This window comes from Youngimonas ophiurae (nom. illeg.) (assembly GCF_049803795.1).
In the GTDB taxonomy this organism is placed as follows: domain Bacteria; phylum Pseudomonadota; class Alphaproteobacteria; order Rhodobacterales; family Rhodobacteraceae; genus Thalassobius.
The window spans coordinates 55,212-280,117 of the sequence record NZ_JBNAGJ010000005.1; the positions used below are offsets into that span (position 1 = coordinate 55,212).

216 protein-coding genes, 3 tRNA genes and 1 pseudogene (2 of these 220 cut by a window edge) are annotated in these 224,906 nt (G+C 61.8%); 115 read left to right on the forward strand and 105 right to left on the reverse strand.

All coding sequences use genetic code 11. The annotated features are described in order from the left end of the window. Positions 1-80: the 5' portion of an iron-sulfur cluster assembly scaffold protein gene (locus tag ACP15O_RS12055; RefSeq protein WP_425096350.1), read on the reverse strand. The gene continues 373 nt to the left of window position 1, outside the view; 80 of the gene's 453 nt are visible here — the first part of the coding sequence; it begins with the start codon at positions 78-80; the stop codon falls past the left edge of the window. Between the two features lie 48 nt (positions 81-128). Between ACP15O_RS12055 and hisI the strand changes: the two genes are divergently transcribed. Next, positions 129-506, forward strand: coding sequence for a phosphoribosyl-AMP cyclohydrolase (hisI, locus tag ACP15O_RS12060; protein WP_425096351.1), 378 nt, complete (start codon positions 129-131; stop codon positions 504-506). A gap of 9 nt (positions 507-515) precedes the next feature. Here the strand turns inward: hisI and gluQRS are convergent, their stop codons facing one another. From gluQRS to ACP15O_RS12080, 4 genes are all read right to left on the reverse strand, one after another. Next, on the reverse strand, positions 516-1,388 hold the full coding sequence (gluQRS, locus tag ACP15O_RS12065; RefSeq protein WP_425096352.1) for a tRNA glutamyl-Q(34) synthetase GluQRS: 873 nt from the start codon (positions 1,386-1,388) through the stop codon (positions 516-518). A 3-nt stretch (positions 1,389-1,391) separates the two neighbouring features. Further along, the gene (trmFO, locus tag ACP15O_RS12070) at positions 1,392-2,735 is read right to left on the reverse strand and encodes a methylenetetrahydrofolate--tRNA-(uracil(54)-C(5))-methyltransferase (FADH(2)-oxidizing) TrmFO (protein WP_425096353.1); all 1,344 of its coding nucleotides are present in this window, start codon (positions 2,733-2,735) and stop codon (positions 1,392-1,394) included. 41 nt (positions 2,736-2,776) lie between these two features. Continuing rightward, positions 2,777-4,081, reverse strand: coding sequence for a cytochrome-c peroxidase (locus ACP15O_RS12075; protein WP_425096354.1), 1,305 nt, complete (start codon positions 4,079-4,081; stop codon positions 2,777-2,779). Positions 4,082-4,205: 124 nt separating this feature from the next. Further along, the gene (locus ACP15O_RS12080; RefSeq protein ID WP_425096355.1) at positions 4,206-4,991 is read right to left on the reverse strand and encodes an enoyl-CoA hydratase; all 786 of its coding nucleotides are present in this window, start codon (positions 4,989-4,991) and stop codon (positions 4,206-4,208) included. A 57-nt stretch (positions 4,992-5,048) separates the two neighbouring features. Between ACP15O_RS12080 and ACP15O_RS12085 the strand changes: the two genes are divergently transcribed. Beyond that, positions 5,049-5,471 carry a PaaI family thioesterase gene (locus ACP15O_RS12085; protein WP_425096356.1) on the forward strand — a complete coding sequence of 141 codons (423 nt, stop codon included), beginning with the start codon at positions 5,049-5,051 and terminating at the stop codon, positions 5,469-5,471. Between the two features lie 52 nt (positions 5,472-5,523). On the opposite strand, the gene ACP15O_RS12090 is transcribed toward ACP15O_RS12085, so the two are convergent. Beyond that, entirely contained in the window at positions 5,524-5,757 is a 234-nt protein-coding gene (locus ACP15O_RS12090) for a DUF1127 domain-containing protein (RefSeq protein WP_425096357.1), read from the reverse strand. A 97-nt stretch (positions 5,758-5,854) separates the two neighbouring features. Between ACP15O_RS12090 and ACP15O_RS12095 the strand changes: the two genes are divergently transcribed. The 3 genes from ACP15O_RS12095 (at position 5,855) to rpsI (ending at position 8,351) form a co-directional block, all read left to right on the forward strand. Further along, positions 5,855-7,231, forward strand: coding sequence for an aminotransferase-like domain-containing protein (locus ACP15O_RS12095; protein ID WP_425096358.1), 1,377 nt, complete (start codon positions 5,855-5,857; stop codon positions 7,229-7,231). 169 nt (positions 7,232-7,400) lie between these two features. After that, positions 7,401-7,862 (forward strand): 50S ribosomal protein L13, encoded by a 462-nt coding sequence (gene rplM / locus ACP15O_RS12100; protein WP_425096359.1) that lies wholly within the window; start codon positions 7,401-7,403, stop codon positions 7,860-7,862. Between the two features lie 3 nt (positions 7,863-7,865). Continuing rightward, a complete protein-coding gene (gene rpsI, locus ACP15O_RS12105) occupies positions 7,866-8,351 on the forward strand; it encodes a 30S ribosomal protein S9 (protein ID WP_425096360.1) in 486 nt (161 codons plus the stop codon). Positions 8,352-8,525: 174 nt separating this feature from the next. On the opposite strand, the gene ACP15O_RS12110 is transcribed toward rpsI, so the two are convergent. The 10 genes from ACP15O_RS12110 to ACP15O_RS12155 all read right to left on the reverse strand — a co-directional run bounded on the left by ACP15O_RS12110 (position 8,526) and on the right by ACP15O_RS12155 (position 18,113). After that, complete coding sequence (locus ACP15O_RS12110; protein WP_425096361.1) at positions 8,526-9,179, reverse strand: hypothetical protein; 654 nt, start codon at positions 9,177-9,179, stop codon at positions 8,526-8,528. A gap of 239 nt (positions 9,180-9,418) precedes the next feature. Then, positions 9,419-10,039 (reverse strand): TetR/AcrR family transcriptional regulator, encoded by a 621-nt coding sequence (locus ACP15O_RS12115; protein ID WP_425096362.1) that lies wholly within the window; start codon positions 10,037-10,039, stop codon positions 9,419-9,421. Beyond that, positions 10,032-10,901: a polyphosphate kinase 2 gene (gene ppk2 / locus ACP15O_RS12120; RefSeq protein ID WP_425096363.1), complete on the reverse strand. Its 870-nt coding sequence runs from the start codon at positions 10,899-10,901 to the stop codon at positions 10,032-10,034. Before ppk2 ends, ACP15O_RS12115 begins: the two co-directional genes overlap by 8 nt. A gap of 45 nt (positions 10,902-10,946) precedes the next feature. Next, positions 10,947-11,885 carry an alpha/beta fold hydrolase gene (locus tag ACP15O_RS12125; protein ID WP_425096364.1) on the reverse strand — a complete coding sequence of 313 codons (939 nt, stop codon included), beginning with the start codon at positions 11,883-11,885 and terminating at the stop codon, positions 10,947-10,949. A gap of 25 nt (positions 11,886-11,910) precedes the next feature. Next, a complete protein-coding gene (locus ACP15O_RS12130) occupies positions 11,911-12,864 on the reverse strand; it encodes a homoserine O-succinyltransferase (RefSeq protein WP_425096365.1) in 954 nt (317 codons plus the stop codon). A gap of 49 nt (positions 12,865-12,913) precedes the next feature. Further along, positions 12,914-13,774, reverse strand: a complete 861-nt coding sequence (locus ACP15O_RS12135) for an ATPase (RefSeq protein WP_425096366.1) — start codon at positions 13,772-13,774, stop codon at positions 12,914-12,916. 51 nt (positions 13,775-13,825) lie between these two features. After that, positions 13,826-14,734: a DMT family transporter gene (locus tag ACP15O_RS12140; protein ID WP_425096367.1), complete on the reverse strand. Its 909-nt coding sequence runs from the start codon at positions 14,732-14,734 to the stop codon at positions 13,826-13,828. A 46-nt stretch (positions 14,735-14,780) separates the two neighbouring features. Then, on the reverse strand, positions 14,781-15,647 hold the full coding sequence (locus tag ACP15O_RS12145) for a DMT family transporter (protein WP_425096368.1): 867 nt from the start codon (positions 15,645-15,647) through the stop codon (positions 14,781-14,783). A gap of 77 nt (positions 15,648-15,724) precedes the next feature. Continuing rightward, positions 15,725-17,290, reverse strand: a complete 1,566-nt coding sequence (gene guaA / locus ACP15O_RS12150; protein WP_425096624.1) for a glutamine-hydrolyzing GMP synthase — start codon at positions 17,288-17,290, stop codon at positions 15,725-15,727. 139 nt (positions 17,291-17,429) lie between these two features. Further along, positions 17,430-18,113: an outer membrane protein gene (locus ACP15O_RS12155; RefSeq protein WP_425096369.1), complete on the reverse strand. Its 684-nt coding sequence runs from the start codon at positions 18,111-18,113 to the stop codon at positions 17,430-17,432. Between the two features lie 255 nt (positions 18,114-18,368). On the opposite strand from ACP15O_RS12155, the gene ACP15O_RS12160 reads away from it, so the two are divergent. Beyond that, positions 18,369-19,913, forward strand: a complete 1,545-nt coding sequence (locus tag ACP15O_RS12160) for a trimethylamine methyltransferase family protein (RefSeq protein WP_425096370.1) — start codon at positions 18,369-18,371, stop codon at positions 19,911-19,913. 11 nt (positions 19,914-19,924) lie between these two features. On the opposite strand, the gene ACP15O_RS12165 is transcribed toward ACP15O_RS12160, so the two are convergent. After that, complete coding sequence (locus tag ACP15O_RS12165) at positions 19,925-20,230, reverse strand: DUF6477 family protein (RefSeq protein ID WP_425096371.1); 306 nt, start codon at positions 20,228-20,230, stop codon at positions 19,925-19,927. A gap of 251 nt (positions 20,231-20,481) precedes the next feature. Here ACP15O_RS12165 and ACP15O_RS12170 point away from each other — a divergent pair, with 251 nt between their 5' ends. Beyond that, on the forward strand, positions 20,482-21,594 hold the full coding sequence (locus ACP15O_RS12170; protein ID WP_425096372.1) for a DUF6456 domain-containing protein: 1,113 nt from the start codon (positions 20,482-20,484) through the stop codon (positions 21,592-21,594). 4 nt (positions 21,595-21,598) lie between these two features. Here ACP15O_RS12170 and ACP15O_RS12175 read toward each other — a convergent pair whose 3' ends face one another. Continuing rightward, positions 21,599-22,315: a VIT1/CCC1 transporter family protein gene (locus ACP15O_RS12175; RefSeq protein WP_425096373.1), complete on the reverse strand. Its 717-nt coding sequence runs from the start codon at positions 22,313-22,315 to the stop codon at positions 21,599-21,601. A 113-nt stretch (positions 22,316-22,428) separates the two neighbouring features. Here ACP15O_RS12175 and ACP15O_RS12180 point away from each other — a divergent pair, with 113 nt between their 5' ends. After that, positions 22,429-23,358, forward strand: coding sequence for a LysR substrate-binding domain-containing protein (locus ACP15O_RS12180; RefSeq protein WP_425096374.1), 930 nt, complete (start codon positions 22,429-22,431; stop codon positions 23,356-23,358). An 81-nt stretch (positions 23,359-23,439) separates the two neighbouring features. Here ACP15O_RS12180 and ACP15O_RS12185 read toward each other — a convergent pair whose 3' ends face one another. After that, a complete protein-coding gene (locus ACP15O_RS12185; RefSeq protein WP_425096375.1) occupies positions 23,440-23,991 on the reverse strand; it encodes a peroxiredoxin in 552 nt (183 codons plus the stop codon). 290 nt (positions 23,992-24,281) lie between these two features. On the opposite strand from ACP15O_RS12185, the gene lipA reads away from it, so the two are divergent. Together lipA and ACP15O_RS12195 are read left to right on the forward strand one after the other, a co-directional pair. Continuing rightward, positions 24,282-25,232 (forward strand): lipoyl synthase, encoded by a 951-nt coding sequence (gene lipA / locus ACP15O_RS12190; RefSeq protein WP_425096376.1) that lies wholly within the window; start codon positions 24,282-24,284, stop codon positions 25,230-25,232. Beyond that, positions 25,232-25,567, forward strand: coding sequence for a cupin domain-containing protein (locus ACP15O_RS12195; RefSeq protein ID WP_425096377.1), 336 nt, complete (start codon positions 25,232-25,234; stop codon positions 25,565-25,567). The genes lipA and ACP15O_RS12195 overlap by 1 nt, the downstream gene beginning before the upstream one ends. Here ACP15O_RS12195 and ACP15O_RS12200 read toward each other — a convergent pair whose 3' ends face one another. Both ACP15O_RS12200 and hpt read right to left on the reverse strand, forming a co-directional pair. Continuing rightward, a complete protein-coding gene (locus ACP15O_RS12200; RefSeq protein ID WP_425096378.1) occupies positions 25,568-25,726 on the reverse strand; it encodes a hypothetical protein in 159 nt (52 codons plus the stop codon). After that, positions 25,726-26,265 carry a hypoxanthine phosphoribosyltransferase gene (hpt, locus tag ACP15O_RS12205; protein ID WP_425096379.1) on the reverse strand — a complete coding sequence of 180 codons (540 nt, stop codon included), beginning with the start codon at positions 26,263-26,265 and terminating at the stop codon, positions 25,726-25,728. Before hpt ends, ACP15O_RS12200 begins: the two co-directional genes overlap by 1 nt. A gap of 72 nt (positions 26,266-26,337) precedes the next feature. On the opposite strand from hpt, the gene ACP15O_RS12210 reads away from it, so the two are divergent. Continuing rightward, entirely contained in the window at positions 26,338-26,784 is a 447-nt protein-coding gene (locus ACP15O_RS12210; RefSeq protein ID WP_425096380.1) for a type II toxin-antitoxin system RatA family toxin, read from the forward strand. Positions 26,785-26,840: 56 nt separating this feature from the next. Here ACP15O_RS12210 and ACP15O_RS12215 read toward each other — a convergent pair whose 3' ends face one another. From ACP15O_RS12215 to ACP15O_RS12230, 4 genes are all read right to left on the reverse strand, one after another. Further along, positions 26,841-28,019, reverse strand: coding sequence for an ammonium transporter (locus ACP15O_RS12215; protein WP_425096381.1), 1,179 nt, complete (start codon positions 28,017-28,019; stop codon positions 26,841-26,843). A 164-nt stretch (positions 28,020-28,183) separates the two neighbouring features. Further along, entirely contained in the window at positions 28,184-28,654 is a 471-nt protein-coding gene (locus ACP15O_RS12220) for a CinA family protein (protein ID WP_425096382.1), read from the reverse strand. Continuing rightward, the gene (locus ACP15O_RS12225; protein WP_425096383.1) at positions 28,651-29,142 is read right to left on the reverse strand and encodes a phosphatidylglycerophosphatase A family protein; all 492 of its coding nucleotides are present in this window, start codon (positions 29,140-29,142) and stop codon (positions 28,651-28,653) included. Before ACP15O_RS12225 ends, ACP15O_RS12220 begins: the two co-directional genes overlap by 4 nt. Beyond that, on the reverse strand, positions 29,139-30,272 hold the full coding sequence (locus tag ACP15O_RS12230) for a bifunctional 2-C-methyl-D-erythritol 4-phosphate cytidylyltransferase/2-C-methyl-D-erythritol 2,4-cyclodiphosphate synthase (protein ID WP_425096384.1): 1,134 nt from the start codon (positions 30,270-30,272) through the stop codon (positions 29,139-29,141). Before ACP15O_RS12230 ends, ACP15O_RS12225 begins: the two co-directional genes overlap by 4 nt. A gap of 193 nt (positions 30,273-30,465) precedes the next feature. On the opposite strand from ACP15O_RS12230, the gene dusB reads away from it, so the two are divergent. From dusB to ntrX, 5 genes are all read left to right on the forward strand, one after another. Next, entirely contained in the window at positions 30,466-31,461 is a 996-nt protein-coding gene (dusB, locus tag ACP15O_RS12235) for a tRNA dihydrouridine synthase DusB (RefSeq protein WP_425096385.1), read from the forward strand. Continuing rightward, positions 31,461-32,549, forward strand: a complete 1,089-nt coding sequence (locus ACP15O_RS12240; protein WP_425096386.1) for a two-component system sensor histidine kinase NtrB — start codon at positions 31,461-31,463, stop codon at positions 32,547-32,549. The genes dusB and ACP15O_RS12240 overlap by 1 nt, the downstream gene beginning before the upstream one ends. Next, a complete protein-coding gene (locus tag ACP15O_RS12245) occupies positions 32,549-33,919 on the forward strand; it encodes a response regulator (RefSeq protein WP_425096387.1) in 1,371 nt (456 codons plus the stop codon). The genes ACP15O_RS12240 and ACP15O_RS12245 overlap by 1 nt, the downstream gene beginning before the upstream one ends. Positions 33,920-34,007: 88 nt before the next feature. Next, positions 34,008-36,263 carry a sensor histidine kinase NtrY-like gene (locus ACP15O_RS12250; protein ID WP_425096388.1) on the forward strand — a complete coding sequence of 752 codons (2,256 nt, stop codon included), beginning with the start codon at positions 34,008-34,010 and terminating at the stop codon, positions 36,261-36,263. Positions 36,264-36,270: 7 nt separating this feature from the next. Beyond that, complete coding sequence (gene ntrX / locus ACP15O_RS12255) at positions 36,271-37,680, forward strand: nitrogen assimilation response regulator NtrX (protein WP_425096389.1); 1,410 nt, start codon at positions 36,271-36,273, stop codon at positions 37,678-37,680. Between the two features lie 85 nt (positions 37,681-37,765). Here the strand turns inward: ntrX and ACP15O_RS12260 are convergent, their stop codons facing one another. Beyond that, on the reverse strand, positions 37,766-38,212 hold the full coding sequence (locus ACP15O_RS12260; protein ID WP_425096390.1) for a hypothetical protein: 447 nt from the start codon (positions 38,210-38,212) through the stop codon (positions 37,766-37,768). A 111-nt stretch (positions 38,213-38,323) separates the two neighbouring features. Between ACP15O_RS12260 and trkA the strand changes: the two genes are divergently transcribed. From trkA to hflX, 4 genes are all read left to right on the forward strand, one after another. Beyond that, on the forward strand, positions 38,324-39,700 hold the full coding sequence (gene trkA / locus ACP15O_RS12265) for a Trk system potassium transporter TrkA (protein ID WP_425096391.1): 1,377 nt from the start codon (positions 38,324-38,326) through the stop codon (positions 39,698-39,700). A gap of 3 nt (positions 39,701-39,703) precedes the next feature. Continuing rightward, positions 39,704-41,215, forward strand: a complete 1,512-nt coding sequence (locus ACP15O_RS12270) for a TrkH family potassium uptake protein (RefSeq protein ID WP_425096392.1) — start codon at positions 39,704-39,706, stop codon at positions 41,213-41,215. Between the two features lie 127 nt (positions 41,216-41,342). After that, positions 41,343-41,582, forward strand: coding sequence for an RNA chaperone Hfq (gene hfq, locus ACP15O_RS12275; RefSeq protein ID WP_296764948.1), 240 nt, complete (start codon positions 41,343-41,345; stop codon positions 41,580-41,582). Continuing rightward, positions 41,582-42,856, forward strand: a complete 1,275-nt coding sequence (hflX, locus tag ACP15O_RS12280) for a GTPase HflX (RefSeq protein ID WP_425096393.1) — start codon at positions 41,582-41,584, stop codon at positions 42,854-42,856. Before hfq ends, hflX begins: the two co-directional genes overlap by 1 nt. A 10-nt stretch (positions 42,857-42,866) precedes the next feature. Here the strand turns inward: hflX and ACP15O_RS12285 are convergent, their stop codons facing one another. Next, entirely contained in the window at positions 42,867-45,341 is a 2,475-nt protein-coding gene (locus tag ACP15O_RS12285) for a penicillin acylase family protein (protein WP_425096394.1), read from the reverse strand. 85 nt (positions 45,342-45,426) lie between these two features. On the opposite strand from ACP15O_RS12285, the gene ACP15O_RS12290 reads away from it, so the two are divergent. Continuing rightward, positions 45,427-46,287: an NAD(P)-dependent oxidoreductase gene (locus ACP15O_RS12290; protein ID WP_425096395.1), complete on the forward strand. Its 861-nt coding sequence runs from the start codon at positions 45,427-45,429 to the stop codon at positions 46,285-46,287. A 27-nt stretch (positions 46,288-46,314) separates the two neighbouring features. Here the strand turns inward: ACP15O_RS12290 and ACP15O_RS12295 are convergent, their stop codons facing one another. The 6 genes from ACP15O_RS12295 to speB all read right to left on the reverse strand — a co-directional run bounded on the left by ACP15O_RS12295 (position 46,315) and on the right by speB (position 53,250). Next, positions 46,315-46,647 (reverse strand): SMR family transporter, encoded by a 333-nt coding sequence (locus ACP15O_RS12295; protein WP_425096396.1) that lies wholly within the window; start codon positions 46,645-46,647, stop codon positions 46,315-46,317. A 9-nt stretch (positions 46,648-46,656) separates the two neighbouring features. Further along, entirely contained in the window at positions 46,657-47,277 is a 621-nt protein-coding gene (locus tag ACP15O_RS12300) for a YitT family protein (RefSeq protein ID WP_425096397.1), read from the reverse strand. Positions 47,278-47,488: 211 nt separating this feature from the next. Further along, positions 47,489-48,703, reverse strand: a complete 1,215-nt coding sequence (locus ACP15O_RS12305) for an NADP-dependent isocitrate dehydrogenase (protein WP_425096398.1) — start codon at positions 48,701-48,703, stop codon at positions 47,489-47,491. A 99-nt stretch (positions 48,704-48,802) separates the two neighbouring features. After that, positions 48,803-50,014, reverse strand: a complete 1,212-nt coding sequence (locus ACP15O_RS12310) for a multidrug effflux MFS transporter (RefSeq protein WP_425096399.1) — start codon at positions 50,012-50,014, stop codon at positions 48,803-48,805. Positions 50,015-50,092: 78 nt separating this feature from the next. Continuing rightward, positions 50,093-52,129, reverse strand: coding sequence for an ASKHA domain-containing protein (locus tag ACP15O_RS12315; protein WP_425096400.1), 2,037 nt, complete (start codon positions 52,127-52,129; stop codon positions 50,093-50,095). 164 nt (positions 52,130-52,293) lie between these two features. Beyond that, positions 52,294-53,250, reverse strand: a complete 957-nt coding sequence (gene speB, locus ACP15O_RS12320; protein WP_425096401.1) for an agmatinase — start codon at positions 53,248-53,250, stop codon at positions 52,294-52,296. A gap of 323 nt (positions 53,251-53,573) precedes the next feature. Here speB and guaB point away from each other — a divergent pair, with 323 nt between their 5' ends. The 3 genes from guaB (at position 53,574) to ACP15O_RS12335 (ending at position 58,631) form a co-directional block, all read left to right on the forward strand. Then, positions 53,574-55,022: an IMP dehydrogenase gene (gene guaB, locus ACP15O_RS12325; protein ID WP_425096402.1), complete on the forward strand. Its 1,449-nt coding sequence runs from the start codon at positions 53,574-53,576 to the stop codon at positions 55,020-55,022. Positions 55,023-55,059: 37 nt separating this feature from the next. Continuing rightward, positions 55,060-56,229 (forward strand): RsmB/NOP family class I SAM-dependent RNA methyltransferase, encoded by a 1,170-nt coding sequence (locus tag ACP15O_RS12330; protein ID WP_425096403.1) that lies wholly within the window; start codon positions 55,060-55,062, stop codon positions 56,227-56,229. 95 nt (positions 56,230-56,324) lie between these two features. Further along, positions 56,325-58,631: a hybrid sensor histidine kinase/response regulator gene (locus tag ACP15O_RS12335; RefSeq protein ID WP_425096404.1), complete on the forward strand. Its 2,307-nt coding sequence runs from the start codon at positions 56,325-56,327 to the stop codon at positions 58,629-58,631. Here the strand turns inward: ACP15O_RS12335 and ACP15O_RS12340 are convergent. After that, positions 58,628-59,227: a sulfotransferase family protein gene (locus ACP15O_RS12340; RefSeq protein WP_425096405.1), complete on the reverse strand. Its 600-nt coding sequence runs from the start codon at positions 59,225-59,227 to the stop codon at positions 58,628-58,630. The two genes, ACP15O_RS12335 and ACP15O_RS12340, sit on opposite strands and share 4 nt — an antisense overlap. Positions 59,228-59,423: 196 nt before the next feature. On the opposite strand from ACP15O_RS12340, the gene recA reads away from it, so the two are divergent. The 3 genes from recA (at position 59,424) to ACP15O_RS12355 (ending at position 63,606) form a co-directional block, all read left to right on the forward strand. After that, positions 59,424-60,491 carry a recombinase RecA gene (recA, locus tag ACP15O_RS12345; RefSeq protein WP_425096406.1) on the forward strand — a complete coding sequence of 356 codons (1,068 nt, stop codon included), beginning with the start codon at positions 59,424-59,426 and terminating at the stop codon, positions 60,489-60,491. Between the two features lie 153 nt (positions 60,492-60,644). After that, positions 60,645-63,317 (forward strand): alanine--tRNA ligase, encoded by a 2,673-nt coding sequence (gene alaS, locus ACP15O_RS12350; protein ID WP_425096407.1) that lies wholly within the window; start codon positions 60,645-60,647, stop codon positions 63,315-63,317. 1 nt (position 63,318) lies between these two features. Continuing rightward, on the forward strand, positions 63,319-63,606 hold the full coding sequence (locus ACP15O_RS12355; RefSeq protein ID WP_425096408.1) for a DUF1330 domain-containing protein: 288 nt from the start codon (positions 63,319-63,321) through the stop codon (positions 63,604-63,606). A 62-nt stretch (positions 63,607-63,668) separates the two neighbouring features. On the opposite strand, the gene ACP15O_RS12360 is transcribed toward ACP15O_RS12355, so the two are convergent. The 3 genes from ACP15O_RS12360 to ACP15O_RS12370 all read right to left on the reverse strand — a co-directional run bounded on the left by ACP15O_RS12360 (position 63,669) and on the right by ACP15O_RS12370 (position 67,044). Beyond that, positions 63,669-64,250 carry a VOC family protein gene (locus ACP15O_RS12360; RefSeq protein WP_425096409.1) on the reverse strand — a complete coding sequence of 194 codons (582 nt, stop codon included), beginning with the start codon at positions 64,248-64,250 and terminating at the stop codon, positions 63,669-63,671. A 111-nt stretch (positions 64,251-64,361) separates the two neighbouring features. Next, positions 64,362-66,179 (reverse strand): translational GTPase TypA, encoded by a 1,818-nt coding sequence (typA, locus tag ACP15O_RS12365; protein WP_425096410.1) that lies wholly within the window; start codon positions 66,177-66,179, stop codon positions 64,362-64,364. Next, entirely contained in the window at positions 66,142-67,044 is a 903-nt protein-coding gene (locus tag ACP15O_RS12370; RefSeq protein ID WP_425096411.1) for a GNAT family N-acetyltransferase, read from the reverse strand. The genes typA and ACP15O_RS12370 overlap by 38 nt, the downstream gene beginning before the upstream one ends. Positions 67,045-67,090: 46 nt before the next feature. Between ACP15O_RS12370 and ACP15O_RS12375 the strand changes: the two genes are divergently transcribed. Next, a complete protein-coding gene (locus ACP15O_RS12375; RefSeq protein ID WP_425096412.1) occupies positions 67,091-67,231 on the forward strand; it encodes a hypothetical protein in 141 nt (46 codons plus the stop codon). A gap of 55 nt (positions 67,232-67,286) precedes the next feature. On the opposite strand, the gene ACP15O_RS12380 is transcribed toward ACP15O_RS12375, so the two are convergent. Further along, positions 67,287-67,790, reverse strand: a complete 504-nt coding sequence (locus ACP15O_RS12380; protein ID WP_425096413.1) for a single-stranded DNA-binding protein — start codon at positions 67,788-67,790, stop codon at positions 67,287-67,289. Positions 67,791-67,997: 207 nt separating this feature from the next. On the opposite strand from ACP15O_RS12380, the gene ACP15O_RS12385 reads away from it, so the two are divergent. Both ACP15O_RS12385 and ACP15O_RS12390 read left to right on the forward strand, forming a co-directional pair. Continuing rightward, on the forward strand, positions 67,998-68,582 hold the full coding sequence (locus ACP15O_RS12385) for a lytic transglycosylase domain-containing protein (RefSeq protein ID WP_425096414.1): 585 nt from the start codon (positions 67,998-68,000) through the stop codon (positions 68,580-68,582). Positions 68,583-68,697: 115 nt separating this feature from the next. Beyond that, positions 68,698-69,846 carry a cytochrome-c peroxidase gene (locus ACP15O_RS12390; protein ID WP_425096415.1) on the forward strand — a complete coding sequence of 383 codons (1,149 nt, stop codon included), beginning with the start codon at positions 68,698-68,700 and terminating at the stop codon, positions 69,844-69,846. Here the strand turns inward: ACP15O_RS12390 and ACP15O_RS12395 are convergent. Both ACP15O_RS12395 and miaA read right to left on the reverse strand, forming a co-directional pair. Continuing rightward, the gene (locus ACP15O_RS12395) at positions 69,843-70,661 is read right to left on the reverse strand and encodes a helix-turn-helix transcriptional regulator (protein WP_425096416.1); all 819 of its coding nucleotides are present in this window, start codon (positions 70,659-70,661) and stop codon (positions 69,843-69,845) included. The genes ACP15O_RS12390 and ACP15O_RS12395 overlap by 4 nt on opposite strands. Before the next feature lie 84 nt (positions 70,662-70,745). Next, complete coding sequence (gene miaA, locus ACP15O_RS12400; RefSeq protein WP_425096417.1) at positions 70,746-71,621, reverse strand: tRNA (adenosine(37)-N6)-dimethylallyltransferase MiaA; 876 nt, start codon at positions 71,619-71,621, stop codon at positions 70,746-70,748. A 152-nt stretch (positions 71,622-71,773) separates the two neighbouring features. On the opposite strand from miaA, the gene pyrH reads away from it, so the two are divergent. The 12 genes from pyrH (at position 71,774) to lpxB (ending at position 83,823) form a co-directional block, all read left to right on the forward strand. Then, entirely contained in the window at positions 71,774-72,523 is a 750-nt protein-coding gene (pyrH, locus tag ACP15O_RS12405; protein ID WP_425096418.1) for a UMP kinase, read from the forward strand. Between the two features lie 58 nt (positions 72,524-72,581). Then, on the forward strand, positions 72,582-73,148 hold the full coding sequence (gene frr, locus ACP15O_RS12410) for a ribosome recycling factor (protein ID WP_425096419.1): 567 nt from the start codon (positions 72,582-72,584) through the stop codon (positions 73,146-73,148). Between the two features lie 19 nt (positions 73,149-73,167). Further along, on the forward strand, positions 73,168-73,905 hold the full coding sequence (locus tag ACP15O_RS12415; protein WP_425096420.1) for an isoprenyl transferase: 738 nt from the start codon (positions 73,168-73,170) through the stop codon (positions 73,903-73,905). A 4-nt stretch (positions 73,906-73,909) separates the two neighbouring features. Further along, positions 73,910-74,692: a phosphatidate cytidylyltransferase gene (locus ACP15O_RS12420; protein WP_425096421.1), complete on the forward strand. Its 783-nt coding sequence runs from the start codon at positions 73,910-73,912 to the stop codon at positions 74,690-74,692. Further along, positions 74,689-75,855: a 1-deoxy-D-xylulose-5-phosphate reductoisomerase gene (dxr, locus tag ACP15O_RS12425; RefSeq protein WP_425096422.1), complete on the forward strand. Its 1,167-nt coding sequence runs from the start codon at positions 74,689-74,691 to the stop codon at positions 75,853-75,855. The genes ACP15O_RS12420 and dxr overlap by 4 nt, the downstream gene beginning before the upstream one ends. Before the next feature lie 14 nt (positions 75,856-75,869). After that, positions 75,870-77,210, forward strand: coding sequence for an RIP metalloprotease RseP (gene rseP, locus ACP15O_RS12430; RefSeq protein WP_425096423.1), 1,341 nt, complete (start codon positions 75,870-75,872; stop codon positions 77,208-77,210). Between the two features lie 362 nt (positions 77,211-77,572). Beyond that, entirely contained in the window at positions 77,573-79,975 is a 2,403-nt protein-coding gene (bamA, locus tag ACP15O_RS12435) for an outer membrane protein assembly factor BamA (protein ID WP_425096424.1), read from the forward strand. Continuing rightward, entirely contained in the window at positions 79,975-80,553 is a 579-nt protein-coding gene (locus tag ACP15O_RS12440) for an OmpH/Skp family outer membrane protein (protein WP_425096425.1), read from the forward strand. The genes bamA and ACP15O_RS12440 overlap by 1 nt, the downstream gene beginning before the upstream one ends. Before the next feature lie 66 nt (positions 80,554-80,619). Further along, complete coding sequence (gene fabZ / locus ACP15O_RS12445; protein WP_425096426.1) at positions 80,620-81,084, forward strand: 3-hydroxyacyl-ACP dehydratase FabZ; 465 nt, start codon at positions 80,620-80,622, stop codon at positions 81,082-81,084. Then, a complete protein-coding gene (lpxA, locus tag ACP15O_RS12450) occupies positions 81,084-81,866 on the forward strand; it encodes an acyl-ACP--UDP-N-acetylglucosamine O-acyltransferase (RefSeq protein ID WP_425096427.1) in 783 nt (260 codons plus the stop codon). The genes fabZ and lpxA overlap by 1 nt, the downstream gene beginning before the upstream one ends. Then, a complete protein-coding gene (locus ACP15O_RS12455) occupies positions 81,863-82,669 on the forward strand; it encodes an LpxI family protein (protein WP_425096428.1) in 807 nt (268 codons plus the stop codon). The genes lpxA and ACP15O_RS12455 overlap by 4 nt, the downstream gene beginning before the upstream one ends. After that, entirely contained in the window at positions 82,669-83,823 is a 1,155-nt protein-coding gene (lpxB, locus tag ACP15O_RS12460; RefSeq protein WP_425096625.1) for a lipid-A-disaccharide synthase, read from the forward strand. Before ACP15O_RS12455 ends, lpxB begins: the two co-directional genes overlap by 1 nt. On the opposite strand, the gene ACP15O_RS12465 is transcribed toward lpxB, so the two are convergent. Further along, positions 83,820-84,437 carry a thiamine phosphate synthase gene (locus tag ACP15O_RS12465; RefSeq protein WP_425096429.1) on the reverse strand — a complete coding sequence of 206 codons (618 nt, stop codon included), beginning with the start codon at positions 84,435-84,437 and terminating at the stop codon, positions 83,820-83,822. The two genes, lpxB and ACP15O_RS12465, sit on opposite strands and share 4 nt — an antisense overlap. 126 nt (positions 84,438-84,563) lie before the next feature. On the opposite strand from ACP15O_RS12465, the gene ACP15O_RS12470 reads away from it, so the two are divergent. The 3 genes from ACP15O_RS12470 (at position 84,564) to ACP15O_RS12480 (ending at position 87,994) form a co-directional block, all read left to right on the forward strand. Next, complete coding sequence (locus ACP15O_RS12470; protein ID WP_425096430.1) at positions 84,564-85,307, forward strand: RNA methyltransferase; 744 nt, start codon at positions 84,564-84,566, stop codon at positions 85,305-85,307. A 63-nt stretch (positions 85,308-85,370) separates the two neighbouring features. Then, entirely contained in the window at positions 85,371-86,516 is a 1,146-nt protein-coding gene (gene ctaA, locus ACP15O_RS12475) for a heme A synthase (protein WP_425096431.1), read from the forward strand. Between the two features lie 2 nt (positions 86,517-86,518). Continuing rightward, positions 86,519-87,994 carry a carboxypeptidase M32 gene (locus ACP15O_RS12480; protein ID WP_425096432.1) on the forward strand — a complete coding sequence of 492 codons (1,476 nt, stop codon included), beginning with the start codon at positions 86,519-86,521 and terminating at the stop codon, positions 87,992-87,994. Between the two features lie 213 nt (positions 87,995-88,207). Here ACP15O_RS12480 and gyrA read toward each other — a convergent pair whose 3' ends face one another. From gyrA to hemB, 6 genes are all read right to left on the reverse strand, one after another. Further along, on the reverse strand, positions 88,208-90,949 hold the full coding sequence (gene gyrA, locus ACP15O_RS12485; protein ID WP_425096433.1) for a DNA gyrase subunit A: 2,742 nt from the start codon (positions 90,947-90,949) through the stop codon (positions 88,208-88,210). 151 nt (positions 90,950-91,100) lie between these two features. Beyond that, complete coding sequence (locus ACP15O_RS12490; RefSeq protein ID WP_425096434.1) at positions 91,101-92,282, reverse strand: calcium-binding protein; 1,182 nt, start codon at positions 92,280-92,282, stop codon at positions 91,101-91,103. Further along, positions 92,251-92,481, reverse strand: a complete 231-nt coding sequence (locus tag ACP15O_RS12495) for a hypothetical protein (protein ID WP_425096435.1) — start codon at positions 92,479-92,481, stop codon at positions 92,251-92,253. The genes ACP15O_RS12490 and ACP15O_RS12495 overlap by 32 nt, the downstream gene beginning before the upstream one ends. 227 nt (positions 92,482-92,708) lie before the next feature. After that, entirely contained in the window at positions 92,709-93,965 is a 1,257-nt protein-coding gene (locus ACP15O_RS12500) for a calcium-binding protein (RefSeq protein WP_425096436.1), read from the reverse strand. 253 nt (positions 93,966-94,218) lie between these two features. Next, the gene (locus ACP15O_RS12505; protein WP_425096437.1) at positions 94,219-94,779 is read right to left on the reverse strand and encodes a lipid-binding SYLF domain-containing protein; all 561 of its coding nucleotides are present in this window, start codon (positions 94,777-94,779) and stop codon (positions 94,219-94,221) included. Positions 94,780-94,955: 176 nt separating this feature from the next. Beyond that, entirely contained in the window at positions 94,956-95,960 is a 1,005-nt protein-coding gene (gene hemB, locus ACP15O_RS12510; RefSeq protein WP_425096438.1) for a porphobilinogen synthase, read from the reverse strand. Positions 95,961-96,072: 112 nt separating this feature from the next. Here hemB and ACP15O_RS12515 point away from each other — a divergent pair, with 112 nt between their 5' ends. After that, positions 96,073-96,678: a component of SufBCD complex gene (locus tag ACP15O_RS12515; RefSeq protein WP_425096439.1), complete on the forward strand. Its 606-nt coding sequence runs from the start codon at positions 96,073-96,075 to the stop codon at positions 96,676-96,678. Next, on the forward strand, positions 96,638-100,096 hold the full coding sequence (gene mfd / locus ACP15O_RS12520) for a transcription-repair coupling factor (protein ID WP_425096440.1): 3,459 nt from the start codon (positions 96,638-96,640) through the stop codon (positions 100,094-100,096). The genes ACP15O_RS12515 and mfd overlap by 41 nt, the downstream gene beginning before the upstream one ends. A 54-nt stretch (positions 100,097-100,150) precedes the next feature. On the opposite strand, the gene ACP15O_RS12525 is transcribed toward mfd, so the two are convergent. From ACP15O_RS12525 to ACP15O_RS12535, 3 genes are read right to left on the reverse strand one after another with little or no spacing between them, the layout of a single operon-like run. After that, positions 100,151-100,732: an HD domain-containing protein gene (locus tag ACP15O_RS12525; protein ID WP_425096441.1), complete on the reverse strand. Its 582-nt coding sequence runs from the start codon at positions 100,730-100,732 to the stop codon at positions 100,151-100,153. Then, positions 100,729-100,968 (reverse strand): hypothetical protein, encoded by a 240-nt coding sequence (locus tag ACP15O_RS12530; protein WP_425096442.1) that lies wholly within the window; start codon positions 100,966-100,968, stop codon positions 100,729-100,731. Before ACP15O_RS12530 ends, ACP15O_RS12525 begins: the two co-directional genes overlap by 4 nt. Positions 100,969-100,975: 7 nt before the next feature. Continuing rightward, positions 100,976-101,632, reverse strand: a complete 657-nt coding sequence (locus ACP15O_RS12535) for an alpha/beta hydrolase (protein ID WP_425096443.1) — start codon at positions 101,630-101,632, stop codon at positions 100,976-100,978. Positions 101,633-101,788: 156 nt separating this feature from the next. Here ACP15O_RS12535 and iscR point away from each other — a divergent pair, with 156 nt between their 5' ends. From iscR to ACP15O_RS12585, 10 genes are all read left to right on the forward strand, one after another. Beyond that, positions 101,789-102,250, forward strand: coding sequence for a Fe-S cluster assembly transcriptional regulator IscR (gene iscR / locus ACP15O_RS12540; protein WP_425096444.1), 462 nt, complete (start codon positions 101,789-101,791; stop codon positions 102,248-102,250). Then, positions 102,250-103,293, forward strand: a complete 1,044-nt coding sequence (locus ACP15O_RS12545; protein WP_425096445.1) for a cysteine desulfurase family protein — start codon at positions 102,250-102,252, stop codon at positions 103,291-103,293. Before iscR ends, ACP15O_RS12545 begins: the two co-directional genes overlap by 1 nt. Before the next feature lie 27 nt (positions 103,294-103,320). Further along, positions 103,321-104,844: a Fe-S cluster assembly protein SufB gene (sufB, locus tag ACP15O_RS12550; protein ID WP_425096446.1), complete on the forward strand. Its 1,524-nt coding sequence runs from the start codon at positions 103,321-103,323 to the stop codon at positions 104,842-104,844. Positions 104,845-104,877: 33 nt separating this feature from the next. Next, positions 104,878-105,192, forward strand: coding sequence for a heavy metal-binding domain-containing protein (locus ACP15O_RS12555; protein ID WP_425096447.1), 315 nt, complete (start codon positions 104,878-104,880; stop codon positions 105,190-105,192). 90 nt (positions 105,193-105,282) lie between these two features. After that, positions 105,283-106,038: a Fe-S cluster assembly ATPase SufC gene (gene sufC / locus ACP15O_RS12560; RefSeq protein WP_425096448.1), complete on the forward strand. Its 756-nt coding sequence runs from the start codon at positions 105,283-105,285 to the stop codon at positions 106,036-106,038. Beyond that, positions 106,038-107,327, forward strand: a complete 1,290-nt coding sequence (gene sufD, locus ACP15O_RS12565) for a Fe-S cluster assembly protein SufD (protein ID WP_425096449.1) — start codon at positions 106,038-106,040, stop codon at positions 107,325-107,327. The genes sufC and sufD overlap by 1 nt, the downstream gene beginning before the upstream one ends. Then, positions 107,327-107,827 carry a YIP1 family protein gene (locus tag ACP15O_RS12570; RefSeq protein ID WP_425096450.1) on the forward strand — a complete coding sequence of 167 codons (501 nt, stop codon included), beginning with the start codon at positions 107,327-107,329 and terminating at the stop codon, positions 107,825-107,827. The genes sufD and ACP15O_RS12570 overlap by 1 nt, the downstream gene beginning before the upstream one ends. Next, positions 107,827-108,408, forward strand: a complete 582-nt coding sequence (locus ACP15O_RS12575) for a Yip1 family protein (protein WP_425096451.1) — start codon at positions 107,827-107,829, stop codon at positions 108,406-108,408. The genes ACP15O_RS12570 and ACP15O_RS12575 overlap by 1 nt, the downstream gene beginning before the upstream one ends. A 3-nt stretch (positions 108,409-108,411) precedes the next feature. Continuing rightward, positions 108,412-109,632, forward strand: coding sequence for a cysteine desulfurase (locus ACP15O_RS12580; protein WP_425096452.1), 1,221 nt, complete (start codon positions 108,412-108,414; stop codon positions 109,630-109,632). 65 nt (positions 109,633-109,697) lie between these two features. Then, a tRNA-Arg gene (locus ACP15O_RS12585) sits at positions 109,698-109,774 on the forward strand. Between the two features lie 18 nt (positions 109,775-109,792). On the opposite strand, the gene ACP15O_RS12590 is transcribed toward ACP15O_RS12585, so the two are convergent. Beyond that, on the reverse strand, positions 109,793-110,527 hold the full coding sequence (locus tag ACP15O_RS12590; RefSeq protein ID WP_425096453.1) for a glutamine amidotransferase: 735 nt from the start codon (positions 110,525-110,527) through the stop codon (positions 109,793-109,795). A 174-nt stretch (positions 110,528-110,701) separates the two neighbouring features. Between ACP15O_RS12590 and ACP15O_RS12595 the strand changes: the two genes are divergently transcribed. Together ACP15O_RS12595 and ACP15O_RS12600 are read left to right on the forward strand one after the other, a co-directional pair. Continuing rightward, positions 110,702-112,342: a tetrathionate reductase family octaheme c-type cytochrome gene (locus tag ACP15O_RS12595; RefSeq protein ID WP_425096454.1), complete on the forward strand. Its 1,641-nt coding sequence runs from the start codon at positions 110,702-110,704 to the stop codon at positions 112,340-112,342. Then, positions 112,335-112,988 (forward strand): cytochrome b/b6 domain-containing protein, encoded by a 654-nt coding sequence (locus tag ACP15O_RS12600; RefSeq protein ID WP_425096455.1) that lies wholly within the window; start codon positions 112,335-112,337, stop codon positions 112,986-112,988. Before ACP15O_RS12595 ends, ACP15O_RS12600 begins: the two co-directional genes overlap by 8 nt. 199 nt (positions 112,989-113,187) lie before the next feature. Here ACP15O_RS12600 and mepK read toward each other — a convergent pair whose 3' ends face one another. Next, positions 113,188-113,733 carry a peptidoglycan L,D-endopeptidase MepK gene (gene mepK, locus ACP15O_RS12605; RefSeq protein ID WP_425096626.1) on the reverse strand — a complete coding sequence of 182 codons (546 nt, stop codon included), beginning with the start codon at positions 113,731-113,733 and terminating at the stop codon, positions 113,188-113,190. Between mepK and ACP15O_RS12610 the strand changes: the two genes are divergently transcribed. The 5 genes from ACP15O_RS12610 to ACP15O_RS12630 are packed head-to-tail and all read left to right on the forward strand — an operon-like array spanning position 113,633 to position 118,317. Then, entirely contained in the window at positions 113,633-114,043 is a 411-nt protein-coding gene (locus ACP15O_RS12610) for a hypothetical protein (RefSeq protein WP_425096632.1), read from the forward strand. The genes mepK and ACP15O_RS12610 overlap by 101 nt on opposite strands. A 39-nt stretch (positions 114,044-114,082) precedes the next feature. Further along, on the forward strand, positions 114,083-115,696 hold the full coding sequence (locus ACP15O_RS12615; protein ID WP_425096456.1) for a L,D-transpeptidase family protein: 1,614 nt from the start codon (positions 114,083-114,085) through the stop codon (positions 115,694-115,696). Positions 115,697-115,727: 31 nt separating this feature from the next. Continuing rightward, positions 115,728-116,819, forward strand: a complete 1,092-nt coding sequence (lpxD, locus tag ACP15O_RS12620; protein WP_425096457.1) for a UDP-3-O-(3-hydroxymyristoyl)glucosamine N-acyltransferase — start codon at positions 115,728-115,730, stop codon at positions 116,817-116,819. A gap of 32 nt (positions 116,820-116,851) precedes the next feature. After that, positions 116,852-117,112, forward strand: coding sequence for an acyl carrier protein (locus ACP15O_RS12625; protein ID WP_425096458.1), 261 nt, complete (start codon positions 116,852-116,854; stop codon positions 117,110-117,112). Then, positions 117,109-118,317, forward strand: coding sequence for a beta-ketoacyl-[acyl-carrier-protein] synthase family protein (locus ACP15O_RS12630; RefSeq protein WP_425096459.1), 1,209 nt, complete (start codon positions 117,109-117,111; stop codon positions 118,315-118,317). Before ACP15O_RS12625 ends, ACP15O_RS12630 begins: the two co-directional genes overlap by 4 nt. An 85-nt stretch (positions 118,318-118,402) precedes the next feature. Here ACP15O_RS12630 and ACP15O_RS12635 read toward each other — a convergent pair whose 3' ends face one another. Then, positions 118,403-118,978, reverse strand: a complete 576-nt coding sequence (locus tag ACP15O_RS12635) for an invasion associated locus B family protein (protein ID WP_425096460.1) — start codon at positions 118,976-118,978, stop codon at positions 118,403-118,405. A 466-nt stretch (positions 118,979-119,444) separates the two neighbouring features. Here ACP15O_RS12635 and ACP15O_RS12640 point away from each other — a divergent pair, with 466 nt between their 5' ends. After that, positions 119,445-120,992, forward strand: a complete 1,548-nt coding sequence (locus ACP15O_RS12640) for a helicase HerA-like domain-containing protein (protein WP_425096461.1) — start codon at positions 119,445-119,447, stop codon at positions 120,990-120,992. Between the two features lie 149 nt (positions 120,993-121,141). Here ACP15O_RS12640 and ACP15O_RS12645 read toward each other — a convergent pair whose 3' ends face one another. The 6 genes from ACP15O_RS12645 to ACP15O_RS12670 form a co-directional block, all read right to left on the reverse strand. Then, positions 121,142-122,446, reverse strand: coding sequence for a branched-chain amino acid ABC transporter permease (locus tag ACP15O_RS12645; RefSeq protein ID WP_425096463.1), 1,305 nt, complete (start codon positions 122,444-122,446; stop codon positions 121,142-121,144). Continuing rightward, on the reverse strand, positions 122,443-123,453 hold the full coding sequence (locus ACP15O_RS12650) for a branched-chain amino acid ABC transporter permease (RefSeq protein WP_425096464.1): 1,011 nt from the start codon (positions 123,451-123,453) through the stop codon (positions 122,443-122,445). Before ACP15O_RS12650 ends, ACP15O_RS12645 begins: the two co-directional genes overlap by 4 nt. Continuing rightward, positions 123,453-123,788, reverse strand: coding sequence for a hypothetical protein (locus tag ACP15O_RS12655; protein WP_425096466.1), 336 nt, complete (start codon positions 123,786-123,788; stop codon positions 123,453-123,455). Before ACP15O_RS12655 ends, ACP15O_RS12650 begins: the two co-directional genes overlap by 1 nt. Before the next feature lie 4 nt (positions 123,789-123,792). Then, entirely contained in the window at positions 123,793-124,620 is an 828-nt protein-coding gene (locus ACP15O_RS12660; protein ID WP_425096467.1) for an ABC transporter ATP-binding protein, read from the reverse strand. Between the two features lie 103 nt (positions 124,621-124,723). Further along, positions 124,724-125,506, reverse strand: coding sequence for an ABC transporter ATP-binding protein (locus tag ACP15O_RS12665; protein ID WP_425096627.1), 783 nt, complete (start codon positions 125,504-125,506; stop codon positions 124,724-124,726). Positions 125,507-125,596: 90 nt separating this feature from the next. After that, complete coding sequence (locus ACP15O_RS12670; protein ID WP_425096468.1) at positions 125,597-126,796, reverse strand: ABC transporter substrate-binding protein; 1,200 nt, start codon at positions 126,794-126,796, stop codon at positions 125,597-125,599. Between the two features lie 161 nt (positions 126,797-126,957). Here ACP15O_RS12670 and ACP15O_RS12675 point away from each other — a divergent pair, with 161 nt between their 5' ends. Continuing rightward, complete coding sequence (locus ACP15O_RS12675) at positions 126,958-128,049, forward strand: PQQ-dependent sugar dehydrogenase (protein ID WP_425096469.1); 1,092 nt, start codon at positions 126,958-126,960, stop codon at positions 128,047-128,049. Here the strand turns inward: ACP15O_RS12675 and ACP15O_RS12680 are convergent. Beyond that, positions 128,046-129,050, reverse strand: coding sequence for a GlxA family transcriptional regulator (locus ACP15O_RS12680; RefSeq protein ID WP_425096470.1), 1,005 nt, complete (start codon positions 129,048-129,050; stop codon positions 128,046-128,048). The genes ACP15O_RS12675 and ACP15O_RS12680 overlap by 4 nt on opposite strands. Positions 129,051-129,224: 174 nt before the next feature. Here ACP15O_RS12680 and ACP15O_RS12685 point away from each other — a divergent pair, with 174 nt between their 5' ends. Further along, positions 129,225-130,592, forward strand: coding sequence for a class II 3-deoxy-7-phosphoheptulonate synthase (locus tag ACP15O_RS12685; protein WP_425096471.1), 1,368 nt, complete (start codon positions 129,225-129,227; stop codon positions 130,590-130,592). A gap of 86 nt (positions 130,593-130,678) precedes the next feature. On the opposite strand, the gene ACP15O_RS12690 is transcribed toward ACP15O_RS12685, so the two are convergent. Beyond that, complete coding sequence (locus ACP15O_RS12690) at positions 130,679-131,392, reverse strand: PAS domain-containing protein (protein ID WP_425096628.1); 714 nt, start codon at positions 131,390-131,392, stop codon at positions 130,679-130,681. Positions 131,393-131,603: 211 nt separating this feature from the next. On the opposite strand from ACP15O_RS12690, the gene ACP15O_RS12695 reads away from it, so the two are divergent. The 10 genes from ACP15O_RS12695 (at position 131,604) to phoB (ending at position 141,239) form a co-directional block, all read left to right on the forward strand. Next, the gene (locus ACP15O_RS12695; RefSeq protein WP_425096472.1) at positions 131,604-132,494 is read left to right on the forward strand and encodes a YicC/YloC family endoribonuclease; all 891 of its coding nucleotides are present in this window, start codon (positions 131,604-131,606) and stop codon (positions 132,492-132,494) included. A gap of 4 nt (positions 132,495-132,498) precedes the next feature. After that, the gene (gene gmk / locus ACP15O_RS12700; protein ID WP_425096473.1) at positions 132,499-133,137 is read left to right on the forward strand and encodes a guanylate kinase; all 639 of its coding nucleotides are present in this window, start codon (positions 132,499-132,501) and stop codon (positions 133,135-133,137) included. After that, on the forward strand, positions 133,134-133,661 hold the full coding sequence (locus ACP15O_RS12705) for a gamma carbonic anhydrase family protein (protein ID WP_425096474.1): 528 nt from the start codon (positions 133,134-133,136) through the stop codon (positions 133,659-133,661). The genes gmk and ACP15O_RS12705 overlap by 4 nt, the downstream gene beginning before the upstream one ends. 33 nt (positions 133,662-133,694) lie before the next feature. Next, on the forward strand, positions 133,695-134,735 hold the full coding sequence (locus ACP15O_RS12710; protein WP_425096475.1) for a sensor histidine kinase: 1,041 nt from the start codon (positions 133,695-133,697) through the stop codon (positions 134,733-134,735). Between the two features lie 327 nt (positions 134,736-135,062). Further along, positions 135,063-136,118 (forward strand): substrate-binding domain-containing protein, encoded by a 1,056-nt coding sequence (locus ACP15O_RS12715; RefSeq protein ID WP_425096476.1) that lies wholly within the window; start codon positions 135,063-135,065, stop codon positions 136,116-136,118. Between the two features lie 80 nt (positions 136,119-136,198). Continuing rightward, entirely contained in the window at positions 136,199-137,671 is a 1,473-nt protein-coding gene (gene pstC / locus ACP15O_RS12720) for a phosphate ABC transporter permease subunit PstC (protein ID WP_425096477.1), read from the forward strand. Beyond that, positions 137,668-138,990 (forward strand): phosphate ABC transporter permease PstA, encoded by a 1,323-nt coding sequence (pstA, locus tag ACP15O_RS12725; RefSeq protein WP_425096478.1) that lies wholly within the window; start codon positions 137,668-137,670, stop codon positions 138,988-138,990. The genes pstC and pstA overlap by 4 nt, the downstream gene beginning before the upstream one ends. A gap of 16 nt (positions 138,991-139,006) precedes the next feature. Further along, positions 139,007-139,804 (forward strand): phosphate ABC transporter ATP-binding protein PstB, encoded by a 798-nt coding sequence (gene pstB / locus ACP15O_RS12730; RefSeq protein WP_425096479.1) that lies wholly within the window; start codon positions 139,007-139,009, stop codon positions 139,802-139,804. 11 nt (positions 139,805-139,815) lie between these two features. Next, positions 139,816-140,532 (forward strand): phosphate signaling complex protein PhoU, encoded by a 717-nt coding sequence (gene phoU, locus ACP15O_RS12735; RefSeq protein WP_425096480.1) that lies wholly within the window; start codon positions 139,816-139,818, stop codon positions 140,530-140,532. Positions 140,533-140,546: 14 nt separating this feature from the next. Then, positions 140,547-141,239, forward strand: a complete 693-nt coding sequence (gene phoB / locus ACP15O_RS12740; RefSeq protein WP_425096481.1) for a phosphate regulon transcriptional regulator PhoB — start codon at positions 140,547-140,549, stop codon at positions 141,237-141,239. 1 nt (position 141,240) lies between these two features. Here phoB and ACP15O_RS12745 read toward each other — a convergent pair whose 3' ends face one another. Then, positions 141,241-142,149: a LysR family transcriptional regulator gene (locus tag ACP15O_RS12745; protein WP_425096482.1), complete on the reverse strand. Its 909-nt coding sequence runs from the start codon at positions 142,147-142,149 to the stop codon at positions 141,241-141,243. A gap of 106 nt (positions 142,150-142,255) precedes the next feature. Between ACP15O_RS12745 and ACP15O_RS12750 the strand changes: the two genes are divergently transcribed. The 3 genes from ACP15O_RS12750 to ACP15O_RS12760 all read left to right on the forward strand — a co-directional run bounded on the left by ACP15O_RS12750 (position 142,256) and on the right by ACP15O_RS12760 (position 145,763). Next, a complete protein-coding gene (locus ACP15O_RS12750; protein WP_425096483.1) occupies positions 142,256-143,476 on the forward strand; it encodes an acyl-CoA dehydrogenase in 1,221 nt (406 codons plus the stop codon). Between the two features lie 86 nt (positions 143,477-143,562). After that, a complete protein-coding gene (locus tag ACP15O_RS12755) occupies positions 143,563-144,831 on the forward strand; it encodes an NAD(P)/FAD-dependent oxidoreductase (protein WP_425096484.1) in 1,269 nt (422 codons plus the stop codon). Positions 144,832-145,007: 176 nt separating this feature from the next. After that, entirely contained in the window at positions 145,008-145,763 is a 756-nt protein-coding gene (locus ACP15O_RS12760; protein WP_425096485.1) for a helix-turn-helix transcriptional regulator, read from the forward strand. Positions 145,764-146,231: 468 nt separating this feature from the next. Here the strand turns inward: ACP15O_RS12760 and tsf are convergent, their stop codons facing one another. Continuing rightward, the gene (tsf, locus tag ACP15O_RS12765) at positions 146,232-147,107 is read right to left on the reverse strand and encodes a translation elongation factor Ts (protein ID WP_425096486.1); all 876 of its coding nucleotides are present in this window, start codon (positions 147,105-147,107) and stop codon (positions 146,232-146,234) included. A gap of 81 nt (positions 147,108-147,188) precedes the next feature. Continuing rightward, positions 147,189-147,950 carry a 30S ribosomal protein S2 gene (gene rpsB, locus ACP15O_RS12770; protein ID WP_425096487.1) on the reverse strand — a complete coding sequence of 254 codons (762 nt, stop codon included), beginning with the start codon at positions 147,948-147,950 and terminating at the stop codon, positions 147,189-147,191. Between the two features lie 274 nt (positions 147,951-148,224). Here rpsB and ACP15O_RS12775 point away from each other — a divergent pair, with 274 nt between their 5' ends. The 3 genes from ACP15O_RS12775 (at position 148,225) to ACP15O_RS12785 (ending at position 150,826) form a co-directional block, all read left to right on the forward strand. After that, entirely contained in the window at positions 148,225-149,109 is an 885-nt protein-coding gene (locus tag ACP15O_RS12775) for a PfkB family carbohydrate kinase (protein ID WP_425096488.1), read from the forward strand. Beyond that, on the forward strand, positions 149,106-150,038 hold the full coding sequence (locus tag ACP15O_RS12780) for a pseudouridine-5'-phosphate glycosidase (RefSeq protein ID WP_425096489.1): 933 nt from the start codon (positions 149,106-149,108) through the stop codon (positions 150,036-150,038). The genes ACP15O_RS12775 and ACP15O_RS12780 overlap by 4 nt, the downstream gene beginning before the upstream one ends. Before the next feature lie 68 nt (positions 150,039-150,106). Beyond that, on the forward strand, positions 150,107-150,826 hold the full coding sequence (locus tag ACP15O_RS12785) for a DUF502 domain-containing protein (RefSeq protein ID WP_425096490.1): 720 nt from the start codon (positions 150,107-150,109) through the stop codon (positions 150,824-150,826). Here the strand turns inward: ACP15O_RS12785 and ACP15O_RS12790 are convergent. Both ACP15O_RS12790 and ACP15O_RS12795 read right to left on the reverse strand, forming a co-directional pair. Continuing rightward, entirely contained in the window at positions 150,819-151,859 is a 1,041-nt protein-coding gene (locus ACP15O_RS12790; RefSeq protein WP_425096491.1) for a patatin-like phospholipase family protein, read from the reverse strand. The two genes, ACP15O_RS12785 and ACP15O_RS12790, sit on opposite strands and share 8 nt — an antisense overlap. 96 nt (positions 151,860-151,955) lie before the next feature. Further along, the gene (locus tag ACP15O_RS12795; RefSeq protein ID WP_425096493.1) at positions 151,956-152,729 is read right to left on the reverse strand and encodes a 3-hydroxybutyrate dehydrogenase; all 774 of its coding nucleotides are present in this window, start codon (positions 152,727-152,729) and stop codon (positions 151,956-151,958) included. A gap of 330 nt (positions 152,730-153,059) precedes the next feature. Between ACP15O_RS12795 and ACP15O_RS12800 the strand changes: the two genes are divergently transcribed. Continuing rightward, positions 153,060-154,883, forward strand: a complete 1,824-nt coding sequence (locus ACP15O_RS12800; RefSeq protein ID WP_425096494.1) for an extracellular solute-binding protein — start codon at positions 153,060-153,062, stop codon at positions 154,881-154,883. Beyond that, the gene (locus ACP15O_RS12805) at positions 154,880-154,993 is read left to right on the forward strand and encodes an entericidin EcnA/B family protein (protein WP_425096495.1); all 114 of its coding nucleotides are present in this window, start codon (positions 154,880-154,882) and stop codon (positions 154,991-154,993) included. Before ACP15O_RS12800 ends, ACP15O_RS12805 begins: the two co-directional genes overlap by 4 nt. Here ACP15O_RS12805 and ACP15O_RS12810 read toward each other — a convergent pair. Continuing rightward, the gene (locus ACP15O_RS12810; protein ID WP_425096496.1) at positions 154,990-155,613 is read right to left on the reverse strand and encodes a helix-turn-helix domain-containing protein; all 624 of its coding nucleotides are present in this window, start codon (positions 155,611-155,613) and stop codon (positions 154,990-154,992) included. The two genes, ACP15O_RS12805 and ACP15O_RS12810, sit on opposite strands and share 4 nt — an antisense overlap. 66 nt (positions 155,614-155,679) lie before the next feature. Between ACP15O_RS12810 and ACP15O_RS12815 the strand changes: the two genes are divergently transcribed. The 6 genes from ACP15O_RS12815 to ACP15O_RS12840 all read left to right on the forward strand — a co-directional run bounded on the left by ACP15O_RS12815 (position 155,680) and on the right by ACP15O_RS12840 (position 160,544). Continuing rightward, positions 155,680-157,197, forward strand: a complete 1,518-nt coding sequence (locus tag ACP15O_RS12815; RefSeq protein ID WP_425096497.1) for a class I adenylate-forming enzyme family protein — start codon at positions 155,680-155,682, stop codon at positions 157,195-157,197. A 76-nt stretch (positions 157,198-157,273) separates the two neighbouring features. Then, complete coding sequence (locus ACP15O_RS12820) at positions 157,274-157,918, forward strand: DsbA family oxidoreductase (RefSeq protein ID WP_425096498.1); 645 nt, start codon at positions 157,274-157,276, stop codon at positions 157,916-157,918. An 8-nt stretch (positions 157,919-157,926) separates the two neighbouring features. After that, entirely contained in the window at positions 157,927-158,304 is a 378-nt protein-coding gene (locus tag ACP15O_RS12825) for a potassium channel family protein (RefSeq protein ID WP_425096499.1), read from the forward strand. Positions 158,305-158,351: 47 nt separating this feature from the next. Next, positions 158,352-158,425 (forward strand) — tRNA-Gly (locus tag ACP15O_RS12830). A gap of 257 nt (positions 158,426-158,682) precedes the next feature. Then, positions 158,683-159,750 carry an AbrB family transcriptional regulator gene (locus ACP15O_RS12835; RefSeq protein ID WP_425096500.1) on the forward strand — a complete coding sequence of 356 codons (1,068 nt, stop codon included), beginning with the start codon at positions 158,683-158,685 and terminating at the stop codon, positions 159,748-159,750. A 38-nt stretch (positions 159,751-159,788) separates the two neighbouring features. Further along, positions 159,789-160,544 carry a 3-hydroxyacyl-CoA dehydrogenase gene (locus ACP15O_RS12840; RefSeq protein WP_425096501.1) on the forward strand — a complete coding sequence of 252 codons (756 nt, stop codon included), beginning with the start codon at positions 159,789-159,791 and terminating at the stop codon, positions 160,542-160,544. Positions 160,545-160,574: 30 nt separating this feature from the next. Here the strand turns inward: ACP15O_RS12840 and ACP15O_RS12845 are convergent, their stop codons facing one another. From ACP15O_RS12845 to ACP15O_RS12890, 10 genes are all read right to left on the reverse strand, one after another. Next, entirely contained in the window at positions 160,575-162,386 is a 1,812-nt protein-coding gene (locus ACP15O_RS12845) for an ABC-F family ATP-binding cassette domain-containing protein (RefSeq protein ID WP_425096502.1), read from the reverse strand. Positions 162,387-162,422: 36 nt separating this feature from the next. Then, positions 162,423-163,496, reverse strand: a complete 1,074-nt coding sequence (locus ACP15O_RS12850) for a 2'-deoxycytidine 5'-triphosphate deaminase (protein ID WP_425096503.1) — start codon at positions 163,494-163,496, stop codon at positions 162,423-162,425. An 84-nt stretch (positions 163,497-163,580) separates the two neighbouring features. Continuing rightward, positions 163,581-164,381: a crotonase/enoyl-CoA hydratase family protein gene (locus ACP15O_RS12855; protein WP_425096504.1), complete on the reverse strand. Its 801-nt coding sequence runs from the start codon at positions 164,379-164,381 to the stop codon at positions 163,581-163,583. A 182-nt stretch (positions 164,382-164,563) separates the two neighbouring features. Then, positions 164,564-164,640 (reverse strand) — tRNA-Pro (locus ACP15O_RS12860). Between the two features lie 70 nt (positions 164,641-164,710). After that, the gene (locus tag ACP15O_RS12865) at positions 164,711-165,574 is read right to left on the reverse strand and encodes a MerR family transcriptional regulator (protein ID WP_425096505.1); all 864 of its coding nucleotides are present in this window, start codon (positions 165,572-165,574) and stop codon (positions 164,711-164,713) included. Positions 165,575-165,592: 18 nt separating this feature from the next. Beyond that, positions 165,593-165,895: an integration host factor subunit alpha gene (ihfA, locus tag ACP15O_RS12870; RefSeq protein ID WP_425096506.1), complete on the reverse strand. Its 303-nt coding sequence runs from the start codon at positions 165,893-165,895 to the stop codon at positions 165,593-165,595. Between the two features lie 90 nt (positions 165,896-165,985). After that, positions 165,986-166,960, reverse strand: coding sequence for a beta-ketoacyl-ACP synthase III (locus ACP15O_RS12875; protein WP_425096507.1), 975 nt, complete (start codon positions 166,958-166,960; stop codon positions 165,986-165,988). A gap of 2 nt (positions 166,961-166,962) precedes the next feature. Next, a complete protein-coding gene (gene plsX / locus ACP15O_RS12880; RefSeq protein WP_425096508.1) occupies positions 166,963-168,063 on the reverse strand; it encodes a phosphate acyltransferase PlsX in 1,101 nt (366 codons plus the stop codon). A gap of 23 nt (positions 168,064-168,086) precedes the next feature. Continuing rightward, positions 168,087-168,293 (reverse strand): 50S ribosomal protein L32, encoded by a 207-nt coding sequence (rpmF, locus tag ACP15O_RS12885; protein WP_425096509.1) that lies wholly within the window; start codon positions 168,291-168,293, stop codon positions 168,087-168,089. 142 nt (positions 168,294-168,435) lie between these two features. Further along, entirely contained in the window at positions 168,436-168,996 is a 561-nt protein-coding gene (locus ACP15O_RS12890; protein ID WP_425096510.1) for a YceD family protein, read from the reverse strand. Positions 168,997-169,097: 101 nt separating this feature from the next. Between ACP15O_RS12890 and ACP15O_RS12895 the strand changes: the two genes are divergently transcribed. The 3 genes from ACP15O_RS12895 to ACP15O_RS12905 all read left to right on the forward strand — a co-directional run bounded on the left by ACP15O_RS12895 (position 169,098) and on the right by ACP15O_RS12905 (position 171,647). After that, a complete protein-coding gene (locus ACP15O_RS12895; protein WP_425096511.1) occupies positions 169,098-169,553 on the forward strand; it encodes an outer membrane protein assembly factor BamE in 456 nt (151 codons plus the stop codon). A gap of 81 nt (positions 169,554-169,634) precedes the next feature. Continuing rightward, positions 169,635-170,366 carry a GNAT family N-acetyltransferase gene (locus tag ACP15O_RS12900; RefSeq protein WP_425096512.1) on the forward strand — a complete coding sequence of 244 codons (732 nt, stop codon included), beginning with the start codon at positions 169,635-169,637 and terminating at the stop codon, positions 170,364-170,366. Positions 170,367-170,489: 123 nt separating this feature from the next. Continuing rightward, complete coding sequence (locus tag ACP15O_RS12905) at positions 170,490-171,647, forward strand: MFS transporter (protein ID WP_425096513.1); 1,158 nt, start codon at positions 170,490-170,492, stop codon at positions 171,645-171,647. On the opposite strand, the gene ACP15O_RS12910 is transcribed toward ACP15O_RS12905, so the two are convergent. The 7 genes from ACP15O_RS12910 to ACP15O_RS12940 all read right to left on the reverse strand — a co-directional run bounded on the left by ACP15O_RS12910 (position 171,622) and on the right by ACP15O_RS12940 (position 178,271). Next, on the reverse strand, positions 171,622-171,801 hold the full coding sequence (locus tag ACP15O_RS12910) for a hypothetical protein (protein WP_425096514.1): 180 nt from the start codon (positions 171,799-171,801) through the stop codon (positions 171,622-171,624). The two genes, ACP15O_RS12905 and ACP15O_RS12910, sit on opposite strands and share 26 nt — an antisense overlap. Before the next feature lie 66 nt (positions 171,802-171,867). Beyond that, positions 171,868-172,506, reverse strand: coding sequence for an SMC-Scp complex subunit ScpB (gene scpB, locus ACP15O_RS12915; RefSeq protein ID WP_425096515.1), 639 nt, complete (start codon positions 172,504-172,506; stop codon positions 171,868-171,870). Next, positions 172,499-173,284, reverse strand: a complete 786-nt coding sequence (locus ACP15O_RS12920; protein WP_425096516.1) for a segregation and condensation protein A — start codon at positions 173,282-173,284, stop codon at positions 172,499-172,501. Before ACP15O_RS12920 ends, scpB begins: the two co-directional genes overlap by 8 nt. A gap of 7 nt (positions 173,285-173,291) precedes the next feature. Then, the gene (gene nagZ, locus ACP15O_RS12925) at positions 173,292-174,281 is read right to left on the reverse strand and encodes a beta-N-acetylhexosaminidase (RefSeq protein ID WP_425096517.1); all 990 of its coding nucleotides are present in this window, start codon (positions 174,279-174,281) and stop codon (positions 173,292-173,294) included. Then, positions 174,278-175,174 (reverse strand): SPOR domain-containing protein, encoded by an 897-nt coding sequence (locus ACP15O_RS12930; RefSeq protein ID WP_425096518.1) that lies wholly within the window; start codon positions 175,172-175,174, stop codon positions 174,278-174,280. The genes nagZ and ACP15O_RS12930 overlap by 4 nt, the downstream gene beginning before the upstream one ends. An 81-nt stretch (positions 175,175-175,255) precedes the next feature. Then, entirely contained in the window at positions 175,256-177,001 is a 1,746-nt protein-coding gene (gene argS, locus ACP15O_RS12935; RefSeq protein ID WP_425096519.1) for an arginine--tRNA ligase, read from the reverse strand. 82 nt (positions 177,002-177,083) lie between these two features. Then, positions 177,084-178,271, reverse strand: a complete 1,188-nt coding sequence (locus tag ACP15O_RS12940; protein ID WP_425096520.1) for a deoxyguanosinetriphosphate triphosphohydrolase — start codon at positions 178,269-178,271, stop codon at positions 177,084-177,086. 83 nt (positions 178,272-178,354) lie between these two features. On the opposite strand from ACP15O_RS12940, the gene ACP15O_RS12945 reads away from it, so the two are divergent. Together ACP15O_RS12945 and xth are read left to right on the forward strand one after the other, a co-directional pair. Continuing rightward, positions 178,355-178,678: a HesB/IscA family protein gene (locus ACP15O_RS12945; protein ID WP_425096521.1), complete on the forward strand. Its 324-nt coding sequence runs from the start codon at positions 178,355-178,357 to the stop codon at positions 178,676-178,678. A 119-nt stretch (positions 178,679-178,797) separates the two neighbouring features. After that, entirely contained in the window at positions 178,798-179,604 is an 807-nt protein-coding gene (xth, locus tag ACP15O_RS12950) for an exodeoxyribonuclease III (protein ID WP_425096522.1), read from the forward strand. Here xth and ACP15O_RS12955 read toward each other — a convergent pair. Both ACP15O_RS12955 and dksA read right to left on the reverse strand, forming a co-directional pair. Beyond that, the gene (locus ACP15O_RS12955; RefSeq protein WP_425096523.1) at positions 179,601-180,773 is read right to left on the reverse strand and encodes an FAD-dependent monooxygenase; all 1,173 of its coding nucleotides are present in this window, start codon (positions 180,771-180,773) and stop codon (positions 179,601-179,603) included. The genes xth and ACP15O_RS12955 overlap by 4 nt on opposite strands. Positions 180,774-180,903: 130 nt before the next feature. Further along, positions 180,904-181,326 carry an RNA polymerase-binding protein DksA gene (gene dksA / locus ACP15O_RS12960; protein WP_425096524.1) on the reverse strand — a complete coding sequence of 141 codons (423 nt, stop codon included), beginning with the start codon at positions 181,324-181,326 and terminating at the stop codon, positions 180,904-180,906. A 183-nt stretch (positions 181,327-181,509) separates the two neighbouring features. Here dksA and ACP15O_RS12965 point away from each other — a divergent pair, with 183 nt between their 5' ends. The 5 genes from ACP15O_RS12965 to ACP15O_RS12985 all read left to right on the forward strand — a co-directional run bounded on the left by ACP15O_RS12965 (position 181,510) and on the right by ACP15O_RS12985 (position 185,984). Next, positions 181,510-182,355: an AAA family ATPase gene (locus ACP15O_RS12965; protein ID WP_425096525.1), complete on the forward strand. Its 846-nt coding sequence runs from the start codon at positions 181,510-181,512 to the stop codon at positions 182,353-182,355. Between the two features lie 88 nt (positions 182,356-182,443). Further along, positions 182,444-183,823: a DUF2927 domain-containing protein gene (locus tag ACP15O_RS12970; protein ID WP_425096526.1), complete on the forward strand. Its 1,380-nt coding sequence runs from the start codon at positions 182,444-182,446 to the stop codon at positions 183,821-183,823. After that, positions 183,820-183,987 carry a hypothetical protein gene (locus tag ACP15O_RS12975; protein ID WP_425096527.1) on the forward strand — a complete coding sequence of 56 codons (168 nt, stop codon included), beginning with the start codon at positions 183,820-183,822 and terminating at the stop codon, positions 183,985-183,987. The genes ACP15O_RS12970 and ACP15O_RS12975 overlap by 4 nt, the downstream gene beginning before the upstream one ends. Before the next feature lie 3 nt (positions 183,988-183,990). Continuing rightward, entirely contained in the window at positions 183,991-185,175 is a 1,185-nt protein-coding gene (locus tag ACP15O_RS12980) for a vWA domain-containing protein (protein ID WP_425096528.1), read from the forward strand. A 119-nt stretch (positions 185,176-185,294) separates the two neighbouring features. Next, entirely contained in the window at positions 185,295-185,984 is a 690-nt protein-coding gene (locus tag ACP15O_RS12985) for a M48 family metallopeptidase (protein ID WP_425096529.1), read from the forward strand. Here the strand turns inward: ACP15O_RS12985 and ACP15O_RS12990 are convergent. The 3 genes from ACP15O_RS12990 to ACP15O_RS13000 are packed head-to-tail and all read right to left on the reverse strand — an operon-like array spanning position 185,974 to position 190,493. Then, positions 185,974-186,516, reverse strand: coding sequence for an RSP_2648 family PIN domain-containing protein (locus ACP15O_RS12990; protein ID WP_425096530.1), 543 nt, complete (start codon positions 186,514-186,516; stop codon positions 185,974-185,976). The genes ACP15O_RS12985 and ACP15O_RS12990 overlap by 11 nt on opposite strands. Continuing rightward, positions 186,513-187,721: an RSP_2647 family RNA methyltransferase gene (locus ACP15O_RS12995; protein ID WP_425096531.1), complete on the reverse strand. Its 1,209-nt coding sequence runs from the start codon at positions 187,719-187,721 to the stop codon at positions 186,513-186,515. Before ACP15O_RS12995 ends, ACP15O_RS12990 begins: the two co-directional genes overlap by 4 nt. 39 nt (positions 187,722-187,760) lie before the next feature. After that, on the reverse strand, positions 187,761-190,493 hold the full coding sequence (locus ACP15O_RS13000; RefSeq protein WP_425096532.1) for a CHAT domain-containing protein: 2,733 nt from the start codon (positions 190,491-190,493) through the stop codon (positions 187,761-187,763). Positions 190,494-190,616: 123 nt separating this feature from the next. Between ACP15O_RS13000 and edd the strand changes: the two genes are divergently transcribed. Together edd and eda are read left to right on the forward strand one after the other, a co-directional pair. Further along, positions 190,617-192,422 carry a phosphogluconate dehydratase gene (edd, locus tag ACP15O_RS13005; RefSeq protein WP_425096533.1) on the forward strand — a complete coding sequence of 602 codons (1,806 nt, stop codon included), beginning with the start codon at positions 190,617-190,619 and terminating at the stop codon, positions 192,420-192,422. Positions 192,423-192,432: 10 nt separating this feature from the next. Further along, complete coding sequence (eda, locus tag ACP15O_RS13010; RefSeq protein WP_425096629.1) at positions 192,433-193,071, forward strand: bifunctional 4-hydroxy-2-oxoglutarate aldolase/2-dehydro-3-deoxy-phosphogluconate aldolase; 639 nt, start codon at positions 192,433-192,435, stop codon at positions 193,069-193,071. Positions 193,072-193,115: 44 nt separating this feature from the next. Here eda and ACP15O_RS13015 read toward each other — a convergent pair whose 3' ends face one another. Then, on the reverse strand, positions 193,116-193,382 hold the full coding sequence (locus ACP15O_RS13015) for a hypothetical protein (protein ID WP_425096534.1): 267 nt from the start codon (positions 193,380-193,382) through the stop codon (positions 193,116-193,118). Positions 193,383-193,385: 3 nt separating this feature from the next. Continuing rightward, positions 193,386-196,172 carry a [protein-PII] uridylyltransferase family protein gene (locus tag ACP15O_RS13020; protein ID WP_425096535.1) on the reverse strand — a complete coding sequence of 929 codons (2,787 nt, stop codon included), beginning with the start codon at positions 196,170-196,172 and terminating at the stop codon, positions 193,386-193,388. 113 nt (positions 196,173-196,285) lie between these two features. On the opposite strand from ACP15O_RS13020, the gene ACP15O_RS13025 reads away from it, so the two are divergent. The 4 genes from ACP15O_RS13025 to ACP15O_RS13040 all read left to right on the forward strand — a co-directional run bounded on the left by ACP15O_RS13025 (position 196,286) and on the right by ACP15O_RS13040 (position 198,723). Further along, a complete protein-coding gene (locus ACP15O_RS13025; RefSeq protein ID WP_425096536.1) occupies positions 196,286-196,753 on the forward strand; it encodes a YbaK/EbsC family protein in 468 nt (155 codons plus the stop codon). Positions 196,754-196,863: 110 nt separating this feature from the next. Beyond that, a complete protein-coding gene (locus tag ACP15O_RS13030; RefSeq protein WP_425096537.1) occupies positions 196,864-197,301 on the forward strand; it encodes a DUF2852 domain-containing protein in 438 nt (145 codons plus the stop codon). Positions 197,302-197,385: 84 nt separating this feature from the next. Next, positions 197,386-197,829 carry an RDD family protein gene (locus ACP15O_RS13035; RefSeq protein ID WP_425096538.1) on the forward strand — a complete coding sequence of 148 codons (444 nt, stop codon included), beginning with the start codon at positions 197,386-197,388 and terminating at the stop codon, positions 197,827-197,829. A gap of 78 nt (positions 197,830-197,907) precedes the next feature. Beyond that, positions 197,908-198,723: an arginyltransferase gene (locus tag ACP15O_RS13040; RefSeq protein ID WP_425096539.1), complete on the forward strand. Its 816-nt coding sequence runs from the start codon at positions 197,908-197,910 to the stop codon at positions 198,721-198,723. A gap of 76 nt (positions 198,724-198,799) precedes the next feature. Here ACP15O_RS13040 and ACP15O_RS13045 read toward each other — a convergent pair whose 3' ends face one another. From ACP15O_RS13045 to ACP15O_RS13060, 4 genes and pseudogenes are all read right to left on the reverse strand, one after another. Beyond that, complete coding sequence (locus tag ACP15O_RS13045; RefSeq protein ID WP_425096630.1) at positions 198,800-200,161, reverse strand: TRAP transporter large permease subunit; 1,362 nt, start codon at positions 200,159-200,161, stop codon at positions 198,800-198,802. After that, a pseudogene (locus ACP15O_RS13050) lies at positions 200,159-201,154 on the reverse strand (TRAP transporter large permease subunit); the annotation flags it as partial. The gene ACP15O_RS13045 and the pseudogene ACP15O_RS13050, both read right to left, overlap by 3 nt. A gap of 17 nt (positions 201,155-201,171) precedes the next feature. Next, positions 201,172-202,098, reverse strand: coding sequence for a TRAP transporter small permease subunit (locus tag ACP15O_RS13055; protein ID WP_425096540.1), 927 nt, complete (start codon positions 202,096-202,098; stop codon positions 201,172-201,174). A 114-nt stretch (positions 202,099-202,212) separates the two neighbouring features. Beyond that, positions 202,213-203,298, reverse strand: a complete 1,086-nt coding sequence (locus tag ACP15O_RS13060; protein ID WP_425096541.1) for a TRAP transporter substrate-binding protein — start codon at positions 203,296-203,298, stop codon at positions 202,213-202,215. Between the two features lie 247 nt (positions 203,299-203,545). Between ACP15O_RS13060 and ACP15O_RS13065 the strand changes: the two genes are divergently transcribed. Beyond that, a complete protein-coding gene (locus ACP15O_RS13065; protein WP_425096542.1) occupies positions 203,546-204,982 on the forward strand; it encodes a cache domain-containing protein in 1,437 nt (478 codons plus the stop codon). Continuing rightward, positions 204,979-205,623, forward strand: a complete 645-nt coding sequence (locus ACP15O_RS13070) for a response regulator transcription factor (protein WP_425096543.1) — start codon at positions 204,979-204,981, stop codon at positions 205,621-205,623. Before ACP15O_RS13065 ends, ACP15O_RS13070 begins: the two co-directional genes overlap by 4 nt. 111 nt (positions 205,624-205,734) lie before the next feature. On the opposite strand, the gene ACP15O_RS13075 is transcribed toward ACP15O_RS13070, so the two are convergent. Continuing rightward, the gene (locus ACP15O_RS13075; RefSeq protein WP_425096544.1) at positions 205,735-207,603 is read right to left on the reverse strand and encodes a PhoX family protein; all 1,869 of its coding nucleotides are present in this window, start codon (positions 207,601-207,603) and stop codon (positions 205,735-205,737) included. A 491-nt stretch (positions 207,604-208,094) separates the two neighbouring features. On the opposite strand from ACP15O_RS13075, the gene ACP15O_RS13080 reads away from it, so the two are divergent. Both ACP15O_RS13080 and ilvN read left to right on the forward strand, forming a co-directional pair. Further along, on the forward strand, positions 208,095-209,849 hold the full coding sequence (locus ACP15O_RS13080; protein WP_425096545.1) for an acetolactate synthase 3 large subunit: 1,755 nt from the start codon (positions 208,095-208,097) through the stop codon (positions 209,847-209,849). 59 nt (positions 209,850-209,908) lie between these two features. Beyond that, positions 209,909-210,469, forward strand: a complete 561-nt coding sequence (gene ilvN / locus ACP15O_RS13085) for an acetolactate synthase small subunit (protein WP_425096546.1) — start codon at positions 209,909-209,911, stop codon at positions 210,467-210,469. A gap of 57 nt (positions 210,470-210,526) precedes the next feature. On the opposite strand, the gene ACP15O_RS13090 is transcribed toward ilvN, so the two are convergent. The 6 genes from ACP15O_RS13090 to ACP15O_RS13115 all read right to left on the reverse strand — a co-directional run bounded on the left by ACP15O_RS13090 (position 210,527) and on the right by ACP15O_RS13115 (position 218,338). Continuing rightward, positions 210,527-210,769, reverse strand: coding sequence for a hypothetical protein (locus tag ACP15O_RS13090; protein WP_425096547.1), 243 nt, complete (start codon positions 210,767-210,769; stop codon positions 210,527-210,529). Between the two features lie 268 nt (positions 210,770-211,037). Then, positions 211,038-211,835 (reverse strand): DUF2189 domain-containing protein, encoded by a 798-nt coding sequence (locus tag ACP15O_RS13095; protein ID WP_425096548.1) that lies wholly within the window; start codon positions 211,833-211,835, stop codon positions 211,038-211,040. A gap of 132 nt (positions 211,836-211,967) precedes the next feature. Beyond that, positions 211,968-213,095, reverse strand: a complete 1,128-nt coding sequence (prfB, locus tag ACP15O_RS13100; protein ID WP_425096549.1) for a peptide chain release factor 2 — start codon at positions 213,093-213,095, stop codon at positions 211,968-211,970. 72 nt (positions 213,096-213,167) lie between these two features. After that, positions 213,168-215,720 (reverse strand): penicillin-binding protein 1A, encoded by a 2,553-nt coding sequence (locus tag ACP15O_RS13105; RefSeq protein WP_425096550.1) that lies wholly within the window; start codon positions 215,718-215,720, stop codon positions 213,168-213,170. A 138-nt stretch (positions 215,721-215,858) separates the two neighbouring features. Continuing rightward, positions 215,859-217,085 (reverse strand): N-acetylmuramoyl-L-alanine amidase, encoded by a 1,227-nt coding sequence (locus ACP15O_RS13110; RefSeq protein ID WP_425096551.1) that lies wholly within the window; start codon positions 217,083-217,085, stop codon positions 215,859-215,861. A 104-nt stretch (positions 217,086-217,189) separates the two neighbouring features. After that, complete coding sequence (locus tag ACP15O_RS13115; RefSeq protein WP_425096552.1) at positions 217,190-218,338, reverse strand: pyridoxal phosphate-dependent aminotransferase; 1,149 nt, start codon at positions 218,336-218,338, stop codon at positions 217,190-217,192. A gap of 60 nt (positions 218,339-218,398) precedes the next feature. On the opposite strand from ACP15O_RS13115, the gene ACP15O_RS13120 reads away from it, so the two are divergent. The 3 genes from ACP15O_RS13120 to ACP15O_RS13130 are packed head-to-tail and all read left to right on the forward strand — an operon-like array spanning position 218,399 to position 220,953. Next, positions 218,399-219,721, forward strand: a complete 1,323-nt coding sequence (locus ACP15O_RS13120; RefSeq protein WP_425096553.1) for a M48 family metalloprotease — start codon at positions 218,399-218,401, stop codon at positions 219,719-219,721. 1 nt (position 219,722) lies between these two features. Then, entirely contained in the window at positions 219,723-220,472 is a 750-nt protein-coding gene (locus ACP15O_RS13125; RefSeq protein ID WP_425096554.1) for a DsbA family protein, read from the forward strand. A 4-nt stretch (positions 220,473-220,476) separates the two neighbouring features. Further along, entirely contained in the window at positions 220,477-220,953 is a 477-nt protein-coding gene (locus tag ACP15O_RS13130; protein WP_425096555.1) for a hypothetical protein, read from the forward strand. Here the strand turns inward: ACP15O_RS13130 and ispG are convergent. The 3 genes from ispG to hemA all read right to left on the reverse strand — a co-directional run bounded on the left by ispG (position 220,950) and on the right by hemA (position 224,664). After that, positions 220,950-222,083: a flavodoxin-dependent (E)-4-hydroxy-3-methylbut-2-enyl-diphosphate synthase gene (gene ispG, locus ACP15O_RS13135; RefSeq protein WP_425096556.1), complete on the reverse strand. Its 1,134-nt coding sequence runs from the start codon at positions 222,081-222,083 to the stop codon at positions 220,950-220,952. The genes ACP15O_RS13130 and ispG overlap by 4 nt on opposite strands. A gap of 70 nt (positions 222,084-222,153) precedes the next feature. Further along, positions 222,154-223,332, reverse strand: coding sequence for a helix-turn-helix domain-containing protein (locus ACP15O_RS13140; protein ID WP_425096557.1), 1,179 nt, complete (start codon positions 223,330-223,332; stop codon positions 222,154-222,156). 108 nt (positions 223,333-223,440) lie between these two features. After that, positions 223,441-224,664 (reverse strand): 5-aminolevulinate synthase, encoded by a 1,224-nt coding sequence (gene hemA / locus ACP15O_RS13145; RefSeq protein ID WP_425096558.1) that lies wholly within the window; start codon positions 224,662-224,664, stop codon positions 223,441-223,443. A gap of 141 nt (positions 224,665-224,805) precedes the next feature. Here hemA and ACP15O_RS13150 point away from each other — a divergent pair, with 141 nt between their 5' ends. Continuing rightward, positions 224,806-224,906 carry the beginning of a M20/M25/M40 family metallo-hydrolase gene (locus ACP15O_RS13150; RefSeq protein ID WP_425096559.1) on the forward strand. It continues 1,273 nt past the right edge of the window, so the window shows 101 of its 1,374 coding nt (coding positions 1-101); the start codon lies at positions 224,806-224,808; its stop codon lies beyond the right edge, outside the window.

Consider the following 224,906-nt stretch of genomic DNA (forward strand, 5'->3'; position numbering starts at 1 on the left):
CGTTCTTCATGTGGGATGTCCGCCGCCAGCGCCAGAATGCGCGCGGAATACAGCTTGATCAGGTCGGTCTCACCGCTCATGGCTTTTCCTTTATCCGTCTGTGGCATAGATAGGGGGACACTTCGCAGATGCAAAAGGTTTATCCCATGTCCTTCGACCCCGCCACGCTGAAATACACTGACCAAGGTCTGATCCCGGCGATTGCGCAGGATCATAAGACCGGGGAAATCCTGATGATGGCCTGGATGAACGCCGAGTCCGTCGCCCGCACCTTGCAGACGCGCAAAGTGACTTACTGGAGCCGCTCGCGACAGGCCTTCTGGATCAAAGGAGAGAGCAGCGGCCACGTTCAGGAACTGGTGGATTTCCGCGTGGATTGCGATCGGGATTGCCTGCTGGTGGTGGTCAAGCAGACCGGCCCGGCCTGTCACACGAACCGGCGCAGTTGTTTCTATACTGCGGTGCGCGATGGCGAAGAGATCGAACTGATGGCCCCTGAAACCTAGGCCAGATCGCTACGCCAGCCCGACCATCCGGCGAATGTCACCGGGCGAGGCTCCGTCTGCCCGGTATTTCGCAATCGCGCGGGCATCGTCGCGTTTGGCCAGACGTTTTCCCGCCGCGTCCCGGATCAGGCGGTGGTGGTTGTAGGTCGGCGTTCCAAGACCCAGAAGTCCTTGTAAAAAAACGTGAATTTTGGTGGCCTCAAAGATGTCTGCGCCCCGGATCACATGGGTAATTCCCTGGGCGGCATCGTCCAGAACGACGCTCAGGTGATAAGAGCCCAGAAATTCACGGCGCGAGACGATGAAGTCGCCAACCTCGGATTTCAGGGCTTCGGGGCGGAAGTGAATGCGCGTGGGCTGGTGGTCGGTAACGTCGCCCATTTCCTCGAAAAACAGATCGGAGAGGCTGTCAAACCGCGCCAACGCCCTATCCAGGTTTATCCGCAGCGCGGCCTCGGTGGGCATGGGCTGGGCCCCGGCGATGTGCCGGTGTCGGCAGGTGCCCGGATAGATCGGCCCGTCGGGGCCAAAGGCCGGTTCCGCACCTTCCTGCGGGGCCGAGGCGGCGGCCAGAATATCGCGCCGATTGCACCTGCAAGGATAGAGCAAACCCTGATCCCACAGCGTTTGCAGGGCAGCGCGATAGGTCTCGTGCCGGTCCGATTGACGCATCACCGGCGCGTCCCAGGTGATGCCCAGCCAGGTCAGATCTTCGTAGATCTGCTCCTCCCAATGGGGGCGGGCGCGGGTCTGGTCGATATCCTCGATCCGCAGCAGGAATTGCCCGCCTTGTGCGCGCGCCATGTCATGCGCCAGCATTGCCGAATACGCATGGCCCAAATGAAGCGGCCCGGTTGGGCTGGGGGCGAACCGGGTGATCATGGATTAATTTTGGCCTTCAAGCCATTGTTTGAAAACGGATTTGGCGCGATCTGTGTAGGCTTTGTAGCGGTCCTTGCGGCCCCGGCGTCCGCCTTTCAGGCCATCCACCGGGCGGAACAGGCCGAAGTTCACGTTCATCGGTTGAAAGGTCTTGGCCTCGGCCCCGCCGGTGATGTGATGGATCAGCGCGCCCATCGCCGAGTCCTGAGGCGCGGTGTCCAGCGGCTTGCCCAGAATTTCAGCGGCGGCCAGACGTCCGGCCAGAAGGCCCATCGCGGCGGATTCCACATAGCCTTCGACCCCGGTAACCTGGCCGGCGAAACGGATGTTCGGACGGCTGCGCAGGCGCATCTGATCGTCCAGCAGCGTGGGCGAATTAAGGAAGGTATTGCGGTGAATCCCCCCCAGGCGCGCAAAGGAGGCGTTTTCCAGGCCGGGGATCATTCTGAACACATCGGTCTGGGCGCCGTATTTCATTTTTGTCTGAAACCCCACGATGTTATACAGCGTTCCTAATGCATTGTCGCGGCGCAGCTGGACCACGGCATAGGCTTTGTTTTCGGGGTCATGGGCATTGGTCAGGCCGACGGGTTTCATCGGTCCGTGGCGCAGGGTTTCGCGGCCGCGTTCGGCCATGACCTCGATTGGCAGGCAACCGTCGAAATAGCCGGCGGTCTCTCCCTCGTGGAACTCGGTCTTGTCGGCGGCCAGCAGCGCGTCGATGAAGGCCTCGTACTGATCGCGCGTCATCGGGCAGTTCAGATAGGCTTTCTGCTCTTCCTCGGTGTCGCCCTTGTCATAGCGCGATTGCAGCCAGGCCACATCCATATCGATGCTTTCGGCATAGACGATGGGGGCGATGGCGTCGAAAAAGGCCAGGCGCTCGGCCCCGGTTTCGGCCTGAATCGCGGCCCCCAGAGCGGTGGAGGTCAGCGGCCCGGTGGCGATGATCCAATGACCCTCAGAGGGCAATTCGGTGATCTCGCCATAGTCGACGCGCACGTTGGGGTGGTCCATCAGTGCCTGGGTCACGCTTTGTGAAAACGGATCGCGATCCACGGCCAGAGCGCCGCCCGCAGGCAGGCGGTGACGGTCGGCCATGGCCATGATCAGCCCGTTCGCGGCGCGCATTTCCCAGTGCAGCAGCCCCACGGCATTCTGTTCGCTGTCATCCGAGCGGAACGAATTCGAGCAGACCATTTCCGCCAGATTGCCCGTCCGGTGCGCAAAGGTTTCGACCTGCGGGCGCATTTCGTGAATGACCACCTGCACGCCCATATTAGCCGCTTGCCAGGCGGCCTCGGATCCGGCCATGCCGCCGCCAACGATATGAAGAGTGTTTTCCATGGCCGCGATGTAGGGCAGGCGCGCGCGTTTGAAAAGCCCTGTCAGCGATCGACCGGCAGGCCCGAGGGCACGGATTCGGGGATTCCCAGGCGGCCTCTGGCGGCGATGGGATCGGTCAGCGCGTTCAGAAACGCGACCAGATCGGCGATCTCGGCCTCAGAGAGGGGGGTGTCGGGCAGTTCCGACGCAGCGGCGATCTCGATGCGTTCGTTCTGATCGTCCAGAGCCTGCCAGTCAGCAAAAGGAAAGTCATGCAGCCGCGCCTGCGTGCGGTCATAGCGCATCAGGCTGGGAACGGGCTGCGCGTGGTGACGGATGACGGATTCAAGCGTGGCAAAGGCCCCCGCATGACCATACGGCGCGCTGAGCGCGACATTGCGCAAAGAGGGCGTGCGAAACCGATAGCGATCCTCGGGGGCGGCGGTCACGTGAAACCGACCGCGATCCCCGTAATGCCCCGGATCCTTGCCCGGCCCCAGCTGCGGCATGGCGATGGCGTGAAACCCGTGGTCCGTCTGAAAGGGCCCGGCATGGCAGGCCGCACAGCCAGCGGGGCCATAGAACAGATCCAGCCCTCTTTGCGCGTTCCGGTGCAGGGCCTCTTGCCCGCGCAGGTGCCGGTCAAAAGGGGAATCGATGGCCTGAAATTCGAAGCTGATAAACTCGGACAGGGCGGTGGCAATGTCGGTGAAATGCACCGGGGCCTCTCCGATATGGGGCGTAAACCGTTGACGATATTCAGGAAGTGCATTCACCCGCCGCGCCAGAAGCGCCCAGGCCAGCGTCGCATCCCCCAGCGCAACGGCGTCGGCAACGGCATTTTCCCCCGGCTGCCCGGCCATTTCCTCGGGCGAAAGCGGCGGCAGCATCGCCTGCGCGGCCAGAGGCGATCCAAGCGCGCGTTCCAGCGGGCGATCCTCGGGCATCCGCAGCCCGAAACGGGCGCTGTCATCCAGCTCGACCCGGCCATCGTGGAACATGGTGGAAAACTCATAGGCCCCAAGGTTCCAGAGCGCAGGCGCGTTGCGCGGGATGCGGGCGGGGGGCTCTTGTCCGGCGATAATCTGACGTCTGTCCCCCAGCCCGGCACCCCCTTCGCCAATCGACAGGGACATCCCGTCGGCGCTGCCCAGGCTGGGGTGATGGCAGGTGCCACAAGAGATATTCATATTGCCGGACAGGATCGGATCATAAAACAGATCGCGGCCCAGCCGGGCCAGATCTGCATCAGTCTCGGGGAAGGCGGCGTGGGTCACCTGCTCGGGCAGGTCGGCGGCCAGAGAGAGGCTGGCCGAGAGAGAGACGACTGCGGCGGTGACCCATGCGCGCATGATCAAGAGGTTCATCATTTCCTCTTCACCCCTTCCTTAGCAAAGCCGTTTGCGGCAGAAAAGTGGCAAATGTGAAAACAATAAGATGCGAATTGGAAACGAGCACGCAAAAACGCCGCCAGAGCGCGGATTTCGCGGCCTATTGCTGCCAATCGGGCGGGCGTTTTTCCAAAAAGGCGGCGATGCCCTCGGCTGTGTCGCGATAGAGCATATTCTGCACCATCACATCGCCCGCGTATTCATAGGCCTGATCCATCGGCATTTGCAGTTGGGTATAGAACGCCTGTTTGCCGATTTTGACGGCGGCCCCCAGTTTTTCGGCCACTTTGATGGCCAGATCCTGGGTGGCGGACTCTAGCTGATCGGCGGGTACGACCTTGTTGATCAGGCCCAGGGTTTCGGCGCGCTCGGCCGGGATGAACGTGCCGGTCGATAGCATTTCAAAGGCTTGTTTTCGCGGGATGTTTCGTGACAGAGCCACCATCGGAGTCGAACAAAACAGGCCGATATTGACCCCGTTCACACCAAAGCGCGTGCCCTCGGCCGCGACGGCCATATCGCACGAGGCCACCAGCTGGCAGCCCGCCGCCGTGGCAATCCCGTGCACCTGGGCAATCACCGGCTGCGGCATTTTCTGGATCGACAGCATCATCGCGGTGCAGCGGTCGAACAGATCCTTGAAATAGGCCTTGCCGCCATCCTCGGCCTGGCGGCCCGCGGTCATCTGTTTCAGATCGTGGCCCGCGCAGAAAACCTTGCCCGCGCCGGACAGAATCACCGCCCGGATCGTGCTGTCCTGCGCAAGCTGATCGAACTGGCCTTGCAATGCGGCCAGCATCTCATCTGACAGGGCGTTCAGCTTTTCGGGGGTGTTCAGCCGTAAATGTGCGATCGCACCCGTGTCGTGACGTTCCAGTATTGCCATCTTGTCCTCCTCACCATTCGCGGCAACTCTAGGACGAACAGGAGAGGGAGGAAAGCAATGCCGGTAAAAATGTCAGCCGAGGATCTGACCGAGTTCATGGCCCGCGCGTTTCCGCAGGTGAATGAGGATTTCATCATTGATGCGGTGGGCGAGATGACGCTGCGCCTGCGAATGCCGATTGCGCATAAGCATCTCAGGCCTGGGGGGACGGTCTCGGGGCCCAGCATGTTCGCGCTGGCCGATTGCGCGATCTATCTGGCGGTTCTGGCGATGATCGGCCCGCAGGCTTTGGCGGTGACCACCAATTGCAGCCTGGATTTCATGCGCAAACCGGCGGCGGACCGGGATCTAGTGGCCGAGTGCAAGCTATTGAAATTGGGGCGTGTTCTGGCGGTTGGTGATGTGCTGATCTATTCGGATGGGGTGGCGGGGCCGGTGGCGCGGGCCTCGATGACCTATTCGATTCCGCCGCAGCGATAAAAAAGGCCGGGGACATGCCCCGGCCAAGTACATTCTGTCGCGGACGGGGTCGTTACGCGCGCCAGAATGGGCGACGGGCCTCCGTATAAGCCACGTCACGTTCGATGCCGATGTCCTTTAGCTGCGCGTCAGACAGATGGCGCAGCGCTTTGCGGGTGCGATGTCGGCTGTCCCACTTTGTCACAGTCACCGCAAATGCCACCGCCCAGCGGGCAACGATCGGCGCCGGATAGCCAAGATCGTAGGTGATGACGTGTGCGGCGAGCAGGGCTTGCTGCTGTGACATTGGATAAATCCTTCAATTGTATTGACACAAATTAGCGGGAATGCTACGAGGAAAGAGATACAATCAATTGGTACAAACCGTCTAGGAAAACATTGTTATGGGTACAAATTGGGTCCCGGATCTGAGTAAGGCCGGCCGATCTAAGTACAAAGCGCTGGCGGACGAGATTCGCGGCGCCGTGGCGGCCGGAGATCTGAGCAGCGGGGCGCAATTGCCGCCCGTGCGCGAGCTGGCGTATCAATTGTCCATCACGCCGGGGACTGTGGCGCGGGCCTATTCCGTGCTGACCGAGGAGGGGGTCTTGCAGGCGGGGGTCGGACGCGGAACCTTTGTGGCCGAAACCTCGACCCAGGTGGATGACTCGGTGGCCTGGCCCCAGGTGCTGAACCTGCGCAGCCCGTTGCTGCCGGATGTAGGCCAAAGCGCGCTGCTGCGGGACGCGATGCACAGCACCGCCGATGCCATGCACGCCGAGGAATTCCTGAACTACCCGGATCGCCGGATGGATCTGCCCCTGCGCCGGGCCTTGCGCCGATGGATGGATGATTTGCCCATCGGCAATTTCACCGCCGAGGATATGGTGCTGGCGCATGGTGCGCAAAATGCCCTGCTGCTGGTGATGCAGACGGTTTTGCGCGGGCCGGACCCGGCCATTGCGGTTGAAAACCTGACCTATCCGGGGTTTCGCCGCGCCGCCGAGCTGAACCGTGCCCGCGTTGTCGGGATTCCCAGCGATTCCGAGGGGCCGATTGTGGCGGCTTTGGAGGATGCGGTGCGCGAGCAGGGGGTGCAGCTGTTTTGTACCTCGTCCGAGGTGAATAACCCCACGCTGGGCGCGACCTCGCGCCGCCGCCGCCGGGAAATCGCCAATATGGCCGCGCGTCTGGGGCTGAACATTCTGGATGACGATTGCTATGTCATCGGGCCGCATATGGCCGAAAGCTATCATTCGCTGGTGCCGGGGCTGGGCTGGTATGTGTCGTCCCTGTCCAAGGCGCTGACCCCGGCCTTGCGTGTGGGTTATGTTGTGGCGCCGCGCGAACGGGTGCACGAATTGGCCCGCAGCGCGACCTATGCGTTCTTTGGCCTGTCGCGCCCTCTGTCCGAGGTGACGCTGACCTTCATGAACGACCCGCGCCTGCGCAGTATCGCCGCCAAATCCCGCGCGCGGATGAATGAGATGGTCCGCCTGACGGTCAATCATCTGGGCGGGCATAACGTGGTCTGGAAAGAGGACGTGCCGTTCTTGTGGATTTCCCTGCCCGAAGGCTGGCGTACCGCCAGTTTCATCCGCGCGGCTGAATCGCAGGGGGTGATCCTCAAAAGCGCCGAGGAATTCGTCCTGCGCCACGCCCGCGCGCCTCATGCGGTGCGGTTGGCGGTGAACGGGCAGGTGGATATTGCCCGCTACGAGGCCGGAATCGTTCAGGTGCGTCAGCTTCTGGACAATCCGCGCGAGGAATTCACCGTTTAGGGTGAAGTTTGTGGGGTATTTGAATACCTATTTTCTAACTCATTGAAAACGAATGCAAAATACGCGCTTGCGTGGCTTGACTGTGTTTTCAGGCCCTATATAACCGCGCAATCGAATTTGGATAGGGGCGTTTTGCCCGTTTCCGCAACTGAACAAGGGTAATCCCGCGATGAAAACCTTCTCTGCTACTCCGGCAGACATCGAGAAAAAGTGGATCATCATCGACGCCGAAGGCGTGGTGCTGGGCCGTCTTGCCTCGATCGTCGCCATGCGTCTGCGTGGCAAGCACAAGCCGTCGTTCACTCCGAACCAGGACATGGGCGACAACGTGATTGTCATCAACGCTGACAAAATCCAGATGACTGGCAAAAAGCGCACTGACAAGAAATACTACTGGCACACGGGCCATCCGGGCGGCATCAAGCACCGCACCGCCGGTCAGATCCTGGAAGGCGCCTATCCCGAGCGTGTGGTCACCGCCGCCGTCAAGCGTATGCTGCCGGGCAACCGCCTGTCGCGCAAAGTGATGACCAACCTGCGTGTCTACGCCGGCGCCGAGCATCCGCACGAAGCGCAGAACCCCGAAGTTCTGGACGTCAAGTCCATGAACTCCAAGAACACCCGGAGCTGATAAATGGCCGATCAAATCAATTCGCTGGAAGACCTGGCCGCCGCAACTGGTGTTGAAACCGTTGTCGAAGTCGAAGCCCCCCGTGAGCCCGTCCGTGACGAGCTGGGCCGTTCCTATGCCACCGGCAAGCGTAAAGACGCTGTTGCTCGTGTGTGGGTGAAGCCCGGTTCGGGCAAAGTCACCGTGAACGGCAAGGAAATGAACGCCTATTTCGCGCGTCCCGTGCTGCAACTGATCGTGCGTCAGCCCTTCGGTGTGGCCGGTGTTGACGATCAGTTCGACGTTGTCGCCACCGTCAAGGGCGGCGGTCTGTCCGGTCAGGCCGGTGCTGTGAAACACGGTATCTCGAAGGCGCTGCAACTGTACGATCCCTCGCTGCGTGGCGCGCTGAAGGCCGCTGGCTTCCTGACCCGCGACAGCCGCGTTGTGGAACGTAAGAAATACGGTAAGCGCAAAGCGCGTCGTTCGTTCCAGTTCTCGAAGCGTTAATCTTTCGCTTCTTTCGGAATTTGGCAAAGGGCCGCCCGATTAGGTGGCCCTTTTCTGTTGCGCTTTGGCGTCCTTTTCTGGTGTCATCGGGGCCGCAGACGTAAAAAAGGCGGGCCGAGGGACCCGCCTTTCGTATATCCGCGCGATTGGAAACGCGGATTTGGTCTTGGCTGATTAGCTCAGCAGGTCCAGCTCATAATCGAACACGATCGAGGTGGTCAGGTCCGAACCGGCCGAGTCATCGTCGGAGAATTCGATCGACAGGCCAACGCCGCCTTCAAAGCCGTAGCCGAAGTTCAGTTCCCATGCGGTCACGTCACCGTCGGTGCCCAGAACCGGCTCAACGGTCCAGTCGCCGACTGCAACTTCCAGAGCAACCTCGTGGTAGTCGTCTTCGGATTCGATGTCATAGGTGTAGGTGTACGAACCCGAAACGGTGTCCGAGAACGCCTGGCTCAGCACCAGCTCGGCTTCGGTGGTGTCGTAGCCGCTGTCGTCGTACCAGTAGCCGTACAGAGCAACCTCGTAGGAGGTTTTGTCGGTGATGTCGCCGCCGTAGCCCAGGGCCAGTTCGGTTTCCAGCTCGTCAACGCCGCCGGCTTCGGCGAAGGTGAAGGTCAGGCCAGCGAAGAAGCCACCAGCGGTGTATTCGCCGCCCAGGCTCAGTTCAACAGCATCGCCAGTGGAGTCAAAGTCGCTGTCAAAATCGACCGAAGCTTCGAAACCTGCGGTGGCCGAGAATTCGCCAGCGAATGCGCCGACGGGCAGCAGGGCGATAGCAGCAGCGGCTGCCAGAGATTTTTGGGTGAACATACGATGTCCCTTCATAGCGTATCATTCGTTTGAGTGTCCGACTGTTGCCTGGTTCAAATCCGATTGAATCGGACCTTAGGTGGGTAAGGGGCCGGAACCTGAGCGTTTTACTCTGATTCTGTGCCTTTGTCCTGCTCGGTCGTCGCAAAAACCTCTTAACGCTGCAATGCAGAAAGGGTAAATGGCAAAATTAGCTTTTAATATGAAGAGTTTGTAACGTGCTAAAAGATTAGGCGCGCATTGTCACAGTTTGATCATTTGTCGGGCGAGATAAGGCCCAGCCCGCGCAGATACACGCCGATGCCGGTTTCCAGCAGATCTTCGGGGGGGAAGGGCGTCTGGGTGCCCGGCGAGTTGCGCGCATAAAGCTCGACCACCCCGTGGCTTAGCGCCCAGATATGCGCCGAGAACATCGCCGCGGGGGGGCGTTTTTCAGGGGGGATATGCTGCGAAAGATCATCCGCGGCTTTTTCCAGAACCCCGCGTGCCCGATGCGCGACAGCGGCCAGCTCGGGCGTGCGATTCACGGAAATGCCGGATTCAAACATCGCGATATAGTGACCGGGATATTTGCGCGCAAAGGCCAGATAGGCGCGTCCCGTGGCCTCGAACGCAGCCAGCGCCGAGGGTTGCCCCTTGTCATAGGCATATTGCATGACGTCGGCGAAAATCTCATAGCCCTGGCGCGCGGCCTCGGCGATCAGATCGTCGCGCCCTTCGAAATGCCGGTAAACGGCGGCCGGGGTCACGCCGGCCTGTTTGGCGGCCTCGGACAGGGTGAATCCGGTGGGGCCTTTTTGTTCGATCAACAGCAGGGCCGCCTCGACCAGGGCCTGGCGCAGGTTGCCGTGATGATATCCGCGTTTCTTAGGCATCCCAGATATCCGGACCTGCACAAATCGAGCCATCCACCGGGCCGATGGCCTTGCTGTCTTTGCGGTCGTAATCGATCGCTTGCAGCACATGGCGGATCGCGGCCAGACGGGCGCGTTTTTTGTCATCCGAGCGAATGATCGTCCAGGGCGCGGCCTGAGTGTGACTGCGCTCCAGCGTTTCGCGAATGGCGGCGCTGTAGGCATCCCATTTCTTCAGACCCTCGACGTCGATCCAGCTGAGCTTCCACTGTTTCAAAGGATCGCTTTCGCGCGCCAGGAACCGTTTCAGCTGCTCGGCCCGCCCCACGTTCAGCCAGAATTTGAACAGTATAATCCCTTCATCCACCAGCATTTTTTCGAAATCTGGCACCTGGGCAAAGAAATGCGCGCGCTGACTGTCCGAGCAGAACCCGAACACTTTTTCCACCACGCCGCGATTGTACCAGCTGCGGTCATAGAAGACGATCTCGCCGCCCGCTGGCAGGTGATCAATATAGCGCTGAAAATACCATTGCGTCTGTTCGGTATCCGAGGGTTTGGACAGCGCCACCACACGCGCGCCGCGGGGGTTCAGATTCTCGCGGAAGCGTTTGATCGTGCCGCCCTTGCCAGCGGCGTCGCGGCCCTCGAACACGATGGCAATGCGCTGGCCGGTGGCCTTGGCCCAGCTTTGCAGCTTGACCAGCTCAACCTGGAGCTTCTCCATGTCCTTTTCATAGGGTTTACGCGCCAGTTTTTCCGAATGCGGATAGCTGGGCGCCAGGATATCCCCCTTTTCGGCGCGTTTGATCGCGTTGCGCACCTCGGCTGGGGCGTCATTTTCATAGAAAGCGCTGATCGCACCGTCAAAGGGCAGCTCCATGGGCCTCTCCATTTGTTTTCAATACAATATGGCGGTCTGCGCGGCTTAGTTCAATCCGGCACGCGCCGCCGCGCGGTCAATCGCGGCAATGACCTGAGGTTTCGCGTTATGCTGCGGAGTGTGGCCGATCCCCGGCAGGACGGTCAGCCGCGCCTTTGGAATCTGACGGGCCAGCGGTTCCGAGTGGATGGGCAGGCCGACAATCATGTCGGCACTGCCGTGCAGCAGTTCGGTCGGGGTTTGTATCTGCGGATAAAGAGGCACAAGCTGCGCGATTTCCCCGTTCAGATTGGCGCGTTGCAGGGCATTGGCGCGCAGACAGGCACGGCGCAGGGTCAGGCCGGCACCGATATGGGCGCTATAGCCTGCGGGGGGCAGCTGGGGCGTGAAAATCGATTCCAGCTCGGCGGTGACCACGGAATCGGGGACATAGGCCGTTAGGTAGGGGATCACCAAAGGGCCGATCCAGGGGTGCGACAGCGTGCGATAATAGCGCGACAGCGGCCCGTCCCAGGTTTGCGAGGCCCCCGCCACCAGCACCAGGCCTGAGATCCGATCCGCGCAATGCACCGCCCAGGCCAGCGCCACCGCGCCGCCATAGGACTGGCCCAGCACGATAGGGCGCGTCGCCCCCAGTTGCGCGGCCGCGGCAGACAGAATCTCGGCCTGTTGACGGATCGTTGCGCCGGTCCGGTTGATCGGGTCCGAATAGCCCAGGCCGGGCCGGTCGAACAGGATCACTCGGTAGCGTTGCGCCAGCTCCTGGGCCAGCCCCTGGGTAAAATCCCGCACATTCCCCGAGGCCCCGTGGATCAGCACCAGATCCGGCCCGCTGCCCATTGTCACGGCGTGCAACCTGTGCCCCTCAACGGTCAGAAACTGGCCCTCGGGCGGGTGGCTGCGGATGGCGCGGGCCTCGTGACGGGCGGCGCGCCACAGGGTTGCCCCGTGTAGCGAGCCAAATAGAATTACAATTGATCCCAATATGATAAGGGTCAAAGTTAACCTATTACTTTCGCCAATCCGTCGAGGCCGATCCGATCTGATCCATATCATAGGGCGTTGTCAGATAGATCTCGGAAATCCAGTTGCCATAGAGCAAATGCGCATGGCTGCGCCAGCGGTTCTGCGGCGGGTTTTCGGGATTGTCCTGCGGGTAATAGTTGAAAGGCATCTGAATTTCGGCACCTTCAACCTGATTATTGGCCAGATCGCGCTGGTATTCCTGATTCAGCGTGTCGCTGTCGTATTCCAGATGGTTGAACACATAGATTGCCCGGTGCGCCGGGTCTTCGACCAGCGCGGGGCCCACCACATCCGAATGCAGCAAAATAGGCAGACCGGCGGCCTCGATCTCGTCGCGGCGCATTTCCGTCCAGCGGCTGACGGGCATGATCATGTCGTCAGAAAATCCACGTAAATAAGGGCTTTGCGGGGCAAAGTTCATGTGGCGGTAGCAGCCGAACAGCTTCTCGTTCAGCAGATGTTTCTGCACATTATGGAAATAGTGAATCATCGCCATGCCGCCCCAGCAGACGCCAAAGGTGGAATGCACATGGGTCTGCGTCCAGTCGAACACCTGGCGCAGTTCGTCCCAATAGGTCACCTCTTCGAAGGGCAGATGTTCAATCGGGGCGCCGGTGATGATCAGCCCGTCGAATTTCTGACCGCTGGCTTTGACCTCGGCGAAGGTGCGATAGAAACTGGCCATGTGATCGGCGGCGGTGTTGCGGGCCTGGTGCTCGCTCATCCGGATCAGGCTGAATTCGATTTGCAGCGGCGTGGCGCCGATCAGGCGGGCGAACTGGTTCTCCGTCTGGATCTTTTTCGGCATCAGGTTCAGCAGGCCGATCCGCAGCGGGCGGATGTCCTGATGCTGGGCCATCTCTTCGGACATGACCATCACGCCCTCGTGCGTCAGCACGTCATAGGCCGGCAGATCATGAGGAAGTTTGATGGGCATTGGATTGGCCTCCGAAAGGTAAGAATAGACAGGGAAGGTAGGACGCGGATCAGCGGCGCTCAAGGGCCATGGCGATCAACTGGTCGAAATCCTGGGCGGATTTCACCTTTGCGATTTCCTCGGCCTTGACCGACACGCCCCAGTTCTGCGCCATCTGCGCATAGAGCGGCTGACGATGCGCCAGGGCCTGGGCATAGGTCCAGCGGATGAAATCATCGGGGTCTACCTGCGTTTCATCGCAGCCCTTCTGATCCAGGTATTCGGCCCAGGCCCGTTCGAGAAACGCGGGCTGATAGGACATCGGCTTGGGCGCGCGGTCAAAGCGGCGGATCAGTTCGGCAGTATGCGCCTCAGACCCCTCAATCCAGATCATAAGCGTATGTTCCGACAGGGTTTTCAGCACCAGATCATCCGGATCGGCAGGGTTCACCCATTCGCAGATCGACCCGCCGGTATCGCAGATGAAATGCGGATAGCCGTACAAAGCCCCGGCCCGTTCGATGAAATAGGGGGTATCCAGCAGGGCGGCGATTTCAGCGGTGCGGAACTGCGCCTGACGGCGGGTATATTCGGCATAGGGCAGCCCGCCTTTGGCCTCATCCCCCGGTTTGCCCAGATACGAGGACACCGGCGTCAGGTTCTCAAACGTGATATTAGAGCCGATATAAATCGAATCCGACATCAGCAACTCACGCAGAAAGGGGTTTTTCATCGCCTCGCGCTTAGCGTTGTCGGCGATATATTCGCCCATGTAGCGCGTCCCGATACGGTAATCGATTGAATAATGAAACCAGTCGCCCTGATCGCGCAGCATGTTCGAAAGATAGGTCTTACCCAGCCCGGACATCCCGAAGAACAGGATCTTTTTATGCGTGGCGTTCAGCCAGTCTTGGGCAGAGGTATAGAGCATGGGTTCCGATCCTTGACGCGCCAGCAGTCCTAGCGGGGCTGGCGGGGGCGGTCAAATCCTATTGCGCCGCAGCAGGCGGCCGTCGATGGTGATCAGCCCCGCCGCCAGCAGCGCGAACCCTCCGTAGGCGCGCAGGGGCAGCGTTTCGTCCAGCACCAAAGCGCCCAGCAAAATCGCACAAGGGGCCACCATCAGCGTTACCAGCAGCAGATTGCCCGCCCCCGCCATGGACAGCACCCGGTAATACAGCAGATAGGCACTGGCCGTCGCAATCAGCGACAGATAGCCAAGCGCGGCCCAGGTCAGCGGGGCCTGGGGCAGGGGGGGCGCGCCCTCGGTGCTGAGGGCAAGGGGGATCATGATCAGCGCGGCGCAGGTCAGCATCCCGGTGGCGGCCATCGCGGGCGATTGCCCCGACAGGGTTTTGCGCCCCCAGGCCCCCGCCAGCGCATAGGACAGCGAAGAGCCCAGCAACGCCAGTTGCCCCAGCGAGGCCAGGTTCAGCTGGCTCAGCGCGGCGGGGCCGATGATCACCGCCGCTCCGGCAAAACCCAGGGCCACACCGGCGGCCTTGCGCGCGCTCAGCCGTTCATCGGCGAACAGAACCGAGGCCACAAGCACCCCCAGCACCGCCGTCAGCGCATTCAGAATCGCCGCAAGCCCGGACGAGATATGCTGCTGCCCCCAGGTGATCAGCGTAAAGGGCAGGGCGTTATTCATCAGCCCCATCACCAGAAAGCCCCCCCAGATCGCGGCTGTGCGCGGCACCCGAATACCGCGCCACAGCACATAGACCCACAGCAATGCGGCCGCCCCGGTGATGCGAAAGGCCACCAGCCACAAAGGGCTGACATCGCGCAGGATCAGCGCGGTGGTCATGAACGAGGCGCCCCAGATCAGCGCCAGCAGGCTTAGCTCGGCCCAGGCGCGGGGGGGAATGGTTTTTTGAATCTGGCTCATGATCCGAATTTAGATAGCGCAGCGCCAGGGCCAATCCGAAAGATGCTTAATCACGCGTTTCTGACCAGATATTCAGATAGTTGCCGCCAAAGATCACCAGAGCGCCCAGCAGCACGAACAGATCCAGCGGCTCGTTATAAAACAGCATCCCGATCACCGCGATCAGCGGCAGCCGGGTGAAATCTATCGGCACCACCACGGTGGCGGGCGCCAGGCTCAGCGCTGTGGTCAGGCAAAAATGCGCCAGCAGCCCAGCGGCACCGATCAGCACCAGCCAGGGCGCCGTTTGCGCCGAGGGCAGGGCAATATCGCCGTCAATCCCGGCGCAGATCAGCCCCATGGCAGCCTGCATTGTCGTCAGGAAAAACAGCACCGAAGCCACGTTTTCCGTCCGTGTCAGTTTCCGTGTGGTCAGGATCGCTCCGGCAAAGCCGACAGCCGCCAGGGCCGCGGCCAGTTGCCCGATATCCACCGATTCAGGCGAGGGGCGCGCGACAATCAGAATGCCGATGAACCCGATGACGGCCGAAAGCACGCGAATGGGCGTCAGCCGCTCGCCCAGCACCAACGGGGACAGCAGTACCACCCACAGAGGCGAGGTGAACTCCAACGCAAAGACCTGCGCCAGTGGGATCACGGTGATCGCAAAGAACCACAGGTTTTGCCCGGCGAAATGGCAGACGTTCCGCACAAGATGCAGGCGCAGTTTGCGCAGGCGGACCTCGGCCAGTTTGCCGCGAAGGAACAGAACCAACACCACGATGATCACGCCGACCAGGCTGCGGTAGGACATGATCTCGAACGTGTCCAACTGGTGACTGACCGCGCGGCCCGCAACAGCCATCGAGGTGAAAGAGGCAATCGCCCCCGTCATCCACAATGCAGCCTTCACAACATCCGTGCCCGCTGGCATGGCTGTCTCCCCATTTTCACCCAAACGCATAAGGGGGGCAAACGCCCCCCTCTGTCCAGCCCGTTCTGGGGCCCGAATTATTCCAGCTCGATCGTGCCCGGTGGTTTCGAGGTGCAATCATAGAAGACACGGTTCACGCCCTTGACCTCGTTGATGATCCGGGTCGAGGTCTCGCCCAGGAATTCATGGGTGAACGGATAGTAATCGGCGGTCATCCCATCGACCGAGGTCACCGCCCGCAGCGCCACCGCATAGTCATAGGTGCGCCCGTCGCCCATCACGCCCACGGTGCGCATCGGCAGGATCGCGGCGAAGGCCTGCCAGATGTCATCATAGAGGCCATGTTTGCGGATCTGGTCGATATAGACGGCATCGGCCTTGCGCAGGATCTCCAGTTTGTCGCGGGTGATCTCGCCGGGGCAACGGATCGCCAGGCCCGGACCGGGGAAGGGATGGCGGCCGATGAAGGACGCGGGCAGGCCCAGTTCATGCCCCAGCGCGCGGACCTCGTCCTTGAACAGCTCGCGCAGGGGTTCGACCAGTTTCAGCCCCATCTTTTCGGGCAGACCGCCCACATTGTGGTGCGATTTGATGGTGACCGAAGGCCCGCCGCTGAAACTGACGCTTTCGATCACGTCCGGATACAGGGTGCCTTGGGCCAGGAACTCGGCCCCTTCGATCTGATCGGCGTATTTCTGGAATACGTCGATAAACAGTTTGCCGATTGTCTTACGCTTTGTTTCCGGATCGGAAACACCCTCCAGCGCGCCCAGGAACAGATCGCTTTCGTCGGCGTGGATCAGGTTCAGGTTATAATTGTCGCGGAACATGGATACGACCTGCTCGGCCTCGTTCAGGCGCAGCAATCCGTGATCCACGAAAACGCAGGTCAGCTGATCGCCGATGGCCTCGTGCAGCAGGATGCCGGTCACGGACGAATCCACACCGCCGGACAGCGCACAGATGACCTTTTTGTCGCCGACCTGTTCGCGAATCTTGGCGATCATTTCCTCGCGATAGGCGCCCATGGTCCAGTCGCCTGCGAACCCCGCCAGCCTGACGAAGTTTTCATAAAGCGTGGCGCCGTTGGGCGTGTGGTGTACCTCGGGGTGGAACTGCACGGCAAAGAAATTGCGCGCCAGATCCGCAGTGATCGCGAAGGGCGCACCGGGCGAGGTGCCATAGACCTGGAAACCGGGGGCGATTTCAGCCACGTGATCGCCGTGGGACATCCAGACCTGCTCTTGCCCGTCCAGGAACCAGCCGGTCAGGAAATCGGGGTGCGCATCGGCGGGCGTCACATAGGCGCGGCCAAATTCGGCGGTGGCGTGCTCGCCTGCCTCGACCCGGCCGCCCAGATCATGCATCATCACCTGCTGACCATAGCAAATACCCAGGATTGGCACGCCCAGCGTATAGGCCGATTTCGGCGGGCGGGGGCTGCCCTCGCGCATCACCGAATCCGGCCCGCCCGAGAAAATAATGGCCTTGGGCGCGAATTCGGCCAGAAACGCGTCGGTGACGTTCTGGTAGGGGTGGATTTCACAATAGACGCTTAGCTCGCGCAGGCGCCGCGCAATCAGCTGCGTGACCTGGCTGCCAAAGTCGATGATGAGAAGGCGGTCGTGCGAGATGTTTTCCATGCCCGTGCAATAGGCCGTTGCATCGCGCCGCGCAAGCCGGGAAGGGAGCGGAATTGTCCGTTTTTCCGGCTGGGCAATAAATGCGGGCCGCCAGGCATCACGCAGGATCGCGCGGCGGCCCGTCAAGGCTACCTTCTCGTTAGAACGAGAAGGTGAACCCGAATTCAACCGAGGTGAAGGCGGATTCGATGTCTTCGTACAGAATGTCTGTCTGGAAATCCTCGCCATCGAAATCATGACGCAGGATGGCCGCGCGCAGACGCGAGCGCTCGCCGATCATTTTTTCCATGCCGATCCCGTAGACCACACCGTTGATGGTGTTGTCCTCTCCGATCGGGCCACCGCCGCTGTCAACGAATCCGGTGGCCTCGGCGCGGGTGACGCCCAGGGTGCCGTAGACCAGCGTCTTGGGGGCCACCAGATAGCCGATACGGCCACGCAACGAGGCGACTTTCTCGACCTCGAAGGCGCATTGGAAGGCCGGGTTGTTACAGTCTTCAGAGCCGGTGATATCTGCCGAGGCATAGCTGAATTCGCCGCCATAGACATACTGACCGTTCTGGACGTCATAGCCCAGTACCAGGCCAAAGCTGTTGCCGCTCAGATCGCCCGAGCCGTCGCCGGGAAAGATATCCGCGCCGCCGAATTCGCCGCCGAAATCGCCCGAATTGAACGAGGCAATCAGGCCGACATAGGCGCCGCTCCAGTCAACCGGGGCCGCAACCGGCGGTTCCGGTGCCGGCTCTTCCAGTGCGCCGGCGCTGGCCATGCCCGCCATGCCAAGGGCGGCAATCAAAGCAGTCGTACTAAACAAGTGTTTCATAGGAATTCCCCAATCTCTTACCAATTAATTTGCTTCTGTCGCGCATCTTAACTTAGCGTTAACTAAAGATTGTGCATAGCTGCGCTCGCATTCTTTGCGTCGAATGTGACATCTGCCCCACAGTAAACGAAGGGTTCCGGGCCTGAGAGGGCGGGCTTGTGTCGTTTTTGACGTTTTTGCGCCGCTTGCGTCGAAAGAAACCTGCCGCGTCTGGGATAAAACCTGCGGGAACAGGACTAGTCGGAGTGTCTGAAAATGGATGCACAAAGAGGACGCCGCAGGGCGCGTTCAGGGGGCGGAGCCGCGCGGCGGGCCGAGCGCAGTTCGGTTTCGTTCGAGACCGCGCAGTATATCGAGCGCAAAATCCCCAACCTAGAGATTCTCAACGAAGAGGCGCTGGAGATCATCGAGGCCAATGCCGAACAGGTTCTGGCGGAAATCGGCGTTAACTTTGTCAATAATCCCGCAGCGCTGGACCTGTGGCGCAATGCCGGGGCCGAGGTCGAAGGCGAACGGGTCCGAATCCCCAAGGGGCTCGCTCGTGAGTTGTGCAAAACGGCCCCGTCCAGTTTCACGCAGCACGCCAGAAATCCCGCGCGCAATGTGGTGATGGGCGGCCGGAATCTGGTGTTGGCGCCGGTCTATGGCCCGCCCTTCGTGCATGACGCCGCCGGTGGCCGCCGCTATGCGACGATGGAGGATTTCCGCAATTTCGTCAAAATGGGCTATATGTCCAAATGGCTGCACCACTCGGGTGGCACCGTGTGCGAACCCACCGATGTGCCGGTGAACAAGCGTCATCTGGACATGTTGCACGCGCATATGACGCTCTCGGATAAACCTTTTATGGGCTCGGTGACAGACCCCAGCCGCGCGCAGGATTCGGTTGAGATGTGCGAGATCCTGTTCGGCAGGGATTTCGTGCAGCAGAACACGGTGATGACCTCGCTGATCAACATCAATTCCCCGCTGACATTCGATGATGTGATGATGGGCGCATTGGAGGTTTACGCGCGCAATAACCAGGCCTGTATCATCAGCCCCTTCATCGTTGGCGGGGCGATGGCGCCGGTGTCCGTGGCGGGCACGCTGACGCAGGTTCTGGCCGAGGTTCTGGCCGGCGTCGCCTATTCTCAGCTGATCCGCCAAGGCGCGCCGGTCATTCTGGGGGCCTTTGTGACCTCGATTGATATGAACTCGGGCGCTCCGACATTTGGCACCCCCGAGGCCGCGCAGGTGACCTATGGCGTGGGGCAGATCGCCCGCCGTCTGGGGCTGCCATATCGGTCCTCCGGAGGCTTTACCGGCTCCAAGCTGCCGGATGCTCAGGCCGGGTATGAAAGCGCTAACTCATTGAATATGGGGCTTTTGTCGGGTGTGAATTTCATGCTTCATGCCTGCGGCTGGCTTGAGGGCGGTCTGGTCACCTCGTATGAAAAATTCGTCATGGACGCCGATCAGCTGGGCACCCTGCATCGCATGGCCGAAGGCGTGTCAGTCGATGAAAACGCCCAGGCGATGGATGCGCTGCGCGAGGTGGGGCCGGCGGGGCATTACCTGGGGTGCGCCCATACGCAGGCGAATTTCAAAACCGCGTTCTGGCGCACGGATCTGCTTGATTACAAACCCTTCGAGACCTGGTCCGAAGAGGGCGCGCGCGATACGATGACCCTGGCCTCGGCGCGTGTTCACAGACTGTTGGCGGACTACCGGCAGCCCGCCCTGGACCCTGCAATCGCCGAAGCCCTGGCCGGTTACGTCGCGCAGAAAAAAGAGTCGATACCCGACGCATTCAGCTAAGCGGACGCCCCTTAAACGGGGGCGTTTTGCGGGCGCGAGGCAGTGCGCAGCAGCTGCGCCTCGCCCATCATTGCAATCAGAACCTCGACGTGGCGGGCCGGAGAATAGCCCGCCACATTCTGTGCGCGCATCTCATTCATATCGGCCTCGATTTCCATCAGATGGGCCAGCGCGGGCCCGCTGCGCGGCAGGGCGTTTGTCCCCAGCAAGCGGCGCAGATGAACCGAACGGCGATAATCATCCACACCGAACCGGGCGGCCCTGATCAGTAAGCGGGGGCGGTGGATGGTGTTCAGAAGGCTCAACAAATCCATCATGGCGGTGTCCTTTCCGTGGCTTCGCTCTGGGCAGAGCATGGCACACGCAAAGGTGGTGTTGCGCAGGGGCGCGCCTCTCCGTCCGGAGCGGTGGTCAATTGTTCACATTTTGGAAACTATTATTGCCAAATCGGAAACTGTTAACTCTCAGGTAACTTTTGCAGCCCTAGGTTGCGTGTTGTTCTGGGGGTAACTCTGGGGAAGATTCAGTGGATTTCCAGGACAGAAAACATGACCTAATTGGAGCCGACATGTCCCGTTCACTCTTGCCCGAGCATCCTGTATCGACCGTCCCTTCGTGGGTGCCCGAAGCAGCCCTGCGGTATTTGGCGCATACGGAAACGGGACTGCCGATCCGGGTGTTGGCGCGCCAGGCTGGCTGCCATGCGTCAACCGTTCTCAGACAGATCCGAAAACTGGAAAGCCGACGCGAAGATCAACTGGTGGACGAGGCGCTGTGCCGCCTGGGACGCCAGCATTTTCAACGTGTTGGGCGAAAGACAAACCTCAGTGAAACGGAGCCTGAAACCATGACAGCCCCCAAGTCTGTGCCGCTGCCTGTTGAAACCGAATTGTTCCACAAAGAAGCCTGCCGAATCCTGCGTCGAATGACAGAGAACGGTGCCGTTCTGGCCGTGGCGCAGGAGATGGAAAAAGCCGTCGTCGTGCGTGACAATGCCTCGGGGACGACGACGCGGACGGCAGTGGTGGACCGCGAAATTGCGCAGGCCATGGCCTTGAAAGACTGGATTTCCTGCAAGGCACCGGGGCGGATTTCGCGCTATGTGATCACCGCAGAAGGGCGTGCAAGCCTGGCCAGTTTGCTGGCGCGTGCCGAAAGCTCGGCCCAGCCAGGGTTTGCCGAGGCGCAGGCGGGATTTGCCGCTGCCCCCGGTGCGCGTTCGCTCGCTCCGTCGCGGGGGCGGACCCGCTATTCGGCACCTGAATCGCCGCTGACCCTGCTGGCGCGCCGGCGGGATAAGGCCGGTCAGCCGTTTCTGAGCGAGGATCTGGTGGCGGTCGGAGAACGGCTGCGCGAGGATTTCGAACTGGCGCAGATCGGCCCGAGTGTGACTCAGAACTGGGACAATTTCCTGACGGGTCGCGAAGCAATGTCGGCGCGCAGCGAGCCCAGTGCTGGCCCGGCAGGCGCGCGTGATCGGGTGGCCTCTGCGCTGCGCGATCTGGGGCCCGGATTGGGCGATGTCGCGCTGCGATGCTGCTGCTATCTGGAAGGATTGGAAAGCGCCGAGAAACGTATGGGCTGGTCGGCCCGGTCGGGCAAAATCGTCCTGCGGATCGCCTTGCAGCGCCTCAAGCGTCATTACGAAGGGATGGGGCAGGCCGGTCAGATGATCGGCTAAGGGGCTAGCCTCCGACCAGCCAGCCGACGAGATAGGCCACAATTGCGCAGACCAATCCCACGCCTACTGTTTCCATTACGGAAACGCGGAAACGGTCTCCGGTGGCCAGCCATCGCAATACCCCCAGCGCTGTCAGCGCCAGGCAGGTGGCAAGTGCCGACAGGGTAAAGCTGCGCTCGTCCGCATCGCGCAGGATATAGGGCAACAGGGGCAGACCCCCAAACAAAACAAAGGATAAAAAGGTGACCATCCCGTTCAGGGCAGGGTGGTCATTTTCAGGGGGGCGGATTCCTTGCTGATACATCATCTGCGTTTCCGCCAGAATCTTAGGGTTTTGAGCAAGGCTTCTGGCGACGGTTTGTGCCTCGGGCTGAGGCAGACCTTTTGCGACCAAGGTTTCCGAAAGCGAAACAATCTCGGCCTCGGTTTGGGTTTTGACTGCCGCGATCCGGGCCCTGCGCCGCGTCCGATACAGATCATGAGCCGAGCGCGTGGACAGATATTCGCCCAATCCCATCGACACCGCATCGGCAAACAGATTGGCCAGCCCGAACACCAGCACCGCCAGCCCCCCGATTTGGGCAACCCCTTCCGCATTCGCCCCGGCAAAGCCCGCGACGATGGCAAACGTCGTCACGATCCCATCGTTCCCGCCATAGATGATCTGTTTCAGATGGTCCTGAATGCGTGACAATCGAGAGCGGCGGGCGGGCTGATCCATGGCTGGTCCTTCGGCTGGCGGGGGCAGCATAGCGGGCCGGGGCGAGGCTGCAATCGACATTTCAGGCGATTAGTCGGGCTTGCGCAAATGGGGGGTAGCGATAAATTAATCCTATGAATATTACTCTCAGACAGCTGACCTATTTCACGGCCCTGGCCGAGCACCGGAATTTTGGCCGCGCGGCGGCGGCGGTGCATATCTCTCAGCCGGCCTTGTCGGTGCAGATCAAAGAACTGGAGACGACGCTGGGCGCGGCGGTGGTGGAGCGGCAGGCGCGCGACGTGTTGCTGACGCCTTTCGGCCGGCGCGTGCTGGCGCAGGCGCAGACCGTGCTGGCGCAGATGCGCAACCTAGAGGAGTTGGCGCGCTGGCGTGGCGGGCTCTCTGGCGAGCTGAAACTGGGGGTGATTCCGACGATTGCGCCCTATCTGCTGCCCGGTGCGCTGGCATCGCTGCGGATGCGGGACATTCAGCTGGACGTGCAGGTGCAGGAGGGCAAGACCCTGCGCCTGCTGGAGGCGCTGCACAGCGGAGCGCTGGATGCCGCGGTGCTGGCGCTGCCCACGGGCGAGGCCGGGATGGTCGAGGAACCTCTGTTCGAGGATCGCTTTCTGCTGGCCGGCACGCAGGCGCAGCTGGCGGCTCTGGGCAATCCCGAAACCCTGCGCCCGACGGAATTGCGGCCCGCGCAATTGCTGCTGCTGGAGGACGGGCATTGCCTGACCGACCAGGCGCTTGAGGTCTGCGGGCGTGCGCAGGGGCAATCGCAGATCAATATGGGCGCGTCCTCTTTGGCGACGCTGACGCGGCTGGTGGCGGCGGGATTCGGGCTGACTTTGATGCCGGAAATGGCGGCCCTGGCCGAGCGCCAGGCGGCGCCGGATATGCATTTGCTGCGGTTCTGCGCGCCCGAACCCGCGCGGACGATTGGCCTGGTGCGGCGCGCGGCGTCCGTGGATGATGGCTGGTTCAGCGATCTGGCCGAAATCCTGCGTGTCACCGGCCAGAGCCTGATCGAGACTGCCCGCCAGGCCGAACACTGAGGAAAACCACTGACGAAAAGCTGCGAATGAAAAAGCCCGCGCCATTTCGGACGCGGGCCAATTCATTGAAATCGTGTGGGATTACTCGGCCGCGACGGCGGCGTTTTTCTCGTCCACGTATTTCATCAGGTTCTCGGGCGAGCTTTCGCCATAGGGGTCTTCGCCGTGGTTGTCGGACAGGCCGGGCTCTTCGAACCAGGCTTCGACGACACCGTTGTTGATGATCGCCGCATAGCGCCACGAGCGCATCCCAAAGCCCAGGTTGTCCTTGGCGACCAGCATCCCGACCTTGCGGGTGAATTCGCCCGACCCGTCAGGGATAACCGAGACATTTTCCAGGCCCTGATCCTGCGCCCATTTGTTCATCACGAAGCTGTCGTTCACCGACATGCAGTAGATTGCGTCGATGCCTTTTTCAGCGAACTCGGCGGCCATTTTTTCAAAGCCGGGCAGCTGGTAAGTCGAGCAGGTGGGGGTGAACGCGCCGGGCAGCGAGAACAGGATCACGCGCTTGCCGTCAAAATAATCGGCGGTGGTCATGTCCTGCCAGCGGAACGGGTTCGGGCCGCCCACCGATTCATCGCGAACACGGGTGCGGAAGGTGACCTCGGGCAGTTTTGCGCCTGCTTGCATTTCAAAAACTCCTGTTGAGTGGATAGTCGTCAATCTGAGGGCAACTTATAACGGTTCAAAAAGTCTTGCCAATGGGCATTTTGCGCAAATTCTGCGCTGCAAATATCGGAAAAACGCGTGATTTCCATGGGATGTGTAAATAAGCGTATGAAATATAACAATTAAGTTTCTGCTGTGCAGCGTGCGTTCGCATCGCCGAGAATACAGGCCGGGCAGGGCCTGCGCAGGGAACTGGCACTTGACCTAAGGGGGCGCTATAGTATGAGGCACCAAACAGCAGGATGACTGACGTGCGTGATCTGAAAATCCCCCAGCAACGGCACCCCGAAAAGGCGCATCGCCCGGATAATGCTCAGCCGAAAAAGCCCGACTGGATTCGCGTGAAAGCGCCGGTTTCGGACGGCTATAAGGCCACGCACAAGATCATGCGCGAAAACAAGCTGGTCACCGTCTGCGAAGAGGCCGGCTGCCCCAATGCCGGCGAATGCTGGAGCCAGGGCCACGCCACCATGATGATCATGGGCGAGATCTGCACCCGCGGCTGCACCTTCTGCAATATCGCGACGGGCAAGCCGCAGACTCTGGACGCGTTTGAGCCGGGCCGCGTGGCCGATGCGGTGCAGAAACTGGGGCTGAACCATGTGGTGATTACCAGCGTGGACCGTGACGATCTGGAGGACGGCGGGGCCGAGCATTTCGCCCAGACCATCCGCGCCGTGCGCCACCGCAGCCCCGGCACCACGATCGAGATTTTGACGCCCGATTTCCTGAAATGTTCGGATGATGTGCTGGAAATCGTGGTGGCGGCCAAGCCGGATGTGTTTAACCACAATCTGGAAACCGTGCCTGGGCTCTACCCCGAGGTCCGCCCCGGCGCGCGCTATTTCCATTCGCTGCGTCTGTTGCAACGGGTCAAGGAACTGGATCCGACCATGTTCACCAAATCCGGCATCATGGTGGGCCTGGGCGAGGACAAACAAGGCGTGCATCAGGTCATGGACGACATGCGCGCCGCTGACATTGATTTCCTGACCATCGGCCAATACCTGCAACCCACGCCCAAGCACCACGCCGTGGATCGCTTTGTGCATCCCGATGAATTCGCCGCCTATGAGAAAGCCGCCTATGGCAAGGGCTTTTTGATGGTTTCGGCCACGCCCCTGACGCGCTCGTCCTATCATGCGGGGGATGATTTCGCCCGCCTGCGGGAAAACCGGCTGGCCAGACTGGGCGCGCAGTGATGGATTTTCCGGGCTTTATTCAGCGCTTTCCGGGGCTGGAAACGCCCTTTGCCAAAGAGGATGTGACGATCCGGGCGCTTGGCTCGGACGATGGGATGGTGGCATTTTTCCATTTTCACCGCGATGTCCTGCTGCCGCCGCATTCGCATCTGGGCCAGTGGGGCACGGTCATTGAGGGCGAGATCGAGCTGACAATCGGAGATCAGACCCGCGTCTATCGGGTGGGGCAAAGCTATGACATCCCCGCAGGGGTTGAACACAGCGCCCGGATCAAAGCCGGCGCCAAGGTGATAGATGTGTTCGAAGAGGGCGACCGTTATCCGCTGACGCGCTGATCAGGGGCGCATTTTCTGCACGGTCAGGGCCTCGGGCCAGCCGATCCAGCGCTCGATCGCGACCAGGATCAGACACAGGGCGATCACCCCCAGCACCAGCCTGACCCGTTTGGCCGAGGGCGGATGCCGCGCCCATTTCGCCATGCGCAGAAACCACATCAATCTGTGAACCGCACCTTGCCGATGAACGGAAGGTTCCGGTTTCTTTGTGCGAAATCAATGCCATATCCAACGACGAATTCATCGGGAATGGTGAAGCCCGTCCAATCGGCCTGCATCTCCACCTCGCGGCGGGCGGGTTTGTCCAGCAGGGCGATGATCTTCATTTTGCGCGGCTGGCGACCGTCCAGCAGGTGTTTGACGTGGCTCAGCGTATAGCCCGTGTCCACAATATCCTCGACCACCAGCACATCGCGTCCGGCGATTTCGCCGCGCAGGTCTTTCAGGATGCGCACCTCGCGCGAGCTTTCGGTGGCATTGCCATACGAGGACGCCTCAAGGAAATCCACCTCAACCGGCAGGTCCAGTTCGCGCACCAGATCGGCGATGAACACGAAACTGCCGCGCAGCAGGCCCACCACCACCAGCTTGTCCGTATCGGCAAATTCGTGGCGGATTTCCCCGGCCAGTTCCTCGATCCGGGCGGCGATTTGCTTGGCCGAGATCATCTCATCAATGACATAAGGACGCTGTGGCATGACTTCCCCTTGAATTCTTGCGCTCAGTCTACGAAATAGCCCCCCACTGTCACGCGAAAAACAAGGGCGCCGATGCCAACACATTCCGAAACCCGCATTCTGCCCTATAGCGCTCAGCAGATGTATGATCTGGTGGCGGATGTGGCGAAGTATCCGCAGTTCCTGCCGTGGTGCGCGGCGGCGCGGGTGCGGTCCGTGACCCAGCAGCCAGACGGTTCCAGCCTGATGCAGGCCGATCTGGTGATCAGTTTCAAAGTGTTCCGCGAACGGTTCGGGTCGAACGTGGTGATGCGCCCGGCGCAAAAGCGGCTGGAGATCGAATACCTGGATGGGCCGTTCAAACATATGCGCTCGTCCTGGGATTTCGCCGATGTCGAGGGCGGCTGCGAGGTGCAGTTCTTCGTCGATTTCGAATTCCGCAACGCCATGTTGCAGGGCATCATCGGCGTGGTTTTCAACGAGGCAATGCAGCGGATCGTCCGCGCCTTCGAGCGCCGCGCAGACGCGCTGTATTCCTGACGAAACGCAAAAGGCCGCCCAGACAGAGCGGCCTTTCGGTGTTTATGGTCAATGGGTTACGAGTTGTGATCGTAGGCGCGCTCACCATGGGCGGACAGATCCAGACCGGTGATCTCGGTTTCGTCATCCACCCGCAGCGGGGTGATCAGGCCGACGATCTTGGCAATGATCACCGAGGCCACCAGCGTGAACGCCCCCACAATCGCCAGAGCCCCCAGCTGCGCCGCCCAGGATCCGGCCCCAAAGGCCGCGATCATGATGGTGCCAAAGATCCCGCCCACGCCGTGCACCGCGAACACATCCAGCGTGTCGTCAATATGCAGCTTGTTGCGGACCAGGTTCACCGCCTCTTGGCACAGGATACCGGCAACGGCGCCGATCAGCAGCGCCTCAACCGGCCCCACAAACCCCGAGGCCGGAGTGATCGAGGCCAGGCCGGCAATCGTGCCGGTGACGATGCCCACCAGGCTGGCCTTGCCGTATTTGATCTTCTCCCACAGGGCCCAGGTCAGGGACGCGGTGGCCGCTGAAATATGCGTCACGGTCAGCGCCATCGCGGCGCCTCCATCGGCCGCCAGTTGCGAGCCACCGTTGAAGCCGAACCAGCCGACCCACAGCATCGCCGCGCCGATCATCACATAGCCGGGGTTATGCGGCGGGGTGGTCTTGTTCTTGCGTGCGCCCAGCATGACGGCCAGCACCAGCGCGGCGATGCCTGCGGTCTCGTGCACGACGATGCCGCCGGCGAAATCCTTCACGCCGGTTTCACCGAAGATACCGCCATCGGCCAAGAACCCGCCGCCCCAGATCCAATGGGTGACGGGCGCATAGACCAGCACCATCCACAGGCCCGAAAACAGCAGCACAAAGCCAAAGCCGATCCGTTCCACATAGGCCCCGACAATCAGCGCAGGCGTGATGATGGCAAAGGTCATCTGAAAGGCAAAGAACAGTACCTCGGGCAGGGTGCCCGACAGCGTGTCCGCCGTGATGCCATCCAGGAACATCTTGCCCAGACCGCCCCAATAGGCGCCCCCATCCCCAAAGGCCACCGAGTATCCGACGGCGAACCACAGCACGCTCATCAGGCAGGCGATGGCGTAGACATGCATAAAGACGCTCAGCACGTTTCGCGCGCGCACCAGCCCGCCGTAAAACAGCGCCAGACCCGGCAATGTCATGAACAGCACCAGAGCCGTTGCGACGATGATCCAGGCGGTATCCGCTCCGTTCATTAGTCCTTCCTTTCCAATCTCATCCTTGTTGGTTGGCGAGGACCAAGCGGATTCATTTTGCAAAAGAAAGCAGCGCAGGGGAATTTATATGACTAAAATGTAGGCGATAATTATAAAGATTAAAAAGTAGGCGAAAAATGGCAGTTAAGATTAATATGTAATCGTTATGAATCTGCTGACTCTTTGAGCAATGTGAGCGCTTTTTGAACGGATTCTGCCCGAACGGCGGCGCGCCCCAGGGGGCCGAATTCAATGGTTTCGGTCTGTGTGGGCCGTCCGATCCGGGCCAGGCCAAAGCACACGCGCCCCTCGGGTTTGAACTCGGATCCGCCGGGGCCCGCGATGCCGGTGATGGCGACGGCCACGTCGGCCTCGGACTGGGCCAGAGCGCCCTCGGCCATTTCGCGGGCCACCTGTTCGGACACCGCACCATAGGATTTCAGCGTCTGCGGATTGACCCCCAGCATCTGCATCTTGGCCGCGTTGGTGTAGGTGACAAAGCCGCGCTCGAACACCGCCGAGGAGCCAGCCACATCCGTCAGCGCCGCCGAGACCATCCCCCCTGTGCAGCTTTCGGCCGTGGCGATGCGCAGGGCCTGGGATTTGTACAGCTCCAGCAGATCGGCGGGGGTCATGACATCAGCACTCCGTGGGACAGGGCGGCGGCGGCCACCACCACGATGGCGGCAAAGACCCCCGCGATCACGTCATCCAGCATGACGCCCAGGGCGTCTCCGCGCCGGTCGGCCCAGCCTATGGGGCCGGGCTTCCAGATGTCGAACAGACGGAAACACACAAAGGCCACCACCCAGCCGGGCCAGAGCGCCAGCACATCCGCGCCCACATGCGCCGCGCCGATCATCACCGGGGCCAGGGAGATCCACTGGCCGGCAACCTCGTCAATCACGATCTCGCTGGGGTCGTGATCGTCCTGACCGGCGGTTTCGCGCGCCGTGGCCCACCAACCCAGGGCAAAGACCACGGCAATCGCCGCCAAAAATCCGAACGGCCCGGTCAGCGTGTAGACGGCCCAGGCGGCGGGCAGGGCGGCCAGAGATCCCCAGGTGCCGGGGGCCGGGCGCAGATGGCCCGCATAGAGAAAGGTCGCGATCAGATGCGTCATGTTTTCACCAATGCCGCCGTTGCCAGGGCGGCGATGCCTTCTTCGCGTCCGGTAAAGCCCAGGCGCTCGCTTGTGGTTGCCTTGATTGACACGCGGCTGGCGTCAATGCCCATGATCCGCGCCATTTCGGCCTGCATGGCGGCTGCGTGCGGGCCGATTTTGGGGTGTTCACAGACCAGAGTACAATCCACGTTGGAAATGGCAAAGCCTTTGGCTGCGACCAAACGCGCGGCGTGATCCAGAAAAATCTGGCTGGCCGCGCCCTTCCATTGCGGGTCCGACGGGGGGAAATGGCGGCCGATGTCGCCCTCGGCCAGCGCGCCGTACAGGGCATCCGTCACCGCGTGCATCCCCACATCCGCATCCGAATGGCCCTGCAATCCGCGCCCATGCGGGATTTTGATGCCGCACAGGATCACGTGATCGCCTGTTCCGAACCGATGAACGTCATAGCCATTGCCCAAGCGTATATCCATGTGTCCTCGCAATAGGTTTTCCGCCCGGTCAAAATCGCCGGGATGAGTGATTTTCAGGTTGTGTTCATGCCCCGGCACGATGGTGACGGGCAGGCCGGCGGCGCGCGCGACCTCGACATCATCGGCGGCGGGGCCGGCCTGTGCGCGATGCGCCTGCAACAGCGCGTCATAATGAAATCCCTGCGGCGTCTGCGCTCGGAAAAGCTGAGCGCGGTCCTGCACTCCGGTGACCCGGTTGTCCTGCCCGCGCCACAGCGCATCGGTGACCGGCAGGGCGGGGGCGGCGCCGGGGGTTTCGCGCAGCGCCTCAATGACGGCGTCGATCACGCTGGCCGGCACGCAGGGGCGCGCGACATCGTGAATCAGCACCAGATCGGGGGGCGCGTCTGCCAGGGCCTCCAGCCCGTTACGCACCGAGCCATCGCGCGTCGCGCCGCCGGTGACGCAGATGACAGAGGGCGCGATGGCGGCGATCTGCTCAGAATCATCGGCATGGTGCACCAGCACGATCTGATCAATCGCGGGGTGGTCTGCGAAGGCGAAAACCGTCCAGTCCGCCACGCGTTTTCCTGCGATTGCGCGCCACTGTTTCGGCATCCCGGCGCCCGCGCGGCTGCCGCGTCCTGCGGCGACTATGATGGCGGCGATACGCATGAAAACCCCAAGATTTGTGCCTCTGGAACGTGCATAAGCCGAGACGCCGCAAAGGGCAATCCATCGCGCGGGCCCTGCCTGAATGATTAAAAATTGTGCACATGGGCTGTTGTGGTCTGATTTCTGGGCGGGGCTCATTGATGGGGGCGGGGCGATCCGCTAGGTCAAAGGCAAATGCACAAGGATTAAGCATGTGCCGCTGACACTGGCTGACAACACTCTGACACCTCCGGTTTTTCTGGCACCGCTGGCCGGAATCACCGATTTGCCCTTTCGCAATCTGGTCTCGCGCTTTGGGGCCGGGCTGGTGGTGTCGGAAATGGTGGCCAGCCAGGAAATGGTGCAGGCCAAACCGGGGGTGCGCGAACGGGCCGAGCTGGGATTCGAGGTGGCCAATACCTCGGTGCAGCTGGCTGGGCGCGAGGCCAAATGGATGGCCGAGGCCGCCCGTATGGTCGAGGCAAATGGCGCCCGGATCATCGACATCAACATGGGCTGCCCGGCCAAGAAAGTGGTTAACGGCTATTCCGGCTCGGCGCTGCTGAAGGATCTGGATCACGCGCTGACCCTGATCGAGGCCGTGGTGGGCGCGGTCGATCTGCCGGTGACGCTTAAAACGCGTCTGGGCTGGGACGATGACCTGCTGAACGCGCCGGAACTGGCGCGGCGGGCGGAAAATGCCGGGATTCAGATGATCACCATTCACGGCCGGACACGCTGCCAATTCTACAAGGGCCGCGCCGATTGGGCCGCGATTGCCAATGTCAAACAGGCCGTGCAGATCCCCGTGGTGGCCAATGGCGATATTGTGGATGCCGAAACGGCACGCCGTGCGCTGGACCGTTCGGGCGCGGATGGTGTGATGGTCGGGCGCGGCGCGCAGGGGCGGCCCTGGCTGCTGGCGCAAATCGCGCACGCGCTCTATGACGCGCCGGCCCCCACGCGGCCCGAAGGCGCTGATCTGGTGGATATGGTCAGCGCGCATTACGAGGCGATGCTGGATTTCTATGGCCCCGATCTGGGCCTGCGTGTCGCGCGCAAACATCTGGGCTGGTACATGGACGAGGCCGGAACCGGCCCGCAAACACGTCGCGCGGTGCTGACAGCGCGCAGCCCGCAAGAGGTGCTGCGCCTGCTGCCGCACGCCCTGGAAACCCCCGAAAACGACACTCAAGAGGAGGCCGCGTGATGGACGATTGTGCAATCTGGTCTTCTTTGCCGGTGCCGGGGGTTCTGGTCGATCCGGACGACAATATCGCCGACATCAACCCCGCGGCCGAGGGGTTCCTGAATGCCTCGGCCAAGTCGATCAAGGGGCAGCCCGTCTGGGACCGCATCATGATCGACGCCCCGATGGAAGAGGCCTTTGTCCGGGCGCGCCAAAGCAACACGCCGCTGTTCGTCAATGATGTGGACGTGGGCACAGGCGAGCGCGCGCCGCTGCATTGCAACCTGCAAATCGCGCCGATGCAGGGCATGGAGGGGCATATGCTGTTCCTGATCTCTCCGCGGGAATTGGCCGGGCGTATGACGCAGAGCAACTCTGTCAAATCCGCGGCCAAATCGGCGATCGGCATGGCCGAAATGCTGGCCCATGAGATCAAGAACCCGCTGGCCGGGATCACCGGCGCGGCGCAGCTATTGTCAATGAACCTGCCCGCTGATGATCTGGAGCTGACCGACCTGATCGTTGCCGAAAGCCGCCGCATCGTGAAACTGCTGGAGCAGGTCGAACAATTCGGAAACCTGACCGAACCCGAGCGCAAGCCGGTGAATATCCACGATGTTCTGGACCGCGCGCGCCGTTCGGCGCTGCTGGGGTTTGGCGCGCATATGAAGATTATCGAGGATTACGACCCCTCGCTGCCCATGGCCCATGGCGATCCGGATCAGCTGTTGCAGGTGGTGCTGAACCTGATCAAAAACGCTTCTGAGGCCGCCGCGAAATCGGGCGGCACGATCCGCCTGCACACGTTTTACGAACACAGTTTCAAGCTGCGCCGCAGCGACGGGGCGGGCAAATCCCTGCCGTTGCAGGTGGAAATCATCGACGACGGCCCCGGCCTGCCCGAAGACATCAAGGGCGATGTGTTCGACCCGTTTGTCTCGGGGCGGGAAAACGGCACCGGGCTGGGCCTGGCTCTGGTCAGTAAGATCATTGGCGATCACGACGGCTGGATCTCGGTGAACTCAGTGCCGGGGCGCACGGTTTTCAAAATCTCTCTGCCAATGGCACCCGATGAACGCAAGCAGCGCAAGAAGAAGGAGATCCTGTAATGGACGGTACCGTACTTGTTGCCGATGATGACCGCACGATCCGGACGGTTCTGACCCAGGCATTGACCCGCGCCGGATGTAAGGTGCACGCCACCTCGTCCCTGACCACGCTGATGCGATGGGTCGCCGAGGGCAAAGGCGATGTGGTGATCAGCGACGTGATGATGCCCGATGGCAACGGGCTGGAGATGCTGCCCAAGATCGCCGAGGATCGCCCCGGTCTGCCGGTCATCGTAATCTCGGCGCAGAACACCATCATGACCGCCATTCAGGCCGCCGAGGCCGAGGCCTATGATTACCTGCCCAAACCCTTCGATTTGCCGGACCTGATGAAACGGACGGCCCGCGCGCTGGATCAGCGCCGCCGCGCCGCCCCCGCCGTGCGCCCGGCCGAGGAAAACGACCGCCCAGACGATCTGCCTCTGGTCGGGCGGACGCCGGCAATGCAGGCGCTGTACCGGCTGGTGGCCAAGGTGATGAATACCGATTTGCCGGTGCTGATCGCGGGCGAATCCGGAACTGGCAAGTCTTTGATTGCCAAGGCGATTCACGATTTTTCGGATCGGCGGAACCTGCCGTTTGTCACCGCCACCGTCAGCGATCTGCAAGACATCGAGGGCCCGGCCCGCATTCTGGCGCGGGTCAAGGGCGGCACGCTGCTGATCGACGAGATCGGCGATATCGACCCCGAGGTACAGGCCCGGATCGTGCGCATGATGGACAGCCCCGGCGATCACGTGCCGCGCTTTATGGCCACCAGCCAGCGCGATCTGTCGGATTCGCTGGAGAAGGGTAATATGCGCCAGGATCTGTACTACCGCCTGTCCGGAGCCACGCTTCAGGTGCCGTCCTTGCGTGAACGGGTCGAGGATATTCCCCTGCTGGCCGATCATTTCCTGGCGCGGGCCGAACGCGAGGGCGCGCCCACGCGGGTGCTGTCCAAGGACGCGCTGGAGCTGATGCGCGTCTACAGCTGGCCGGGCAATGTGCGCCAGTTGGAGAATGCGATCAAACGGTTGGTGCTGACCTCGCGCACGGATGAAATCGCGCGGGCTGAGGTTGAGGCCGTGCTGGGCAACCAGCCCGAAATGGAGCCCGTCCTGGGCGGCGGCGATACCGAGAAACTGTCGGCCTCGGTTGCGCGCCATCTGCGCCGGTATTTCGATCTGCATGGCAATATGCTGCCGCCTCCGGGGCTGTATGGCCGGATCCTGAAAGAGGTGGAGCAGCCCCTGATCGAAATCGCGCTGGAGGCGACAGGCGGCAACCAGGCAAAATGCGCCGATCTGCTGGGGATCAACCGCAATACCCTGCGCAAGAAAATCACCGACCTGGATATTCGCGTGACTCGCCGCCGCAAATTGATGTAAAACCGCAACAGAATAGTGGCCCGAATACACGGGCCACAGCATAAGAGCGGTCGGCCCGCATGGGCCAAACATCAGGATGGAGTGGCGGGTGACAGCCCGGACACGATACAACTCGACCTGGAAGAAGTTCCAACGTCTTAGACGTCAACGGCGCGTGCAAAACGCGGCGACCTTTGCCTTGGTGCTGCTGGGGCCGGTGCTGGCGATCTCGACTTTTCTGATTTTGGGGCCGCTGGATCAGGGCTCTTCCTCGCTCAGCCTGCGGCTGATTCTGCTGGCCGATTTCGTCTATGTACTGCTGGTTGCGGCGCTGGTTTTGCAGCGGATCGTGGGGTTGATCTCGGCCCGGCGGGCGAAATCGGCGGGATCCCGCCTGCACCTGCGGTTGACGGGGGCCTTTGCCATTCTGGCGCTGATCCCCACGGTGTCCGTTGCGATTTTCGCGGCGCTGACGGTGAATGTGGGGCTTGAGGGCTGGTTCTCGGATCGGGTGCGGCAGGTGGTGGGGTCATCGCTGGAGGCGGCCGAAGCCTATGAGGACGAACACCGCCGCGATCTGCGCCAGGATGCGCTGGCGCTGGCGGGGATTCTGGATGCCACCCGGCGGATCACGCCCTTCATGGGGGATGCCGATATCCGCCGCGTGCTGACCCAGGGGCAGGCCCAGATACAGCGTGGCCTGCGCGAGGCCTATGTCATTGACGGATCAGGGGAAATCAGGGCGCGGGGGGATCGCTCTTATTTGTTTGATTTCGAACAGCCCAGCCCCCAGCAACTGACCGAGGCCACCGAAGACGATATCCTGATCATCGAGGACTGGGACAATAACGAGTTTCGCGCGCTGGTGCATCTGGACACTTTTGCCGATCGGTTCCTCTATGTCAGCCGCAACGTGGATGGCGAATTGCTAAGCCTGCTGGACGACACCCAGGAAACCGCGCGTTTCTATCAGCAGCTGGAAAATGAACGGGGCCGGGTGCTGTTTGAATTCGGGCTGATCTATCTGGGGTTTGCGGTGATCCTGATCCTGGCCGCGATCTGGCTGGGCCTGTGGTTTGCCGAGCGCCTGTCGCGCCCCGTCGGGCGGCTGACGGGGGCGGCGCAGCGGGTGGGCTCGGGCGATCTGGATGTGCAGGTGGTCGAGGAAGAGGGCGATGACGAAATCGCCATGCTGGGCCGCTATTTCAACCAGATGACCCGGCAGCTGAAGGGCCAGCGCGAAACCTTGCTGGAAAACACTCGCCAGATCGAGCGGCGCCGGCGGCTGTTCGATTCCGTGCTGAGTTCCGTTACCTCGGGCGTGGTGGGGCTGGATGCGACGGGTCGGGTGACTTTTGTGAACCGCTCGGCGCAGCGTCTGCTGGATTGGCAGGACGAACAGCAATCGCTGGCGCTGAAAGTGGCGGTGCCCGAATTCGGCCCTCTGTATGAAAAACTGCGTCAGGGCAACGGCCCCGCCGTTCAAGAGGAAATCAAGGTCAGCCGCAATGGGCAGCTGGAAAACCTGCTGGTGCGTATGGCAACGCGCGAAACCGAAGAGGGCCGGCTGGAGGGCTATGTGGTGGCCTTTGACGATGTGACCAATCTGGTGACGGCGCAGCGCATGGCGGCCTGGGGCGACGTGGCGCGCCGCATCGCGCATGAGATCAAGAACCCGCTGACGCCGATCCAGCTAAGCGCCGAGCGGATCAAGCGCAAATTCAGCCGCCATCTGGACGCCCCCCTGGTTGAGGATCTGGAGCAGCTGACCGCCGTCATCGTGCGGCAGACGAATGATCTGCGGCGGATCGTGGACGAGTTTTCAAAATTCGCCCGGATGCCGGAACCCGATCGCCGCAACGAAAGCCTGAGCAAACTGCTGCGCGACGCTGTTGTTCTGCAACAGAGCGGCCAGCCCGATGTCCGGTTCGAAACCGCACTGACCGAGGATGACCTGACCGGCGATCTGGACGCGACGATGATCAATCAGGCCTTCACGAACTTGATTAAGAATGCCGGAGAAGCCATTGAAACCTTAAGGGAAAAAGGCGATATTGAGGGGCTTTCCCCGCAGATCCGTATCGCCTCTGAACGCGAGGGGCAATGGGCGGTCATCCGTATCTCGGACAATGGGATCGGCCTGCCCGAGGACCGCGCCAGCCTGTTCGAACCCTATGTGACAACGCGCTCTGAGGGGACCGGGCTGGGCCTGCCCATCGTGCGCAAAATCATCGAGGAACATGGCGGCACGCTGACACTGGAGGACGCGCCCGTCTTTGACGGGGCCACGCATTTCGGCGCGATGGCGGTGATCCGTCTGCCGCTGGCCGATACTGAACAAAAATTAGAAGAAAACCCAATTTGAGGACGCCATGAGTGACATCCTGATCGTAGACGATGAGCGCGACATTCGAGAGCTGATCTCGGACATTCTTGAGGACGAGGGCTATACCACGCGGCTGGCCGGCAATTCCGACGACGCGATGAAAGAGATCAACGCCGAACCGCCCGCGCTGATCATTCTGGACATCTGGCTGAAAGACAGCCGGATGGATGGAATCGACATTCTGAAAACGGTGAAACGCGACAATCCGGATGTGCCGGTGGTCATTATTTCCGGCCATGGCAATATTGAAATCGCCGTCGCCGCGATCAAGCAGGGCGCTTATGATTTTATCGAAAAACCCTTTAATATCGACCAGTTGCTGGTGGTGATCCGCCGCGCGATGGAAACCTCGCGCCTGCGGCGGGAAAATCAGGAACTGCGGCGCAGCGATGTTAGCTCGGCCGATATGGTGGGCAGCTCGGCCGCGTTCCGGGCGCTGGTCTCGCAATTGGATAAGGTGACGAAATCCAACGGCCGCGTGATGCTGAGCGGACCGGCCGGCGCGGGCAAGGACGTGGCCGCGCGCTATATCCATGCCAAATCGAACCGCGCCTCGGGACCCTTTGTGACGGTCAGCTGCGCCTCGATCGAACCAGAGCGCATGGAGGAGGTCCTGTTCGGCCAGGAAAGCGCCGAAAGCGGGGTCAAACCCGGCCTGCTGGAACAGGCGCACGGCGGCGTGGTGTTCTTTGACGAGGTCGCGGACATGCCCCTGGGCACGCAATCGAAAATCCTGCGGGTGCTGGTGGATCAGCAATTCATGCGGGTGGGGGGCTCGGATAAGGTGCGGGTGGATCTGCGGGTCATTTCCTCGACCAACCGCGATCTGGAGGCCGAGATCGCCGCGGGCAACTTCCGCCAAGAGCTGTATCACCGGCTGAATGTGGTGCCGATTGCGGTGCCCTCGCTTGAGGACCGGCGCGAGGATATCCCCGAGCTGTCCAACCATTTCGTTGCGATGCTGCATCAAAGTCAGGGCCTGCCCATGCGCGCGTTTTCCGAGGATGCGACAGCGCTGATGCAGACGATGATCTGGCCGGGGAATGTGCGCCAGTTGCGCAACCTGATCGAACGGGTGCTGATCCTGGGGGATGGCACCGGGCCTATTCAGGCGCGTGAACTGCCCGAGGACAAGGGCGAAACCGGCGAAGAGGGGCGCGTGGTGTTGTCTGGCGCGCTGGCGACCCTGCCGCTGCGCGAAGCGCGCGAGGTGTTCGAACGCGAATATCTGTTGACGCAGATCAACCGATTTGGCGGCAACATCAGCCGCACGGCGAATTTCGTCGGGATGGAGCGCTCGGCCCTGCATCGCAAGCTCAAATCGCTGAATGTGGTCACATCCAACAAATCGGGCGCCCGCATCGCTCATGTCGAGGGCGAGGACACGCAGGCTTAAAACCCGCAGGTTAAACACACGGGCCCGAACAGCACGCGGGCCCGCAAGAACGCTCTGGTCCGAAAGATTACTCTGGCCCGAAAGATTACTCTGGCGTGACCGCCCGGTAGCCCGTTTTGGTCTTTACGGCGCAGCTGGTCTGGCTAAGCGCGGGAACCGTGCCGGGCAGGGCGTCCGGGCGGGTTTCGCACAGCGGCAGCTCGATCTGGGCATAGCCTTTGTCGGCCATGCATTGGGCCTCGTATTTGGCGCGCAGGGGGGCGTTGGCATCATAGGTTTCCACCTCGCCGCCGAATTCCATATAGACGACGCGGCAGTCCCCTTCGCTGTTGCAGATCTGCCGGGGCAGGGTGCGCGGCGGGGTGATGCGCGTCATTTTGTTGACCGGCACCTCTTTCAGGGCCTTTACCTGGCAGGCGGTTTCATCCGCTTGCAGGCGCGCCAAAGACGCCCCGGTTTTGTGATAGACATCGACGGGAAAACAGCCGGCCAACAGGCCAAACGCTGCTGAAACAAGCAAATACTGCCGCATGAGAGCCTCCGTTGCAGATATGTCTAAGCTAGGTGCTGCGGCATCAATAATCAATTGACCATGGGCGGGGGGCATGTCATCCAAGGCCCCTGACAACAGGGGATCGTTGCCATGAAAGTCATCATCTGCGGCGCGGGTCAGGTTGGGTGGCAGATCGCGCGCCACCTGTCCGGAGAGCGCAACGACGTGACCGTCGTGGACAATAACCCCGATCTGGTGCGCCGCGCGACGGATACGCTGGATGTGCAGGGGATCGCGGGGTTTGCCTCTTATCCGGATGTGCTGGATCAGGCGGGCGCGCGCGATGCGGATATGATCATTGCCGCCACCTATTCGGACGAGGTGAACATGGTCACCTGCCAGGTGGCCCATTCGGTGTTCAACATCCCCCGCAAAATCGCCCGCCTGCGCAGCCAAAGCTATCTGACCGCGATCTATTCCGATCTCTATCGCCGCGATCACCTGCCGATTGACGTGGTGATCAGCCCAGAACGCGAGGTGGCCGAGGCCGCCTTGCAGCGCCTGGCCTCGCCTCAGGCCTTTGATACCGAACGGTTCATGGATGGGCGCGCGCAGCTGCTGGGGATCACGATCGAAGAGGATTGCCCGATCGTCAACACGCCTTTGCGCCAATTGTCCGAGCTGTTCTCTACCCTGCGTGTGGTGGTGGTGGGGGTGCGCCGCGAGGGCACGCTTTTTGCCCCCGATCCCGGTGATCAGCTGTTCGTGGGCGATGCGTGCTATCTCTTTGCCGTGAACGAGGACGTGCCGCGCACGATGGAGGTGTTCGGCAAAACCTCGAAGAAACAGGAACGCGTGGTGATTATCGGCGGCGGTAATGTCGGCCTGGCCGTGGCGCAGGCGCTGGAAACCCGCGCCGAACGTATCCGCGCCAAAGTGATTGAAAAGAAACGTAAAAACGCAGAACATGCCGCCGACGCGCTGGAACGGACCATTGTGCTGAATGGCGATGGTCTGGATTCGGGGCTTCTGGCCGAGGCGAATATTGCCCGCGCCGATGCGGTTCTGTGCGTCACTGACGATGACAAAACCAACATGCTGGCCGCCGTGCGCGCCAAAACCGAGGGCTGCCCGATGGCCATCGCCCTGATCAACGATCCCACGCTCAGCCCGATGATGGGCCCTCTGGGGATTGACGCCTATATCAACCCGCGCGCGACCACCGTGTCCTCGATCTTGCGGCATATCCGGCACGGGCGGGTGCGCGGCGTCTATTCGATTGGTGATGCCGAGGCCGAAATGATCGAGGCCGAAGTCCTGTCCACCTCGCCCATATCGGGCCAGAAAATCCGCGACATCGACTTCCCCGAGGGCGTGCTGGTGGGCGGTATCCTGAAGGGCGATAAAGTGGTCAAACCGCAAAGCGACACCCGCGTGAACGAGGGCGATGTGATCGTCATCTTCTCGATGGCGTCGGACGTCCCCGAGGTGGAACGTCTGCTGCAAGTCTCGATTGATTTCTTCTGATCCATGTGGGCCGCGATACGCAAACAGCCCTTGTTTTTGCTGCTGATGGGATCGGGGGCGCTGTCGATGTATGTGCCCTCGGCCCATGCGCTGGCAGTGAACAGCCATCGCGAGGCCCGCGCGTTTTTCTATTCCGGCACGCTGTTTTTGCTGATCGTCGTGCTGGTGGCGCTGGCCCTGTCCGCGCGCACCCGCAAACGTGGCGACATGGGCAATCTGCTGGCGTTGTTCGCCTGTTTCAGCCTGTTGCCGCTGATGCTGGCCGTCCCCTTCTACGAGGCCCTGCGCACCACCACCTTTCTGAATGCCTATGTTGAAATGGTATCCAGCCTGACCACCACGGGCGCCACGCTGTTCGATCCCGCCCGTCTGAGCGACACGCAGCATCTGTGGCGCGCGCAGGTCGGCTGGCTGGGCGGGCTGGTGATGTGGGTGGCGGCTGCGGCCATTCTGGCGCCGCTGAACCTGGGCGGTTTCGAGGTGACCTCGACCCTGGAGCCGGGCCATAGCGACGGGCTGGACCGGGGGCTGGATGCGGCCGATCCACAAAAACGCATCCTGCGGGTGACACGCCTGTTGTTTCCGATCTACGGCGGGCTGACGCTGGCGCTGTGGATCATGCTGGTGATCAGCGGAGACCGCCCCCTGGTGGCGCTGTCCCATGCGATGTCGGTGATGGCGACCAGCGGGATTTCCCCGATAGGGGGGACGGAAATGGCGACCTCGGGATTCCCAGGCGAGGCGGTTATGGCCTTGTTTTTGCTGTTCTCCTTGTCTCGGCTGACGTTTTCGGGCGACTCGGTCACCGCGGCGCGCCGCGATGTGCTGCATGACCCGGAATTCCGTCTGGGCCTGCTGATCGTCTCGGCGATTCCGGCGCTGTTGTTTCTGCGGCACTGGATCGGCCTGCATGATTTCGAAGAAGACGGCATCCTTCTGGCGCTGCGCGCGCTGTGGGGGGGGCTGTTCACCACGCTGTCCTTCCTGACAACCACCGGATTCCAAAGCGCCGATTGGGTGACGGCGCAGCACTGGAGCGGGCTAAGCACGCCGGGGCTGATTTTCCTGGGGCTGGCGTTGATCGGCGGCGGCGTGGCCACCACGGCCGGCGGGGTGAAATTGCTGCGCGTCTGGGCGCTGTATCTGAACGGGCTGCGCGAAATGGAGCGCCTGGCCCATCCGTCCTCGGTGGGGCGCACGCAGGGCTATTCGCGCAAAATCCGCAAACAGGGGGCCTATATCGCCTGGATTTTCTTCATGCTGTTTGCGCTCTCGATTGCCGGATTTACCGTGCTTTTTGCGGGGTTTGGCCTGAAATTCGAAAATGCGATCATCCTGGCCGTATCCGCGCTCAGCACGACCGGGCCGCTGGTCGATATGGCGCCGGAAACGCCGATCGTCCTGGTGGATCTGTCCCCCGCGGCAAAATTAAGCTTTTGCGCAGCCATGGTGCTGGGACGTCTGGAAATGCTGGCCATCATTGCCCTGATCACCAGCGATCAGTGGCGCCGCTAAGACAAATTGGCCCGCTCGGCTTTAACGATTTGATTTTAGGGCTGGAAACTCCTTCGCAGGCGCGACATACTCGCCCCAAGGGAATGGGGCCGGGCCGCGGCCCCGCGCAAGAATAAAGGTCTATTTTATGGCTTCCGATAAGCAAAACTTGCAAGACGCATTTCTAAATCACACGCGGAAGACCAAGATTCCGGTCACGATCTTCCTGATTAATGGCGTTAAACTTCAAGGGGTTATCACCTGGTTTGATAATTTCTGTGTGCTTTTGCGCCGCGATGGGCAATCGCAGCTGGTGTATAAGCACGCGATTTCGACGATCATGCCGGCGCAACCCATCAACCTGTATGATGGCGACGACAGCAATTGATGACGCACGAGCGGGAGGCAACCCGAGCCTGGGTTCTGCATCCCGATATCAAATCCGAACGTGACCGCCGCGACCCAGAGTTCGCGCTGGCCGAGGCCGTTTCTCTGGCTGCGGCTCTCCCTGATCTTGAGGTCGTGGGGGCTGAAACCGTGCGCGTCGCCCGCCCGCATCCGGGGATGTTGTTTGGGTCGGGCAAGATCGAAGAGCTGAAAACCAAGCTGAAAGAGGCCGAGGTCGGGCTGGTTCTGGTCGATGGTCCGGTGACGCCTGTTCAGCAACGGAACCTGGAAAAAGAGTGGAAAGTCAAACTCTTGGACCGGACGGGCCTGATCCTCGAAATTTTCAGTGACCGCGCTCGCACCCGCGAAGGTGTGTTGCAGGTGGAGATGGCGGCGCTGTCATATCAACGCACGCGTCTGGTGCGCGCCTGGACCCACCTGGAACGTCAGCGCGGCGGGTTGGGCTTTGTCGGCGGTCCCGGCGAAACCCAGATCGAGGCCGACCGGCGCGCGATCGACGAACAATTGGTCCGCCTGCGTCGGCAGCTGGATAAGGTGGTCAAAACCCGCGAATTGCACCGGGCCGCGCGGGCCAAGGTGCCGTTTCCCATCGTGGCTCTGGTGGGCTACACGAACGCGGGCAAATCCACGCTGTTCAACCGGCTGACCGGGGCCCAGGTGATGGCCAAGGATATGCTGTTTGCCACGCTGGACCCGACCATGCGGCGGGTGCAATTGCCCGATGGCGGCCCCGAGGTGATCTTGTCGGACACTGTGGGGTTCATCAGCGATCTGCCGACCGAACTGGTGGCCGCCTTCCGCGCCACTCTGGAAGAGGTGCTGGCCGCCAATCTGGTGCTGCATGTCCGCGACATTTCGCATTCCGAGACGGAAAATCAGGCGGCGGATGTTCTGGAGATCATGGACTCTTTAGGCATGTCCAAAGATGTCCCCGTTCTGGAAGTCTGGAACAAAATCGACAACTTAGAACGCGAAGCTAAAGCGGCTCATGTCGCCCGTGCCGCGCGTGAGGACAGCGTTCTGGCGATCTCGGCCATCACGGGCGAAGGCCTGCCCGACCTGATGGAGGCGATCACGCGGGCGCTGGCCTCGGAGCGGCACCTGTCCACGCTGCACCTTGGGTTTTCCGAAGGCAAAAAACGCGCCTGGCTGTTTGCACAAGAGGTTGTCGAGGACGAACAGCAGGACGAAACCGGCTTTAACCTGACGGTGCGCTGGACGGATCGGCAGGAAAAACGGTTCCGCGAATTCTGATCGGCGCGGCCTAGTTCTGGCCGCGCGGCATCAGCAGGGTTGTCCCAACGGCGGCGGCGCGCGCCAGATCCACGTCCAGCGACATCGGGATATATTCGCCGCGCCGCCACAGCTCGCCCAGATCGTCATAATGACGCGACAGGAAATGCCCCGATTGCCCGGTGGAAATGATAAAAACCGAGCTGTCCGGATCCGCAAAATCATAGACCCCGCGATAGCCCGCCCCATGCACGTTCAGGAACGGCGCCTCAGGCTCGCCACTGGTTTTGCCGCGCATCAGGGTGAAATCCCCGCCCGAGGTAGACTGCCGGATATTCACGAAATGCTTGAGCACGGGCACGTCACCCAGCACGGGATGGTCATGCGTCGCCTGATGCGCATCGCCCCAGCGCAGCGATTCCAGCGCGCTGCCATAGCGTTCCTCGATCCAGATCAGCGCATCGTTCAGCGCCATGCGCGCCATGTCCGAACAGGTTTCCTGCGGGGCCGATTGCAGCACGTCACACCAAACCGAGGCCCCGTCTACATCCTTGAAAACACGTTCTAAAAACAGGGGTTCGACATGGGTGAACTGTTCGGACAGCGGGCCCAGTTCGTCCTGGATCAGGCGTTTTTGCAGCGCGCGCACCCAGGCTGAATAGATCAGCGGTTCGGGCATGTGCTCGTTCATTTCACCGTTCCATTCGGCCAGCAAGTCCAGCGCGCGCTGGCGCTGGCGTTCGGGGGTGCCCTCGGGGGCGGTCTCGCCGGTGAACCACAGATCGGCGGCGATCAGCGGCAGGATGGTGCGGGCGGCGGGGCTGACAGTGTCCAGCTGGGCCTCGATGAAACTGTCGCGAGTATGGACCTGACGGCTTTGCATCAGGCGGTTCCAGCGCTGGATGCGCTGCGTATCGCCCCAATCGAAACTGACATGCAGCGGAAAGGGCCGGTCCACGGTTTTGTTGTTGGTGTTGCCGACGATCCCGCCGATGGGCTGCACGAACTCGGGATTCGCCGCATAGGCCGAGCGCCCCTGCCAGCGGTTTTCCTGAATCCATCCGGGCGAGGGCAGCCGCCCCTTGGACTGATGCCGGGACGAGCGGCGCGGCATCGCCCCCACGGTTTTCAGCGCGATCTGGCTACGATCGGCCAGGGTGATGTTCTGCGAAGGGGCCACGAAAGGCTCTAGCGCGGCGATCCCATCCTGGACCGAGCGCGCATACATCAGCGCAAGCCCCGCCGACAGGCTGGTGTCGCGCGGGGACAGCGCCGTCCAGGCGATGCTGGTCACATGGCCGGGAGGGGTGATCGCGCCCAGGTCGGCATGGCTGGCGGGCAGCACGGGGCCGTTTTCTGTCCAGCGCAGGGTCATGGTGACGGGCGGCTCGTCCGCGATCTGAATGATGGATTTGCGCGTGATAAAGGGTTTGAAGCCAGTAGGGGTCTGATATTGCTCGGGGTTTTCGGGGTTCAGTTTTTCGACATAGATGTCCAGATCATCCATATAAGAGGACGTGACCGCCCATCCCAGGGCCTCGGATCGCCCCGACAGCACCGTGGGAATGCCGGGAATGGTGGCGCCGATGATGCCGCCATCGGTCAGTTGCAGGCGTGCCAGATACCAGATCGTGGGCGCGGAAAAGCCCAGATGCGGATCGTTGGCCAGAAGCGTGCCGCCCGCAGCCGAGCGGCTGGCCGAAGCCGCCCAGGCATTCGAGGCACCGGACAGCTCGCGCCCATGGAAGGGCGACAGCGGATCGCGCGCGGGCGCGCGCCCGGCGGCAAACCGGGGCAGCGCAGTGTCCATCAGATCGGCATAAGAGGGCAGCGCCGCCACGCCGCTGCCTGGCGCATCGGGCAGAATATCGGCCAGACGGTTCGGATCGGGCAGCAGCAGCGATGTGCGGGCGCGCAGCACCTCGGTTTCCAGCTGGCGCATCATCTGCACCGCCATCAGCTTGACCAAGGCCACCGAATCCGCAGGCGTCCACGGGGCGATGGGCGCATTGAACAGGAACATTTCAGGCGCGCCACGGCCAAGGGCCCGATCATTGACCTCGGAGATGCGGGCGTTCACCCCGGCGGCATAGGCATTCAGAGCCGTCTGGGTGCGCGCGTCCTGCACCGCGACCGATTGCTTGGCCAGCGTATACAGATCAAACCGGCGCATCAGCTTGTCGATCTCGATGGTGCGGGGGCCAAAGACCTCGGACAGGCGGCCCTGCACCGTGCGGCGCATCGTGGTCATCTGCCACAGCCGGTCCTGCGCATGAGCATAGCCCAACCCAAAGAACACATCCGGATCCGTCCCGCCAAAGACATGCGGCACATTGGCATTGTCGCGCACGATTTCCACAGGGGTGGTCAGGCCCGTCACCCGCAGGCGTTTGTCATATTCCGGCAAAGAGCCCGCCGCCAGATAGTACACCACCAGCACCGCCAGAACCGCCAGGATGATCAGCGCGCCGGTCAGGCGAAATAGCCATCGGATGAATGTTACCATATGCCCAGAGTCCCTGTTCGCCCTTGCCTTTGCCCCGTTAGCTAGCCACAAACGAAGGCGAATACAAATGCAAGCGAGGTGAGACATGGCGAAAGTGGCGTTTCTGGGCCTAGGAGTGATGGGCTATCCGATGGCAGGCCATCTGGTAAAGGCCGGCCACGAGGTGGTGGTCTATAACCGCACCGCCGCCAAGGCTGAGGCCTGGGTGGCCGAACATGGCGGCGCGATGGCTCTGACCCCGCGCGCGGCGGCGGCGGGCTGCGATTTCGTGATGGCCTGTGTGGGCAATGATGACGATTTGCGCGCCGTCTGCACCGGCCCCGATGGTGCCTTTGCCGGCATGTCCGAAGGCGCGGTTTTCGTCGATCACACCACGGTCTCGGCCGCTGTCACGCGCGAGCTGGCTGGGCAGGGCGTGGCCTTTGTGGATGCGCCGGTGTCCGGCGGGCAGGCTGGGGCGGAAAACGGCCAGCTGGTGGTCATGTGCGGCGGCGATCAGGCCGCTTACGATGCCGCGGTCCCGGTGATCGACGCCTATGCGAAGATGTGCAAACGCCTGGGCGACAGCGGCATGGGCCAGATGTGCAAAATGGTGAATCAGATCTGCATCGCCGGGCTGGTCCAGGGCCTGTCCGAAGGGCTCCATTTCGCTGAAAAGGCAGGCCTGGACGGGCGCGCCGTGGTCGAGGTCATCGGAGGCGGCGCCGCCGGCAGCTGGCAGATGGTGAACCGCTATGAAACCATGCTGGACGATGAATTCGAGCACGGGTTCGCCGTCGATTGGATGCGCAAGGATCTGAATATCTGCCTGTCCACCGCCGATGAGATCCAGGCCTCCTTGCCTGTCACGGCGCTGGTGGATCAGTTCTACAAGGATGTGCAGAAACTGGGCGGCGGGCGCTGGGATACGTCAAGCCTGCTCAAACGCCTGCGCGCGCTGGATTAACCCGTCAAAGGCCCTTCGGGGCCTTTTTCAATGGGGCGAAGCGTTTGAAAACAAATGGATTACCAAAATCCCGCACAGGATCAGCCCCATGCCCAGAATGGCCGGCAGATCCAGCCTTTGGCCAAAAACAGCCAAGCCGATCAGGGCGATCAACACAATGCCCAGCCCGCTCCAGATCGCATAGACAATCCCCACTGGCATAACCTTCAGTGCCAGCGACAGCAGCCAGAAACTGACCCCATAAGCCACTACCACCAGCACCGAGGGCCACAGCCGCGAAAACTGCTGGCTGGCCTGCAAGGCAGTGGTGCCGATGGTTTCCGCAGCGATGGCCAGAAAGAGGATCAGATAGGTCTGCATATGCTCTCCTTAGGTGGCGACGTACCAGTCCTTGCGATGATTGACGGCAATGGTCAGATTCACCACCAAAGCGCCCAGAAGCGAATATAGCACCAGCGGAGTCTCGATCACGAAAAACGCCAGGGTAAAGACCCCCACATCGAACAATAGCTGCGTATAGCCCGCCCGAAACCCGGTCTTGTCCTGCAAATACAGCGCCAGAATGCCGACACCGCCCAGACTGGCCCCATGTCGGAACAACGCCAAAAGCCCCGCGCCCGACATCATGCCAAACAAGATCGCACCAACCACAGGATGCACCGTGCCCAGTTGAAAATAATCGGGCAGAAAACTGGAAATCACCGACAACAGTCCCACCGCCACAAAGGTCTTCAGCGTAAACAGCCACCCCATGCGCCGAAACGCGAGCCAGTAAAACGGCAGGTTCACCACAAAGAACACCGCGCCGAACCCATAGCCGGTCAGATAAGACAGCAGCACCGCAAGACCGGCCGTCTGGCCGGTGACCAGCCCTAGATGGGTCAGAATCACCATTCCCGCTGCGGCCATTGTCGAGCCAAACAGAAGCCCCTGAACATCGGCAAGGGGCCCGTGTTTCTGCACAGAAGAAGAGATGCTTTGCGTATTCATTCCGGATACATGCCGCAAAGCGCCAGAGAGTACCAGACCAGAGACGCGCCGCGTGGCTCAGACGGTGCGGCATTGAGTATTTTGATCAGAAAGAAGCCAGATGCCGCGCAATCTCCTCAGTTTCGCAAGGGGCGGTTTCCCGTTTCTTTCTGATACAAATACTCATAACGCGGCAGAAGAAGCAAAATGCAGCGTTTGCGTTTACAGGGGGTCAGCCCACAAGCGCTTTGTTCAGGTTTTCGTCGATTTTTTCCAGGAAACCCATGGTCGTCAGCCAGGCCTGTTCGGGGCCGACCAGGAGCGCCAGGTCTTTGGTCATGTAGCCGGATTCGACGGTTTCCACGACGACGCGTTCCAGCGTTTCGGCGAAGTGCTGAAGTTGCGGGTTCTCGTCCAGTTTGGCGCGGTGTTTCAGCCCTCCGGTCCAGGCGTAGATCGAGGCGATCGAGTTGGTCGAGGTTTGCTCGCCTTTTTGGTGCTGGCGATAGTGGCGGGTGACGGTGCCGTGGGCCGCCTCGGATTCGACGATTTTGCCGTCCGGGGTCATGAGTTGCGAGGCCATCAGGCCCAAAGAGCCAAAGCCCTGTGCAACGGTGTCTGACTGGACGTCTCCGTCATAGTTTTTACAGGCCCAGACGAATTTTCCGTTCCATTTCATCGCACAGGCGACCATGTCGTCGATCAGCCGGTGTTCGTACCAGATGCCTTTGGCTTTGAACTGCTCTTCGAATTCTTCTTCATAGATTTTCTGGAACAGGTCTTTAAAGCGGCCGTCATAGGCCTTGAGGATGGTGTTTTTCGTGGACAGGTAGACCGGCCAGCCCAAGGCCAGCCCATAGTTCAGCGAGGCGCGGGCGAAGTCTATGATCGAGCTGTCGAGGTTATACATCGCCTGATAGACCCCGGCCGAGGGCGCGTCATAGACCTCGCGTTCGATCACCGTGCCGTCCTCGCCGACGAATTTCATCGTCAGCTTGCCGGCGCCGGGAAAGGTGAAATCCGTCGCTTTATACTGATCGCCAAAGGCGTGGCGTCCCACCACGATGGGCGAGGTCCAGCCGGGGACCAGGCGCGGGACGTTTTTGCAGATGATCGGTTGGCGGAAGACCACACCGCCCAGGATGTTGCGGATGGTGCCGTTGGGGCTGCGCCACATCTTTTTGAGGCCAAACTCCTCGACCCGTTGTTCATCGGGGGTGATCGTGGCGCATTTGACGGCGACGCCCACTTCTTTGGTTTTCTCGGCCGCGTCGATGGTGATCTGATCCTCGGTGCGGTCGCGTTCCTCGATGCCCAGATCATAGTAGAGCAGATCCAGATCCAGATAGGGCAGGATCAGCTTATCCTTGATGAACTGCCAGATGATACGGGTCATTTCATCGCCGTCCATTTCGACGACGGGATTGGCGACTTTGATCTTCGACATGGGTGGGGTCTCTCTGATTTGCCGTGGCTACAGGGGTGTTGTGCCTGAAAACCGGCCAGGGATCAAGGGAGTGTATGCAATTGTATACCGCAAATTGCCCTAATTCAGGCGCTGCTCGACCCGGCGCATATAAAGCAGACACAGGAAGGCCGACAGGCTGGTCAGCGCCACCCCGACGGTCAGGGGCAGGGGCGTGTTGGTAAAGCTCAGCCCGACGGGGATTGCCATGGCTCCGGCCAGAACGGTCGCCACCGCGCCCGACACACTGGCCACCATGCCGGCGATATGGCCCATTGGCTCCATCGTGATCGAGTTCAGATTGCCCAGCGTCAGCCCCGTCTGGAAAAACACCGAGGTCATCCAGGCGACAAACAGATAAAACCCGGCCTCTCCCAGCAGGCCCGACAGCCAGGCCAGGCTCATCAGGGTAGACAGAACAGCCTGCGCGCCCAGGGCGATGCTGGCCAGATTGCGCATCCCGAAACGCATCACCAGCGCCGCGTTCAGCAGGCTGGCCGAGCCAGACATCAGCGCCATTGCGGCAAACCAATAAGGAAAGCTGTCAGCCCGGCCAAAGGTGATGTCGAATATCGGGTGGATCAGCGTGATCGCCATGAACAGACTGCCAAAGGCCAGGGTCTGCGCCAGGATCGACAGGCGCACGGTGGGGTGGGCGAACATCTCTTGGATGGCGGCCATGATGACGGGCAGGCGCAGCGGACGGCGCTGTGCGGGGGGCAGGGATTCAGGCTGCCGCACCGCCAGCCACCCCGCCGAGAGCAGCGCAAACAGGATAAACGCGGCAAAAATCCCGCGCCATCCGGCCAGCGCAATGATCCCGGTGCCCATCAGCGGGGCGACGGCGGGGATCAGCGTGAACACCATCATCACAAAGGACATGATCCGCGCCATATCACGCCCGGAATACAGGTCTCGGACAATCGCCAGCCCCACCACGCGCGGCCCGGCGGCGCCCAGCCCTTGCAGGAAACGCGCGATCAGGATCGGCTCCAGCCCCTGGGCGAAAAACGCGGCGGCGGCGGCCAGCGTATACAGCCCGGCCCCCAGCAGAATGATCGGTTTGCGCCCGAACGTGTCTGACAGCGGCCCGGTAAAGAACGTCCCCACGCCCATGCCCAGAACAAAGCTGGTCAGGATCAGCTGAGCGCGGTTCACATCCTCGGGGCTGAGCTCGGCAGCGATCTGAGGCAGGGCGGGCAGCATCGAATCGATGGAAAAGGCGATCGTTGCAAAAAGCGTCGCCAGAAGGGCAACGAATTCAACGCGGGACAGAGCGGGGCGGCTGGTCATGGGATTTCCTGTATGCAACCCTTGGGCGCTAACATGGATTGCGGCGCGGGGCCATACAGGATTGCTACGGTGCTGTCCTCAGCCCCGCCGCCTGCGCCGCCGCCCGCCCGAGCCTTCGGACTTGGTGTTGAAACTGACCTGCGGCAGCGCCACCACCCGCGCCAGTTCGGGGAAAGGATCAGAGGCATGGGGGATCGCGTTGGCGGCGACGAAATGTTCCTGAAACCGCGGCTCGATCGCGGTTTCGATCTTGGTGATCTTGTGCACGGTCTGTTCGATCTCGGCCCTTGCCGCGATGTTGCACAGGGCGATACGCGCGCCCGTGCCGGCGGCGTTGCCCGCGCTTTGCACACGGTCCAGCGGGACATCGGGGATCATCCCCAGCACCATCGCGTGTTTGGGGCTGATATGCGCGCCAAAGGCCCCGGCCAGCACCACACGGTCCACGGTATCGACGCCCATTTCGTCCATCAGCAGCCGCGCCCCGGCATAGAGCGCGGATTTGGCCAGCTGGATGGCGCGAATGTCGCCCTGGGTGACGGTGATCAGCGGGCCGCCCTCGGCCGTGCCATCATGGATGACATAGGCATGGGTGCGCCCTTCGGCGATGCAGCGGGGCGTGCCGGTTTGTTCGGCCGAGCCGATCAGCCCCGAAGGATCCAGTAGCCCGGCGATGCGCATTTCGGCGACGGCCTCGATGATGCCCGACCCGCAAATCCCCGTGATGCCCGTCGCCGCCGAGGCCTGGGCAAACCCAGCATCGTCCGACCACATATCCACGCCGATGATGCGGAAACGCGGCTCTTTGGTGGTGGGGTCGATCTCGATCCGTTCAATGGCGCCGGGGGCCGCGCGCTGGCCTGAGCTGATCTGCGCGCCTTCGAACGCGGGGCCCGTGGGGGATGAACAGGCCAGCACGCGGGTCGTATTGCCCAGCAGGATTTCCGCATTGGTGCCTACATCAACAATAAGCGCCAGGTCTTTGGATTTATTAGGTTCTTCTGACAGGGACACGGCAGCCGCATCGGCCCCCACATGGCCGGCGATACAAGGCAGAACATAGACCTGCGCACGCGGGTTCAGCGCGCTTAGATCCAGCTGCGCGGCGGGCAGCGACAGGCTGTCCGAGGTCGCCAGCGCAAAGGGCGCCTGGCCCAGTTCCACCGGATCAATGCCCAGCAGCAAATGGTGCATGACGGGGTTGCAGACAAAGGTGGCCTCGACCAGCAGGGCAGGATCAATCTGCGCTTCGCTGCACAGATCGGTGGCCAGATCGTTCAGCGCGGTGCGCACGGCGGCTGTCATTTCTGCATCGCCGCCGGGGTTCATCATCGCATAGGAGACGCGGCTCATCAGATCCTCGCCAAAGCGGATCTGCGGGTTCATCAGCCCGGACGAGGCGATCACCGTGCCGGTTTGCAGATCGCACAGATGCGCGGCGATGGTGGTCGAGCCCAGATCAATCGCCAGCCCGTAAAGACCGCTGTCATGCAGGCCGGGCCAGACCTCAATCAGGCGGGGGGCTGTGCCGGTGTGATCGTGATGCAGGGCAACGGTGACCTGCCAGTTGCCCTTGCGCAGGGTGGGTTGCAGCTTGGACAGGATGGACAGATCGGCGCGCAGATCGTCAATCTGCCATTGATCGCGCAGGGCTGCCTTCAGCCGTTCGAAATCGCCGGTGGGGACGTGCATGTCGGGCTGAGCGACCTCGACGAAATACAGCCGCGTGGCCGGGTCCATGGTGATGGCGCGGGCGCTGGCGGCCTTGCGGATCACCTGTTTATGGACCTGGGATTCGGGGGGCACGTCGATGACGATATCGCCCTGCACGGTGGCCTGACAGCCCAGGCGGCGGCCCTTGGCCAGGCCGCGTTTGTCGTCATAGCGCTGCTCGACCGCGTTCCATTCGGACAGGGCGTTTTCCTGCACGGTGACGCCATGTTTGGGGAATTCGCCATAAGACGGGGTGATCTGGCATTTCGAGCAGATGCCCCGCCCGCCGCAGACCGAATCCAGATCGACGCCCAGCTGGCGGGCGGCTGTCAGAACCGGAGTGCCCACAGGAAAGCGCCCGCGTTTGCCGGAAGGGGTGAAGATGACGAGAGGATCGGTCATGAGGCAGGCCTTGGGTGTTCGCGTTGCGGCGGATCATAGGGTGTCTGCGCGCGAAGGAAAGCCGGGAAACGGCATTTGCAGCGCGCGGCGCGTCATTGCGGGGCTGGGGGGCATGGGAGGGGACGGGTGCCTCCGGCGGGAGTATTGTCAGAGCAAAGAAGCGCTTAGCGGTGGCCTTTGGCGTGGAAGATGAAGCCCAGGGTGTTGAGCAGGATTTGCGCGGCCAGGATCGCGGTGGAGCCGGTGGGGTCATAGTCGGGGGCGACCTCGACCAGGTCGATGCCGACGATCTGGTGGTTTTGGGCGACTTGCTGGAGCAGTTCGAGCACCTCGTAATAGAGAAAGCCGCCGTGGCTGGGGGTGCCGGTGCCGGGGGCGATCGAGGGGCAGAAGGCGTCAATGTCTAGGGTGATGTAGACGGGGGATTTGGCCGGGATGCGAGCGGCCAGGGCTTGGGGGCCGAGGGCGCGGGCCTGACGAACCGAAAGGATGTCCGAACCCATTTTGCGGGCGTCCTCGTAGCCTTCGCGGGCGGTGGACGAGACATTGCGGATGCCAACCTGGGTCAGGCCGGTGACATAGGGCTGTTCGGCGGCGCGGCGCATCGGGTTGCCATGGCCGTGGCGCACGCCGTGGCGTTCGTCCACGAAATCCAGGTGGGCGTCGATTTGCAGGATGTGGAACGGGCCCTGAGTGTCGAAGGCGCGGATGCAGGGGATGTTGACCGAGTGGTCACCACCGATGGTGACGGGCAGGGCCTTGGCGGCCAGCGCCGCGCGGACGGCGGTTTCGATATTGGCGTGGGATTTTTCGGTATCGGTGTGGACGATATCAGCATCGCCCATATCCACGATCCGGACCGAGCCGGGCAGATAGGTAGCGTCGTCTTCGTGATCATAGGCACCGGCATGGCCGAAGCTGAACAGGGTCGAGGCTTCGCGGACCGCACGCGGGCCGAACCGCGCGCCTGAACGCCATTGCGTGCCAAAATCGAAGGGGGCGCCGATGATGGCCACATCTGCATCCAACTGGCCCCAATCGGGCTGGTAGGGCCGTTTGCCGAAGGTCGCAATGCCGACAAAAGGCAGATCCAGTCTGCCGTTTTCATATCCGTGTGCCATGTGTCGTCCCCATCTGGTCTGGCCCAAGCATGGCCGCGCTTGGCCCTGGGGGCAATATCCCTTTGGCGCTGCGCCATTTGTTGTGGGGGGAATGAGTATTTGGGATCAGAAAGAAACCAGATTATGAGTTTAAGAGCGGGCGTGAGCCCTCATGACCGCGAATGCCGCTTCTTTCTGATGAAAATACTCATCTCCCGTCGGTGCAGCAGGGGCAGGCATTTAGAAGGCGTGGTGACGCATGATCCCGTTTGGGGCTTTTCTTTTGGGCGGATACATGAGAAAGGGACGTGCCAACACCGATCCCCATTTTCCTGGAGTCCCAAATGGAAATTCGTGAGGCCCTTACCTTCGATGATGTTCTTCTGGTTCCTGCCGCATCCAGCGTGCTGCCTTCGACGGCAGATACGCGCACGCGGGTGACCAAATCGATTGGATTGAATATTCCGCTGCTCAGTTCCGCGATGGATACCGTGACCGAGGCACGGATGGCGATCGCGATGGCTCAGGCTGGCGGTATGGGCGTGATCCACAAAAACCTGACCGTGGATGAGCAGGCCCAAGAGGTGCGCCGGGTCAAGCGGTTTGAATCGGGGATCGTCTATAACCCGGTAACGCTGACCGCGAACCAGACTCTGGCGGATGCCAAGGCGCTGGTCGAGCGTTACAATTTCACCGGGTTTCCGGTGGTGGATGAAAACGGTCTTGTCGTTGGCATCCTGACCAATCGGGATATGCGGTTTGCCAGCTCGGATGACATGCCCGTGTCTGAGATGATGACCAGCAACGATCTGGCCATGCTGGCCGAGCCCGCCGATCTGGATGAGGCCAAGAGCCTGATGAAGGCGCGCCGCATCGAAAAGCTGCTGGTGCATGACGGCCAGGGCAAGCTGACCGGCCTGCTGACGCTGAAAGACACGGAAATGGCCGTGCTGAACCCCACCGCCTGCAAGGATCAGCTGGGCCGTCTGCGCGTGGCGGCGGCCACGGGCGTGGGCGCGGCGGGCTATGAGCGCTCTGAGGCGCTGGTGGATGCCGGTGTGGATATTCTGGTGGTGGACACCGCACATGGCCATTCCGAAGGCGTGCTGGAGGCCGTCAAACGCGCCAAGAGCCTGTCCAACGAGATCCAGGTGATTGCCGGCAACGTCGCCACGGGCGAGGCAACCCGCGCTCTGATCGAGTCCGGTGCCGATGCGGTGAAGGTGGGGATCGGGCCGGGCTCGATCTGCACCACGCGGATGGTGGCCGGTGTGGGTGTGCCGCAGCTGACGGCGATCATGGATTGCGCCAAGGCCGCCGGGGACACTCCGGTGATTGCCGATGGCGGCATCAAGTTTTCGGGCGATTTTGCCAAGGCCATTGCGGCGGGGGCCTCTTGTGCCATGGTTGGCTCGATGATTGCGGGCACCGATGAAAGTCCGGGCGAGGTGATCCTGTATCAGGGTCGCTCGTTCAAATCCTATCGCGGGATGGGGTCTTTGGGGGCGATGGCGCGGGGCTCGGCCGATCGTTATTTCCAGAAGGACGCGGCCAGCGATAAGCTGGTTCCCGAAGGGATCGAAGGCCAGGTGCCCTATAAAGGCCCGGCCAACACTGTCATTCACCAGCTGGTGGGTGGGCTGCGCGCGGCGATGGGCTATACTGGCAATGGAACTGTCGAAGAAATGCGCAAAAACAGCTCTTTCGTGAAGATCACCAATGCCGGTCTGACTGAAAGCCATGTGCATGATGTGCAGATCACCCGTGAAAGCCCGAATTATCGCGTTGGGTGATATTTCAATTGCTTACGCGGCAAAGTTAAGGTGATACATGACGCCCGAGGCCCGAATTGACACGGCGGCCCTGCTCTTGGATCAAATTCTGGCAGGGACTTCGGCCGAGAAAGCGCTAACCGCCTGGGCGCGGCGCTCTCGGTTTGCCGGGTCCAAGGATCGGGCGGCCATTCGCGATCACGTGTTCGAGGCCCTGCGGTGCAAGCGCTCTTTTGCGGCTTTGGGTGGGGCGCTCAACGGGCGCGGCCTGATGGTGGGCCTGTTGCGCGCGGCGGGGGTGGACCCCCAGACGGTTTTCACCGGCCAGGGCCATGCGCCTTCTGTGCTCAGCCCCCAAGAACTGGCGCGCGGCCAGCAGCCCGATGCGGCCGAGGCCTGGGATCTGCCCGACTGGCTGATTGCGCGTTTTCAGGACTCTCTGGGTGATCAAGCCTTTGATGTTTCACAGGTTTCCCGGCATCGCGCGCCTGTCATGCTGCGGGTGAATCTGCGCAAATCCACGGTGGCGCAGGCGATTGAAATCTTGGCTCGGGACGGGGTGCGCGCGCAGGTGACGCAGATGTCTCCGACGGCTCTGTTGGTGACCGAAGGGCCCCGGCGGATCAATGCTTCCGAGGCGTATCGTACGGGGCTGGTCGAATTGCAGGACGGGGCCTCGCAGGCTGTGGTGGACATGCTGCCGCTGCGCGATGGGATGCGCGTTCTGGACTACTGCGCGGGCGGTGGCGGTAAGACGCTGGCGATGGCGGGGCGCGCGCAGGCCGCGTTCTTTGCCCATGACGTCAACATGCGCCGCCTGAAGGATCTGCCCCAGCGATCTGAACGCGCTGGTGTTTCGGTAAAGCTATTAGATCGTAATGAGTTGCAGGGCAAAGCTCATTTCGATCTGGTGCTTTGCGACGCGCCGTGCTCGGGCAGTGGTGCCTGGCGCCGCAGCCCCGAAGGCAAGTGGGATTTGACCCCTGAGAGGTTGCAGGAATTGACCGGAATTCAGGCCTCGATTCTGGAAGAGGCGCATCCTCTGGTGTCCGAAGGCGGGACGCTGGCCTATGCGACCTGTTCGGTTCTGGCCGAAGAAAACATGGCTCAGATCACCCGGTTTCTGGGCCGGCATCCAGAGTGGAGCCTGACCTGCGCGCAGCATTGGCTGCCGGGCACGGAAGGCGACGGGTTTTACGCCGCGTGCTTGACCCGCCGCGTAAAGTAACGCAACCATAGAGAGAAGTGGTGCGCGTTAAGCGCTGATTAACCGTTCCGCGCTGACATTGTCGGAACCGGAGAATCAATGGCGGATCAACAGGCATGAGCTTTACAGCGCAATCCACACCTATCGCGCGCCCGCAAACCGGCCGGGGGCGGGTTGCGATTCTGCTGGCATTGGGCCTGGGCGCGGTGCTTGCCGGGGGGATCGTGGCGCAGCGCTATGTTTCGCTGGGGCTGCTGGCGGTTGGGGTCGGGTTGCTGACGGCCTCGGGGCTTGTGCTGGCGGTTTATCTGCTGCGGCAGCGACGGCAACGGGCGCGCCGGCAGATGGCGGCCGAGTTTCTGGCAAACGATCCCTCAATGTGTTTCACCACGGATGAGTTGGGGCGCATCGGATTTGTGAACAAACCGGCGCAGGAACGGCTCAAACCCGAAGAGGGCAGCACGCTGGCCTCGGTTTTGCAGGATATTCTGGCCAATCCGGGCACCACGCTGGGCCGGATGCAGATTCGCGCCGAAGATACCGGCGGCGCGGTCGAGGAACTCTCGACGCGCCGGGGTCATATACGGCTGGCGGCCACGGCGCTTGGCCAGAACAGTTTTGCCTGGCGGATCGAAGAGATTCACGACACCCGCTCGCGCCTGGGAAATGCAACCCACCTGCCGATGCTGACCGCTGGGCGCAGCGGTGCGATCCTGTCGATGAACGAAGCGGCCCGCAATTTCGTCGGAAGCCGCGTGCGCAATCTTGAGGACGTGTTTTCCGAACTTCCCCTGCAATCGGGCCGTATCGTGCCTGTGCGCCACAATGACGCGACCTACCCGTGTTTTATCGTGGAATCTCAGGCCAGTACGGGAAAACGCGAGGTGTTTTTCCTGCCCACCAACGGCTCTGAGACGCGCGAAGATGCCGAGTGGGCGGCCTTCAACGGTCTGCCCGTTGCCGTGCTGTTGTTGGGAAGCGGCGGAGAGATCGTGCAGTCAAACCGGCTGGCGCGGGATTTGCTGGGGCTAAGCAGTACGGACGGCATTACCTTGCCCAAGGTTTTCGAAGGTCTGGGCCGTCCGATCAGCGACTGGCTGGAGGATGCACGCCGGGGGCGCGGCCTGGGGAAATCTGAATTTCTGCGTCTGAAATCTTCGGATAAAGAACTGTTTTTGCAGGTATCTCTGGGCCAGGTAGAGGACCGGGCAGGGGCCTCTTTGATCGCTATTTTGCATGATGCGACTGAACTGAAAAGCCTTGAGGCGCAGTTCGTGCAAAGCCAGAAAATGCAAGCAATTGGAGAGCTGGCCGGCGGCGTCGCGCATGATTTCAACAATCTTCTGACCGCGATTTCCGGCCATTGCGATTTGCTGATGCTGCGGCATGATCAGGGCGATTCCGACTATGCCGATCTTGTGCAGATTACCCAGAACGCCAACCGGGCTGCGGCGTTGGTCGGGCAGTTGCTGGCGTTCTCACGCAAGCAGACGCTTCGCCCCGAAGTGCTTGATTTACGGGAAACTCTGGCCGATCTGACGCATTTGCTGAACCGGCTGGTGGGGGAAAAAATCTCACTCACCCTGATCCATGATCCGGTGCTGAAACCCATTCGTGCGGACAAGCGTCAGCTTGAGCAGGTTTTGATGAATCTGGTGGTGAATGCCCGTGATGCGATGTCCAATGGCGGCGAGATCAGAATTGAAACCGGCAGCCAAAGACTCGACGCACCGCTGGCGCGGGATCGCGCGGTCGTGCCGCCCGGAGAATATGTCACAGTGCGCGTTTCGGACGAAGGGTGCGGAATACCGTCCGATAAGTTGCAGAAGGTGTTCGAACCGTTCTTCACCACGAAACGCACGGGCGAGGGGACGGGCCTTGGGCTCTCGACGGCCTATGGCATCGTCAAACAGAGCGGCGGCTATATTTTTGTCGATAGCGTCTATGGGCAAGGCACGGATTTTTCATTGATGTTCCCCGCGCATGTTCTGACAGAAGAAGAGGCGGCCCCACGGGCCGAGGCGCAGGAACCTGCCCAGCCCCAGAACATGAAACGCGAGGAAGGCGTGGTATTGCTGGTCGAAGACGAAGCGCCTGTACGCGCCTTTGCGTCCCGCGCGCTGAAGATGCGCGGTTATACCGTTGTCGAGGCCGGCACCGGAGAAGAGGCCTTGGATCTTCTGTCCGACCCGTCATTGCAGGTGGATCTCTTTGTAAGCGACGTGATCATGCCGGGAATGGATGGCCCAAGCTGGGTGCGGCAGGCTCGGGAAAACCGTCCGGATATTCGCGTGGTGTTCGTGTCAGGCTATGCCGAAGATGCGCTGGACGAGAGCACGGATCCGGTGGGCAATTCGGTGTTTTTGCCCAAGCCATTCTCGTTGAACGATCTGCTGGAAACCGTGCAGACGCAGCTGGCTTAGGTGGCGCGGGCCTGTTCCCACAGGTCGAACTCATCGGCCTTTTTCCTGCGCAGCCGGCGTTCGATACCGGGGCTTAGCTGAAGATCGCGTTTTGGGGATACATTTTCTTGTTCGAGATGAAACTCTATGCCCAAACGCTCTTGTAGAAAGCTGTTCAGGCCGGTTTGATTTTCATACCGGAACAGATGGGTCACGGCCGTGCCATTCGGGCGCGGCTCAAGGAATTTCGCCTGGCTGCCGACATTGGCAAAACCGGGCGGTTTTCCCTTCATGTAGCCTTCGACAAAATCATCAAAGCTGAGATCGTGCGTGGCGTTCGGATGTCCCTTCATGAAAGGGCGTTGCCGATATCGGTACCAACTGCCCAGCCATCTGATCGGCTCTCGGACAACTGCTAGGGTTTCCATTTCCACATCGTTTACCTTCTGGAACATTGGGCGGAAAAAGCGGTTGTAGCGATACAAAGGCGCGTGTTTCAACTCGGGTGGATTGTTTACGATCATATCCGCAAAGGGTGCCAGGGCCGTCTGATATGCTGTTGTGCCGGTTTTGGGCACGGATAAAAATACAAGTTTTTCTTTCCAAAACATCATCATAGCGCTCATACCTCATGCCAGAATGGAGTTTTATATCGCGTGTCAATCAATCATTAACTCTCTTTGCTCAAATTGGAACTGTGAAAATTTATGTTGAAATGTTCTTACTTTGTACACATAAGGTGTATGGGAACATCAGGTGAACAAACGCAGCGATTGCCGCAGGGCGTCTGGTATGGGATAAGGAATCGAAACAATGGCAACGGCAGATCTTCTTTCGATGGACAGCAAACGCAACGCGGATAAGCAAAAGGCGCTGGATAGCGCGCTGGCGCAGATTGAACGGCAATTCGGCAAGGGCTCGATCATGAAACTGGGCGGCGAAAATGCCGTGCAAGAGATCGAGGCCACCTCGACCGGATCGCTGGGTTTGGACATCGCCCTGGGCATTGGCGGCCTGCCGAAGGGGCGGGTGATCGAAATTTACGGCCCTGAAAGCTCGGGTAAAACGACCCTGACGTTGCATTGCGTCGCCGAGGAACAGAAAAAGGGCGGGATTTGCGCCTTTGTCGATGCCGAGCACGCGCTGGACCCGCAATATGCCAAAAAGCTGGGTGTGAACCTGGATGAGCTGCTGATCAGCCAGCCGGACACGGGCGAGCAGGCGCTGGAGATCGTTGATACGCTGGTGCGCTCGGGCGCAGTGAACATGGTTGTCGTCGACTCGGTGGCCGCGCTGACCCCGAAATCCGAACTAGAAGGCGATATGGGCGACAGCAATGTCGGCGTCCAGGCCCGCCTGATGAGCCAGGCAATGCGCAAGCTGACCGGCTCGATCGCGCGCAGCAATTGCATGGTGATCTTTATTAACCAGATTCGGATGAAAATCGGCGTGATGTTTGGCAGTCCGGAAACCACAACCGGCGGGAACGCGCTGAAATTCTACAGCTCTGTCCGTCTGGACATCCGCCGCATCGGCGCGATCAAGGACCGGGATGAGGTGGTCGGGAACCAGACCCGCGTGAAAGTTGTGAAAAACAAGGTCGCGCCGCCGTTCAAACAGGTCGAATTCGACATCATGTATGGCGAGGGCATTTCCAAAACCGGAGAATTGCTGGATCTGGGCGTCAAGGCCGGGGTGGTCGATAAATCGGGCGCCTGGTTCAGCTATAATGACGAACGTCTGGGCCAGGGGCGTGAAAACGCCAAGGGCTTCTTGCGGGAAAACGCGGATGTCGCGCTGGAGATCGAGGACAAGATCCGCGCGGCGCATGGCCTGGACTTCGATATGGGCCAGGAAGACGAGGATGTGCTGGAGGCCTGAGCCCCAAAAACACCGCAGAAAACCGACAGGCCGGCCCGCAACGCACAAGCAATGCACAGGGCCGGCCTTTTGCGTCACCTAGCAGTGGACACCGGGGGCAAGCGGGGATAAATCTGCGGGGAATTTGGCCTTGTCCGGAAAGACCTGAAACGTATGCCCAGCTTGAACGAGATCCGCTCGACCTTCCTGAATTATTTTGAAAAACAGGGGCACACGATTGTGCCCTCCAGCCCGCTGGTGCCACGCAATGACCCGACGCTGATGTTCACCAACTCGGGCATGGTGCAGTTCAAAAACTGTTTTACCGGGGTGGACAAGCGCGATTACGTTCGCGCGACGAGCTCGCAAAAATGCGTGCGGGCAGGGGGTAAGCATAACGATCTGGACAATGTCGGCTATACCGCGCGCCACCATACGTTCTTTGAAATGCTGGGGAATTTCAGCTTTGGGGACTATTTCAAACCCGAGGCGATCCCCTTTGCCTGGGAACTGATCACCAAGGAATTCGGCATCGACAAAAGCCGCCTGTTGACCACGGTCTACCATACGGACGATGAGGCCTTTGAGATCTGGAAAAAGGTCGGCGTGCCCGAGGATCGGATCATCCGGATCGACACATCGGATAACTTCTGGCAGATGGGCCCGACCGGCCCGTGCGGGCCGTGTACCGAAATTTTCTATGATCACGGCGATCACATCTGGGGTGGCCCTCCGGGCAGCCCCGAGGAAGACGGCGATCGGTTCATCGAAATCTGGAACGTCGTTTTCATGCAGAACGAGAAGTTCGAGGACGGCTCGATGGTCGATCTGGACATGCAGTCGATCGACACCGGCATGGGGCTGGAACGGATCGGTGCGCTGTTGCAGGGCAGCCACGATAACTATGACACGGACCTGTTCAAATCGCTGATCGAGGCCTCGGCCCAGGCCACCAGCGTGGACCCTTATGGCGATAAGAACGTGCATCACCGGGTGATCGCGGATCACCTGCGCTCGACCTCGTTCCTGATCGCGGATGGGGTGATGCCCAGCAATGACGGCCGCGGCTATGTGCTGCGCCGGATCATGCGCCGGGCCATGCGTCACGCGCATCTGCTGGGTGCCAAGGATCCGATCATGCACCAGTTGGTGCCCGCGCTGACCGCGCAGATGGGCGATGCCTATCCCGAATTGCGCCAGGCCCAGGCGATGATCGAGGAAACTCTGCTGCTGGAGGAAACCCGCTTCAAGCAGACCCTGGATCGCGGGCTGAAACTGCTGGATGAGGAAGTCTCCAGCCTGCAAGAGGGCGGCGCGCTGCCCGGCGCGGCCGCGTTCAAACTGTATGACACTTACGGTTTCCCGCTGGATCTGACGCAGGACGCGCTGCGCGAAAAGGGCCTGACGGTGGATACCGACGGCTTTGACACTGCGATGCAAGAGCAGAAAGCCAAGGCGCGCGCGGCCTGGGCCGGCTCGGGTGAGGCGGCGGATAATGCCGTCTGGTTCGATGTGATCGACGCCGTGGGGGCCACCGATTTCCTGGGCTATGACACCGAAAAGGCCGAGGGTCAGGTCACGGCTCTGATCGTGGATGGCGCGCTGGTTGATACGATTGCCGAGGGTCAAACGGGATGGATCGTCGTGAACCAGACCCCGTTTTATGGCGAATCCGGCGGTCAGGTGGGCGATACCGGCGTGATCCGCCGTATTGAAAACCGGGATGAGGTGGCCGCGGTCACCGATACCCGTAAATTTGCGGATGGTAAGGTGTTTGCTCATCGCGTGGATGTCGAACGTGGCACTGTCACCAAGGGCGATTCGGTCGAGCTGGAGGTGAATCACACCCGCCGCACGGCCATTCGGGCGAACCACTCGGCCACGCATCTGCTGCACGAGGCCCTGCGCGAAACGCTGGGCGATCACGTGGCGCAGCGCGGCTCGCTGAATGCGCCCGATCGTCTGCGCTTTGATTTCAGCCATGCCAAGGCCCTGACCGAGCAAGAGCTGACCAAAGTAGCCGCAGACGTGAATGCCTTTATCCGTCAGAATACGCCCGTTGAAACCCGCATCATGACCCCCGATGACGCCCGCGCGATTGGCGCTCAGGCGCTGTTTGGCGAAAAATACGGCGATGAGGTGCGCGTGGTGTCCATGGGCCGCGCCGACACCGGCAAGGGGCATGATGGGCAGACCTATTCGTTGGAGCTGTGCGGCGGCACCCATGTCAAACAGACCGGCGACATCGGCATGTGCGTGATCCTGGGCGATAGCGCCTCCAGCGCCGGGGTGCGCCGGATCGAGGCGCTGACCGGGCAGGGCGCGCTGGACTATCTGAACGAACAGGCCAGGACGCTGAACGCGGTTCTGGGCGCGCTGAAGGCGCAGCCTTCGGAACTGACCGACCGGGTCGAGGCGCTTTTGTCCGAACGCAAACAACTGACCAACGAGGTTGCCCAATTGCGCCGTGAACTGGCGATGGCGGGCGGGGCCGGTCAGGGCGGCGGGGCCGAGCCCGAAGAGGTAAACGGCGTGAAATTCCTGGCGCAGGTGTTGTCGGGTGTCTCGGGGAAGGATCTGCCGGCGCTGATTGACGAACATAAGGCGCGGCTGGGCTCGGGCGCTGTGCTGCTGATCGCGGATGCGGATGGCAAGGTGGCCGTGGCCGCAGGCGTCACCGAGGACATGACCGGCACGGTCTCGGCCGTGGATCTGGTCCGCGCGGCAACCCCGGAACTGGGCGGCAAGGGGGGCGGCGGCCGTCCGGACATGGCGCAGGGCGGCGGGCGCGACGCCAGCAATGCAAAGCAGGCCATCGACGCGGCCAAAGCAGTTATCGGAGGATAGAATGGGTGCACTCTGGATCGCACATGTGACCGTCACGGATGAAGAGGCCTATGCCAAATACGCCAAGCTGGCCGGCCCCGCGATTGCCAAACACGGCGGCATGTTCATCGCCCGCGCGGCGCGTTACGTGCAGCTTGAAGGCAAGGAGCGCCCGCGCAATGTGGTGGCCCGGTTCCCCGATGTGGACACGGCCGTGGCCTGCTATCACAGCCCCGAATACCAAGAGGCGCTAAGCCACGCGCGTGGTGCCTCGGAGCGTGAATTGCTGGTGGTTGAGACCTCGGAGTAATCGCCGGGCGTCAGACGGAATAAGGGCCGCGCCTTCAGGTGCGGCCTTTTGTTTTCAGAGGGTTAGAAAGGGTTCTTGGCGCTGCGGTCTGCCGACAAAGACCCCTGCCGCGCCGTGACCAATTGCTCGATCGCGTCGGCCAGGTGCAGTTCCTGGATGTTATAATCGCCGCGTTCGACCCGCAATTTATGGGCCAGGATCATCACATCCGCATGGGTGCAGCCCATGGGGGGCTCGAATTTATAGCAGGCCAGTTCGATCAGCAGCCCCAGCGGATCCTTGAAATAGATCGAGTCCATAAAGCCGCGGTCCTTCACGCCAGAATGGCCGATCCCGCGGGCCTCCAGCCGTTCGGAGACCTGAGTGAAACTGGCGCGGCTGACGTTGAATGCCAGATGATGCACACAGCCCGGCTCGGTCGGGGTGCGGCGGCGGTTGGGGGTGCGGGTTTCATTGGTAAAGACGGTGATCAGCCGCCCATCGCCGGGGTCGAAATACAGATGCCCCTCGTCCGGGTTGTCCAGATTGGGCTGATCGAACACGAAGGGCATTCCCAGAACGCCCTCCCAGAAATCAATCGAGGTCTGCCGGTCCGCGCCGGTCAGCGTGATGTGGTGAACGCCCTGAGCCTGAATTTTGCGCATGAGTTTCCTCCGTTTGGTGGGAAAGTATCGCGCACAAAAAATCCCGGCAAGGCCGGGATTTGTGCATTTTTGCGCAGAAAATGTGCCGCCCGTTGCCGGGCGGCCCCCGGATCAGGCCTGTTTCGCCATCCGTTTGCGTTCATGCGGGTCCAGATAGCGTTTGCGCAGGCGGATCGCATTCGGTGTCACCTCGACCAGTTCGTCATCGTTGATATAGGCGATCGCCTCTTCCAGCGAGAGGGTGACAGGGGTTGTCAGGCGCACCGCCTCATCCGAGCCCGAGGCCCGCACGTTGGTCAGCTTCTTGCCCTTCAGCGGGTTGACCTCTAGGTCATTGTCGCGGCTGTGCTCGCCGATGATCATGCCCTGATAGACCTTGGCCTGCGCGCCGATGAACATTTTCCCGCGATCTTCCAGGTTCCAGAGCGCATAGGCCACGGCGTCCCCGTCCTCCATCGAGATCAGAACGCCCGCGCGGCGGCCGGGAATGGCACCCTTGTGTTCGGTCCAGCCGTGGAACACGCGGTTCAGTACGCCGGTGCCGCGGGTGTCGGTCAGGAACTCGCCATGGTAGCCGATCAACCCGCGCGAGGGCACATGCGCCACGATGCGGGTTTTGCCAGCGCCGGCGGGTTTCATTTCCACCAGCTCGCCCTTGCGGGTGCTGGTCAGTTTTTCGATCACGACGCCCGAGTAATCGTCATCCACGTCGATGGTGGCTTCTTCGACGGGCTCCATCCGGACACCGTTTTCTTCGCGCATGATCACCTGCGGGCGCGAAATCGACAGCTCGAACCCTTCGCGGCGCATGTTTTCGATCAGAACCCCCATCTGGAGTTCGCCACGGCCCGAAACCTCAAACGCCTCACCGCCGGGGGTTTCGCCGATCTTGATGGCGACGTTGGATTCGGCCTCTTTCATCAGGCGATCCCGGATGACGCGCGATTGCACCTTTTTGCCGTCGCGGCCTGCCAGGGGCGAGTCGTTGATGCCGAAAGTCACGGTGATGGTGGGCGGGTCGATGGGCTGAGCGTCCAGCGGTTCCTCGACCGCCAGAGCACAGATCGTGTCGGCCACGGTGGCCTTGGCCATCCCGGCCAGGGTTACGATGTCACCGGCGACGGCCTCGTCAATTTCCTGCATGGCCAGACCGCGGAACGCCTGGATCTTGGTGATGCGGAATTGTTCGATCTTCTGGCCGATGCGGCTGATCGCCTGAACGGTCGCGCCCACCTTGGCGGTGCCGGATTCGACGCGGCCTGTCAGGGTGCGGCCCATGAACGGATCGCTGCCCAGCGTGGTGGCCAGCATCCGGAAATCTTCGTCCTGACGGGTCAGCTGCTTGGGCTTGGGGACGTGGTTCACGATCAGTTCGAACAGGGCGTGCAGATCCTTGCGCGGCCCGTCCAGATCGGCGTCGGCCCAGCCGTTGCGCCCCGAGGCATACATGTGCGGGAAATCCAGCTGGTCCTCATCCGCGCCCAGGCTGGCGAACAGATCGAAACATTCGTCCAGGGCGCGGTCGGGCTCGGCATCGGGTTTGTCCACCTTGTTCAGCACCACGATCGGGCGCAGACCCAGGGCCAGCGCCTTCGAGGTCACGAATTTCGTTTGCGGCATCGGGCCCTCGGCGGCGTCCACCAGCAGGACAACACCGTCCACCATGCTCAGGATCCGCTCGACTTCACCGCCGAAATCGGCGTGGCCGGGGGTGTCCACGATGTTGATGCGGGTGGTTTTCCATTCCACGCTGGTGGGTTTGGCGAAGATGGTGATGCCGCGTTCGCGTTCCAGATCGTTACTGTCCATCGCGCGCTCGGCGACGGCCTGGTTTTCCCGGAAGGCCCCGGACTGTTTCAGCAATTCGTCCACCAGGGTGGTTTTCCCGTGGTCAACGTGGGCGATAATGGCGATGTTGCGCAGATCCATGAGGCGTATCCTGACTTGTTCGGGGTCCGCCTATACTGCCTTTGCGCAAAAGGCCAGAGGGAATGCCGCCCCAATGCCGGATCGCCCGCAACAGCGGCGAGACAAGCGGCAAATGCAGCCAGCTATGCCCCAGAACAACGGGGCGCGCGCCCGATCCCAGCTTGAACCGCGCCAGTCCGGGGGCGCTTTGGGTGTCCAGCGTGCCCAGGTCCAATTGGGCAAAGCCGCGCCGGTGCAGCAGCTGAGCGGCCCGCCACAAGAGCAGGGGATGCGCATTCAGGCGTCGCCCTGCGTGGCTGGCCCAGCCGATATGATAGCTGGCCGCAGAAGAGTGCAGCAAGAACAGCATCGCGGCGACCGGCTGGCCCTGATGCAGGGCCTGGATCAACAGGGTGTCCTGCCGAGGATAGGCGGTCACAAATGCGTGCGGCAGCGCGCGATAGCCCCGCGCCTGCCGTTGCGCCGTCTCATGCTGCAACAGCCAGCCATGGTGCGCCGGATCGAACGGGCCCTGCGTGATCCTGAGCGGCGCAGCCTCGGCACGTCTCAGCCGATTGCGCCATTTCCCATGCTGCGCGGCCCGGCGGTCCGCGTCCTTTGCTGTCAGGTCCATAATGGCTAGGGTCTGAGGCGTCACGACGGGGATACAGCCCTGCGCGTGCAGATGCCGGTCGGCCTGCGGATCGGGCGCATTGATCACGGTCAGGCCGTGCAGCGCGCCCATGCCGCGCGGAACATAGGTGACAGGCAGCCCGGCCAGCCGTTTGTGCAGCCGCAGCACGCCAGTGTCACGGCTGAGATCTGTGCCGATTTTGCGCAGTGCGGTTTCATACTGAACGGATTGTTGCAGGGGGGTGGGTTTCATCCCTCTGTTAACGCAATGAAAACCTAAATCATGGTTAACATTGGACATGAACCAAAAAGAAACTCGCGTTTTGGGCGTCCGTGCCCTGACACCTCGGCTGACGGTCTGGGCATTGACGCTGATCGCCAGCGCGGTGTCTGTCCCCGTGGCCGTGATCCTGTGGGCGATCGAATGGGTGTGGTGGTAACAAAAAGCCCGCAAGCGGGGGGCTTGCGGGCGGTGCTTTTCCGGGGTGGGGCGGTTTAGAACGGAATCTCGTCGTCCAGATCGCTGCGCGAGCCGCCGCCCTGCTGGCCGCCCCCATAGGACGGGCCGCCCTGATCGTAGCCGCCGCCATAGCCGCCACCGCCTTGGCTGCCGCCGCCGTAGCCACCGCCACCCTGGCCACCTTCGCCGCGGCCATCCAGCATCACCAGCGTGCCACCAAAGCCTTGCAGAACCACCTCGGTCGAGTAGCGGTCCTGGCCGGACTGGTCTTGCCATTTGCGGGTCTGCAACTGGCCCTCGATATACACTTTCGAGCCCTTGCGCAGGTATTGCTCGGCCACGCGGACCAGCCCCTCCTGGAAGATCGCGACCGAGTGCCACTCGGTCCGTTCGCGCCGCTCGCCGGTGTTGCGGTCTTTCCATGTTTCCGAGGTGGCGATGCGCAGGTTGCACACTTTGCCGCCGTTCTGAAAGCTGCGCACCTCGGGGTCGCGGCCCAGGTTGCCCACCAGAATTACCTTGTTCACCGATCCGGCCATCTGTCTCTCCCGTCGACTCGTTTGACCCTGCTTACACCATGGTCGTCCGGAAAGGTAAAGTTTTCAAACCGCGGATCGGCCCGCGCGGCGGCGCCGCGCAGTGGGCAAGCGTTTGCCGATCCGGCGGGCCGGGGTGGTAATCTGCAAAAACGCGGATAAACTGCGCATCGTGAAACCGACGAGCGAAACCGATGCGGGGGCCTCACCATGCGCAAAGTCCTGAGCCTGATCATTGCCCTGGCCATTCTGACCACGGGTGTGGCGCAGGCGGATGTGGTCTCGTCGAAATCGCGCACCCGGCTGTTCAAATCGCAGACCAAGGTTTTGGATACCCGCGCCGCGCAGCAATATAATTCAAGCGTACGGTTGCAGCCGCAGACGGTGCACACGCCCACGAAATGGGGCCCCAAACTGTATTCGGGGTCGTATCGCGGGCCGTTTTTGGACATGGCGCGCTCGGCCGCGCAGCGCCACGGTGTGCCAGAAGAGCTGTTCTTGCGGCTAGTGCATCAGGAAAGCCGGTTCAACAAGGATGCCAAATCGCACAAGGGCGCGCTGGGGCTGGCTCAGCTGATGCCTCAGACGGCGCGTTTGCTGGGGGTGGACCCGCTGGACCCCTATCAGAACCTGGACGGAGGCGCGCGCTATCTGGCACAGCAATACCGCGACTTCGGATCCTGGCGGCTGGCTCTGGCCGCTTATAATGCGGGGCCTCAGGCGGTGCGCAAATATGGCGGCGTGCCCCCCTATGCGGAAACGCGCAACTATGTGGATGTCATCTGGGGGAGTTGACCCCGGTTGGTATCGCTCATATCTGACTAAAACACTCAGCAACTTGTTCTGGATCAAAGCAGAGCCAGGCGGGCCGGGTAGAACCGCGTTAGCCATTTAACAAGGGAATCGGAATATGAGCCGGATACTGGCGATTGCGGCGGGGCTGGGCCTGTGCGCGGCGGCCTGGGCACAGGCGCCGCAGCTTTATGACAGCCGCGCATCATTGGGTGAGGCTCTGTTTTTCGATGTGAACCTGTCGCGGAACCGTACGCAGGCCTGCGCCTCGTGTCATGATCCCGAAACCGGGTTTGCCGATCCGCGCGGGACTTTGGCGGATATGCCCAGCTCTTTGGGCGATGATGGCAGCTCGATCGGGGATCGTAATGCGCCGACAGCCAGCTATGCGGCTTTTTCGCCCCGGTTTCACCAAAACGCCCAGGGCAAATGGATTGGCGGCCAGTTTCTGGACGGGCGCGCGGCGGATCTGAAGGGACAGGCGGGCGGGCCGCCTTTGAACCCGGTGGAAATGGGGATGCCGGATAGGGCCTCGGTGGTGGCGCGGCTGCGGGAAAATCCCAGCTATGTGAACAGTTTTGCCGCGCTCTATGCGCCGGATGTGCTGGCCGATGCGGACACCGGATATGATGCCATGACGGACGCGATCGCGGCTTTTGAACAGACCGAGCTATTTGCCCCGTTCGATTCCAAATATGACCGTTTCCTGCGCGGCGAGGCAGAGCTGACCCGCGAAGAAGAGCTGGGCCGGCTGCTGTTTTTCTCGCAGCAGTTCACCAACTGCAACCTGTGCCACCAGCTGCGCACCAGCCCCGTGGCCGCGGATGAGACATTTTCGAATTACGAATATCACAATATCGGCGTGCCCCGGAACCCAGAATTGCAAGAGGATCTGGGGCGCTCTCTGGTCGATAACGGGTTGAAAAACAACGTGGATGCACCTGAAAATGCAGGGAAATTCAAGGTGCCGACCCTGCGCAATGTCGCGGTGACCGGCCCCTATATGCACAATGGCGTTTTCACCGATCTGCGCACCGTCATCCTGTTCTATAACAAGTATAATTCCCGCGCCGAGGCCCGTCAGATCAATCCCGAAACCGGGCAGGTCTGGGGCGCGCCCGAGGTGGCGCAGAATATCTCGGTGAAAGAACTGGAAACCGGCCCCGCGCTTGAGGATGCGCGGATCGACGCGCTGGTGGCTTTCTTGAAAACGCTGACGGACGCCCGGTACGAGCCGCTCTTGTCCGATCCCGAAACCGCGCGCTAGACGCCGGGTTTCCCGCCGGCGCGGCGCAGGTCGCTGGGGCTCTGGCCGGTGTGCTGCAACATGAACCGCGAGAAATACGCAGGGCTGCCAAAGCCCAGAGTTTCGCTGATGGCCTTTAGCGGCGTTTGCGTGGTCTCGATCAGTTTGCGGGCCTCATAGAGGCTGCGGCGGGTCAGAATATCGGCGGCCGTCAGCCCGGTATGATCGCGGCAGGCGCGCGACAGATGGGTCGCGGTCACCCCCAGCATCCCTGCGTATTCCGCCATGGTTTTGCCGGTGCGGAACTCTTGCACGGCCAGCGCGCAGAAAGCCTGCACCAGGCGCTGCCCGGCGGTGATTTTGGGTTCGTCTGGGCCGTGCAGCGCCAGCGCCTGCCGCCGCATCCAGACCGAGATCAGGGCCACACGGGCGCGCGCGGCCTCGTCTACAAAGGGGGCGTTGTGTTCCAACTCGCGTTGCAGGGCGTCCAGCAGGCCGGTCAGTTCGGACTGGGCGTGGACCTCGCGAATACGCAGCAGCATCGGGGCGTCATGCAGCGTCAGCGCCGGATCGTGGGGCACACGTACGGCGATGCCAAACCCGGTGCGCCCCAGATCCAGCGAAAACAGCGTTCCGGCCGGAATATAGAAGGCATTATGCGCCCCGACCCCGCGCCGAATGCCTTGTAAAATGGCCAGCCCCTGGCCCTTGGTGACCCACAGCAGCAGATCGTGATCGCGGTCATGTAGTTCGGACAGGTGCCAGGCTCCGCCGCGCGTCAGCTGCGCAATCGAGGAAATCCGGATCTCGGCCGGGGGGGGCGGCTCTGAGGGCATATTGCTGTGTTTCGACTATTGAAAATCCGTGTGACTGCGGGAAGTCTGAGGCAGATAGTCGTGATTTGTAAAGTCTGAACTGAGTCAAATTGGGCGGAAACGCGCCCAGGACTTCATTTTTGACCGAAACCAGGTGCGCTGGCGTTTGGCGAACTGGCGGGTCGCGATGGTGGCGGCCTCGCGCGCGCCCTCAAGGCTGAGCGCACCGCGCAGATGGGCGATCAGTTCGGGCGCGCCGATCGCCCTGGAGGACAGCCGCGCGGGGTTCCAATCGGGCAGGTTGGCGCGGGCCTCGTCCAGGGCGCCTTCTTGCAGCATCAGATCAAACCGGCGGGCGATCCGCGCGTTCAGCCAGTCCTTGTCCACATCGAACACAATCGGCGTGGTCTGATCCAGCGGCAGCAGAGGCGGCGGCGTGGCGTCCTGCCAGGCAGCCAGGCCCTTGCCGGTGCCGTGCAGCACTTCCCAGGCGCGCTGGACGCGCATCGGGTTCAGCGTGTCGATCCGCGCGCGGGTTTCGGGGTCCAGCGCTTCCAGCAGGGGCTGATGGCCGTGGGTTGCAACGATCTGGTCCGCCTGGGCGCGGATATGTGCCGGCGTGGCGGGGATTTCAGCCAGCCCCTGGGTCAGCGCGGTGAAATACAGCCCCGTGCCGCCCACGATAATCGGCCGGTCCGGCCCGTGCAGCAGCGGCGCCACCTCGCGCAGCCAGTGGCCGACGGAATATTCTGCGTTTCCGGCCATATGCCCGTACAGGCGATGCGGCAGCTCGGCCTCATCTGCGGCAGAGGGGCGGGCGGACAGAACCCGCCAGTTCTCATAGACCTGTAGCGCATCGGCATTGATGATCACACCGCCCGCATCGCGCGCGATCTGCATCGCCAGCGCCGATTTCCCCGAGGCCGTGGGCCCCGCGATCAGCACCGGCCGGGTGCCGGGAATTTGCGTCAGCTCGATCATGCCCCCGCCATAGCCTGTCTGTATCCGATTGGCAAAGCACCCGTGGACCCGCCGCTGCCGGAAATCGTGCCCAAACGGGACTCTCGGATTGAACCCGGCGGCATTTTCCGACATTTTGCGCGCAATCAGAATTGCCTTAACCGGAGCACCCCATGGCCGATGACGCCCAAACCCCCGCCGCGCTGCCCTCTGACACCAAGTATAAAAGGGTGATGCTGAAAATCTCGGGGGAGGCGCTGATGGGCCCCCAGGGGTTTGGCCTGCACCCGCCCACCGTGGAACGCATCGCGCGCGAGGTCAAATCCGTCCACGATATGGGCGTTGAGATCTGCATGGTCATCGGCGGCGGCAATATTTTCCGCGGGCTGCAAGGCAGCGCCCAAGGCATGGAGCGCACGACCGCCGATTACATGGGGATGCTGGCCACGGTGATGAACGCGCTGGGAATGCAGGCCGCATTGGAACAGCTGGGCGTCTTTACCCGTGTGATCAGCGCCATCCCGATGGATCAGGTCTGCGAGCCCTACATCCGCCGCCGCGCCGTCCGCCACCTTGAGAAAAAGCGGGTGTGCATCTTTGCCGCCGGCACCGGCAACCCCTATTTCACCACCGACACGGCCGCCACGTTGCGCGCCAATGAAATGGCCTGCGAGGCGATCTTCAAGGGCACCAAGGTGGATGGCGTCTATGACAAGGATCCGGTCAAATTCGATGACGCCACGCGGTTTGATACGGTCAGCTATGACGATGTACTGGCGCAGCATCTGGGCGTGATGGATGCCAGCGCGATTGCTCTGGCCCGCGACAATAACCTGCCGATCATCGTGTTCTCTCTGGACGAGCCGGGCGGCTTCCGGGGTATTCTGGCCGGGCAAGGCACCTATACAACGGTGACGGGTTAAGGGTAACCTGTCACAAAGGCACTCAGACCCGGAAAGCGGGCAAACAGGAAGAGCAAACATGTCTGACGAAGAAATCATGATCGACACTGACGATCTGTCGCGCCGGATGGATGGCGCCATGAACGCGCTGCGCAACGAATTTGCCTCGTTGCGGACGGGGCGGGCGGCGGCCTCGATGCTGGATCCGATCCAGGTCGAAGCCTACGGCCAGATGACTCCGATCAACCAGGTCGGCACCGTCAACGTGCCCGAGCCGCGCATGGTCACCATCAACGTGTGGGACAAATCCATGGTCGGCGCCGTGGAAAAGGCCATTCGTCAAAGCGGGCTGGGCATCAACCCGCAGCTGAACGGCACGATCATCATGCTGCCCATCCCCGAGCTGAACGAAGAACGCCGCCGCGAGCTGACCAAAGTGGCCGGCGATTACGCCGAACGCGCCCGTATCGCGATCCGCAACGTGCGCCGCGACGGGATGGACCAGATCAAGAAGGCCAAATCGGGCGGCATGTCCGAGGACGACCAGAAATTCTGGGAATCCGAGGTGCAGGATCTTACGGACTCGCATATCGCGCTGGTCGATAAGGCGCTGGAGACCAAGCAAGCGGAAATCATGCAGGTCTGACGACCGGGAAGGGGGCTTTATGGCCGCCGATACCTCAAAGACAGCCGATTTGCAGGCCGGTCCGCGCCATGTGGCGATTATCATGGACGGGAACGGGCGTTGGGCACAGGCGCGGGGCAGACCGCGCCTGTTTGGCCATCATGCCGGGGCACGCCGGGTGCGCGAGATCGTCGAAGCTTGCCCCGATCTGGGCGTCAAGTATCTGACAATATTCGCTTTCTCGACTGAGAACTGGAAGCGCACCCAGGTTGAGGTCGCTGGCCTGATGAGCCTGTTTCGCCGCTACATCACCAAGGAGGCCCGCGCCCTGCTGGCCGAAGGTGTGCGCGTGCGCTTCATCGGGGACCGGGTGAAGCTGGACAAGAAACTGATCGCCCTGATGGACGAGCTAGAGCAGCTGACCTCGGGCAACGATAAGGTGCATCTGACGATCGCGCTGAATTATGGCGGCCGGGACGAGGTCGCCCGCGCCACCAAACGCCTGGCCGAGGACGTGGCCGCGGGCCGTCTGGATCCGGCCAGCGTGGACGAGGAAACCCTGCCCAAATACCTGGATACCTGCGTGCTGCCCGACCCCGATCTGGTGATCCGCACCAGCGGCGAGGCGCGGATTTCCAACTTCTTGCTGTGGCAATCGGCCTATGCGGAATATGAATTCATCGACACGCTCTGGCCGGATTTTTCCAAGGACGTGTTCGCACAGATCGTCAGCAGCTATGCCAATCGGGATCGGCGCTTTGGCGGGGTAAAGGTCTGAGAAAATGACGAAATGGGATGATTTGCTGCCGCGCGTGCTGTCCGCGATTGGCATGTTGGCGGTCGGAGCCTTCGCAATCATGCAGGGCGGGCTGGTGTTCACGCTGCTGCTGGCGGCCGTCTGCGGGCTGATGGTGTGGGAACTGGTGCGCATGTTGCAGCCGGACACGCCTGCGGCGGCGGTGCAGCTGGGCGCTCTGGCCTGCGCGGCGGTTCTGCTGGCGGTGTACCTGCCGCCGATGTTCTCGGTGCCGGTGCTGGTGGCGCCGGCCATTGTCGGGCTGAGCTTTGTCAAACGGCACCGCGCGATTTACCTGTCCTATATGCCTGCCATCCTGCTGGCCTGTCTGGGGGCAATCGTGCTGCGGCTGGATTTCGGCGTGTTGTGGATGCTGTGGCTGGTGGGCATCGTGATTGTCACGGATGTGGCGGGGTATTTCGCCGGGCGCATCATTGGCGGGCCGAAATTCTGGCCCAGGGTCAGCCCCAAGAAAACCTGGTCGGGCACTATTGCGGGCTGGCTGGCGGCGGCGGCCCTGGCGCTGCTGTTCATGCGGCAGACCGGGGCAGGGGGCAGCCTGATCTGGATCAGCGTGCTGGTGTCCTTTGCCTCGCAGATGGGGGACGCGGCCGAAAGCGCGATCAAACGGAAAACCGGGGTCAAGGACAGCTCGAACCTGATTCCCGGCCACGGCGGGCTGCTGGATCGGTTTGACGGGATGCTGGGCGCGCTGTTGCTGTTTCTGATCGCCAGCGCCGTGATCGGATTCCATCCGGGGGCGCAATGAGACGGGTTTCCATATTCGGCGCCACCGGATCCATCGGGCAGAACACGCTGGATCTGATCGCGCGCGCGCCGCACGATTACGATGTGGTGGCGCTGACCGGCGGGCGCAATATCGCGCAGCTGGCGCGGGATGCGATTGCCCTGCGGGCCGAGGTGGCCGTCACGGCACATCCAGAACTGCTGCCAGAGTTACGGGCGGCCCTGTCCGGCACGGGGATTGAGGCCACCGCCGGGCAAGAAGCCCTGACCGAGGCCGCCACCCGCCCCGCCGATTGGGTGATGTCCGCGATTGTCGGCGCGGCAGGTCTGGCCCCTGGGCTGAAGGCGCTGGAACAAGGCGCGACGCTTGCGCTGGCCAATAAGGAATCGCTGGTCACCGCCGGGCCCTTGCTGATGGGTACGGCGCGCGATCATAGGGCCACCGTGCTGCCCGTGGACAGCGAACATTCCGCCATTTTTCAGGGGCTGGTGGGGGAAGACATCGCCTCGGTCGAGCGCATCATCATCACCGCCAGCGGCGGCGCGTTTCGCGATTGGCCTCTGGATAAACTGGCGGGGGCGACGCTGGAACAGGCGTCCTCGCATCCCAATTGGGACATGGGGCAGCGGATCACGATCGACAGTGCCTCGATGTTTAACAAGGCGCTTGAGGTTATTGAAACCAAAGAGTTTTTCGGCGTTACCCCCGATCAGATCGAGGTGCTGGTTCACCCTGAATCGATGATCCACGCGTTGGTGGGATTCAACGATGGGGCGCTGATGGCCCATGTGGGCGCGCCCGATATGCGGCACGCCATTGGCTATGCGCTGCACTGGCCGCGGCGGCGCCCTCTGCCGGTGGAACGTCTGGATCTGGCCCGGATCGGGCAGTTCACCTTTCGCGCGCCCGATCCCGCGCGCTATCCGGCCCTGCGCCTGGCCGAAGAGGTCATGCAGACCGGCGGCATGATGGGCGCGATTTTCAATGCGGCCAAGGAACGGGCGCTGGATGGGTTCATTGACGGGCGTATCGGCTTTCTGGATATGGCGCGGATCGTCGAGCGGGTGATGACACAAATGTCATCCGATAATGGCCTTATTCGCGCCAGCTTTACGCTTGATAACGTCGCGCAGGCAGACCATCTGGCCCGTATACGGGCCGATGAGGCAATAAAGAACAGGTAAAACGGAACAGGTCTTTGGATATTCTTAGCGCAATTCCCGCGGCTGGCGGGGTTCTGACGACAATTGTGGCCTTTGTGGTGGCCTTGTCGGTGATCGTCGCGATTCACGAATACGGGCATTATATTGTCGGGCGCTGGTCTGGCATCCATGCCGAGGTGTTCTCGTTAGGGTTTGGCCCTGTGCTGCTGTCGCGTGTGGACAAGCGCGGAACGCGCTGGCAAATGGCCGCGCTGCCTCTGGGGGGGTATGTGAAATTCCTGGGCGACGCGAATGCCGCCAGCGGCCCGGACGAGGACGCCGTCGCCGCCATGAGCCCAGACATGCAGCGCCATACCATGCTAGGCGCGCCTTTGTGGGCGCGTACGGCGACGGTGGCAGCCGGCCCGGTGTTCAATTTTATCCTGTCTATTCTGATCTTTGCGGGGATTGGCCTGGCCACCGGCGTGATCAAGGATCCGCTGACCGTGGGCAAGGTGCTGCCCATCCCCTATGAGGTGCAGCTGGAGCAGGGGGACGAGATTGTCGCGATCGAGGGCCTGCCCCTGTCCGCCTACGAGGCCGGGCAGATGGATGACCTGATCGATGCGCTGCCGGTGCAATCGGCGCTGACCTATACGGTCAAGCGCGCGGGGCAGACGCTGGACGTGACCGCTCCGCATCCGATGACTCCGATCATCTCGCAACTGGCGCCGCAATCGGCGGCCTATGACATTGATCTGAAGGTGGGCGATGTGTTCCTGACGGTGGATGGTGCCCCGATTCAGGTGTTCGACCAGCTGAAAGACGCGGTTCTGGCCGCCGAGGGCAAGCCTCTGGTCGTCGAGGTCTGGCGCGCGGGGGAAACGCTGACTTTTACCCTGGCCCCGCGCCGCGTGGACGAGCCGCAGCCCGATGGTGGATTCGAGACAAAATGGCGGATCGGCATCGTCGGCGGCATGTTCTTTGAACCGGCCACGGAATACGCGGGGCTCGGCAGCGCGCTGATCGGCGGTGTGGCGATCACCTGGGAAATCATGGTGGGCTCGATCTCGGGGCTGTATCACATGATCACCGGCGCGATCAGCAGCTGCAACATGTCCGGCCCCCTGGGCATTGCCGAGGTCTCGGGCGCGATGGCCAGCCAGGGCACGCAGAGCTTTATCTACTTCATCGGTGTGCTGTCGGCGGCCGTGGGCCTGCTGAACCTGTTCCCGGTGCCGGTGCTGGATGGCGGGCATCTGGTGTTTTACGCCTACGAGGCCGTCACCGGCCGCGCCCCCAGCGAAAAAGCCCTGCGCATCCTGATGACCGTGGGGCTGGCGCTGATCCTGACGGTGATGCTGTTCGCCCTGTCCAACGATCTGTTCTGCCCCTGATCCTTACGGTGGGGCGCGGTCAGCGGATTGCCGCTGTTGCGCCCCATTTCCGCCGTTTTTGCCGCCTAGCCTTAAGCAGGACTTAAGAAAACTGCTCTGAAGGTTAGAAAGATGCACGCAATTCAGAATGGAACCCGTGGTTTGAGCCTGCTTTTGTTGCTCAATTGGGATCGTATCCTGGTTGTCGGCACGTTGATGCTGGCGCTGGCAGTCGGAGCATATTGGCGCTCGTTCTAGGCGCTTTGGGTCTGTCCCTTTGTCAAGCGCCCGCCGGTTCTCGCCGGTGGGCGCTTTGCCGTTTTGACAAGGCAGGGCTTTGGCGGTACTCAGGTGGCCAATGGGATGTCTGACTGGATTAACCGATGACCACTTTTCCGGGTGAGCGGCAGAATAACCGCGCAATCAATTTCACTCTGATGCGCCGTCTGGGCGCGATGATTTTCCTTTGTTTTGCAGTCGCTTTCGCGGCGCTGCCAACCCAGGCCGAGGCGCAGAGTTACCGCTTCAGCTCGGTGCAGATCGAGGGCAACCAGCGGATCGGCGGCGACGCGATCCTGACTTTTGCGGGAATCGCTCGGGGGAAAACCGTCAGCGCGGCCGAGCTGAACGACGCCTATCAGCGTATCGTCGGCAGCGGATTGTTCGAAAAAGTCGAACTGACCCCGCGCGGCAGCACCCTGGTGATCGCGGTGCGCGAATATCCCACGATCAGCCGCGTGTCCTTTGAGGGGAACCGCCGCCTGAAGGACGAAGACCTGCAAAACCTGATCCAGTCCAAACCGCGCCGCGTGTTCAGCCCCTCGGTGGCCGAAGCCGACGCCGCACTGGTGGCCGAGGCCTATAACCAAGAGGGCCGCCTGTCCGCCCGCGTCAGCCCCCGGATCATCCGCCGCAGCGACAACCGTGTCGATGTGGTGTTCGAGATTTTCGAAGGTGGCGTGATCGAGGTGGAGCGGGTCAGTTTCATCGGGAACAAGGCGTTCTCGGATCGTCGTCTGCGCCGGGTTCTGACCACCAAACAGGCCGGTCTGCTGCGCGGGCTGGTGCGGGCCGATACCTATATCGCGGACCGTGTGGAATTCGACAAACAGGTGCTGCGCGATTTCTATCAGTCGCGCGGCTATGTGGATATTCGCGTCACCGGCGCCAATGCCGAACTGACCGAGGAACGCGACGCCTATTTCCTGGCGGTGAACATTCAGGAAGGCCAGAAATTCCATTTCGGCCAGATCACCACCACCTCAGAGATCAGCCAGGCCGATGCCGAGGATTTCCAGGCGGTGCTTAAGATCAAACCGGGCGTTGTCTATAACCCGGCGCTGGTCGAAAACTCGATTTCGCGGATGGAGCGTCTGGCGATCAAGAAGGGCCTGAACTTTGTCCGGATCGAGCCGCGCATCACCCGCAATGACCGCGATCTGACGCTGGACGTGGAATTCCGCCTGACCCGCGGGCAGCGCGTTTTTGTGGAACGCATCGACATCGAGGGCAACACCACCACGATGGACCGGGTGATCCGCCGTCAGTTCCGCACTGTCGAGGGCGATCCTTTCAACCCGCGCGAAATCCGCCAGACAGCGGAACGCATCCGCGCGCTTGGCTTCTTTGAAGACGCGAAGGTGAACGCGCGCGAAGGCTCGGCGCCCGATCAGGTGATCGTGGACGTGGATGTGGTGGAAAAACCCACGGGCTCGCTCTCGCTGGGGGGCAGCTATTCTACCAACGGCGGGCTCGGCGTGATCGTCAGCGTCAAAGAGGATAACTTCCTGGGGCGCGGGCAGAAACTGTCGCTGTCGATCTCGGGGGCGACGGATAACGCGGTCTATGGGCTGAAATTCACCGAGCCCGCCTTCCTGGGGCGCAACGTGGCCTTCAGCTTTGATATCGGCTACCGCGAGGCCGAAAGCAACTTTGCCAATTACGATACGACGATTGCCACTTTCCGCCCTGGCCTGTCCTTCCCCGTCAGTGAAAACGGGCGTCTGGGGGTCTATTATCTGGGGCAGTGGTCCGACATGGAGCGCCATGTCGCATCCAGCACGCTGGATGACGATGGCAATGTCGTGGATACCTTTGCAACGGTCGGCGGTATCGTTTCGGATGAGATTGACCAGGGCGGTCTGTGGACCAGCGCGGTTGGGTATAAATACACCTACGATTCGCGCCGCACTGGCCTGAATCCGAATGCCGGCTGGCTGTTCGAGTTCGGCCAGGAATATGCCGGGCTGGGCGGCGATGCGGAATATATCAAGACCACCGCCAAGGCCATCGCTCAGACCAAGATCTGGCACGAAGAGGTCACGCTGCGGGCCTCGATCGAGGCGGGGATGTTCCATTACAACGGCACCACCACCGGCCGGTCAATCGATCGTTTCAACATTGGCTCGGGTATCATGCGCGGCTTTGAGCCGGATGGGATCGGCCCGCGTGAATACGATGAGGCCGGCGGGATCAATGACTCGCTTGGCGGTGACATGTTTGCCGTGGCCCGCCTGGAGGCTGAATTCCCGCTGGGCCTGCCCGAGGAATACGGCATCACCGGCGGCGTTTTCTACGATGTCGGCTCGCTTTGGGGGGTGTCGAACAGCGACGCGGCCACGGGGACTGTCCTGTATGACGATTTCTCGGCCCGCCATGTGATCGGCCTGTCGATGTTCTGGAACACGCCCATCGGGCCGCTGCGCTTCAACTTCTCGAAGGCGCTGAAAAAGGAAGAGTTCGACGAAGAGCAGAGCTTCAACCTGACCATCGCGACCACCTTCTGATGCGGTATCTGATTGAAAAAGGGCTGGCGGTGCTGGCCCTTCTTCTTTTGCTGGGCGGGCAGGCGGGCGCGCAGTCGGGCGCAGTGAACAGCCCGGTTCTGACAATCGATTCCGAACAGTTGTTCGTGCAATCCCAGTTCGGCCAGAAATTCGCCCAGGATTTCGAGGCCAGGGGCAAAATCCTTGAGGCCGAAAACCGCCGGATCGAGGCCGAGCTTATCGCCGAGGAAAAAGAGCTGACCGAGCGCCGCGCCACTCTGCCGCCGGCCAAGTTCAGGTCGCTGGCCGATGCCTTTGACGAAAAGGTGGAACAGATCCGCGCCGAGCAGAACGCCAAATCCCGTGCCCTGGCGCAGTCCACCGAAACCGTGCGCCGCCAGTTTCTGCTGGCAGCTGGCCCCGTGCTGGAAAAAATCCTGTTCGAATCCAATGCCGCCGTCGTGGTGGAACGGCGCACCGTCTTCCTAAGCGTGCGAGCGATTGACATCACGGACCTGGCCATTGCGCGTCTGAATGCGGAAATCGGGGATGGCTCGGATCTGGCGCAGCAAACCACGCCAAACGAAGATTCCGAATAGCCCGGCGCTTGCCCCACGCGGCCCATCTTGGTACTGGAAAGCCAAGGAAAAGAAAGGATCCCACCCATGTCAGAGCAGTTGCTGAGCGCGGATATCGCCTTGATCCAACGGATCATCCCGCATCGCTATCCCTTCCTTCTGGTCGATAAGGTGGTCGATATCGACGGGTATAAATCCGGGCGTGGCATCAAGAACGTCACCATGAACGAGCCGCATTTCCAGGGGCATTTCCCCGGTAAGCCGATCATGCCCGGCGTCACCATCATCGAGGCGATGGCCCAGACCGCCGCCATCACCGTGGGCACCGCGCTGGATATGGCCGATAAGAACATGCTGGTCTATTTCATGGCCATCGATAAGGCCAAGTTCCGCCGCATGGTCGTGCCCGGTGACGTGCTGGAAATGCAGGTGACCACCACGCGCGGCAAACCTGGCGGGAAGGTGTGGAAATTCTCGGGGCTGGCGACGGTGGACGGCGAAATGGCCGCCGAGGCCGAGTTCACCGCAATGATGGATCTGGGGGCGCAATAATGAGCGCGCAGATTCACCCCTCGGCGATTGTGGACCCTGGCGCGCAGCTGGGCGCGGACGTCAAGATCGGCCCGTTTTGCATCGTTGGCCCGAATGTGGTTCTGGGGGATCGGGTCGAGCTGAAAAGCCACGTCGTGGTGACCGGCCAGACCGATATCGGCGAGGATACGGTGATTTTCTCGTTCTCGGTGATCGGAGAAATCCCGCAGGATCTGAAATTCAAAGGCGAGGAAACCCGCCTGTCCATCGGCAAACGCAATCGCATCCGTGAACATGTCACCATGAACACCGGCACCGAGGGCGGCGGCGGTCTGACCAAGGTCGGCGATGACGGGCTATTCATGGCCGGCTGTCACGTGGCCCATGATGTGATCTGCGGCGACCGGGTGATCGTGGTCAACAGTGCGGCTCTGGCCGGGCATTGCATCATCGGTGATGACGTGATTATCGGCGGTCTGTCGGGCATTCACCAATGGGTCCGTATTGGGCGCGGTGCGATCATTGGGGCGGTGACGATGGTCACGGCGGACGTACTGCCCTATGGTCTGGTGCAGGCACAACGCGGTGAACTGGATGGGCTGAACCTGGTTGGGCTGAAACGGGGCGGCGTGGCGCGGACGGATATCTCGGCCCTGCGCGAGGCGCTGAAACGCCTGTCTGCGGGCGAGGGCACCTTCATGGAGCGCGCCAAATCCCTGGACAGCGACAGCGCTTATGTGCGCGAGATTGTCGAGTTCATCACCGGCGCCACTGACCGATCTTTCCTGACCCCCAAAGCATGAGCGACACGCTGGCGATATTGGCGGGCAGTGGCGGCTTGCCGGTGGCCTTGGCTGCGGCGCGGCCGGCGGCTGTCTGTATCACCTTTGCGGGTGTTTCACATGAGCTTTTCCGCGTAACCCATGAACATCGCTTCGAAAAAATGGGCGCGCTGTTTGACGATCTAAAGGCGCGCGGCGTCACCGAGGTGGTCTTTGCCGGGTCCATGTCGCGCCCACCGCTGGACCCGCAGGGGTTTGATCCGGTGATGATGGCGCTGGCGCCACGGCTGCTGGCGGCGATGCAGGGCGGGGATGATGCCCTGCTGCGACTGGTCGTTCAGATATTCGAGGAACAGGGGTTTACCGTGCGCGGGGCCCATGAAATTGCGCCCGATCTGACGGTCCCCGAGGGGCTGTTCGCGGGGCCTCAGCCCTCTCACGCGGCGCTGCAAGATACCGAGCGCGGGGCCGATATTCTCAGCGCGCTTTCGCCCGTCGATGTGGGGCAGGGCTGCGTTGTGGCGGGCGGTCTGTGCCTGGGGATCGAAACGATTCAGGGCACCGATGCGCTGCTGGAATTCGTCGCGCAGACGCCGAAACATCTGCGGCGCGGGGCAAGGGGCGTTTTCGTCAAAGCCCCCAAACGCGGTCAGGATCTGCGCGTGGATATGCCTGCGATTGGCCCTGAAACGCTGCGAAACGCCGCGCGCGCCGGGGTTGAAGGGATCGTGCTTCAGGCAGGATCGGTTTTGATTGTTGACACGAAGAGTGTCCTGCAAGAGGCTGAAAAGGAAAGTGTTTTCATCTTGGGGCGCGTGTTGTGATCCGGGTGTTCCTGATCGCCGGAGAGGCCTCGGGCGATAAGCTGGGGGCGGCCTTGATGGCGGGGCTGAAATCCCTGGTGGATGTGGAATTCCACGGGATCGGCGGCCCCCTGATGACGGCCGAGGGGCTGCGCAGCCGCTTTCCCATGGATGAGCTGTCGGTCATGGGCATCGCCGAGGTGCTGCCGAAATACCGGCATTTGAAACGCCGCATTGCGCAGACGGCCCAGGCCGTTCTGGATCTGCAACCGGACGTTCTGATCACCATCGACAGCCCCGATTTCTGCCTGCGTGTGGCCCGGCTGGTCAAAGACCGCAGCGATATTCGCACGGTTCATTACGTCGCCCCCACCGTCTGGGCCTGGCGCGCGGGCCGGGCGCAGAAAATGGCGCGCGTGATTGATCAGGTGCTGGCGCTTTTTCCGTTCGAGCCGCCCTATATGCAGGCCGCCGGGATGGCCTGTGATTTCGTCGGGCATCCGGTGGTGGCCGAGCCCGTCGCGACAGCACAGCAGGCGGCAGAATTTCGCACTGCGCACGGGCTGGACGCGCGGCCTTTGCTGATGGTGCTGCCGGGCTCGCGCCGGGGCGAGGTGTCCCGTCTGACGCCGATTTTCGGGCAGGTGGTGCAGCGCCTGCACGCGCAGCGCGCCGATTTGCAACTGGTGATCCCGACCACGGCCAATGTCACCGATCTGGTGCGCGATCAGGTGGCCGGCTGGCCGATCACGCCGGTCATTCTGTCGCCCAAAGGCCAGGATAAAGAGGCTTATCTGGCGCGCAAAGCGGCCTGTTTTGCCGCGGCGGATGCGGCGCTGGCGGCGTCTGGCACTGTCTCTTTGGAACTGGCGGCGGCAAACACACCGATGGTGATCGCCTATGATATGAACTGGCTGAGCCGTCAGATCATTGGCCGGATGCTCAAGGTGGACACGGTGACTTTGGTTAATCTGGTGTCCGAAACCCGCACGATTCCCGAATTCATCGGGGCCGATTGCAAGCCCGAAAGGATCGCGCCGGCTGTTCTGTCGCTCTTGCAGGGCGATGCCGGTCAGGCCGAGGCGATGCGCCTGACGATGGAGCGTCTGGGCCAGGGCGGCGAGGCCCCCGGTCTGCGCGCAGCCCGCGCGGTGTTGCAGGGATTGCAGGCTTAGAACGCGGCCTTCAGGTCGCTGAGCGCCTGAACCGGATCGTCCGATTTCCAGATTTCCTCGCCAATGCCAAAGAAATCCGTCACCGGGGCCAGCGCGGCGACCAGATCGGCCGAGAGGGCCCCCTCGGCCACCACGGGCACTTCGATCATCTGCGACCACCATTCGAACAATTCGTGCGCGGCGATGGTGCCGTCGAACAGCGGCGTCTGGCCCACCGGCCCGAACGAGACATAATCCGCCCCGGATTCGCCCGCGTTCATCCCGTCATGGCGCGAGGCCCCGCAGAAAGCGCCGACGATGGCATCCTCGCCCAGCTCCTTGCGCGCCTTGCGTACCGAGCGCGCCCCGTCCAGCAAATGCACCCCGTCCAGCCCCAGCCGTTCCACCAGCAGCAGATGGCTGTCAATCACAATGGCCACATCGCGGGCATGGCAGACCTCGCGCAGGGCATCGCCGGCGCGCAGCAGGCGGTCCTCGTCGCGGGTGGCCAGGCTTAGGCGCAGGCAGGCGATCTCATGCGTGTCCAGCACGCGGGCCAATTGATTGGGGAATTGCGACAGTTCGAACTCGGGCGGCGTGATGAGGTAGATCTGCGGGTGCTCAGTCTCGGCCATCTTGGGCTCCTGTCGGTGGTTTGAGGCGTCTATACAGGGGAAAATTCCGTTTGAAAATGGGGGGCGGGGCTGGAATTGAGCCCGCCCATCGCGTATCAGCGCCCGGTCAGTATCGGAGATAGATCAATGCCCACCGGGACCCCTCAGCCTGCCTTTGTCCTTGTCCGTCCGCAGATGGGCGAAAATATCGGATCGGCCGCGCGCGCCATGTGGAATTTCGGGCTGGATCGGATGCGGGTGATCTGCCCGCGCGATGGCTGGCCGAACGAGCGCGCCGTGGCGCTGGCCAGCGGGGCCGGGCGGCTGCTGGACGAGGCAATCCTGGCCGACAGCGTGGCCGAGGCCGTGGGCGATTGCACCTATGTGTTTGCCACTACGGCGCGGTCTCGCGGGCTGACAAAGCCGGTGGTCACGCCCGAACGGGCCATGCAGATCGCCGCCGAAAAAATCGCCGCGGGGGAAAAGGTGGCCGTGATGTTCGGCCCCGAACGCGCGGGGCTGGAGAATGACGATATTGCGCGGGCCAACGCGATTATCTCGGTCCCGGTGAACCCGGAATTTGCCAGCCTGAACCTGGCGCAATGCGTGTTGCTGATGGCCTATGAATGGCGCCGTCAGACCGCTGAAATCACCCCCGAGGTGACCGAAATGGCCGGCGCGGACTGGGCCAGCACCCTTGAGATCGAAAAACTGGCCGAGCATTACGAAGGCCGTCTGGATGACGCCGGGTTCTTTTTCCCCGAAACCAAGGCCGAGGGCATGAAGATCGTGCTGCGCAACTTGTGGTCTCGGATGCCGCTGACGCGCTCGGATGTGCAGATGCTGCACGGGATCATGCGTCAAATGGTGCGCTGGAAAGAGCGCGGCTGAGCGCTGGACGAACCCCCTTATGCGCCCTAGATTTGGCGCCAGAGACGACCCAAAAGGCACATCATGAGCGACAAACGCAGTATCTTCGAAGAGGTCTCGGACGAGGCGCCCAGCACCCGCACGCCCCCTGCGGGCGGGATGATTGACAAAGGCAAACGCGGGGCCCGGCGCGGCATTCGCGCCTGGCTGCTGGTGCTGTTTGCGCTGGTGGTTCTGATGATCGCGGTGGGCGGGCTGACCCGCCTGACAGACAGCGGCCTGTCCATCACCGAATGGAAACCCGTCACCGGGGCGATCCCGCCAATGAACGCGGCCGATTGGCAGTCTGAATTTGAAAAATACCAGCAGATTCCGGAATTCCAGTTGCAAAACAGTGGCATGAGCCTAGAGGAATTCAAATCCATCTATTGGTGGGAATGGGGCCACCGGCAGCTGGGCCGGGTGATCGGGCTGGTGTGGTTCCTGGGCTTTGCCGGCTTTCTGGCGGCGCGCGCGATCCCCGTGGGTTGGACCGGACGGCTGGTGCTGATCGGCGCTTTGGGCGGGTTGCAAGGGGCCGTGGGCTGGTGGATGGTCAGCTCGGGCCTGACGGGGACGATGCTGGATGTGGCCAGCTATCGTCTGGCCACTCATCTGGGGCTGGCCTTCATCATTCTGGGCTTTATCGCCTGGTACGTGTTCCTGCTGGGCCGCGAAGAACGAGACCTGATGCAGGCTCGCCGCAGCCGCGAGGCCAAACAATGGGGAATCGCGACGGGCTGGCTGCATCTGGCCTTTGTGCAGATCCTGCTGGGCGCGCTGGTCGCCGGGATCGACGCAGGCCAGAGCTTTACCGATTGGCCCTTGATGGGCGGGCAGGTTGTCCCGCCGCAGGCCTTCGATCTGACGCCGGTCTGGCGCAACTTCTTTGAAAATCCGGGGCTGGTGCAGTTCATCCACCGCTGCGTGGCCTATGTGCTGGCGATCTATGCGGTGATGGCGCTGCTGAAGGGGCGTAAATCGGCCCATGCGGGCACCCGCGCGGCCTTTTCCGCGGCCTTTATCGCGGTGCTGGGGCAGGTGGGGCTGGGCATTTATGTGCTGTTTTCGGGCGTGCAGGCCCATGTGGCGCTGACCCACCAGATCATCGCGGTGCTGGTCTGGGTGCTGATCCTGCGCGCGCGTTTTCAGGCCGGCTATCCGGTGGCTGACAAAATCAAAGGAGCCTGACCATGACCGCCTATGACGATTTGATGGGGTTCACCCGCCAGACCGAGGCCCTGGGACAGGTCGCCGGGCGTCTGGGCTGGGATCAGGAAACGATGATGCCGCGCGGCGCGGCCGATCAGCGGGCCGAGGAAATGGCCGCGATGGAATCCGTTCTGCACGCCCGGCGCACCGACCCTCGGGTGGGCGAATGGCTGTCGCAGATTGACGCGGCCGATCTGGATGAGGTGGGGCAGGCGCAGTTGCGGCACATCCGGCGCAGCTATGATCGTGCGATGAAAGTGCCCGCCGATCTGGCCGCGACATTGGCGCGCGTGACCAGCCGCGCCCAAGGCCAATGGGCGGCGGCGCGGGCGGCGGATTCATTCGCCGATTTCGCCCCCGTCCTGTCCGAAGTGGTCGCCCTGCGCCAGCAAGAGGCCCAGGCCCTGGCCGAGGGCGGCGATCTCTATGATGCGTTGCTGGATGGCTATGAGCCCGACACCAAGGCGGCAGAGCTGGAGCAGATGTTCTCTGCCCTGCGCCCCCGTCTGGTCGCCCTGCGCGAGGCCGCCCTGGCCAAACCCGCCCCCGCAGGCGTGACCGGCACTTTCGACGAACAGACTCAGATGAAACTGACCCGCCAACTGGCCCGCACCTTTGGCTATGACGGCCATCACGGCCGCGTGGATAAGGCCGTGCATCCGTTCAGCTCGGGCTCGGGGTTGGATGTGCGGATCACCACCCGCACCAGCCCCACCGATCCGTTCAACTGCCTCTATTCCACCATCCACGAGGTCGGCCACGCCTGCTATGAGCAAAACATCAACCGCGCCTATCTGCTGACGCCGCTGGGGCAGGGGGTGTCCATGGGCGTGCATGAATCGCAATCACGGATTTACGAAAATCAACTGGGCCGCTCGCGCCCCTTCACCGGCTGGCTGTTCGGCCAGATGCGCGATGCCTTCGGCGATTTCGGCATCTCGGATGAGGATAGCTTCTACGCCGCCGTCAACCGCCTGCAAAACGGCTTTATCCGCACCGAGGCCGACGAGGTGCAATATAATCTCCACGTCATGCTGCGGTTCGATCTGGAACGCGCCCTGATCTCTGGAAACCTGGCCGTCTCCGACCTGGAAACCGCCTGGAATGACCGCTTCAAGGCCGATTTCGGGTTCGAGGTCGATAAGCCCTCGAACGGTTGCCTGCAAGATGTGCACTGGTCCGTCGGGCTGTTCGGCTATTTCCCCACCTACAGCCTGGGCAATGTCTATGCCGGCTGCCTGAACGCAGCGCTGCGCCGGGATGTCCCAGATCTGGACGCGGCCCTGTCCCAGGGCGATACCAGCCCCGCGACCGATTGGCTGCGCCAAAATCTTCAGACTCACGGCGGGCTCTACAAACCCGTCGATCTGATCACCCAAGCCTGCGCTGCCGCCCCCTCCGAGGCCCCGCTTCTGACCTATCTGGAACAGAAATTCAGCGACCTCTACAATCTCTAACGGCACTGTCAAAACGGCACTGTCAAAACCGTCAGCCCGGCCCCTCTGCGCATTTCATTCTGATAAAAATACTTCGGGGGTCGAGGAAAATCCCCCGGATTTTCCTCCAGGGGGCTGGCCCCCTGCCGCGCGGCTTGCCCTCAGCGCCCGTCCAAATGAAAACCGCGGCCATCCGACAAAGCAGCAGGCCCCGCCGAAGCGGGGCCATCAGTCTCAGCTGTCTGCCTCATCCGCGTCTTCGTCGCCGCTTTCGGCAATCCGCGCGACCGAGACAACCTCTTCGCCCTTGCCGGTGTTGAACACTTTCACCCCACCGGCTGAGCGCGACCGGAACGAGATCCCCTCGACAGGCACCCGGATGGATTGCCCTTTCGAGGTTGCCAGCATCACCTGATCGTCCATTTCCACCGGGAACGAGGCCACCAGTTCACCGCCGCGCATTGCCTTGTCCATGGCCATCACGCCCATGCCGCCGCGCCCGCGCACCGGATAGTCGTGGCTGGAACTCAGCTTGCCCGCGCCCGCGCTGGTGATCGTCAGGATCAGGTTCTCTGCGGCCGACATTTCGGCATAACGCTCTTGTGGCAGGGCGGCGTCGGCATTGCCGCCATCCTCGTCGCCCTCGGCCTCTTCGGTGACACCGGCCATCAGGCGGCGCATTTTCAGATAGGCGGCGCGCTCGTCCGGGGTCGCGTCAAAGTGACGGATCACCGACATCGACACCACATTATCGCCACCCGACAGTTTGATCCCGCGCACCCCGGTCGAGTTCCGCCCCGCGAACACCCGCACATCCGTGGTGGGGAATCGGATCGCCCGGCCTGAATTGGTGACCAGCATCACGTCGTCATCTTCCGAACAAATCCGCGCATTGACCAGGCTGACCGAGCCATCCTCGGGCAGTTTCATCGCGATCTTGCCGTTGGATTTGACGTTGGTGAAATCCGACAGACGGTTGCGGCGCACATCGCCCGCCGAGGTGGCAAAGACGATTTGCAGGTCGGCCCAGTCGTCCTCAGGCACATCCACGGGCATGATTGCCGCGATCGAAACGCCCTGCGGGATGGGCAGGATGTTGATGATCGCCTTACCCTTGGCGGTGCGCCCCCCCTGCGGCAGGCGCCAGGTCTTCAGCTTGTAGACCATCCCGTCGGTGGTAAAGAACAGCAGTTGCGTATGGGTGTTGGCCACAAACAGCGTGGTCACCACGTCCTCTTCTTTGGTCTGCATCCCCGACAGGCCCTTGCCGCCGCGTTTCTGCGCGCGGAAATCGGCCAGCGGCGTGCGTTTGATATAGCCGCCCGAGGTCACGGTCACGACCATGTCCTCGCGCTCGATCAGGTCCTCATCCATCATGTCACCGGACCAATCGACGATCTCAGTACGGCGGGGGACGGCGAATTGTTCGCGCACTTCGCGCAGCTCATCGGCGATGATGCCCATGATACGATCGCGCGAGCCCAGGATTTCCAGGTATTCCTTAATCTTGCCGGCCAGCTCTTGCAGCTCGTCCGTGACTTCCTGCACGCCGATCTGGGTCAGCCGTTGCAGGCGCAGCTCCAGAATGGCGCGGGCCTGGGTTTCCGACAGATTATAGGTGCCATCGTCGTTCATCTTATGGGTCGGATCGTCGATCAGACGGATGTATTCGGCGATGGATTCGGCCGGCCAGCGGCGGGTCATCAGCTTTTCGCGCGCCTCGGCGGCGTCGGCGCTGGCGCGGATGGTCGCAACCACTTCGTCCACATTGGTGACGGCGACGGCCAGACCACACAAGATATGCGCCCTCTCGCGCGCCTTGCGCAGCAGATAGGCGGTGCGGCGCGCCACAACATCCTCGCGGAAGTCGATGAACGAGGTCAGGAAGCGCCGCAGCGTCAGCTGCTCGGGCCGCCCGCCATTCAGCGCCAGCATGTTGCACCCGAACGAAGTCTGCATGGGCGTAAAGCGGAACAGCTGGTTCAGCACCACCTCGGCGGTGGCATCGCGTTTCAGCTCGATCACCACGCGCACGCCGTTGCGATCAGATTCGTCCTGAACGTGGCTGATGCCCTCGATGCGTTTTTCGCGCACCGCTTCGGCGATCTTTTCGATCATCGAGGCCTTGTTCACCTGATAGGGGATCTCGTCGATGATGATGGCGTAGCGGTCTTTGCGCAGCTCCTCGACGCGGGTTTTAGAGCGGATCACGACGCTGCCGCGCCCTTCGAGATAGGCCTTTCGCGCGCCCGAACGCCCCAGCATGATGCCACCCGTCGGGAAATCGGGGCCGGGGACATATTGGATCAGCTGTTCGCTGGTCAGGTCCGGATCGTCAATCAGAGCCAGCGTGGCATCCACGACTTCGCCCAGGTTATGCGGCGGGATGTTGGTGGCCATACCGACCGCAATACCGCCGGCACCATTGACCAGCATGTTGGGGAAACGTGCGGGCAGAACTGTTGGTTCCTGGTCCTTGCCGTCATAGTTGTCCTGGAAATCGACCGTATCTTTGTCGATGTCGTTCAGCAGGAAGGCAGCGGGTTTGTCCATCCGCACTTCGGTGTAGCGCATGGCCGCCGGGTTATCCCCGTCCATCGAGCCGAAGTTGCCCTGACCATCCAGCAAGGGCAGCGACATCGAGAAATCCTGCGCCATCCGCACCAGCGCGTCATAGATCGCGCTATCGCCGTGGGGGTGGTATTTACCCATGACATCGCCGACCGGACGGGCCGATTTACGGTAGGCCTTATCGTGGCTGTTGCCGGTTTCGTGCATGGCATAGAGGATGCGCCGATGCACAGGTTTCAGACCGTCGCGCAGGTCCGGAATGGCCCGGCTGACGATGACGCTCATGGCGTAATCCAGATAGGACGATTTCATCTCGTCCGTGATCGACACGCTGGGGCCGCTGTATGTGGGGCGCTCTGGTGCGTTTTCTTGTTCGTTTTCAGGGGGTTGAGGCGTGTTGCTCACGTTATCTTACCGCTCTGTCTGGATCGTCTATATTTTGTTACATTGGTTATATCAGAGCCATCATATGGGGTGCAATGGCTGTCGCGATCTGATTACGCACAGACAAAAAGGCCCCGAAAAATCGGGGCCCTTCAACGCGATCAGAGCTCTGTCAGACGATGGTGATGGTGTCCGCAAGATAAGAAATTTCTCCGATCCCCCAGGGACCAAATGTGATGGATTCACCGCCATCGAATCTCAGAAACTGGTCCCCGTTGTTATCAACGCCTCCAAACAGATCCACCACTTCTTGGGCGGTCAGTGTGCCGTGGTCGCTCCACAGTGCGTCGTCCAACTGCAGAGTGTAGCGTTCACCGAAGAACATCAACGTATCATTCCCATCGCCGACCCCGAAAATAAACAGATCATTGCCGCCCACTACGTATAGTTCAGTATCGGCCCCGTAGAGAACGTCATCCCCGGCCCCGCCGATGATCGTGTCATCAAAGGCCGATCCATCAATTGTGTCATTCCCGGCGCCGCCCTCGATATAGTTGCTACCAGAGTTAAACCCAGCACCGCCATGGCCACCGGATATTCTATCATTTCCAGCGCCGCCAAATATGGAATCGTGGCCCCACGCGGCGTAGATATCATCATCCCCATTCCCGCCATAGATCAGATCATCCCCTTCGCGCCCGACTATGGAGTCATTTCCGTCGCCACCGAAGAGTCTGTCGTTACCGTGTGCTCCATAGAGGGTGTCGTGCCCATCGCCGCCGAAAATTGTGATGTTTCCATAAACAGGCGTGTAGACATCAGCCCATCTGACGTTGTCGTCTCCGTCGCCGCAGTGGATCAGGTGGTTTCCATCGCTGTAAAAGATTCTGTCATTTCCGGCCCCGCCGAAGAATGTGTCGTTGCCCTCTACTCCATAGAGGGTGTCGTCTCCGTCGCCGCCATTCAGCAAGTCGTCTCCGTCGCCGCCATTCAGCAGGTCGTCATCTGCGCCGCCATGGAGCGTGTCTTGGCCTTCCCCGCCGAAGAGCGCATCATTCGCGTCCCAACCCAATATCAAGTCGTTTCCTGCGTCGCCCAAAACCAAGTCTGCACCATACCCCGCGCTGATCTGATCGTTGCCGTCTCCTCCGAAGATCGTGTCATCCCCGCGGCCGCCGTAGATCACATCATCGCCCGTTCCGGCATCGATCAGATCCGCACCGAGGCCCCCGCCAATCAGATCATCTCCGTCGTCGCCATGGCTTATATCATCTCCCTCGCCGCCCCAAAGCGTATCGTTGCCTTGACCGCCGCTTATCAAATCAGCGCCCCCCCCCACCACGCAGAATGTCATCGCCGCGCCAGCCCCAGATCGTGTCGCTGCCGCCTGCGCCAGTCAGGCTGTCGTCACCTACGAATCCAAAAATCTCTTCGTCGTCCTCATCCCCGACGACTGTAATGCGGATTTGAGGAAGAAGAGTGGGGTCTCTCATCCAGGCTAGGATGTTGGACAGAAAAGTCGGCTGTTTGAAATAGGACCTATCGAGTTGCATGACATGTCTCTTTTACCGGTAAAATGAACTGGCAGCCGAAATGTCAAAGACAGGGCTGCCTGGCGCAATTCTAAACCATAAAAGGACGAAAAACCAACCAACTCCACCCGCAAAGCGAGCGTAAGCGAATAAGGTTTGGCAGGGCCTAATGGCCGCTGGCTGGGCTGTCGAATGGCCCGCGCTTCGGCAGGGGGCCGTTCGGTCTGAGTTTCAATAATCCGAGGGGGTCAGACGATGGTAATATCGTCGATCAGCCCGGTCAGATCGAAATAGCCGGTCAGGGTGACCGTTTCGCCTGAGGCGAAGGTCAGCACCACGCCACCGGCCTCGACCGCGCCGAACTGGTCAATCACCTGTTGAATGGTCAGCGTCCCCGAGGCCGCCCACAGATCGTCATCCAGCTCCAGCCGGTCGCCTTCGGTGGTGTCAAAATCCATGACCGTGTCCTGGCCGCCGCTGGTTGTGAAAAAGAACACATCCGCGTCGTCGTTCCCCCAAAGCACGTCATTGCCTTCGCCGCCGACCATGGTGTCGCGGCCCGCGCCGCCCTCAAGGGTGTCGTTGCCCTCGCCGCCATCGACCGAGTCATGGCCCGCGCCGCCCAGGCCCCAATCGTGTCCAGCCTCGCCGCGGACCGTGTCCTGGCCGTTGCCGCCTTCGATGATGTCATCGCCGTAATGGCCGTTGATCACGTCATTGCCCGAATTGCCATAGACGATGTCATTGCCGCTTCCGGCCCAGATTTCGTCAGCACCCATCCCGCCAAAAACCAAATCCGCGTGGGTTCCGGCAAAGATCGTGTCATTGCCCAGCCCGCCGTCAATTGTATCCAGGCCAAGCGCGCCACCGATGATGTCATCGCCGTCACCGCCGTTCAGAGTGTCCCGGCCGCTGCCGCCCCAAACCTGATCATTGTCCGCGCCGCCATCCAGGCTGTCAGCGCCCTGGCCGCCCATCAAGGTATCCAGCCCGGCCTCGCCCAGCAGGGTGTCATGCCCGTCAACGCCGCCAATCATGTCATCGCCCGCGCCGCCGAAGGCCAGGTCATTTCCTGCGCCTCCCCACAGGATGTCATGCCCGCCCATCGCATAGAGCGTGTCATTCCCCGCGCCGCCCAAAAGAACGTCATGCCCGTCCGAAGCCCCGGCAGCCGTGTCGTCACCATAGATCAGGTCGTCGCCGGTGCCGCCGCCCAGCTGGTCATCTCCGGTGCCGCCAAGCAAAGTGTCGGTGCCGCTGCCGCCCCAGACCTGGTCATTGTCCGCGCCGCCATCCAGCAGGTCATCCCCGCCGCTGCCCAGAAGCGTATCCTCACCGCCGGCGCCGGACAGGTCATCGGCGTCTCCGGTGCCGGGCAGCAGCTCGTTGGTGTCGTCTCCGACAAGGGTAATCCATGTCTGCAACGAGGCATTGCGCCCGGTCAGAGTGCTGGGCAATTCCGCAGAGAAAAACAATGGGCTGAATTCATGGCTGAGCAATGGCATAGCTGGTCTCGTTTACGATTTACGAATACGCCCCGGACGGGAGTCCGGGTTAATACGCCTCTAAGGTATTGATTTATTGGATTGGAACGCAAGGATAGTGCCGGTCGCAGGCGCTATTTGCCTTGAAAAACAACCGCTGGGGCGCGCATTGCGCGTGCTGGTTGAGGTCGCGGGGCGCACAAGCGATGCAAAGGGCCAAAGGGCGGTGCAAAGGGGGACGCCGGTTTCCAGGCGATTCCCCCAAGGTGCCGGATCAGGGAATGATCCGGGTGTATTTCAGACCTTCAAGGCTGGCACCGGCCAGCAGGCCCGCCTGCCCAAAGACCACGGCCAGAACCGGAGCGGTGGCGGTGGTGGTTTCGGCTCGGACATTTTCAGCCACATCCGAGAACACGTATTCCATATCCGCCCCTGCGGCCCAGCCCGATCCGCGACGGAAATCCTCAAGCGCGTCCTGCGTCATGAAGAACAGCACATGCGCATATTGCTGCGCGCCGGCCTGAAAACCAAAGCTGCCCTTGGCCGAGGAATAGTAATCCACCGTCACGCCATTGACGCGCAGCGCGCCCCGGCCATAGCCGCCGCCGACGATAAAGCCCGCCTCGGTCACCAGCGGCATTACCAGCTGGCCCACCGATTTGGCGGCCACGTCCTGCGTGTTGGGGTATTTGTTATAAAGATAGTCCAGCGTGGCATTCACGCGCGCATCAATCGTCGAGGCATTCGGAGAGCCGATGCCATTGCCACATGCGGCGGTCATCCCCGCACCGGCCAGCGCGGCCAGCGTAAAGCTGCGTCGGGTTAGGTTTGTCATGTCACTGTCGCCTGTCTGTCTGTTTTCCAGAGTGTTACCGGCCTTATCCGCAGCCGGTTCATGGGCCAAGTATAGGGCCGGGCAGGGGGGCTGTCACGTCTCGTGTGGGGCGTGGGCAGTTTTCGGCGCGCGCGGGCTGGGCTGCCTTGCGCCCCAGTATCTTACCCCCAGCTGCATCAGGTCTCTTGCAGGTGGCGCGCCACGGCGGGGGCGAAATAGGTCAGCACCCCGTCACAGCCTGCGCGTTTGAAACACATCAGGCTTTCCAGCATGGCGCGCTGCCCGTCGATCCAGCCATTCTGCGCAGCGGCCTGTATCATCGCGTATTCGCCGGACACCTGATAGGCATAGGTGGGCACGGCAAAGGCGTCCTTGACCCGGCGGCAAATGTCCAGATAGGGCATTCCGGGTTTGACCATCACCATATCGGCGCCCTCGGACAGGTCGCGCTCGATCATCCGCAGGGCCTCGTCGGAATTGGCGGGGTCCATCTGATAGGTGGTCTTATCGCCCTTCAGCGCCCCCGAGGCCCCAACGGCATCGCGGAACGGCCCGTAAAAGGCGCTGGCGTATTTGGCGGCATAGGACAGGATCATCGTGTCTTTGAAGCCCTCGGATTCCAGCGCCGCGCGAATGGCGCCGATCCGGCCGTCCATCATGTCCGAGGGGCCGATGATGTCCACGCCGTTGCGCGCCTGTTCCACGGCCTGTTTGACCAGCGCCTCGACGGTTTCGTCATTCAGGATCCTGCCGTCCTCGACCAGCCCGTCATGGCCGTTCGCGTTATACGGATCCAGCGCCACATCGGACATGATGGCAATCTCGATACCCGCCTCCTTGATGGCGCGGCTGGCGCGGTTGGACAGGTTATCGGGGTTCCACGCTTCCGAGCAGCAGGCGGTTTTCAGCGACGGATCGGTATAGGGAAACAGGCAGATCGCCGGAATGCCCAGATCGGCGGCCTGGCGGGCGGCCTCGATGATTTTGTCCACCGACAGCCGGTTCACGCCGGGCATCGAGGCAACAGGCTCCACAATGCCCTCGCCCTCGCGGACGAAAATGGGCCAGATCAGATCGCCCACGCTTAGCGTATTTTCCTGCACAAGAGCCCGGATTTGCGCCGATTGACGGGGCCGGCGAAAGCGCGTGGTGGGAAAAGGGGCCTGGGCGTTGTGGGGCATCTTGCGTTTCCTTCCTGAGTGCCGTGCATCCGTTGCATGGAATTTCCCGTCACTCAAGGGTAGGAATTGCCGCGCAGGCCGGGTAATCAAGCCAAAACGGCGAGGCAGTCAGGTGAACTGGTACGAACTTCTGAATGAAATGATCGATATGCGGTCCTTCTCGAACCTGTGGTTCTGGATTGCATTGGCGGTCATGTGGTCAACCACCAGCCACTGGGTGCTGGGCGTGCCCTTTGACATGGTGATCCGCGCCGCCCGCGCTGAAACAAAAGGCGAAGGCAGCCAGGCGCAGCAGGACCTGGAGGATATGGTGCGGGTGAATGTGAACCGGCTGCTGTATATCTCGGGTGTGTCGGGGCTGTGGATTCTGGGGCTGGCCTGTTTCCTGTTCACGATGCTGATCCTGCTGGGCTTTGTCTATGATGTGCAGCTGGCGCAGGCGGTGTTCTGTCTGTTGTTTCCGCTGTCCATTGTCGGCATCATGAGCCTGAACACCGCCCGCCGTATCCGCGACGAGGCCGAAACCGGCGCCGATCTGCGCAAACGTCTGACCCGGCACCGGATCTGGGTGCAGGTGCTGGGTATGGTGGCGATTTTCGTCACCACGATCTGGGGCGTTTATCAGAACCTGACCGTCAATCTTCCGAATAATTTCTGGCACTTGGGGCAAAATACTCATGTCGAAGAACCCAATGATCATGATCGGGGGCGCTCCTGAAGGCTATGACGCCCGGCTGATCCTGGCCGAGGTGGAAAAAGCCCAGGGCCCGGTGATCCACATCGCCCGCGATGACAAAAGACTGGCGGCCACCGAGGCCGCCTTGCGCTTCTTTGCGCCCGATATGCCGGTGATCAGGTTCCCCGGATGGGACTGCCTGCCCTATGATCGGGTCAGCCCTCATGCGGATATTTCGGCCGCGCGAATGGCCACGCTGGCGGGGCTGGTGCATGGGATGCCGGGGCAGTTCATCTTGCTGACGACGGTCAGCGCCGCGATGCAGCGCGTCCCCGCGCGCGAGGTGCTGAAAGAGGCCGCCTTTACCGCGCGCGTCGGTTCACGCGTTGATGAAAAAGCGCTTCGTAACTTCTTGGTTCGTATGGGTTTTAGCCAAGCGCCCACAGTGATGGAGCCGGGCGATTATGCCATTCGCGGCGGCATTATCGATATCTTTCCTCCAGGCGAATCCGGCCCTGTCCGTCTGGATCTGTTCGGCGACACGCTGGATGGCGCGCGCCGGTTCGATCCGGTCAGTCAGCGCACGGTCGAAAAGCTGGAGATGATCGAGCTGGCCCCGGTATCCGAAGTCATTCTGGACGATCCGGCGATTTTGCGGTTCCGGCAGAACTATCGTATCGAATTTGGCGCGGCGGGCACGGACGATCCCCTGTACGAGGCCGTCAGCGCAGGCCGCAAGCATCAGGGAATCGAGCATTGGCTGCCGTTTTTCCATGACCGTCTGGAAGTGCTGTTTGACTATCTGCCGGATGCGCCGGTCACGCTGGACGATCAGGTCACGCCGCAACGGCTAAGCCGTTGGGAGGGCATCGTTGACCAATATGAGACCCGCAAGATCGCAATGGCGCAAAAAGGGCGGCTGGACACCGTCTATAAACCCGTCCCGCCCGAGGGGCTTTATCTGGATGACACCGCCTGGGAGGCCGCGGTCACGGATCGCCGCGTCGTGCAATTCCATCCGCTGGCGCAGGCCTCGGGGCCGAATGTGGTGGATGCCGGTGGGCGGATCGGGCGCAATTTCTCCCTCGAAAGACAGCAGGAGAATGTAAACCTTTTCAGCGCACTATCGGATCATGTTAAAGTGAAAATGACCGCTGGTCCGGTGGTTGTCGCGTCCTATTCCGAGGGCGCGCGCGAACGTCTGGACGGGCTGCTGGAGGACGAGGGCCTGATCGGTGCCGTCCCGGTTTCGGACCTGCGCGGCGTGGGCAAACACGGGCTGCATCTGGCGATCTGGCCGCTGGAACACGGGTTCGAATCCCCCGGCCTGACGGTGATTTCCGAACAGGATGTGCTGGGCGACCGGCTGGTGCGCAAAACCGCGCGCAAACGCCGGGCTGAGAATTTCCTGACCGAAACGCAATCGCTGTCCCCCGGCGATCTGGTGGTGCATGTGGATCATGGGATCGGCCGTTATCAGGGGCTCGAGGTGGTCAGCGCCGCCGGGGCCGCTCATGAATGCCTGCTGCTGGAATATGCTGACGCTGCAAAGCTTTACCTGCCGGTTGAAAACATCGAGCTGCTGTCGAAATACGGCCATGACGAAGGCCTGCTGGACCGTCTGGGCGGCGGTGCCTGGCAGGCGAAAAAGGCCAAGCTGAAAGAGCGCATTCGCGAGATGGCCGACCGGCTGATCCGCGTTGCCGCCGAACGCGAATTGCGCACCGCCCCCGCGCTGGAGGCCGAGCACCACGCCTGGGAAAGCTTCGCCGCGCGCTTCCCCTATCAGGAAACCGAGGATCAGCTGAAGGCGATCGAGGATGTGATGGCCGATCTGGACTCGGGCCGCCCGATGGATCGGCTGGTCTGCGGCGATGTGGGCTTTGGCAAAACCGAGGTCGCGATGCGCGCGGCCTTTGTGGCGGCAATGTCGGGCGTGCAGGTGGCGGTGATTGCGCCCACGACGCTTCTGGCGCGCCAACATTTCAAAAGCTTCGCTGAAAGATTCCGAGGTTTTCCATTGCAAGTCAGTGCCTTGTCGCGCTTTGTTAAAGCATCGGATGCAACGCGCACCCGCGCCGGCCTGGCCGATGGCACGGTGGATATTGTCGTGGGCACCCATGCGCTGCTGGCGAAAAACATCCGCTTCAAAAACCTTGGCCTGCTGATCATCGACGAGGAGCAGCATTTCGGCGTCGGCCACAAAGAGCGCCTGAAACAGATGCGCTCGGACATCCATGTGCTGACGCTGACCGCCACGCCGATCCCGCGCACCTTGCAACTGTCCCTGTCCGGGGTGCGCGATCTGTCGATCATCGGCACGCCCCCCGTGGATCGCCTGGCCATCCGCACCTATGTCAGCGAATTCGATGCCGTCACCCTGCGCGAGGCCCTTTTGCGCGAACATTATCGTGGCGGGCAGTCCTTTTATGTGGTGCCGCGCATCAGCGATCTGCCGGAAATCGAGGCTTTCTTGCGCGATCACGTCCCCGAGGTCTCATTCATCACCGCCCACGGCCAGATGGCGGCGGGCGATCTGGATGAGCGCATGAACGCCTTCTATGACGGCAAATACGATGTGCTGCTGGCCACCACGATTGTCGAATCCGGGCTGGACATCCCCACGGCCAATACGATGATCGTCCACCGCGCGGATATGTTCGGCCTCTCGCAGCTGTACCAAATCCGCGGGCGGGTGGGGCGCTCCAAAACCCGCGCCTATGCCTATCTGACCACGAAACCCCGCGCGCCGCTGACGCCGGCCGCCGAAAAACGCCTGCGCGTTCTGGGCTCGCTCGATACGCTGGGGGCGGGCTTTACCCTGGCCAGCCAGGATCTGGACATCCGCGGCGCCGGCAACCTGCTGGGCGAGGAACAGTCCGGCCAGATGCGCGATGTCGGCTATGAGCTTTACCAGCAGATGCTGGAAGAGGCGATTGCCAAGATCAAAGCCGGCGAAATGGAAGGCCTGACCGAGGATAACGATCAATGGGCCCCGCAAATCAACCTGGGCGTGCCGGTGCTGATCCCCGACAGCTATGTGCCCGATCTAGACGTGCGCCTTGGGCTGTATCGCCGCCTCAGCAGCCTCCAGGGCAAGGTCGAACTCGAAGGTTTCGCCGCCGAACTGATTGACCGTTTCGGCAAACTCCCCAAAGAGGTCAACACCCTGCTGCTGGTGGTCCGGATCAAGGCCATGTGCAAACGCGCCGGTATCGCCAAACTCGACGGCGGTCCCAAAGGCGCAACGATCCAGTTCCACAACGACAAATTCGCCTCCCCTCAGGGCCTTGTCGAATACATCCAGGCGCAAAACGGCCTGGCCAAGGTCAAAGACAATAAAATCGTCGTGCGCCGCGACTGGCAAAAAGACAGCGATAAAATCAAAGGCGCCTTCGCCATCGCCCGCGACCTGGCCGAAAAAGTCATCGCCAAGCAGAAACGCAAAACATCAAAATAGCTTCTTTTTGATGAAAATACTCCGGGGGAGGCCGCAGGCCGGGGGCAGCGCCCCTTATCCCCTCGCGTCAAAGAAAGCGCGGATTTTCGGCGCGATCCAGTCCCACAATCCCGGTGCGCCATGGGCGACTTTGGCGCCAACCTTGCTGGCCACCGTGTCGAAATCCACGTTATATTCCACCCAGCTCCCCCCGCCCGAGGCCAGGTTCTGATTGGGCGGCTGGAATCTGTCCAGAGACTTGGCAAATGTCGCGTCCGGCGTCTGGTTGGCCTCGAACTCCTGCCATAGCGCCAGCAGTTCACCCCCCTGATCCCCCGGCAACAGCCCGAAAATCCGCGCGGCGGCGGCCTGCTCGTCTGCCTCGGTCGCGGCCGGATCATGGGTGCCGAAAATCGGCGCGTCGCCGGCGTCGATCTCGACCAGATCATGCAGCAGCAACATCCGGATCACCCGGTTGATATCCACGCCCTGCGGCGCATGTTCGGCCAGCGTCAGCGCATAAAGCGCCAGGTGCCAGCTGTGCTCGCCCGAATTTTCGCGCCGCGAGCCATCGCACAGCAGGGTGGCGCGATCCACGGATTTCAGCTTGCAGGCCTCGGTTAAGAAGGCCATTTGCGCATCCAGACGCGCCGTCATGGGTTGGCTGCGCCTTGCGCTTTGAGGGCCGCGTCGATTCTGGCATCCAGCAGCTTGCGCGCGCGCTTTTCCGCCATCCGCACGCGCACAGCGGTCAGAAAGGCCTCTTGCGTTGTGGTCGAGCTGTCCCCAAGGGATTTGGCGATCTGGTCGATCAGCAACTCATCGCCCAGCTTCTCGGCCGCTTCGATCGCGTCGCGGGCCAATGCGTCGGCCAGATCCTCGGTGACTCCCATGGTGTCCTCAGCGCGTGGTTTCGGTCAGACGACGTTTCACATAAGAGGTCACGTTACCGATCATGTGATCCATCTGCTCGTCCTTTTCAAAGAAATGGCCGGCGCCCTCGATTTCCTCGTGGGTGATGGTGATGCCTTTTTGCTCGTGCAGCTTGCTGACCAGCGACACGGTGTCGGCCGGCGGGGCCACGCGGTCAGCGGTGCCGTTGATGATCAGCCCCGAGCTGGGGCAGGGCGCCAGAAACGAGAAGTCATACATGTTCGCAGGCGGCGAGACGGACACAAAGCCGGTGATCTCGGGGCGGCGCATCAGCAGCTGCATTCCGATCCACGCGCCAAAGCTGAACCCCGCGACCCAGCAATGTTTCGAATTGCTGTTCATGGATTGCAGGTAATCCAGCGCCGAGGCCGCATCCGACAGCTCGCCCACGCCCTGATCATATTCGCCCTGGCTGCGCCCCACGCCACGGAAATTAAACCGCAGAACCGTAAAGCCCATGTTATAAAAAGCGTAGTGCAGGTTATACACCACCTTATTGTTCATCGTACCGCCGAACTGAGGATGCGGATGCAGGACAATGGCGATCGGGGCGTCACGGTCTTTTTGCGGGTGATAGCGACCTTCCAGCCGTCCTTCGGGACCGGGAAAAATAACCTCGGGCATATGTCTTGCGTCTCTCCTAAGTGGGTGCTTCATTCTTGACGAATTTGGTCAAGCACCTTAGAACGGTTCTAAATACCGGCCAGCCAGGCCAGTGGGCTGCATGGGAAATAAGCCTTGCAGGCCCTGTCGTCAATCAATTCACGAGGGAATCGCGCCGTGAAACTTAGTACCAAAGGACGATATGCAATGGTTGCCCTGGCTGACATCGCCTTGCAGCCGGGCGAAACGCTGGTTTCGCTGGGGGACATTGCAAAACGTCAGGATATTTCATTGCCTTACCTAGAGCAGCTTTTCGTAAAGCTGCGCCGCGCCGGATTGGTGGAATCGGTGCGTGGGCCGGGGGGCGGATACCGTCTGGCGCGCCCCACCAGCGAAATCCGCGTGGTCGAGGTGCTAAGCGCCGTCGATGAAACCGTGGATGCGATGCACAAAGGAGCAGGGGCGTCTGGCGCGCTGTCGGGCTCGCGGGCGCAGTCGATGACGAACCGTCTGTGGCAAAGCCTGTCGGCCCATGTCTATGTTTTCCTGCATAATGCGCGCCTGTCGGATGTGATTGACAATTCCCTGGCGCCTTGCCCCGCAGTGCCGGGGCTGTTTGCCGTCGTGGACGAAGAGTGATGCAGCGGGTCTATCTGGACCATAACGCAACCGCGCCCCTGCGGCCCGAAGCGCGCGCCGCGATGATCGCGGCGATGGATGCGGTGGGCAATCCCTCCAGCGTTCATGCTGAGGGACGCGCCGCCAAGGCCATCGTGGAAAAGGCGCGCACGCAGGTGGCCACGGCCTTTGGGGCGGATGGGGCGGATGTGATCTTTACCTCAGGCGCGACCGAGGGCGCGGCGCTGGCCTGCGCGGGGCGCGGGTTTATGGGCGCTCCGATTGAACATGACGCGGTTCTGGCCTGGATTGACGCCAGCCTGCCTGTGGATCCTGCGGGACGGGTGACCGTCACCGACCCCGAAAATACCGCCCTGCAACTGGCCAATTCCGAAACCGGCGTGATCCAATCCCTGCCCGAGGGGCTGGCGCTGAGCGACATGACCCAGGCGTTTGGCAAACTGCCCGTCGCCTTCAACTGGTCGGGGGCGCAGATGGCGCTGATCTCGGCGCATAAGCTGGGCGGGCCCAAGGGGATCGGCGCGCTGGTCGTCAAGCGCGGCACCGATATTGCGGCGCAATTGCGGGGGGGCGGTCAGGAAATGGGCCGCCGCGCGGGCACTGAAAACATCCCCGGCATCGCCGGTTTCGGCGCAGCGGCCGAAGCGGCGGCCAATGACCTGTCAAATGGTCGGTGGAAAGATGTACAGGGGTTGCGCAATTTACTGGAAGAGGTCATTGAGAGCGCGGCAAAAGATACTATTTTTGTCGGGCAACAGGCCGATCGGCTGCCCAATACCTCGTGTTTTGCCACCCCCGGCTGGAAGGGCGAAACGCAGGTGATGCAGATGGATCTGGCGGGCTTTGCGATTTCGGCGGGCTCGGCCTGTTCTTCGGGGAAATTGCGCGCCAGCCCGGTGCTGCGGGCGATGGGATATGACGAAGAGGTGGCCAGAGGGGCAATCCGTGTCTCTTTGGGGCTGGAGACCACCGAAAAGGACGTGCTGCGTTTCGCTGAAACGTGGCTGAAGAAACAACAGAAGTTTCACGCCCGCGCGGCGTGAGACCTAGACGCGAACAAGAGGTGTACCATGGCTGCTTTGGATCAAAGCGACGTCAAAGAGGGTGTCGATCAGGAAACCGTTGATGCCGTGCGCGAAGTGGGCGGCAAGTACAAATACGGCTGGGAAACCGAGATTGAAATGGAATACGCGCCCAAGGGCGTGAATGCCGACATCGTTCGGCTGATCTCGGATAAGAACGAAGAGCCCGAATGGATGACCGACTGGCGTCTGCAAGCGCTGGAGCGCTGGACCCAGATGGAAGAGCCCAAATGGGCCATGGTCAACTATCCGGAAATCGACTTTCAGGATCAGTATTACTATGCCCGCCCCAAAAGCATGGAGGAAAAGCCCAAGTCCCTGGACGAGGTGGACCCCAAGCTGCTGGCGACCTATGAAAAGCTGGGCATCCCGCTGAAGGAACAGATGATCCTGGCCGGTGTCGAAGGCGCTGAAGATATGCCCGCCGAGGGCCGCAAAGTGGCCGTGGATGCGGTGTTCGATTCCGTGTCCGTGGGCACCACCTTTCAGGCCGAACTGGCCAAGGCCGGTGTGATCTTCTGCTCGATCTCCGAGGCGATCCGCGAACACCCCGAACTGGTGAAGAAATACCTGGGCAGCGTCGTGCCGCAGTCGGATAACTTCTATGCCACGCTGAATTCGGCCGTGTTCTCGGATGGCTCGTTCGTCTACGTGCCCCCCGGTGTGCGCTGCCCGATGGAGCTGAGCACCTATTTCCGCATCAACGCGGAAAACACCGGACAGTTCGAACGCACGCTGATCATCGCGGATAAGGGCAGCTATGTGTCCTATCTGGAAGGCTGCACCGCCCCCCAACGCGACACCGCGCAGCTGCACGCCGCCGTGGTGGAGATCATCGTCGAGGAAGACGCCGAGGTGAAATATTCCACGGTCCAGAACTGGTATCCCGGCGATGAAAACGGCAAGGGCGGGATCTATAATTTCGTGACCAAACGCGCCGATTGCCGCGGGGATCGGTCCAAGGTGATGTGGACGCAGGTGGAAACCGGATCTGCCGTGACCTGGAAATACCCGTCCTGCATCCTGCGCGGCAACGAAAGCCAGGGCGAGTTCTACTCGATCGCCATCGCCAACAACATGCAGCAGGCCGATACCGGCACCAAAATGGTGCACCTGGGCAAGAACACCAAGTCGCGCATCGTGTCCAAGGGCATCAGCGCGGGCAAGGCGCAGAACACCTATCGCGGCCTTGTGTCCATGCACCCCAAGGCCAAGAACGGGCGCAACTATACCCAATGTGACAGCCTGCTGATCGGCGATAAATGCGGGGCCCACACGGTGCCGTATATCGAGGTGAAAAACAACTCGTCCCGCGTGGAACACGAGGCCACGACATCCAAAGTGGATGACGATCAGCTGTTCTACTGCCGTCAGCGCGGCATGGACGAGGAAGAGGCCGTCGCGCTGGTGGTGAACGGGTTCTGTAAGGACGTACTGCAAGCCCTGCCAATGGAATTCGCCATGGAAGCGCAACAGCTGGTGGCGATCTCTCTCGAAGGGTCTGTGGGTTAAGATTGCCCTGTAACACATTGTAAAGGTAGGAAAATGATCGTCACAACCACCCCTTCCATCGAGGGCCGCAGCATCACCGCCTATAAGGGTATCGTCGTGGGCGAGGCCATCATGGGCGCCAATGTGGTGCGCGATCTGTTTGCCTCGGTTACCGACATCATCGGCGGGCGCTCGGGCGCGTATGAATCCAAGCTACAGGACGCCCGCGACACCGCCCTGCGCGAGCTGCAAGAACGCGCCGCCGTTCTGGGGGCCAATGCCGTTGTCGGCGTCGATCTGGATTACGAGGTGGTGGGCCAGTCGATGCTGATGGTCAGTGCCTCGGGCACGGCTGTGGTGCTGGACTGAAACTAAAACAACACCTGGCGCGGATCACCCGCCAGAGCACGAAACAAAGACGTGGCCCTGGGTCGCGCGCTGAGATCAAAAGGAAAAAACATGCTGGAAATCAAGAACCTGCAGGTCAAACTTGAAGAAGAGGATAAACAGATCCTCAAAGGTGTCGATCTGACGATCGAACCCGGCAAGGTGCACGCGATCATGGGGCCGAATGGCTCGGGCAAATCAACGCTGTCCTATGTTCTGTCCGGCAAGGACGGCTACGAGGTGATCGGCGGCGAGGCCACCCTGGAAGGCGAAGACATTCTGGACATGGAGCCCGAAGAGCGCGCCGCCGCCGGTCTGTTCCTGGCCTTCCAATATCCGGTAGAGATCCCCGGCGTGGGCAACATGACCTTCCTGCGCACCGCTGTGAACGCACAGCGCAAGGCGCGCGGCGAAGAGGAAATGTCGGCCGCTGACTTCCTTAAGGTCGTGCGGGCCAAGGCCAAGACCCTGAAAATCGACGCGGATATGCTCAAACGCCCGGTGAATGTCGGCTTCTCGGGCGGTGAGAAAAAGCGCAACGAGATCCTGCAAATGGCCATGCTTGAGCCGAAGATGTGCATTCTGGACGAGACGGACTCGGGCCTGGATGTGGACGCGATGAAACTGGTGGCCGAGGGCGTGAATGCGCTGCGCTCCGAGGGGCGCTCGTTCCTGGTGATCACCCATTATCAGCGCCTGCTGGACCACATCAAACCCGACGTGGTGCATATCATGGCCGCGGGCCGCATCGTCAAAACCGGCGGCCCCGAGCTGGCCCTGGAAGTCGAGCAAAACGGCTATGCCGACATCCTGGCGGAGGTGCTCTGATGGCTCTGGCTCAGGCGAAACTGGACGCAACCGAGGCGCGCCTGTCGTCCCTGTCGCTGCCCACGCAGGGCGGCTGGCTGGATGCGCTGCGGCAGGACGCTGCGGCGCGGGTGCGCGCGATGGGGCTGCCCTCGCGCCGCGATGAATATTGGAAATACACCCGTCCCGACACGCTGACGGCGGCCGATCCCGTGCCCGCGGCGCTGTTCGACACGCAGGGCGAATTGCCGGTTTTCACCGAAACCGAGCGGCTGAAAATCGTCTTTGTCGATGGTGTGTTCGATCCCCAGGCCAGTGACGATCTGGCCCTGGAAGGCATTGAAATCGAACGTCTGGCCGAGGCCGGCGCCAAGGATATCCACTGGGCCAAGGATCTGTATGGCGCGCTGGAAACCAACGGTCAGAAACCTGTTGAACGCCCGCTGGCGGCGCTGAACACGGCCTTTGCCGAAGATGGCATTCTGATCCGCGTCACCGGCACGCCCTCGAAACCTGTCAGCCTGGTCTATTTCCACCGCTCTGAAAGCTCGGACGCGATGCTGCACCATGTGGTGAAGCTGGAGGAAGGCGCGCAGTTGACCTTGCTGGAAAACGGCCCCGCCGCCGCACGGTTCAACAAGGTGCTGGAGGTCGAGGTGGCCGATCGCGCGCAATTCCATCACGTGCGCGCGCAGGGCCGCGATCATCAGCGCCGCGCCGCGACCCATATTTTCGCCCGTCTGGGCACGCAGAGCGTATTCAAAAGCTTCACCATGACGGCCAATGGCGTGCTGACGCGCAACGAATGCGTGATCGAGCTGACGGGCGACGATGCCATCGCGCATGTTGCCGGGGCCTGTATGGGCGATGGCGATTTTCATCACGATGACACGGTGTTCATCACTCATGACGCGCAAAACTGCGAAAGCCGTCAGGTGTTCAAGAAGGTGCTGCGCAACGGGGCGACGGGGGTGTTTCAGGGGAAAATCCTGGTGCAGCCGGATGCGCAGAAAACCGATGGGTATCAGATCAGCCAGTCCTTGCTGCTGGACGATGACAGCCAGTTCCTGGCCAAGCCCGAGCTGGAAATCTACGCCGATGACGTGGCCTGTTCGCACGGCTCGACCTCGGGGGCGATTGACGAAGAGGCGCTGTTCTATCTGCGCTCGCGCGGGGTTCCCACCAAAGAGGCAACCGACCTTCTGGTGCTGTCCTTCCTGGCCGAAGCGGTTGAGGAAATCGAAAGCGAAGAGCTGCGCGACGAGATCGTTTCCCGTCTGGAGGCCTGGCTGGCCCGCCGGCGCGACTGATGCCGGTCACCCGCGATATCGTGGCCTCTTATCGGGGGCCGGGGCGCGTTGTGGCGCGCCTGTTGCAGATGGGCCAGCGCGAGGACCGCGCGCTGGCCATTCTGATGGCCGCCTGCACGGTGGTGTTCGTCGCCCAATGGCCGCGCCTGGCCCGCGAGGCCCATCTGAACCCCGAGGTCGAGCTGAACATGCTGCTGGGCGCGACGCTGCTGGCCTGGGTGATGATTGCGCCGTTGATGATGTATGTGCTGGCCTTCGTCTCGCATCTGATCGCGCGGGCGCTGCGGGGGCGCGGCACGGCCTATGGTGCGCGGATTGCGCTGTTCTGGGCGCTGCTGGCCTCGTCGCCGCTGATCTTGCTTCAGGGGATGGTGGCCGGTTTCATCGGTGCCGGTCCGGCATTGACACTGGTCGGGGGAATCTGGCTGGTGGTCTTTGTCTGGTTCTGGCTGGCCGGATTGCGGCAGGCCGAATGGGGGCCGCTGGCAGGGGCAGAGTGATGGCATTGCAAATTGATTTCAAATCGCTGATCACCGAGACAGTGACCGCACCGCGCAGCGCCGCCGAGCGCGTGCTGGCCCTGGGGCTGGGCAAGGAATCCCTGGGCCTGCTGGTTGCGCTGGTCGCGGTGGTGAACACGATCCTGTATTCGCTGTCGCTGAGCCTGTTTGAAAGCTCGACCGGGGTTCAGACGGGGATGAACCTGCCGATTCTGTACCTGATGATCCTGACCTCGGTGATCGTGCTGGGCGCGGTGGTGCTGCGCTGGGTGGGGCAGATGTTTGGCGGGCAGGCCAGCCTGGGCCAGCTGCTGTCTTTGATCGTCTGGCTGCAAGTGATGCGAGCGATCGCGCAGGCGGGACTGCTGGTGCTAACGCTGATTCTGCCGGGTCTGGCGAATATGGTTGCGCTGGTTCTGGGGCTCTTTGGGCTGTGGATCATGGTGAATTTTCTGGATGTGGCGCAGGGCTGGAACTCGCTTGGCAAATCCTTTCTGGTGATGGTGCTGGCGGGGGTTGGTTTTGTCTTTGGCCTGTCGCTTTTCATGCTCCTGATCGGGGCCAGCCCTATGGGAGTTTGATCCATGTATGATGTTCAGAAAATCCGCTCGGATTTCCCGATTCTAGCACGAGAAGTGAATGGTAAGCCTTTGGTTTATCTGGATAATGGGGCCAGTGCGCAGAAGCCTGGGGTGGTGATTGACGCGGTGACGCGCGGCTATGCCGAGGAATATGCAAACGTGCATCGCGGGCTGCATTACCTGTCCAATCTGGCGACCGAGAAATACGAGGCCGTGCGCGGTATCGTCGCCAAGTTCCTGGGCGCGCCGGATGAGGATGAGATCGTCTTTAACTCGGGCACGACCGAGGGGATCAACCTGGTGGCCTATAGCTGGGCGATGCCCCGGATGCAGGCGGGCGATGAGATCATCCTGTCCGTCGCCGAGCATCACGCCAATATCGTCCCGTGGCATTTTCTGCGTGAACGGCAGGGGGTGGTGCTGAAATGGGTGGAATGCGCGGCGGATGGCTCGATTGATCCGCAGCAGGTGATTGACGCTATCGGGCCCAAGACAAAATTGGTGGCAATTACTCAATGTTCCAATGTGTTAGGCACCATTGTTGATGTAAAAACCATCTGCGCGGCGGCGCGGGCGCGCGGGGTGCCGGTGCTGGTGGACGGCTCTCAGGGGGCGGTGCATATGCCGGTGAACGTGGTCGATCTGGGCTGCGATTTCTATGCGATCACCGGGCATAAGCTCTATGGTCCGTCGGGCTCGGGGGCGATCTATATTCGCAAAGAGCGCATGGCCGAGATGCGCCCCTTTCTGGGGGGCGGCGACATGATCAAAGAGGTCAGCCGCGATCAGGTGATCTATAACGATCCGCCGATGAAATTCGAGGCCGGCACCCCCGGCATCGTTCAGACCATCGGCATGGGCGTGGCGCTGGACTATCTGATGGATGTGGGCATGGACAACATCGCCGCGCATGAGGCCGATCTGGCCGCCTATGCCAGCCAGCGCCTGAGCGGGATCAACTGGCTGAACCTGCAAGGCACCGCGCCGGGCAAGGCGGCGATTTTCTCGTTCACGATGCAGGGCGCGGCCCATGCGCATGACATCTCGACCATTCTGGACAAAAAAGGCGTGGCCGTGCGCGCCGGGCACCATTGTGCCGGCCCCCTGATGGAGCACCTGGGCACACCCGCCACCTGCCGGGCCTCGTTCGGGATGTACAACACCCGCGCCGAGGTGGACGCGCTGGTGGAGGCGCTGGAACTGGCGCATGATCTGTTAGGATAAATTTCCGCTCGTGCGCGGTGTTACCGATTGCACCCCGCGCGGGCTTTGGGTAAGTACGCCCTCAGGCACCTGTAGCTCAGCTGGATAGAGCGCTGCCCTCCGAAGGCAGAGGCCAGAGGTTCGAATCCTCTCAGGTGCGCCATTTCCCCTTTGGACACCGTCAGACCCCGTAGCGCGCGACGAAATTGCGCAGGATTTTCTCGGGGCTGTGCACGTCGGCGGCGCGGCACATGGCGATCAGAGAGTCGGCCTCCTCGGGGGGGAAATAGCCCTTGTCCTTGTAAATGCGGATACGCAGTTCAAACCCGGCGCTGTCGGCCTCGGGGTGGAATTGCGTGGCATAGACGTTCTGTTTGTAGCGGATCATCTGGAACGGGCAGGGGGCCGAGGCCAGCAGATGCACCGCGCCCTGAGGCAGGTGTTGCACGGCCTCTTTGTGGCCAACAAAGGCCTGGAACTGCGCGGGCAGGTCTTGCAACAGGGGATCGGCCGCGCCCTCGGGCGTTCGGGTGCAATCGGTGGGGCCGACGGGTTCGCCATAGTTTTCTTTGCTGACGGTGGCGCCCAGGTGATGGCCCAGAATGCCGATCCCATAGCAGCAGCCCATAAAGGGCACGTCCTGTTCGGTAATCTGCGGCATCAGCGACAGGATTTCGGCCTCGATCCGGGCCTCCAGCGGGTCTTTCGTCGCGGGGGCATCGCTGACGCAGCCGGGCCCGCCGCCAACAATCACGCCCGAATAATCCGACAGGTTCAGATCCGGCAGGGTTTCGCGCTCCAGCCGGATACGATGGGTCTGATCGGCGCGCAGCCCGCCCTTGTCCAGAAATGCAGCATATTCATCGTCCGAGGCTTCGGATTCGGGGCGCAGTTGCAGGATCAAGAAAGGTTTCATCGGCTCATTCCAGTCAATCGCAGGCTGCAAGGGGGATAGAAGATCGGGCGCGCCGTGAAAAGATCATTCTTTGGAATAAGTTTTTGCACCGAATTGATCTGTATCAATACTTTGGCGGGGGATTCACATTCTTATTGCAGAATACGATTCCGCTTGCGAGGAGGACGCCCAGCCATGCGCATTTTCCGGCTGCTTGCCACCACAGCGGGGCTTGGAGTGATCCTGCCCGCCCTGGCACTGGCCCAACAATCCCAGCCGCATTTGCCGGCGCAGGCCAGCACGGCCGACCATTCGAAATTCGAGATTTTGCAAAAAGAGTTCACCTCGGGGCCCGAAGTCACCGAGGCCTGCCTGTCCTGCCATACCGAGGCCTCTGACCAGGTGCATATGCACTCGATTCATTTCAGCTGGAATTACGATCACCCGGAAACCGGCCAGAAACTGGGGAAGCGGAACGTGATCAACTCGTTCTGCGGCTCGGTTGCGGGAAACGAGCCGCGCTGTACCTCGTGCCATGCGGGCTATGGTTGGGAGGACATGAACCAAGATCCCCCGCAAGAGGCCAACGCCGTCGATTGCCTGGTCTGTCACGATACTTCGGGCAATTACACGAAGCTGGCCACCGGAGCAGGGCACCCGCCGCTTGAGGCCGCAGGCAAGACAATCACCGGCCAGCCCGCCTGGGCGGTCGATCTGAAAAAATCGGCGCAAAGCGTCGGGATGCCCACGCGCGACAATTGCGGCAACTGCCACTTCTACGGCGGCGGCGGCGATAACGTGAAACACGGGGATTTGTCCTCGGCGCTGTATAATCCCAGCCATGACGTGGATGTGCACATGTCCGCCAAAGAGGACGGCGGCGAGGGCATGGTCTGTTCTACCTGTCACGTCTCGTCGCAGCATGAATGGGCGGGGTCGCGCTATAATACGGTGGCCGCCGATAACGTGGGTCTGGGCAAACCCGGCCAGCGCCGCGATGTCGCCAGCTGCGAAAGCTGCCATGACACCAATCCGCACCCCGCCAATATCAAGGGGATGAAGCTGAACGATCACACGGATAAGCTGGCCTGTCAGACCTGTCACATTCCCAGCTTTGCACGCGGCGGAGTGCCTACGAAAACTCTGTGGGACTGGTCCACCGCCGGGCGTCTGGACGAAAACGGCCAGCCGATTCACGAGGATAACTATGTCTCCTCGACGGGTCAGCATCTGCATACCTATCTGTCCACCAAGGGCGATTTCGACTATGGTGAAAATGTCGTGCCCTATTACGCCTGGTTTGACGGGCAGGTTGAATACTCGACCATCGACCGCAAGATCGACCCGACCAAAACCGTCGAAGTGAACAAGATCAACGGCACCCCCAACGATCCGGACAGCCGCATCTGGCCCTTCAAACGGATGGACGGGCGTCAGGCCTATGACAAGGTGCATAACAATCTGGTCTATACCCATGTCTGGGGCCCGACGACGGACACCGCGTTTTGGACGAATTTCGACTGGGCCAAGGCGATCGACGCCGGGATGAAGGCCGCAGGCCAGCCCTATTCGGGCGAGTTCGACTTCGTGGACACGTATATGTACTGGCCGATCACGCATATGGTGGCCCCGTCCGAACAGGCGGTCGATTGTGCCGAATGCCACGCCGAGGATGGCCGAATGCAGAATGTTGCAGGCGTCTTCATGCCGGGCACCAATCCCAACGGGTTTGTCGGAATTCTGGGCAAATTGCTGGTTCTGGCCGCGCTGGCCGGGGTTCTGCTGCACGGCGCTCTGCGTCTGTTCAGCGGCAAGAAAGGAGAGCATCATGACTAAGCGTTTCGTCAAAGTCTATCCACGGTTCGAACGCCTGTGGCACTGGATGCAGGTTCTGCTGATCATGGTGCTGCTGTTCACCGGGATGGGGCTGAACGGGCTGCATACGGTGATCCCCTTTGGCCCGGCGGTGATGCTGCACACGATTGCCGCGCTGGCGCTGCTGGCGCTGTGGATCTTCGCCACCTTCTGGCTGTTCACCACCGGCACCTGGAAACAGTTCCTGCCCAAGATCGAGGGCATGATCGAGGTCGCCAAATTCTATGCCTACGGTGTCTTCACCGGGCAGGAGCACCCCTACAAGAAGATCTTCTGGCGCAAGCACAACCCTTTGCAGGCGGCCACATATTTCGGGCTGAAATGGTTCGTTTTCCCGGCGATCTGGGTCTCGGGGCTTCTGTATCTGACCTATAATTTCTGGGGGCAGGGGGCGCAGATAATCACCATCGTGGCGAATATTCACCTGCTGGCGGCCTATGTCATCGCGGCCTTTGTCATCGTGCATGTGTATCTGCTGACGGTCGGGCATGGCTTCCGCAGCCATGTGCGCCCGATGATCACCGGCTATGATGAGGTCGATCTGACCCCCGAACAACTGGCCTATCTGGAACAGAACGAACCCGACCGGCTGAAACCGGCCGAGTAAGCCCGAATACCAGTGCGTCAACTTGGCCCCGGCTTCGGTCGGGGCTCTTTTTATGCGCGATGTTCGATTTTCAGCAGGGGGTTGGGACTGCGGGCGATGAACGCGTCTTCGATCCAGCTTGGATCTTGATAAACGCAAAACCCGCCAGGATTGGCGGGTTTACAGAGACTGATCTGAGCCGTGTTTTGCGCGGCCCCGCTTACCGTCCCCAGGTACGCACCGGGCCGCAATCCATATGCACGAAGTTCGAGCGGCTATAGCGTCCGACACCGCCCGCCGAGCAGGACGAGGCCGCGCGGGCCATCTGGCTGACCGAGCGCGACGCCAGGCGCAGATCCGCAGCCTGTCCCTTCATATGCAGCGAGTTCTTCGCAACCGCGCGCGATTTCGAGCGCAGCATGGCGTTGGTTGCCGGGCTGCGATAGCCCGAAAGCAGCATGTAGGGCTCGTTCACGTCCAGCAGATTATGGGTGGCGGCGATGATGTCGATGGTGCGGGTGTCCATGTTCTTGGCCCCGTTTGTCCGCCAGTCGCGCATGAAGTGATTCACCTCTTTCAGCGCGTCCTTGATGTATTCGCCTTCGATCCAGTAGATCATGTCCAGCTTCTCGCCGGTGCGACCCGAATACATGCGGATGCGCCGGATGTCGCCCGACCCGCGCAGGAACCCCGCAGCTTTCGAGAATGTGGGTGCTGCCGTCAGCGTTGTTGCTGCGAATGCACCAAGTAGTGCACGCCGCGAAATGCTCGTTGAGCAATCGTTCGTCATGGTCAAGCGCCGCCCCGTCGCTTCTTGCCTGGCCGCAGTGTTATGCGGCACCTGCCTGTGTCATCCCCAGATGCATGGGTTTTATTGCACAAGTTTTCCCCGTGACCAACGGCGTTTTTTATCAAATTTTCGGAAATCAAGAGCAATCGGCAAAAAATTGCTGAATGTTTCAAAACTGTGGCAACTGCGTAAGGATCCGATGCGTGGATACATCACTGAGGGGGATGCTTCCCCTTCTGATGGAAATGTGATTAGACAGATATTTACTTTGCCTGTGACAGTTTAGGCTAATAATGCGCGTTCATACTATAAAGGGGACGAGATCATGCTGCTGCTGACCCGTTCCGGCTTTGTCCGGTTTCTTTTTGCCATTACCATGTTTGCGGCGTCGTTTGCCGCGGATCCCGAATCTGCTCGGGCTGAGGTGACGGCCTTCAAGCAAGCGGTGGCCGAGGCGGCCGCTCTGGACCGCGATATCGCGGAATTCTATCGTGAAACCGGGTATAAACCCGTCTGGACCGGCGAAAGCTGGAAGGACCGGCAACGCCGCAAGGCGCTGTTTGCCGCCCTGGACGGGGCCAGCGCCCATGGTCTGCCGGCCAAGCGCTATGATGTGGACAAGCTGACAAATATGCTGCGCACCATCCGTAGCCCGCGCGATCTGGGCCAGGCCGAGGTGGCCCTGTCCAAGGCGTTTGTCACCTATGCCCATGATGTGCAGACGGGTATCGTAACCCCCGGCAAGGTGGACGGTGACATCAAGCGCAAGGTTCCGCTGCGCGACCGCAAATCGTATCTCAGCGCCTTTGTTCAAAGCTCGCCCACTGCGTTCATGCGTGCCTTGCCGCCGCAGAACCCCGAATATGCGCGCCTGATGAAGGCCAAGTTGCAGCTGGAAAAACAGATTGCACATGGGGGCTGGGGGGCCAAGGTGCCGGGTAAGAAACTGCAACCGGGGGATAGCGGGGCTGCCGTGGTGGCGCTGCGCAATCGTCTGGTGGCGATGGGGTATCTGCGCCGCAGCGCAACGAAAACCTTTGACGGCACGATGGGCCAGGCCGTGCAGAAATTCCAGGCCGCGCACGGGCTGAACACCGATGGCGTGGCCGGTGGCGTGACATTGCAGGAAATCAACGTCGGCCCCGAACAGCGCCTGCAATCGGTCATCGTCGCGATGGAGCGCGAACGCTGGACCAACATGGAGCGTGGCAAACGTCACGTGCTGGTCAACCTGACCGATTACACAGCCAAGATCATGGATAATAACAAGGTCACGTTCCAGACGCGCTCGGTTGTTGGGGCCAATACGCATGATCGCCGCAGCCCCGAATTCTCGGATGTGATGGAGCATATGGTGATCAACCCCACCTGGAATGTGCCTCGGTCCATTGCGGTTAAGGAATATCTGCCGATGATGAAGCGGAACCCCAATGCCGCCGGCCATCTGAAGCTGATCAACGGGCGCGGACAGTCCGTCAGCCGCGCCAATATCGACTTTTCGCAATATAACGAGCGCAACTTCCCCTTTGACATCAAGCAGCCGCCCTCGCGGTCGAATGCGCTGGGGCTGGTGAAGTTCATGTTCCCCAACAAGTACAACATCTATCTGCACGACACCCCGGCCAAAAACCTGTTTTCGCGCGAAACCCGCGCCTACAGCCATGGCTGTATCCGTCTGCAACAGCCCTTTGATTTCGCCTATGCGCTGCTGGCCAAGCAAAGCAGCGACCCCAAGGGCGAATTCCATAAGCACCTGAAAACAGGCCGGGAAACCAAGGTGGATCTGGTTCAGAACGTGCCGGTACATATCATCTATCGGACGGCTGTGACCTCGCCCAAGGGGCAGGTGGGCTTCCGCCGCGATGTCTACGGGCGTGACGCCAAGATTTGGCGGGCCCTGGACGCGGCAGGGGTGGAACTGGGCTCGGTTCGGGGCTAAATCTCTCTCCAGGAAATCTGGAGACCTCGGCATGACGCATACAGTCAAAGACATTGCAACGGCGCTGGGAGCAGAGGCTTTCGGCGCCGTTGATCTGCCCATTGATGGCGTGGCCGAGCCTGCCATGGCAGGCCCCACGGATCTGGCCCTGGCGATGAGCCCGAAATATGCCGAAGGTCTGGCCAGCGGGCAGGCTCGGGCGGCGATGCTATGGGCCGGGGCCGATTGGCAGGCGCTGGGGCTAAAGGCCGCGATCGTTGCGCCGCGCCCGCGCTTTGCCATGTCGGGGCTCAGCGCGATGATGGATCAGGGGCAGGGCTATGATGGCGGCATCCACCCCTCGGCCGTGATCGACCCCAGCGCCCAGCTGGGCGCACGGGTCAGTGTCGGGCCTTTGACGGTGATCGGCCCGCGCGCGAGAATCGGCGCCGGATCGGTGATCGGGCCGCAGTGCTTTGTCGGTGCCGACGTGGTGCTGGGGCAGGGGGCCTATCTGCGCGAGGGCGTCAAACTGGGCGCGCGGGTCCGCATCGGGGCCAATTTCATCGCTCAGCCCGGTGCCACGGTGGGCGCGGATGGGTTTTCCTTTGTCACGCCCGAGGAATCGGCGGTCGAACGGGTGCGCGACACCCTGGGCGATCAGGGCGAAACCAAGGGGCAGTCCTATGCGCGGATTCACAGCCTGGGCAATGTCACCATCGGCGACGATTGCGAGCTGGGCGCCAATGCCTGTATCGATCGGGGCACCGTGCGCGACACGCGCATCGGCAACGGGGTGAAATTCGATAACCTGGCGCAGATCGGCCACAATGTAGAGATCGGCAATGACTGCCTGATTTGCGCGCAGGTGGGCGTGGCCGGCTCCACACGGATCGGCAATAACGTGGTTCTGGGCGGGCAGACCGGGGTCAGCGACAACCTGTTTATCGGCGATCACGTGATCACCGGCGGCGCTACCAAGGTTCTGGCCAATGTGCCCGCAGGCCGGGTGATGCTGGGCTATCCCGCGGTCAAGATGGACCAGCATATCGAGATCTACAAAGCGCTGCGCCGACTGCCTAAATTGTTCCGTGACGTGTCTTTGTTACAAAAATCGGTTTCAAGCACCACCAGGACTGACTAAATAAGCCTCATCACGAGGGAAGGGCCGGGATCATGAGCATCAAGGACAAAGTGATCGAAATCATCGCCGAACAGGCCGTGCTACAGCCATCGGACGTTTCCATGGACAGCACGCTGGAAAGCCTGGGCATCGACAGCCTGGGGCTGGTGGAATCGATTTTTGCCATCGAAGAGGCCTTTGACATCTCGGTGCCATTCAACGCCAACGAACCCGAGCAGAGCGATTTCGACATCTCTTCGGTCGCGTCGATCATCAAGGGCATCGAACAGCTGGTGGCCGAGCAATCCGCATGAACAGGGTCGTTATCACCGGGGCGGGAACCATCAATGCGCTGGGTCACACGGTTCCTGAAACGCTCGCAGCCATGCGCGAGGGCCGCTGCGGCATCGACACGCTGGAATTCCGCGATGTGGACCGGCTGGCCATCAAGATCGGCGGGCAGGTCAAGGGGTTTGATCCCGAAGAGCGGTTCAACCGCCAGCAGCTGGCGCTCTATGATCGGTTCACGCAGTTTACGCTGATCGCCGCGCGCCAGGCGATTGCCCAATCGGGGCTGGAATTTTCCGGCGATCTGGCGGTGCGCTCGGGCGTGGTGCTGGGCAATTCCGGCGGCGGGATGACCACGCTGGATGAAAATTACCGCTCGGTCTATGAGGACGGCAAAAACCGGGTGCACCCTTTCGTGGTGCCCAAGCTGATGAACAACGCTGCGGCCAGCCATGTCTCGATGGAGTTCAACCTCAAGGGCCCGTCCTTTACCGTGTCCACGGCCTGTGCCTCGTCCAATCACGCGATGAGCCAGGCGTTCCAGATGGTCCACGGCGGGCTGTGCAAGGCGATGATCACGGGCGGGTCTGAATCCATGCTGTGCTTTGGCGGGGTCAAAGCCTGGGAAGGGCTGCGCGTGATGTCCAAGGACGCCTGCCGCCCGTTCAGCGCCAATCGCAACGGCATGGTGCAGGGCGAAGGCGCGGCGATTTTCGTCTTTGAAGACTATGAGCACGCCAAGGCCCGCGGGGCCGAAATCCTGGCCGAGGTGGCCGGGTTTGCCATGTCCTCGGATGCGGCCGACATTGTGATGCCCAGCAAACAGGGCGCCGCGCGGGCCATTTCCGGCGCGCTGCGCGATGCGCGGATCAACCCTGATCAGGTGGGCTATATCAACGCGCATGGCACCGGCACGGCGGCCAATGACAAAACCGAATGCGCGGCTGTGGCGGATGTGTTCGGGCACCACGCCAACAAGCTGATGATTTCCTCCACCAAGGCGATGCACGGCCATCTGATCGGCGGCACTGGCGCGGTGGAACTGCTGGCCTGTATCATGGCGCTGCGCGACGGGATCATCGCGCCAACCATCAGCTATCAGGAATTCGATCCCGAATGCGCGCTGGATGTTGTCCCCAACGAGGCGCGCGAGGCGCGGGTGGAGTATGCCCTGTCCAACGCCTTTGCCTTTGGCGGGCTGAACGCGGTGCTGGCCCTGAAAAAAGCCTGACACAGCCCCACAACGAAACGACCCAAAGAAAAGGCCCGCCGGATGTGGCGGGCCTTTGATGCTCAGGGATACTCAGGGGCGGTCATCAGTTCTGCGTGGCCTGGATTTTGTCATATCCGGCCGTGAAGCCCTTAAGCGAAATTGCGACAGTCATCTGTTTGTCCGGCGCAACGAAGGGCACGACCTTGATTTCCGCCTTGGCACCGCGTTTCAGTTCGCCGATCTCGTCCGAGGTCAGGCCGATCCGGGCATAGCAGCCCAGCGGATCGCAGACAGAATAGGGGTAGCGACGCGCCTGAGCGCCGTCGATGCTGATGGTCATTTGCGCGGTCAGCAGAACCTCAAGAGGGACGGCGATCACGGCGCCGGCCTCGGCCTGGGCGCCATCGGGCAGACGGAACAGGCGGATATTGGCCAGGGGCTTGCCCTCGGCGTCATAGGCTTCCTGAAACAGCTGGCAGGGCTCGACCGCAGTGCCGGTTTTCAGACACTCCAGTTTCCAATCGCCCGATTCCTCGCGGAAATAGGGCTGGGGCGGGGCCTTGACCTCTTCGCCCATGGTCAGGCCTTCGTCGGCAGGTTTCTCGGCCTCTTGTGCAGTCAGCGGCGCTGCCATCGACAGCATCAGAGCAAAGGGCAGGGCGGCAAAACGATTTTTCATAGGTTTCCCATGTGCAGGTTCCGTTTGAGACAGGGCTTACCATGCCGCTATGGGCCTGTCAGGTCACAAATTCCGGACCAGCCCCCGCAGCGGGCGAAAAACTGCCATCCCGTTGGGGACATTGGGGAATTCAACCCGAGAAAGGGCCATGTAATATGCAGGTAAGAGGCAGGGGCCAAAATCAGGAAAAGGGACCCGGATGGATCCCCTTTCCAATTATTTTGCTCCCCGTCGGACTGGCCGACTTAGTCATTGCTGGGACGCTAGGCCAAAGGCTGGGAATGGTCAACCGGCATTTCAAGGGGCGCGCCCAAAAAAAGACCGCGCTTAGAAAAGCGCGGCCAGTCTGACAGGGAGGAAGTCATCCCAACAGCCAAGAGGACATGTGCCACCGGGATGAATTTCACTGTGGCATAAAAGGGTTAAGAGTGTATTTTCATCCAGAACGGTTATTCAGGGGGCCAGAGTGCAGGATTCAATCTTTATCGGTGGCGGTGGTGAAAATTATGGCACACAGCAGGGATTGACCCTGAAATACGCCAACCGGCACGGGCTGATTGCGGGGGCCACGGGCACCGGCAAGACCGTAACCTTGCAGATCATGGCCGAGGGGTTCTCGGCCGCGGGGGTGCCGGTGTTCATGTCCGATGTCAAAGGCGATCTGTCAGGCATCGCCAAGGCGGGCACGCAGACGTTCAAACTGCACGATGCCTTTGCCGCCCGCGCCGAAAAGATCGGGTTTGACGATTACAGCTACGGCGCCTTTCCCGTCACCTTCTGGGATATGTTCGGCCAGCAGGGCCACCCCGTCCGCACCACCGTGGCGGAAATGGGGCCGCTGCTGCTCAGCCGACTGCTGGAACTGTCCGAAGCCCAGGAAGGCATCCTGAACATCGCTTTCCGCCTGGCCGACGAACAGGGGCTTGCGCTGCTGGATCTGAAGGATTTGCAGGCGCTGCTGGTCTGGCTGGGGGAAAACCGCAAGGACCTGAGCCTGCGCTACGGCAATATCTCCACCGCCTCGATCGGAGCCATTCAGCGCCGTCTGATGGTGCTGGAAAACCAGGGCGCCACCCAGCTGTTCGGTGAACCGGCGCTGGAACTGGCAGACATCATGCGCACCGATCCGGACGGGCGCGGGCGCATCAACATCCTGGCCGCCGATAAGCTGATGGCCTCGCCCCGGCTTTATGCCACCTTCCTGTTGTGGCTGCTGTCCGAACTTTTCGAACAACTCCCCGAGGTGGGCGATCCCGACAAACCCAAGCTGGTGTTTTTCTTCGACGAAGCCCACCTGCTGTTCGAGGACGCCCCCAAGGCGCTGGTCGATAAGGTGGAACAGGTCGCCCGCCTGATCCGGTCAAAGGGCGTGGGTGTCTATTTCATCACGCAAAACCCCGCAGATGTCCCCGAGGATATCCTCGGGCAGCTGGGCAATCGCGTGCAACACGCCCTGCGTGCCTTCACCGCCAAGGATCGCAAGGAATTGCGCATGGCCGCCGAAACCTACCGCGACAACCCGCGCTTCGACACCGAAGAGGCCATCCGCGAGGTCGGCGTCGGCGAGGCCGTGACCTCTTTCTTACAGAAAAAAGGCGTGCCGGGCATTGTCGAACGCACCCTGATCCGCCCGCCCTCGTCGCAACTGGGTCCGATCGATCCCTCCGAACGCAAAGCCCTGATCGACAGCTCTCCGATCGCGGGAAAATACGAAACGCTCAGCGATCGCCACTCGGCCTATGAAATCCTGACAAAACGCGCCCAGGACGCCGCCCGCGCCGCCGAAGAGGCCGAACGCCAGGAAGAAGAGGCCGCCGCCGAGCGCGAATACAAAGCCGCGCGCCGCTATTCCGGCACCCGCGTCACCCGCTCCACCTCGCGCAGTAGCCGCAGCAATTCCCGTGGCGACACCATGGGCGAGGCCCTGGGCAAAGCCCTGATTAAGGAACTCAAAGGCACCACCGGCCGCCGCATCGTCCGCGGCATCCTGGGCAGCCTCTTCAAAGGACGCTAACCTCTGGCGGTGGCCCTTTTATCGGATGTCGGATTATGAGTATTTTTAGCAAGATGAAATGAGAAGAGGCGCCAGCATGTCCCGGCGCCTCTGTTTCTTTCTGATTGCAAATACTCCCGCCGGAGGCGTCCCTCGGGCGCAAATCTGCGCTATTTCTCGGGGATCAGCCCCCGCGGACTGAACCGCAGCACCAGCAACAGGACCACGCCCATCGTCAGCAGCCGCATATGCGCTGCGCTGTCGATCAGATGCTGGCGCAGCCCGCTGTCTTCGGCCATGCCGCTGGTGATGAGCTGCATCAGCCACAGGCCGACGGGCTCGACCTGCACCCATAGGAACCAGATCAGAAAGCCCCCCAGAACCGAGCCCAGATTGTTCCCCGATCCGCCGACAATGACCATCACCCAGATCAGGAAGGTAAAGCGCAGCGGCTGATAGGTGCCAGGGGTCAGTTGCCCGTCCAGTGTGGTCATCATCGCGCCCGCAATCCCGCACACGGCCGAGCCCAGAACGAAGATTTGCAGATGCCGGCGGGTCACGTCCTTGCCCATGGCCTCGGCCGCGGTTTCATTGTCGCGGATCGCGCGCATCATCCGGCCCCAGGGCGAATGCAGCGCCATCTGAGCCATCCACAGGATGATCAGCAGCACCACCGCAAACAGCCCGGCATAGAGCGTCTTGACCCACAGGGTTGAGGCCGTGGTCGGATCCAGCCCCAGCGTGGCGGCGCGTTCGACGAACGAGGCGCTGTTTTGCAGGTCCACCTCATAGGGGACGGGGCGGGGCAGGCCGATCACGTTTTTCACGCCGCGCGCCAGCCAGTCCTCGTTTTTCATCACGGCGATGATGATCTCGGCAATACCCAGCGTCGCAATCGCCAGATAGTCGCTGCGCAGCCCCAGGGCGGTTTTCCCGATTGCCCAGGCCGCGCCCGCCGCCAGCAGGCCTCCGACCGGCCAGGCCAGAAGCACCGGCAGGCCCAGCCCGCCGATATTGCCCGCCGAGGCCGGGTTGATCGCCTCGACCGCGGCAACGCCCGGATCGAACACCCCGCGATAGAGGAAAAATCCGCCGATCAGCACTGCCAGCAACACAGCCGTGCGCAGCAGTCCTTTGGGCATCCGTTGATAGATCAGCGTCGCGGCGGCAATCGTCAGCGCGCCCAGAACCAGCCCGCCGATGATGCCCAATCCGCCCGAAGTCCAGGCCTGGGGGATGGGATCGGTGCTGACCAGAACCGTGGCCAGCCCGCCCAAGGCGACAAAGCCCATCACGCCGACATTGAACAGCCCGGCAAAGCCCCATTGCAGGTTCACCCCCAGCGCCATGATCGCGCTGATCAGCCCCATGTTCAGGATCAGCAGCGCCGAGTTCCAGCTTTGCATCACGCCGGTCAGCACGATCAGCCCGCCGACAATGGCGAACAGGCCCAGTTTCTTTGCTGTATCGCTCATACCGATTTCCCCTTGAACAGGCCGGTGGGTTTGAACAGCAGCACCACCAGAAGAATGGCAAAGCTGACGGCAAATTTGTAATCCGTGGACAAAAGCTGCGCCAGGCTGGACGGCGCCAGCCCCTCGGGCAGCGCATAGCCCAGCACTTTTTTCCAGGCATAGGTGATCGTCACCTCAGAGAAGGCGATGACGAACCCGCCCGCAATCGCGCCCAGCGGATTGCCCAGCCCCCCCACGATGGCCGCCGCAAAGATCGGCAGCAGAAGCTGGAAATAGGTGAAGGGTTTGAAGGTCTTATCCAGCCCATAGAGCGTCCCGGCCACGGTGGCCAAGGCCGCCACGATCAGCCAGGTGATCATCACCACGCGCTCGGGGTTGATGCCTGACAGCAGTGCCAGATCCTCGTTGTCGGAATAGGCGCGCATGGATTTGCCCGTGCGCGTGCGGTTCAGGAACCAGAACAGCGCCGCCACCACGATGACGGCGGTGATCACGGTCAGCCCTTGGGTGGTGCGAATGGCCAGCCCCTCGGGCAGGCCGGTCAGGTTCTTGAATTCGCGCACCGAAATGATGAAGCGCTCCCCATCCAGGAATTTCTGATCGTCCGGCCCGATGATGAACCGCACGACCCCGTTCATGATGAACATCACCCCCATGGACACGATCACCAGAATGACCGGCTTGGCCTTTTGCGCGCGGTAGAATCGGTAAACCGCCCTGTCGGTGAACAGTACCAGTGCCGCGCAGGCCGCGATCCCAAAGGGCAACGCCAGCAGGGCGGTGGGCAGCGGCCCCAGGCTCAGCCCCCAGCTTTGGAACAGCCAGGTGACCAGCACCACCACCATGGTGCCAAAGGCCATCGTATCCCCATGCGCAAAATTCGAGAACCGCAGGATACCGTAAATCAGCGTCACCCCCAGCGCGCCAATCGCCAGCTGGCTGCCATAGGCCACAGCAGGGATCAGCACGAAATTGGCCAGCACGATCAGAGCATTCAGAAACTCCATCAGACCTGTCCCTCACATGTTCCGGTGAATGTCTTGTTGCGGTTGCCCAGATAGGTGAACCGCCCGCCCGCGTGCAGCTGCAACTGGTGCTGCCCGCCAAAAGCCGCCACGCGCCAGTGCTGCGCAGCCCCGGCCATGGGCTCGGCCGGGTAGGGGCCCTGACGGTCAATCCACAGCCGCGTGTACCCGCCCTGGCGCACCAGCTCGATCCTTAACGAGGACGGCGCACACATGCTGCGCGCATCGCCCCGGCATTGTTCCTCGGCGGTGCAGATCACCCCGGCCTGCGCCAGTACCGGCATCACCGCCAGAACAACAGAAAACAAACGTCCCATCGCCTCAGCCCCCCAGGAAACTCTGCCGAACTTCGGGATCGGCCAGCAAATCCTTGCCCGTGCCGGTATGCGCATTCGCCCCCTGCACCAGAACATAGCCCCGATCCGCGATCTCCAGCGCCTGACGCGCGTTCTGTTCCACCATCAGGATGGAAATCCCGGTGCGCGCCACCTCGATGATGCGGTCAAACAGCTCGTCCATCACAATGGGGCTGACCCCGGCCGTCGGCTCATCCAGCAGCAACACCTTGGGCTGGGTCATCAAGGCCCGCCCCACCGCCACCTGCTGACGCTGCCCGCCCGACAATTCGCCGGCCGGCTGGCGCCGCTTGTCCTTGAGGATCGGAAACAGATCATAAACCTGCGCCATCGTATCGGCGAAATCATCGGCGCGGATAAACGCCCCCATCTCCAGGTTTTCCTCGACCGTCATCGAGGTAAAAATATTGTGGGTCTGCGGCACGAACCCCATCCCCTTGATCACCCGATCCTGAGGGCTCAGCCCCGTAATATCCTCCCCATCCAGCCGGACCGAGCCCCGCCGCAGGTTCAACATCCCAAAGGTCGCCTTCATCGCCGTGGATTTGCCCGCGCCATTAGGCCCCACGATGACAGCAATCTGCCCCCTGTTCACCGCAATCGTGCAATCATGCAGAATATCGGGCCCGGTCTTGCCATAGCCGCCGGTCATGCTGTCCCCGATCAAGAAAGCCTCACCCGAATGCACCCGCGCACCCGTCCCCGGCGCAGGCTGCATCTCGCCCCCCCCTTCCGGATTGGTGATCGAGGCATCCTTGTTCCCATGATCGTCCTGATAAGGGTTCTTGCTCAAACGCCCAGCCCTTCTTTTTGATGAAAATACTCCGGGGTCTGGGGCAGAGCCCCAGCGCCTGCCAGCCCAAACCGCCCGTTAATCATCCAAGCCCCTCGCCAGCTCATACGCCCACCTTGTCCTTGTTCTTCAACCCTGTGCCCAGATAGGCCTCAATCACCTGCTCATTGGCCTTGATCTCGGCCAGGCTCCCCTCGGCCAGAACCTTGCCCTCGGCCATGCAGATCACCGGGTTGCAGATTTTCTCGATGAAATCCATGTCATGCTCGATCACGACAAAGGTATAGCCGCGCTCTTCGTTCAGCTGTTTGATCGCATCGGCGATGGTGTACAGCAGCGTGCGGTTCACGCCCGCGCCCACCTCGTCCAGGAACACGATCTTGGCGTCCACCATCATCGTGCGGCCCAGCTCCAGCAGTTTTTTCTGCCCGCCGGACACCTCGGCTGCCTTCAGATCGGCAATATGTTCGATCGTCAGGAATTCCAGCACCTCATCGGCCTTGGCGCGCAGGGCGCGTTCCTCATCGGCGATGCGTTTGCGGCCGAACCAGGTGTTCCACAGGGTTTCGCCTGACTGCCCGCCCGGCACCATCATCAGGTTTTCCCGGCAGGTCATCGAGCCAAACTCATGCGCAATCTGGAACGTGCGCAGCAACCCCTTGTGGAACAGGTCATGCGGCGGCAGGCCGGTAATGTCCTCGCCATCCATCAGCACCCGGCCGCTGGTGGGCGGCAGCACCCCCGCGATCACGTTGAACAGCGTGGTCTTGCCCGCGCCATTGGGGCCGATCAGCCCGGTGATTGATCCGCTTTCAATGGTCAGAGACGCGCCATCCACAGCGCGAAATCCGCCAAAGTGCTTATGAAGGTCTTCGACGACAATCATAGGCATCCCCCGTCCTGATGCGCGTTTTTGCGCTGTTATTATGAAACAGCCCGGCAAATGGCCGGGCTGTCTCGGATCGTCAAGCGTGACTTAGCGGTATTTGACCGTGGTCAGTTTGCCGCCCTGAACTTCGATCTCGCGGTAACCGCCAGCGGCTTCGCCGGGGCCGATCAGTTCCACGGCGGTGGCGCCCACATAGTCGATCTCGCCGCCTGCGGTCAGGATTTCCAGCGCCTTGCCCAGCTCACCGGGATAGATTTTCTCACCAGGTGCGTTGGCCACATCCATGATCTTGGCTTTGTAATCGCCTGCCTCGGCCGAGCCAGCCGCCTGCATCGCCAGCAAGATCAGCGCGGCCGCGTCATAGCTTTCGCCCACATAGGGGCCGTCACCGCCTTCGATGCCGGCGTCTGCGATCATCTTGGCCATCATGGCCGCGCCTTCGCTTTCGGTGCCGGGCACGGTGCCGATCGAGCCGTCGATCTCATCGCCGAAGGTTTCCTCAAGCGCCGAGCCGATCATGCCATCGGGCAGCACGAAGGTTTCAAAGGCACCGGCATCCAGCGCGGCGCGGATCACACCGGGGCCGCCCTGATCGACATAGCCGGCCACAACCAGCGCATCGCCGCCAGCCGCCGCCAGCGCGCCCACTTCGGCCGAGTAATCCGCCTTGCCGTCCTCATGCGCGGCGGTGGTGGTCACGGTGCCGCCCGCAGCCGCATAGGCCGCGGCAAAGCTGTCGGCCAGGCCCTTACCATAGTCGTTGTTGGTATAGGTCACGGCAACGGATTTGATGCCTTTTTCCATCAGCACATCGGCCAGCACCTGCCCCTGACGCGCATCCGAGGGCGCGGTGCGGAAGAACAGGCCGTTGTCCTCGGCTGCCGACAGCGCCGGCGAGGTGGCCGAGGGGCTGATCATCACGATACCGTTGGGCACGGCGACATTGGCCAGAACGGCCCCCGTCACACCCGAGCAATCGGCCCCCATGATGCCCTTCACCCCATCCGAGGTGATCAGACGTTCAGCCGCTGCGGTGGCCGCGCCGGCATCCACGCAGGTCGAATCCGCGCGCACTGGCTCGACATGTTTGCCGCCCAGCAGTTTGTGGCTTTCGGTGACTTCGCTCATGGCCAGCTCGGCACCGGCGGCCATGGCCGGGGTCAGCGATTCAATCGGGCCGGTAAAGCCCAGGATAACGCCCAGTTTCACGGCATTGCCATGCCCATCCGCCATTGCGGTGCCGGCCAGCAGGGCGGTTGCGGCCGTAGCCATCAGAAATTTTTTCATGTCATACTCCCAAGATTGGAACATTCGTCCGAGCAAGAGCCTAGACCTCGTGTTTAAAAAAGAAAAGCGCCTTTCGGGCCGGGTATTTCATAAGGATTACACCTGACTGACTGGCTTTTTTGACCGCGCGGTCTAGCTGACTTGGGGGAAAGGGGATCGCAATGCCCAAACCGTTCACACCTGTTCTGAACCTGTGCCGCGGGGTGGCGATTGCCGTGGCCGCTTTGGCTGCGCTGCCCGCGCTGGCGCAGTACCGGGTAACGCTTGTGGCCGAGGGCTTCTTCGTTCCCTGGGCGCTGGATTTCCTGCCGGGCGGCGCGATGCTGGTGACGGACCGCGAGGGCACGCTGTGGCAGGTCGCACAGGACGGCAGCAAACATGCGATTCAGGGCCTGCCTGAAATGGCGATCGAGGGGCAGGGCGGGCTGCTGGATGTGGCCGTTGCGCGGGATTTCGCGACAACGCGACGGATTTACCTGAGCTATGCCAAATCTCAGGGGCGCGGATCGGGGACGGCTTTGGCCCGTGCGGTGCTGCCCCAGGGCGCAACGCGGCTAACCCAGGTGCAGGAAATCTTCCAGATCAGCCCCGGCAGCCGGGGCGGGCGGCATTTTGGCGGCCGGATTGTCGAGACCCCCGATGGCGCGCTTTTCCTGACAATCGGAGAGCGCGCAGACCGGCCCTCGGCGCAGGATCTGACGCGCCATAATGGCAGCGTGATCCGCATTCACCCCGATGGCACCCCCGTCGGAGCCGGCCTGCCCGGCGCGTTGCCGGAAATCTGGTCTTACGGGCATCGAAATCCGCAGGGGGCGGCGCTGGACAGTCAGGGGCGGTTATGGGTCAGCGAACATGGCGCGCGCGGCGGGGATGAGGTGAACCTGATCAAGCGCGGGGCGAATTACGGCTGGCCCGTGATCGCTTATGGGCGGCATTATTCGGGCCTGCGCATCGGAGAAGGCACGCACAAAGAGGGCATGGAGCAGCCTGAACTTTACTGGGATCCGTCGATTGCGCCTTCGGGGCTGACCTTCTATGACGGGGCGCTATTCCCCGACTGGCGCGGCGATGCTTTTGTCGGCTCGCTGAAATTCGACTATATCGCGCGCCTGTCTGGGCAGCCTCTGCAAGAGGTCGCGCAGATCAAAACGCCTGAAACCCTGCGCGTGCGGGATGTGCAGACCGGACCGGACGGCGCGCTGTGGTTCCTCAGCGAGGGGCAGGGCGCGCTCTATCGGATCGTACCGGATTAAGCGCTGGATTTCGCCCCGTGGCTGCCGCGCTCGCGGTAGGGGGTGGTGTCGTAATGCGCGCGGTAGCATTTCGAAAAATGCGAGGGCGAGGCAAACCCACAGGCTAGCGCCACGTTGATCACGCTCATGTCCGTCTGCATCAGCAGGTTACGGGCCTTTTGCAGGCGCAGTTCCATATAATAGCGCTTGGGCGAGCGGTTCAGGTAGCGGCGGAACAGCCGCTCCAGCTGCCGCGTGGACATGCCCACCTGGCTGGCCAGAACGGCGGGGCTGATCGGATCCTCGATATTGGCCTCCATCTTCTGGATGACCTGCGCCAGTTTGGGATGGCGCACGCCGATCCGGGTGGGGGTGGACAGGCGCTGCGCGTCCTTATCCGTCCGGATCGAGCTGTAAATCTGCTGATCGGCCACGCCATTGGCCAGCTCTTGCCCGTAATCGGCGGCGATGAAATGCAGCATCAGATCAATAGAGGACGTCCCCCCCGCCGTGCTGAACCGATTGCCATCAATCACGAAAACCCGCTTGGTCAGGTGCACGTCGTGGAATTCCTCGGCAAAGCTGTCCTGATTTTCCCAATGGATCGTCGCGCGTTTTTCCGAGATCAGCCCCGCGCGCGCCAACGCATAGGTGGCCGTGCACAGCCCGCCCATCATCAGCCCCCGGCGGGCCTCGCGGCGCATCCAGGACAGCAGTTTGCGGGTCACCGCGTCCTGAATATTCAGCCCGCCGCAGATCAGCACCGTGTCGTCGCGGGACAGCTCGCACAGGTCATCGTCCAGGTTCATCTCGACCCCCGAGGAGCAGCGCATGGTCTGCCCGCCCTCGCCAATCAGCGTCCAGCTGTACAGCTCTTTGCCGGCCATCTGGTTGGCCAGGCGCAGACTGTCCAGCGCCGAGGCAAAACTCAGCAGCGTAAAATTCGGAAGCAGGACGAAAACGAAGCGGCGTGGCTTGCTGGTAAGCGGCGCAACATCCACAGACGGGAGTGTGTCTTCCATTCGGGGCCTTTCAAGAATCTGAACGAAAGTATCAGCACCTTTGCCCCACCCGTTCAAGAGCCCGCAAACACAACCGCCCAATGTCGTAGAAGTTTCGCGCAATTCTGTGTGGCGCATGGGCAGGGGCTTCTGTATAGAAGAACGACCGAAATCAGGACCAACCGGAGTGGAACGATGAGTGAGTGGCAAAAAACCAGCTGGCGCAGCAAGCCCAGGGTTCAGATGCCCGACTATACGGACGCGGCAGCCCTGACCGCCGTCGAGTCGCAGCTGTCGAAATATCCGCCCCTGGTTTTTGCCGGTGAGGCACGCAAGCTGAAGGAGTCTCTGGCGGCTGCCTCGCGCGGCGAGGCCTTTTTGCTGCAAGGCGGCGATTGCGCCGAAAGCTTCGATCAGTTCAGCGCCAATGCGATCCGCGATACGTTCAAGGTGATGTTGCAGATGGCGATGGTGCTGACCTATGGCGCCAAGGTGCCGGTGATCAAGGTCGGCCGTATGGCGGGCCAATTCGCCAAGCCGCGCTCGGCGCCCACGGAGACCGTGGATGGCGTGGAACTGCCCAGCTATCGCGGCGACATCATCAACGAGCTGGATTTCACCTCGGACGCACGTATCCCGGACCCGGCCAAGATGCTGCAAGCCTATACGCAATCGGCGGCCACGCTGAACCTGCTGCGCGCCTTCAGCACCGGCGGTTACGCGGATGTGCATCAGGTGCACCAGTGGACGCTGGGCTTTACCGAAGGGGAAAAGGCCGCGAAATATCGCGAAATGGCCAACCGGATCAGCGACACGCTGGACTTTATGAAGGCCGCGGGCGTGGACAGCACGCGCACCAACGCGCTGCAAACCGTCAGCTTCTACACCAGCCATGAATCGCTGCTGCTGGAATACGAAGAGGCGCTGACCCGGATGGATTCGACCTCTGGCAAATGGCTGGCTGGCTCGGGTCATATGCTGTGGATCGGCGATCGTACCCGTCAGCCCGATGGCGCGCATGTGGAATTCCTCAGCGGTGTCATGAACCCGATCGGTCTGAAATGCGGTCCCACCACCACGGCCGAGGATCTGAAGGTTCTGATGAACAAACTGAACCCGGAAAACGAGGCGGGCCGCCTGACCCTGATCGCGCGTTTCGGCGCGGGCAAAGTGGGCGAACACCTGCCGCGTCTGATCAAAACCGTGCAGGAAGAGGGCGCCAATGTCGTCTGGTCCTGTGACCCGATGCATGGCAACACGATCAAGTCGGCCTCGGGCTATAAAACCCGGCCCTTCGATAGCGTGCTGCGCGAGGTTCAGGAATTCTTTGCCATCCACCGCGCCGAAGGGACCGTTCCCGGCGGCGTGCATTTCGAGATGACCGGCCAGGACGTGACCGAATGCACCGGCGGCGTGCGCGCTGTCACCGAAGAGGATCTCTCGGCCCGGTATCACACTGCATGTGACCCGCGCCTGAATGCCTCGCAATCGCTGGAACTGGCTTTCCTCGTGGCCGAGGAACTGTCCGCGCTGCGCGATGAAAAGCAGGCCGAAGCGGTTTAAGACCGCCTCATAATATATTGAAAAGGCGCGCTTTAATTGGCGCGCCTTTTTTTGTCAGACTGGCTTTTGCAAACTGGTTTTCCGATCTAGTCGTCGGTTTTGACCAGTCGCAGATAGGGCTGATCGTGCATGCCCTGCGCACGGCGTTGATCGGGCCGGTCAAAAGGCTGAGGCGTCTCGGCGAAACTGTAAACCCTCTGCTCTTGCTTGGCCGCGCGCGGCAGCGGAACGGCCCCGTCCAGCGGGCGCAATTGCTGCGATGTCATGGTGAACCGGCGCGGCGCGCGGCCGATTTTCCCGTGGACCGACAGACACCCCAGAGCACGGGTGATCCGGTTTTCCGTATCTGTCAGCGGCAGGATCAGCAGCCGCGCCTCGCATTTCGGTTTGCCCAGGGCGCGCTCGGCGCTCAGGTCGGCCACCAGTTTCGCGGGCGCGGTGAAAACCTGCTCCAGATAATCGGCGAAACGGGCGCGGGTTTGCGGCGCCATGAAGCTGGAAAAGGGCATTCCGCGCACTTCCATTCCCATCAGATCGTTCAGATCGTGGCCCGCCAGACGAATGCGCGCGATGCCCGGCGCGATCCGTTCCAGCAGGAACACAGAGGACAGGGCCCCCTCGATCCCGCGCGGGTCGATCTCCAGCCGGGCGGGCACCTGACGCGAGCCCTTCAGCGCCGTCCAATAGGCATCCACCTCGGCAATTTCAGGAAAACGGTTCTGCATCAGATGCTGGCCGATCTCGACAACATTGGTTCCGTTGCGCCCAGCATCATGCCCATTATACCCACCGAAAAACATCTCTTTCACCCACGGTTTCATGCCCCACCAGAGGCGTGAAACCATTTGTTAAGAATGGTTACACGCCCAAAGGTTACCCAAGGATTAATATAGGCCGGTTTCGCTAAAATTGCTCTTGAAATCGCGTCAAATGGTTAACCCCTCGTGCAGCGGGTTGCCCCGCCTGGGCAAAATGGCTAGGGCTGTGCCCAGCCAGAAAAAGGAGAGCGCCTTGACCCATTCGATGACCGGATTTGCCTCGGGGACGGGTGAGAAAGCACCTTTCAGCTGGACGTGGGAGCTGCGCTCGGTCAATGCCAAGGGGCTGGATCTGCGGCTGCGGGTGCCCGATTGGATTGATGGTCTGGAGCCCGCCCTGCGCGCGGTTCTGGGCAAATCCATGGGGCGCGGCAGCGTGTCCCTGTCGCTGAAGCTCGCCCGCGAGGAACGCGCCGGAGCGCTGGCCGTGAATGCGGAAATTCTGGCCTCGGTTCTGGACGGTCTGCAACAGGTCAGCCAGGCGGCGGATGCGGCGGGGCTGCCGCTGTCTCGGGCCAGTGCGGCGGATGTTCTGGCGGTCAAGGGCGTTCTGGAAACCCGCAGCGATGACGATGACATTGCGGCGCTGAAGCGGGCCCTGCTGGCGGATTTCGACCGCGTTCTGACGCAGTTTTTGCAGATGCGGGCGACCGAGGGGCAGGCCCTGAACGGCATCTTGGCGGGGCAGATCGTGCAGATCGCGGATTTGGTGGCGCAGGCCACCACCGCCGTGACCGCCCGCAAAACGGACATGGAGCGCGCGCTGCGCACCGCCCTTGAGAAGGTCACGCATTCGGTGGCCGAGGTGGATGAGACCCGCGTCGCCCAGGAACTGGCGCTGATCGCCGTCAAATCCGATGTCACCGAAGAATTGGACCGCCTGACCGCGCATATCGAGGCCGCGCGCGCGTTGCTGGCGCAGAAGGGGCCGGTGGGGCGCAAGTTCGATTTCCTGATGCAGGAATTCAACCGCGAGGCCAATACGCTGTGCTCGAAATCGCAAAACGTGGATCTGACCCGCATCGGGCTGGAACTGAAAACCGTCATCGACCAGATGCGCGAACAAGTGCAAAACGTGGAGTAACCCGATGAAAAGACGTGGCCTTTTGATCATCTTGTCGTCGCCCTCGGGGGCGGGGAAATCCACCCTGACGGGGCGTCTGCGCGCCTGGGATCCTGAGATTAACTTCTCGGTCTCGGCCACCACCCGCGATCCGCGCCCCGGCGAGCTCAACGGCGAGCATTACCATTTCATGACCCAGGATGAGTTCAAGGCCACCGTCCACGCGGACGGGATGCTGGAACACGCGCAGGTCTTTGGCAATTACTATGGCTCGCCCAAGGCGCCGGTTCAGGCCGCAATCGAAAACGGCAAGGACGTGCTGTTCGATATCGACTGGCAGGGCGCGCAGCAGATCACCAACTCGTCCTTGGCCGCGCATGTGCTGTCGATTTTCATCCTGCCGCCCTCGATCACGGAGCTGCACCGCCGTCTGGTCAGCCGCGGCCAGGACAGCGCCGAGGTGATCGCCAAACGCATGGCCAAAAGCTGGGACGAGATCAGCCACTGGGGCAGCTACGATTATGTGCTGGTCAATGACGATTTGGACAAGACAGCCGAAGAGCTGAAGACTATCGTAGCGGCAACCCGGATGCGCCGGGTTCAGCAGCCCGTGCTGGTGGATCACGTGCGCCAATTGCAAACGGAATTCGAGGAACTGCAATGACACTCTATGCGCTGAACGGAAAGACACCCGAGCTGCCCGAAAACGGGGATGTCTGGGTGGCGCCCGACGCCAATGTGGTGGGGAATGTGCGGCTGGGGCAGGGGGCCTCGGTCTGGTTCGGCTGCACGCTGCGCGGAGATAACGAACTGATCGACATCGGGGATGGTTCCAACGTGCAGGAAAACACGGTGATGCACACGGATGCGGGCTATCCGCTAAGCATCGGGGAGAATTGCACCATCGGGCACAAAGCGATGCTGCATGGCTGCACGATCGGGGATAATTCGCTGATCGGGATGGGCGCAACGGTGCTGAATGGGGCCAGGATCGGCAAGAACTGCCTGATCGGCGCGAATGCTCTGATCACCGAAGGCAAGGAAATCCCCGATGGCAGTCTGGTCATGGGCTCGCCCGGCAAAGTGGTGCGCCAGCTGGACGAGGCCGCAATCCAGCGCCTGACGCTGAGCGCGCTGCATTATCAGGAAAACATGCGCCGGTTCCGTGATGGGCTGACCGCTCTTTGAACGGGTCCAGAGGGCAGCGAATTTAGGGCAGACATGAGCGACACTCTTATCACCGATACGCTGACGGCCATTCCCATGCCCGCTTTGCTGGTGGCCACCGGGGACCGGATCGTTGCGGGAAATGCAGCGGCGGCCAAGCTGCTAGAGACAGATGCGCTGGCCGACCGGCACCTGCTGACGGTACTGCGCCAGCCCTCGGTTCTGGACGCGATCGAGGCCTGCCGTGCCAGTAACAAACCGCGCACCACACGCTATCTGACCACCCAGGGGCGCAATGACATGACCTTTCGGGTGCATTGCGGATATATCCGGGATACGGATCGCGCCGGGGTTCTTGTCACATTCGAGGACATCACCCATCTGGAAGCCGCCGAGCAGATGCGCCGCGATTTCGTCGCCAATGTCAGCCATGAACTGCGCACGCCCCTGACCGCGCTGCTGGGGTTTATCGAAACGCTACAGGGGCCGGCCAGGGACGATGCCGCTGCCCGAGACCGCTTTCTGGGGATCATGTCCAACGAGGCCGGGCGGATGAACCGCCTGGTGCGCGATCTGCTGTCGCTCAGCCAGGTCGAGGCCCAGGAACGCGTGCGCCCCGAAGAGACGGTCAACCTGGGCGATCTGATCACCTCGGTGCTGCGCAATCTGCAACCTGTGGCCGAGGCCGCCAATGTCACGATGCGCGCCGATATGCCGGCCGATCCGGTGCACTTGCCGGCCGATACCGATCAAATTCGGCAGGTGCTGACCAATCTGGCGGAAAATGCGATCAAATATGGCGGGCCGGATGGCACGGTGACGCTCAGCTTGTCCACGATGGATCGGGATCCGGCTTTGCGCGCCCCGGCTGCGCGGGTGACGGTGCAGGATACCGGCCCCGGAATCGACCCGATTCACCTGCCGCGCCTGACCGAACGGTTTTACCGCGTTGACAGTCACCGCTCGCGCGAGATGGGGGGCACGGGGCTGGGGCTGGCGATTGTGAAACATATTATCAACCGGCACCGCGGACGACTGAAGATCGAAAGCGAGCTGGAAAAGGGCAGTCGTTTTACTGTCATATTGCCGCTCTGAGCGGGGCGTGGCTGCACCGCTTTGTGCAGGCAAAATCGTCCCCCCGCGCTGCGTTTCATGACATGCGGTTAATTTTTTGCGGGACGGGCTGGGGCGCAATGGAATGCGAAAAAACATCAAAACCAAATAAAAACAAAGCATTACGCCAAAAAACATCCCCTCGGCACGCTTTTGCGGGAACTGTTTTTTAACAAAAACCATGCTTTTTGCCGGATGTGTCATGAACCTGTTACAAACCCGTCACAAAAGGTTGGCATAGCCCATTTAGGACGCGCAACAGAGGTCGCCGACGAGTGCGCCCCGTAACCGAAATCAGGAGTTATCCTCATGTCCTTCGTGAAACTGACCGCCTCCACTCTGGCGATCGCCGCTGTTTCCGCAACCGCCGCTGCCGCCCGTGATCAGGTGCAGGTTGCCGGTTCGTCCACCGTTCTGCCCTATGCTTCGATTGTTGCCGAAGCCTTTGGCGAAAACTTCGACTTCCCCACCCCCGTTGTGGAATCGGGTGGCTCGTCCGCCGGTCTGAAGCGCTTCTGTGAAGGTGTTGGCGAAAACACCATCGACGTGGCCAATGCCTCGCGCAAGATCAAAGACAAAGAGATCAAGAAATGTGCCGAAAACGGCGTGACCGACATCATCGAGGTCCGTATCGGCTATGATGGCATCGTTTTTGCCAACGACATCAAGGGCGAAAGCTTCCAGTTCACCCAGACCGACTGGTTCCTGGCGCTGTCGGACGAAATTCTGGTGGACGGCAAAATGGTTGCCAACCCGAACAAGACCTGGGCCGATGTGAACCCCGCGTTCCCCGCGCAGGCCATTCAGGCCTTCATCCCCGGCACCAAGCACGGCACCCGTGAAGTGTTCGAAGACAAGGTGATCCTGGAAGGCTGCGAAGCCACCGGCGCATTCGAGCACCTGCTGGCCCATGCCGAAGGCGACACCGCCAAAGCCAAGAAGAAAGCCGCCGAGAAAGCCTGTATCTCGCTGCGTACCGATGGCGTGTCCGTGGACATCGACGGTGACTACACCGAGACCCTGGCCCGCATCGACAGCAACAAAGACGGCATCGGCGTCTTCGGCCTGGCCTTCTATGAAAACAACACCGACAAGCTGCAAGTCGCCACCATGGCGGGCGTTGTGCCTTCGACGGAATCGATTGCAACCGGCGAATACCCCGTGTCGCGTCCGCTGTATTTCTACATCAAGAAGGCCCACCTGGGCGTGATCCCCGGCATCAAAGAATACGCTGAATTCTTTGTCTCGGACGAGATCGCAGGCCCCGATGGCCCGCTGGCCGAATACGGTCTGGTTTCCGACCCCGAGTTGGTCAAAACCCAAGAAGCCGTGGCTGACGAAGCCATCCTGGGCTCGAACATGTAAACCCCTCGAAGAGAGCGGCCCGCCCGGTCGCTCTCTTCATTCCAATTCGCCGCAAGGCTTCTTCACACTTCGGAGCGGATATGCCTGTTTTCTGGCTTCTCCTGATTATTCTGGGCCTGTCTTTGCTGGGATACGTACTCAGCCGGGCACGCGCCTTATCCTCAGCCGGCGGTGACAGCCGGATTTTGCATTCTCAGCCCAAATACTACGGGATGAACGCCGCGATTTTCACGGCGGTTCCGTCGCTTCTGGTGCTGGGTATCTGGCTGTTCGTGCAGCCCATGGTGATCAATTCGGCCGTGTCGGGCATGATCCCCGAACATCTGGTTTCCGAGGGGTCTTCGCTGGATCTGATGATGTCGGATGTGCGCCGCGTGGCGGACGGGCTGGACATCGCCGTGGCCAAAGGCGCCATGACAGAAGAGGACGCCCGCAACATGCGCGCGGGGCTGACCGATGTGCGCGGACGTCTGGGCGAGATCGGCGTGGCTTTGGGCTCGGATGTGCGCCCCGAGGTGCTGAACGCCGCGCAGGAATATCGCGCGATGACTGCCCAGGGCAATCTGATGCAAACCATCGCCGTGCTGGTGGTGGCGCTGCTGGGCTTTGGCTATGCGATCCTGAAATCGCACAAGGATTTCCGGGCCCGCAATGCGGTTGAAGGGGCCATCATGGTTCTGCTGATCGGGGCGGCCTCGCTGGCGATCCTGACCACCGTGGGCATCGTTCTGTCGATGCTGTTCGAGACGGTGAACTTCTTTGGCCTGCACGACTGGACCGACTTCTTCTTTGGCACCACCTGGGCGCCGAATTTCCGGGGCGATTCAGAATTGTCGATCCTGCCGCTGCTGTGGGGCACGCTGTATATCTCGGTGATTGCGCTGCTGGTGGCGGTGCCGATCGGGCTGTTTGCCGCGATCTACCTGTCCGAATATGCCGGCCCGAAAACGCGCAGCTTTGCCAAGCCGCTGCTCGAAATTCTGGCCGGTATCCCGACCATCGTTTACGGTCTGTTTGCGCTGCTGACGGTGGGTCCGCTGCTGCTTAATGCCTTTGGCGAGGGCGGTCTGCTGGGGGTCGATTGGATGAGCGGCGCAACCTCGGTTCTGACCGCGGGCGTCGTGATGGGCATCATGCTGATCCCGTTTGTGTCCTCGCTGTCCGATGACATCATCAACGCCGTGCCGCAATCCATGCGGGATGGCAGCCTGGGCCTAGGCGCCACCCCGTCCGAGACCATCCGCCAAGTCGTCATCCCCGCAGCATTGCCCGGCATCGTCGGCGCCATCCTGCTGGCCGCCAGCCGCGCCATCGGCGAGACGATGATCGTGGTCATGGGGGCAGGGGCGATTGCGAAATTCTCGGCCAACCCGCTGGAAAGCATGACCACCATCACCACCCGTATCGTCAGTCAGCTGACCGGGGATGGAGACTTTGCCAGCCCTGAAACCCTTGTGGCCTTTGCCCTGGGTCTGACTCTCTTTGTTCTGACTTTGGGCCTGAACGTCCTGGCGCTGTATATCGTGCGCAAATACCGGGAGCAGTACGAATGACCGACGTAACCACCTCGATCCTGACGCAGGACGCGCGCACCAAGAAGCGCAACGCCGCCGAGGGCCGGTTCAAGCTATACGGCATTGCCGCGATCGGTGTCGGCCTGGCCATGCTGATCCTGCTGATGGTCACCATTCTGGGCAACGGCGTGGGGGCCTTCCAGCAGACGTTTATCACGCTGAACGTCGAGCTTCTGGAAAGCAAGCTGGACAAGAAGGGCAACCGCGATCCGGCGGATCTGAAGAAGGTCACTACCTTTGGCTATGCTCCGCTGATCAAGAATGCCTTTGGCGCTGCGGTCACGCAAACCGGCATCGAAACCGATCTGAAATCCAAGGATCAGGCCAAGCTTTTGTCGAAATCGGCGGCGGCCGAGCTGCGCAACTATGTGCTGGCCAACCCCGATCAGATCGGCCAGACCGTGACCTTTACCTTTCTGGCCAACAGCCGTGTGGATGGCTATCTGAAAGGCCGCGTCACCCGTGAAAGCATCGCCAACGATAAGAATATCAACGCCGCGCAGCTGGATTTCGTGGATCAGCTGAAACAGGCCGGCGTGCTGGAGAAACGCTTTAATGCGGACTTTATCCTGGGCGCGGATGCGTCCGACCAACGCCCCGAGGCCGCAGGGATCGGTGTTGCCATGGCGGGCTCGTTCTTCATGATGCTGGTGGTGCTGGCGCTGGCGCTGCCCATCGGTGTGGCCGCCTCGATCTATCTTGAGGAATTCGCCCCCAAAAACTGGATCACCGACATCATCGAGGTGAACATCTCGAACCTGGCGGCCGTGCCGTCCATCGTGTTCGGCATTCTGGGTCTGGCGGTCTTCATCAACTATATGCACCTGCCGCAATCGGCGCCGCTGGTGGGCGGGCTGGTGCTGACGCTGATGACCCTGCCGACGATCATCATTTCCACCCGCGCCGCGCTGAAATCGGTGCCGCCCTCCATTCGGGACGCGGCGCTGGGGATTGGCGCGTCGAAAATGCAGGCCGTGTTCCACCATGTGCTGCCGCTGGCCGCGCCGGGCATTCTGACCGGCACCATCATCGGGCTGGCGCAGGCACTGGGCGAAACCGCTCCGCTGCTGCTGATCGGGATGATCGGGTTTATCGCCTCGAACGCGCCGGGTGGCATCACCGAGGGGCTGATGTCGCCCAACTCGGCCATGCCGGCACAGATTTACGAATGGGCAAAACGGGCTGACCCGGCCTTCTACGAACGGGCCTGGGGCGGGATCATCATCCTGCTTGTTTTCCTGATCACCATGAACACCATCGCCGTCATCCTGCGCCGCCGCTTCGAGCGCCGCTGGTAAGCGAGAGGGGGTAAAAATGTACGACGCACCAAGTCTGGAGAAAACCGTGGACCAGAAAGCTACCAAGATCGCCGCCAAGAACGTCCAGGTCTATTACGGTGACACCCATGCCATCAAAGACGTCAGCGTGGATCTGCTGGACAAGACCGTCACCGCCTTTATCGGCCCGTCGGGCTGCGGCAAATCCACCTTCCTGCGCTGCCTGAACCGGATGAATGACACGATTGACATCTGCCGGGTCGAGGGCGACATCCTGCTGGACAGCGAAGACATCTACGACCCCAAGGTCGATCCGGTGCAGCTGCGCGCCAAGGTGGGGATGGTGTTCCAGAAACCCAACCCGTTCCCCAAATCCATCTACGATAACGTGGCTTACGGCCCGCGCATCCATGGCCTGGCCCGCAACAAGGCCGAGCTGGACGAGATCGTGGAAAAATCCCTGCGCCGCGGCGCCATCTGGGACGAGGTAAAGGACCGGCTGGATTCCCCCGGTACCGGCCTGTCGGGCGGTCAGCAGCAGCGCCTGTGCATCGCCCGCGCCGTCGCCACCGAACCCGAGGTTCTGCTGATGGACGAGCCGTGCTCGGCCCTGGACCCGATCGCCACCGCCCAGGTCGAAGAGCTGATCGACGAACTGCGCGAGAATTTCTCGGTTGTGATCGTGACCCACTCGATGCAGCAGGCCGCGCGTGTCAGCCAGAAAACCGCCTTCTTCCATCTGGGCAACCTGGTCGAATACGGCGACACCACCCAGATTTTCACCAACCCCGTTGATCCGCGTACCGAAAGCTACATCACCGGCCGGATCGGGTAAGGATAGATACCATGACCGATAAGCATATCGTCTCTGCCTTTGACCGCGATCTGGAAGGCATCCAGACGCAAATCATGAAAATGGGCGGGCTGGTCGAAGCCGCCATTCTGGACGCCGCCCAATCGCTGGAAGACCGCGACGAGGACATGGCCGAACGTGTCCGCTCGGGCGACCGGGCGATTGACGATCTGGAAGAGCTGATCAACGAAAACTGCGCCAAACTGATCGCCCTGCGCGCGCCCACCGCCGTGGACCTGCGGGTGATCCTGACCGTGATGAAGGTCTCGGGGAACCTGGAACGCATCGGCGATTACGCGAAAAACATGGCTAAGCGGACCGGCGTTCTGGTGCAGATGACTCCGATCAATGGCAGCCACGCCGCCCTGCGCCGCATGGCCCGCGAGGTCCAGCTGATGCTGAAGGACGCGCTGGACGCCTATATCCGCCGCGATGCGGAACTGGCGCTGGACGTGATCCACCGCGATCAGGACGTGGACCAGATGTATAATGCGCTGTTCCGCGAATTCCTGACCTTCATGATGGAAGACCCGCGCAACATCACCTCGTGTATGCACCTGCATTTCATCGCCAAGAACACCGAACGCATGGGCGATCATGTGACGGCCATCGCCGAACAGGTGGTCTATCTGGTGACCGGCAAACCGCCCGAGGACACCCGCCCCAAAGGCGATCACACCTCGGTCAATGCCGAACTGGGCAACATCTAAGAAGGCGCTGAACCATGTCTGCAACGCCGCAACCCACTGTTCTTGTTGTCGAAGACGAGCCCGCCCAACGCGAAGTTCTGGCCTATAACCTTGAGGCCGAGGGATTTCGCGTGGTCAAAGCCGAAAACGGCGAAGAGGGCCTGATCATGGTGGACGAGGAAACGCCCGACATCATCGTTCTGGACTGGATGCTGCCGAATGTATCCGGAATCGAGGTCTGCCGCCGCCTGAAGACGCGGACCGACACGCGGACCATCCCGATCCTGATGCTCTCGGCGCGCTCGGAAGAGGTGGACAAGGTGCGCGGGCTGGAAACCGGGGCGGATGACTATGTGGTCAAACCCTATTCCGTGATCGAACTGATGGCCCGTGTGCGCGCGCAACTGCGCCGCACGCGCCCGGCCACCGTGGGCGAACGTCTGGAATACGAAGACATCGTTCTGGACGCCGAAACCCACCGCGTCACCCGCGATGGTGACGAGCTGAAGCTGGGCCCCACCGAATTCCGCCTGCTGTCCACCTTTATGGAAAAACCCGGCCGGGTCTGGAGCCGCGAGCAACTGCTGGATCGGGTCTGGGGGCGCGACATCTATGTCGACACCCGCACCGTGGACGTGCATATCGGCCGGTTGCGCAAGGCCTTGACGCGCTTTGGCGGCACCGATCCGCTGCGCACGGTGCGTGGGGCAGGGTACGCGCTGGGATAGTTTAGCGCGGCAACCCATCCTCGGTTTCGGCCTGCGTGGCCAGCCAATCGCGGAACAGGCACAGGGCCTGTTTGCGGGCTTTTTCCTTTGGCCAAACCAGAGAGTAGCTGCCCAATGTCCGCGTGGCCGAGCCATAGGCGGGCACCAGACGCCCGCTCTGCAATTCCGAGTGCGCCAGATAGTCGGGCAACAGCGCGATCCCCAGCCCGTGAATGGCCGCCTGAATGATCGTCGAAAACTGATCGAAAGTGGTGCCGTTCAGCTGCCGGGCCTGCACCCCGAAAGAGCCCAGCCATTGCGCCCAGGCCTGCGGCCGGGTCTGGATCTGAAGCAGCGGATAGCTCAGCAGATCGCGCGGATGGGCAAGGGTCTGCCCGGCGATCAGATCGGGGGCACAGACCGGCAGAACATGTTCCGACATCAGCCTCAGCCGGTCGGTTCCCGGCCATTCCTTTTCGCCATATTGTATAGCAGCATCAAAGGGTTCTGCGGAAAAGTTCACGCTCTGCAACCGGGTGGACATGTTGATTGTCACCTCAGGGTGACGCTGCGCGAATTCGGACAATCGCGGCACCAGCCAGCGCATCCCAAAGGTGGGCAGGATCGCCAGGTTCAGGCTGCCGCCCTCGGGGTTTACGCGCAGATTCAGGCTGGCCTGCGCAATCTGCTGAAGCGCGGCGCGCACGTCCTTTACATAGTCCTGCGCGGCCGGGGTCAGGGTCATGCGTTTGCGCTCGCGCAGGATCAGATCGGCCTCCAGATAGGCTTCCAGCGATTGCAACTGCCGGCTGACCGCGCTTTGCGTCTGGTTCAGCTCTTCTGCGACGGCCGTGGCCGACCCCAGACGGTCCAGCGCCTCAAGCGCCCTAAGGGACGCGATCGAGGGCAGCAGGCGACGTGACAGACTCATATATGCGGTTTACTCATGTATTTATGTGGATTTCTCGCTGTTTTTGGCCTCTTGTAGCCTCTATTGTCAACATCAACGCATAATTCCATAAATTCAGGACGGAAAAATGACCGAAAAACCCACCCTGCGCGCCAAGGATGCCCCCGATCTGCACGGCTTCATCTGGGACGACCCGTTCAAGCTGAACGATCAACTGCAAGAGGACGAGCGGATGATCCGCGACAGCGCCGCCGCCTATTGCACCGAAAAGCTGCAACCGCGCGTGCTGGAGGCCTTTCAGAACGAATACACCAACCCCGAGATTTTCCGCGAAATGGGGGAAATGGGCCTTCTGGGCACCACCATCCCCGAGCAATATGGCGGGCTGGGCGCGGGCTATGTGTCCTACGGTCTGGTCGCCCGCGAGGTCGAGCGGGTGGATAGCGGATACCGCTCGATGATGTCGGTGCAAAGCTCGCTGGTGATGTACCCGATCTATGCCTATGGCACTGAAGAGCAACGAAAAAAATACCTGCCTAAACTGTCCAGCGGCGAATGGATCGGCTGCTTTGGCCTGACCGAGCCCGACGCGGGCAGCGACCCGGCCGGCATGAAAACCCGCGCCACGAAAACGGATGGGGGCTATGTGCTGAACGGCTCGAAAATGTGGATTTCGAACAGTCCGATCGCGGATGTTTTCGTGGTCTGGGCGAAATCCGACGCCCATGGCGGTAAGATCCGCGGCTTTGTGCTGGATAAGGGCACCAAGGGGCTGAGCGCTCCGAAGATCGAGAAAAAGATGTCGCTGCGGGCCTCGATCACCGGGGAAATCGTGCTGGAAAATGTCGAGGTGGGCGAGGACGCGCTGCTGCCGCATGTTGAAGGGCTGAAGGGGCCGTTCGGCTGCCTGAACCGCGCGCGCTATGGCATCAGCTGGGGCGTTCTGGGCGCGGCCGAGTTCTGCTGGCATGCCGCGCGCCAATACGGTCTGGACCGTCACCAGTTCAAGAAACCGCTGGCCGGTACGCAGCTCTATCAGAAAAAACTGGCCGATATGCAGACCGAGATCGCCCTGGGCCTGCAAGCCAGCCTGCGCGTGGGCCGATTGATGGATCAGGCCGATGCGGCGCCGGAAATGATCAGCATCGTCAAACGCAACAATTGCGGCAAGGCGCTGGAGATCGCCCGGATGGCCCGCGACATGCACGGTGGCAACGGAATCAGCCTGGAATTCGGCGTCATCCGCCACATGGTGAACCTGGAAACCGTAAACACCTACGAGGGGGCCCATGACGTGCACGCGCTGATTCTGGGGCGAGCTCAGACGGGGCTACAGGCGTTTTTCTGACCACTGCGCAGGTGTCAGAGGGCAGGGCGCTCTCTGACACGCATCCCAGGCTTGCAGGCGCGCAGCCGCGCAGGTACCGCTAAGCTATGAAAAAAGCCAATAAAAACCTGTGGGCCGCCACCTGTGCCGAGCGGATCGAGACCCAGCCCCATACTGGGGACACCTCGGTGGATCTAGCCATTATCGGAGGCGGGTTCACCGGCTGCTCGGCCGCGCTGAGTGCGGCCCGCCAAGGGGCCAGCGTGATTGTGCTGGAGGCCCGGACCATCGGACATGGCGGATCGGGCCGGAATGTCGGGCTGGTGAATGCCGGGCTCTGGCTGCCCCCCGATCAGGTTATTGCGCAAATGGGCCAAGAAGCCGGCGAGCGCCTGAATACCGCGCTTGCTGCGGGGCCGGGGCGGGTCTTTGATCTGATTGACCGCTTTGATATCCAATGCGAGCCCGTCCGGAACGGAACCCTGCATTGCGCGCATTCCGCGCCCGGCCTGGCGGATCTGCAAAACCGATACAGCCAACAGCAGGCGCGCCAGGCTCCGGTGCAGATACTGGACATTAAGAGCGCAGCGCAAGCCATTGGTTCTAATAAGTTTCACGGAGCATTGAAAGACCATAGGGCAGGGACCGTTCAGCCGCTTGGCTATGCGATGGGCCTGGCGCGCGCCGCGCAACAAGCGGGCGCCCGACTGCACGAACACAGTCCGGCAGACGCGATTTTTCATGACGGTGATTGGCGGATCGAAACGCCTCTGGGCAAGGTCACGGCCCGAAATCTGCTGATTGCCACGAATGCTTATCATCAGGATTTCAATGGGTTAAAGACCGATCCTATTGTGCCGGTGCATTTCTTTCAATTGGCCACCCGGCCACTGCCGGAACCGCTTGGGGCCGAGATTTTGCCAAATAACGAGGGCTGCTGGGACACCGGGCTGATCATGACGTCTTTTCGAAAGGATCAGGCAGGGCGCTTCATTCTGGGCGCAATGGGGCAGCCGGATCGTCTGGGCATTCATAGGGCATGGGCGCAGCGGGCGCTGGCACGGCTTTTCCCGCAGCTTGCCGGACAGAGCTTTGCGCATTTCTGGTCCGGACGCATCGGCATGACCCAAGATCATGTGCCCAAAATCCGGCGCATCGGCCCGAATGCGCTGGCCGTGTTCGGATATTCGGGACGCGGGATTTCACCGGGGACTGTGTTCGGAGAAAGCTGCGCCAGGGCTTTGCTGACACAAAACGAGGCCGCGTTGCCGATTGCCCCCATCAACGCATATTCGGAACGCCTGACAGGGGCAAAAGGGCAGTTCTACGAGACAGGCGCGCGGATTATACATTTCCTGGGGCATCGCACCCAGTAATCGCATAATCAGTATTATGGTAATATAATGAGCCATTGTGTGACATATTTGAGTTTTTTTACTTTTCGGTCCGCTCTTTTCTCGACAAGCCGGTTTGCAGCGTTGTAAATCAACTTCAGCCACACACATTCACACTCTTGTGTCCCCATCGTTTACCCTTTTGCAGGGAGTTTGCCGTGAACCTGTCTCAGTACCTGACCGCTCTGACCAACACACAGAGCATCGAGGCGCTTTGGGACATGCATACACGCAAGATGGCCAGCTACGGGTTTGACCGGCTGCTGTATGGCTTCACGCGCTATCGGTCTGGGAACTCTTTGGGCGACCCCGAAGACTATGTTGTTCTGTCGAACCACAAAGCCGAATATACCGACGTTTTCATGGGCCAAGGGCTGTATTCCCATGCGCCGATGGTGCGCTGGGTGCTGGAAAACGAAGGCGCGTGCAGCTGGAGCATCCTGGGCCAGATGACCGAAGAAGGCGCGCTAAGCGAGGCTGAGCGCAAGGTCATCGCCTTTAACCAGACGATGGATGTGACGGCCGGATACTCGATCAGTTTTGAATCGATCTCGCCGCGTTCGAAAGGTGCGATCGCGCTGACCGCGCAGTCGGGCTTGTCTCAGGACGAGGTGGATGCGATCTGGCACAAGCATGGCGAGGATATCCTGGTCATCAACAATGTGGCGCATCTGAAGATCATGACCCTGCCCTATTCGGGCCCCTCGCGGCAGCTGACAAAGCGTCAGCGCGAGGCATTGGAATGGGTCGGCGACGGTAAGACGACGCAGGACATCGCCATTCTGATGGGCCTGACGCCCGCCACGGTCGAGAAACACCTACGACTTGCGCGCGAAGCCCTGAGCGTTGAGACGACCGCGCAGGCGGTTCTGAAAGCCGCTTTGCAGAACCAGATGTTCGTGATGGAAGTCTAAGCCGGCAAACGGCTTCGGCGGCTTTTTCAAGTCAATGCGAACCGGCCCGCCAAAGGGTAAGGTATTCCATACTTTTCGCGTTCTCAAAGGGATAGAGGGCCAAAGGTAGGGAATCCCATACTTTCTTAACCCGGCGTAAAAGTCCAAATTCAACGTGTTCCGTGAGTGGTGGCTTTGGCCTAGGAGCATAGGGTCGATACCCTCTGAGATTGCAGAGCTCTGTCGATACCCCGGATTTTTCCGGACGCCGGCCTGTGGGGTTATTCTACTCTACAGGTCGGTACTAAGACCGGCGCCCGCTTCATCCCCATTTAGTCAGGGGCTGGTCGAATTCAGGCGGTGCTGTCCTGTGGCTGGACAGCGCCGCCTCTTTTTATGCGCCCTAGGCGCCCTGCCCTGCGGTTTAAACCACATAAAAAAACCCCAAGCCAAAGACCTGGGGTTCTTTTGGAACTTATGCAGCTGGGCTTAGCCCTGAACGGCTTTGGCCACCTCGGCTGCGAAGTCTTCTTCTTTCTTCTCGATGCCTTCGCCCACTTCCATGCGGACGAAACCGACGATCTCGGCGCCAGCTTCTTTGGCGGCAGCTTCGACGGTCAGATCGGGGTTCACAACGAACGCCTGACCCAGCAGAGTCGATTCAGCGATGAATTTCTTCATGCGGCCCTTGATCATGTTTTCGATGATGTTCTCGGGCTTGCCGGATTCGCGTGCGATGTCGATCTGAACCTGCTTTTCCTTCTCGACAACGGCCGGATCCAGATCGGCTTCGCCCAGGGCGGCGGGGTTCGCGGCTGCGATGTGCATGGCAACCTGTTTGCCGAATGCCTCGTCACCGCCGTTCAGGCCGACCAGAACACCGATTTTACCCATGCCATCCGCGGCGGCGTTGTGCACATAGGTGACAACGGTGCCCGCCTCGATCGAGGCCATGCGGCGCAGCGACATGTTTTCGCCGATGGTGGCGATCTTGTCGGTGATGATGGTTTCGACGGTCTTGCCGCCGATCTCGGCCGCTTTCAGCGCGTCAACATCGGCAACGGTCAGCGCCGCGCCGGCGATGTCTTTCACCATGCCCTGGAATTCGGCGTTTTTCGCAACGAAGTCGGTTTCCGAGTTCACCTCGACAGCAACACCCTTGCCAGCGTCCACGGCGACGGCCACCAGGCCCTCGGCGGCGGTACGGCCGGCTTTCTTGGCGGCTTTGGCCAGACCTTTGGTGCGCAGCCAGTCAACGGCGGCTTCCATGTCGCCATCGTTTTCAACCAGGGCTTTTTTCGCGTCCATCATGCCAACGCCGGTGGATTCGCGCAGTTCTTTTACCTGTGCAGCAGTGATCGCCATAGTGGCTCTCCTCGAATTGAAATCTATGTGTCGGGCGCGGACAATGCCCGCAGCCCGTATCAGTTTGATGACGGCCAGGCCTTAGGCTTCGGCGCCTTCGATGGCTTCCTCGACGGTCTCTTCCAGAGCGCCCAGGTCCACGCCGGCGGCGCCCATCTGAGCGGTCATGCCGTCCAGGGCCGCGCGCGACACCAGATCGGTGTACAGAGCGATGGCGCGGGCGGCGTCATCGTTGCCGGGGATGATGTAGTCGATGCCATCGGGCGAGCAGTTGGTGTCAACCACGGCCACAACCGGAATGCCCAGTTTCTTGGCTTCGGCGATGGCCAGCGCTTCTTTTTTCACGTCGATGACGAACAGCAGATCCGGCACGCCGCCCATTTCACGGATGCCGCCCAGCGAAGCTTGCAGCTTCTCCTGGTCGCGTTCCATGTTCAGGCGCTCTTTCTTGGTCAGGCCTTCGGCGCCGCCTTCCAGCTTTTCGTCGATTGCTTTCAGACGGTTGATCGACTGCGAAACGGTCTGCCAGTTGGTCAGGGTGCCGCCCAGCCAGCGGTGGTTCATGTAATACTGTGCGCAGCGCTCGGCAGCGTCCGCGATCGGGGCTGCGGCCTGGCGCTTGGTGCCGACGAACAGCACGCGGCCGCCCTTGGCAACGGTGTCACGCACAACATTCAGAGCCGCGTCCAGCATGGGAACGGTCTGGGTCAGGTCCATGATGTGGATGCCGTTGCGGCTACCGTAGATGAACTCGCCCATACGGGGGTTCCAGCGTTGGGTCTGGTGGCCAAAGTGAACGCCTGCTTCCAGCAGCTGGCGCATGGTGAACTCGGGAAGAGCCATGTCGTTTTCCTTTTCCGGTTTCGCCTCAGCGGGGGTGAGAAGCGGATGCTTCAACCGGCGGACACATAAGGATGTCTCCCTCATGGGCCCAACCCCGCCTGCGGGTTTGAATGGCGCGCGTATAGACGGGTTTTGCCCAGGGCGCAACCCCCCTGCCCTGCGGCGCGCAGATGGGCGGGGAAAACCGGAATTCAGCGGGGCGGCAGGGCGGCTCGGAACGGGTTAACGAAAAGGCAGGCTTGCCAATCGCCGCATTCCGGGCAAAGGCTGAGGCATGACAGAAATATTGTGCATTGGCTCGGTCCTGTGGGACGTGATTGGCCGCTCGCCGGCGGTGATGCGGCGCGGCTCGGATGTGCCGGGGCGGATCACGCGCCTGCCCGGCGGCGTGGCCCTGAACATTGCCATGGCGCTGGTGCGCTTTGGGCTGCGTCCTTCGGTGCTGACGGCGATTGGCCGCGACGCCGAAGGGGCCGAGCTGATCGCCGCCTGTCAGCGCCTGGGCGTGGCCACCGATCTGGCCTATCGGTCAGAGGATCTGCCGACCGATCGCTATATGGCCGTGGAGGGCGCGAACGGGCTGGTCGCGGCCATTGCCGATGCCCATTCGCTGGAGCTGGCGGGCCGCAAGATCCTGACCCCGCTGACCGAGGGGCCTTTGGGCGATGAAACCCGCCCCTATGAGGGGCTGATCGCGCTGGATGGCAACCTGACCCAAGCCCTGCTGGAGGAAATCGCCCTGCATCCGGCCTTTGCCCGCGCCGATCTGCGTGTCGCCCCGGCCTCGCCCGGTAAGGCCGAGCGCCTGCTGCCGTTTCTGCGCCATCCGCGCGCCGTTCTGTATGTGAACCTGGAAGAGGCGGGGCTGCTATGCCAGACCGCTTTTGCCGATGCCGCTCAGGCTGCGCATGGGCTGATTGCGCGCGGGGCCAAGCGCGTGCTGGTCACCGATGGCGGCAATATGGCCGCCCAGGGCAGCGCGCAGGGCATTCTGACCGCCACCCCGCCTCAGGTTCTGGTCACGCGCGTGACCGGCGCGGGCGATACCTTCATGGCGGCGCATATCGCCGCCGAACGCGCGGGCCACCCCGCCGATATTGCGCTTGCGCAGGCCCTGCGCGCCGCAGCCACCTATGTTTCCGGAGAACCCCCAGCATGACCTTGCCCCTGATCCTGTCCCCCGAGGTCGCCGCGGCCCTTGATGAAAACCGTCCCGTGGTGGCGCTGGAAAGCACGATCATCACCCACGGAATGCCCTGGCCGCAGAATTTCGAAACCGCTCAGGCAGTCGAGGACATGGTGCGCGATATGGGCGCGGTGCCGGCCACGATCGCGGTGCTGACCGGCACGCTGCATGTGGGCCTGACCACCCCTCAGCTGACAGAGCTGGCCCAGGCCAAGAACGTGGCGAAACTGTCGCGGGCCGATCTGGCCGCCTGCCTGGCCACCAAGGGCACGGGCGCGACCACCGTTGCCTCAACCATGATCGCTGCCGCGCTGGCGGGGATACGTGTCTTTGCCACCGGCGGGATCGGCGGGGTGCACAAGGGTGCCGAGCTGAGCTTTGACATCTCGGCCGATCTGGCGGAACTGGCCCAGACCCCTGTCACCGTCGTGGCCGCCGGGGCCAAGGCCATTCTGGACCTGCCCAAAACCCTGGAGGTGCTGGAAACCCAGGGCGTGCCGGTGATCGCCTATGGGCAGGATGCCTTTCCTGCGTTCTGGTCCGCCGACAGCGGATTGCCCGCGCCGCTGCGCATGGACAGCGCCGCCGATATTGCCGCCAGCCACCGGATGCGCGCCGATCTGGGCCTGCCCGGCGGGCAGCTGATCGCCAACCCCATCCCGGCCCAGCATGAAATTCCTCCGTCTGAGCTGACCCCGATCATCGCCGAGGCCACACAGAATGCGCAAGAGCTGGGGATCGCCGGCAAGGACGTCACCCCGTTTCTGCTGCGCCGGATTTTCGACCTGACGGGCGGGCGCTCGTTGAATGCGAATATCGCGCTGGTGCTGAACAATGCCGCTTTGGCCGCCAGAATTGCCGCCGAGCTGGTGAAACAGGATGAAACCCGCCCATCGGGCTGAACCAGCCATTGTGACAGGGGGGCAAAGCTCCTACATAGCGCAAAAGCCCGCAGCTTATTCAGGACCAGATGACCACACCTTTTGACGAAGACCCCGCGCCTTTGCGCCGGCCCGGCCTGCTGGCCCGGCTGCGCTCCAGCTTTCTGACGGGTCTGGTGGTGATCGCACCCGTGGGCCTGACGATCTGGCTGGTCTGGACCCTGATGGGATGGATTGACAGCGTCGTGCTGCCGCTGGTGCCCGAACGGTTCCAGCCCGAACCCTATATCGGCATCAACCTGCGCGGTGTCGGGATTTTCTTTGGCATCGTGTTCACCATCATCATCGGCTGGGTCGCCAAGGGGCTGCTGGGCCGGTCCCTGATCCGCTGGGCTGAATCGCTGGTGCACCGGCTGCCTGTCGTCCGCTCGATCTATTCGGGGGCCAAGCAGATCGCCGAGACCGTATTCGCCCAGTCAGAACGCTCGTTCGAGAAAGCCTGCCTGATCGAATACCCGCGCAGGGGCATCTGGGCGATCGGCTTCGTCTCGACCCAGGCCAAGGGCGAGGTCGCAACCCGCGGCGGCACCGACAGCCCGCTCATGAGCATCTTCGTCCCCACCACGCCGAACCCAACCTCGGGCTTTTTGCTGTTCTTTCCCAAAGAGGACGTGATCGAGCTGGACATGAGCGTCGAGGACGCCGCCAAACTGGTGATCTCGGCCGGGCTGGTCTATCCCAACCCCAAAAACCCCGCCACGCCACCGCAAACGCCGACAGATACTGCGCCGAACGCGCCGGTCAGGTGAACATCTGCTCCAGATCAACGCTGCTACGCTTGTTCAGATCGCCCTTGTGCTGCGCCAGGAAAGCCTCGGCCGCCTCGCGCCCGGCGTCTTTCATCCGGATCAGCAAAAACGGGCTGGGCACCAGCTTCGTGGAGACAGACAGCTCGTTCATCAGCACATCATCGGCAATCATATGCACGTTCAGATTCTTCATCCCGTCGCCATTGCTGTCCCAGGCCTTGCGCATCTGCTGGGCGTAGGAAATCACCCGCAATTCACGCAACAAGGACGAATTAAAACTGATCTCATTGATCCGATTCTGAATCTCCTGCGGGGTCACCGGCATATCGCGCCGCTCCAGCGGGTTGATGTTCACAATCAGAATATCATCGGGCAAGTCCTTGTCGAACAACGGGAAAAGCGCCGGATTACCCGTATACCCCCCATCCCAATAAGCCTCGGTCTGCCCGGTTCCCGCATCCTCGATCTCAACCGCCTGAAACAGCGTCGGCAAACAAGTCGAGGCCAGCAGAACATCCGCCGACATCTCCTCGCCTGAAAACACCCGGATCCGCCCGGTACGCACATTCGTCGCCCCGACAAACAGACACGGCCCCGCGCGCGCACAAACCTTCTCATACTCAAAGGCCTCGGCAATCGGCCGCAACGGGTTCTTGTAAAACGGTCCGAACGCATAAGGCGAAGACATCCGCGACACCGTATCGGCAAAGGTAAAGGGCAGCGAATATTCCAGCGCCGTATGCAGCAGATCGGTGGTATCGGGCATCAACCCCGCCAGCCAAGTCGTCATGCGCATATCATGCACCGCCCCCAGCTTCCCCCACAGCCAGTCCAGCTTGTCACGCGCCCCCTGCGCCCCCCCTTCAATCCAGCCCGACTTCAACGCCGCACCGTTCATCGCCCCAGCCGATGACCCCGAAATCGCGGCAATCTCAATATCATCCTCTTCCAGCAGCCGGTCCAGAACACCCCATGTAAACGCCCCATGCGCCCCGCCCCCCTGTAGCGCCAGGTTGATCCGCTTTTTCACCAAGAAACTCGCCTCTTTCTTTGTTCTCTAAATACTCCGGGGGGCGCGCCCTCAGGCGCGGGGGGCAGCGCCCCCCTGACCAACCTCACTAAGGTGCCCTTACAGCGCGGTCCAACCGCCATCCACACTGATCGAGGTTCCCGTAATCTGCTGCGCCGCATCCGAGCACAGGAACACCGTGGTCCCGCCCAGCTGCTCGACACTGGCAAACTGTTTCGAGGGCTGGCGCTCCAGCAGCACCTTCTCGATCACCTCTTCGCGGCTCATCCCGTATTTCTCCATCGTATCGGGGATCTGCGCCTCCACCAGCGGGGTAGACACATAACCCGGACAAATCGCATTACAGGTAATCGGCTCGCGCGCGGTTTCCAGCGCGGTCACCTTTGTCAGCCCCACAACCCCGTGCTTGGCCGCCACATAGGCCGATTTGAACGGGCTGGCGGTCAGCCCGTGGGCGCTGGCGATATTGACCACCCGGCCCCAGCCCGCTTTGCGCATCATCGGCAGCGCGGCCGCGGTGGTATGAAAGGCCGAGCTCATGTTGATCGCGATGATCGCGTCCCATTTTTCCACCGGGAACTCATCAATCGGCGCGACATGCTGAATACCTGCGTTGTTCACCAGAATATCGCAGGCGCCAGCCTGCGCGATCAGCGCGCGGCAGTCGTCGCCCTTGGACATGTCCGCCCTGATATAGCGCGCCTCGACCCCGAATTCCGAGGCGATCTGGGCGGCGATCGCGTGATCTTCCTCGCGGTCGGTGAACGAGTTCAGCACCACATGCGCCCCCGCCCGCGCCAATTCACGCGCAACGCCCAGCCCGATGCCAGAATTCGACCCGGTGATCACGGCGGTTTTTCCAGTCAGAGTCATGTTGATGCGTCCTCCATCTTTCGCACTTGCAGCATTCAGGATCGAGATAGCACGCCCGCGCCGCGAATGGGGAAAAAACCGTATTCGTAGAAATGCGTATGCGGCGCGCGGCCGCCGATCCTGCTGCCTGGCATTTAGGCAAAAAAAACGCCGGCACGAAGCCGGCGTTAAGTTATTGAGGCAGGTTTCATACAGGCAAGAAACCTATCGAGCAGTGAATTCTTTATAAGCAATTGCCTGCCCGACTCCAAGCCAAAAGTTTGAACTGGCCTCAAATCATCGCTACGCTAAGTGCCAAGAAACAAAGGGCAGAGCAGGATTGTCCCCAAAATGAGATCACTATTTTTCCGATGCGCGCGCCCCATTCGCACCAGTTTGGCGCTTGTTTTCTTGGCCTCGGGGGCGCTGGCCGATCCCAGCCATGGTATTGCGATGTATGGTCAGCCTGCTCTGCCCCCAGATTTTGTGTCCCTGCCTTATGTGAACCCTCAGGCCCCCACCGGAGGCCGCCTGGTCGAGGGCAATACCGGCGGATTCGATTCGCTGAACCCTTTCATACGGAAGGGAACGGTGCCCTGGCAGTTGCGATTCCTCACGCATGAATCCCTTATGGCGCGAAATTTGGATGAACCATTCACCCTATACGGTCTTTTGGCCGAATCGGTCGAAACCCCCGAGGACAGATCCTGGGTGGAATTCACCCTGCGCCCCCAGGCGCGATTCTCGGATGGCAGCCCGGTGACGGTGGCAGATGTCATCTGGTCCTTCGAAACGCTGGGCACCCAGGGCCACCCCCGCTACCGGGGATTTCACCGCAAACTGGCCAGCATCACCCAGACCGGGCCACGCTCGGTCCGGCTGAGCTTTAACACCGAGGACCGCGAGCTGGCGCTGATCGCCGGCCTGCGCCCCATCCTGAAAAAAGCACAATGGGAGGGGCGCGATTTCACCGCCACCACCATTCATGATGTCCCCATCGGCAGCGCGCCCTATGTGGTGAACGATTACGAACAGGGCCGCTATGTCCGCCTGACCCGCAATCCCGAATACTGGGGCCGGGATCTGCCGATCCGTCAGGGTATCGCCAATCTCGATGAAATCCGGATCGAGTTTTTCGGCGACAGCACCGTCCTGTTCGAGGCCTTCAAAGCGCAAGAGCTGAGCTTCTACCGGGATTTCAACGCCGAATCCTGGGCCAGCGAATATGGGTTTCCGGCCGTTGCACGCGGCGATGTGGTGCAATCGGAAATCCAGCACCAGCGCCCCACCGGCATGACCGGCTATGTGATGAACACCCGCCGCCCGCAGTTTCAGGACTGGCGCGTGCGCGAGGCGCTGATCCATGCCTTCAACTTTGCCTATATCAACGACACGCTGACGGGGGGGCGGCAGGATCGGATCGGCTCGTATTTCTCGAATTCGGAACTGGGGCTGCAACCCGGCGCCGCCTCGGGCAAGGTGGCCGATCTGCTGGCGCCTTTCGCCAAGACCCTGCTGCCCGGCACGCTTGAGGGCTACACCCTGCCCGCCGGCGACACCCGCCCACGCAACCGCAAGGATCTGCGCCGCGCAATGGAGCTGCTGCAACAGGCCGGCTGGACCGTTCAGGACGGCGTGTTGCGAAACCCAGAGGGCCAGCGCTTTGCCTTTGAGATCCTGCTGCGCCAGGGCGACACCACCGGCCAGGCGATTTTCAACATCTACGCCCAGGCGATGGAGCGACTGGGCATTCAGATGACGCTCTCGACCGTGGACAACGCCCAATATGCCGAACGCGAGCGCGAATATGACTTTGACATGATCTATTTCCGCCGCGATCTGTCGCTGTCTCCGGGCAATGAGCAGAAACTCTACTGGGGCTCTGCCGGGGTGGACACACCCGGCACGCGCAACCTGATGGGCATGAACAGCCCCGCCGCCGAGGCCATGATCGACGCCATGCTGACCGCCCAGGACCGCACTGATTTCATCGCGGCCGCGCGGGCGCTGGACCGGATTCTGACCGCAGGCCGCTACGTTATCCCGATCTGGAGCTTCGGCCCCGACCGCATCGCCCACAGCAAGGCGCTGCACTATCCCAAAACCATACCGATCTACGGCGCGCGCACCGGATGGGTGCCCGATGCCTGGTGGTCTCAGGAGGCAGAAAAATGAAGAAACTGATGCTTATCGCCGTGATGGCAACGCTGGCCGGATGCGCCACCGTCGAAGGGGTGGGACAGGATATTTCGGGCGGGGCCCGCACCGTGCGCGGCTGGTTCTAAACCAACGAGGTCACCCACAGAATCGTCGCGTCCTCATCGCTGAGCGAGACCACGTTATGCCCCATGGTGGCGTCGTAATAGGCGCTATCGCCCCGGCGCATTTCCAGGGGCTCGTAAAATTCGGTATATAGCCGGATCACCCCGGTCAGCACATACAGGAACTCTTCGCCGTCGTGGCGCACCCAGCCGTCGAATTCCTCCATGCTGCGGGCGCGCACGCGGGCGCGATAGGGCAGCATCTGCTTTTTCGTCAGCGCGCTGGCCAGCAGATCGTGTTCATAGGTTGCGGTGGCATGGGCCGCGCCCTCGCCTGCGCGGGTCACCGCCATACGCCCGTTCACCTGCTCGCGCACCGGAGGCGTAAACAGCTGCGGCACCGATATTTCCAGCCCCGTCGCCAGCTTTTTCAGCGCCTCATAGGTGGGCGACATCTGCCCGTTCTCGATCTTGGACAGGGTCGAGCGCGCCAGCCCCGCCTGCTGCGCCGCCTGTTCCAGCGTCATCCCCCGGCCCTTGCGCAGCTCGCGCACGCGGGTGGCCAGGTTCAGCGGCTCGGCCAGCTCTTCGGTTCCGTTTTCACGGGCGATGCGGATGATGGATTTGGGGTCACTTTCGCTCATGCTGTCAGACATAGGCCGCGCGCGCGGCGCTTGCAACTGGCGAGAGCCGGGCCTAGACCTGCCACTATGTTGTCGATCTTTGATAAGGGCGGCCATGCGCCCTGCCCCACCCCGTTCAATCTGGCCGCTCATGTGCTGGCCCGCGCCGAGGATGACCCCGATAAGATCGCCCTGGCGATCCTGTCGCCTTCGGGCTCCGAACGCTGGAGCTATGGCCGCCTGAAAGCTGCCATTCTGGGGATCGGCACGGGGCTGTTGCAGGCCGGGTTCCAGCCGGGGGACATCCTGCTGATGCGGCTGGGCAATACGGTGGACTTCCCGCTGGCCTATCTGGGCGCGATCGCGGTGGGGATGGTGCCGGTGCCGACCTCCTCGATGCTGACCGCCCCCGAGGTCCAGCGGATGATGGATCAGCTCTCTCCTGCCGGGGTCTTGCACGATCCGCAGATCGCCTGCCCGCAGACGGACATCCCCGTTCTGGATATTGCGCAGCTGACGGCCATGCACGATCTGCCCCCCGCCGCCTATCACATGGGGGATCCCGAGCGGCTGGCCTATATCATCTATACCTCGGGCACCTCGGGCGTGCCGCGGGCGGTGATGCACGCCCATCGTGCGATCTGGGCGCGGCAGATGATGCACCGGGACTGGTATGGGCTAAGTGCGCAGGACCGGCTGCTGCACGCCGGCGCCTTTAACTGGAGCTTCACCCTGGGCACCGGCCTGATGGATCCCTGGAGCGTCGGCGCCACCGCACTGATCCCTGCTCAGGGCGTCCAGATCGAGGCTCTGCCGCTGCTATTGCACCGCCATGACGCCAGTCTTTTTGCCGCAGTTCCGGGTGTTTACCGGAAAATCCTAATCCATCACACGAAGATTAACCTTCCCAAGCTGCGGCACGGTCTGGCCGCCGGGGAAAAGCTGTCGGATACCATCCGCACCCACTGGGCCGAGGCCACAGGCGGCAAGAAAATCTATGAGGCCTATGGGCTGTCCGAATGCTCGACCTTCATTTCCAGCAGCCCCGATGCGCCGGCGATTGCTGGCAGTCTGGGCCGCCCTCAGATCGGGCGAAAAGTTTCCATCATAGATGAAGAAGGCCCCGTAGGCACTGGAAAAGACGGCATTATTTGCGTGCACCGCAGCGATCCGGGGTTGATGCTGGGCTATTTCGGTGCCCCCGATGAAACCGCACAGAAATTCCAGGGGGACTGGTTCATGACCGGCGATCACGCCGAGATGACTCCGCAGGGCGATATTGTGCTGCATGGGCGCGTCGATGACATGATGAACGCCGGCGGCTATCGCGTCTCTCCGCTGGAAATCGAGGCCGCGCTGCTGCCCCATCCCGCCATTCAGGAAATCGGCGTGACCGATGTCGAGATCAAAGAAGACACGCGCATCATCGTCGCCTTCTACCGCGCGGATACCGAGATTCCGGCCGCAGATCTGACCCGCTATGCCGCCGAACGGCTGGCCCGGTACAAACAGCCCCGCGCCTGGGTGCGCCTGACAGAAATGCCCACAAACCCGAACGGCAAACTATCCCGCCGAGCGCTAAAGCCCTTGTTTAACGGGATTTAACTGCAATGTGACGGGCTTGGGGGTTTTCCTTACCGCCAACAGGCTTTACCAATACGGGACCCAAAAGGAGACCCCGATGGTCAAGCTTGATATTCTGTCCGATCCGATCTGCCCGTGGTGCTATATCGGCAAAACCAACCTGGATCGCGCGTTAGAGCAGCGCCCGGATCATCCCTTTGTGATCGAATGGCACCCCTTTCAGCTGAACCCGGACATGCCCCGCGAAGGCATGGATCGCCGCACCTATCTAGAGGCCAAATTCGGCGGCAAGGATGGCGCGGTGCAGGCCTATGCCCCGGTTGTGGAACACGCCAAAACCGCCGGGCTGGACATCAACTTCGAGGCCATGCAGCGCACGCCCAACACGCTGGATGCGCATCGGCTGATCCTATGGGCCGGCATTGAGGGGCGGCAGACGGCGGTTATCTCGTCCCTGTTCAAGGCCTATTTCGTCGAGGGTCTGGATATCGGCGATCGCGACATCCTGGCCGATATCGCCGATGGCTGCGGCATGGATGCCAGCGTGATCTTGCGGCTTCTGGCCACCCAAGAGGACGAACAGGCGATCCGCGACAAGGACACCGCCGCGCGTGAAATGGGGGTGAACTCCGTGCCCACGTTTATCGTGGCCTCACAGCACGCCGTGCCTGGCGCGCAACCGACAGATCTGTGGCTTAGGGTCATGGATGACATCATCGCGCAGCGCACCGCCGACGCATGACAAGCCTGTTGAAGATCATAACCCTGCTGGTCACGCTGGCTCTGGTGGTGCTGGGGGGCACGGTCTTCTTTCATTATGTCGAGGGCTGGAGCTGGCTGGATTCCTATTTCTTTACCGTCGTGACGCTCTCGACCGTGGGGTATGGGGAAATGGTGCCGGCCTCGGCCATGGGGCGGATCGGCACCACGGTGTTTATCTTTGTCGGCCTTGGGATTTTCGCCGTGGCCGTCCAGCAATTCGGCGCCTTTACCGTGCGCAAACGCGAAGAGCACACAGAATGGCTGGTGGCGCGGCTGGGGCATCAGCATCAGCCATCCGAACCTTCGGCCGCCAATGAGGACGACATCCCCGAGCCCCCTAAGCGCCGCACGTCCAAGACACCATAATTGCGCTTGATCTTGGCGGTGGGCGCTGTATATCTCAGCCCACCATTGCGGGTATGATGTAATGGTAGCCTGTCAGCTTCCCAAGCTGAACGCGCGGGTTCGATTCCCGCTACCCGCTCCATTCCTATCAAAATAGTATCCTTATAAATCAGCGCCATACGCTGAATTTTGGCCGTTTCCGCAAAAGCCAATCAAGAGTGGAGACTGGAAGATTCGGGAGCGCGAGTCCCGAAGGCACTTCCGAAGCCCTGAAGCGCCTTCTCAATCCGGCCATCCGCTTTGCGCCCTGCACATATCCCCTGGCGCGCTAGGGCGGAATCTCTTGTTGCAGCGCGATTGTTATGTAATATAGCTATCAGCAGCTTCGCGAATTCCGAAATGACACTACAGACCATCCTGTTGACTCTTTTGCTGACCGCCCTGTCCGGAGCGGGCGGGCTGGTGGCGGCCGGGCTGCATCTGCCGCTTCCGTTCATGCTGGGCTCTTTGGTCACGTCGGGCCTGATCGCGCTGTTCGCCGCGCCGCGCCTGCCGGATGACTATCGATTCCCGATGAAATTCCGCGCCCTGTTCATGATTATCATCGGCGTCATGATCGGCACGCGCGTGACCCCGGATGTTCTGGGCGCGCTGCCCGGCTATCTGCCCTCTTTTGCGCTGTTGATCGTGTTCGTGGCCGCCGCGCATGGGGTGAACTATGTGATTTTCCGCAGGCTGGGCAGGTATGATCCGGCCACGGCCTTCTATTCGGCAACGCCCGGCGGGCTGATGGAATCGCTGGCCATGGGCGAAGAAGCCGGCGCGAATGTCGCAATCCTGACAATGCAGCAATTTCTGAGGATCATTGCCGTGATCGTGCTGGTCCCGGTCGGCCTGTCGCTGTGGTACGGCGCGCCTGTGGGCTCGGCCTCGGGGCAGACATTGGCCAGCGCGGACGGAGACCTGAGCACCCTGCCCCTGGCCCTGGTGATCGGCGCCGCCGGGCTGTTTATCGGCCGCGCGATCCGATTGCCCGCCGCGCAGCTGACCGGCCCCCTGCTGGCTGCTGCCGCCGTAACGGTAAGCGGGCTGGTCGCGCTGCCGATCCCGCAATGGGCGATCAATCTGGCTCAGGTCGTGGTGGGCACCAGCCTGGGGATGCGCTTTGCCGGGCTGAAGGGGCGCACGATGCTGCGGGCCTCGGGGCTGAGCGTGCTGTCAGTCAGCGCGATGCTGGCGCTGGGGCTGATCTGCGCGCGGATTCTACAGCCTGTGACCGGGCTGGAGCTGGATGTTCTGCTGATCTCATTCGCCCCCGGAGGCGTCACGGAAATGGCGCTGGTCGCGCTCAGCCTGCACGCCAATCCCGCGATCGTCACCATGCACCACATTTTTCGCATCATCCTGACCGTTGTTGAAATGACCCTGGCCGCGCGGTGGCTGAAACCGCAACACCGGCCCGAATAAACCACCATCACACCATTCCCAGAGGAGAGGAAACCAAAATGCAAATGAACGAAACCTGCGCCGTCATCACTGGGGGCGCTTCGGGCCTGGGCGAGGCCACCGCCCGCCTGTTCGCCGCGTCGGGGGCCAAAGTGACCCTGCTGGATCGTGACACCAAGCGCGGCCCGCAGGTCGCGGCTGAGATCGGCGGCACTTTTGTCGAAACCGACGTCACCAGCGAAGACTCGGTGCAAAACGCCATGTCCGCTGCCGTTGCCGCGATGGGTAAGATCAACACCGCGGTGAATTGCGCGGGCATTGGCACGGCCGAAAAGACCCTGGGCAAAAACGGCCCGCACAGTCTTGAACATTATCAGCGCATCCTGAACGTGAACCTGGTGGGCAGCTTCAATGTGGCGCGCCTGGCTGCCGCTGAAATGGCCAAGAACGATCCCACCCCGGACGGTCAGCGCGGCGTGATCATCTCAACCGCCTCGGTTGCGGCGTTTGATGGGCAAAAGGGCCAGGTGGGCTATGCGGCCTCGAAGGGCGGGATCGTGTCCGGCACCCTGCCCATGGCCCGCGATCTGCAACGCGAAGGCATCCGCGTGATGGCCATTGCGCCGGGGATTTTCCTGACCCCGATGCTGATGTCCCTGCCCGAAGAGGTGCGCGACCAGCTGGCTCAGGACGTGACCAACCCCAAGCGCCTGGGCGATCCCAGCGAATATGCCGCGCTGGCGCGTTTCATCTGCGAATGCGGCTATCTGAACGGCGAGGTGATCCGTATCGACGGCGCCCTGCGGATGCAGTAAACGGCCGGGCGCGTCCGACTGGGGCGCGCCCTACCCGGCCTTTTCCTCAAGCTCCAGCCACTCTTCTTCGGCGGCTGCCAGAGCCTGCTGACGTTCGACCAGCGCATCGGTCGCTTTTTGGAATTTCACCGGCTCTTTGGTAAACAGATCCGGATCCATCAGGAACTCTTCCAGCTTGGCGATTTCCGCTTCCAGCCGCTCAAGGATCGCTGGCAGGGCCTCCAGCCGGTGCTTTTCTGTAAAGCTTAACCCGTCCTGAGCGGTTTGAGGGGGCTTTTCTTGCTTTAACTTATCTGCTTTGTGCTTTGTTTTTACAGGAGTTTCCGAAGGATTTTCCTGACGCTGAGACTGATAGTCCGACCAGCCGCCAGCATAGACAATCGCCTGGCCATTCCCCTCCATCGCGACAGTCTGCGTGGCGACCCGATCCAGAAAATCCCGGTCGTGGCTGACCAGAAGAACCGTGCCATCATAATTGTCCAGCAGTTCCTGAAGCAGGTCCAGCGTTTCGACATCCAGATCGTTCGTCGGTTCGTCCAGCACCAGCAGATTGCTTTCGCGCGCCATCAGCTTGGCCAGCAGAAGCCGCGCTTTTTCCCCACCGGACAAGGACTTAACGGCCGCTCTTGCCTGGCGTTCGTCAAACAGAAATTCCTTTAGATAGCCCACCACATGTTTGGGCTGGCCGCGCACCAGCACCTGATCGGCCTTCCCCGAGACCCGCATGTCCGGATCGCCCGTCAGACTGTCCCACAGGCTCATTTCCGGATCCAGCTGCGCGCGGGTCTGATCGAACACCGCGGGCAACAGATTCGTGCCGATTTTCACGCTACCACTGTCGGGCACCTCTTGGCCCATCAGCATTTTCAGCAGCGTGGTTTTACCCACGCCATTGGGCCCGACAAAGGCCACGCGATCCCCGCGTTCGACCTTGATCGAGAAATTTCGCAGGATAAGCTTTTCCCCGTAAGTCTTTGTAATACTGTCCGCTTCGAACACCTTCTTACCGGATTTCGGCCCCGAGGCCAGCTCCATCGCGGCGGTGCCCTGCCGTTTGATCTGCGCGCCGCGTTCGGCCTTGAGCGCGTGTAGCGCCCGCAGCCGCCCCTGATTCCGCTTGCGCCGCGCACTGATGCCTTCGACGGCCCAGCGGGCCTCGGATTTGATCTTGCGATCCATCTTGTGGCGCTGGGTGTCTTCCTCTTCCCAGACTTTATCGCGCCATTCTTCGAAATCCGCGAAACCTTTTTCCTGACGCCGCGTCATTCCCCTGTCAATCCAAAGGGTTGCACGCGTTAGTTCACGTAAAAATGCCCGATCGTGGCTGATCAGAACATAGCCCGCGCGGGTCTGTTTCAGCTCATTTTCCAGCCAGGCAATGGCCTCGATATCCAGATGGTTCGTGGGTTCGTCCAGCAGCATCAGCTCAGGCGCTTCGGCCATCAGTTTTGCCAAAGCCGCGCGCCGCCGTTCCCCGCCCGAGGCCGTTGCTACCTCGCGCGCGGGATCGAATTTCAGCCCTTCGCCCGCCATTTCGACCTTATACATCTCGGATGGGTCCAGCGCGCTGGCGGCATAGTCCCCCAACGTGGAAAATCCTGACATATCAGGATCTTGCTCCATATAGCCAACGCTGATTCCAGGCGGGATGATACGCGTTCCGTGGTCCGGCTCGACCAGTCCGGCCATCACCTTCATCAATGTGGATTTGCCCGAACCATTGCGCCCCACCAGCGCCACCCGGTCGCCCGGCTGAACCACCAAAGACAGGTCATGAAACACAGGATCGCCGCCAAAGGTCAGCGAAATATCGGTCAGCTGTAAAAGAGGTGCACGTGCCATGGCGCGCAGCTAACCACGCAGCTCAGTGGCGTCAAGTCACATCCGGAAATGCTTGGACAGCTTCAGCCCCTGACCCTGATAATTCGACGCAATCCCCGCGCCATAAAGCTGATCGGGCACCTCGGCCATGCGTTCATAGACCAGACGGCCCACGACCTGCCCATGCTCCAGCACAAAGGGCGCCTCGTGACAGCGCACCTCCAGCACCCCGCGCGAGCCGGCCCCGCCCGCATCCGCATTGCCGAACCCAGGATCAAAGAAGCCCGCATAATGCACCCGGAATTCCCCCACCATTGCCAGATAGGGCGCCATTTCCGCAGCATAGGCGGGCGGGATATGCACCGCCTCGCGGCTGACCAGGATGTAGAACGCGCCGGGGTCCAGAATGATCTGACCGGATTTGGTGCGGATTTCCTCCCAGAACTCGGCCGGGTCATATTCGCCGATCCGGTCCAGATCAATCACGCCGGTATGAGGCTTGGCGCGATAGCCCACCAGATCGCCCTGCGCCGGGCACAGATCCACGGAAAATCCCAGCCCCTCGTCGATCACGGCCTCACCATCCACCAGCGGGGCCTCAGCATGAAGCGCGCGCAGCGCGTCATCGCTGAGCACCGCCTGACCCGAGCGGAACCGGATCTGATTCAGCCGCATCCCCGGACGCACCAGAACGGAAAACGACCGCGGGCAGATCTCGGCATAGAGCGGCCCGGCATAGCCCGGCTGAATACGGTCGAACTCTTCCCCGCCATCGGTGATCGTGCGGGTCAGCAGATCCAGCCGCCCGGTCGAGCTTTTGGCGTTGGCGACAGCCTGCACACCCTGAGGCAGGGCCAGACCCTCCATCAGCTCAACGACGTAAACGCAGCCCTTTTCCAGCACCGCGCCGTGGGTCAGATCAATCTGGTGCATCTCGAATTCGCTCAGCCGCTGGGCCACGGTGCGCCCCTGCCCGGCCAGAAAAGACGCACGCACGCGCCAGGCCCGCACACCCAGGCGCAAATCCAGGCTGGCGGGCTGAATCTGCGCATCAATCACCGCCGGTTCCGCGGTAATCTGACCTTGCGCAATCATGGTTTTCAGCTGTTGGCTGGGCAGGACGCCTGTCATCGCGATCTCCTCTGAGTTCACCCGTCTTAGCGCGTCCGAAAGGGCAGGAAAAGGCTGAGAAGTCAGCCTTTCCCCGATATTGCGTCACTCCGGGCGCACGCGGGCCGCGGTTTTGTTGGCAAAGGCCTCAAGCCGCCCGCGCGAGGCCGGCTGCGTGTTCACAATCCCGGCCACCACGGATTCGGCATAGGCCGCATCCAGCGCCGACATGTTCTGCATATGGCTGATCGCCGAGCAGATCGCGAAATTGGACAGCGGCGGGTTCGTGGCGGCGGCGCGGGCGATTTCATAGGCTTTGGCCTCGGAATCCTCGACCAGATATTGCGCCAGACCGACCTGGATGGCCTCGTCCTGTTTGTAGACGCGGCCCGTCAGCATCATGTCGATCATCCGCGCCTTCCCGACCAGATCTGCCACGCGAATTGTGGCGCCCCCGCCGGTGAACAGGCCACGCTGGCCTTCGGGCAGAGCGAAATAGGTGGACTGATCAGCGACGCGAATATGAGCCGAGCTGGCCAGCTCCAACCCGCCCCCCACAACCGCGCCCTTCAGCGCCGCGATGATCGGCACCCCGCCATATTCCATCTTGTTGAATGCCTCGTGCCAGCGCAGGCACAGGTGCATGAAAGCCTCGGGTCGGCGGTCTTCCTGATGGTGTTCGACCAGATCCAGACCGGCACAGAAATGCGTGCCCTCGGCCCGCAGAACCACGGCACGCGCGCCCATGCGCGGCAGATTCGAGAACACCTCGATCAGCTCTTCGACCGTCTCGGCATTCAGGGCGTTGCGTTTCGAAGCGCGGTTCAGCGTCACGGTGGTGATACCGTCATCATCCATCTTAACCAGCAGATTTTGCAGGATAAAATCGTCTAAACTCTTGGCCATTCTTCCCTCCCATTCCCGTTGGATATGCCCTTAGGCTCTGGGGATAGCTTCGCTGAGCCTGCGGGGAAGTCAAGCCGGATCGACAGATAAATCGACCGGACGGACGGTTTTGCCGCAACGGAACAAAACCCTGCCATTGCCCCAAAATCAGGGGCAAACACCATCGTATTGCAGAGGGAAAATGGTCGGGCTAGCAGGACTCGAACCTGCGACCTTCCGTCCCCCAGACGGACGCGCTACCAGGCTGCGCTATAGCCCGACGGTTTGCTCTTCTTACTGATTTTCCGGGTGGGGGCAAGAGCGTTTCGACGTTTTTTTCGCCCCAAAGATCAGTTCTGTGTCAGCCGCCCTGTCAGAGCCCTGATCTGCCCGCGCAGTTCCTGCAAAAGCGCGGGCTCGGCGGTCAGCCCGGCGGATTTCGCCTGCATCAGCCGCGTCAGAATCCCCGCCCCCGCCTGCGAGTCGGCGTCAACCGGCACATCCACCACGGCGGGCATGGCTGCGGGGGGAGATGTGTCCGAAAGCTCAGGCTCTTCGCCGCAGGCCTGCGCTGTCTGCTCAGCCGTTTCTTCTACCGCTTGCTCTTCGATCTGCGGTTCGGCGGGCGCTTCGCCGCTGTCCCCGTCGAACATAGAAAAGAACGACGGCGTGGCGTCTTCGGCCGAGGGCGTGTCCTCTGGCAGATCCGAAACCGGCGTTTCCGGCGCGCTGGCCTCCTCTTCGGGTGTCGAATCCGCAAGGGGCGCCAGCTCTTCCTCGGTCTGCTCATAAGGGGCGCCGGTCAGGTCGGTCTCGGCCTCGGCCCCGCCGGGGAAGTGCAGCAAAGTGGCCGAGTCCGGCTCTTGTGGTTCGGTCTGCACCTTCAGCGCGGCAACCTTTTCGGGCGATGGGACCAACTCGCCTGTTTCGGCATGTTCATCCAACGGCTGAGACAACCCGGACACATGCTCAACCCCTTGTTCACGCAGGATTTTCTGCACACCTTTGATGGTCAGCCCATCGTCGTGCAGCAGCTTCTTTATGCCCCCCAGCAGCAGCATGTCCTGCGGGCGAAAATACCGCCGGCCTCCGGCCCGTTTGATCGGGCGGACCTGGGTGAACTTGCTTTCCCAAAACCGCAGAACATGGGCCGGGCGATCCAGCCAATCCGCAACTTCGCTGATGGTGCGAAAAGCGTCGGGGGATTTGGACATGCTACCGCCCCCCAGCTATCAGGCCTTGTTTCCGGCGGCGACCCGCTCTTTCATCAGATGCGACGGACGGAAGGTCAGCACACGGCGCGGATTGATGGGAACTTCTTCGCCGGTCTTGGGGTTGCGACCAACGCGGGCGGCCTTCTCGCGAACAGAGAATGTCCCGAACGACGAAATCTTGACTTGTTCGCCATCCACCAAAGCATCCGACATATGCAGCAGCACGCTTTCGACCAGCTGACTGGCGTCGTTCCGTGACAGGCCGACCTCACGAAAGATTGCATCACTCAGATCCATGCGCGTCAGAGTCTTTTCACTCATATCCGTCCCCTTGTTTTGAACACCATGGGCGATGGGATTTTCCGAGTCAATATCAATGGCTTGCGCGGCACAATTTCAGCGGGTTCCGCCCTACCAGCGCAGCACGACCGAGCCCCAGGCCAGACCGCCGCCAATCGCCTCGGCGACCAGCAGATCGCCCGGTTTGATCTGTCCGCGTTCGCGCCCCACCGACATGGCCAGCGGAATCGAGGCCGCCGAGGTATTGCCGTGATCCTGCACCGTGACCACGACCTGCTCCATCGGCAGGCCCATTTTCTTGGCGGTGCCCTGAATGATGCGGATATTGGCCTGGTGCGGGACGATCCAATCCACCTCGGATTCGGAAAAACCGGCCTTCTCCAGGGCCTTATGCGCCGTCGAGGTCAGTTTCTCGACCGCCTGACGGAACAGCGGATTGCCCTGCATCCGCAGCTTACCTGCCGTGCCCGTGCTGGACACGCCGCCATCCACATAGAGCATCTCGCGGTAGCGTCCGTCCGAGTTCAGATCGGTGGCCAGCACACCGCGGTCGGATTTGTCTCCGGTGCCCTCTTGGGCCTCCAGAACCAGCGCCCCGGCGCCATCGCCGAACAGCACGCAGGTGGCGCGGTCGGTCCAGTCCATGATGCGGGAAAACGTCTCGGCGCCAATCACCAGTACACGGTCCGCCTGCCCGGCCAGAATCAGCGCATTGGCATTGGCCAGCGCGAAAATAAAGCCCGCGCACACGGCCTGCACGTCAAAGCCAAAACCGCGCGTCATGCCCAGTTTCGACTGCACCATCGTGGCCACGGATGGAAAGGTCAGATCCGGCGTGGACGTGGCCACAACCACCGCATCTATATCGTCGGCCTGCAACCCCGCATCGTCCAAGGCCGCCTGGGCGGCCTTGACCGCCAGATCCGAGGTCATCTCTCCGTCAGCGGCGAAATGCCGGCGTTCGATCCCCGATCGGGCGCGAATCCATTCGTCACTGGTATCCAGAGTTTTCTCGAACTCGCTGTTCGGAACCACTTTTTCCGGCAGGTAGTGGCCAACGCCCTGCACAACGGCGCGTTTAGTCATGTTTATTCGCTGCTTTCCGCTTGGTCAGTTCCGGCATTCTTAGCCTGTGCGGTGGCGGATGCAACCCGTGCCGCCAGTTTCTGGGAAAACCCGGACTGAGAAAGTTGAAAAGCCAGCTTTACCGCAGCCGAAACCCCCGTCGCATCGGCCGAGCCATGCGATTTCACCACCGTGCCGTTCAGCCCCAGGAAAACCCCGCCATTCACCCGGCGCGGATCCATGCGTTTGCGCAGTCGGCGCAGCGACGTATAGGCCAGAAGCGCCGCCAGCTTGGACAGGGGCGAGTGCATGAAGGCCTCTTTCATCAGGTCGCTGATCAGGCTGGCCGTGCCCTCGCCGGTTTTCAACGCCACATTGCCGGTAAACCCGTCGGTGACGATAACATCGCAGGTATCGCCCGGAATATCGCCGCCTTCGACAAATCCGACAAATTCGAAATTCGCCGAGGGCGCGGCCTGGCGCATCAATTCATGCGCGGCTTTCAGTTCGGCGCGGCCCTTGTGTTCCTCGGTGCCGACGTTCAGCAGGCCGACGCGCGGGCGTTCCAGCGCCAGGCCGTTGCGCGCATAAGAGGCCCCCATCAGCGCGTATTGCAGCAGATCCTGTGCATCGGCGCGGATATCGGCCCCCACATCCAGCATCACGTTAAATCCCTGAGGATTGCGCGAGGGCCACAGAATCGCAATCGCCGGACGGCTGACCCCAGGCAATTTGCGCAGACGGATCATGCTAAGCGCCATCAGCGCGCCGGTATTGCCGCAGGAGACGCAGACATCGGCCTGGCCTTCGCGCACCGCATTCAGCGCCGACCACATCGAGGTCTGCTTACCGTGCCGCATCACCTGCGAGGGCTTGTCCTCCATGGTGACGACATCCTGCGCGTCGCGAATCTCGACCCGGCCCTCCAGCGGTTTGCGCTTGGCAACCAGCTTTTCCAGCTCGTCCCTGGGGCCGTGCAGAATGAACCCGATATCCGGATTCGCGGCGGCGGAATCAGAAATACCGGCGACAACAGCCGCCGGTCCCCGGTCTCCGCCCATAGCATCGACAGAGATAATGGTGCGCCCGGCACCCGCTTTGGCCTGATCGTTCTGAACGGACATGCGGACGCCGGTCCCCAATAGGTTTATGCTGCGTCTTCGTCCAGTTCGACTTCGTCGGCCATCGCGACGACTTCGCGGTCTGCATAGTGGCCGCAGGACGGGCAGACGTGGTGCGGGCGCTTCAGCTCACCGCAGTTGGAGCACTCGTTCGGGTTTGCCGCAACCAGCGCGTCATGTGCGCGGCGGTTGTTGCGGCGCGACTTGCTTACTTTGTTCTGTTGGACAGCCATGTCACAATCTCAATTTGCTGTGGGCGTGTCGCCCGGTTTCACGTGGGTGCGTGGCTCATATTCGGTCAAAGCCGACATGTCCAACCCAAAATTCGGATGAGGGGCGGAAAATACTGTCATTTCCAAAAGTCGCAAGGGTTTTTTACCCATCCGAGCCCTCATTTCCCGCCAATTTATCCCGCAGGGCGGCCAAACCGGCAAATGGCTTCAGATCTTCGTCTTTCAGCGCCTCTTTGCCCGGTTCGGTATAGGTGGCCGCGCCGATTTCGGCCCCATCGGCCCGCGGATACAAAGGCAGCGCCAGGGCCAGGGCCTCGATCATCACCGCTTCGGGGTCAATCACGCTGCCCAACGGTTCGATCGAGTCGTCCTCGGCCATTTCGATTTCTTCGTCATCCTCGGCCAGATCGGGCATCTGAGCCAAAAACCGCCGAAGCACCTTTTCCTCGATCCGGGTGGTCACCGGCGCCAGCGTGACGACACAGGGCTGCACCACCGTGGCCCCCAGATGCCCCTCTAGCCGCCAGTCGCGTTTGCCCTCGGCCACGATCTGGCCCGTGAAACGCAGCTTGCGCAGCGCCTTGAGATCCAATTCCCGAGCGATTCCATGCAGCGCCGGCTCTTCGGGGATCAGGGTAAAGCGCGTGGGGCGCGTTTGCGACAGATCAGAGACCCGCAGCGCTTGGGTTGAGGCATTTGTCATCGGTGGCCAGTCGTCCTTTGCTTGAACCGGGGGCATTCCTTCTATAATCGGATTAAAAGGCACGAGGTGCCAAGACAAGAGGGCACCACCAAGGGGGCAGCATGTCAGGCATGGGTTCGAAACTGAAAACCACGATCGCGGCAGGCGTTTTGCTGATCGCCGCCGGGTGCAGCACGCAATACCGCAACCATGGCTATGTCCCGCTAGAGGAAGACCTGGCCAATATCGTGGTCGGGGTTGATACCCGTGACAGCGTGGCCGAATCCGTGGGCACCCCTTCGACCGGGGGAATTCTGGATGACAGCGGCTATTACTACGTCTACAGCCGCGTGCGCCATTTCGGCATGTTCGAGCCCAAGGTGATCGAGCGCGAGGTTCTGGCCATCACCTTTGACACCCGCGGCGTTGTGGCCAATATCGAGCGTTTCGGCCTGGAGGACGGCAATGTCGTGCCCCTGTCGCGCCGCGTGACCAGCTCCAGCGTCGCCAACAAGAGCTTCTTGCGGCAGCTGCTGGGCAATCTGGGACGCTTCACCGCCTCTGATTTTGTCGAGTAAGGCTCGTCACAGCTTTGATACATCTTATATGCTAGGCGGGGCGAAACGAGAGTTCGCCTCACCCGGCGCGGAGATTGTGGGATGCTGTCACTCAAGAAAGGTCGCTATCTGACGCGGCTTGCCGAAACCCCCGAGCAGATCAGCGCCGCGCAGCGCCTGCGCCACCGCGCCTTTCACGGCTCTGAGGGGCTGGATGTGGACGCATTCGATGCGATCTGCACACACTTTCTGGTGGAAGATCAGCGCAGTGGCCGTCTGGTCTGCTGCTTTCGTGTGCTGCCCCTGCCCGGCGGCGATCAGATCGGCCGCAGCTATTCCGCCCAGTTCTACGAGCTGTCCGCCCTGGCGCATTTTCCCGGTCCGATGGTTGAAATGGGCCGCTTCTGTATCGATCCAGAGATCAAAGACCCGGACATCCTGCGCGTCGCCTGGGGGGCGCTGACCCGCTATGTGGACGAGAATCAGATCGAAATGCTGTTTGGCTGCTCCTCGTTTCATGGCACGGATGCGGCCGAATACCTGGATGCCTTCGCAGTGCTAAAGCAAAGGCACCTGGCCCCGCGGCGCTGGCTGCCACGCGTAAAGGCCCCGCAAGTATTTAAATTCGCTCAGAAATTACGGCGCGAACCGGATGCGAAACAAGCCATGCTGCGGATGCCGCCCCTGCTGCGCACCTATCTGCTGATGGGCGGGTGGGTCAGCGATCATGCGGTTGTCGATCGTCATATGAATACGCTGCATGTGTTCACCGGGCTAGAGATCAATGCGATTCCCCCCGCACGCAAGCGTCTGCTGCGCGGTGTTGCCGGCTAAGGCGCGCTCATTCCCGCCTATTTCTGGATTTGCCTGAAAAAGTTGACGTCTACGTAAGGTCAATTTCTTGATCGCTTGGTTAAGGCTTGACCAGACGATATGAAAACGCGCTAATCTCTACTTATGAGAGTTTTTAGCCGCCCAGTTCCTCTGCTGACGGCTGCTATCGGGGTTATCGGAGCCAATTCGCTTGTTTTGCCACCAATCGCACCGGCGGTTGCGGCCGATCTGACAACCGAAGTAGCCACAATTCTACGCGCCGCTGCCGCTTATGGGGCCGGGACAGCGTTATCTGCGCTGCTGCTTGCGCCGCGCGCGGATGTTGTGGGCTCGGATCGGGTGTTGCGCAATGCCAGCCTGCTTTTGATTCTGGCGCTGGTGCTGTCGGCCCTGGCCCCCAATGGCTATGTGCTGATGCTTGGGCAGGCGCTGGCCGGGCTGTGCGCGGGTGTGGCCCTGCCCTCGATCTATTCCCTGGCCGCGCAGGTAGCCCCCACCGGACAAGAGAAAAAGACGATCAGCCGCGTTCTGACGGGGTGGACCCTGTCTTTGATCGGGGGCGTCACCCTGTCTGCGGTGATCGCCGATCAGCTGGGCTGGCGGGCGGTGTATGGGCTGATGGCCGGGCTGACGATCGTGATCTGGCTGTGCCTGCGCCTGTGCGACATGCGGGCCGAAAAACTGTCAAGCCGCCCCACCTCGCCCTTTACCGCGCTGCGGGTGCCCGGCATTGTCCGAGGCCTGTTTTCGAATGCCATGCTGATGCTGGCCTTCAATGGTGCCTATATTTTTATGGGCGCGCATGTCGTTGAAAACATGCAGCTTTCAACCAGCGCCACCGGGGTGATCACGTTGCTGTACGGTCTTGGATTCGCGCTGGCCGTCGCCTTTAACCGCTACCTTGAGATGATGACGCTGCGCCGGTTGGGGCTTTTCGCGTTCAGCGGGCTCAGCGTGACCTATCTGCTGATGGATCACCTCTCGATGAGCTTTGCCCTGTTACTGCCGATCAGCGTGGTCTGGGGGGTGTTCCAGCATTTCGCGCTGAATCTGGTGGTGGACCGGCTGACCAGCCTGGACCCGGCACAGCGCGGCGCCATCATGGGGCTTAACTCGGCCGTGACCTACCTGACAGTCATGAGCGGCGCGATCCTGTATCGCCTGCCCTATGAATACGGCGGATTGGCCCTGTGCCTGGCTTTCTCGGCGCTGTTTGCCGCCATCGCCGCCGTCGAGGCCTACTGGCCTCAGCGGCTCAAAACTTATTCAGCCGCCGAGTGACCTTCATCGCGCGCCGCGCCTGTTTGGCGGCGGGGGTTGGCTGGCCGCGCTTCGGGCCGCCCGCCATACGGTTGATCCCTGCATTCATGCCCTTGTTCACCGCTTTGCGCACGAACAGACGGACGATCATATTGATCAGTTGATTGGCATTCATCGCTCTGCCTCCGGGTTGCCTGAGGCTGATATAATGCGCGATTGTGCCGTTTTCAGGGCGGCCGCGTTAATTGTCGTCGAACAGTTCGGTCTGATCGTCGTCATCTGTGTCCTCGGGGTCTGGGATTTCGGGGGGCGGACGGCTGTCCAGCAACCCGGCCGAGCGCAGCTCTTTCAGGCCCGGCAGATCGCGGGCGTTCTCCAGGCCAAAATGATCCAGAAACTCTTGCGTCACAACGAAAGTCACCGGACGGCCCGGCGTCATGCGGCGGCGGCCGAAGCGAATCCACTCCATTTCCAGCAACTGATCAATCGTCCCGCGTGACACGGACACGCCGCGGATTTCCTCGATCTCAGCGCGTGTGACGGGCTGGTGATAGGCGATGATCGCCAGGGTTTCGATTGCGGCGCGGCTAAGCTTGCGGGTCTCAACCGTTTCCTTCTGCATCAGGAAACCCAGATCGGGCGCGGTGCGGATAGCCCAGGCCTCGGCCACTTTGATCACATTCACGCCCCTGCCCTCGTAGCGGCGGCGCAGATGGTCCAGCGCCTGGGCGGCATCGCAGCCATGCGGCATCCGCGATTCCAGTTCACGCACGCTGACCGGCTGAGCCGAGGCAAACAGGATCGCTTCGACCATGCGTTCCTGTTCGGCCATCGGAGGGGCTTCGAACAGGCTTTCTTCGGTTCCGATGTCCTCAGCCATCACGGCCCTCCCGTCTGCGAAGATGAATGGGCGCAAAGGTTTCCGTCTGGCGAATCTCGGCCTTGCCTTCCTTGACCAGTTCCAGCGAGGCGGCAAAAGTCGCTGCCGTGGCCGAGCGCCGCTTCACCGGGTCATCCTCCCATCCGGGGGGCAGATAGCTGCTCAGATCGGTCCAGCTACCGGCAAAGCCGATCATCCCGCGCAGCCTGTCCAGCGCCTGCTCCATGGTGAAGACCGACTCGCGGTCCATCACGAAGGGGCGGAATTCATCGCGCGTCCTGATCCGCGCATAGCCCTGCATCAGATCCAGCAGCGTCGCGGTATAAGTGACGCGCTTCACACGAGAGATGTTCTCGGGGATGCCGCGCACAAAGAAATCCCGGCCCTTCTGATCGCGCGCCATCAGCCGCGCGGCGGCCTCGCGCATTGCCTGAAGCCGCTCCAGCTGAAAGGCCAGATGCGCGGCCAGTTCTTCGCCCGAGGGGCCCTCTTCGGTTGGGTCGGGCGGCAGCAGCAGGCGGGATTTCAGGAACGCCAGCCAGGCCGCCATCACCAGATAATCGGCAGCCAGTTCGATCCGCAGCTGTTTGGCGCGCTCAACGAAATCCAGATATTGCTGCGCCAGATGCAGGATCGAGATTTTGCGCAAATCCACCTTCTGCGTGCGGCTAAGCGTCAGCAGCAGATCCAGCGGGCCCTCATAGCCATCGACATCAATGATCAGGGCCTCGGCGGCCAGCCGTTCGGCGACGGTCTGATCTGCAAATTCCTGGGACATGCGCGCCCTATCCGTTCAATAAGGCGTCCAGCTTGGCTCGCAGGGCTGGAATGTCAACCTCGGCGGGCGTTTTTCGCGTGGCAATGGCGGCGGCGGCGCGGCGCTGGCCTGCGGCATCCAGGGGGCCTGCGGCCTCGGCCACCTGACGCTTTTCGTCCAGCGACCCGTTGCAATGCAGCACCACATCGCAACCCGCCGCGCGCGCGGCCGCGCTAAGCGAGCCCAGATCGCCACTCAGCGCCTTCATCGAGATGTCATCCGTCATGATCAGCCCGTCAAAGCCGATCTGGTCGCGGATCAGCCCCATCATTTTGGCTGAAATCGTCGCCGGTTGCGGGTCGATCTGTGTATAGACCAGATGCGCCGTCATCCCCATTGGCAGATCGTTCAGCGCCTTGAAGGGGGCGAAATCAATACGGCTCAGTTCGGCGGGATCGGCATCCACATGCGGCAGCTCCAGATGGCTGTCGGCCACCGCGCGCCCATGGCCGGGGATATGTTTCAGAACCGGCAGAACGCCGCCATCCAGCAGACCATCCGCCACCGCACGGCCCAGGTCTGCCACGCTTTGGGCGTCGGTCCCATAGCAGCGGTTTTTCAGAAAAGGATGCGTGCTGTCCTGCGCCACATCCACCAACGGCGCGCAATTGCTGTCTATGCCAAGCTGTTGTAATTCATGCGCAATAATCCGGTAGCGCAGGTACATCGCCTGCGCCGCATTGCCCCCGGCGCGGGTGGCGTGCTCAAGCGGAGGCAACCATTCGGTCCAGTCCGGAGCGCGCAGGCGCTGCACCCGTCCGCCCTCTTGGTCGATGGTGATCGGAGCGGCGCGGCCCACGGCCTCGCGCAGATCGCCGCATAGGGCGCGGATCTGATCGGGACTGTCCAGATTGCGCGCAAACAGGATGAAACCAAACGGGTCCGTATCGCGGAAAAACGCCTTTTCCTCGGCGCTCAGGCGCAGACCCAGCGGGTCCAGTATGGTTGCGCCGCTCACCGGGTTGTCACCGGGATACACTCGGCTTTTTCGGCCACCAGAGCCGAGCAGAACCGCCGCGCATCGTTGATGTCGCCAAAGCCATGCGCGCGCAGGCGATAGAAGGTACGCCCGCCGCTTTCGGCCTTTTGGATCACGCGCTTTTTGTCTTCCATATAGTCCCCGAAACGCGCGAACAGACGGTCCCATTCCTTGCGGGCGATGGCGGCGTTTTCATAGGCGCCCAGCTGCGCCAGACGGGTGCCTGCGGGAATGCTGGCGGCGGCGACATCCAGCGACCCAGCCGTCGAAATCGCAGCCGGAGCCGCCACCGTGTTCAGCCCCTTAGGCCGGGAATGCGGACGCAAAGACCGCCCCAGACCGCCAATGACCTCGGACGTCGCGGGGGGCGCGGCATCGGGTGCGGCATCGGGCGCTTTGAGCGCGACAGGCTCGATCTGCTCCAGAGGCGCGGCGTCTTTGGTCAGGCTGGCAACCAGATCCTCGACCGACATGTTGCCGGGCTGAGCGGGCTGCGTGGTGGCCGCGGGCATGGCGGTGCCCAATGCGCCCTGCGCGACGTCCTCGGCCGTCAGATCCACGGGTTTGGGCGCCAGGATCAAGCGCTCGGCGGGGGGCTCGGCGCTGCCTTGGGCGGCCACCATATTCACGGCCAGCCCCTGATTGACAGCGGCGGCCCCGCCCGGTTCTTCGGGTTGGATCCGCATTGGGCCTTCGGCGGCGCGCACAACGGGAATGCCGCTTATGTCCCGCGTCGCCAGCTGATAGCCCCAAACCCCGACGCCAACGACCAGCGCCAGCGAAACCGCCGCACCTGTCCAATTCGCCAGGGTGCCGAATGCAATGGAAGTCTCAGGGGCACCGATGCCCCCGTTTGCCTGTATCTCCGCCATGTTCGCCTCTGTTCTTCGGGACGCGCGCGCCCGTCAGTCTGCTATGGTCGTCTGCTCTGCGACACCGGCGGATCTGTGCGTTTAGCGCATCTCTTCCGCCGGAGTTACGCCCAGAATACCAAGACCTGCGGAAATAACAATGGCAACGGCCCGCGCCAGCGCGATTTTCGCCTGGCTGGTGGCGGCGTCGCCCTCTTGCAGGAACCGCAGGGACATGTCGTCATTGCCGCGGTTCCACAGCGAATGGAAATCCGAGGCCAGCTCATAGAGGTAAAACGCCACGCGGTGCGGCTCATTCGTGCGGCCGGCGATTTCCACCAGGCGCGGCCATTCGGCCAGCTTCTTGGCGACGGTCAGCTCCGCCTCATGGGTCAGGCCGGACAGATCGGCGGCGGCCAGGGTGGCGTCGTCATGGTCAATGCCTGCCTCGGCCGCCTTACGCAGCACCGAGCACACCCGCGCGTGCGCATATTGCACATAGAAAACCGGGTTGTCCTTGGATTGCTCCAGCACCTTGTCGAAATCGAAATCCAGCGGTGCATCGTTCTTGCGGGTCAGCATGTGGAAGCGGGTGACATCGGCGCCCACCTGTTCCACCACATCGCGCAGCGTCACGAAAGTGCCCGCCCGTTTGGACATCTTGAACGGTTCGCCATTTTTGAACAGTTTCACCAGCTGGATCAGCTTGATGTCCAGCGGCACCCGGTTTTCCGACAGGGCCGCCACAGCCGCCTTCATCCGTTTGACATAGCCGCCATGATCGGCGCCGAACACGTCGATCAGCAGGTCAAAGCCGCGCTCGACCTTGGTATAGTGATAGGCAATGTCGGGGGCGAAATAGGTCCACGAGCCGTCCGATTTCATCACCGGGCGGTCCACGTCATCGCCGTATTGCGTGGATTTGAACAGGGTCTGCTCGCGCGCTTCCCAGTCTTCGGGCAGTTTGCCCTTGGGCGGCTCCAACGTGCCCCGGTAGATCAGGCCAAGCCCCTTCAGCCGTTCCAGCGCGGCCTCGATCTGGCCGGTGCCATAGAGCGATTTTTCGCTGTAATAGGTGTCCATTTTCACACCCAGCGCGGCTAGATCGCCCCGGATCATTTCCATCATCGCTTCGGTCGCGAATTCGCGGATGTCCGCCAGCCAGACATCCTCGGGCTGGTTCAGCAGGCTGTCGCCGTATTTTTCCTTCAGCGCCTCGCCGACCGGGATCAGGTAATCGCCAGGATAGAGCCCCTCGGCAATCTCAGGCTCCAGCCCGTTGGCCTCGCGGTAGCGTTCATAGGCCGAGCGCGCCAGCACATTCACCTGCGCACCGCCGTCATTGATGTAATATTCGCGGGTTACGTCATAGCCGGCGTAATCCAGCAGGCTGGCCAGCGCATCGCCGAACACCGCGCCGCGCGTGTGACCCACATGCATCGGCCCCGTCGGGTTGGCCGAGACATACTCTACATTCACCTTCTTGCCCTGCCCCAAATCCGAGCGCCCATAAGCCGTGCCCGCAGTCAGCGCAGTCTGGATGATGCCCTGCCACAGCGCCCCGTCCAGACGCATGTTCAAGAACCCCGGCCCGGCCACCTCGGCGCTGGAAATGCGCGGGTCGGCCCGCAGGCGCTCGGCCAGTTTGTCGGCAATATCGCGCGGTTTCATCTTGGCCGGTTTGGCCAGCACCATCGCCGCATTGGTGGCCATATCCCCATGGGCCGCATCGCGCGGAGGCTCGACCGTCACGTTTTTGGTGTCCAGACCTTCGGGCAGCTCTCCGGCCTGGACCATCTGGGCCAGAGCGTCCAGCACCAGCGCGCGGATTTCGGTGAACAGGTTCATGGGGCATATTCCTTTCGGCTTGGCCGGTCAGCTAGGCCGGGGTTTACCACGCAAAGGCCAAAGGTCAACGCCCCAAACAGCGCTAACCGCCGCGCTGTTCGGGCGTGGCGCGCCGCCCGGCCGGAATGGCCTGCCGCCCGGTCAGCCGCTCGTGTTCCTGCAGCGCAAACCTGTCGGTCATCCCCGCGATATAATCCGACACGATCCGCGCCAGATCGGTATCCGCCTGCGCCTGCTGCACATCCTTGCGCCACTGACGGGGCAGAATATCGGGCTGCTGCATATAGATGGCGAACAGCTCGCGCACCACCTCGGTCACGTAGGATCGCACCTCGACCACCTCGGGCGCGCGATACATGCGGTGGAACAGAAACTCGCGGATGACCTTCAGATCCTCCCACAAAGGCTGTGAGAATTGCACCATCATCCGCCCCGCCGCCCGCACATCGGCAACGGAGTGCGGCCCCAGATCGGCCAGGTTCTGCTGCGTCACCGCAATCACATCCTCGACCAGAACCCCAAAGAACCGGCGCAACGCCTCGTGCCGACGGCGATAGTAATTCAGCCCCGGAAACAGCGCATCCACCTGGGCAAAACACCCGTCCAGAATGGGCATCTCGGCCAGCTCATCGGTGGAAAACAGCTCGGCGCGCAGCCCGTCATGCAGATCGTGATTGTTATAGGCAATGTCATCGGACAAAGCCGCCACCTGCGCCTCGGCGCTGGCATGGGTGTGCAGCTCCAGATCGTGGCGCGCGTCATAAGCGGCCAGAGCCCAGGGAATATCCCCCGTCACCGGCCCGTTATGCTTGGCGATCCCTTCCAAGGTCTCCCAGGTCAGGTTCAGCCCATCCCATTCCGCGTAATGCCGCTCCAACCCGGTGACGATCCGGATCGCCTGCGCGTTATGATCAAACCCGCCATAAGGGGCCATCAGCGCGGCCAGCGCATCCTCTCCCGTATGCCCAAAAGGCGTGTGCCCCAGATCATGCGCCAGCGCCACGGCCTCGGTCAGTTCCTGGTTCAGCCCCAAAGTGCCCGCAATCGTCCGCGCCACCTGCGCCACCTCGATCGAATGGGTCAGCCGGGTGCGGAAATAATCGCCCTCATGCTCAATAAAGACCTGAGTCTTATGCTTCAGCCGCCGAAACGCGCTGGCGTGAATGATCCGGTCCCTATCACGCTGAAAACACGACCGAAACGCGCTCTCCTCTTCGGGATAAAGCCGCCCCCGGCTCTCAGCCGGGTCAGATGCGAAACACGCTGCCATATGAACTGGTCCTTGTCGCCTGTCTTGGCCCCACATATATTGTATTGCACAGACCAAAGGAACCGCGTAGGAGCCCCAAACCCATGCAATTGCCCCCAAAAGTGACCGATCGCGCCTTCGCCCGCCTCTCTGAAATCGGTGCGGGCACCCAGGGTCAGGCCCTCCGAGTCGCCGTCGAGGGCGGCGGCTGCTCCGGCTTCCAATATGACATCAAGCTCGACACCCCCGCCCAGGACGACCTGATCCTCGAAGGCAGCGGCGAAAAAGTCCTGATCGACAGCACCTCCCTACCCTTCCTGGCCGGCGCCACGATCGACTTCACCGAAGAACTGATCGGCGCGCGGTTCGTCATCGACAACCCCAACGCCACCGCCTCCTGCGGCTGCGGCACCTCTTTCTCGATCTGACCCCCCTTTCTTTGCTCTTGCAAATACTCAAATCCCCCGCGCGCCCCAGGCGCGCCACTCTGCTCTTGCGCGCTCCCTTGTGAACGGGCCATACATCCCCAAACAGAACGGAGAGCCCCATGAAAATCGCCACCTTCAACATCAACGGCATCAAGGCCCGCGTGAAGGCGCTCAGCGATTGGCTGGAGGAAACCCAGCCCGACGTCGCCCTGCTTCAGGAAATCAAATCGGTCGATGAAAACTTCCCCCGCGAACTGTTCGAGGACATGGGCTACAATGTCGAAACCCATGGCCAGAAAAGCTTCAACGGCGTGGCGATCCTGTCCAAACTCCCGCTCGAAGATGTCACCCGCGGCCTGCCCGGCGATGACAGCGACGAACAGGCCCGCTGGATCGAGGCCACGGTAGTCGGCAAAACCGCGATCCGCATCTGCGGGCTCTATCTGCCCAATGGAAACCCGGTCGAGCTGAGCGCCGACGGCACCCCCGTGCCCGGTGGCAAATACGCCTATAAACTGGCCTGGATGGAGCGCCTGAAGGCCCGCGCCCAGGCCCTGCTGGCCGATGAAATGCCCGCGCTCATGGCCGGGGATTACAACATCATCCCCCAGGCCGAAGACGCCAAAACCCCCGAGGCCTGGCGCGAAGACGCGCTGTTTCGCCCCGAAAGCCGCGCCGCCTTTCGCCGGATCGTGAACCTTGGCTTTACCGAGGCCTTCCGCGCCCGCACCCAGGGGCCGGGTCACTACTCGTTCTGGGATTATCAGGCCGGCGCCTGGAACAAGGATAACGGCATTCGCATTGATCATTTCCTGCTGACCCCGCAATGCGCGGACCTGCTGCTGGACTGTAAGATCGACCGGGCCATCCGCGGTCGCGAAAAACCCTCGGATCACGTGCCCGTCTGGGTCGAGCTGGACGCCTAAGCGCTGCGGCGCGTCTCATCGTGCAGGTATAGCCAGTCGAACTGGTGCATCATCCGCCCCGGCGCGAACACGCCCCCCAGCCGCAGCGCCGTATGCGCGGCAAAGCGCAGCGGGCCAAATCCCAGATGGTATTTCCAGGCATTGCCCGAGGCCGCGTTGATCACACGGGTGGCCCGCGCATGACGCCGCAACTGATAGGCGGCCAGCGCGGCGGCCGGGCTATCAGAGGCTGACAGCTCCTCGGCCAGCGCCCAGGCATCCTCCAGCGCCATCGAGGCCCCCTGCGCCAGAAACGGCAGGGTCGGATGGGCCGCATCGCCCAGAATGGCTGTGTTTTGCCCGTGCCAGACCCTGGCCACCGGGTGACGGAACAGCCCCCACAGACGCACCTGCTGCACCTGCGCCAGCATGTCCTGTACCTCGGGGCCGAAATCGGCGAAGGCGGCGCGCAGATTGTCCGGGGTGTCGGCGTGGTTCCAGCCTTCCTCGACCCAATCGGTGCGCTCCTGCACCGCGACGAGATTCACCTCGGTCCCGCCGCGCAGAGGATAGCTGACCACATGCCGCCCCGGCCCCATATGCACCCGCGCCACAGGCGGCAGATCCAGCGTATTGGGGATCACCGCGCGCCAGGCAACCTGCCGGGTAAAGAACGGTTTGTCCTGCCCGTTCAGCGCCAGCCGGGTTTTCGAATGCAGCCCGTCCGCACCGATCACCAGATCGGGCGTCAGCTCGGATCCGTTGGCCAGCTTGATCACCGGAGGCGCGCCGGGAATGACCGCGGACACCTGCTGAAGCAGGCGGATTTTCACCCCGGCCTCGCGTGCGCCCCTGGCCAGCAGATCAATCAGATCGGCCCGGTGCACGAAAAAGTAGTTTCGATTCTGCAACCGGGTCAGATCCAGCCGGACGATCTGCCCCTTGCGATAATCGCGCAGGCTGACGGCCTGGGCCTGCACCGCGGGGGCGGCCAGATCGGCCCCCAGTCCCAGCGCGTCCAGCACCGCATAGCCATTGGGGCTGATCTGCAAACCGGCGCCCACCTCGGTGATCTCGCAGGCCTGCTCCAGCACCGTGACCGAGGCCCCCCGCATCGCCAGCGCACGCGCGGCGGCCAATCCGCCGATGCCGCCGCCGATCACGGCAATCTTCATTCCCAATAGGTGCATATCTGTCCCTTGAAACACAAAAGCGCCGAAGGCCAGCCCCCGGCGCTTTTGAATCCTTTAACTTGTCCGGACCTAGCTTGGCCAGACCCGGATCCCAGACCCCGAATCCCAGACCCCGGATCCGCCGGGATCAATCGTCGCGATGGACCTTTTCGCGCCGCTCGTGGCGTTCCTGGGCCTCAAGGCTCATGGTCGCGATCGGGCGCGCATCCAGCCGCTTGAGGCTGATCGGCTCGCCGGTGACCTCGCAATAGCCATACTCGCCCTCGTCGATCCGGCGCAGGGCCGCGTCGATCTTCGAGACCAGCTTGCGCTGACGATCACGGGTGCGCAATTCCAGCGCGCGGTCGGTTTCCTCGCTTGCGCGGTCGGCAATGTCGGGGATGTTGCGCGTGCTGTCCTGCAAGCCTTCAATCGTGTCGCGGCTATCGGCCAAAAGTTCGTTTTTCCAAGCATGGAGCTTGCGCCGGAAATATTCCAGCTGGCGTTCATTCATGAACGGTTCGTCTTCTGCCGGACGGTAATCATCGGCAAGAATTGTTTCCGCCTTCATTTCACTTCCCTCATCAAGGTCCATCTCAGTCAAGGCATTCTCTTCTGACATATATGGTACCCTCCCGACGCCGGATTTAACGCAAGACATGTTGCTTGTCACTACCCTTAAACGCCACACATTGCGGCTCACATCTGTTCACGCTACTGTGCGCCTCGAACAGGGCAGAAGGGTGATTAAATCATGAAATTTCAGGGTACAGACGCGTATGTGGCCACCGACGATCTGAAGGTGGCGGTCAATGCCGCGGTCACGCTGGAACGGCCGCTGCTGGTCAAGGGCGAGCCTGGCACGGGCAAGACCGAACTGGCCAAACAGGTGGCCAGCGCGCTGGGTCTGGAAATCATCGAGTGGAACATCAAGTCCACCACCAAGGCGCAGCAGGGCCTGTATGAATACGATGCGGTCAGCCGCCTGCGCGACAGCCAACTGGGCGAAGAGCGCGTCCATGACGTGAAAAACTACATCAAGAAGGGTAAGCTGTGGCAGGCCTTTGAGGCCGGCAAGAAAGTCGTGCTGCTGATTGACGAGGTCGATAAGGCCGATATCGAATTTCCGAACGATCTGCTTCAGGAACTCGATAAGATGGAGTTCCACGTCTATGAAACAGGCGAGACCATCCGCGCAGCGCAGCGCCCGATCGTGATCATCACCTCGAACAATGAAAAGGAACTGCCCGACGCTTTCCTGCGGCGCTGTTTCTTTCACTACATCCGCTTCCCCGAACCCGAAGTGATGAAACAGATCGTCGAGGTCCACCACCCCGACATCAAGCAGAAACTGCTGACCACCGCGCTGACGCAATTCTACGAAATCCGCGAGACCTCGGGGCTGAAGAAGAAACCCTCGACCTCTGAAGTTCTGGACTGGCTGAAACTGCTGCTGGCCGAGGACATGACCCCCGAGGATCTGAAACGCGACGGCGCCAATGCCCTGCCCAAACTGCACGGCGCGCTGCTGAAAAACGAACAGGATGTGCACCTGTTCGAACGTCTGGCCTTTATGGCGCGCAATCAGCAGCGCCGGTAAGCTTTTGCCGGCAAGCTTTTCGCCGCAAACGCGTATGCCGGAACAAAACCCCATTGTTCCGGCGCGCCGACACGGGCAGGATAGGCGCATGAGAAAACTGCTCTTTAGTTTTGCGGCGATATGTACGCTGGCTGGGTGTATGCCCGCCGGCACAGGCGGCCCCGCCAGCCGCGCCGCCGCCAGCCCCATCGGCGGGCTGCCCCCGATGAAAACCTTCTCCAGCCAGCCGCTGGAATCCGTGCGCGCCTCGAACCGTGACATCGCGCGCGATTTTCTGGACCTGGCCTTTCAGCTGGAATCGGGGCGCGAACTGCCCGTCTTTACCCGGTTCGAAGGCCCGATCACCCTGCGCGTTACCGGCCGCGCTCCGGCCCATATGCGTAACGATCTGAACCGCTTGCTGGCGCGGCTGCGCCATGAGGCCGGGATCGACATTACCCTGACCAACAGCGCCAGCGCCTCGATCACCATTGCGGCGGTCAAACGCGCCGATATTCAGCGGCACCTGCCCCAGGCGGCCTGTTTCGTGGTGCCCAATGTGTCTTCTTTGTCCGAATATGCCCGCGCCGCCCGCGCCGTCAAAACCGATTGGGTGCAACTGAATGCCCGCAGCAAAATGGCGATTTTCGTGCCGGTCGATTCCCCGCCGCAGGAAACGCGCGATTGCCTGCACGAGGAACTGGCCCAGGCGCTGGGGCCGCTCAATGACCTGTATCGCCTGCCCGATTCGGTGTTCAATGACGATAATGTGCACACGGTTCTGACGCGCTATGACATGCTGATCCTGCGCGCCTATTACGCGCCCGAGCTGCGCAACGGCATGTCCCGCGCCGAGGTGGCCCGCCGCCTGCCCTCGATTCTGGTGCGGCTGAACCCGGCCGGGCAATCGCGCACCTCGCGCGGGCTGTCGCAGACGCCGCGCGCCTGGATCGAGGCAATTCAGACCGCCCTGGGCCCCGGCACCCGCCCCGTCGCGCGCCAGCAGGCCGCGCGCAGGGCCCTGGCCATCGCGCAGAATGCGGGCTGGACCGATCATCGCATGGGGTTCTCGCATTATGCGCTGGGGCGGCTGACCCAAAGCATCAACGCCCAGGTCGCCCTGTCGCATTTCCGCGCCGCGCAGGCCTATTACACCCGTGATCCGGTCACGCAACTGCACGCCGCCCATGTGGCCGCGCAGCTGGCCGCCTTTGCCATCACCGAAGGCAACGGCGCCGAGGCTCTGCTGCTGACCGGCCCCTATCTGTCCGTCGCCGCCCGGCACGAGAACGCGGCGCTGCTGTCCACGCTGCAATTGCTGCGCGCCGAGGCGCTGGAGCTACAGGGCCGCCCGCGTGAGGCTCAGGCCGTCAGGCTGGACAGTCTGGGCTGGGCGCGATACGGATTTGGCGCGGACCGGGCGGTGCGGGCAAAACTGCACGAAATCACCTCCCTGTCCCCGCTGAACAGAGGAAACGGGCAATCATGATCGTCATCGCAGGCGCAATTTTGGGTTTGATCTTCGGTATTTACCGCGCAAAGAAACGCGGCGGAAACGGCAAGGACATCGCGCAACATGCGGTGGTTTACATGTTGTTGTTTCTGATTATCGGCCTGTTTGTCACCATTATCATCCACCGCGCGGCGCTTTGATCCATGTTCCTGCCCTTCTTTGAAAACCTCAGAAAAACCGGCGTGCCAGTGTCCCTGCGCGAGTATCTGAGCTTTCTGGAAGCGATGAAAGCCGGGCTGGTCACCTACGATGTCGAAGGGTTCTATTATCTGGCCCGGATCTCGATGGTGAAGGACGAGCGCAACATCGACAAGTTCGACCGCGCCTTTGCCCAGACCTTCAAGGGGCTGGAGCAGATCCAGCTGGGTGACGTGCTGGAGGCAATCGACCTGCCTGCGGACTGGCTTGAAAAAATGGCCGAAAAATATCTCAGCGATGAGGAAAAAGCCGAGATCGAAGCTTTAGGAGGCTTCGATAAGCTTATGGAAACGCTGAAAAAACGCCTGGAAGAGCAAAAAGGACGTCATCAGGGCGGGAATAAATGGGTCGGCACGGCGGGCACCTCGCCTTTTGGGGCCTATGGCTACAATCCCGAAGGGGTGCGCATCGGCCAGAAAGAAAGCCGCCATCAGCGCGCGGTCAAAGTTTGGGATAAGCGTGAATTCAAGAACTTAGACGACAAAGTTGAACTGGGAACGCGCAATATCAAGGTGGCTCTGAAACGTCTGCGCAGCTGGGCGCGCGATGGCGCCCACGAAGAGCTGGACCTGGACGGTACGATCCGCGCCACCGCCGAGCACGGCTATCTGGACGTGCAGACCCGACCCGAGCGGCGCAACGCCGTCAAGGTGATCCTGTTTCTGGACGTCGGCGGCTCGATGGATCCGCATATCAAGGTGATGGAAGAGCTGTTTTCTGCCGCCAAATCCGAATTCAAACATCTGGAACACTACTATTTCCACAATTGCCTGTACGAAGGCGTGTGGAAAGACAACAAGCGTCGCTGGGATCAGCAGACCCCCACCTGGGAAGTTCTGCGCACCTATGGCTCTGATTATAAATGTATTTTCATCGGGGACGCCTCGATGTCGCCCTATGAAATCCACTATCCGGGCGGCGCGAATGAACATTGGAACCCCGAGGCCGGCCAGGTCTGGCTGGAACGCGCGCGCGAGCAATGGCCCGCGAATCTGTGGATCAACCCGGTGCCCGAACGCTATTGGAGCTACACCCAATCCATCAAGATGATCGACGAGATTTTTGAAGGAAGAATGGTCTCTATGACATTGGAAGGATTGGAAAAAGGCATGAAAGAGCTAACGCGCTAAGCAAGCCGCCTTTTCTAATCGCAGTGCCATTTACACCAAATTAGGGTTTCTCGCCCAATGTGAATCGAAATTGCCGCGCGGGCTCTTTCCTTTGCGCCGGGGATGGCCATATTAGCGCTATGCTGAAACTCATGCCCCTTTTGCTGGCGCTGCTATATGGCGTTGCGATGTACCGCGTGTCTGCCTGGCGCACCCGCAAAGAGCTGGATTCGAAATCCACGGTCCTGGACGATCCCGAACTGGCCAGGGTGACGGACCGCCTGGCCGCCGCGCTGGAAATCCCCAGGGTGCGTGTCGATATTTTTGAGGTCGATCCCGTCAACGCGCTGGCTGCCCCCGATGGACGGGTTTTTGTGACGCGCGGCATGATCGAGCGCTATCAGCGCGGCGACATCCTGCCCGAGGAAATCGCCAGTGTGATCGCGCATGAACTGGGCCATGTTGCGCTGGGGCATACCCGTCGGCGGATGATTGATTTTTCGGGGCAAAACGCGTTGCGGACGGCCTTGGGTGCGATGCTGTCACGGTTCTTGCCCGGAATCGGCGGTCTGATCGCCGGGCTGATGACCCGCGTTCTGGCCGCGCATTTATCGCGCGCGGATGAATACGAGGCCGACGAATACGCCAGCGCGCTGATGGTCAAGGCCGGGTATGGCACCGGCCCTCAAAAGGATCTGTTTGCCAAGCTGGATCAGATGACCGGCGCGCATGGGGCTGCGGGCGTCGCCTGGCTGATGAGCCACCCCAAAAGCCGCGATCGCATCGCGCGGATCCAACAGAACGAGCGGAAATGGGGTATCAGCGGCTAAGCGCCTTACCCAGGCGCGGCAGCCGGGCCTTTTTCAGCAGCTTGCGCGTGTCCCAGGTCTCGCCGGACAAAAGATCAGCCTGTTGGCGCACCTGTTCAACGGCAGCAGCCACGGCCGAAGGGGCCGCCAGCCAGCAATGATACAGCAGCTCATCGGGGGTTTGGCGCGACAGGCCTTCCTCGGCCAGGGTGTGTTTGGGGAAATCCTTGGCGTTCATCGTCAGCAGCACATCGGCCGAGCCCGCAATCGCCGCCGCCAGCACATGCACATCGGCCGGATCGGGCAGATAAAGGCGGTTTTCCAGCGAGGGCGGCCAGCTGACCTCGGCCCGTGGCCAATCGCGCGAGACCAGCGCGATCTCGGTGCGGGCCTGCGGCTCGCCCGTGGGGCCCAGTTTGCGCGCCGCCCGCGCCCATTCCTCAAGGATCCGCGCAGACCAGAGCGGCTGAAACGCGCCGGTGCGCGCCACGGCCAGCAGAACCTCTCGCATCACGGTGGGGTACAGAACGCAGGTATCCAGCAGCACCTTCATAGGCGGAAGAACAGCGCCTTCAGATAGCCGCTTTCGGCCAGTTGCGGCATCAGGGGATGGTCCGGCCCGGCATAGCCCGTGTGGATCAGCTGAGCCGCGCGCCCTGCCCGTCCGATCCCACGCACACAGGCACCACGGAATTTCGTCAGATCGGCGGCGTGCGAACATGAACACAGCCCCAGATACCCCCCCGGCGCCACCAGAGGCGCGGCCAGCCGGGCAACGCGTTCATAGGCGCGCAGGCCGGCCTCCAGCGCCTTTTTCGAGGGCGCAAAGGCCGGCGGATCGCAGATCACCACGTCGAATTGCGCGCCTTCCTCGGCCAGTTTTGTCAGCACGTCAAAGGCATCGCCCTTGCGGGTTTCGAACCGATCCGCCGCGCCCATGGCCTCGGCCCCCTGGGCTGCCAGATCCAGCGCCGCCTGCGAGCCATCGACAGCCAGGGCGCTGCGCGCGCCCCCGGCCAGAGCGGCCAGGGAAAACCCGCCCACATGGCTGAACACGTCCAGCACACGCGCGCCATTGGACAGGCGCGCGGCGAAGGCGTGGTTGGGCCGCTGATCAAAGAAAAGGCCGGTTTTCTGCCCCGCAACCAGATCGGCCATATAGACCGCTCCGTTCATCGGCACCGGGATGGGCGCGTCCGGCAGGGCTCCGGCGGCGATACCGCTGTCCTCGTCCAGCCCCTCCAGCGCCCGCGCCCGCCCCGAGGCGTTCTTCAGCACATGTTTCACGCCCGTCACCTGGATCAGCGCCGCCACCAGCGCATCAAACCGCGCATCGGCCCAGGCCGCATTGGGCTGCACCACGGCGGTGTCCGCGAAGCGATCAATCACCACGCCGGGCAGCCCGTCGGCCTCGGCATGGATCAGGCGGTAAAACGGGGCATCGTACAGGCGCGCGCGCATTTGCAGCGCTTTCTCGATCCGGGCAGCGAACCAGGCCTGATCAATCTGGGCCGTCACGTCCCGGTCCAGCATCCGGCACATGATCCGGCTACCGGGGGTGACCGCCACCAGCCCCAGATCGGCGCGGTTCTCATCCTGCAATACGGCCACGGTGCCGGGGGTCAGGGATTTGGTGCGCCGGTCGGTGACCATTTCATTGTCATAGACCCAGGGAAACCCGTGCCGGATGGCGCGGGCGTTGGATTTGGGCTTCATACGGACGGTCGGCAGGCTGGTGGGCTGGGCTGTATCTGTCATGCAGCCCTCATAGACAGCTTGCGCCGTCATGAAAAGCGATCAATCCGGATCGCCCACCAGAATAAACGGTGCCCAATAGGCCGGGTGCGACCAGGCGGGCTGCTGAGGCGTGTCGATCATCGCCAGAATGGCCTGGCGCTGCGCCTGAGCGGCGCGCAGATCGGGATCGGCGGCGCGGCGGGCGAACAGATCGGTCATCAGCGCCACGGCCGAGCGGCTCTCGACCGGCCAGTGCGACACCATCAACGCCCGCGCGCCCGCATAGGTAAAGGCCTGCGCAAGCCCCGACAGCGCCTCGGCCCCCGGTTCATCCCCGACGGCGGTGTTACAGGCCGACAGCACCACCCAATCGGCATTCAGCCTGAGCGAGGCAATTTCCGAGGCCGTCAGCAGCCCGTCCTCGCCCTGCCCGGCGGTCAGCGCCAGCGCGGGTTCCGCCAGTTGCTGCTGCGCGGTCACCATATCGCCCGCCACCAGCCCATGCGTGGCGAAATACAGCACGCGGTAATCCGACAGGCTCTGGGCTTTCAGCTGCGCCTCGCTGGCCATGGACTGGGCCAGAACGTCCCTGTCCTGCGCGGCCCCGACGGCCTGCGCCACGGCGCGCACCTCGATTGCGGTTTCGGGCAAGGGCGCCAGCGCGCCGCGCATCGCCGCACGGGTGACATCCAGCCCGGCCACCCGATCCCGATTTTCTGACGGGTTGGATTCCGATTGGCCGAAAATCGGATCGGCCAGACCAAGGAACGGTTTGCTGGCCCTTTCGGTCTGGCGGGCAAGAGCCGTCAGCCGCAGCGAATCCACCGAAGGGATCACCGTCATCGCATGGTGGCGGATCAGCCAATCGGCCTGGCTGCGATCCGGGGCCGCATTGCGCACCAGCAATTGCGGCGGCACCGAGGACATAGGCCCGCGCAGCTCGGTATAGATGTGGGTTTTTCCCTCCAGAAGATCGGCCACCACCCCGAACGTCTGGGTATAAATCCAATGCGCCGCATAGACATCAAAGGCATCGCGGCTGGCCTGTTTGGGCTGTTTCAGAGCAATCCCTGCCCGCACCCCCATCCGCAAATCAATCGAGCCCCGCAGATCGCGGATCGCCATGTTCAGACTGTCCAGGCTAACCGGCATTTCGCGCCATTCGGCCCGATCGCGCGTGGCGACGAAAATGAAATCCCAGTCTTGCTCTTGGTCGCCGATGTCCAGAATGACCAGCGCCTCCTCGGGGCCCAGCATGGATTGGACCTCGGCCAGGGACAGCGGCGCAGCCCCATAAAGCGCATCAAAAGGCAGATCCCGATCACGCAGGCTGGCGCCGACCGCGTTGATCCGATCAGACAGCGCAGAGATCTCGGCCCGGATCTGGCGCTCTTGCTCGGGGCGGCGCTGCGCGTTGGGCAGGCCGGCGAAGTAGGAAATCTCGTCTTGCAGCTGGGCCTGGCGGCGCTGCATATCGGTGAAATCGCGCATCATCTGCGATTTGGCCGTATCCTGCACCTGCACCCGCTGCGCAAGAGTGGCATAGGCCGCCCGCGCCGCGCTGCTATAATTGACCTGCAAAATGCGAAAGGCCTGGCGCGTCACCTCGGCCGGGTCCAGCGCGCCGGAGTCTTTCGCCCGCCACAAGGTCTGCTGCAACAGCAGGCGGCTGCCATTGCCTGCGGCCTCGGCCTTCAGGGCCAGATCCCAGGCGGCGCGGTGATGGCCCAGATCGGACTCCATCGCGCCCAGATTCAGATAGGCCCGCCCGGTGAACGGATGGGTGGCCGAAAGCAGGCGTTCACGCAGAGCAACGGTTTCGCGCATATCCTGCAAGGCCAGATCGAACTGAGCCGTGCCCAGCGTCCCCCAAGACCGCATAAGCGCCCGGTGCCCCAGATATTCCGCATAGGGCAAGGATTCCCGGCCGAACCTGGCCAGAATACCCGTGTGCCATTGCTCCATGATCCGCGCCATCTGCTGCATGTCGCGCAGCTCGTACAGCACCAGGGCATATTCCCCCAAAGTGTGCACCGTTTCAGGATGGTTCGGCGGGCGGCAGGTCTGCGCGCGGATCAGACTGTCCGCATAGGCATCGCGGGCTTGCTCTGTCTGCCCCAATTCCTGCAACAGATGCGCCCGCTGACGGGCAACAGCGCAGGCATAGCTGGCGGCGCGACCATCCTCAGAGACATCCATAAGCGGCAGAACCTGTTCAAAAATCCGCAGCGCCTCGGCCTGGAACCCCAGCCCCTTCAGAATGCCCGCCGTGTTGTATTGCCACAGCAATGTCTGGCTGTTTTCAGCCCCCCACACGGTTTCGGCAAAGCGGGTTGCCTCTAACGCCAGAGGCAGCGCATCGTTGGCCGATCCCATCCGGGCCAGGTGCATCGCCAATTGCATGGCCGCATCCATCCGCGCGGGGTGATATTTGAAATAGTTCTGTTCCCACAGCTTATAGGCTGCCTCCATTTCGCGCAGAGCCTCGGCGTCGCGCCCGCGCAGATGTATGATATTGGCCAGAGCCTGCCGCAGCCGCAGGGTCTTGATATGCGCTGGCCCGCCGGCCTCGGTGACCGTCTGGATCAGCGGACGAAGCGCGGCCTCGGCCCCGGCATAATCGCCTTGTCGGAAATGGCTGTCCATCAGCGCCTCTTGTGCGGCAATCTGACTGTCCAGCGGTTCGCCGAACATCTGCGCATCAGCGGAATCGGCCGAGATAAAAGCCAGAAATAAGGCCAGAAACAGGGCCAGAAACAGGGCCCGAGAAAGAGCATTAATCAAACGTATCATGCCGGAAAAATACGCGTCTTATTGCGCGTTCGTCCACTGATTTGACATGACAAATGCGGTTCGCGTGGATGGGTTGAACCGTTATCGCTAACAGTCTATAGGCTAAACAGGCAGGAGGGACTCATGAATCTCAACGATACCATCGCACGCGTCACCGATCGGATCATTGCCCGCAGCGCCCCGACACGCCAGGCCTATCTTGCGCGCACCCAGGCCGCAATTCAGGCCGGGCCCGCCCGCACGCATCTGACCTGCGGCAACCAGGCCCATGCCTATGCCGCCATGGGCGCGGATCAGGACGCGCTGATTCAGGGACGCGCGCCCAATCTGGGAATCGTGACCGCCTATAATGACATGCTGTCCGCGCATCAGCCCTTTGAGCATTACCCCAGCCTGATCCGCGACACAGCCCGCGCGAACGGTGCCACAGCGCAGGTGGCGGGCGGCGTTCCGGCCATGTGCGATGGTGTGACCCAGGGCCAGACCGGGATGGAGCTGTCTCTGTTTTCGCGCGATGTGATCGCGATGGCGGCGGGCGTGGCACTGTCGCATAACACTTTTGATGCTGCGATCTATCTGGGGGTCTGCGATAAGATTGTCCCCGGCCTGGTGATCGCTGCGGCCACTTTTGGCCATGTGCCGGCGGTGTTCCTGCCCGCCGGGCCGATGACCAGCGGCTTGCCCAATGATGAAAAGGCCCGCGTGCGGGCGCAATTCGCTGCCGGTCAGGTCGGGCGCGATGCGCTGATGCAGGCCGAGATGGCCAGCTACCACGGCCCCGGCACCTGTACCTTCTATGGCACGGCCAACTCGAACCAGATGCTGATGGAGATCATGGGGCTGCACCTGCCCGGCGCGTCTTTTGTCACGCCCGGCACCCCGCTGCGCGAGGCGCTGACCCGCGCGGGCACCGAACGCGCCCTTCAGATCACCGCTCTGGGGAATGATTTCACCCCCGCCGCCCATGTTCTGGACGAGCGCGCCTTTGTGAATGGCATCGTGGGGCTGATGGCGACGGGGGGCTCGACCAACCTGCTGATCCACTTACCCGCCATGGCAAAAGCGGCGGGTATCCAGCTGACAATGCAGGATTTTTCCGAAATTTCCCAGGTGGTTCCCCTGCTGGCCAAGGTCTATCCGAACGGCTTGGCCGATGTGAATCATTTCCATGCGGCGGGGGGTTTGGGCTTTGTCATCGGGCAGTTACTGGAAACCGGGCTGCTGCATGACGACGTCCAGACCATCGCCGGTACCGGCCTGGCCCGTTATGCCCATGAGCCGCAATTGATTGAGGGCAAACTGGGCTGGGCCTCGGCCCCGCGCAGCAGTGAGAACGATAAAATCCTGCGCCCGCCCAGCGATCCGTTCCAAAAAACCGGCGGGCTGGCCCTGATGCAGGGGAATCTGGGGGCCGGGGTCATGAAAATCTCGGCCGTCACGCCCGACCGTCACCGGATCGAGGCCCCCGCGCGCGTCTTCGATAGCCAGGAAGCCGTCAAAGCGGCTTTTCAGGCGGGCGAGTTCACTCAGGACACCGTGGTGGTCGTCCGGTTTCAGGGGCCGCGCGCCAATGGGATGCCCGAATTGCATGGGTTGACGCCGACGCTCTCGGTTTTGCAGGATCGCGGGCTGAAGGTTGCGCTGGTGACCGATGGGCGGATGTCCGGGGCCTCGGGTAAGGTGCCCTCGGCCATCCATGTCTCGCCCGAGGCCGCGATGGGAGGGCCCCTGGCCCGTGTTCAGGACGGGGATCTTCTGCGCGTGGACGCGACGGCCGGGACGCTGGAAAACCTGACCCAGGGGTTCGAGAGCCGCAACCCCGCGTCCCCCGACCTGAGCGCCAACACCACCGGCATGGGCCGCGAGCTGTTTGAAACCTTCCGCCAATCGGTCGGCCCGGCCACCGAGGGCGCCAGCTCATTCACATGAGGTTTGCATGATAACACCTTCTGAAACATCAGTTTTCACTGAATCTCTGTGCGCAAAAGCCCCCGTCATTCCGGTGCTGGTGGTGCATGAACCCCGCCACGCCAAAGGGCTGGCGCAGGCGCTGATTTCCGGCGGACTGCCGGTATTGGAGGTCACCTTGCGCACCCCCGCCGCTTTGGATGTGATCCGTGAAATGGCTGCGGTTCCGGGGGGAATCGTTGGGGCGGGCACTGTGTTGACCCCGCAGGATGCCCATGACGCCAAAGCGGCCGGCGCGGCCTTTGCGGTGTCACCCGGAGCGACGGACCACCTACTAAGTGCTTGTGAACAGGCGGATTTACCACTATTGCCCGGCGCGGCCACCGCCACTGAGGCGATGGCATTGCTAGAGCGGGGCTATCGTGTGCAGAAGTTTTTCCCGGCCGAGGCCTCAGGCGGAGCCCCCGCGCTTCGGGCGATCGGCGCCCCGTTGCCTCAGATCCTGTTTTGCCCGACCGGCGGGATTGGGCTGCATAATGCGTCCGACTATCTGGCGCTTGGCAATACGCGCTGCGTCGGCGGCAGCTGGGTGGCACCGCAGGATCTGATCCGCGCCGAGGATTGGAGCGGGATTGAAACCCTGGCACGCGAAGCTGCGTCCCTGCATTAACTTCGCGACATAATATCATTAACTTCGCGACATAATATACTGTTTTAATTTCTTATTCTACTTTTCCATCCGCCACGTCTGCGCGGTGAAGACATCTGATGAAGCCCCTCGGCCAGAATCGCGACCATCGGGTGATCGGGGTGTTTTTGCGCATAGAGAGGGTGCAATTCCGTTAACGCTTTGTGCGCCTCAACCCCCTCAAGGCTGAGCGCCCAATCCAGAAAAATCGTCCGGCATTCCGCCGCGGTTATCCCTTCAATCCGAAAAGATTCACGGATCAATCCTTTTGGGTCCAGTGGGTTACGATCCATTATTCAACCTTTCCATGAGCCCGATAGAAACGCGTCAATAACCGCGGCGGCTTGAGCGGTTTGCCCGGCCAGCGCGTCTTGTAATGCGTTAATCGTGTCATACCCTGTCTCACGCAATAGCATCACGCGCCCGCCCTCGCCAATCTGCTGCGGATCAAGCGGTTTATCGGTCAGAAGCTTCGACACCACCTGCACCTGCCAACAGAGATCATACGCTCTGAGCAGACATTCCTGCTGGGCGTCCGTCAGGGCATCCACGGCAACAGCCGCCGCAATCCCCGCGCGAACACTGTGCCCGCTATGCCCCGTCAACAAGGCGCAGGTCTGCGCGATCAGCTCGATATCCTGAAGCCGTCCAGGGCCGATCTTGGCGTCCCAGATCCCGGCCGGAGCCTTTGTTGCGGCGATGCGCCCACGCATTTCAGACACATCGGCCAGAACCTTTGGCGCATCCTGCGGCTGGGTCAGCACCTCGGAGCGCACCAAGGCCACGGCCTGGGCGACGGTGGCCTCGCCCGCGACGGGCCGGGCGCGGGTCAGGGCCAGATGCTCCCAGGTCCAGGCCTCGGACGTCTGGTAATCGCGAAAAGACCTGAGACTGACCGCAACCGGCCCTTGCGTGCCGGACGGGCGCAGCCGCATGTCGATTTCGTATAGCCGCCCTTCGGACATCAAAGCCGTCACCGCCGTCACGATCGCCTGCGTCAGGCGTGCGTAATAGGGCCGCGTGGCCAGCGGGCGCTTGCCATCGGAACTTTCGACCCCATCGGCATCATAGATCACGATCACATCCAGATCCGAGGCCGCATTGATCCGCCCTGCCCCCAGCGATCCCATGCCCAGCAGCATCGCGCCCTTACCCGGCTGAGGCCCATGTTTCAGGGCGAAATTGTCCGTCACGACAGGCCACAAAGCGCCCAGAACGGCCTGCGCCAGATCGGCATATTCCTGCCCCGCAACATCAGCCGAAATCAGCCCGCGCAGATGGTGAACGCCGATCCGGAAATGCCATTCCTTGGCCCAGCGACGGGCGGTATCCAGCTTGCGTTCGTAATCTGGCTCGGTCTGCATCCGTTCGGACAGCTCCGCTTGCAGGGCGTCCAAACCGGGCCAATCTTCGAAGAAACCGCCCCCGATTACCGCATCGAACACCCCCGCATGGCGCGACAGATGCGCCGCCAATGCCGGCGAGATTCCAACAATATCCACAAGCAAATCAATCAGTTGCGGGTTTGCCTCGAAGAGAGAGAACACCTGCACCCCGGCCGGAAGCCCGGACAGGAACCCATCCAGCGCGACCAGCGCCTCGGCAGGTTTGGCCGCCCGCCGCAAGCGCGACAACAGCTCGGGGCGCAAACGGTCAAAGATCGCCACCGCCCGTTCCGAGCGCAGCGCGGGATAGCTGGCCCAGCGTTGCAAGATGGTCTCATCGAATTCGGTCTCGGGCTGCGGGCGCGGCGGCGGCGCGGCGTCAGGCGCAAAGAACCCCTCGGTCAGGCTGTGCACCTCGTCCAGGCGCGCGGTCAGATCCGATTGCAGCGCAGCGACATCCGTGTCCATGAAGGCCGCCAGCCGGGCAAAGCCTTCGTCGGATTTGGGCAGCAGATGGGTCTGCGCGTCATTGATCATCTGCACCCGGTGCTCGACCTCGCGGTGATAGCGGTAGTGCCGGGTCAGGGTTTCAGCAACCTGAGAGGGAATCCAGCCTTTCTCGGCCAATGCAGCCAGCCCGTCGCAGGTGCCGCGCAGGCGCAATTCAGGGTCACGCCCCCCGGCGATCAACTGACGGGTCTGGGTGAAAAACTCGATCTCGCGAATGCCGCCGCGCCCCAGTTTCATGTTGTGCCCGGTCAGGCTGCGCCGCCCGCCGGTGCCCTTATGTTCACGGATACGCAGGCGCATGTCGTGGGCGTCCTGAATGGCGGCGAAATCCAGATGTTTGCGCCAGATGAAGGGCCGCAGCACCTTTAGAAACCGCGCGCCAGCGTCCAGATCCCCGGCCGAGGGGCGCGCCTTGATATAGGCGGCCCGTTCCCAGGTGCGGCCCATGCTTTCGTAATAGGTCTCGGCGGCGGCCATGGCGATGCACACGGGCGTGACCGAAGGATCCGGGCGCAGGCGCAGATCGGTGCGGAACACATAGCCCTCGGCTGTGACATCGTTCAGCATGGCCGACATTTTGCGCGTCGCCCGCACGAACGAGGCCCGCGCATCGTGATAATCGGCCGGGTCGAACCGCGTTTCATCAAACAGGCAGATCAGATCAATATCCGAGGAGTAGTTCAGCTCATAGGCGCCCATTTTCCCCATCGCCAGGCTGACCATGCCGCCCGCGCTGGGGATGTCATCCTCGGTGGCGCCGGGCAGTTTGCCGCGCCGGATTTCCGCCCCAACAGTGGCCTGCAACGCCACGTCGCTGGCCAGATCGGCAAAGCGGGTCAGCGTGCCGGTGACCATCTCCAGCGGCCAGACCCCGGCCAGATCGCACAGCCCCGACAAAAGCGCGATGCGCCGCTTCGCCTGCCGCAGATGCGCCGCCAGTTGATCGGGCGGACAGGCGCGCGCCTCAGCGAACAGCGCAACAACCGCCTCTTCGGGGTTGTCCAGCGCGGGTGTCAGCCAGGCGTGCTCTTTCTCCATCAAGGTTTTCAGATAGGGGGCGCAGCCGGCGGTGCCCTCAATGACCTGCAAGACTTCGGCGGGCAGGTCCGGAAATAAATCGCGCGCTTCGGCCCCGCGATCGGGATCAAAGGGACGCGGCGATCGGCTGATACGGGATGCAAACTTCATGCGCGCAGATGGCCACGAAGCCGCCCGGTCGTCAACAGGACAAAGCGCAGCCCCTTTACATCTTATGCGGGCTTCGCTCTGCTCGCGCGGGACCGAGCGAAAGGAATCGCATCATGAGCAAAAGCCTCAAACGCGTCACCCGCGCCTTGCAGGATCTGGGGATCGAGACCGAAATCAAAGAGCTGGGCCTGGCGCGCACCGCCCAGCAGGCCGCGGATGTCGCCGGGTGCGCCCTGGATCAGATCGCCAAATCCATGATCTTCAAGGGGCTGGAGAGCGGCCAGGCGATCCTGTTCCTGACGGCGGGGGGCAATCTGGTGGACACAGCCAAGGCCAGCACCGCCGCCCAAGAGCCCCTGGGCAAGGCCGATGCCGCGCTGATCCGGGCGCAGACGGGCTTTGCCATTGGCGGCGTTGCGCCCGTCGGCCACCTGAACCCGATCCGCGCCTTTCTGGATCCGCGCCTGCTGGAATTCTCTGAAATCTGGGCCGCAGCGGGCACGCCGCATCATGTTTTCCCGATCAGCCCGGCCCTTTTACTGGAAAAAACCGGCGCTCAAATATCTGATTTCACTCAGTAAACAAAAATAATGTAAAAAACATTCACATCACCCCTTGTGGCAGACAGGTGCAATCCCAATCTAGTGTAATGTGAAAGACATTCACATCGCAACACAACACGGAGAACCTGATGACACCCGCCGCCTCTTATACCGCCAGCACCCCCCATCGCATGGGGTGGCTGTCCCGGACCGAGGCCTGGCTGGACAGCAAGGGGAAAGGCGCCTGGATCGCCACGATGGTCCTGGGCTTCATCTTCTTCTGGCCGGTTGGCCTGGCCCTTCTCTTTTACATGATCTGGAGCAAACAGATGTTTGGAAAAAAATGCCGCCGCGGCAATACCCACATGACCCGCCACGGGTTCCACGCCATGCGTTCTTCGGGCAATGCCGCCTTTGACGCCTACAAGGCCGAAACCCTGCGCCGCCTGGAAGAGGAACAAGAACAGTTCGAAAGCTTCCTTCAGCGCCTGCGCGAGGCAAAGGACAAGGCCGAATTCGACGACTTCATGGACGAGCGCGCCCGCAAGGCAAGCGACGCCCCCGCAGACGAGCGTACGGACGCCTAACCCCCCTGCATTGGCCCGGCACCCCACCGGGCCCTTGCCCCTCTTTTAGATCCTTTTTACCCCAATCATACAGGACCCAAACCCATGACCGCGTGGCACCTGCCCGATCCGCAAACCCAGCCTGAGTTTTATTCGGATGTCGCCTTTAAACGCCTGCTGGCCTTTGTGATCGACACCGTTCTGATCGTGCTGATCTGTCTGGCCATTCTGCCGTTCACCGCCTTTACGGGGCTGTTTTTCTTCCCTGCACTGATGGCTGTTGTCGGGTTTCTGTACCGGGTGATCACCATTGCCAATGGCTCGGCCACGCTGGGGATGCGTTTCCTGGCGATCGAGTTCCGCGCCGCCGATGGCCGCCGGTTCGATCTGGGGCAGGCGTTTTTGCACACCGTTGGCCTGACCGTCTCCTTTGCCGTGGCGCCGCTGCAATTGGTGTCCATCGTGCTGATGGCCACATCCCAGCGCGGCCAGGGGCTGACCGACATGGTGCTGGGCTCGGTCGCGATTAACCGCCGCGCCCGCTATTAAGCCTGCGTTGAAACAGGTACTTGGCGCGTCAGGGATTGGTTGCTATCGTTTACCGCAACCCGACAAGATATATCCCTGATGCGCCATACCCTACCCCTTGCCCCTCAGTTCTATGTGACCGCGCCGCAGCCCTGCCCCTACCTGTCGGGCCGGATGGAGCGCAAACTGTTCACGGCTTTGCAGGGCGAAAGCGCGGCGCGTCTGAATGATGAGCTGTCCAAGCAAGGGTTCCGCCGGTCGCAAAATGTGCTGTACCGCCCGTCCTGTACCGATTGCGCCGCCTGCATGTCCGCCCGCATCCGGGTGGCCGATTTCACCCCCTCGCGCAGTCAGCGCCGCGTGATCAAGCGCAACGCCCATATGGCCCGCCGCGCCACCTCGCCCTGGGCAACCGAGGAACAATACGATCTGTTCCGCCGCTATCTGGACAGCCGTCACGCCGATGGCGGCATGGCCGATATGGACATCTTCGAATTCGCCGCCATGGTCGAGGAAACCCCGATCCGCACCCGCGTGATCGAATATACCGATCGCGACAGCGGCGCGCTGCTGGCCACCTGCCTGACCGATATTCTGGATGACGGGGTGAGCATGGTCTATTCTTTCTATGACCCCGAAACCGAGCGCAACTCGACCGGGACATATATCATTCTGGACCATATCCAGATCGCCCGCGAGGCCGGCCTGCCCTTTGTCTATCTGGGCTATTGGGTGCCGGGCAGTGCCAAGATGGGCTATAAGGCGAAGTTTTCCGGCGTCGAACTGTATCTGGGCGGCGCATGGCAGAAAATGCGCGCCGAGGATGATTATTCAGCCGAGCTGCACCCTCTGTCCACCGATCCGATTGCCGAACAGGTGGCCAATATCAGCCTGCCCGATCTGCGCGACCGCTAGGCCGTTCGCGTCACATTCCCTTATGCAAAAGCCGCCCCGAAGGGCGGCTTCTTGTTTTCTACGCAGGTCCGTTTTCTTAGTTCGGGATCAACGCGGGCACGATGGTCACGATCGAGGGGAAGAACCACAAGATCGCCAGACCCACCACCTGGATCAGCACGAAAGGAATGATCCCGCGGTAGATATGGCCCGTCGTCACGCTGGCCGGGGCGACCCCGCGCAAATAGAACAGCGCAAAGCCGAACGGCGGTGTCAGGAACGAGGTCTGCAGGTTCACCGCGATCATGATCGTCACCCATTTGGGATCGAAGGTGCCGCCATAGATGACGGGCCCCACGATCGGGATCACGATGTAGATGATCTCTAGGAAGTCCAGCACAAAGCCCAGGATGAACAGCACCAGCATCACGATCAGGAAGACTGTGAACTCGTTGTCAAAGGACTTGAGGAACTGCTGGATGTAATGCTCGCCCCCGAAAGAGATCACCACCAGGTTCAGCAATTGCGAGCCGATCAGAATGGTGAACACCATCGAGGTCACCTTGGCGGTTTCGCGCACGATGGGGCTGAGCACCCCGCCCGCGAACAGCACCCAGCCTGCATAGACCAGCCCAAAGGCCGAGAACAGGAAGGCCGCATAGGCCACAAAGAAGGCAACCCAGGTTTCGAAGCTGACGATCTCGTTGTTGATCCGCAAATCGAAGTTGGTGCCGACCAGCAGCATCAGGATCACGGCAAAAGTGGCCCAGATGATGACCTTACCGGATTTGCCCTGATCTTGAAGCTTGCGATAGGCGGCCAGCATGACAGCCCCGCCCGCCCCCAGCGCCGCGGCCGGTGTCGGGTTGGTGATGCCACCCAGAATCGAGCCCAGCACCGCAACGATCAGAACCAGCGGCGGGAACACCACGCGGATCAGCTCGTTTTTGGCACAGCGCGCGGCGGCCTCTTTCGCGCCATAGAGCGCCAAGGCCAGCGGCAACAGGATCAGCACAACCGTCACGCCCGGACTGGTCGTCGGTGCGATCAGCACCATGTCCACCGCAGCGATCAGCAAAAGCCCGATAGCCCCCAGGATCAGCGGCTTGGGATCCGCCGAAGGGGCAACCCCACGGCCAACAATCAGCACCAGCCCCAGGATCACGATCAGCGTTGCCAGCCCCGAGCCAATCGGCGCCGCATCGGCGATTTTCTGAACGCGCAGTTCCTCGATCTGTTCGGGGGTCAGGCGCTCGGCCTCGGCGACACCGCCAGCGGCGTCAATTGCCTCTTGCTCGGCCACGGCCGTGTCCCATTTGTCCTGGCCGTGCAGGTCGATCATCGCCGCCTTACAATCGTCCGAGACATTGGTCCGCAGGCTGGCCGTCTGACCCGCATCCGAGAACCCCGACACAGTGATGTCCTGGCTGCCCACAACACCGACCTGCCCCAGCAGCATGATGCCCGCGATCAAGCCAACCGGCAGACCGACGAACCAGGTAAAGCCCTCGCCCTTGCTGATCGGCTCGTCGCTGGTGGCCCCCAGTTCCACGGCGGGTGCCTTGGACGGGTTGAACATCGCATAGCCGAACGCATAGAGCGCATAGAGCAGCGCCAGCATGATCCCCGGCAGCATCGCCGCCTGGAACAGCGTCCCGACGGACACAACGGCCGGCTCGCCCAGATAGGTCAGCGCATCCGAACAGCCCGCCGCCACGGCGCGGCTTTCTTGGGCGGTGGAATACAGATCCCCCGCCAGCGTGCCCAGCAGAACGATCACGATCGAAGGCGGAATGATCTGCCCCAACGTGCCCGAAGCCGCGATGACCCCGGTGGACAGTTCCGGCGAATAGCCGTTGCGCAGCATGGTCGGCAGGCTCAGCAGGCCCATGGTGACCACGGTGGCCCCCACGATCCCGGTCGAGGCCGCCAGGAACGCCCCCACAACCACAACCGACACGGCCAGACCGCCCGGCAGCGGGCCAAAGACGCGCGCCATGGTGGTCAGCAGATCGTTCGCGATCTTTGACCGTTCCAGCGTGATGCCCATCAGGACGAACATCAGCACGGCCAGCAGGGTTTCAATGGATTGGCCGGCCAGCACCCGCTCGTTCATGCGGTTCACGATGAACGAAATGTTGCGATCCAGCGCGGTTTCCCAGCCCTGCGGGAAGACCGAGACGGCCTCGCGTGGCAAATCCGGGTATCGGAAAATCGAGATCGTATCAGATTTGACCCCCGCATTCACCAGATCGCGATACGCCTGCGAAGACGTATCAATCGCCTGGTGGATCAGCAGGCCCGCGCTGTCCAGCGCGGCAATGATCCCGAAGGAAATGACCCCGGCCCCACCGATGGCAAAGGCCACCGGGAAACCGGACAGGATGCCTCCGAAAAGGCAGAAGAAGACGATGAGCAGGCCGATTTCGACGCCATCAAGACCGAATAGCATGTTCTATGACCCTTTGATTAGTGCGTGCCTTCGTAGGCTTCTTCGCCCTCGCCAAGGGAATCCTTGTCAAGGTTCTTACCGATGCTTTCCTCGCCCTCGATGAATTCGAGCAAGGAACGGTAGAAGAAGGCTACGGCGTGAAGAAAGACCATTGCGGCGAATGCGATCAGCAGGATCTTGAACAGGAAATACCCGTTGAATCCGTTGGGCGAAAACCCGATCGTTTCCACATTCCACCGCAAGGCGCGGGATTTCATGACCAGACGTTCCACAGTGTCGCTGGCCGAGGGTTTCGGCACGATCAGATGCCGCCACATGAAGAACCAGCCATACATCCAGACCAGAACCGCCATCGGCATCATGAACAAAAGCGCGCCCACCATATCGACGACCCGCTTGGCCCGGTGCGAAATGCCCGAATAGATCAGATCCACCCGCACATGCCCGCCCTGCACAAAGGTGTAGGTGGCGCACAGGCAAACGACCATGGCGTTATACAGCTTCAGCTCTTCGGCGAACCAGCTGATGTCCATTTGCAGCGGAATACCGAAGCCGAACGACATGTCGGGCCGGGCGAAAACGCGCTGCATGAAGACGATCACGATCTGCTGAAACACCATCAGCAACCCGGCCCAGGCAAAGAACCGCCCCACCGTGTTGGCAAAGCCCTCCAGCCCGATCACCATGCCCCACATGAACCGGCGGAACACCAGCCCAAAGGCCGTCAGCACCAGAAAGAGCGTGAAAACCACAAAAAAGAACTCGACCGAGCCCCCGTAATAGACAAAGCGCATGATCGAGGCCTTGTCCGCCCAGTCCAGCCAAAGCTGCGGGTGGGTGGCTGCGTAGCCAAGATTATAGAAGGCAAGTCCGATGTTCTGAATGACCCACCAGAGCCCGTCAAACAGGGCCCCAATGGCCGATACGCCACTTTCTTCCTGCATGTATCCCCCGGATAGTTGCTTGCTGCTGGCCGGCGTTTGACGCCTGTGCTGTCAGCAAGTGAAAAACGGCCCCCCGCACGCGGCGGGGGACCAGATTGGTGCTAAGCGTGCGAATTAACCCAGAACGCGGTCGCGCTGTGCGGTATAGGCACCCGACGACATGTTCAGCCAGTTCGACGACGCCTTCATCGAGGCCATCGCGCTGTCGTGGATCTTCTTATACAGATCGTCGCCCAGGTTTTCGGCGTGCACTTCCATCGAGGCCTTGCCGAAGGCATCCCAGACGCTGTCGGGGAATTCCATGACCTTCACGCCGCCGGCTTGCAGACGCTGCAAGGCGGCACCGTTGTTGGCCAGGAACAGCGACAGGTTCCACTGGTGGGTTTCGGCGGCTGCGATCTCGATGATCTTCTGATGCGCGGGGCTCAGGCCTTCGAACACGTCACGGTTGGTGGCCAGCGACAGGGCTGCGCCCGGCTCGTGGAAACCAGCGGTGTAGTAGATCTTGGTGATTTCCTGGAAACCGGCCTTTTCATCCGCCCAGGGGCCGATCCACTCGGTGCCGTCAATCGCGCCCGAGGACAGGGCCTGGTACACTTCGGAGCCGGGAATGTTCTGCACCGAGGCGCCCAGTTTACCCAGGGCCTTGCCGCCCAGACCGGGCATACGGAATTTCAGACCGTTGAAATCTTCGGGGCCGTTGATCTCTTTCGAGAACCAGCCGCCCGCCTGCGCGCCGGTGTTGCCCGCGATAAAGGACTTCAGGCCAAAGATCTGGCCCAGCTCGTCATGCAGCTCCATACCGCCGTCGTGGTAGTACCAGTTCACCAGTTCCTGCGCGGTCATGCCGAAGGGCACAGCGGTGAAGAAGGCGTAACCGGGGTGCTGACCCACAAAGTAGTAGTCAGCGGCGTGGTACATGTCAGCCTGGCCCGACGACACGGCGTCGAACACTTCGAAGGCCCCCACCAGCTCGCCGGCGGCTTTGATTTCGACGGTCAGTTCGCCATCGGACATGGCGGTGATCATGTCGGCCGAACGCTGTGCGGCGTCAAACACACCCGCCAGGCCACGGCCCCACGAGGTAACCATGGTCAGCGTGCGCTTGCCCGACGCATAGGCCGGCGCGGCCAGTGCGGTGGTCGATGCGGCAGCGGCGCCACCCAGAGCAGAAGTTTTCAGAAAAGAACGACGATCCATCGGTATCCTCCCAGATAGTTTAACTGTCCGCCCCTTTGGGCAGACGGATCGTTTGAAGTGTGACGAAACTACCTGACCGCCTTCGTATTGGAATACCTACTACTACGTAGTCCGCCGCATTTTTTGTCACAAATTACCCCCGCAGCCCCGATTACGACCGATCCTTCCAAAGGCTGCGGCGCAGAAACAGAAAGCTCTTGGCGTTGCCCTTTGCGTTTTGGGCGAACTTCTCGTATCGATTCGGCTTATGTCGTGGTTTCGCAGCCTTTCCAGCCCCTCTTACGCGCAGAAGCTGTTTCTTCTGGCGACGATACCCCTTGTGGTGGCGGTGGCGGCGATTGCGATTCTGGTGGCGCATCAGTCGCGCGCCTTTGCCGAGCGCGAAATTCAGGCGCTGGAGGCCCAGATGCTGGCCGCCAAGAAAGAAGAGCTGCGCAATTACGTCACCCAGGCGCGCAACGGATTTTACTTTATCTACGGGCTTGCCTCGCCCGAGGATGAGGACGCCAAGCGCCAGGTCGCGCAGATTCTGGCGGCGATGATCTATGGCTCGGACGGGTTTTTCTTTGTCTATGACTATAACGGCACCAATCTGGTCAGCCCGCGCCAGACGGAATATATCGGCCGCAACTGGACCGGGCTGTCGGATTCGAACGGCACCCCCATCGTGGACAAGTTCATCGATCTGGCGCGCGGCGGGGCGGGCTGGCACGAATTTCTGTGGGAAAAACCCTCGACCGGGCAAGAGGCCGAAATGGTCGCCTATGTTCTGGGGCTACAGGATTGGCAATGGGCGATCGGCACGGGCGTGTTCATCGACGACGTGAAGGCCAGCGTCGCCGCCGCCCGCGCCGATGTCGAGGACCGCGTGCGCCGCACATTTTATTATATCGGGGTGATCACCTTTGCCGCGCTGATGCTGGTGTTCATTTCCGGCATGGCGCTGAACATCCGCGAACGCCGGCTGGCCGATGCCAAGCTCAAACAGCTGACCCAGCGGGTGTTCGACGCCCAGGAAGAGGAACGCGGCCGCGTCGCGCGCGAATTGCATGACGGGATCAGTCAGAACCTGGTCGGGGTGCGCTATGCGCTGGACAGCGCCAGCCGGCGGCTCAGCCAGACCGACATGCGCGAGGATCGGGGCGTTGCCCTTCTGGACCGCGGAATCGAGCACCTGTCAGGCGCCATCCAAGAGGTCCGCCGCATCAGCCGCGATCTGCGCCCCGGTGTGCTGGACGATCTGGGCCTGGGCCCCGCCGTCAAATCCCTGACCGAGGATTTCAGCGCCCGCACCGGGATCACCGCCGATTTTTCGACCGTGGTGTTCCGCAACCGGCTGGATCAGGAATCCAAGATTGCGCTGTACCGGATCGCCCAGGAGGCGCTGACCAACATCGAGCGCCACTCGGGCGCGACGCGGGTTTCAGTGGATCTGCGCGGCCACCGGACTGGCGCGACCTTGCAGATTCAGGATAATGGGTCGGGGATTGCGCAATCTGTTCTGTCAGAACGCGGCAAAGGAGGGCTTGGATTGCGCAACATGCAAGAACGGATAGACCAGTTGGATGGGACTTTGACGATTTCCAGCACCCGCTCGGGCACGCTGATCGAGGCCCGCGTGCCCCTGTCGCACCTGCTGCCCCCCGAAGACGTCTCGGACACCAATAAGAAGGCCGCTGAATGAATACTCCGATCAAAGTCGTGATCGTGGACGATCACCCCATGGTGGCCGAAGGCATCCAGGCCGTGCTGGAATCCTATGACGATATCCAGGTGCTGTGCGCGCTGAAAACCGGCCGCGAGATCGTGGACCAGGCCGAGGCGCTGGCCGCGGATGTGATCCTGATGGACCTGAACATGCCCGAGATCGGCGGGCTGACCGCCACCGAGATGATCCTGGAGCAGCGCCCCGACACGCGTATCCTGATCCTGTCGATGCATGACAGCCCTGAATATATTTCCTCGGCGCTGAGCCACGGGGCCAAGGGATATGTGCTGAAAGACGTGCCAACCGAAGAGATCAAGACCGCCATCGACACGGTGATGCGCGGCGAGCGGTATCTGTGCACGGGTGCCAAGGGATCCTTGCAGCCCGAGGGCGATGGCGCGCGCGAGCAGCTGACCGGGCGCGAGCAGACGGTGCTGCTGCAACTGGCGCAGGGAAAATCCAACAAAGAGGTTGCGCTGGCGCTGGATATCTCGGTGCGGACGGTGGAGACGCATCGCAAGAATATCAAACGCAAGCTTGGGATATCCTCGACCGCGGGCCTGACACGCTATGCGCTGGAACACGGGGTGTTGCAGGGGACGGGTGTGAGCCTTTGATCCGAAGGGGCGCGCCCTGACGGGCGCGCGCTGGATATCTCGGCATTCGGCCTAGCGGCCTGCTGCCTCGGGAAAGGGGGCGCTGGCGCGCCCCCTGCCCTTGCTGATCGGTTAGCCGATCATTTCGCCATCTTTGCGCCAGACCGACACGACCGAGGAACGGGGTTTGCCGTTGCCATCGGGCCATTGGCCGCCCGGGTGCTGTACGCCGACAAAGGCCACTTTCTTGTCCGCCGACCAGCACAGGCCGGTGACTTCGGCGCCTTTGGGGACGGTCATGAAGCGGGCGATCTCACCGGTTTCGGGGTTGCCCACCAGCATCTGGTTATTGCCCATGCCGGCGAATTCGCCTTCGTTGCTGTCTTTGCCGTCGGTCTGGATCCACAGCATCCCGTCGGACGAGAACGCCATGCCATCGGGCGAGTTGAACATGTTGCCCGCGTTGATATTGTCCGAGCCCGCATAGGCGTTGTTATAGACGGTCGGGTTGCCCGCCATCACGTAAAGATCCCAGGTGAAGCTGTCTGCGGCGTGGTTTTCATCCGCCGGGGTCCAGCGCACGATCTGACCGTAGTTGTTGGTCTCACGCGGGTTGGGGCCGTTAACGGAGATGTCATCGCCGCCCTTGTTGGGCTTCTTGCCGCGGTTTTTGTTGTTGGTCAGGGCGCAGTATGCCTCGGGTTTCAGCGGGTTGGCGGCGACCCATTCGGGGCGGTCCATGGTGGTGCCTTTGACGGCCGAGGCGCCCATACGGGTGAAGGCCAGGATTTCAGCGGCGGACATGCCGGTGGTTTCCGGGGTCAGGGCCAGCCATTCGCCGGTCTGGTCGTCGTTGAACTTGGCCACATAGAGCGTGCCGTCGTCCAGCAGGCCTTCGGTGCTGCCACCGGGCGTGTAGGTGCCGGTCGAGACATAACGGTACAGATATTCGCCGCGTTCGTCATCGCCCAGATAGACCACGATACGGCCGTCCTTGGCGTGGACCATTTCGGCGTTTTCGTGCTTGAACCGGCCCAGAGCGGTGCGTTTCACCGGGGTGCTGGTGGGATCGGTGGGGTCAATCTCGGTGATGAAACCGTGGCGGTGGGGCTCGTTCGGTTCATTCGAGATGTCATAGCGCGGGTCGAACTTTTCATAGGCATAGCGGCCCTGCCCGCCGATACCATAGCGTTTGTAGCCCTCGCCCGCGGGCATGTCGCCCGTCGCGCCGAAATAGCCGTTAAAGTTTTCCTCGCAGGTCAGATAGGTGCCCCACAGCGTCTTACCCGAGCCGCAGTTGTTCATCGTGCCCAGAACGGTGCGGCCTTCGGGATCGGCCTTGGTTTTCACCAGATCGTGCCCCGCCAGAGGCCCCGCCAGAACCATCGGAGTTTCATGGGTGATGCGGCGATTATAAGGGCTGTCCAGCACAACCTGATAGCCATTGCCGCTGTCGGCCACTTCCATCACGGTGACACCTTGCAGGTTTTTCAGCAGGTTCACCTCATCGGCGCTGCGCGGGGTGCCCGCAGCCTCGGCCGGCAGGTTGATCTTGGGGTTCACATATTCCGAGTTCACCGCGATCAGCTGTTTGCCGTCTACCTCGAACAGCTCCATCCCGTCGGTGTTTTCGCCGAATACCTTGTCCGACATGTCCACCGAAACGCCGGTTTCGGGCGAATAGGCGCCCTCGGCCTCGGAAAACAGCGCATCGCCCCAGCGGGTCAGCACCTTCCAGTCATAGCCTTCGGGCACGTGGATGTCGTAATCGGTGGCAATGTCGATGGGCTGGAAGTTGAACCCGTTGGTCATCGCCGCCGCGCTGTCCAGCAGGCCCGCGCCAAACACAGCCGCACCCGAGCCAAAGGCCAGCGCCCCGCCCAGGAACCCACGGCGCGAGATCGCGCGGTCCACCACGGCATCAAAGCCGTTTTCCGCCGGGCGCGGATCGCGCATTTCGTCAAATTCATCCCAGGACAGATCGCTGCTGTCGTTTTGCATGGCTCGTCTCTCTTGCTATGTATGAGGTTCAAACTTGAAGGGCCCAGACTGCCCGGCCCCATCCTGACCGACAGGTCGCGCGTTTTCGTGACAAAGATGTAAAGCAAATATGAAGACTATCTAACAGAGCGCCGCCCCACGCGTAAATCCGCACACAGGCTGCCCCTGAGGCAAATCAGCAGGAAAAGCGTCAGAAACCCCGCCCATTTTTTCGCTTTGTTGCGCAAAAAATAATGAAATCGCAATTTTCGCAAAGATTTTACACCAGAAATGTTCGGCAAAGGTGTGTTTTCGCGGTTGACGCTCCTGTTCTGCGCTCCTAATGTCGCGCTCGCACGAAGGAGCCTTTGGATGAGCACGCTAGTCGTAATCGTAGGTAGATGGCGCATGGGCCGGTAACGGACACCATAACGGTACCCCATGCGCCCCCGACTGAACATCGGGGGCTTTTCTTTGGCAGATACAGTGACGTCGTAAACGGAGCAAACAAGATGACACGTCAAATGACCGGAGCGAAAATGGTAGTTCAAGCCCTCAAGGATCAGGGTGTGGACGTCGTATTCGGATACCCCGGTGGCGCTGTGCTACCGATTTACGATGAGATTTTTCAGCAAAATGACATCCGTCACATTCTGGTGCGCCACGAACAGGGCGCGGTGCACGCCGCCGAGGGCTATGCCCGCTCGACCGGGAAACCGGGCTGCGTTCTGGTGACCTCGGGGCCTGGGGCCACCAATGCGGTGACCGGGCTGACCGATGCGCTGCTGGACAGCATCCCGATTGTTGTGCTGACCGGCCAGGTGCCGACCTTCATGATCGGCTCGGACGCCTTCCAAGAGGCGGACACGGTGGGCATCACCCGCTCGTGCACGAAACATAACTGGCTGGTCAAGGAAACCGATCAGCTGGCCGCCACCCTGCACGAGGCCTTTCACGTTGCCACCTCGGGCCGCCCTGGCCCGGTGCTGATCGACATTCCCAAGGACGTGCAATTCGCCACCGGCGAATATACCGCCCCGCAGAAGGTCTCGACCAGCCGCTACAAACCGCAGGTCAAAGGCGACATGGAGGCCATCACCGAGCTGGTCGCCGCGATTGAGACCGCAAAGAAGCCGGTTTTCTATACCGGCGGCGGGGTGATCAACTCGGGCCCCGCGGCCAGCACCCTGCTGCGCGAACTGGTGGAACAGACCGGATTTCCAATCACCAGCACGCTGATGGGCCTGGGGGCCTACCCGGCCTCGGGCGATAAATGGCTGGGGATGCTGGGGATGCACGGCCTGTACGAGGCCAACATGGCGATGCACGACTGCGACCTGATGATCAACATCGGCGCGCGGTTCGATGACCGGATCACCGGCCGCATCGACGCGTTCAGCCCAGGCTCGGTCAAGGCGCATATCGACATTGACCCGTCCTCGATCAACAAGGTGATCCGCGTGGACATCCCGATTGTCGGCGATGTGGCCCATGTGCTGGAGGACATCCTGAAAGTCTGGAAAGCCCGTGGACGCCAGACCGACAAGGCCGCGCTGAGCGAATGGTGGAAACAGCTGGACGCGTGGAAATCGGTGAAATGCCTGACCTACAAGGGCTCGGACAAGATCATCAAACCGCAATACGCGCTGGAACGGCTGGAGGCCCTGACCAAGGACCACGACCGCTATATCTGCACCGAGGTCGGCCAGCACCAGATGTGGGCCGCGCAGTTCCTGGGCTTTGACGATCCCAACCGCTGGATGACCTCGGGCGGTCTGGGCACGATGGGCTATGGCACGCCGGCCTCGATCGGGGTGCAGATGGCGCATCGTGACAGCCTGGTGATCAACGTCGCGGGCGAGGCCAGCTGGCTGATGAACATGCAGGAAATGGGCACCGCCGTTCAGTTCCGCCTGCCGGTGAAACAGTTCATCCTGAACAACGAACGCCTGGGCATGGTCCGCCAGTGGCAGGAACTGCTGCATGGCGAGCGCTACTCGCATTCGTGGTCCGAGGCCCTGCCCGATTTCGTCAAGCTGGCCGAGGCCTTTGGCGCCAAGGGCATCTATTGCGACAACCCCGACGATCTGGATGACGCCATCCTGGAGATGATCAACTATGACGGGCCGGTGATCTTCGATTGCCTGGTGGAAAAGCACGAAAACTGCTTCCCGATGATCCCGTCGGGCGCGCCGCATAATGAAATGCTGATGGGCGATGCCAACACCCAGGACGCCATCGGCAAAACCGGCGCCGTTCTGGTGTGATGAGCCTCGGGGGGCCCAGCGTCCCCCGCCCCCAAAGGATAGAAAAGAAGAGAAACGACATGTCTGCTCTACAAATCAAAAAAGGCTCGTCCAAGCATTCCGCCTATAACCTGCGGCCCAATTTTTCCGATGTCAGCGAAAAGCACACTCTGGCCGTCATCGTGGATAACGAGGCCGGGGTTCTGGCCCGCGTCATCGGCCTGTTTGGCGCGCGCGGCTATAACATCGACAGCCTGACCGTGGCCGAGATCGACCACGCGGGCCATCGTTCCCGCATCACCATCGTCACCACCGGCACGCCGCAGGTGATCGAACAGATCAAGGCGCAGCTGGGCCGCATCGTGCCCGTGCACGAGGTCCATGACCTGACCGTCGAGGGCGACGCGGTGGAACGCGAGCTGGCGCTGATCAAGGTCCAGGGCGAAGGCGACAAACGGGTCGAGGCCCTGCGTCTGGCCGATATTTTCCGCGCCAATGCGGTGGACAGCACGCTGGGCAGCTTTGTCTTTGAAATCACCGGCACGCCCGAGAAAATCGACGCCTTTGCCGATCTGATGCGCCCTCTGGGCCTGGTCGAGGTGGCGCGCACCGGCGTGGCCGCCCTGTCGCGCGGGCTGTAATTCTTCCCGCTAAATTTGCCGCCCCCCGGAATGCCCGTTCCGGGGGGCGGTGTCGTTTTAGCTCTGCTGCGGCAGCAGGCCCGCCTCGACCATTGCGGCGGCCTCGGCGGCGTCCAGCAGACCATCGGCCGAGATGTCATAGCCGTTGAACACGTCCTGAGTAACGGCATCGGACACGGCCTGCACCTCTTGCAGGCTGTAGGCGCCATCCCCATCCGTATCAATGGCGGCGTCGATGCCTTCGGCCCACAGCGGAGTTGCCAGAGTGACAGCGGCAGCGGCGATCATGTATTTGGTCATTTTCAGGGTCCTTTCCGGTTTTAACGCAGCGCGTCTGTGCGCTGTACACAGACCATGCCCCCCACGCGCAGATGCCGGAACCTCGGGCGGTTTAGCCCCCGTTTTCCAGCGCACATTCGCGTGAATTGCCCCTGCGGCTCGGCAAGGAAAGGACCAGAAAAACCCCCGCGCGGCCGCTTGCCTGCTGCCCGGCCCCGAAACAGCAAAACGCCGCCCAGTTCGGCGGCATTTCCCTCATAAGCTGAATTTTGCCAGATCTGCTGCCCGATCAGGATTCGGATTCGGGCTGCGCCTCGGCAGCTTCGATCAGCAGATGATAGAGGTGCCAGGTTGCGTGCCCCAACAAGGGCAGCACCACATAGAGCCCCAAAAACCCCGGCAGCATCCCCAGAAACGTCACCACCGCGATGAACACGGCCCAGACCAGCATCGGCACGGGATTTTGCGCGACGGTCTGAAAGCTGGTGATCATGGCGGTGACGAAATCGACCTCGCGGTCCAGCAGCATCGGCAGGCTGATCACCGTGATCATATACAGCAGCAAGGCAAACAGCGCCCCCACAACCGTGCCCACCGCCAGCATCATCAGGCCATTCGCGGTCAGGTACACCTCGAAGGACGAGGACACATTGGTCATCGTGCTCAGCCCCAGAAACAGCGCAAAAATCATATGAGCGATGAAAAACCAGAACAAAAACATAAAGATAACGATAGCGCAGATCGAAGGCAGCTGCCGTTTGGACTGCATCATCACCACGCCGAAAATCTGGTACAGGTCCATCGCGCGCCCCTGCTGGATGCGCCGGCTGACCTCGTACAGACCGACCGCCGCGAAGGGCCCGATCAGCGGGAATCCAACGGCCGCAAAGATCAGCCAATAGGATTTTCCGGTGGCAACCGTGATCCAGGCAAAGATCAGCCCCAGCCCCACATAGACCGACGAGAACACAAATCCGAACCCCGGCGCGCGCTTCATATCGGCCCAGGCGCGGCGCAGCGCCTCTTTGAGCATATCAAGATTGGCACGCCCGAATTCAGGCGCCCCGTGCTCCAGCACGTAGGGCATACACTCCTCCCAGAAATATATTCCTATTTCAGAGTATGGGAGCGGGTTTTGACGCATAAATCAAGCGCCAGGGCTGCCCGGTGACTGATAAAATGCCGCAAAACGCGTTTTCGCGCCGCAGGTACGTGGGGGTTAGTCCTCGGAATTGGCCTCGGCGCGGGATTTGCCAGAAACCTGCATCGCCAGCGTGGCCGCCATCAGCCCGTCCAGATCGCCATCCAGAACGCCCGCACTGTCCGAGGTCTCATAGCCCGTCCGCAGATCCTTTACCATCTGGTAAGGCTGAAGCACGTAGGATCGGATCTGACTGCCCCAGCCCGCGTCGCCCTTGGATTCATGCGCGGCGTTGATCGCCTCGTTGCGGCGGTCCAGTTCCATCTGGTACAGGCGCGATTTCAGCGCTTTCATGGCGATGTCGCGGTTCTGGTGCTGCGATTTTTCCGAAGACGTCACCACGATCCCGGTGGGCATGTGGGTGATCCGCACCGCCGAATCCGTGGTGTTGACGTGCTGGCCGCCCGCCCCCGAGGACCGATAGGTATCCACGCGAATATCGGCCGGGTTCACCTCGATTTCGATGTTGTCATCCACCACCGGATACACCCAGACCGAGCTGAACGAGGTATGCCGCCGCGCCGAGCTGTCATAGGGCGAGATCCGCACCAGACGGTGTACGCCCGATTCCGATTTCAGCCAGCCATAGGCGTTATGCCCGCTGATCTTATAGGCGGCGGATTTGATACCTGCCTCTTCGCCGTAGCTGATGGATTGCAGCTCGACCTCGTACCCCTTTTTCTCGGCCCAGCGGACATACATCCGCGCCAGCATCGAGGCCCAGTCGCAGCTTTCGGTGCCGCCCGCGCCCGAGTTGATTTCCAGGAAGGTATCGGAACTGTCGGCCTCGCCGTCCAGCAGGGCCTCCAGCTCTTTTTCGGCGGCTTTGACGGCCAGGGCCTTGATCGTGTCCTCAGCCTCTTTGACGACCTCGTCGTCCTCTTCCATCTCGCCCAGTTCGATCAGTTCGATACTGTCGTTCAGTTCGGTCTGGATATCATTGTGACCGGCCACCGCATCCAGCAGGGACTGGCGTTCGCGCATCAGCTTCTGCGCGCCTTCGGGATCGTCCCACAGGGTCGGATCCTCGACGCGGGCGTCGAATTCCTCAAGCCGGTATTTCACCGTGTCCCAGTTCATGCGCTGCCGCAACAGGGCCAGCGATTTCTCGATAGCTGCAACGGTGTTCTGAACTTCTGCGCGCATGGGAGGCCCCTGAATTTACGTGTCCGGATTGGGTGATAGCCCAGCCCGCAGGCCGGGGCAAGCGGGGCTGCGTTAATACAGCCCCCCCGAGGACACCGACCCGAACGAGGCCTTCGGCCCCACCACCGCGCGCTGCCCGGTCGAGGTGGTCACCTCTTTCGAGCGCTCCTGCACCTCATCGAACAGCGGCAGATTCGAGCCCATCGCGAAACCACCGTCATAGGTGATGCCGAAAATCGGCTCTTCACCGTCGCGGAAATATTCGGCCACCACATTTTCACCACGCGCATCATTGGCCAGGCGCGCGCCGGTGAAACGGTCGATCTTGATGAAATGCCCGCCCTCGGGGACGCGGAATTTGCCGCCGCCGTATTTCGCGGTCGCCTTTTTCATGAACTCCTGGAACACTGGGCCGCACATGGTGCCGCCATAGGCCCCCCGCCCCATCGGGCGCGGCGTGTCAAAGCCGATATAGCAGCCGGCCACGATATTGCTGGTGAACCCGACGAACCACACGTCCTTGGAATCGTTGGTGGTGCCGGTCTTGCCCGCGGTCGGCACGCCCAGACGCACAATGCCCGATGCCGTCCCGCGCTGCACCACGCCCTGCATCATCGAGGTCAGCTGATAGGCGGTGATCGCATCCATCACGCGCTCTCGGTTGGTGACGATATGCGGGGCCTGGCCGCTGGCCAGCATCGGATCGTAGCAATCGGTGCAGCTGCGTTTGTCATGGCGATAAATGGTCTGGCCGTACCGATCCTGCACGCGGTCCACCAGGGTGGGCTCGACCCGCTCGCCGCCATTGGCGAACATCGCATAGGCGGCGACCATCTTGAACAGGGTGGTTTCCTCGGCCCCCAAAGAGTTCGCCAGGAACTCGCCCATACTGTCATAGACGCCGAATTTTTCCGCATAGGCCGCGACGACATCCATGCCCACCTCTTGGGCCAGGCGGATCGTCATCAGGTTCCGGGACCGTTCGATCCCGGTGCGCAGCGGCGTCGGGCCGTAGAACTGGTTGGACGAGTTTTTCGGCCGCCACAGACCCTGCGGTGTGTTGATCTCGATCGGGGCGTCGATCACGATCGTGGCCGGGCTATAGCCGCTGTCCAGCGCCGAGGCATAGACGAAGGGCTTGAAACTGGAGCCGGGCTGCCGCTGCGCCTGGGTGGCGCGGTTGAACACCGAATGCTGATAGCTGAAACCGCCCTGCATGGCGATCACGCGGCCGGTGTTCACGTCCATCGCCATGAACCCGCCCTGCACCTCGGGCACCTGACGCAGGGTCCAGCGGATAAAGCTGCCATCGCTGTCCTTGGTCATGGCGCGGACCAGAACCACCTCGCCCACGCTCAGCAGATCGCCGGCGACGCGCGCCTTGCGGCCCAGTTTATCGTTTTCCAGCCGTTTGCGCGCCCAGGTGACGTCCTTGGCGGGAATCCAGTGGCCATCCTCGTCATCGGGAATGCTTTCGATTCCGATACGGGCGTCGTTCTTGCCGACCTCCAGCACCACGGCCGGATACCATTGACCATCCAGCGCAATATCACGCGGCACATCGGCAGCGGCCAGAGCCGCGCGCCAGGCGTCTTGCGATTTCAGCGCCTCGGGCGGCAGGCTGACGCCCGTGCCATTCCATACCCCGCGCGAGCGGTCGTATTTCTCCAGCCCCCGGCGCAGAGCCTGCGCCGCATCCACCTGCATTTCAGGGTCAATCGTGGCGCGCACGGACAGACCGCCGGTAAAAAACTCTCCCTCGCCGAATTCATCGGACAGCTGGCGGCGGATTTCATCGGTGAAATAATCGCGCGGCGGCAGCGCGGTCTTGAAGCTTTCGAAATCGCCATTCTGGACCGAGCGTAGCGGCATCGCCCTTTCGGATTCGTAAACCGCTTGGGTGATATAGCCGTTTTCGGCCATTTCCTTCAGAACGAAGTTCCGCCGCGCCAGCACCCGATCCTTATTGCGGACGGGGTGGAATTTACCCGGCGCCTTGGGCATCGAGGCCAGCGTCGCCGCCTCGTGCGGGGCCAGCTCGCCCAGGGTCTTGTTGAAATAGGTCTGCGCGGCGGCGGCCACCCCATAGGAATTCTGACCCAGGAAAATCTCATTCATATAGAGTTCCAGGATCCGGTCCTTGGGCAGGGTTTCCTCCAGCCGGGTGGCCAGAATGATTTCCTTGATTTTCCGCTCGATCTTGCGTTCGCCGCCCAGCAGGAAGTTCTTCATCACCTGCTGCGTGATCGTCGAGGCCCCGCGCACGTTCTGCCCCCGCGATTTGACGGCATCCACCGCCGCCGAGACCATGCCCCGCGCGTCATAGCCCTTATGCGTATAGAAATTCTTATCCTCGGCGCTGATAAAAGCCTGCTTGACCATCTCGGGGATTTCATCGGCCGGGGCGAACAGGCGACGCTCTTTGGCGAATTCGTCGATGATCTGGCCCTCGCCCGAATAAATCCGGCTGATGGTGGGCGGCTTATACTGCGCCAGGCTTTCGTGGCTGGGCAAATCCTGCCCATAGATCCAGAACACCGCCCCGATGGACAGCGCCACCACGGCCAGCCCCAGCGTGACCATGGTAAAGATAGAGCCAAAGAAAGAGAGTATGAACCTCAGCACGGGTGCCCGCCTCTATTGGATTTGCAGCGTCTCTATACTGATCACAGCCCCAAGCGTCAAAACAAGAAGCGTTGATCACATGGCGAGTTTCCGCTGCGCCCCCGCCGCCATCAGGGGGAATTTTCACAGGTTTTCCCCCTAATGGCGCACCAGATCCTTCAGGGCGGCATCCTCGGTCAGCCATTGACGCAGCGCATCGCGCAAGGCCACCGCCGTCTGGAACCGCCAGTTCCGATCGGTCAGGTTCTTCATGTCACGGGCCGAGGACATGAATCCCACCTCGATCAGCACCGAGGGAATATCGGCCGATTTCAGCACCGAAAACGAGGCATGGCGAATGGGCCGCGAATTCACCGGCGTGCCCGCCTGTTTCAGCCCCCGCACCAGGGTCCGGGCCATCCGCTCGGCCCGCGGCTGCGTTTCCTGACGCGCCAGATCCATCAAGATACCGGCCACCACATCGTCCTGACCGCTCAGATCGACGCCGGACAGGATGTCGTCGCGGTTGTGGCGCTCGGCCAGTTGGCGGGTTGCCTCGTCACTGGCGCTGTCGCGCAGCAGATAAACCGTCGCACCATGCGCCTGCCCGTTGCCCTCAGCCAAAGCATCCGCGTGTAGCGACAGAAACATATGAGCGCCCGCCTCATGGGCAATGGCAATGCGCCGCTCAAGCGAAACAAAACTGTCATCCTCGCGCGTCAGCACCACCTTGAACCGCCCCGAACGCACCAGCACTTCCTTCAGCTGCCTGGCAAAGGCCAGCACCAGATCCTTTTCCCGAAAACCATCGCGCTCGGCCCCCGGATCAATCCCGCCATGGCCGGGGTCCAGAACCACCACATAGGGCCCCTCGCCCTGCGCCTGCTTTTTCGCCACTCGCGCCGGAGGGGGCAGATCCCAGCGCGGATCATACGGCGCCCCGGCCCCCGCAGCAAACGCCTCCTCCGAAACCTTGGCCAGCAGAACCCGCAACCGCGCCCTGCCGCTTTCTGCGTCAATCTTCATCTCCACGGTTTGCGGCGCCAACGGCTCGGCCAGATCCACCACCATCCGCGACCATCCGGGCCGAAACGCCCCGAACCGCACCCCCGAGGCCCGATCCGCATTCAGCAGCACATCCTTGCTCACCCCGGTCCAGTCGATCTCGCGAAAATCCAGAACCAGCCGACGCGGATCATCCAGCGTATATACACGATACGGCACCCCCTGAGACAAGGCCAGCTCCAGCGACAGCCCCCCGCCCCAGGCATCCTTGATCTGCGAATGGCCCACCTCGACTCGCGCCAGCGCGCTCAGCTCCTGGCCCTGCCCTGCCGCTGGCCACAACGCCAGCATCAGCGCCACTATTCGAAAAAATCCACTCATCCGCCCTGTTCCGGCTGCCTCACGCTCACCCTACACCAAGCCCGACTGACCTGCACAGCCCCCCGCTTCTTTCTGATCCAAATACTCAACATCCCGCCATCGCCTCAGGCACCGCGCTGCGCCATGAAACGCCGCAACCGCCGCAGCCCCTCCTCAATATCCGCCGTCGCGCGCGCATAGGAAAACCGCAACGTCCCCGCCCCGCGGGTCTTGTCGAAATCCAGCCCCGGCGTCACGGCCACCCCCGCCTGTTCCAAGATCTCAGCGGCAAAGACCCGGCTGTCCTGGGTCAAATGGCTGACATCCGCATAGATGAAAAACGCCCCATCGGGCGGCGCGATCCGGTCGAATCCGGCCTTGGGCAGCCCCGCCATCATCAGATCGCGGTTGCGGGCATAAATCGCCAGATTCGCCTGCAATTCCTCCTCGCAATCCATCGCGTGCAGGGCCACGACCTGACTGGCATGAGGCGGGCAGATGAACATGTTCTGCGCGATCCGCTCGATCCGGCGCACGTGATCGGCGGGCACCACCATCCAGCCCACGCGCCAGCCGGTCATGCTGAAATATTTTGAAAACGAGTTGATCACATAGCACTCATCCGTCACTTGCAGCGCGGTCACGGCCTTTTTGTCATATTCGATCCCGTGGTAGATCTCATCGCTGATGAAGGTCGTCCCTGCGGCGCGGCACGCCTCCACCAAGGCCTCCATCGCGGGCAGGTCCAGCATCGTGCCCGACGGGTTCGCAGGCGAGGCCACCATCAACCCGTCCAGCCCCAGCCCTTCGAAATCGGCGGGCACGGGTTGCAGGCGGTTTTCCGGGCGCGCTTGCAGGCCCACGGGCTCCAGATCCAGCGCGGACAGGATCTGCCGATACGACGGATAGCCAGGCTCGCCGATCCCCACCCGAGCGCCAGTATCGAACAGCGCGGTAAAGGCCAGGATGAACGCCGCCGAAGACCCCGAGGTCACCACCACCCGGTTCCAGTCCAGATCCACCCCGTACCAATCGGCATACATCTGCGCGATTCGTTTGCGCAGCGCGGGCAGGCCCAAAGCCACCGTATAGCCCAGGGCATCGGCCTCCATCGCGCGGGTCAGCGCCGCGCGGGCGGCGGCGGGGGCTGGCGTGCTGGGCTGGCCCACCTCCATGTGGATGATGTTGCGGCCGGCCTCTTCTGCGGCGCGCGCGGCCTCCATCACGTCCATCACAATAAAGGGATCGACCTCTCCGCGTCTTGAGTTTTGCATGTGTAGTTTCCTATGGTGCCGCAAGAGAGCCCAATTCATCGCGAAACGGACAGATCGTCAATGCGTTACCTCGGCCAAACGGTTGCAATCCTGCTGCTCTGTCTGAGCATGGCTGCGCCCGCCCGCGCGGTTACCCTGCTGCGCGACGCCGATATCGAACACGCGCTGAAACAACTGGCCCGCCCCATTCTGACAGCGGCGGGGCTGCCGGTGTCCTCGATCCGGGTGCTGGTGGTAAAAGAGAGCGATTACAATGCGTTCGTGGTAGACAGCCGGCATATTTTCATCACCTCTGGGCTGCTGATGAAACTGACCAGCGCGGCGCAGCTACAATCGGTGCTGGCGCATGAGGCGGCGCATATTTCGAACGGCCACCTGTCACGGCGCGTGCAGAATGCACGTGCGGCCAGCTCGATTGCGGGGCTGGGGCTGGCCCTGGCGGCGGCGGCGGCAGCGGCGGGCAGCGATCAGGCCGCCGTGGGGCTGGGGCTGGGCGTGTCCAGTTCCGCCCAACGGGTGTTTTTCGCCCATACCCGCGCCGAGGAAAGCGCCGCCGACGCCTCGGGGTTGCGGTATATGATCCGGGCCGGGGTCAATCCGATGGCTTTCCTTGAAGTGCTGGAGATTTTCCGCGGGCAGGAATATCTGGCCGAGCATCGCCAGGATCCTTACGCGCGCACCCATCCGCTCAGCCGGGACCGGCTGCGCGCCATTCAGGCACGGGCCGCCTCGGTCACGCCGCCGCGCCCGGACACGCAGGATGGCTACTGGTTCGCCCGCGCCAAGGGAAAGCTGGCCGCATGGGAGCGCGCGCCCAAATGGACGCTGCGCCGGGCACCGCAATCGCTGACCCCGGATATTCGGCTGCTGCGCGAGGCCTCGGCCTATCATCGCATCCCCGATGCCAAACGCGCCATTGCCGCCGCCGACCGGCTGATCGCGCTGCGCCCCAAGGATGCCTTTGCCCATGATCTGCGCGGGCAAATCCTGCTGGAAAACCGCCGGGTTCAGGCCGCCGTTGGGGCCTATCGTACCGCCTCGGCGCTGGCACCCAAGGATGCGCTGATCATGGCCGGCTATGGCCGCGCGCTGCTGGCGGCCAAGGACTATGGCTCTGCCCGCAAAGTGCTGGAGAAAGCCCGCCGCCTGGACGGGCGCGACGCGCGGATGCTGCGCGATCTGGCGCAGACTTATGCCGCGCTGAAACAGCCTGGGCTGGCCTCGGTCGTGACGGCCGAACGCTATGCGCTGATCGGGCGCCCAAAGGATGCCCTGCTACATGCGAAACGCGCCGGGGGGCTGTTGCCCCGCGGCTCTGCCTCTTGGCTTAGGGCGCAGGATGTGATCTCTGTGTCAGAAGCCGCCGTTAACAAAAGGAATTGATATGAAACGACTTCTTGCCTCTGCGGCGCTGTGTATTGCCGGGCTGGCCGCCCCGGCGCAGGCCTTTGACATCACCGCCATGTCCGACGATGAACGCACCGCTTTTCGTGCCGAAATCCGCGCCTATCTGCTGGACAACCCCGAGATCATCATCGAGGCCTACCAAGTCTACGAAGAGCGCGCCACCCAGGCCAAGGCCGAGGCCGAAAAACAGACCCTGGCCGCCTATTCCGCACAGATGTTCGAAGACCCCAATTCCTGGGTTGGCGGCAATCCCGAAGGCGACATCGTGCTGGTCGAATTCATGGATTACCGCTGCGGATACTGCCGCAAAGCCCATGAAGAGGTCATGCAACTGCTGGAACTGGACGGCAACATCCGCTTTATCGTCAAGGAGTTCCCCATTCTGGGCGAACAGTCCGTTCTGGCCTCGCGCTTTGCCATCGCCACCCGGATGGTGGCCGGGGATGACGCCTATGAAAAGGTCCATAATGAGCTGATGGTCTTCAAGGGCAACATCGCCGAAAAATCGCTGAAACGTCTGGCGGACAAGCTGGACCTGGACGCCGGAGCGATCATGGCGCAGATGAACGCCGCCGAAGTGGATAAGATCATCGGTGAAAACCACCGCCTGGCCAGCGCCTTTCAGATCAGCGGCACCCCCACCTTTGTTCTGGAGGACGAATTCCTGCGCGGATACGTGCCCCTGGCCGATATGATGGAACTGGTGGCAATCGCCCGTGAAGGCTAAGCTGTTGATCTGGCTCGGCTTGCTGGCCGGGCCGCTTCAGGCAGCCGAGACCGATTTTCAGCACCTGACTCAGGCCGAGCGATCGGTGCTGGGCCAGGAGCTGCGCCAGACTCTGCTGCATAATCCCGATATTGTCGCCCGTGCGCTGCGGCCTGCCCCCACGTTTCAGGACAATGTGCAGGCCGACCACGACAGGCTGACGCAGCTGGGCCCCAGCCTGTGGGCCAACCCGGTCGCCGGCCCCGCTGGCGCGCCCAAAGTTGCGATCCTGCTGGGCCCCGGATGTGCCGCCTGTGAGCAAATGACGCGTATCCTGACCGAATGGGCCAAGGACGGAGAATTGCAGCTGCACACCCTGCCATTGGAATCGGATGCGGCGCGTGCTCTGGGCCTGGATACCGCGCCCAGCTATGTGTTCGAAACCATGATCGTGCGCGGAGACGTGCCAGAGATCGCCCTGCGAAAATATCTCAGGCGCTAGACGTCCTCGTCCATGACCTCGACCGCGCCGTCCTCGATCTGGGCGGCGCGTTTTTCCACCTCTTCGACGATGTGATCGACCATCTGGTCGTTAGACATCTTATGGCTGGCCTTGCCCGCCAGATAGACCATCCCCGACCCGGCCCCACCGCCGGTGAAACCGACATCGGTCATCAGCGCCTCGCCCGGCCCGTTCACCACGCAGCCGATGATGCTGAGGCTCATGGGGGTCTTGATGTGTTCCAGCCGTTTTTCCAGCGTTTCCACCGTCTTGATCACGTCAAAGCCCTGCCGCGCGCAGGACGGGCAAGAAATGATATTGACGCCCCGGTGCCGCAGCCCCAGGGATTTCAGGATCTCATAGCCAACCTTGACCTCTTCCACCGGATCGGCAGACAGGCTGACGCGGATCGTATCGCCAATGCCCATCCACAGCAGGTTCCCCAGCCCGATCGAGGATTTGATCGTGCCAGACATCAGCCCCCCGGCCTCGGTAATGCCCAGATGGATGGGGGCGTCCGTCAGGTCGGCCAGTTGCTGATAGGCGGCGGTGGCCATGAACACATCGCTGGCCTTCACGCTGATCTTGAATTCGTGAAAATCGTGATCTTGCAGGATCTTGATATGATCCATGCCGCTTTCGACCATGGCATCTGGCGTTGGCTCGCCGTATTTGTCCAGCAGGTGTTTTTCCAGCGATCCCGCATTCACCCCGATCCGGATCGAGCAATCATGATCGCGCGCCGCCTGGATAACTTCCTTCACCCGATCCTCGGAGCCGATATTGCCCGGATTGATCCGCAGACAGGCGGCCCCGGCCTCGGCCGCCTCGATCCCGCGTTTGTAATGGAAATGGATGTCGGCCACGATGGGCACCGGGCTTTCGCGGACGATTTCCTTTAGCGCACGCGCGCTGTCCTGATCGGGCACCGAGACCCGGACAATATCCGCCCCCGCCTCGGCCGCGCGGATCACCTGATCCAGCGTGCCCTTTACATCGGTGGTCAGCGTGTTCGTCATCGTCTGCACCGAGATCGGCGCATCCCCCCCCACAGGCACAGAGCCAACATGGATTTTCCGGCTTTGGCGACGATAGATATTGCGCCACGGGCGAACATGGTTCAGCGACATGGGAGTCCCGTCCTCGGGTCTGTTGGCGTTGTGTTGGCTAGATAGCGCCCGAAGGCCCCCGCATCAATGGCTAGTCCACCTGCGTCAGGTTCTGCGCGACGGTACGCGCCAGTTCCTGATGCTGCTCCAGATCCGCGACGGTGTAGCTGGCGGTCAGGTTATCCACGCTCAGCGCCAGTTTGCTGGTGACAGTGCCGCGATTGCCGGCGGGGCCGTAGTGCTGGCCGTTCACCGCGAAATAGATCGCGCTGGATTCGCCCACGCGCAGGGTGGCGGGCTCTTCGGTCTGGGGGACGGTCCAGCGGTCGCCGGCCTCCATGATGCCTTCGAAGATCACCGTTCCATCGGCCGAGCGCACCCGCACCCAGGCCGGGCGCACAGCCACCATTTCAACCCCCGGCGCGGGTGTTTCCACCACTTGCGGGACGGAAACGGGCTCGCGCGGGCTGACCTGGGCCAGTTGCACGGGGTCTTGTTTGTGGAAACTGCCGACAGTATCGGGATTCAGCGTGGAAATCGGCGCATCGCGGGCCACCATCACCGGCACATCCAGCGCCTGCGGACGATAGAGCCGGTCCAGCGCTTCGGCCTGCGGGGTCACCAGACCGCCGCTGTTGTCCGCCATCTGCGGCGCGCCGCCCGGACGGTCCTGAAGCGGGTCCAGATCGGCCAGCACATCGGGGGTATTTTCCACCGGGGCCAAACGCACGCGCTGTACCTCGTTCAGCACGGTATAGCCGCCAAACCCGATCGAGCCGATCAGCAGCATCAGCACCATGGCCGAGCCAATCGCCCCCGGTTCGATCCGAGACAGCAGGCCCTCACCCTCGGGAGCGAAGGGGGTGTTATTGCTCATGAACGGATCGCGCACCGCCCCGCTGGTTTGCGCAGGCGTTTCAGGTTTGCGAATCGAGGACGCCTCGGCCGACATGCCATGCGCGGTGGAAAACCCGCTTTCGGTACAGAAATCGGCAAAGGCCTGATCGGGATCCATGTTCAGATAGCGCGCATAGGACCGCACATAGCCCGCGATGAATCCAGGCGTATCAAAGGCGCTGGGATCCGCGTTTTCGATGGCAGCAATATAAGAGGCTTTGATCCGCAGCTCGCGCTGTACGTCCAAAAGGGATTTGCCCATCGTGGCACGCTCGCCGCGCATCACGTCGCCCAGACGCATCTCAAATGCGTCAAAGCCCTTTGGCTCATCCTGTGGCTCTTCGTCGATCCGCCGAGTCCTGCGCCTGATCATCCCATCCTGCCCCTAAGCATGTCGCTTACCGAACCCCCACGATTCGAGACGCGACCTTTGTTTCGTGCAACCTATCACAACTCAAGGAGAAAAGCAGCCCGGCGGGGGTCAGGCGGACAATTCGGCACGATTTAGCTCACATCGGGACCACAGCGCATCCAAAGCCCGCACCAGATGATCCATTTCCTCGGCCCCATGCACCGGCGACGGGGTAAAGCGCAAACGCTCGGTTCCGCGCGGCACTGTGGGGAAATTGATCGGCTGGACATAGATGCCGAACTGCTCCAGCAGCATATCGGACAGCTGTTTGGTATGCACCGGATCGCCCACGATAACGGGCACGATATGGCTGCCGTGATCAATGATCGGCAGCCCCAGCCCCTTGAGCCGCAATTTCAGCTTGGCCGCCTGTTCCTGATGGGCCTGGCGGCGCGCCTGATCGGTTTTCATGTGGCGCACGCTGGCCGCGGCCCCGGCGGCCACGGCCGGCGGCAAGGAGGTGGTAAAGATGAACCCCGGCGCATAAGAACGGATCGCATCGCACATTTTCGCGCTGGTGGCGATATAGCCGCCCATCACGCCATAGGCCTTGGCCAGGGTGCCGTTGATAATGTCCAGCCGGTGCATCAGCCGATCACGCTCGGCCACGCCCGCGCCGCGCGGGCCATACATGCCCACCGCGTGGACCTCATCAATATAGGTCAGCGCGCCGAATTCATCGGCCAGATCGCAGATCGCCGCGATCGGGCCGAAATCCCCATCCATCGAGTAGATCGATTCAAAGGCAATCAGCTTGGGCGCGGCGGGGTCATCTGCGGCCAGAAGATCACGCAGATGGGCCACGTCATTATGCCGGAAAATCCGTTTGGCCCCGCCATTGCGCCGCACGCCCTCGATCATCGAGGCATGGTTCAATTCATCCGAATAGATGATCAGCCCCGGAAACAGTTTCGGCAGGGTGCTTAGCGTTGCGTCATTGGCGATATAGGCGCTGGTGAACAGCAGCGCGGCCTCTTTGCCGTGCAGATCGGCCAGTTCGGCCTCCAGCTGTTTGTGATAGACCGTGGTGCCGCTGATGTTGCGCGTCCCGCCCGAGCCCGCGCCAGTGGCGTCCAGCGCCGCGTGCATGGCCGACAGAACCGCCGGATGCTGGCCCATGCCCAGATAGTCATTGCCGCACCACACCGTCACATCACGGGCCGAGCCATCCTCGCGCCGCCAGATCGCGTGCGGGAAATTGCCTTGCTGGCGCTCAATATCAATAAAGGTCCGATAGCGGCCTTCCTGGTGCAGCGTGTCAAGCGCCTGGGTGAGCTGGGCTGAATAATCCACGGGCCGAATCCTTTTCCGTCTGTTCGCTGGGGGACGTCTAAGGGGGCTGCGGTCAGCTTTCCTTGATTTCCCTCAATACCGGCGCTGGACAGCGGCGCGCGCGGTGCTAGGGTCGGCTGCACCGACTCAAAGGAGCCTGACATGAGCCTGGATCCCGTCCTGTCCCGCATCGACGCAGACCTGCCCCAAGCACTGGAGCGCCTGCTGGAATTGCTGCGCATTCCCTCGGTTTCGACCGATCC

Bases quoted from the DNA above. Each gene is read 5' to 3' on its own strand.
- hisI (WP_425096351.1), top strand. From the start codon at position 129: ATGCAAAAGGTTTATCCCATGTCCTTCGACCCCGCCACGCTGAAATAC.
- gluQRS (WP_425096352.1), bottom strand. From the start codon at position 1,388: ATGATCACCCGGTTCGCCCCCAGCCCAACCGGGCCGCTTCATTTGGGC.
- trmFO (WP_425096353.1), bottom strand. From the start codon at position 2,735: ATGGAAAACACTCTTCATATCGTTGGCGGCGGCATGGCCGGATCCGAG.
- ACP15O_RS12075 (WP_425096354.1), bottom strand. From the start codon at position 4,081: ATGAACCTCTTGATCATGCGCGCATGGGTCACCGCCGCAGTCGTCTCT.
- ACP15O_RS12080 (WP_425096355.1), bottom strand. From the start codon at position 4,991: ATGGCAATACTGGAACGTCACGACACGGGTGCGATCGCACATTTACGG.
- ACP15O_RS12085 (WP_425096356.1), top strand. From the start codon at position 5,049: ATGCCGGTAAAAATGTCAGCCGAGGATCTGACCGAGTTCATGGCCCGC.
- ACP15O_RS12090 (WP_425096357.1), bottom strand. From the start codon at position 5,757: ATGTCACAGCAGCAAGCCCTGCTCGCCGCACACGTCATCACCTACGAT.
- ACP15O_RS12095 (WP_425096358.1), top strand. From the start codon at position 5,855: ATGGGTACAAATTGGGTCCCGGATCTGAGTAAGGCCGGCCGATCTAAG.
- rplM (WP_425096359.1), top strand. From the start codon at position 7,401: ATGAAAACCTTCTCTGCTACTCCGGCAGACATCGAGAAAAAGTGGATC.
- rpsI (WP_425096360.1), top strand. From the start codon at position 7,866: ATGGCCGATCAAATCAATTCGCTGGAAGACCTGGCCGCCGCAACTGGT.
- ACP15O_RS12110 (WP_425096361.1), bottom strand. From the start codon at position 9,179: ATGAAGGGACATCGTATGTTCACCCAAAAATCTCTGGCAGCCGCTGCT.
- ACP15O_RS12115 (WP_425096362.1), bottom strand. From the start codon at position 10,039: ATGCCTAAGAAACGCGGATATCATCACGGCAACCTGCGCCAGGCCCTG.
- ppk2 (WP_425096363.1), bottom strand. From the start codon at position 10,901: ATGGAGCTGCCCTTTGACGGTGCGATCAGCGCTTTCTATGAAAATGAC.
- ACP15O_RS12130 (WP_425096365.1), bottom strand. From the start codon at position 12,864: ATGCCCATCAAACTTCCTCATGATCTGCCGGCCTATGACGTGCTGACG.
- ACP15O_RS12135 (WP_425096366.1), bottom strand. From the start codon at position 13,774: ATGCTCTATACCTCTGCCCAAGACTGGCTGAACGCCACGCATAAAAAG.
- ACP15O_RS12140 (WP_425096367.1), bottom strand. From the start codon at position 14,734: ATGAGCCAGATTCAAAAAACCATTCCCCCCCGCGCCTGGGCCGAGCTA.
- ACP15O_RS12145 (WP_425096368.1), bottom strand. From the start codon at position 15,647: ATGCCAGCGGGCACGGATGTTGTGAAGGCTGCATTGTGGATGACGGGG.
- guaA (WP_425096624.1), bottom strand. From the start codon at position 17,290: ATGGAAAACATCTCGCACGACCGCCTTCTCATCATCGACTTTGGCAGC.
- ACP15O_RS12155 (WP_425096369.1), bottom strand. From the start codon at position 18,113: ATGAAACACTTGTTTAGTACGACTGCTTTGATTGCCGCCCTTGGCATG.
- ACP15O_RS12160 (WP_425096370.1), top strand. From the start codon at position 18,369: ATGGATGCACAAAGAGGACGCCGCAGGGCGCGTTCAGGGGGCGGAGCC.
- ACP15O_RS12165 (WP_425096371.1), bottom strand. From the start codon at position 20,230: ATGATGGATTTGTTGAGCCTTCTGAACACCATCCACCGCCCCCGCTTA.
- ACP15O_RS12170 (WP_425096372.1), top strand. From the start codon at position 20,482: ATGTCCCGTTCACTCTTGCCCGAGCATCCTGTATCGACCGTCCCTTCG.
- ACP15O_RS12175 (WP_425096373.1), bottom strand. From the start codon at position 22,315: ATGGATCAGCCCGCCCGCCGCTCTCGATTGTCACGCATTCAGGACCAT.
- ACP15O_RS12180 (WP_425096374.1), top strand. From the start codon at position 22,429: ATGAATATTACTCTCAGACAGCTGACCTATTTCACGGCCCTGGCCGAG.
- ACP15O_RS12185 (WP_425096375.1), bottom strand. From the start codon at position 23,991: ATGCAAGCAGGCGCAAAACTGCCCGAGGTCACCTTCCGCACCCGTGTT.
- ACP15O_RS12195 (WP_425096377.1), top strand. From the start codon at position 25,232: ATGGATTTTCCGGGCTTTATTCAGCGCTTTCCGGGGCTGGAAACGCCC.
- ACP15O_RS12200 (WP_425096378.1), bottom strand. From the start codon at position 25,726: ATGTGGTTTCTGCGCATGGCGAAATGGGCGCGGCATCCGCCCTCGGCC.
- hpt (WP_425096379.1), bottom strand. From the start codon at position 26,265: ATGCCACAGCGTCCTTATGTCATTGATGAGATGATCTCGGCCAAGCAA.
- ACP15O_RS12210 (WP_425096380.1), top strand. From the start codon at position 26,338: ATGCCAACACATTCCGAAACCCGCATTCTGCCCTATAGCGCTCAGCAG.
- ACP15O_RS12215 (WP_425096381.1), bottom strand. From the start codon at position 28,019: ATGAACGGAGCGGATACCGCCTGGATCATCGTCGCAACGGCTCTGGTG.
- ACP15O_RS12220 (WP_425096382.1), bottom strand. From the start codon at position 28,654: ATGACCCCCGCCGATCTGCTGGAGCTGTACAAATCCCAGGCCCTGCGC.
- ACP15O_RS12225 (WP_425096383.1), bottom strand. From the start codon at position 29,142: ATGACGCATCTGATCGCGACCTTTCTCTATGCGGGCCATCTGCGCCCG.
- ACP15O_RS12230 (WP_425096384.1), bottom strand. From the start codon at position 30,272: ATGCGTATCGCCGCCATCATAGTCGCCGCAGGACGCGGCAGCCGCGCG.
- ACP15O_RS12240 (WP_425096386.1), top strand. From the start codon at position 31,461: ATGGACGATTGTGCAATCTGGTCTTCTTTGCCGGTGCCGGGGGTTCTG.
- ACP15O_RS12245 (WP_425096387.1), top strand. From the start codon at position 32,549: ATGGACGGTACCGTACTTGTTGCCGATGATGACCGCACGATCCGGACG.
- ntrX (WP_425096389.1), top strand. From the start codon at position 36,271: ATGAGTGACATCCTGATCGTAGACGATGAGCGCGACATTCGAGAGCTG.
- ACP15O_RS12260 (WP_425096390.1), bottom strand. From the start codon at position 38,212: ATGCGGCAGTATTTGCTTGTTTCAGCAGCGTTTGGCCTGTTGGCCGGC.
- trkA (WP_425096391.1), top strand. From the start codon at position 38,324: ATGAAAGTCATCATCTGCGGCGCGGGTCAGGTTGGGTGGCAGATCGCG.
- ACP15O_RS12270 (WP_425096392.1), top strand. From the start codon at position 39,704: ATGTGGGCCGCGATACGCAAACAGCCCTTGTTTTTGCTGCTGATGGGA.
- hfq (WP_296764948.1), top strand. From the start codon at position 41,343: ATGGCTTCCGATAAGCAAAACTTGCAAGACGCATTTCTAAATCACACG.
- hflX (WP_425096393.1), top strand. From the start codon at position 41,582: ATGACGCACGAGCGGGAGGCAACCCGAGCCTGGGTTCTGCATCCCGAT.
- ACP15O_RS12285 (WP_425096394.1), bottom strand. From the start codon at position 45,341: ATGGTAACATTCATCCGATGGCTATTTCGCCTGACCGGCGCGCTGATC.
- ACP15O_RS12290 (WP_425096395.1), top strand. From the start codon at position 45,427: ATGGCGAAAGTGGCGTTTCTGGGCCTAGGAGTGATGGGCTATCCGATG.
- ACP15O_RS12295 (WP_425096396.1), bottom strand. From the start codon at position 46,647: ATGCAGACCTATCTGATCCTCTTTCTGGCCATCGCTGCGGAAACCATC.
- ACP15O_RS12300 (WP_425096397.1), bottom strand. From the start codon at position 47,277: ATGAATACGCAAAGCATCTCTTCTTCTGTGCAGAAACACGGGCCCCTT.
- ACP15O_RS12305 (WP_425096398.1), bottom strand. From the start codon at position 48,703: ATGTCGAAGATCAAAGTCGCCAATCCCGTCGTCGAAATGGACGGCGAT.
- ACP15O_RS12310 (WP_425096399.1), bottom strand. From the start codon at position 50,014: ATGACCAGCCGCCCCGCTCTGTCCCGCGTTGAATTCGTTGCCCTTCTG.
- ACP15O_RS12315 (WP_425096400.1), bottom strand. From the start codon at position 52,129: ATGACCGATCCTCTCGTCATCTTCACCCCTTCCGGCAAACGCGGGCGC.
- speB (WP_425096401.1), bottom strand. From the start codon at position 53,250: ATGGCACACGGATATGAAAACGGCAGACTGGATCTGCCTTTTGTCGGC.
- guaB (WP_425096402.1), top strand. From the start codon at position 53,574: ATGGAAATTCGTGAGGCCCTTACCTTCGATGATGTTCTTCTGGTTCCT.
- ACP15O_RS12330 (WP_425096403.1), top strand. From the start codon at position 55,060: ATGACGCCCGAGGCCCGAATTGACACGGCGGCCCTGCTCTTGGATCAA.
- ACP15O_RS12335 (WP_425096404.1), top strand. From the start codon at position 56,325: ATGAGCTTTACAGCGCAATCCACACCTATCGCGCGCCCGCAAACCGGC.
- ACP15O_RS12340 (WP_425096405.1), bottom strand. From the start codon at position 59,227: ATGATGATGTTTTGGAAAGAAAAACTTGTATTTTTATCCGTGCCCAAA.
- recA (WP_425096406.1), top strand. From the start codon at position 59,424: ATGGCAACGGCAGATCTTCTTTCGATGGACAGCAAACGCAACGCGGAT.
- alaS (WP_425096407.1), top strand. From the start codon at position 60,645: ATGCCCAGCTTGAACGAGATCCGCTCGACCTTCCTGAATTATTTTGAA.
- ACP15O_RS12355 (WP_425096408.1), top strand. From the start codon at position 63,319: ATGGGTGCACTCTGGATCGCACATGTGACCGTCACGGATGAAGAGGCC.
- ACP15O_RS12360 (WP_425096409.1), bottom strand. From the start codon at position 64,250: ATGCGCAAAATTCAGGCTCAGGGCGTTCACCACATCACGCTGACCGGC.
- typA (WP_425096410.1), bottom strand. From the start codon at position 66,179: ATGGATCTGCGCAACATCGCCATTATCGCCCACGTTGACCACGGGAAA.
- ACP15O_RS12370 (WP_425096411.1), bottom strand. From the start codon at position 67,044: ATGAAACCCACCCCCCTGCAACAATCCGTTCAGTATGAAACCGCACTG.
- ACP15O_RS12375 (WP_425096412.1), top strand. From the start codon at position 67,091: ATGAACCAAAAAGAAACTCGCGTTTTGGGCGTCCGTGCCCTGACACCT.
- ACP15O_RS12380 (WP_425096413.1), bottom strand. From the start codon at position 67,790: ATGGCCGGATCGGTGAACAAGGTAATTCTGGTGGGCAACCTGGGCCGC.
- ACP15O_RS12385 (WP_425096414.1), top strand. From the start codon at position 67,998: ATGCGCAAAGTCCTGAGCCTGATCATTGCCCTGGCCATTCTGACCACG.
- ACP15O_RS12390 (WP_425096415.1), top strand. From the start codon at position 68,698: ATGAGCCGGATACTGGCGATTGCGGCGGGGCTGGGCCTGTGCGCGGCG.
- ACP15O_RS12395 (WP_425096416.1), bottom strand. From the start codon at position 70,661: ATGCCCTCAGAGCCGCCCCCCCCGGCCGAGATCCGGATTTCCTCGATT.
- miaA (WP_425096417.1), bottom strand. From the start codon at position 71,621: ATGATCGAGCTGACGCAAATTCCCGGCACCCGGCCGGTGCTGATCGCG.
- pyrH (WP_425096418.1), top strand. From the start codon at position 71,774: ATGGCCGATGACGCCCAAACCCCCGCCGCGCTGCCCTCTGACACCAAG.
- frr (WP_425096419.1), top strand. From the start codon at position 72,582: ATGTCTGACGAAGAAATCATGATCGACACTGACGATCTGTCGCGCCGG.
- ACP15O_RS12415 (WP_425096420.1), top strand. From the start codon at position 73,168: ATGGCCGCCGATACCTCAAAGACAGCCGATTTGCAGGCCGGTCCGCGC.
- ACP15O_RS12420 (WP_425096421.1), top strand. From the start codon at position 73,910: ATGACGAAATGGGATGATTTGCTGCCGCGCGTGCTGTCCGCGATTGGC.
- dxr (WP_425096422.1), top strand. From the start codon at position 74,689: ATGAGACGGGTTTCCATATTCGGCGCCACCGGATCCATCGGGCAGAAC.
- bamA (WP_425096424.1), top strand. From the start codon at position 77,573: ATGACCACTTTTCCGGGTGAGCGGCAGAATAACCGCGCAATCAATTTC.
- ACP15O_RS12440 (WP_425096425.1), top strand. From the start codon at position 79,975: ATGCGGTATCTGATTGAAAAAGGGCTGGCGGTGCTGGCCCTTCTTCTT.
- fabZ (WP_425096426.1), top strand. From the start codon at position 80,620: ATGTCAGAGCAGTTGCTGAGCGCGGATATCGCCTTGATCCAACGGATC.
- lpxA (WP_425096427.1), top strand. From the start codon at position 81,084: ATGAGCGCGCAGATTCACCCCTCGGCGATTGTGGACCCTGGCGCGCAG.
- ACP15O_RS12455 (WP_425096428.1), top strand. From the start codon at position 81,863: ATGAGCGACACGCTGGCGATATTGGCGGGCAGTGGCGGCTTGCCGGTG.
- ACP15O_RS12465 (WP_425096429.1), bottom strand. From the start codon at position 84,437: ATGGCCGAGACTGAGCACCCGCAGATCTACCTCATCACGCCGCCCGAG.
- ACP15O_RS12470 (WP_425096430.1), top strand. From the start codon at position 84,564: ATGCCCACCGGGACCCCTCAGCCTGCCTTTGTCCTTGTCCGTCCGCAG.
- ctaA (WP_425096431.1), top strand. From the start codon at position 85,371: ATGAGCGACAAACGCAGTATCTTCGAAGAGGTCTCGGACGAGGCGCCC.
- ACP15O_RS12480 (WP_425096432.1), top strand. From the start codon at position 86,519: ATGACCGCCTATGACGATTTGATGGGGTTCACCCGCCAGACCGAGGCC.
- ACP15O_RS12490 (WP_425096434.1), bottom strand. From the start codon at position 92,282: ATGACATTCTGCGTGGTGGGGGGGGGCGCTGATTTGATAAGCGGCGGT.
- ACP15O_RS12495 (WP_425096435.1), bottom strand. From the start codon at position 92,481: ATGCAACTCGATAGGTCCTATTTCAAACAGCCGACTTTTCTGTCCAAC.
- ACP15O_RS12500 (WP_425096436.1), bottom strand. From the start codon at position 93,965: ATGCCATTGCTCAGCCATGAATTCAGCCCATTGTTTTTCTCTGCGGAA.
- ACP15O_RS12505 (WP_425096437.1), bottom strand. From the start codon at position 94,779: ATGACAAACCTAACCCGACGCAGCTTTACGCTGGCCGCGCTGGCCGGT.
- hemB (WP_425096438.1), bottom strand. From the start codon at position 95,960: ATGCCCCACAACGCCCAGGCCCCTTTTCCCACCACGCGCTTTCGCCGG.
- mfd (WP_425096440.1), top strand. From the start codon at position 96,638: ATGTCGAAGAACCCAATGATCATGATCGGGGGCGCTCCTGAAGGCTAT.
- ACP15O_RS12525 (WP_425096441.1), bottom strand. From the start codon at position 100,732: ATGACGGCGCGTCTGGATGCGCAAATGGCCTTCTTAACCGAGGCCTGC.
- ACP15O_RS12530 (WP_425096442.1), bottom strand. From the start codon at position 100,968: ATGGGAGTCACCGAGGATCTGGCCGACGCATTGGCCCGCGACGCGATC.
- ACP15O_RS12535 (WP_425096443.1), bottom strand. From the start codon at position 101,632: ATGCCCGAGGTTATTTTTCCCGGTCCCGAAGGACGGCTGGAAGGTCGC.
- ACP15O_RS12545 (WP_425096445.1), top strand. From the start codon at position 102,250: ATGCAGCGGGTCTATCTGGACCATAACGCAACCGCGCCCCTGCGGCCC.
- sufB (WP_425096446.1), top strand. From the start codon at position 103,321: ATGGCTGCTTTGGATCAAAGCGACGTCAAAGAGGGTGTCGATCAGGAA.
- ACP15O_RS12555 (WP_425096447.1), top strand. From the start codon at position 104,878: ATGATCGTCACAACCACCCCTTCCATCGAGGGCCGCAGCATCACCGCC.
- sufC (WP_425096448.1), top strand. From the start codon at position 105,283: ATGCTGGAAATCAAGAACCTGCAGGTCAAACTTGAAGAAGAGGATAAA.
- sufD (WP_425096449.1), top strand. From the start codon at position 106,038: ATGGCTCTGGCTCAGGCGAAACTGGACGCAACCGAGGCGCGCCTGTCG.
- ACP15O_RS12570 (WP_425096450.1), top strand. From the start codon at position 107,327: ATGCCGGTCACCCGCGATATCGTGGCCTCTTATCGGGGGCCGGGGCGC.
- ACP15O_RS12575 (WP_425096451.1), top strand. From the start codon at position 107,827: ATGGCATTGCAAATTGATTTCAAATCGCTGATCACCGAGACAGTGACC.
- ACP15O_RS12580 (WP_425096452.1), top strand. From the start codon at position 108,412: ATGTATGATGTTCAGAAAATCCGCTCGGATTTCCCGATTCTAGCACGA.
- ACP15O_RS12590 (WP_425096453.1), bottom strand. From the start codon at position 110,527: ATGAAACCTTTCTTGATCCTGCAACTGCGCCCCGAATCCGAAGCCTCG.
- ACP15O_RS12595 (WP_425096454.1), top strand. From the start codon at position 110,702: ATGCGCATTTTCCGGCTGCTTGCCACCACAGCGGGGCTTGGAGTGATC.
- ACP15O_RS12600 (WP_425096455.1), top strand. From the start codon at position 112,335: ATGACTAAGCGTTTCGTCAAAGTCTATCCACGGTTCGAACGCCTGTGG.
- ACP15O_RS12610 (WP_425096632.1), top strand. From the start codon at position 113,633: ATGTCGCCCGACCCGCGCAGGAACCCCGCAGCTTTCGAGAATGTGGGT.
- ACP15O_RS12615 (WP_425096456.1), top strand. From the start codon at position 114,083: ATGCTGCTGCTGACCCGTTCCGGCTTTGTCCGGTTTCTTTTTGCCATT.
- lpxD (WP_425096457.1), top strand. From the start codon at position 115,728: ATGACGCATACAGTCAAAGACATTGCAACGGCGCTGGGAGCAGAGGCT.
- ACP15O_RS12625 (WP_425096458.1), top strand. From the start codon at position 116,852: ATGAGCATCAAGGACAAAGTGATCGAAATCATCGCCGAACAGGCCGTG.
- ACP15O_RS12630 (WP_425096459.1), top strand. From the start codon at position 117,109: ATGAACAGGGTCGTTATCACCGGGGCGGGAACCATCAATGCGCTGGGT.
- ACP15O_RS12635 (WP_425096460.1), bottom strand. From the start codon at position 118,978: ATGAAAAATCGTTTTGCCGCCCTGCCCTTTGCTCTGATGCTGTCGATG.
- ACP15O_RS12645 (WP_425096463.1), bottom strand. From the start codon at position 122,446: ATGAGCGATACAGCAAAGAAACTGGGCCTGTTCGCCATTGTCGGCGGG.
- ACP15O_RS12650 (WP_425096464.1), bottom strand. From the start codon at position 123,453: ATGGAGTTTCTGAATGCTCTGATCGTGCTGGCCAATTTCGTGCTGATC.
- ACP15O_RS12655 (WP_425096466.1), bottom strand. From the start codon at position 123,788: ATGGGACGTTTGTTTTCTGTTGTTCTGGCGGTGATGCCGGTACTGGCG.
- ACP15O_RS12665 (WP_425096627.1), bottom strand. From the start codon at position 125,506: ATGATTGTCGTCGAAGACCTTCATAAGCACTTTGGCGGATTTCGCGCT.
- ACP15O_RS12670 (WP_425096468.1), bottom strand. From the start codon at position 126,796: ATGAAAAAATTTCTGATGGCTACGGCCGCAACCGCCCTGCTGGCCGGC.
- ACP15O_RS12675 (WP_425096469.1), top strand. From the start codon at position 126,958: ATGCCCAAACCGTTCACACCTGTTCTGAACCTGTGCCGCGGGGTGGCG.
- ACP15O_RS12680 (WP_425096470.1), bottom strand. From the start codon at position 129,050: ATGGAAGACACACTCCCGTCTGTGGATGTTGCGCCGCTTACCAGCAAG.
- ACP15O_RS12685 (WP_425096471.1), top strand. From the start codon at position 129,225: ATGAGTGAGTGGCAAAAAACCAGCTGGCGCAGCAAGCCCAGGGTTCAG.
- ACP15O_RS12690 (WP_425096628.1), bottom strand. From the start codon at position 131,392: ATGTTTTTCGGTGGGTATAATGGGCATGATGCTGGGCGCAACGGAACC.
- gmk (WP_425096473.1), top strand. From the start codon at position 132,499: ATGAAAAGACGTGGCCTTTTGATCATCTTGTCGTCGCCCTCGGGGGCG.
- ACP15O_RS12705 (WP_425096474.1), top strand. From the start codon at position 133,134: ATGACACTCTATGCGCTGAACGGAAAGACACCCGAGCTGCCCGAAAAC.
- ACP15O_RS12710 (WP_425096475.1), top strand. From the start codon at position 133,695: ATGAGCGACACTCTTATCACCGATACGCTGACGGCCATTCCCATGCCC.
- ACP15O_RS12715 (WP_425096476.1), top strand. From the start codon at position 135,063: ATGTCCTTCGTGAAACTGACCGCCTCCACTCTGGCGATCGCCGCTGTT.
- pstC (WP_425096477.1), top strand. From the start codon at position 136,199: ATGCCTGTTTTCTGGCTTCTCCTGATTATTCTGGGCCTGTCTTTGCTG.
- pstA (WP_425096478.1), top strand. From the start codon at position 137,668: ATGACCGACGTAACCACCTCGATCCTGACGCAGGACGCGCGCACCAAG.
- pstB (WP_425096479.1), top strand. From the start codon at position 139,007: ATGTACGACGCACCAAGTCTGGAGAAAACCGTGGACCAGAAAGCTACC.
- phoU (WP_425096480.1), top strand. From the start codon at position 139,816: ATGACCGATAAGCATATCGTCTCTGCCTTTGACCGCGATCTGGAAGGC.
- phoB (WP_425096481.1), top strand. From the start codon at position 140,547: ATGTCTGCAACGCCGCAACCCACTGTTCTTGTTGTCGAAGACGAGCCC.
- ACP15O_RS12745 (WP_425096482.1), bottom strand. From the start codon at position 142,149: ATGAGTCTGTCACGTCGCCTGCTGCCCTCGATCGCGTCCCTTAGGGCG.
- ACP15O_RS12750 (WP_425096483.1), top strand. From the start codon at position 142,256: ATGACCGAAAAACCCACCCTGCGCGCCAAGGATGCCCCCGATCTGCAC.
- ACP15O_RS12755 (WP_425096484.1), top strand. From the start codon at position 143,563: ATGAAAAAAGCCAATAAAAACCTGTGGGCCGCCACCTGTGCCGAGCGG.
- tsf (WP_425096486.1), bottom strand. From the start codon at position 147,107: ATGGCGATCACTGCTGCACAGGTAAAAGAACTGCGCGAATCCACCGGC.
- rpsB (WP_425096487.1), bottom strand. From the start codon at position 147,950: ATGGCTCTTCCCGAGTTCACCATGCGCCAGCTGCTGGAAGCAGGCGTT.
- ACP15O_RS12775 (WP_425096488.1), top strand. From the start codon at position 148,225: ATGACAGAAATATTGTGCATTGGCTCGGTCCTGTGGGACGTGATTGGC.
- ACP15O_RS12780 (WP_425096489.1), top strand. From the start codon at position 149,106: ATGACCTTGCCCCTGATCCTGTCCCCCGAGGTCGCCGCGGCCCTTGAT.
- ACP15O_RS12785 (WP_425096490.1), top strand. From the start codon at position 150,107: ATGACCACACCTTTTGACGAAGACCCCGCGCCTTTGCGCCGGCCCGGC.
- ACP15O_RS12795 (WP_425096493.1), bottom strand. From the start codon at position 152,729: ATGACTCTGACTGGAAAAACCGCCGTGATCACCGGGTCGAATTCTGGC.
- ACP15O_RS12800 (WP_425096494.1), top strand. From the start codon at position 153,060: ATGAGATCACTATTTTTCCGATGCGCGCGCCCCATTCGCACCAGTTTG.
- ACP15O_RS12805 (WP_425096495.1), top strand. From the start codon at position 154,880: ATGAAGAAACTGATGCTTATCGCCGTGATGGCAACGCTGGCCGGATGC.
- ACP15O_RS12810 (WP_425096496.1), bottom strand. From the start codon at position 155,613: ATGAGCGAAAGTGACCCCAAATCCATCATCCGCATCGCCCGTGAAAAC.
- ACP15O_RS12815 (WP_425096497.1), top strand. From the start codon at position 155,680: ATGTTGTCGATCTTTGATAAGGGCGGCCATGCGCCCTGCCCCACCCCG.
- ACP15O_RS12820 (WP_425096498.1), top strand. From the start codon at position 157,274: ATGGTCAAGCTTGATATTCTGTCCGATCCGATCTGCCCGTGGTGCTAT.
- ACP15O_RS12835 (WP_425096500.1), top strand. From the start codon at position 158,683: ATGACACTACAGACCATCCTGTTGACTCTTTTGCTGACCGCCCTGTCC.
- ACP15O_RS12840 (WP_425096501.1), top strand. From the start codon at position 159,789: ATGCAAATGAACGAAACCTGCGCCGTCATCACTGGGGGCGCTTCGGGC.
- ACP15O_RS12845 (WP_425096502.1), bottom strand. From the start codon at position 162,386: ATGGCACGTGCACCTCTTTTACAGCTGACCGATATTTCGCTGACCTTT.
- ACP15O_RS12850 (WP_425096503.1), bottom strand. From the start codon at position 163,496: ATGACAGGCGTCCTGCCCAGCCAACAGCTGAAAACCATGATTGCGCAA.
- ACP15O_RS12855 (WP_425096504.1), bottom strand. From the start codon at position 164,381: ATGGCCAAGAGTTTAGACGATTTTATCCTGCAAAATCTGCTGGTTAAG.
- ACP15O_RS12865 (WP_425096505.1), bottom strand. From the start codon at position 165,574: ATGTCCAAATCCCCCGACGCTTTTCGCACCATCAGCGAAGTTGCGGAT.
- ihfA (WP_425096506.1), bottom strand. From the start codon at position 165,895: ATGAGTGAAAAGACTCTGACGCGCATGGATCTGAGTGATGCAATCTTT.
- ACP15O_RS12875 (WP_425096507.1), bottom strand. From the start codon at position 166,960: ATGACTAAACGCGCCGTTGTGCAGGGCGTTGGCCACTACCTGCCGGAA.
- plsX (WP_425096508.1), bottom strand. From the start codon at position 168,063: ATGTCCGTTCAGAACGATCAGGCCAAAGCGGGTGCCGGGCGCACCATT.
- rpmF (WP_425096509.1), bottom strand. From the start codon at position 168,293: ATGGCTGTCCAACAGAACAAAGTAAGCAAGTCGCGCCGCAACAACCGC.
- ACP15O_RS12890 (WP_425096510.1), bottom strand. From the start codon at position 168,996: ATGACAAATGCCTCAACCCAAGCGCTGCGGGTCTCTGATCTGTCGCAA.
- ACP15O_RS12895 (WP_425096511.1), top strand. From the start codon at position 169,098: ATGTCAGGCATGGGTTCGAAACTGAAAACCACGATCGCGGCAGGCGTT.
- ACP15O_RS12900 (WP_425096512.1), top strand. From the start codon at position 169,635: ATGCTGTCACTCAAGAAAGGTCGCTATCTGACGCGGCTTGCCGAAACC.
- ACP15O_RS12905 (WP_425096513.1), top strand. From the start codon at position 170,490: ATGAGAGTTTTTAGCCGCCCAGTTCCTCTGCTGACGGCTGCTATCGGG.
- ACP15O_RS12910 (WP_425096514.1), bottom strand. From the start codon at position 171,801: ATGAATGCCAATCAACTGATCAATATGATCGTCCGTCTGTTCGTGCGC.
- scpB (WP_425096515.1), bottom strand. From the start codon at position 172,506: ATGGCTGAGGACATCGGAACCGAAGAAAGCCTGTTCGAAGCCCCTCCG.
- ACP15O_RS12920 (WP_425096516.1), bottom strand. From the start codon at position 173,284: ATGTCCCAGGAATTTGCAGATCAGACCGTCGCCGAACGGCTGGCCGCC.
- ACP15O_RS12930 (WP_425096518.1), bottom strand. From the start codon at position 175,174: ATGGCGGAGATACAGGCAAACGGGGGCATCGGTGCCCCTGAGACTTCC.
- argS (WP_425096519.1), bottom strand. From the start codon at position 177,001: ATGAACCTGTTCACCGAAATCCGCGCGCTGGTGCTGGACGCTCTGGCC.
- ACP15O_RS12940 (WP_425096520.1), bottom strand. From the start codon at position 178,271: ATGGCAGCGTGTTTCGCATCTGACCCGGCTGAGAGCCGGGGGCGGCTT.
- ACP15O_RS12945 (WP_425096521.1), top strand. From the start codon at position 178,355: ATGCAATTGCCCCCAAAAGTGACCGATCGCGCCTTCGCCCGCCTCTCT.
- xth (WP_425096522.1), top strand. From the start codon at position 178,798: ATGAAAATCGCCACCTTCAACATCAACGGCATCAAGGCCCGCGTGAAG.
- ACP15O_RS12955 (WP_425096523.1), bottom strand. From the start codon at position 180,773: ATGCACCTATTGGGAATGAAGATTGCCGTGATCGGCGGCGGCATCGGC.
- dksA (WP_425096524.1), bottom strand. From the start codon at position 181,326: ATGAAGGCGGAAACAATTCTTGCCGATGATTACCGTCCGGCAGAAGAC.
- ACP15O_RS12965 (WP_425096525.1), top strand. From the start codon at position 181,510: ATGAAATTTCAGGGTACAGACGCGTATGTGGCCACCGACGATCTGAAG.
- ACP15O_RS12970 (WP_425096526.1), top strand. From the start codon at position 182,444: ATGAGAAAACTGCTCTTTAGTTTTGCGGCGATATGTACGCTGGCTGGG.
- ACP15O_RS12975 (WP_425096527.1), top strand. From the start codon at position 183,820: ATGATCGTCATCGCAGGCGCAATTTTGGGTTTGATCTTCGGTATTTAC.
- ACP15O_RS12980 (WP_425096528.1), top strand. From the start codon at position 183,991: ATGTTCCTGCCCTTCTTTGAAAACCTCAGAAAAACCGGCGTGCCAGTG.
- ACP15O_RS12985 (WP_425096529.1), top strand. From the start codon at position 185,295: ATGCTGAAACTCATGCCCCTTTTGCTGGCGCTGCTATATGGCGTTGCG.
- ACP15O_RS12990 (WP_425096530.1), bottom strand. From the start codon at position 186,516: ATGAAGGTGCTGCTGGATACCTGCGTTCTGTACCCCACCGTGATGCGA.
- ACP15O_RS12995 (WP_425096531.1), bottom strand. From the start codon at position 187,721: ATGACAGATACAGCCCAGCCCACCAGCCTGCCGACCGTCCGTATGAAG.
- ACP15O_RS13000 (WP_425096532.1), bottom strand. From the start codon at position 190,493: ATGATACGTTTGATTAATGCTCTTTCTCGGGCCCTGTTTCTGGCCCTG.
- edd (WP_425096533.1), top strand. From the start codon at position 190,617: ATGAATCTCAACGATACCATCGCACGCGTCACCGATCGGATCATTGCC.
- ACP15O_RS13015 (WP_425096534.1), bottom strand. From the start codon at position 193,382: ATGGATCGTAACCCACTGGACCCAAAAGGATTGATCCGTGAATCTTTT.
- ACP15O_RS13020 (WP_425096535.1), bottom strand. From the start codon at position 196,172: ATGAAGTTTGCATCCCGTATCAGCCGATCGCCGCGTCCCTTTGATCCC.
- ACP15O_RS13025 (WP_425096536.1), top strand. From the start codon at position 196,286: ATGAGCAAAAGCCTCAAACGCGTCACCCGCGCCTTGCAGGATCTGGGG.
- ACP15O_RS13030 (WP_425096537.1), top strand. From the start codon at position 196,864: ATGACACCCGCCGCCTCTTATACCGCCAGCACCCCCCATCGCATGGGG.
- ACP15O_RS13035 (WP_425096538.1), top strand. From the start codon at position 197,386: ATGACCGCGTGGCACCTGCCCGATCCGCAAACCCAGCCTGAGTTTTAT.
- ACP15O_RS13040 (WP_425096539.1), top strand. From the start codon at position 197,908: ATGCGCCATACCCTACCCCTTGCCCCTCAGTTCTATGTGACCGCGCCG.
- ACP15O_RS13045 (WP_425096630.1), bottom strand. From the start codon at position 200,161: ATGCTGCTGGGGCAGGTCGGTGTTGTGGGCAGCCAGGACATCACTGTG.
- ACP15O_RS13055 (WP_425096540.1), bottom strand. From the start codon at position 202,098: ATGCAGGAAGAAAGTGGCGTATCGGCCATTGGGGCCCTGTTTGACGGG.
- ACP15O_RS13060 (WP_425096541.1), bottom strand. From the start codon at position 203,298: ATGGATCGTCGTTCTTTTCTGAAAACTTCTGCTCTGGGTGGCGCCGCT.
- ACP15O_RS13065 (WP_425096542.1), top strand. From the start codon at position 203,546: ATGTCGTGGTTTCGCAGCCTTTCCAGCCCCTCTTACGCGCAGAAGCTG.
- ACP15O_RS13070 (WP_425096543.1), top strand. From the start codon at position 204,979: ATGAATACTCCGATCAAAGTCGTGATCGTGGACGATCACCCCATGGTG.
- ACP15O_RS13075 (WP_425096544.1), bottom strand. From the start codon at position 207,603: ATGCAAAACGACAGCAGCGATCTGTCCTGGGATGAATTTGACGAAATG.
- ACP15O_RS13080 (WP_425096545.1), top strand. From the start codon at position 208,095: ATGACACGTCAAATGACCGGAGCGAAAATGGTAGTTCAAGCCCTCAAG.
- ilvN (WP_425096546.1), top strand. From the start codon at position 209,909: ATGTCTGCTCTACAAATCAAAAAAGGCTCGTCCAAGCATTCCGCCTAT.
- ACP15O_RS13090 (WP_425096547.1), bottom strand. From the start codon at position 210,769: ATGACCAAATACATGATCGCCGCTGCCGCTGTCACTCTGGCAACTCCG.
- ACP15O_RS13095 (WP_425096548.1), bottom strand. From the start codon at position 211,835: ATGCCCTACGTGCTGGAGCACGGGGCGCCTGAATTCGGGCGTGCCAAT.
- prfB (WP_425096549.1), bottom strand. From the start codon at position 213,095: ATGCGCGCAGAAGTTCAGAACACCGTTGCAGCTATCGAGAAATCGCTG.
- ACP15O_RS13110 (WP_425096551.1), bottom strand. From the start codon at position 217,085: ATGAGTGGATTTTTTCGAATAGTGGCGCTGATGCTGGCGTTGTGGCCA.
- ACP15O_RS13115 (WP_425096552.1), bottom strand. From the start codon at position 218,338: ATGCAAAACTCAAGACGCGGAGAGGTCGATCCCTTTATTGTGATGGAC.
- ACP15O_RS13120 (WP_425096553.1), top strand. From the start codon at position 218,399: ATGCGTTACCTCGGCCAAACGGTTGCAATCCTGCTGCTCTGTCTGAGC.
- ACP15O_RS13125 (WP_425096554.1), top strand. From the start codon at position 219,723: ATGAAACGACTTCTTGCCTCTGCGGCGCTGTGTATTGCCGGGCTGGCC.
- ispG (WP_425096556.1), bottom strand. From the start codon at position 222,083: ATGTCGCTGAACCATGTTCGCCCGTGGCGCAATATCTATCGTCGCCAA.
- ACP15O_RS13140 (WP_425096557.1), bottom strand. From the start codon at position 223,332: ATGATCAGGCGCAGGACTCGGCGGATCGACGAAGAGCCACAGGATGAG.